The 230686-nt window shown below is 62.2% G+C and carries 188 protein-coding genes and 1 tRNA gene (1 of these 189 running past the window's edge); 95 read left to right on the top strand and 94 right to left on the bottom strand.

The features are described from left to right. Both KUV45_RS01455 and KUV45_RS01450 read left to right on the top strand, forming a co-directional pair. On the top strand, positions 1-1468 hold the 3' portion of the coding sequence (locus tag KUV45_RS01455) for a zinc metalloprotease (protein WP_222162296.1). It extends 146 nt beyond the left edge of the window; only the last 1468 of its 1614 coding nucleotides appear in the window; its start codon lies beyond the left edge, outside the window; it ends in the stop codon at positions 1466-1468. 78 nt (positions 1469-1546) lie between these two features. After that, positions 1547-2488, top strand: coding sequence for a RimK family alpha-L-glutamate ligase (locus tag KUV45_RS01450; RefSeq protein ID WP_222162297.1), 942 nt, complete (start codon positions 1547-1549; stop codon positions 2486-2488). A 21-nt stretch (positions 2489-2509) separates the two neighbouring features. Here KUV45_RS01450 and hpaI read toward each other — a convergent pair whose 3' ends face one another. From hpaI to KUV45_RS01435, 3 genes are all read right to left on the bottom strand, one after another. Then, positions 2510-3334, bottom strand: a complete 825-nt coding sequence (hpaI, locus tag KUV45_RS01445; protein ID WP_222162298.1) for a 4-hydroxy-2-oxoheptanedioate aldolase — start codon at positions 3332-3334, stop codon at positions 2510-2512. 124 nt (positions 3335-3458) lie between these two features. Next, a complete protein-coding gene (locus tag KUV45_RS01440; protein WP_222162299.1) occupies positions 3459-4733 on the bottom strand; it encodes an alpha/beta fold hydrolase in 1275 nt (424 codons plus the stop codon). A 107-nt stretch (positions 4734-4840) separates the two neighbouring features. Further along, on the bottom strand, positions 4841-6307 hold the full coding sequence (locus KUV45_RS01435; protein WP_222162300.1) for a peptide MFS transporter: 1467 nt from the start codon (positions 6305-6307) through the stop codon (positions 4841-4843). 278 nt (positions 6308-6585) lie between these two features. Between KUV45_RS01435 and KUV45_RS01430 the strand changes: the two genes are divergently transcribed. Next, on the top strand, positions 6586-7101 hold the full coding sequence (locus KUV45_RS01430) for a TetR/AcrR family transcriptional regulator (RefSeq protein WP_222162301.1): 516 nt from the start codon (positions 6586-6588) through the stop codon (positions 7099-7101). Beyond that, positions 7101-8162, top strand: coding sequence for an alcohol dehydrogenase family protein (locus KUV45_RS01425; protein ID WP_222162302.1), 1062 nt, complete (start codon positions 7101-7103; stop codon positions 8160-8162). The genes KUV45_RS01430 and KUV45_RS01425 overlap by 1 nt, the downstream gene beginning before the upstream one ends. A 133-nt stretch (positions 8163-8295) precedes the next feature. On the opposite strand, the gene KUV45_RS01420 is transcribed toward KUV45_RS01425, so the two are convergent. The 5 genes from KUV45_RS01420 to KUV45_RS01400 form a co-directional block, all read right to left on the bottom strand. Beyond that, positions 8296-9501 carry a pyridoxal phosphate-dependent aminotransferase gene (locus tag KUV45_RS01420; protein WP_222162303.1) on the bottom strand — a complete coding sequence of 402 codons (1206 nt, stop codon included), beginning with the start codon at positions 9499-9501 and terminating at the stop codon, positions 8296-8298. Between the two features lie 118 nt (positions 9502-9619). Then, the gene (locus tag KUV45_RS01415) at positions 9620-10732 is read right to left on the bottom strand and encodes a succinylglutamate desuccinylase/aspartoacylase family protein (RefSeq protein ID WP_222162304.1); all 1113 of its coding nucleotides are present in this window, start codon (positions 10730-10732) and stop codon (positions 9620-9622) included. Further along, on the bottom strand, positions 10725-11828 hold the full coding sequence (locus KUV45_RS01410) for a GTP-binding protein (RefSeq protein ID WP_222162305.1): 1104 nt from the start codon (positions 11826-11828) through the stop codon (positions 10725-10727). Before KUV45_RS01410 ends, KUV45_RS01415 begins: the two co-directional genes overlap by 8 nt. Before the next feature lie 46 nt (positions 11829-11874). Further along, positions 11875-13608, bottom strand: coding sequence for an amidohydrolase (locus KUV45_RS01405; protein WP_222162306.1), 1734 nt, complete (start codon positions 13606-13608; stop codon positions 11875-11877). Between the two features lie 125 nt (positions 13609-13733). Continuing rightward, positions 13734-15125, bottom strand: coding sequence for a YjiH family protein (locus tag KUV45_RS01400; RefSeq protein WP_222162307.1), 1392 nt, complete (start codon positions 15123-15125; stop codon positions 13734-13736). Between the two features lie 107 nt (positions 15126-15232). Here KUV45_RS01400 and KUV45_RS01395 point away from each other — a divergent pair, with 107 nt between their 5' ends. After that, on the top strand, positions 15233-16141 hold the full coding sequence (locus tag KUV45_RS01395; RefSeq protein ID WP_222162308.1) for a LysR substrate-binding domain-containing protein: 909 nt from the start codon (positions 15233-15235) through the stop codon (positions 16139-16141). A gap of 17 nt (positions 16142-16158) precedes the next feature. On the opposite strand, the gene KUV45_RS01390 is transcribed toward KUV45_RS01395, so the two are convergent. Further along, positions 16159-17790: a 5-guanidino-2-oxopentanoate decarboxylase gene (locus KUV45_RS01390; RefSeq protein ID WP_222162309.1), complete on the bottom strand. Its 1632-nt coding sequence runs from the start codon at positions 17788-17790 to the stop codon at positions 16159-16161. A gap of 291 nt (positions 17791-18081) precedes the next feature. Between KUV45_RS01390 and KUV45_RS01385 the strand changes: the two genes are divergently transcribed. From KUV45_RS01385 to KUV45_RS01365, 5 genes are all read left to right on the top strand, one after another. Continuing rightward, entirely contained in the window at positions 18082-18984 is a 903-nt protein-coding gene (locus tag KUV45_RS01385; protein WP_222162310.1) for an allantoinase PuuE, read from the top strand. Positions 18985-19147: 163 nt separating this feature from the next. Beyond that, positions 19148-19954, top strand: a complete 807-nt coding sequence (locus KUV45_RS01380) for a transporter substrate-binding domain-containing protein (protein ID WP_206941983.1) — start codon at positions 19148-19150, stop codon at positions 19952-19954. Between the two features lie 62 nt (positions 19955-20016). After that, the gene (locus KUV45_RS01375; protein WP_222162311.1) at positions 20017-20688 is read left to right on the top strand and encodes an amino acid ABC transporter permease; all 672 of its coding nucleotides are present in this window, start codon (positions 20017-20019) and stop codon (positions 20686-20688) included. An 11-nt stretch (positions 20689-20699) separates the two neighbouring features. Then, positions 20700-21503, top strand: coding sequence for an amino acid ABC transporter ATP-binding protein (locus tag KUV45_RS01370; protein WP_222162312.1), 804 nt, complete (start codon positions 20700-20702; stop codon positions 21501-21503). A gap of 78 nt (positions 21504-21581) precedes the next feature. Then, positions 21582-22823 (top strand): cysteine desulfurase-like protein, encoded by a 1242-nt coding sequence (locus KUV45_RS01365; RefSeq protein WP_222162313.1) that lies wholly within the window; start codon positions 21582-21584, stop codon positions 22821-22823. 94 nt (positions 22824-22917) lie between these two features. Here KUV45_RS01365 and KUV45_RS01360 read toward each other — a convergent pair whose 3' ends face one another. Beyond that, a complete protein-coding gene (locus KUV45_RS01360; RefSeq protein ID WP_222162314.1) occupies positions 22918-23634 on the bottom strand; it encodes a GntR family transcriptional regulator in 717 nt (238 codons plus the stop codon). A 243-nt stretch (positions 23635-23877) separates the two neighbouring features. Then, positions 23878-24828: a D-2-hydroxyacid dehydrogenase family protein gene (locus KUV45_RS01355; protein ID WP_222162315.1), complete on the bottom strand. Its 951-nt coding sequence runs from the start codon at positions 24826-24828 to the stop codon at positions 23878-23880. A gap of 262 nt (positions 24829-25090) precedes the next feature. On the opposite strand from KUV45_RS01355, the gene KUV45_RS01350 reads away from it, so the two are divergent. Beyond that, entirely contained in the window at positions 25091-26392 is a 1302-nt protein-coding gene (locus KUV45_RS01350; protein WP_224851931.1) for an aminotransferase class V-fold PLP-dependent enzyme, read from the top strand. A gap of 315 nt (positions 26393-26707) precedes the next feature. On the opposite strand, the gene KUV45_RS01345 is transcribed toward KUV45_RS01350, so the two are convergent. Then, positions 26708-27571, bottom strand: a complete 864-nt coding sequence (locus KUV45_RS01345) for a YicC/YloC family endoribonuclease (RefSeq protein ID WP_222162317.1) — start codon at positions 27569-27571, stop codon at positions 26708-26710. Positions 27572-27811: 240 nt separating this feature from the next. Here KUV45_RS01345 and rph point away from each other — a divergent pair, with 240 nt between their 5' ends. After that, on the top strand, positions 27812-28549 hold the full coding sequence (gene rph, locus KUV45_RS01340) for a ribonuclease PH (protein ID WP_206941954.1): 738 nt from the start codon (positions 27812-27814) through the stop codon (positions 28547-28549). Positions 28550-28667: 118 nt separating this feature from the next. Here the strand turns inward: rph and KUV45_RS01335 are convergent, their stop codons facing one another. Further along, positions 28668-29435 (bottom strand): exodeoxyribonuclease III, encoded by a 768-nt coding sequence (locus tag KUV45_RS01335; protein ID WP_206941952.1) that lies wholly within the window; start codon positions 29433-29435, stop codon positions 28668-28670. A 109-nt stretch (positions 29436-29544) separates the two neighbouring features. Between KUV45_RS01335 and pyrE the strand changes: the two genes are divergently transcribed. From pyrE to rep, 3 genes are all read left to right on the top strand, one after another. Continuing rightward, the gene (pyrE, locus tag KUV45_RS01330; RefSeq protein WP_206941950.1) at positions 29545-30243 is read left to right on the top strand and encodes an orotate phosphoribosyltransferase; all 699 of its coding nucleotides are present in this window, start codon (positions 29545-29547) and stop codon (positions 30241-30243) included. Between the two features lie 95 nt (positions 30244-30338). Then, entirely contained in the window at positions 30339-30875 is a 537-nt protein-coding gene (gene trmL, locus KUV45_RS01325; RefSeq protein WP_222162318.1) for a tRNA (uridine(34)/cytosine(34)/5-carboxymethylaminomethyluridine(34)-2'-O)-methyltransferase TrmL, read from the top strand. After that, entirely contained in the window at positions 30872-32938 is a 2067-nt protein-coding gene (rep, locus tag KUV45_RS01320; RefSeq protein ID WP_206941947.1) for a DNA helicase Rep, read from the top strand. The genes trmL and rep overlap by 4 nt, the downstream gene beginning before the upstream one ends. Before the next feature lie 163 nt (positions 32939-33101). Here the strand turns inward: rep and KUV45_RS01315 are convergent, their stop codons facing one another. Next, positions 33102-33962: a cytochrome c5 family protein gene (locus tag KUV45_RS01315; RefSeq protein WP_224851932.1), complete on the bottom strand. Its 861-nt coding sequence runs from the start codon at positions 33960-33962 to the stop codon at positions 33102-33104. A 243-nt stretch (positions 33963-34205) separates the two neighbouring features. Here KUV45_RS01315 and KUV45_RS01310 point away from each other — a divergent pair. Further along, positions 34206-34282 (top strand) — tRNA-Arg (locus KUV45_RS01310). A 209-nt stretch (positions 34283-34491) separates the two neighbouring features. Here KUV45_RS01310 and KUV45_RS01305 read toward each other — a convergent pair. Then, positions 34492-36474, bottom strand: coding sequence for a nitrate- and nitrite sensing domain-containing protein (locus tag KUV45_RS01305; RefSeq protein WP_222162319.1), 1983 nt, complete (start codon positions 36472-36474; stop codon positions 34492-34494). A gap of 436 nt (positions 36475-36910) precedes the next feature. On the opposite strand from KUV45_RS01305, the gene KUV45_RS01300 reads away from it, so the two are divergent. The 5 genes from KUV45_RS01300 (at position 36911) to KUV45_RS01280 (ending at position 42170) form a co-directional block, all read left to right on the top strand. Further along, positions 36911-37888 (top strand): DctP family TRAP transporter solute-binding subunit, encoded by a 978-nt coding sequence (locus KUV45_RS01300; RefSeq protein WP_206941943.1) that lies wholly within the window; start codon positions 36911-36913, stop codon positions 37886-37888. Between the two features lie 5 nt (positions 37889-37893). Next, positions 37894-38382 (top strand): TRAP transporter small permease, encoded by a 489-nt coding sequence (locus tag KUV45_RS01295; protein ID WP_206941941.1) that lies wholly within the window; start codon positions 37894-37896, stop codon positions 38380-38382. Continuing rightward, positions 38379-39662, top strand: coding sequence for a TRAP transporter large permease (locus KUV45_RS01290; protein ID WP_206941939.1), 1284 nt, complete (start codon positions 38379-38381; stop codon positions 39660-39662). Before KUV45_RS01295 ends, KUV45_RS01290 begins: the two co-directional genes overlap by 4 nt. Before the next feature lie 5 nt (positions 39663-39667). After that, positions 39668-40411, top strand: coding sequence for a CoA ester lyase (locus tag KUV45_RS01285; protein WP_222162320.1), 744 nt, complete (start codon positions 39668-39670; stop codon positions 40409-40411). Between the two features lie 64 nt (positions 40412-40475). After that, positions 40476-42170 (top strand): thiamine pyrophosphate-binding protein, encoded by a 1695-nt coding sequence (locus tag KUV45_RS01280; RefSeq protein ID WP_224851934.1) that lies wholly within the window; start codon positions 40476-40478, stop codon positions 42168-42170. A gap of 60 nt (positions 42171-42230) precedes the next feature. Here KUV45_RS01280 and KUV45_RS01275 read toward each other — a convergent pair whose 3' ends face one another. Beyond that, the gene (locus KUV45_RS01275) at positions 42231-43238 is read right to left on the bottom strand and encodes a LysR family transcriptional regulator (protein ID WP_222162322.1); all 1008 of its coding nucleotides are present in this window, start codon (positions 43236-43238) and stop codon (positions 42231-42233) included. Between the two features lie 388 nt (positions 43239-43626). Between KUV45_RS01275 and dctP the strand changes: the two genes are divergently transcribed. The 4 genes from dctP (at position 43627) to KUV45_RS01255 (ending at position 47246) form a co-directional block, all read left to right on the top strand. Further along, positions 43627-44640 carry a TRAP transporter substrate-binding protein DctP gene (gene dctP, locus KUV45_RS01270; RefSeq protein ID WP_206941931.1) on the top strand — a complete coding sequence of 338 codons (1014 nt, stop codon included), beginning with the start codon at positions 43627-43629 and terminating at the stop codon, positions 44638-44640. Between the two features lie 13 nt (positions 44641-44653). Continuing rightward, entirely contained in the window at positions 44654-45181 is a 528-nt protein-coding gene (locus tag KUV45_RS01265) for a TRAP transporter small permease (protein ID WP_206941929.1), read from the top strand. A 3-nt stretch (positions 45182-45184) separates the two neighbouring features. Beyond that, positions 45185-46489 (top strand): TRAP transporter large permease subunit, encoded by a 1305-nt coding sequence (locus KUV45_RS01260; protein ID WP_206942559.1) that lies wholly within the window; start codon positions 45185-45187, stop codon positions 46487-46489. 94 nt (positions 46490-46583) lie between these two features. Next, positions 46584-47246 (top strand): RraA family protein, encoded by a 663-nt coding sequence (locus KUV45_RS01255; RefSeq protein ID WP_222162323.1) that lies wholly within the window; start codon positions 46584-46586, stop codon positions 47244-47246. A gap of 218 nt (positions 47247-47464) precedes the next feature. On the opposite strand, the gene KUV45_RS01250 is transcribed toward KUV45_RS01255, so the two are convergent. The 4 genes from KUV45_RS01250 to KUV45_RS01235 all read right to left on the bottom strand — a co-directional run bounded on the left by KUV45_RS01250 (position 47465) and on the right by KUV45_RS01235 (position 51779). After that, positions 47465-48529 carry a DctP family TRAP transporter solute-binding subunit gene (locus KUV45_RS01250; RefSeq protein WP_222162324.1) on the bottom strand — a complete coding sequence of 355 codons (1065 nt, stop codon included), beginning with the start codon at positions 48527-48529 and terminating at the stop codon, positions 47465-47467. 120 nt (positions 48530-48649) lie between these two features. Beyond that, positions 48650-49936 (bottom strand): TRAP transporter large permease, encoded by a 1287-nt coding sequence (locus KUV45_RS01245; RefSeq protein WP_222162325.1) that lies wholly within the window; start codon positions 49934-49936, stop codon positions 48650-48652. Positions 49937-49951: 15 nt separating this feature from the next. Further along, positions 49952-50464, bottom strand: coding sequence for a TRAP transporter small permease (locus KUV45_RS01240; protein ID WP_222162326.1), 513 nt, complete (start codon positions 50462-50464; stop codon positions 49952-49954). Positions 50465-50810: 346 nt separating this feature from the next. Then, positions 50811-51779, bottom strand: coding sequence for a MurR/RpiR family transcriptional regulator (locus KUV45_RS01235; protein WP_222162327.1), 969 nt, complete (start codon positions 51777-51779; stop codon positions 50811-50813). Positions 51780-52076: 297 nt separating this feature from the next. On the opposite strand from KUV45_RS01235, the gene KUV45_RS01230 reads away from it, so the two are divergent. The 3 genes from KUV45_RS01230 to KUV45_RS01220 are packed head-to-tail and all read left to right on the top strand — an operon-like array spanning position 52077 to position 55486. Further along, a complete protein-coding gene (locus KUV45_RS01230; RefSeq protein WP_222162328.1) occupies positions 52077-53318 on the top strand; it encodes a diaminopropionate ammonia-lyase in 1242 nt (413 codons plus the stop codon). Then, positions 53308-54543, top strand: a complete 1236-nt coding sequence (locus KUV45_RS01225) for a Zn-dependent hydrolase (RefSeq protein ID WP_222162329.1) — start codon at positions 53308-53310, stop codon at positions 54541-54543. Before KUV45_RS01230 ends, KUV45_RS01225 begins: the two co-directional genes overlap by 11 nt. A 28-nt stretch (positions 54544-54571) precedes the next feature. After that, positions 54572-55486 (top strand): N-carbamoyl-D-amino-acid hydrolase, encoded by a 915-nt coding sequence (locus KUV45_RS01220; protein WP_222162330.1) that lies wholly within the window; start codon positions 54572-54574, stop codon positions 55484-55486. Positions 55487-55694: 208 nt separating this feature from the next. Here the strand turns inward: KUV45_RS01220 and ahpF are convergent, their stop codons facing one another. The 27 genes from ahpF to KUV45_RS01085 form a co-directional block, all read right to left on the bottom strand. Then, entirely contained in the window at positions 55695-57251 is a 1557-nt protein-coding gene (ahpF, locus tag KUV45_RS01215) for an alkyl hydroperoxide reductase subunit F (RefSeq protein ID WP_206941925.1), read from the bottom strand. 266 nt (positions 57252-57517) lie between these two features. Beyond that, positions 57518-58081 carry an alkyl hydroperoxide reductase subunit C gene (gene ahpC / locus KUV45_RS01210; protein ID WP_206941923.1) on the bottom strand — a complete coding sequence of 188 codons (564 nt, stop codon included), beginning with the start codon at positions 58079-58081 and terminating at the stop codon, positions 57518-57520. A gap of 181 nt (positions 58082-58262) precedes the next feature. Continuing rightward, positions 58263-58964 (bottom strand): RNA polymerase sigma factor FliA, encoded by a 702-nt coding sequence (locus KUV45_RS01205; protein ID WP_222162331.1) that lies wholly within the window; start codon positions 58962-58964, stop codon positions 58263-58265. Positions 58965-58986: 22 nt separating this feature from the next. Continuing rightward, positions 58987-59397, bottom strand: a complete 411-nt coding sequence (locus tag KUV45_RS01200) for a flagellar protein FlhE (protein ID WP_206941920.1) — start codon at positions 59395-59397, stop codon at positions 58987-58989. Continuing rightward, positions 59394-61475 (bottom strand): flagellar biosynthesis protein FlhA, encoded by a 2082-nt coding sequence (gene flhA, locus KUV45_RS01195; protein WP_206941918.1) that lies wholly within the window; start codon positions 61473-61475, stop codon positions 59394-59396. The genes KUV45_RS01200 and flhA overlap by 4 nt, the downstream gene beginning before the upstream one ends. 43 nt (positions 61476-61518) lie before the next feature. After that, complete coding sequence (gene flhB, locus KUV45_RS01190; RefSeq protein WP_222162332.1) at positions 61519-62697, bottom strand: flagellar biosynthesis protein FlhB; 1179 nt, start codon at positions 62695-62697, stop codon at positions 61519-61521. A 229-nt stretch (positions 62698-62926) separates the two neighbouring features. Continuing rightward, the gene (gene cheZ / locus KUV45_RS01185) at positions 62927-63583 is read right to left on the bottom strand and encodes a protein phosphatase CheZ (protein ID WP_206941914.1); all 657 of its coding nucleotides are present in this window, start codon (positions 63581-63583) and stop codon (positions 62927-62929) included. 26 nt (positions 63584-63609) lie between these two features. Next, the gene (gene cheY / locus KUV45_RS01180) at positions 63610-63999 is read right to left on the bottom strand and encodes a chemotaxis response regulator CheY (RefSeq protein ID WP_206941913.1); all 390 of its coding nucleotides are present in this window, start codon (positions 63997-63999) and stop codon (positions 63610-63612) included. Positions 64000-64038: 39 nt separating this feature from the next. Further along, a complete protein-coding gene (locus tag KUV45_RS20365) occupies positions 64039-65730 on the bottom strand; it encodes a methyl-accepting chemotaxis protein (RefSeq protein ID WP_222162333.1) in 1692 nt (563 codons plus the stop codon). Between the two features lie 42 nt (positions 65731-65772). Then, positions 65773-66831, bottom strand: a complete 1059-nt coding sequence (locus KUV45_RS01170; protein WP_224851935.1) for a chemotaxis response regulator protein-glutamate methylesterase — start codon at positions 66829-66831, stop codon at positions 65773-65775. A gap of 55 nt (positions 66832-66886) precedes the next feature. After that, positions 66887-67723, bottom strand: a complete 837-nt coding sequence (locus tag KUV45_RS01165; protein WP_206942557.1) for a CheR family methyltransferase — start codon at positions 67721-67723, stop codon at positions 66887-66889. Positions 67724-67767: 44 nt separating this feature from the next. After that, entirely contained in the window at positions 67768-69918 is a 2151-nt protein-coding gene (locus tag KUV45_RS01160; RefSeq protein ID WP_222162335.1) for a methyl-accepting chemotaxis protein, read from the bottom strand. Between the two features lie 92 nt (positions 69919-70010). Then, the gene (locus KUV45_RS01155) at positions 70011-71750 is read right to left on the bottom strand and encodes a methyl-accepting chemotaxis protein (RefSeq protein WP_224851936.1); all 1740 of its coding nucleotides are present in this window, start codon (positions 71748-71750) and stop codon (positions 70011-70013) included. Between the two features lie 65 nt (positions 71751-71815). Then, a complete protein-coding gene (locus KUV45_RS01150; RefSeq protein WP_222162336.1) occupies positions 71816-72319 on the bottom strand; it encodes a chemotaxis protein CheW in 504 nt (167 codons plus the stop codon). Beyond that, complete coding sequence (cheA, locus tag KUV45_RS01145; protein ID WP_222162337.1) at positions 72316-74454, bottom strand: chemotaxis protein CheA; 2139 nt, start codon at positions 74452-74454, stop codon at positions 72316-72318. The genes KUV45_RS01150 and cheA overlap by 4 nt, the downstream gene beginning before the upstream one ends. A 17-nt stretch (positions 74455-74471) precedes the next feature. Then, positions 74472-75443: a flagellar motor protein MotB gene (gene motB / locus KUV45_RS01140; RefSeq protein WP_206941907.1), complete on the bottom strand. Its 972-nt coding sequence runs from the start codon at positions 75441-75443 to the stop codon at positions 74472-74474. Beyond that, complete coding sequence (motA, locus tag KUV45_RS01135; protein ID WP_206941906.1) at positions 75440-76312, bottom strand: flagellar motor stator protein MotA; 873 nt, start codon at positions 76310-76312, stop codon at positions 75440-75442. Before motA ends, motB begins: the two co-directional genes overlap by 4 nt. Before the next feature lie 285 nt (positions 76313-76597). Beyond that, positions 76598-77176 (bottom strand): flagellar transcriptional regulator FlhC, encoded by a 579-nt coding sequence (gene flhC / locus KUV45_RS01130; RefSeq protein ID WP_206941904.1) that lies wholly within the window; start codon positions 77174-77176, stop codon positions 76598-76600. A 2-nt stretch (positions 77177-77178) separates the two neighbouring features. Beyond that, a complete protein-coding gene (locus tag KUV45_RS01125; RefSeq protein WP_206941902.1) occupies positions 77179-77499 on the bottom strand; it encodes a flagellar transcriptional regulator FlhD in 321 nt (106 codons plus the stop codon). Between the two features lie 293 nt (positions 77500-77792). Next, positions 77793-78077, bottom strand: a complete 285-nt coding sequence (locus KUV45_RS01120) for an EscU/YscU/HrcU family type III secretion system export apparatus switch protein (protein ID WP_206941899.1) — start codon at positions 78075-78077, stop codon at positions 77793-77795. Next, positions 78067-79356 carry a flagellar hook-length control protein FliK gene (locus KUV45_RS20360; protein WP_222162338.1) on the bottom strand — a complete coding sequence of 430 codons (1290 nt, stop codon included), beginning with the start codon at positions 79354-79356 and terminating at the stop codon, positions 78067-78069. Before KUV45_RS20360 ends, KUV45_RS01120 begins: the two co-directional genes overlap by 11 nt. Then, positions 79353-79751, bottom strand: coding sequence for a flagellar protein FliT (gene fliT, locus KUV45_RS01110; RefSeq protein WP_224851937.1), 399 nt, complete (start codon positions 79749-79751; stop codon positions 79353-79355). Before fliT ends, KUV45_RS20360 begins: the two co-directional genes overlap by 4 nt. A gap of 16 nt (positions 79752-79767) precedes the next feature. Next, a complete protein-coding gene (fliS, locus tag KUV45_RS01105) occupies positions 79768-80178 on the bottom strand; it encodes a flagellar export chaperone FliS (RefSeq protein WP_222162339.1) in 411 nt (136 codons plus the stop codon). Positions 80179-80231: 53 nt separating this feature from the next. Next, positions 80232-81635, bottom strand: a complete 1404-nt coding sequence (fliD, locus tag KUV45_RS01100) for a flagellar filament capping protein FliD (protein WP_222162340.1) — start codon at positions 81633-81635, stop codon at positions 80232-80234. 126 nt (positions 81636-81761) lie between these two features. Next, entirely contained in the window at positions 81762-83513 is a 1752-nt protein-coding gene (locus KUV45_RS01095) for an HD domain-containing phosphohydrolase (protein ID WP_222162341.1), read from the bottom strand. Positions 83514-83617: 104 nt separating this feature from the next. Then, positions 83618-87604 carry a bifunctional diguanylate cyclase/phosphodiesterase gene (locus tag KUV45_RS01090; RefSeq protein ID WP_222162342.1) on the bottom strand — a complete coding sequence of 1329 codons (3987 nt, stop codon included), beginning with the start codon at positions 87602-87604 and terminating at the stop codon, positions 83618-83620. Between the two features lie 403 nt (positions 87605-88007). After that, a complete protein-coding gene (locus tag KUV45_RS01085; RefSeq protein ID WP_222162343.1) occupies positions 88008-91400 on the bottom strand; it encodes a tetratricopeptide repeat protein in 3393 nt (1130 codons plus the stop codon). 286 nt (positions 91401-91686) lie between these two features. Between KUV45_RS01085 and KUV45_RS01080 the strand changes: the two genes are divergently transcribed. After that, a complete protein-coding gene (locus tag KUV45_RS01080; protein ID WP_222162344.1) occupies positions 91687-92772 on the top strand; it encodes a FliC/FljB family flagellin in 1086 nt (361 codons plus the stop codon). 559 nt (positions 92773-93331) lie between these two features. Then, complete coding sequence (gene fucP, locus KUV45_RS01075; RefSeq protein ID WP_224851938.1) at positions 93332-94678, top strand: L-fucose:H+ symporter permease; 1347 nt, start codon at positions 93332-93334, stop codon at positions 94676-94678. A gap of 219 nt (positions 94679-94897) precedes the next feature. On the opposite strand, the gene KUV45_RS01070 is transcribed toward fucP, so the two are convergent. Continuing rightward, on the bottom strand, positions 94898-95626 hold the full coding sequence (locus KUV45_RS01070) for a FadR/GntR family transcriptional regulator (RefSeq protein WP_222162345.1): 729 nt from the start codon (positions 95624-95626) through the stop codon (positions 94898-94900). 201 nt (positions 95627-95827) lie between these two features. On the opposite strand from KUV45_RS01070, the gene KUV45_RS01065 reads away from it, so the two are divergent. The 4 genes from KUV45_RS01065 to KUV45_RS01050 all read left to right on the top strand — a co-directional run bounded on the left by KUV45_RS01065 (position 95828) and on the right by KUV45_RS01050 (position 99999). Beyond that, positions 95828-96262 carry an RbsD/FucU domain-containing protein gene (locus KUV45_RS01065; RefSeq protein WP_222162346.1) on the top strand — a complete coding sequence of 145 codons (435 nt, stop codon included), beginning with the start codon at positions 95828-95830 and terminating at the stop codon, positions 96260-96262. Next, the gene (locus KUV45_RS01060) at positions 96262-97053 is read left to right on the top strand and encodes an amidohydrolase (RefSeq protein ID WP_222162347.1); all 792 of its coding nucleotides are present in this window, start codon (positions 96262-96264) and stop codon (positions 97051-97053) included. Before KUV45_RS01065 ends, KUV45_RS01060 begins: the two co-directional genes overlap by 1 nt. Beyond that, positions 97050-98048 (top strand): aldo/keto reductase, encoded by a 999-nt coding sequence (locus tag KUV45_RS01055; protein WP_222162348.1) that lies wholly within the window; start codon positions 97050-97052, stop codon positions 98046-98048. The genes KUV45_RS01060 and KUV45_RS01055 overlap by 4 nt, the downstream gene beginning before the upstream one ends. A 175-nt stretch (positions 98049-98223) precedes the next feature. Beyond that, on the top strand, positions 98224-99999 hold the full coding sequence (locus KUV45_RS01050) for an EAL domain-containing protein (RefSeq protein WP_222162349.1): 1776 nt from the start codon (positions 98224-98226) through the stop codon (positions 99997-99999). A 129-nt stretch (positions 100000-100128) separates the two neighbouring features. Here the strand turns inward: KUV45_RS01050 and KUV45_RS01045 are convergent, their stop codons facing one another. From KUV45_RS01045 to flgA, 3 genes are all read right to left on the bottom strand, one after another. Beyond that, entirely contained in the window at positions 100129-100578 is a 450-nt protein-coding gene (locus tag KUV45_RS01045; protein ID WP_222162350.1) for a flagella synthesis protein FlgN, read from the bottom strand. Beyond that, positions 100575-100877 carry a flagellar biosynthesis anti-sigma factor FlgM gene (gene flgM / locus KUV45_RS01040; protein WP_206941881.1) on the bottom strand — a complete coding sequence of 101 codons (303 nt, stop codon included), beginning with the start codon at positions 100875-100877 and terminating at the stop codon, positions 100575-100577. The genes KUV45_RS01045 and flgM overlap by 4 nt, the downstream gene beginning before the upstream one ends. 152 nt (positions 100878-101029) lie before the next feature. Continuing rightward, positions 101030-101809: a flagellar basal body P-ring formation chaperone FlgA gene (gene flgA / locus KUV45_RS01035; protein ID WP_222162351.1), complete on the bottom strand. Its 780-nt coding sequence runs from the start codon at positions 101807-101809 to the stop codon at positions 101030-101032. 192 nt (positions 101810-102001) lie between these two features. On the opposite strand from flgA, the gene flgB reads away from it, so the two are divergent. The 11 genes from flgB (at position 102002) to flgL (ending at position 112786) form a co-directional block, all read left to right on the top strand. Further along, the gene (gene flgB, locus KUV45_RS01030) at positions 102002-102418 is read left to right on the top strand and encodes a flagellar basal body rod protein FlgB (protein WP_206941875.1); all 417 of its coding nucleotides are present in this window, start codon (positions 102002-102004) and stop codon (positions 102416-102418) included. A gap of 39 nt (positions 102419-102457) precedes the next feature. Continuing rightward, the gene (flgC, locus tag KUV45_RS01025) at positions 102458-102862 is read left to right on the top strand and encodes a flagellar basal body rod protein FlgC (protein WP_222162352.1); all 405 of its coding nucleotides are present in this window, start codon (positions 102458-102460) and stop codon (positions 102860-102862) included. Positions 102863-102866: 4 nt separating this feature from the next. Continuing rightward, positions 102867-103562: a flagellar hook assembly protein FlgD gene (gene flgD, locus KUV45_RS01020; RefSeq protein ID WP_206941871.1), complete on the top strand. Its 696-nt coding sequence runs from the start codon at positions 102867-102869 to the stop codon at positions 103560-103562. A gap of 120 nt (positions 103563-103682) precedes the next feature. Then, positions 103683-104936: a flagellar hook protein FlgE gene (gene flgE / locus KUV45_RS01015; protein ID WP_222162353.1), complete on the top strand. Its 1254-nt coding sequence runs from the start codon at positions 103683-103685 to the stop codon at positions 104934-104936. Between the two features lie 62 nt (positions 104937-104998). After that, positions 104999-105754, top strand: coding sequence for a flagellar basal-body rod protein FlgF (gene flgF / locus KUV45_RS01010; protein ID WP_206941867.1), 756 nt, complete (start codon positions 104999-105001; stop codon positions 105752-105754). 60 nt (positions 105755-105814) lie between these two features. Beyond that, on the top strand, positions 105815-106597 hold the full coding sequence (gene flgG, locus KUV45_RS01005; RefSeq protein ID WP_206941865.1) for a flagellar basal-body rod protein FlgG: 783 nt from the start codon (positions 105815-105817) through the stop codon (positions 106595-106597). Between the two features lie 175 nt (positions 106598-106772). Beyond that, entirely contained in the window at positions 106773-107426 is a 654-nt protein-coding gene (locus KUV45_RS01000) for a flagellar basal body L-ring protein FlgH (RefSeq protein WP_224851953.1), read from the top strand. A gap of 10 nt (positions 107427-107436) precedes the next feature. Further along, a complete protein-coding gene (locus KUV45_RS00995) occupies positions 107437-108576 on the top strand; it encodes a flagellar basal body P-ring protein FlgI (protein WP_261315742.1) in 1140 nt (379 codons plus the stop codon). Next, entirely contained in the window at positions 108576-109802 is a 1227-nt protein-coding gene (flgJ, locus tag KUV45_RS00990) for a flagellar assembly peptidoglycan hydrolase FlgJ (protein ID WP_222162355.1), read from the top strand. The genes KUV45_RS00995 and flgJ overlap by 1 nt, the downstream gene beginning before the upstream one ends. A 94-nt stretch (positions 109803-109896) precedes the next feature. After that, complete coding sequence (flgK, locus tag KUV45_RS00985) at positions 109897-111537, top strand: flagellar hook-associated protein FlgK (RefSeq protein WP_222162356.1); 1641 nt, start codon at positions 109897-109899, stop codon at positions 111535-111537. Positions 111538-111550: 13 nt separating this feature from the next. Then, positions 111551-112786: a flagellar hook-associated protein FlgL gene (gene flgL, locus KUV45_RS00980; RefSeq protein ID WP_222162357.1), complete on the top strand. Its 1236-nt coding sequence runs from the start codon at positions 111551-111553 to the stop codon at positions 112784-112786. A 179-nt stretch (positions 112787-112965) separates the two neighbouring features. On the opposite strand, the gene KUV45_RS00975 is transcribed toward flgL, so the two are convergent. Both KUV45_RS00975 and KUV45_RS00970 read right to left on the bottom strand, forming a co-directional pair. Then, complete coding sequence (locus KUV45_RS00975) at positions 112966-115254, bottom strand: TonB-dependent receptor domain-containing protein (RefSeq protein ID WP_222162358.1); 2289 nt, start codon at positions 115252-115254, stop codon at positions 112966-112968. A gap of 269 nt (positions 115255-115523) precedes the next feature. Then, complete coding sequence (locus KUV45_RS00970; protein WP_222162359.1) at positions 115524-115973, bottom strand: DUF2946 domain-containing protein; 450 nt, start codon at positions 115971-115973, stop codon at positions 115524-115526. Between the two features lie 166 nt (positions 115974-116139). Here KUV45_RS00970 and KUV45_RS00965 point away from each other — a divergent pair, with 166 nt between their 5' ends. The 5 genes from KUV45_RS00965 (at position 116140) to cysQ (ending at position 119997) form a co-directional block, all read left to right on the top strand. After that, positions 116140-116493: a helix-turn-helix transcriptional regulator gene (locus tag KUV45_RS00965; RefSeq protein WP_206941852.1), complete on the top strand. Its 354-nt coding sequence runs from the start codon at positions 116140-116142 to the stop codon at positions 116491-116493. A 16-nt stretch (positions 116494-116509) separates the two neighbouring features. After that, a complete protein-coding gene (gene arsC, locus KUV45_RS00960) occupies positions 116510-116932 on the top strand; it encodes an arsenate reductase (glutaredoxin) (protein ID WP_222162360.1) in 423 nt (140 codons plus the stop codon). After that, complete coding sequence (arsH, locus tag KUV45_RS00955) at positions 116929-117657, top strand: arsenical resistance protein ArsH (RefSeq protein WP_222162361.1); 729 nt, start codon at positions 116929-116931, stop codon at positions 117655-117657. The genes arsC and arsH overlap by 4 nt, the downstream gene beginning before the upstream one ends. Positions 117658-117670: 13 nt before the next feature. After that, the gene (locus KUV45_RS00950) at positions 117671-118969 is read left to right on the top strand and encodes an arsenic transporter (RefSeq protein WP_222162362.1); all 1299 of its coding nucleotides are present in this window, start codon (positions 117671-117673) and stop codon (positions 118967-118969) included. A gap of 182 nt (positions 118970-119151) precedes the next feature. Next, a complete protein-coding gene (gene cysQ, locus KUV45_RS00945; protein WP_224851939.1) occupies positions 119152-119997 on the top strand; it encodes a 3'(2'),5'-bisphosphate nucleotidase CysQ in 846 nt (281 codons plus the stop codon). Positions 119998-120017: 20 nt separating this feature from the next. On the opposite strand, the gene KUV45_RS00940 is transcribed toward cysQ, so the two are convergent. The 16 genes from KUV45_RS00940 to fliF form a co-directional block, all read right to left on the bottom strand. Next, positions 120018-121292 (bottom strand): autotransporter outer membrane beta-barrel domain-containing protein, encoded by a 1275-nt coding sequence (locus tag KUV45_RS00940; protein ID WP_222162363.1) that lies wholly within the window; start codon positions 121290-121292, stop codon positions 120018-120020. 515 nt (positions 121293-121807) lie between these two features. Then, a complete protein-coding gene (locus tag KUV45_RS00935; RefSeq protein WP_222162364.1) occupies positions 121808-122581 on the bottom strand; it encodes an SDR family oxidoreductase in 774 nt (257 codons plus the stop codon). A gap of 11 nt (positions 122582-122592) precedes the next feature. Beyond that, positions 122593-124620, bottom strand: coding sequence for a capsular polysaccharide biosynthesis protein (locus tag KUV45_RS00930; RefSeq protein ID WP_222162365.1), 2028 nt, complete (start codon positions 124618-124620; stop codon positions 122593-122595). Between the two features lie 137 nt (positions 124621-124757). Beyond that, positions 124758-125552, bottom strand: coding sequence for a flagellar biosynthetic protein FliR (gene fliR, locus KUV45_RS00925; protein ID WP_222162366.1), 795 nt, complete (start codon positions 125550-125552; stop codon positions 124758-124760). 86 nt (positions 125553-125638) lie between these two features. Further along, on the bottom strand, positions 125639-125908 hold the full coding sequence (gene fliQ, locus KUV45_RS00920; protein ID WP_206943660.1) for a flagellar biosynthesis protein FliQ: 270 nt from the start codon (positions 125906-125908) through the stop codon (positions 125639-125641). 34 nt (positions 125909-125942) lie between these two features. Next, the gene (fliP, locus tag KUV45_RS00915) at positions 125943-126791 is read right to left on the bottom strand and encodes a flagellar type III secretion system pore protein FliP (protein ID WP_308126688.1); all 849 of its coding nucleotides are present in this window, start codon (positions 126789-126791) and stop codon (positions 125943-125945) included. Next, positions 126791-127198: a flagellar biosynthetic protein FliO gene (fliO, locus tag KUV45_RS00910; protein ID WP_222162367.1), complete on the bottom strand. Its 408-nt coding sequence runs from the start codon at positions 127196-127198 to the stop codon at positions 126791-126793. Before fliO ends, fliP begins: the two co-directional genes overlap by 1 nt. Then, entirely contained in the window at positions 127195-127698 is a 504-nt protein-coding gene (gene fliN, locus KUV45_RS00905) for a flagellar motor switch protein FliN (protein WP_222162368.1), read from the bottom strand. Before fliN ends, fliO begins: the two co-directional genes overlap by 4 nt. Further along, a complete protein-coding gene (gene fliM, locus KUV45_RS00900; protein WP_222162369.1) occupies positions 127691-128737 on the bottom strand; it encodes a flagellar motor switch protein FliM in 1047 nt (348 codons plus the stop codon). The genes fliN and fliM overlap by 8 nt, the downstream gene beginning before the upstream one ends. 9 nt (positions 128738-128746) lie before the next feature. Beyond that, positions 128747-129247 carry a flagellar basal body-associated protein FliL gene (gene fliL / locus KUV45_RS00895; protein WP_222162370.1) on the bottom strand — a complete coding sequence of 167 codons (501 nt, stop codon included), beginning with the start codon at positions 129245-129247 and terminating at the stop codon, positions 128747-128749. A 215-nt stretch (positions 129248-129462) separates the two neighbouring features. Then, a complete protein-coding gene (locus KUV45_RS00890) occupies positions 129463-130890 on the bottom strand; it encodes a flagellar hook-length control protein FliK (protein ID WP_222162371.1) in 1428 nt (475 codons plus the stop codon). 16 nt (positions 130891-130906) lie between these two features. Continuing rightward, positions 130907-131359, bottom strand: coding sequence for a flagellar export protein FliJ (gene fliJ, locus KUV45_RS00885; RefSeq protein ID WP_206943671.1), 453 nt, complete (start codon positions 131357-131359; stop codon positions 130907-130909). Continuing rightward, on the bottom strand, positions 131356-132756 hold the full coding sequence (gene fliI / locus KUV45_RS00880; RefSeq protein ID WP_222162372.1) for a flagellar protein export ATPase FliI: 1401 nt from the start codon (positions 132754-132756) through the stop codon (positions 131356-131358). Before fliI ends, fliJ begins: the two co-directional genes overlap by 4 nt. Then, positions 132753-133478 (bottom strand): flagellar assembly protein FliH, encoded by a 726-nt coding sequence (fliH, locus tag KUV45_RS00875; protein ID WP_222162373.1) that lies wholly within the window; start codon positions 133476-133478, stop codon positions 132753-132755. The genes fliI and fliH overlap by 4 nt, the downstream gene beginning before the upstream one ends. Positions 133479-133514: 36 nt before the next feature. Further along, positions 133515-134519, bottom strand: coding sequence for a flagellar motor switch protein FliG (fliG, locus tag KUV45_RS00870; protein ID WP_222162374.1), 1005 nt, complete (start codon positions 134517-134519; stop codon positions 133515-133517). Continuing rightward, positions 134512-136245 (bottom strand): flagellar basal-body MS-ring/collar protein FliF, encoded by a 1734-nt coding sequence (gene fliF, locus KUV45_RS00865; RefSeq protein ID WP_222162375.1) that lies wholly within the window; start codon positions 136243-136245, stop codon positions 134512-134514. Before fliF ends, fliG begins: the two co-directional genes overlap by 8 nt. Positions 136246-136496: 251 nt before the next feature. On the opposite strand from fliF, the gene fliE reads away from it, so the two are divergent. The 21 genes from fliE (at position 136497) to KUV45_RS00760 (ending at position 165395) form a co-directional block, all read left to right on the top strand. Then, entirely contained in the window at positions 136497-136832 is a 336-nt protein-coding gene (gene fliE, locus KUV45_RS00860) for a flagellar hook-basal body complex protein FliE (protein WP_206943677.1), read from the top strand. A 185-nt stretch (positions 136833-137017) separates the two neighbouring features. Beyond that, complete coding sequence (locus tag KUV45_RS00855) at positions 137018-138706, top strand: methyl-accepting chemotaxis protein (protein ID WP_222162376.1); 1689 nt, start codon at positions 137018-137020, stop codon at positions 138704-138706. A gap of 223 nt (positions 138707-138929) precedes the next feature. Further along, complete coding sequence (locus tag KUV45_RS00850) at positions 138930-140825, top strand: methyl-accepting chemotaxis protein (protein WP_222162377.1); 1896 nt, start codon at positions 138930-138932, stop codon at positions 140823-140825. Positions 140826-142395: 1570 nt separating this feature from the next. Continuing rightward, complete coding sequence (cysD, locus tag KUV45_RS00845; protein WP_222162378.1) at positions 142396-143310, top strand: sulfate adenylyltransferase subunit CysD; 915 nt, start codon at positions 142396-142398, stop codon at positions 143308-143310. Between the two features lie 116 nt (positions 143311-143426). Then, the gene (gene cysN, locus KUV45_RS00840) at positions 143427-145433 is read left to right on the top strand and encodes a sulfate adenylyltransferase subunit CysN (RefSeq protein WP_374107007.1); all 2007 of its coding nucleotides are present in this window, start codon (positions 143427-143429) and stop codon (positions 145431-145433) included. Positions 145434-145623: 190 nt separating this feature from the next. Beyond that, entirely contained in the window at positions 145624-146088 is a 465-nt protein-coding gene (locus tag KUV45_RS00835; RefSeq protein ID WP_222162379.1) for a DVU3141 family protein, read from the top strand. Positions 146089-146096: 8 nt separating this feature from the next. Continuing rightward, a complete protein-coding gene (locus tag KUV45_RS00830) occupies positions 146097-147896 on the top strand; it encodes a polysaccharide biosynthesis/export family protein (protein WP_374107006.1) in 1800 nt (599 codons plus the stop codon). A gap of 31 nt (positions 147897-147927) precedes the next feature. Next, complete coding sequence (locus KUV45_RS00825) at positions 147928-148725, top strand: ABC transporter permease (RefSeq protein WP_222162380.1); 798 nt, start codon at positions 147928-147930, stop codon at positions 148723-148725. A 10-nt stretch (positions 148726-148735) separates the two neighbouring features. After that, entirely contained in the window at positions 148736-149836 is a 1101-nt protein-coding gene (locus KUV45_RS00820; RefSeq protein WP_222162381.1) for an ABC transporter ATP-binding protein, read from the top strand. A gap of 55 nt (positions 149837-149891) precedes the next feature. Next, complete coding sequence (locus tag KUV45_RS00815) at positions 149892-150974, top strand: chain-length determining protein (protein WP_222162382.1); 1083 nt, start codon at positions 149892-149894, stop codon at positions 150972-150974. 224 nt (positions 150975-151198) lie between these two features. Then, positions 151199-152266 (top strand): dTDP-glucose 4,6-dehydratase, encoded by a 1068-nt coding sequence (rfbB, locus tag KUV45_RS00810; protein ID WP_222162383.1) that lies wholly within the window; start codon positions 151199-151201, stop codon positions 152264-152266. Then, positions 152263-153144 carry a dTDP-4-dehydrorhamnose reductase gene (gene rfbD / locus KUV45_RS00805; protein WP_222162384.1) on the top strand — a complete coding sequence of 294 codons (882 nt, stop codon included), beginning with the start codon at positions 152263-152265 and terminating at the stop codon, positions 153142-153144. The genes rfbB and rfbD overlap by 4 nt, the downstream gene beginning before the upstream one ends. A gap of 450 nt (positions 153145-153594) precedes the next feature. Then, complete coding sequence (rfbA, locus tag KUV45_RS00800) at positions 153595-154482, top strand: glucose-1-phosphate thymidylyltransferase RfbA (protein ID WP_222162385.1); 888 nt, start codon at positions 153595-153597, stop codon at positions 154480-154482. Positions 154483-154513: 31 nt separating this feature from the next. After that, positions 154514-155056: a dTDP-4-dehydrorhamnose 3,5-epimerase gene (gene rfbC / locus KUV45_RS00795; protein WP_222162386.1), complete on the top strand. Its 543-nt coding sequence runs from the start codon at positions 154514-154516 to the stop codon at positions 155054-155056. A 23-nt stretch (positions 155057-155079) separates the two neighbouring features. After that, positions 155080-157986: a glycosyltransferase gene (locus tag KUV45_RS20355; protein ID WP_222162387.1), complete on the top strand. Its 2907-nt coding sequence runs from the start codon at positions 155080-155082 to the stop codon at positions 157984-157986. A 51-nt stretch (positions 157987-158037) separates the two neighbouring features. After that, positions 158038-158967 carry a hypothetical protein gene (locus KUV45_RS00785; protein WP_222162388.1) on the top strand — a complete coding sequence of 310 codons (930 nt, stop codon included), beginning with the start codon at positions 158038-158040 and terminating at the stop codon, positions 158965-158967. 2 nt (positions 158968-158969) lie between these two features. Continuing rightward, on the top strand, positions 158970-160160 hold the full coding sequence (locus KUV45_RS00780) for a glycosyltransferase family 2 protein (protein WP_222162389.1): 1191 nt from the start codon (positions 158970-158972) through the stop codon (positions 160158-160160). A gap of 191 nt (positions 160161-160351) precedes the next feature. Continuing rightward, positions 160352-161359, top strand: a complete 1008-nt coding sequence (locus KUV45_RS00775) for a hypothetical protein (RefSeq protein ID WP_222162390.1) — start codon at positions 160352-160354, stop codon at positions 161357-161359. Positions 161360-162604: 1245 nt separating this feature from the next. Continuing rightward, positions 162605-164200, top strand: coding sequence for a glycosyltransferase family 2 protein (locus tag KUV45_RS00770; RefSeq protein WP_222162391.1), 1596 nt, complete (start codon positions 162605-162607; stop codon positions 164198-164200). 101 nt (positions 164201-164301) lie between these two features. Next, positions 164302-165093, top strand: coding sequence for a hypothetical protein (locus tag KUV45_RS00765; protein ID WP_222162392.1), 792 nt, complete (start codon positions 164302-164304; stop codon positions 165091-165093). Continuing rightward, positions 165048-165395, top strand: coding sequence for a glycosyltransferase (locus KUV45_RS00760; RefSeq protein ID WP_224851941.1), 348 nt, complete (start codon positions 165048-165050; stop codon positions 165393-165395). Before KUV45_RS00765 ends, KUV45_RS00760 begins: the two co-directional genes overlap by 46 nt. A 228-nt stretch (positions 165396-165623) precedes the next feature. Here the strand turns inward: KUV45_RS00760 and KUV45_RS00755 are convergent, their stop codons facing one another. The 5 genes from KUV45_RS00755 to KUV45_RS00735 form a co-directional block, all read right to left on the bottom strand. Continuing rightward, complete coding sequence (locus KUV45_RS00755; protein WP_222162394.1) at positions 165624-166931, bottom strand: aminotransferase class I/II-fold pyridoxal phosphate-dependent enzyme; 1308 nt, start codon at positions 166929-166931, stop codon at positions 165624-165626. Continuing rightward, on the bottom strand, positions 166928-174622 hold the full coding sequence (locus KUV45_RS00750; protein WP_222162395.1) for a type I polyketide synthase: 7695 nt from the start codon (positions 174620-174622) through the stop codon (positions 166928-166930). Before KUV45_RS00750 ends, KUV45_RS00755 begins: the two co-directional genes overlap by 4 nt. Beyond that, the gene (locus KUV45_RS00745) at positions 174619-176322 is read right to left on the bottom strand and encodes an LTA synthase family protein (protein ID WP_222162396.1); all 1704 of its coding nucleotides are present in this window, start codon (positions 176320-176322) and stop codon (positions 174619-174621) included. The genes KUV45_RS00750 and KUV45_RS00745 overlap by 4 nt, the downstream gene beginning before the upstream one ends. 52 nt (positions 176323-176374) lie before the next feature. Then, complete coding sequence (locus tag KUV45_RS00740) at positions 176375-177637, bottom strand: capsule biosynthesis protein (RefSeq protein WP_222162397.1); 1263 nt, start codon at positions 177635-177637, stop codon at positions 176375-176377. A gap of 586 nt (positions 177638-178223) precedes the next feature. Continuing rightward, positions 178224-178847: a histidine phosphatase family protein gene (locus KUV45_RS00735; protein ID WP_224851942.1), complete on the bottom strand. Its 624-nt coding sequence runs from the start codon at positions 178845-178847 to the stop codon at positions 178224-178226. 226 nt (positions 178848-179073) lie between these two features. Here KUV45_RS00735 and KUV45_RS00730 point away from each other — a divergent pair, with 226 nt between their 5' ends. Continuing rightward, entirely contained in the window at positions 179074-181962 is a 2889-nt protein-coding gene (locus KUV45_RS00730) for an EAL domain-containing protein (protein ID WP_222162398.1), read from the top strand. An 18-nt stretch (positions 181963-181980) separates the two neighbouring features. Here the strand turns inward: KUV45_RS00730 and KUV45_RS00725 are convergent, their stop codons facing one another. The 9 genes from KUV45_RS00725 to KUV45_RS00685 form a co-directional block, all read right to left on the bottom strand. Beyond that, complete coding sequence (locus tag KUV45_RS00725) at positions 181981-182616, bottom strand: hypothetical protein (protein ID WP_222162399.1); 636 nt, start codon at positions 182614-182616, stop codon at positions 181981-181983. A gap of 82 nt (positions 182617-182698) precedes the next feature. Continuing rightward, complete coding sequence (locus KUV45_RS00720) at positions 182699-183160, bottom strand: Rrf2 family transcriptional regulator (protein WP_222162400.1); 462 nt, start codon at positions 183158-183160, stop codon at positions 182699-182701. Between the two features lie 358 nt (positions 183161-183518). Next, entirely contained in the window at positions 183519-183968 is a 450-nt protein-coding gene (locus KUV45_RS00715; protein ID WP_224851955.1) for a nitrous oxide reductase accessory protein NosL, read from the bottom strand. A 151-nt stretch (positions 183969-184119) separates the two neighbouring features. Continuing rightward, positions 184120-184944 (bottom strand): ABC transporter permease, encoded by an 825-nt coding sequence (locus KUV45_RS00710; protein WP_224851943.1) that lies wholly within the window; start codon positions 184942-184944, stop codon positions 184120-184122. Further along, positions 184941-185906: an ABC transporter ATP-binding protein gene (locus tag KUV45_RS00705; RefSeq protein ID WP_222162402.1), complete on the bottom strand. Its 966-nt coding sequence runs from the start codon at positions 185904-185906 to the stop codon at positions 184941-184943. Before KUV45_RS00705 ends, KUV45_RS00710 begins: the two co-directional genes overlap by 4 nt. Continuing rightward, entirely contained in the window at positions 185903-187252 is a 1350-nt protein-coding gene (locus KUV45_RS00700) for a nitrous oxide reductase family maturation protein NosD (RefSeq protein ID WP_222162403.1), read from the bottom strand. The genes KUV45_RS00705 and KUV45_RS00700 overlap by 4 nt, the downstream gene beginning before the upstream one ends. A 54-nt stretch (positions 187253-187306) precedes the next feature. Further along, positions 187307-189235 carry a TAT-dependent nitrous-oxide reductase gene (gene nosZ / locus KUV45_RS00695; RefSeq protein WP_222162404.1) on the bottom strand — a complete coding sequence of 643 codons (1929 nt, stop codon included), beginning with the start codon at positions 189233-189235 and terminating at the stop codon, positions 187307-187309. Then, positions 189195-191414 (bottom strand): NosR/NirI family protein, encoded by a 2220-nt coding sequence (locus tag KUV45_RS00690; RefSeq protein WP_224851945.1) that lies wholly within the window; start codon positions 191412-191414, stop codon positions 189195-189197. The genes nosZ and KUV45_RS00690 overlap by 41 nt, the downstream gene beginning before the upstream one ends. Before the next feature lie 71 nt (positions 191415-191485). Continuing rightward, on the bottom strand, positions 191486-191803 hold the full coding sequence (locus tag KUV45_RS00685; RefSeq protein ID WP_222162405.1) for a cytochrome c: 318 nt from the start codon (positions 191801-191803) through the stop codon (positions 191486-191488). A 417-nt stretch (positions 191804-192220) separates the two neighbouring features. Between KUV45_RS00685 and hemN the strand changes: the two genes are divergently transcribed. The 3 genes from hemN (at position 192221) to KUV45_RS00670 (ending at position 196819) form a co-directional block, all read left to right on the top strand. Continuing rightward, positions 192221-193606 (top strand): oxygen-independent coproporphyrinogen III oxidase, encoded by a 1386-nt coding sequence (gene hemN / locus KUV45_RS00680; protein WP_222162406.1) that lies wholly within the window; start codon positions 192221-192223, stop codon positions 193604-193606. Positions 193607-193840: 234 nt separating this feature from the next. Next, positions 193841-195952, top strand: a complete 2112-nt coding sequence (locus KUV45_RS00675) for an adenosylcobalamin-dependent ribonucleoside-diphosphate reductase (protein WP_222162407.1) — start codon at positions 193841-193843, stop codon at positions 195950-195952. Between the two features lie 81 nt (positions 195953-196033). Further along, positions 196034-196819: a ribonucleoside-diphosphate reductase gene (locus tag KUV45_RS00670; protein WP_222162408.1), complete on the top strand. Its 786-nt coding sequence runs from the start codon at positions 196034-196036 to the stop codon at positions 196817-196819. Positions 196820-197206: 387 nt separating this feature from the next. Here the strand turns inward: KUV45_RS00670 and KUV45_RS00665 are convergent, their stop codons facing one another. Further along, positions 197207-198703, bottom strand: a complete 1497-nt coding sequence (locus KUV45_RS00665) for a CoA-acylating methylmalonate-semialdehyde dehydrogenase (RefSeq protein WP_206943728.1) — start codon at positions 198701-198703, stop codon at positions 197207-197209. Positions 198704-198920: 217 nt separating this feature from the next. Then, on the bottom strand, positions 198921-200201 hold the full coding sequence (locus KUV45_RS00660; RefSeq protein WP_308126692.1) for an aminotransferase class III-fold pyridoxal phosphate-dependent enzyme: 1281 nt from the start codon (positions 200199-200201) through the stop codon (positions 198921-198923). Positions 200202-200629: 428 nt separating this feature from the next. On the opposite strand from KUV45_RS00660, the gene KUV45_RS00655 reads away from it, so the two are divergent. The 8 genes from KUV45_RS00655 (at position 200630) to KUV45_RS00620 (ending at position 208980) form a co-directional block, all read left to right on the top strand. Next, entirely contained in the window at positions 200630-201406 is a 777-nt protein-coding gene (locus KUV45_RS00655; protein ID WP_374107005.1) for a FadR/GntR family transcriptional regulator, read from the top strand. Between the two features lie 131 nt (positions 201407-201537). Then, a complete protein-coding gene (locus KUV45_RS00650; RefSeq protein WP_206943734.1) occupies positions 201538-202731 on the top strand; it encodes an ABC transporter substrate-binding protein in 1194 nt (397 codons plus the stop codon). A 57-nt stretch (positions 202732-202788) separates the two neighbouring features. Beyond that, positions 202789-203649 carry a branched-chain amino acid ABC transporter permease gene (locus KUV45_RS00645; RefSeq protein WP_206943736.1) on the top strand — a complete coding sequence of 287 codons (861 nt, stop codon included), beginning with the start codon at positions 202789-202791 and terminating at the stop codon, positions 203647-203649. A 1-nt stretch (position 203650) separates the two neighbouring features. Next, a complete protein-coding gene (locus tag KUV45_RS00640; RefSeq protein ID WP_224851947.1) occupies positions 203651-204676 on the top strand; it encodes a branched-chain amino acid ABC transporter permease in 1026 nt (341 codons plus the stop codon). Further along, entirely contained in the window at positions 204673-205449 is a 777-nt protein-coding gene (locus KUV45_RS00635; protein ID WP_206943738.1) for an ABC transporter ATP-binding protein, read from the top strand. Before KUV45_RS00640 ends, KUV45_RS00635 begins: the two co-directional genes overlap by 4 nt. Continuing rightward, the gene (locus KUV45_RS00630) at positions 205449-206144 is read left to right on the top strand and encodes an ABC transporter ATP-binding protein (protein WP_206943740.1); all 696 of its coding nucleotides are present in this window, start codon (positions 205449-205451) and stop codon (positions 206142-206144) included. The genes KUV45_RS00635 and KUV45_RS00630 overlap by 1 nt, the downstream gene beginning before the upstream one ends. Before the next feature lie 110 nt (positions 206145-206254). Further along, entirely contained in the window at positions 206255-207556 is a 1302-nt protein-coding gene (locus KUV45_RS00625) for a Zn-dependent hydrolase (RefSeq protein WP_222162411.1), read from the top strand. Continuing rightward, positions 207553-208980, top strand: a complete 1428-nt coding sequence (locus KUV45_RS00620) for an amidase (protein ID WP_222162412.1) — start codon at positions 207553-207555, stop codon at positions 208978-208980. Before KUV45_RS00625 ends, KUV45_RS00620 begins: the two co-directional genes overlap by 4 nt. A 198-nt stretch (positions 208981-209178) precedes the next feature. On the opposite strand, the gene KUV45_RS00615 is transcribed toward KUV45_RS00620, so the two are convergent. Together KUV45_RS00615 and KUV45_RS00610 are read right to left on the bottom strand one after the other, a co-directional pair. After that, a complete protein-coding gene (locus KUV45_RS00615; RefSeq protein WP_222162413.1) occupies positions 209179-210837 on the bottom strand; it encodes a thiamine pyrophosphate-binding protein in 1659 nt (552 codons plus the stop codon). 13 nt (positions 210838-210850) lie between these two features. Continuing rightward, on the bottom strand, positions 210851-211168 hold the full coding sequence (locus KUV45_RS00610) for an NIPSNAP family protein (protein WP_206943748.1): 318 nt from the start codon (positions 211166-211168) through the stop codon (positions 210851-210853). 384 nt (positions 211169-211552) lie between these two features. Between KUV45_RS00610 and yiaK the strand changes: the two genes are divergently transcribed. From yiaK to KUV45_RS00590, 4 genes are all read left to right on the top strand, one after another. Next, positions 211553-212566: a 3-dehydro-L-gulonate 2-dehydrogenase gene (yiaK, locus tag KUV45_RS00605; protein WP_222162414.1), complete on the top strand. Its 1014-nt coding sequence runs from the start codon at positions 211553-211555 to the stop codon at positions 212564-212566. A gap of 343 nt (positions 212567-212909) precedes the next feature. Then, positions 212910-213881: a tripartite tricarboxylate transporter substrate binding protein gene (locus KUV45_RS00600; protein WP_222162415.1), complete on the top strand. Its 972-nt coding sequence runs from the start codon at positions 212910-212912 to the stop codon at positions 213879-213881. Between the two features lie 49 nt (positions 213882-213930). After that, positions 213931-214491, top strand: a complete 561-nt coding sequence (locus KUV45_RS00595; RefSeq protein WP_222162416.1) for a tripartite tricarboxylate transporter TctB family protein — start codon at positions 213931-213933, stop codon at positions 214489-214491. A 4-nt stretch (positions 214492-214495) separates the two neighbouring features. Further along, a complete protein-coding gene (locus KUV45_RS00590) occupies positions 214496-216010 on the top strand; it encodes a tripartite tricarboxylate transporter permease (RefSeq protein WP_206943756.1) in 1515 nt (504 codons plus the stop codon). Between the two features lie 167 nt (positions 216011-216177). Here the strand turns inward: KUV45_RS00590 and hmpA are convergent, their stop codons facing one another. Then, positions 216178-217350: an NO-inducible flavohemoprotein gene (gene hmpA / locus KUV45_RS00585; RefSeq protein WP_222162417.1), complete on the bottom strand. Its 1173-nt coding sequence runs from the start codon at positions 217348-217350 to the stop codon at positions 216178-216180. A gap of 465 nt (positions 217351-217815) precedes the next feature. Here hmpA and norR point away from each other — a divergent pair, with 465 nt between their 5' ends. The 8 genes from norR (at position 217816) to KUV45_RS00545 (ending at position 226376) form a co-directional block, all read left to right on the top strand. Next, entirely contained in the window at positions 217816-219381 is a 1566-nt protein-coding gene (gene norR, locus KUV45_RS00580; RefSeq protein ID WP_222162418.1) for a nitric oxide reductase transcriptional regulator NorR, read from the top strand. Positions 219382-219537: 156 nt separating this feature from the next. Further along, a complete protein-coding gene (locus KUV45_RS00575) occupies positions 219538-220722 on the top strand; it encodes an NnrS family protein (protein ID WP_222162419.1) in 1185 nt (394 codons plus the stop codon). A gap of 4 nt (positions 220723-220726) precedes the next feature. Further along, the gene (locus tag KUV45_RS00570) at positions 220727-221128 is read left to right on the top strand and encodes a SirB2 family protein (RefSeq protein WP_222162420.1); all 402 of its coding nucleotides are present in this window, start codon (positions 220727-220729) and stop codon (positions 221126-221128) included. A 285-nt stretch (positions 221129-221413) separates the two neighbouring features. Next, a complete protein-coding gene (locus tag KUV45_RS00565) occupies positions 221414-221866 on the top strand; it encodes a cytochrome c (protein ID WP_206943768.1) in 453 nt (150 codons plus the stop codon). 80 nt (positions 221867-221946) lie between these two features. After that, entirely contained in the window at positions 221947-223287 is a 1341-nt protein-coding gene (locus KUV45_RS00560; RefSeq protein WP_206943770.1) for a cbb3-type cytochrome c oxidase subunit I, read from the top strand. 52 nt (positions 223288-223339) lie between these two features. Continuing rightward, positions 223340-224185, top strand: coding sequence for a CbbQ/NirQ/NorQ/GpvN family protein (locus tag KUV45_RS00555; RefSeq protein WP_222162421.1), 846 nt, complete (start codon positions 223340-223342; stop codon positions 224183-224185). Positions 224186-224193: 8 nt separating this feature from the next. Then, positions 224194-226143, top strand: a complete 1950-nt coding sequence (locus KUV45_RS00550) for a nitric oxide reductase activation protein NorD (protein ID WP_222162422.1) — start codon at positions 224194-224196, stop codon at positions 226141-226143. Beyond that, a complete protein-coding gene (locus KUV45_RS00545) occupies positions 226140-226376 on the top strand; it encodes a hypothetical protein (RefSeq protein WP_222162423.1) in 237 nt (78 codons plus the stop codon). The genes KUV45_RS00550 and KUV45_RS00545 overlap by 4 nt, the downstream gene beginning before the upstream one ends. On the opposite strand, the gene KUV45_RS00540 is transcribed toward KUV45_RS00545, so the two are convergent. The 6 genes from KUV45_RS00540 to KUV45_RS00515 form a co-directional block, all read right to left on the bottom strand. After that, positions 226373-226720: a hypothetical protein gene (locus KUV45_RS00540; RefSeq protein ID WP_222162424.1), complete on the bottom strand. Its 348-nt coding sequence runs from the start codon at positions 226718-226720 to the stop codon at positions 226373-226375. The genes KUV45_RS00545 and KUV45_RS00540 overlap by 4 nt on opposite strands. Before the next feature lie 111 nt (positions 226721-226831). After that, positions 226832-227119, bottom strand: coding sequence for a cytochrome C oxidase subunit IV family protein (locus KUV45_RS00535; RefSeq protein WP_222162425.1), 288 nt, complete (start codon positions 227117-227119; stop codon positions 226832-226834). Positions 227120-227153: 34 nt separating this feature from the next. Next, on the bottom strand, positions 227154-227780 hold the full coding sequence (locus KUV45_RS00530; protein ID WP_222162426.1) for a cytochrome c oxidase subunit 3: 627 nt from the start codon (positions 227778-227780) through the stop codon (positions 227154-227156). Positions 227781-227786: 6 nt separating this feature from the next. Next, the gene (locus tag KUV45_RS00525) at positions 227787-228266 is read right to left on the bottom strand and encodes a hypothetical protein (RefSeq protein ID WP_222162427.1); all 480 of its coding nucleotides are present in this window, start codon (positions 228264-228266) and stop codon (positions 227787-227789) included. Positions 228267-228282: 16 nt separating this feature from the next. Continuing rightward, positions 228283-229749 (bottom strand): cytochrome D1 domain-containing protein, encoded by a 1467-nt coding sequence (locus tag KUV45_RS00520; RefSeq protein ID WP_308126686.1) that lies wholly within the window; start codon positions 229747-229749, stop codon positions 228283-228285. Beyond that, a complete protein-coding gene (locus KUV45_RS00515; protein ID WP_224851948.1) occupies positions 229746-230102 on the bottom strand; it encodes a cytochrome c in 357 nt (118 codons plus the stop codon). Before KUV45_RS00515 ends, KUV45_RS00520 begins: the two co-directional genes overlap by 4 nt. Positions 230103-230686 lie beyond the last annotated feature (584 nt).

The raw sequence follows: 230686 nt of genomic DNA, 5'->3' as shown, positions 1-230686 counted from the left end.
GGCACAGCGTCCGGGATGCACGCGCATACCGGTGGTGGTGCACGTGGTCTACAAGACCGATGCCCAGAACATTTCCAGAGAGCAGATCGACAGCCAGATCGAGATCCTCAACCAGGATTTCCGCAAGACCAACGCTGATATCTCCAGCGTACCGGCGCCGTTCGCCCCGTTGGCGGCGGATGCCAGACTGCTGTTTGCCCTGGCCACCACCGATCCAGACGGTAATCCCACCGACGGCATCACTCGCACCCAGACCGAGGTCAGCGGGTTCTCGGGGGATGACAAGGTCAAGGCCGACGCCACCGGCGGCAAGGATGGCTGGCCCTCTGATGAGTACCTCAATATCTGGGTCTGCCCGCTGAGCGGAGGTCTGCTCGGCTATGCCCAGTTCCCGGGAGGCCCCGTCGCCACCGACGGCGTGGTAGTGACCTACACCGCCTTCGGCAACATGGGCACCGCCCAGGCGCCGTTCAATCTGGGGCGTACGGCCACCCATGAAATCGGCCACTGGCTCAATCTGTTCCATATCTGGGGGGATGACGGCACCGGCTGTTCCGGCTCCGACTTCGTCGACGATACGCCCAACCAAGGCGGCGCCAACGTGGGCAAGCCCAGCTTTCCCAAGGTGTCCTGCGACAACGGTCCCAACGGCGACATGTTCATGAACTACATGGACTACGTCGATGACGACACCATGGTGATGTTCACCGAAGGCCAGGTGGCACGGATGCAGGCCTGCCTGGACGGACCCCGCAGCGCCATCGGCGAGACGGTGTCCTGTACGCCGGTATTGCCCAAGTTCCCGCCCAAGGACAGCCCCAAGGAGCTGACCAAGGAGATCGTCAAGGAGCTGGCCAAGGACCCGATCAAGGACCCGGCCAAGGAAACCGGCAAGGAGCTGCCCAAGGATCGTCCGAAGGAAGTGATCAAGGATTTTCCCAAGGAGGGACCGAAGGATGGTGGCAAGGATCTGTTGAAGGACGGTATCAAGGAGCCGCCGAAGGAGCTCAGCAAGGAAAAACCCAAGGAGTTGCCAAAGGACCTGGCCAAGGACAAGCCCAAGGACCTGGCCAAGGATCCAGGCGTCGACCCTGGCAAGATCAAGCCGCTGGATCCCCCCAAGCAGGTCTACGAAGCCCCTGGCAAGGCCCTGCTCGAGGGCGGCAAGCAGGCCTTCGAGAACCCGCAGCCCGGAGGCTGGGGCAGTGTACCGGTGCAACCCGCCATGCCGGTGCAGCTTGGTACGCCGCTGCAGCCCTTCGTGCTGGCGACCGGCCAGCCTCCTGCCGGAGCGTCATTGAAGCCGCCCACCAGTGACGGCGCAGACAATGGTCAGGCGCTGCTCGCTGAGTACGCGCAAATGCTGGCGTACTACGCTCAGCTTCACCAGATGGGCATGCTCGATCAGCAGGGGATGATGGCCTGGCAGCAGGCCTGGGAAGCCTACCTCCAACTTGGCGGCCAGTAGCTCCCGTTCACATGGCGAGCGTCACCCTGGCGCCCGCCATGTTTCACGTAGCGGTCTCATTGCCCATGGGAGCTTTCCATGATTCTGATCCTGTCCTTTGCCGACAACACCCACGTCGAGCGTGTGCTGGAACATCTGCATTCACCGGTGGACGTCATCGACGTCGCCGACTTTCCCCAACGGCTTGGCATTCTCGCCTACGCCGGTGCCAGCGGCGACAGCCTGTGGTTGACGCTGCCCGATGGTCGGCGTCTGGCACTGGATGAGGTGCGCTCGGTGTGGAATCGACGTCTGCGCCCCTTTGACCTGGACCCGGCGTTGGGCGATGGCACCGAGCGCCTGTTCGCCTGGTCTGAAACTCAGGAAGCGGTTCAGGGCCTGTGGTACGCCATGGACGGCTTCTGGATGAATGATCCTCTGGCCGACGAGCGTGCCCAGCGCAAGCTTGCTCAACATCGACTGGCCCACCAGCTGGGGCTGGAGATACCCGATACCCTGATTACCAACCGTCCGGAGGCCGCCGCGGAATTTGTCGGCCGACACCTGGAGGGTGGCGTGGTGCGCAAGGCCTTTCGCAATATCGTCGAGGCCCCGCGAGAGACCTTGAAGGTCGGTGAGGCCGAGATCGCCCAGCTCGATGCTGTGCGCCTGGCCCCGGTGATCTTCCAGGAATATATCCCGCTGGCGCTGGATATTCGGGTCACCGCCGTGGCCGGCGAGATGTTCGCCACCGCCTTTGAAAGCGAACCTCAGTATGAGGTCGACTACCGCAGCGGGGTGGGCAGCGCCAGGGTGTTTGCCTATACCCTGCCGGCCGAGGTGGAGACAGGCCTCAGGGCACTGATGAAGGCCTTCGGCCTGGCCTACGGCGCCATCGACCTAAGGGTCACACCCGAGGGACGTCACGTCTTTCTCGAGGTCAACCCTGCCGGCGAGTACCTGTTCGCCAGCGAGCGCACCGGCCAGCCCATTCCCCAGGCCATCGCTGCCGCCCTGGAGCGTGGCGGCGGCGAGTGGTAGCCGTCAGGACTCCTGCGAACGTCAGTAGGGACCATCGGCGGAAGAGGGGGAAGCGGGGCCGAGCGAAAAATCAGCCGCCCGCTGTCGTACCGCTTGCATCAGCAGGCTGACGTCCAGCCCGACCGCTACAAACTGGGCACCAAGGGCCAGGTAGTGCCTGGCCTGATCCGGGTCACCGGTCAGCACACCGGCAGCTTTGCCGCTGTGCTTGACCCGCGTGATGGCGGTGTCGATGGCTGTTTGCACCTCGGGGTGGGACGCATTGCCGAGATGCCCCATGGAGGCAGCCAGATCAGCGGGACCGATGAATACGCCATCGACACCATCCACGGCACAGATGGCTTCGAGGTTATCCAGCGCTGTTACGCTTTCCGCCTGAACCAGCAGGCAAACCTCGTCATTGGCGTGCTGGAGATAGTCCGTACGGGCGCCCCAGCGGGATGCGCGAACGATGGGTGAGGCTTCTCCGCGGATGCCCTGTGGAGGGTAGCGGGTGGCCGCCACGATGGCGCGGGCTTGCTCCGCCGTGTCGACCATGGGCACCAGCAAGGTCTGTGCACCGATATCCAGTACTTGCTTGATCAATGCCGTTTCGCCCTGCACCACTCTTACCACTGGGTGGCCACCGGCGGCCGTCACCGCCTGCAGTTGGAAAAGCAGTGAACGCAGGTCATTGGGGCCGTGCTCGCCATCTATCAGCAGCCAGTCAAAGCCTGCACTGGCGCACATTTCAGCGCAATACGGGTCGCCCAGCGATAGCCACAGGCCGATGCGATGATGACCCTCGGCCATCGCGACCTTGAAGGGATTACCCGCCGAGGGGGCGTGCCGTGAAGTCGTTGTCATTGTCGGTGTCCTTTCGAGCGTGTGAGCAGCGCTGACGCGATGGCCATTTATCTGTCTCTGTGTGCCGATACTCTTACGCGAATTGCCACCTCATCGCCAGCACACGGTCTAGCGCAGTCATCCCTCATCCCTCAGCCATCGACATCAGGCGGCGCAGCACCGTCGGATCCTGGCGCAGGCCATCGTGTTCGTACTCGTTGGTGATCCAGTAGCGCAGGTGGGGAATGGCCTTGGCGGTGGCCAACGACAGTTCGGCGTCCACGTACATGTCGTCGAAGTAAATCAATGCCATCACCGGGACCTGATTGGCGGCCAGTTGGTGGCGATCGTAGAAGGGTTGGGACAGGCGGCGCTGTGCCAACCGGTGTACGGCGTCGCGAAACGGCCTGAGGGCCTGGATGTCGTCGAACATCCAGGGGTAGATCATCTCGCCGGTCAAGCTGAGCGGACGCCGCGTTTCGTCGAAGATATCGCCGCGCTGGCGTTCGGCGGACCAGTCGCAGGTGCCCTCGGGGCGGGCGTAGATATTCTCGTGAATGGCGGCAAACAGCGGGTTCTCGTCAAACCCGGTCAGCGTCATCACCTCCACCAGGAAGTGATGATTGAGGTGGCGACGGTCATCATCGCTGAAGGCTTCTTCCAGCAACCAGTGCAGGCGCTCGGCACCGTCACCCATGCCGAGCATCAGGCCCAGGCTCTGCAAGCGGCGGACGCTGAACGGATCACCATTGGGCAGGCGCACATCGTGGTCGAGCAGGTGATCGGCGATGGCATCGAGCTGGTCCTTGTCAGCCGGAAAGCGCGCCAGATAAGCGTCCAGCTTGGCCGCCACCCGCCGATGGGTACGTCGATAGACCTCGTCGGGGTCGGCTTCGATGGCAGGGAGCCCGCCGGTGATATAGCACCTCTCGAGTCCCTGAGGCGCATAGGACAGGTAGGTCAGTGTAAGGAAACCGCCGTAGCTCTGGCCCAGGGTCGCCCAGCGCGCCCCTTGATAGCGAGTCTTGCGCAGGTGTTCGAGATCCGCCACGACCGCGTGGGCATCGAAGCAGGCCAGATAGTCCGCAGCGGCTTCGGCATCGTGGAAGGCGGCCATGATGTCGCCGGTGATACGCGAGCTACGCCCCGTACCCCGCTGATCCGGCAGGATCACCCGGTAGTGCTTCAGCGCCTCGTGCAGCCAGCCAAGCCCATGGGCTGTGGGGCGGGGAGACTTGCCCCCCGGCCCCCCCTGGAGAAACACCAGCAGTGGCAGATCCTCATCCTGACGCTGTGCGGCAGAGACCTCGCGATAGAACAGGCTGAGGGTGTCGCCGTTGTCCGGATGGGACCAGTCCACGGGCACGGTCAGTCTATGGTCGGTGATATGCAGGCCCTGGATGGCGTGGTCGGTCGGCATGTTGGTTTCCTGCGTCCTGAATCGATGCAACAACCAGGCGGCGATGGCCGCCTGGCACGTCGTGTGCGGAGTGTGTCCCCTGTGGCAGGGGCGGGGCGAGGGCAGACTCAGTCGGCGCCGCGCATCGCCCGGCGGATGAAGGGCAGGCAAAGAGCCAGCAGCAGGGCGCTACCCCCGCCAATCGCCGCCATGGCGATAAAGTAGCCGACTGCGCTGTCCTCGGTATAGAAAGCGCCCAGCTTGCCGCCGGCAGCGAAGCCAAGTGACAGCGACAGGAAGAACAGCGCCATCATCTGAGTCTGGAAGGAGCGCGGCGCCAGTTTCGTGGTCACCGAGAGGCCAATGGGGGACAGGCACAGTTCAGAGGCGGTGAAGCCCAGCAGCAACAGCACCAGCATGATCAGGGGCATGCTCGAACCGTCCTCACCGAGAAACGGCAGGTACCCCAGGAAGGTCGCACCGATGATGGCCATGGCAATGACGAACTTGCCGGCAGACGAGGGTTGGCGTTTGCCCAGCGTCGTCCACAGCCAGGCAAAGACACCGGAGAACAGAATGATGGTCAGCGCCTGTACCGATACCAGCCAGCCAACGGGAATCTCCCAACCGAACACGACGCGATCCACGCGCTGGTCGAAGAAGGCAGTGATCACGGTATAGGACTGGCTGTAGAGCGCCCAGTAGGCGGCACTGGTCAGAAACAGCGGGATAAAGGCCAAGACTCGGCTGCGCTCTTCGCGGGTGACCTGTGAAGAGCGCAGGATGGTGGCGAAGTAGGCGACAGTGGCGACGGCAATGATGGCCAGCATCACTTCGGACAGGTTGTTGGCGCGTACCAGCCCGCCCAGGGTGGCTACGACCAGAACGGTGATCGCAATCACCGCCATGACCAGATAGCGTTTGAGGGTCGTGGGCGCGACAGGGTTCGGGGCGACCTTCTGGTCATCCGGCAGGCCCTTGCGACCCGCGGTGTACTGGGCCAGACCGATGGCCATACCGACCGCTGCGATACCGAAGCCGACATGAAAACCGGCCTTTTGCTGAAGCAGCCCGGTCAGCAGAGGGCCGACGAAGCCACCGATATTGATGCCCAGATAGAAGATCGAGAACCCTGCGTCTCGCTTGGGACTGCCCGCTTCGTAGAGCGCGCCCACCAGCGCCGAGCAGGTGGCCTTGACCCCACCGCTGCCCAAAGCGACTAGCATCAGGCCTGCTGTCACGCCGTAGACCCCTGGCAGGATCGCCAGGGCAATATGGCCGAGCATGACCACGATGCCGGAGTAGAACAGGGTGCGCTCAGCCCCAAAGACCCGGTCGGCTAACCAGCCACCAAGAATGGTCGCCAGATACACCGAGCTTCCGTAAGCGCCGACGATGCCGATGGCCACCGATTGATCCATCGCCAGGCCACCACGGCTGGCCTCGTAGTACAGGTAGATCAGCAGGATCGCCTGCATGCCATAGAAAGAGAAGCGCTCCCACACCTCCATGCCGAACAGGGTGGCCAGTGGCCAGGGATGGCCGAAAAAACGGCGCTCTTTGCCGGAATTCCCGGCAGGGTTGGAGGTTTCCATGGAGTAACTCCCGATGGTTAGCAATATCGAACGGATAATGCGCAATGACGTGGTGAAAACCCTAAGGTTTGTCACGCGTCAGCGCAAAGTTCGTGTCCCTAGACGGCAAAGCTTCGCCGCAAGGTCGCAAATGCTGCCGACGCCGCAACACCGCTGGACGTCAGGCGCTAACGCGATGGGTTGCCTTGGGTAGAAAGAATGTTCTACTCTTCGTGGTAGAACATTCTTTCTACCACGAAGAGTAGGTAGCGCCGCTACCACCTTCTCCAGGACAGTGCATGAATCGAGAACAGATTGCCGAAGGGCTGGAAACCGCCTTTAGTCAGCGTGGCTTCGCCGAGCCCAGCGTGCCGGAGCTCAAGATTGCCTCGGGCGTCAGCTTGAGGACCTTGTATCGGCACTTCCCTTCCAAGGAGGCCATGGTCATCGGCGCGCTGGATCACCGACACGCGCGGTATCTGGCGCTGCTGTCACAGTCGCTGCCCGCTCCGGGGGCGGAAGCAGTCTGTGTGCTGTTTGATCGGCTAGGGAGGTGGATGGCCGACAATGCTCCCCACGGCTGTATGTCGATGAGTGCCTTTGCGGCGTTTCCCGGCAACGTCCACATCACCGACTCGGTCATGCGCCACAAGCGAGAGGTGCGTGAACTGATGGGCAGTGCCAGCGGCAGGCCTGACCTGGCGGCAGAACTGTTTTTGCTCCACGAAGGTGCCTCCAGTGCCTGGCCCACTCAGGGTGATGCTGCCATCCACGCGGCCCAGCGAGCCGCTCGACGACTGTTGGGAGATGTCTGATGAACGATGTTCCATGCCACATGATGAAAGGCGTTCAGCTGCTGGGCCATGGCGGCCCTGAGATGCTGGTATACCGTGAAGACCTTCAGGTGCCTCAGCCTGGCCCTGGAGAGGTGCTGATCAAGGTAGCGGCTGCCGGGGTCAACAATACCGATATTAATACGCGCCTTGCCTGGTACTCCAAGGGTGACGGTGACAGCGAAGATGCCAGCTGGTCTGGTCAGCCTCTGCGGTTCCCGCGTATTCAGGGCGCTGATGTGTGTGGCCGGATCGTCGCGGTAGGTCGTGGTGTCGACGACTCGCGGGTGGGCGAGAGAGTGTTGATTGAACCTTGTGTCCGCGAGAGTGCTGGACAGGAACTGGCGGCTCCTTGGTACTTCGGTTCGGAATGTGATGGCGGTTTTGCAGAGTTCACCAAGGTGGCGTCTCGACATGCCTACCGTATCGAGAGTGCGCTCTCCGACGTTGAGCTGGCGTCCTTCCCTTGTTCCTACTCCACCGCGGAAAACATGTTGACCCGGGCCCAGGTGGTGGAAGGCGACAAGGTCCTGGTGACAGGGGCTTCCGGAGGTGTGGGGTCTGCAGTGGTCCAGCTGGCCAAGGCCCGAGGAGCTGATGTAATCGCCATGACCGGGAAGGGCAAGGCGCAGATCCTGCGTGAGCTGGGTGCCAACCAGATCGTGCTGAGGGATCAGCCGTTGTCTGAGCATGTCGCTGCGAATAGCGTCGACGTAGTGATCGATCTGGTAGCGGGCGAGCAATGGCCTGAGTATTTGAACGTGCTGCGCCCGGGGGGACGTTACGCTGTTGCGGGCGCCATCGCGGGCCCTCTAGTGGAGCTGGACGTTCGCACGCTCTACCTCAAGGACCTCAGCCTGTTGGGCTGTACCGTGTTGGCTGAGGAGGTCTTCGGCAACCTGGTCGAGCGTATAGAGCAGGGGCAGGTTGCCCCCCTGGTGGCAGCAACCTTTGCGCTTGATGATATCGCTTCGGCGCAGCAGCGCTTTCAGGAAAAGCATCACGTGGGGAAGCTGGTGCTGGACGTCGGCAGCCAGCGTTGATGGGGTGATTCCGCGTTAGCGAGGGAGTCCAGAGAAAACCATGAAGGTCTCTGGAGGCCGCCGTCGAGATCATGGTGATCCTGCAATGGCCTCCAGAGCTTGCCGTCATGCCGGAAAGGCAGGTAATGCGACGCTACAGCTGCATTGCGTTGGCTTGGTCTGCGCTCGTCGGCAGTCCATCCACAAAGCGTGCGATGCGCTGGCAGGCGTCTTCAAGCTGCGCCTCGGACACGGCGAAGGATAGCCGCACGAAGCCTTTGGCGCTGCTGCCGAAGGCTTCCGCATCCAGTACCGAGACTCCGGTGCTGCGGAACAGCTGCCAGGCGAAGTCGATGCTCGAAAGCCCCGTCTCGCGGATGTCCACCAGCATGAACATACCCGCCTCGGGCGCCTTGATGCCAAGCCGCGAGCACTGTCCCAGACCCTCCATCACTATCGCCCGGCGGCGCCGGTAGACCTCGCGCGCCTGGTCGACAACGTCGTCGTCCAGCTCCAGGGCACGCAGAGTGGCCTGCTGAACGAAACCTGGCAGGCCATACAGCATGCTCAGCAGCAGGTTATCCAGATGCCCGATCAGCGTCTTCGGTCCCACCACCCAGCCGGTACGCCAACCGGTCATGGCATGGGATTTCGACAGGCTGTTGATGACAATGGTCCGCTCCTGCATACCCGGCAGGCTGGCAATGCTTTGATGGTCGCAGTCATAGGTCAGCTGACCGTAGACCTCGTCGGAGATCACCCACAGGTCATGGCGCCGCGCGATCTCGGCGATTGCCTCGAGCTCTTCCGGGCGGTAGACGTTGCCCGTGGGATTGTTGGGCGTGGCAAAGGCGATGCCGCGGGTGTTGGGCGTCAGCGCCGCTTCTATCGCCTCTCGGGTCAGCCGGAAGTCGTCATCGGCATGCTGGGCGATGGGCACCATGCGTGCCCCGGACGCCTGCAGGCTGGCGGCATAGGTCAGGTACATGGGTTCGGGGACGAGCACGTCGTCGCCGTGTTCAAACAGACACAGGGCGGTGGCGAACAGCCCATTTTGTGCCCCCGCCACCAGCGTCACCTCATCGGCGGAGACCGGAGTGCCCTGGAGGCGGCGCTGTTTGGCGGCGATGGCATTGCGCACCTCTTCACGCCCGGTCACTGGGGTGTAGTGGGTATCGCCAGCCGCCAGCGCATCCACTGCAGCTTCGATGATGCGCGGGTCGGTGGTGAAGTCGGGGTCGCCGATACTCAGCACGATGACGTCTTCACCCCGTTCGGCGGCGTCACAGGCCGCGAAGTGGATGTCCCAGGCGGTAACGGTCTCGCCGGCGATACGGCCCACCAATGAGGAATATTTCATGCAAAGCTCCTGAGCTATTGAGCCAGGCTTTGGCGAGTGCCTGGCGTAGACGATCTGGTGTCAATGGTCTGGCGTAAATGCTGTGAGGTCATGGGACCCATAGGGTGTCCTGAGCGCGTCAGGCAGATACCTGCCCCCCCTGGTCCAGCGGGGTTTTTCCGGCGATCTTGCACAGTTCTGCTCCGGGGGGCAGATAGCGACAGGATGTGCGCATGTAGACGACGCCCTGGCTGGCGCTGACCACCGGCGTCACCTCCGCCGTGAGTGGGTCGACCAGATCCGCCAGCCGCTGGCCGACGTCAACGCGATCCCCGGGGGCCACATGAAAGGCCACCACTCCCGCCACCGGTGCCTTGACGGTCAGGGCGCCCTGGAACGGGGTGGGCTCGGCCTTCAAGGCGGGCGCCGGTGGAATCTCGTCAGCGATGAAGCCTTGCTGGACCAGGTAGCGATACAGGGCAATGGCATCGGCCCGTGCGATGTCGTGGTCTACGTCCTGCTCTCCGCGCAGTTCCACGGTGGCGGTAACGCAGGCCGTGGGAACAGGGAAGCGATCCCCAAAATGGTCGGCCAGCCGCCACCAGGGCTGGCCGCAGGCCTCGTCGAAGGAAAAGGATCCGGTGCCTGTCCCCAGCAGCATGGCCTCAGCGCCCAGGTAGCGGGCCAAGGGCTCGAGCTGTGGCCAGTAGGGGGCTTCCAGATACAGATGAACAATCGCCTGGGCATCGCAGTGCAGGTCCAGCACCAGGTCGGCGTCATGGGCCAGACGCAGTTGCGCCTTTTTGAGTGATCGGATATCGCTGTCACAGGGCAGCCTGTCGATGGCCCCCGCCAGGGCCTGGCGGATGATCCGGCGGTTGTCCTGGGGGGAAGGGCCGAGTTGCCCTTCCAGCGCCGCCATCAGGGGGGTGGCCAGATCCGGATAGTCACGATTGAAGTTGAGGCCCGTCGTGAAGTCGAAGCGGCCCATGGCATCGTGCATCAGGCGTTGGCCCAGGGCGATGGGGTTGGCCACCGGGACCAGGACGATCTCCCCGCGCAGCAGGTGGTGGTTTTCGGCCTCGGTGATCAGCTGGCGCAGGTGGTGGAGCACCAGCATGCCGGGAATTTCATCGCCATGCAGGCTGGCCTGCAGGTAGGCCTTGCGAGCTCCTTCACCGAAATGAAAGCTGGTCAGGGTTCGTTCCACTCCATGCACCGCTGGCAGCAGCGGGCAGCGCTGTTCACGCATACTCGGTATTCCCGTCCTGATAGGTCGTTGGTGGGGCCATGTCCTGTGTCACGGACGCTTGTGGACGCGCATTGTGGTGGGCATTTTCTATGTCGGATGGCCACACCACGCAAGCATCCAGCGTTTCCTGCAGCGTCAGCGGGTCGATGCCTCCTAGCGGGGCGATCATGATCAGGCGGCTGCAGGCGTCTGCCATGGAGGTATCTGCCAAGGTACTGTCACCAAGGGGCGCGATGTCGATACGGCTGCCGACCAGGTGCACCGCTACCGCGCGACCGTTCATCTCCTCGGGATAGCAGACCCCCTTGGCCCGGTAGATGGAAGCGGGAAGTGCGCGCAGCGCTTCTCGCAGCGCCTGCAGCCGGACGGGATAACGGCTGGTCCAGTGGGTGCTGGTGAAACGGGCGGCATGGTCCTCGCCGGCGCCCTGGCGCGGAGCGACCAGGCCACCGGGGGATGATGGTATCGCCCGTAGCGATATGGGGCGCTGACCCACATCGACGCCCAGCACCATCGAGAGCGGCACCTGTCCCCGCTGGGTCTTGTATAGACGAACTCCCGGGTAGAGCCAACGGCGCTCGAAGGCGTCGATTTGCGCATCGCTGGCCAGGTCGGTCTTGTTCAGTATCACCATATCGGCCACATCCAGCTGCTCCGTGGCCAGTCTCGCCATATCGCCGTCCAGGCGATCGAACTGTTCGGCGTCGACCACCGTGAGAATACTGTCGATGATGACCCTGTCTCGAAAGATCGGGTAGCGCAGCGTACTGGCGATCTTGGTCGGATTGGAGACACCGCTGGCCTCGATCACGATGTGCTCCGGGCGGCCTGCCTGCATGTTCAGCAGTCCCGTCAGCTGATCGATAAGATCGCCCTCCACCGTGCAGCAGATGCAGCCGTTGGCCAGGCTGACGGTGGTCTGGGTTTCGCTGATGATCAAGTCCTTGTCGATATTGATGGCGCCAAAGTCATTGACCATCACCGCGACGCGCCGACCGCTGGTGGCATGCAGCAGGTGGTTGAGCAGGGTCGTCTTTCCCGCCCCGAGAAACCCGGTGATCAAGGTGACGGGAACGACAGGGAGTGAAGATGCCATGGGCCGTCTCCTGGGCGTTAGGCTTTAGTCATCGCAACGTGGTGTCTCAGAACGCCGGCGGCGCCTGAGTCCACACGGCTTCGAGCTCGCTCTGCTGGAAGTCACCTGCGGCGTCCCAGGTCGGGCGGCCTTCCAGCAGTGTCCACTCCACCTGGGTGGCATGAATGCCGCCACGGGCGGGCACCTCGAACAGGTTGCGGTCCAGCACGATCAGGTCGGCGGACTTGCCAACCTCGATGGAGCCGGCCTGGTGCTCCATGCCCATGGCGTAGGCGCCATTGAGGGTCGCCACGCGGATGGCCTGCTTTAGGCTGATGGGGGTGCCGTGGAAGGTCTCGTCGTCCTGTGACCAGGGATTGGCGCGAGTGACCATGGCTTCCAGCCCGATCCACGGGTCCGGGTTCGAGACCGGCCAATCGGTGCCCATCACCGCGACACCGCCTGCCTGCAAGACGCCGGCAAAGTTGTAGGCGCGCTGCATGCGCTGCTCACCGAACACGGCACGTGCGTAGGCGAACGATGAGGGGAACCAGCCCACCGGCGAGAATTCGGCAATCGCATCCAGCTCGGCGAAGCGCGGCAGATTGGCGTCGAGCAGGGTGGTGCTGTGGGCGCACTGGTGGCGCATGCGCAGGCCGCCATTACGACGCTTGGCCTCGGCGATGGCATTGAGAAAAATGTCCGAGGCGCCATCGCCGGTGCAGTGGGCGATGACTCGAATGCCTCGGCGATCCATGTCGGCGATCATGTCGCAGACGTGCTCGGGGGTCAGGTTCAGATGCCCTTGCCAGTCCTTCTCGCCGGGCCAGGGGCTCGACAGATAGGACGAACGGGATTCATGGGTGCCGTCGAAGTGAAACTTGACCGCGTTGGCGTTGAGTCTGGCGCTGCGATAGAAGTGACGCTCACCGGCCAGCAGCTCCCAGCGACGCTTGACCGGGAAGATGTCATCCTGCCAGCTGATGGCGGCTTCGACCCGTGCGGTCAGGCGGCCTTCCTGATCCAGACGCTTGAGTGCATCCAGCCGATGCTCGCAGACGTGCACGTACTTGGTGCCGACCACCCCACGTGAGCTTTGGAAATGCACCCCATCGCGGTAGGCGCGGTAGAGCGCCTGGGCCGGTGTCGGCGGCATGGCGGCATGGATCATGGCGTAGGCGCCGTCGACCAGAATACCGGTGGGTTCTCCGCTGATGCTGTCGCGCTCGATGTAGCCATGGCGGGGGTCGCTGGTGTCCGCCGTGATGCCCGCCAGTTCCAGCGCCTTGGAGTTGGCCAGCATGCAACCCCATGAGCGATCGAGAATGGCCACCGGCCTGTCGGCAATGACGCTGTCGAGCCAGTGGCGGTCCGCCGTCAGCCCGGCCTGCTTGAAGGTGTAGCGGACGAAATAGGCGCCGTAGATCCAGCCTTCGGGCGTCTGCTCGGCATAGTCGAGGATCGCCTGCCGGACCTGGGCGGGCGTCGGGTCCTCGATGCCCACATCCAGATAGCCGGCATAGTCAGGGGCCAGCGCAAGATCCGGATGGGTATGCATGTCATACAGGCCAGGCATGGCAAAGCGACCCTTCAGGTCCACCACCCGGGTGTGGGGGCCAATCGTTGCGGCAACGTCGGTGTCATCACCCACCACGAGGAAGCGCCCATTGGCAATGGCGACTGCCTGGGCCCAGGGCTGGGCCTCATTGACGGTATAGATACGGCCGTTGGTAAGGACCAGGTCAGCCTGTGGAAGCTCGCTGCCCATGTGAGGGGCGGAAAGTGGTGTGGCATTCGCCATGACATCGATTTCCTGAAGGTAATCATCGACAAGGGGCCGTGAGGCCCCTGACGTTCACAAGTACCGACGCGTGCAGTGACAGCGTGGGGATGGGCACGGTGCTGGGGGCCACCGTGCCGTTTTCGTCAACCGAGCAGCAGGTGGCCGAGCAGTGACAGCACCGGCAAGGACACCAGCACCCGCAGCAGATAGATCCACACCAGGTCCAGAAGGCTCAGGCCGATGTTGGCTCTGACGAGCACGATGGCCACTTCGGTGAAGAACACGATCTGATTGACAGCGACACCGGCCAGGACAAAGCGGGTGACTTCACTTTCGATGCCAGCCCCTAGCAGTGACGGCATGATGCTGTCGATCAGGCCCGCCAGCAGCGCGGGCGCTGCCTGTTCAGCTTCCGGCAGCGCCAGCAGGTCGAGCAGCGGTACCAGCGGCAGCGAGAGGATGTGGACGATATCGGTGAACTGCACCAGCGCAAGCCCCGTACAGCCGATGACCATCATCGCCGGGTATATCGTGATGATGATGTCGCCGCCGACATGCAGGCCACGCTTGACCAGCTCCAGCGGGGAAGCAGCGTGCTCGGCGCGCTCCACTGCGCGACGCACGCCCAGGGCCAACAGGCTTTCTCCTGTCTGGCGGTCTTGCACCTGTTGCTGGCCTTCTGGTGGAAAGTAGGAGTGAGGCTTGCGTGACAGTGGTGGCAGGCGCGGGATGATCAGGGCGGAGACGAAGCCCGTGACGGCAACGCTGGCGTACCAGATCAGGAAATGCTGCTCGAGACCGATCAGCTTGATCAGCAGGTACGCGTAGGCCAGGGAGACGATCGAGAAGTTGGTCGAGATGATGCAGGCTTCACGCATGGAGTAGAAGCCGTTGCGGTACTGTTGCGTCGTCAGAATGATGCCGACACTCGATGATGACAGCCAGGACGCCAGGCTATCCACCGCGGAGCGGCCGGGAAGGCCGAACAGGCGCTCGAACGCACGGCTCAGCAGGCTGCCGACGAACTCCATCAGCCCGTAGTCGGTCAGCAGCGGCAACAGCACCGAAGACAGCAGGCAGATCGCCACCACCACGGGGCCCACGTCGTACAGCAGCACGCCTCCGGTGTCGCGGTGCCAGATCCACTCAGGGCCCCACTGGAAGTACACCATGACCATCAGAATGGCGCCGGTAACGCGTACCAGCGTCCACACCGGGCCAGGGTTGAACAGCTGGATGAACCTGTTCTGGTTGTGCTTCAGCGTCGTCAGGCTGACCACCACGGTGGCGATAGTGGGGATGACGGTGACCAGTACCGTACCTTCCACCATGATGGGTTTGATCACGGCGTTGATGATGTCGACGATGAAGGCAATCATCACCGTGATGCGGCCATCGACAAAGACGGGAGTCAGAAACAGCAGAATACCGAGGAGGGTCGGCAGGAGGAACTTTAGCAGTTGGGAGCGACGATACTGACGTAATATCTGAAAAAGTCCACCGGAATGCGCTTTTATTTCGGGGATATCGTGCATGTGGTTACCAGTTTATTCGTTGTTGTCGAGTATCAGTCTAGGAAGCTTGGCGGGAACCGAATAACGATTTATTCTTCACATGTCATGCGCAAATGGAATGAACTTTCGTGGCCCGTCAACTGCCCACCATGGTGTCTCTCGCCTGCTTCGAGGCAACCGCACGTCATCTCAGCATGACCCGGGCGGCGGAAGAGATGAACCTGACCCAAAGCGCGGTCAGTCGTCAGATCCGAAATCTCGAAGAGATGCTCGGTTGCGAGCTGTTTCGGCGGGTGCGTCAACGGCTAGAGCTGACCAGTGAAGGTGCCGATTACTTGCGTGAAATTTCACCTTCCATGGAGCAGATCGAAGCCGCTACAGCAAAGCTGCTGGCGCGCTGGTCGGGGCAGTGCCATGTGGGAGCAGAGCCCTCCTTCGCCATGCGCTGGCTGTTGCCACGGTTGCCGGCGTTTCAGCAGCGCCATCCGGACATTCAGATCGAAATCATGAATGACTTGAGGCGGCTCTATGAGCGCCGAGATGGCTTCGACGTGGCGATTCTCTATGGGGATGGGCAGTGGCCCGATCTGGAGTGCCGACTGCTGATGCCGTGCTCGCTGGTGGCGGTATGCACGCCCACGCTGCGCGACCGCTATGGCGTGATCGATCACACCGAAGAGTTGCTCCGCTACCCGCTGATTCACCACACCTGCGTCAGCTCGGCACGGCTATCGTCGACCTTTCTCTGGCTGGAGGCGGCTGGGCTCAGTGGGGAGCAGATCGAAGCGCTGCCGGGGCAGCGCTTCGAGCACTTTCGCTTTGTGCTGGATGCCGCGTTGCACGGGGTGGGAGCCACCGTGCTACCTGACTACTTTGTGGACCAGGAGCTGGCCGATGGGCGGCTGGTGGCGGCGTCCACGACACCCCTGATGATCGGCAACTACTACGTGGTGACGCCACGCGGACGGCATCCCGATCATCGCATCGAGGCCTTTAGCCACTGGCTGCTGTCTTCCATCCAGCAGGCTGATGGTTAGCCTGCAAGAGCGGATGATCAGGCAAAGTCGCCCTCTTCACGCACCTCGATCAACCACGGGCCGTCGGCCTCTTTGGCCTGTTGCAGCAGACGCTCAAGGTGGTCGAGGCCGGTCGCGGTATGGGCCTCGCAGCCGTAGCCCCGCGCGATGGCCACCAGGTCAGGCGTATAGATATCCACCCCTATTGTGGGAATTTCCCGCTCCTGCATATAGCGCTTGATCTCGCCGTAGCCCTGGTTGTTCCACAGCAGGATGACGATGGGCGTCTTGGTTTCCACCGCTGAGGCCAGCTCCGGCAGGGTGAACTGGATGCCCCCATCACCGATCAGCGATACGACGGGGCGGTGGGGAGCGGCCAGCTTGGCGCCGATGGCGGCGGGAAGGCCGTAGCCCAAGGTGCCGTAGCCGGTTGATGAATTGAACCAGCTGCGCGGCGACTCGGCCTCGTAGAGGAAGTTGCCCGAGTAGACCGGCTGGGTCGAATCCCCCACGACGATAGCGCCTGGCAGCGTGCGCTGGACCAGCTCGAGCACGCGTTGCTGGGTGCGCCAGGCAGGCGGCCACTCGGGGGCGAGCTGACGCTGGATGTCCGCCACCCGCTGCTGTCCTGGTGTCGGCGTTGCGGCGGCCGCTGGGGTGGCTGATGGGGTGGCCGATTGGATAGAAAGACGCTCGAGCAGCGCCTGCATGAAACGCCCGGCGTCGCTGACGATGGCAAGGTGCGCAAGGTGGTTACGTTGCAGCTGCTCGGCATCGATGTCGACGCGAATCAAACGACCGTCGATCCTGAAGTTACCGTCGAAGACGGCGTCATAGTCGGTCTCGCCAAGCTCTGTGCCGATGGCCAGTATCACGTCCGCCTCTCGTACCAGCTTGCGCACAGGGTCCAGGGACTGGGTCGAGCCCAGCGCCAGTGGATGTCCCTTCGGCAGTAGACCCTTGGCATTGACGGTGCAGGTGGTGGGGGCATCCAGCGCCTCGACCAGCGCACGGGCAGCCTCTGCATGGTCGGCAGCGCCGCCCCCAAGCAGGACGACCGGCTGCTGGGCCGCTGCCAGCAGCTCGGCGGCGGCGTCCACCAACGCCGCATCCGGTGCGGGAGGGGCTGGCAGTGCGGCAGCCTCCAGCACCAGATGCTCGGCGGGGGCGGTGATGACATCAATCGGAATTTCGATATGCACGGGTCTTGGGCGAGCCCCGCGGAACACTGCAAAGGCTCTGGCCAGTACCCGTGGCAGCTCGTCGGGCTGCTGCAGGGTATGGCTGAAAGCACTGACCCCAGCGACCATGTTGCGCTGGGAAGGCAGCTCGTGCAGACGGCCCTCGCCAAGGCTAAGCTGCTCGCGTCGGTTGACGCTTGAAATCACCAGCATGGGCACGGAATCCGCGTAAGCCTGGCCCATGGCGGTCAGTATATTCGTCATTCCTGGACCAGAAATGATGAAACAGGTGCCTGGTTTTCCTGTTACACGTGCATAGCCATCGGCCATAAAGCCAGCACCCTGCTCGTGACGTGGTGTCACATGAGTGATCAGGGTGGCAGGCAGTCCTCGGTAAAGTTCTACCGTGTGGACGCCGGGAATGCCGAAGACGGTATCAACACCATAAGCCTCAAGTAGCTGAACCAATGCTTCGCCACAGGTCAACATGTCGCCTTTCCTTCTTGTTGGAGTCGGGCACCGGAGATTAGCGCCTGGTGACAGGTTTGCGCTACAAAAAAACCCGTGTTTTGAAAAGAAAGGGGCGCGCTGAATGGCGAAGCACAGTAGAGATATCGTTCAGTGACCGGGAAAATGCATTGTTCATTTTTCAGCAATATGCTTTATTGACCCTATCGCACGCAAAATTGCGTGCAATCCTGATCCGGCCTATATTGGTCACATAACAACACTAACAATCACGGCCTCGGTGCAGCATGGCGAGGCCTCAGGAGAGACAGGATGTTGCCGCAGCGCGACCTCATCGGCTATGCCGATACTCCCCCCGGCGGGCGTTGGCCCAACGGCGCCCGTCTGGCGATCAACGTCGTCGTCAACTACGAGGAGGGCTCCGAGCGCTCCTTCGCCATGGGCGATGATGACCAGGAATCGATGACCGAGTGGGGCAGCTACGTGACCCCCGCCGGCACCCGTAACCTGGCCATGGAATCGATGTACGAGTACGGCTCCCGAGTCGGCATCTGGCGAATTCTCGATATCCTGCGCGAGGCAGGAGTGCGCTCGACCTTCTTTGCCTGTGCCGTGGCCCTTGAGCAAAACCCCCGCGTCGCTCGGGTGGCGAGTGCCGATGGCCATGAATTCTGCAGCCACGGCTATCGCTGGGAAGAGGTCTTTCGCTTGAGCGAAGACGAAGAGCGTGAGCATATTCGACTGGCCATCGACTCCATCACCGCCACCACCGGCAAGCGTCCGGTTGGCTGGTACTGCCGCTACGGACCCAGCGTGCATACTCGGCGCCTGCTGTTGGAAGAAGGCGGTTTCCTGTATGACGCCGACGCCTACAACGACGACGTGCCGTACTTCACCGAGGTGGAGGGCAAGCGTCAGTTGGTGGTGCCCTATACCACGGACATGAACGACTTCCGCTTCTGGCTCTCGCCAGGACTGACCTCCGGTCGCGAATTTCTCGACAACCTCAAGGAAGGCTTCGACGTGCTGTTCGAAGAGTCAGCGAGGGGGCCGCGAATGATGTCCGTGGGGCTGCATCCGCGGATGGTCGGGCGGCCCGGAAAGATCCGCGCGCTCAAGGATTTTATCGCCTACGCCCAGGCTCACGAGGGGGTCTGGTTCGCGACCCGGGAAGAGATCGCCAGAGCCTGGCTGGAGCGTGAATCAGGCGCGTGACGCTTGATCCAATCGCTGGCCTGAACAGCAGCATCGCTACGACAGTGCCTGGTCTCGGCACCCGGTCCCAGGACCGGCACAGAGACAACCGCGCTTCCGCCGCTTGGGGGCGCACAAGAAATAGCCACTTCCGCAACAATGACAACAAGCAGAGGAACGTCCCATGACCCTTTTTTCCAAGACGCCACGCGTAGTGACCCTGGCCGCCGCCCTGGGCCTGAGCCTTGCCGCTGGCAGCGCCATGGCCGAGACCCTCAAGGTCGGCGCCAACATCGGCAACCTGCCCTGGGAATTCCAGGACGATAGCGGTGACTACGTCGGCTTCGAGATCGACCTGGTCAACGAGGTCGGCAGCCGCCTGGGCTACGACGAGGTCGAGATCAGCAACATTCCCTTCAACGGCCTGTTCTCGGCGGTACAGTCCGGGCGTATCGACGTGGCGGTGTCCTCCATCACCATCACCGATGAGCGTCTCGAGTCGGTGTCCTTTGCCCAGCCCTACTACGACAGTGACCAGTCTCTGGCGACTCACACCAGCAAGGGCATCACTGGGCTCGAGGACCTGGACGGCAAGGTGGTTGGCGTAGACACCGGTTCCACCGGCGACATCTGGACCAGCGAGAATCAGGAGCAATACGGCATCAAGGAGATCCGCCGCTACGAGGGCCTGCAGCCGGCTATGCTTGACCTGTCTAGCGGCCGCCTCGACGCCTACATTTCCGACATTCCGGCGGTGCAGTACTACGTGCGCGACAAGCCCAACCTGGAAGTGGTCAGCCGCATTCCCAGCGGTGAGCAGTACTCGATGATGTTTGCCAAGGATGCCGAGCTTGCCGCCAAGGCCAGTGAGGTGATCACCGAGCTCAAGCAGGAAGGCTTTATCGCCGAACTGCACGAGACCTGGTTCGGCGCCGCGCCGGATGCCGGCACCAGCACCGTCGACGTGCGTGATATGCCAAGCGCCAAGTGATGTCGGGGCCGTGGCGCCCGCGCGCCACGGCCCACCCACCCTCGGCCGTGGAGGCTGGTTGAATGGACCTGGTCCAGACATTCTTTAACTGGGAGGTGCTGGTACGCACCTTCCCGATGCTCGTCCAAGGGCTCGGCATGACAATCGCGCTGGGCTTCTTGAGCATCCTGCTGGGGCTGATCGGCGGGCTGGGGCTGGCGCTGTTGCGCCTCTACGGCCCCAAGCCACTGCGCTTTCTGACCATTGCCTACATCGATGTGTTTCGCTCGCTGCCGGTGCTGGTGTGGCTGGTCATCGTCTACTACGCACTGCCGTTCGTCGGCATCACCCTGTCACCGTTTGCTGCAGCCTGTACCGCCCTGACCATGATCTCCAGCGCCTACGCCGCGGAGATCTATCGCGCCGGCATCGAGGCGGTGCCTCGGGGCCAGTTCGAGGCCGCCCAGTCGATCGGCCTGAGTCAGTATCGGGTGATGTGCGACGTGGTCCTGCCCCAGGCGATCCGCCTGATCATTCCGCCGCTGACCAGCAACTGCATCAACGTGATGAAGGACACCGCCCTGGCCTCGGTGGTGGCGATGCCCGACCTGCTCAAGCAGGCGACCCAGGCCCAGGCCCTGGCCGCCAATCCGACCCCGCTGATTGGCGCGGCGCTGCTGTATCTGGTGGTGCTGTTGCCGCTGGTGAGGCTGGTCGGCTTGCTCGAAAAACGCTTCGCCCAAGGCCGAGCCTGAAGGAGATTGTCATGATTGAACCGACCCAGCCGGTGTCGCAGGCCCCTTCCGCTGCGTTTGACCGCCAAGCCGCCGCCGCCCGCAGAACCCTCATCTCGCTCAAGGGCGTGAACAAGCACTACGGTGATTTCCATGCGTTGAAGAATATCGACCTGGAGGTAGCTGAAGGCGAGGTCGTGGCGATTCTCGGCCCGTCGGGCTCCGGCAAGTCGACCCTGATTCGCTGCATCAATCATCTGGAGGCCTACAGCGCCGGCGATATCTATGTCGATGGCACCCGGGTCCAGCCCGGCCCCGAGCTGATCGAGGTGCGCAAGGGCGTGGGCATGGTGTTCCAGAGCTTCAACCTGTTTCCCAACATGACGGTGCTGGAGAACGTCACCCTGGGGCCGATCCGGGTACGTGGCATGAGCCCAGGGGCTGCCCAGGCCAGAGCCAAGGAATTGCTGGAGAAGGTTGGCATCGCCGAGCAGATGTACAAGTACCCGAGCGCCCTGTCCGGCGGCCAGCAGCAGCGGGTCGGCATTGCCCGGGCGCTGGCCAATGAGCCGCGGGTGCTGCTGTTCGATGAGCCGACGTCGGCGCTGGACCCCGAGATGGTCGGCGAGGTGCTAGACGTCATCAAGACCCTGGCTGGTACCGGTGTGACCATGCTGCTGGTGACCCACGAGATGGGCTTCGCCCGCCATGTGGCGGACCGGGTGATCTTTATGGAGGCCGGACAGATCGTCGAGGAAGGCGCTCCCGAACAGATATTCTCTGCGCCGCAGGAAGATCGAACCCGCGCCTTTTTCCAATCGGTGCTGGCGCACTGAGGCGTGGCCTCGACCCTGTTTCTCTTAACCCAGCTTCTCTTAACCCAGTTTCTCTCGACCCAGCTTCAAGGATTCCCCATGGCTTTCGAATATTCCGCCCCCCCGCTTGATCTGGAAAGCATCAGAGCCCAGTTCCCCTCCCTTGCCAGTGACTGGGTGTTCATGGATAACGCCGGTGGTGCTCAGGTGCCGCGTGTCGTGGTGGATCGCATCAGCGACTATCTGCTGGGCGACAATGTTCAGCTAGGGGCCAGCTACGCCCCCAGCCAGCACTCCAAGGCCAAGGTCGACGCTGGTCGCCGGGCGGTGGCGACGCTGGTCAATGCGCAGCATGTGGAAGAGCTGGTGTTCGGGCCGAGCTCCACCATTCAGTTCCGGCTGCTGGCGGACGCCATGGCGAGCCAGTTCGCCCCGGGCGATGAAATCATCGTGACCAATACCGACCATGAAAGTCACATCGGTCCCTGGCGACGTTTGCAAGCGCGAGGCGTCAAGCTGCGCTTCTGGAACTGCCATCCCGAGACCCTGGAACTGGAGCTCGACAGCCTGGCCGAACTGCTCAACGAGCGAACCAAGCTGGTCTGCGTGACCCATGTCTCCAACCTGCTCGGCACCATCAATCCGATCAAAAAGATCGCCGCCATGGCTCACGACGCCGGTGCTCGCATCTGCGTCGATGGCGTGGCCTTCGCGCCCCACCGTGCCATCGATGTCCAGGACTGGGATGTCGACTACTACGGCTTCAGTCTCTACAAGGTATTTGGGCCGCATCACGCCGTGCTTTACGTCAAGAAAGAGTGCCTGCTGGAGCTGGACAGCATCTATCACCATTTCTTTACCAAGGACCAGATACCGGGAAAAGTGGAGCCGGGAAATCCCAACTATGAGCTGACCTACAGCGCTACGGGAATCCTCGAATATCTGACCTCGCTTTCGCCTAAAGACGACGGCGTATCCTTGCGCAATAGGCTGGAAGATGCCTTCGACAGGATCGCGACACATGAGGCAAAAATCGGCAAGAAACTGATCGACTATCTCAATCAGAAAGAGCGCGTCCGTATCATCGGAAGAGCGGATGCTGACATCGATAAACGTGTCGCGACGATCAGTTTTATTGTGGAAGGAAGCCAATCTGACGATATCGTCAGGCGCATCGATGATGCGAAGGTCGGTATTCGCTACGGAGACTTCTATGCACGTCAGCTGGCCGAGGATCTCGGACTGATGGAGATCCAGGGTGTCGTGCGGGTCTCGATGGTGCACTACAACACCGAAGACGAGGTGGACCGGTTGATTCAGGCCCTGGACGCGGTGCTGTAGTAGACGATCGCAATAGACAGAAGCGAGGCCTGGTGACAGGGGCCTATCGCCGACGAAAACGCCCACCATCGCTGACAAGGCTAGTCAGGCCTGGTCAGTGATGGCGGGTGTCGGTGGCGATATCGTAGATGTTGGCCTCGGCGCGTCGCTGCTCGGACAGTTCCAGGCTGTAAAAGATATGCCGGCAGTGTTCCATCATCGACTGGGCGGCGCCCTCGGCGTCGCCGGCCTCGATCATATCGACCAGGGACTGGTGCTCATGGGTCAGGCATAGCACCCCGCTGGGGCGTTCGTAGAGTGACTGGATAATACAGAAGCGACGGATGATGGGGCACACGATGGCGATCAGCTCTTCATTGCCGGTCAGCTCCGCCAACAGCAGGTGAAAGTCGCCGGAGATGCGGTTGACGCTGGGCTTGCGTTCCTCGAACACCTGATGCTCCAGGGCCAGATGCTGACGCAGGGTGGCAATGCCGCTGGCATCGATGCGCTCGCAGGCGATGCGTGCCACCGCCGCTTCGATGTGCAGCCTCGTCTCGAAGATATCGTAGGCTTCCTTGACGGACGGCAGTGAGACAAAGGCGCCCCGATGCATCTCGAAGCGTACCAGCCGCTCCGCCGTCAGTCGGTTCAGCGCACGCCGAACGCGGCTTCTTGGCGTGTTGAACGCCGTGGCAAGCTTCGCCTCATTGAGTCGCTCGCCGGGACGAAGGCGCTTGTCGATCAGCGCATCAACGATGCGGTCATAGACAAGCTCTTCAGCCAGCGCTTCGGGCTTTTCATGTGGGGATGAAGGTGCGTCTGTCGACATGGCTGCGTCTCGCCATCCCTTTCTCCTTGGTGCTGGCTCCCAGATGCGGGAAAGCCTGTCCAGGCAAGGTGAAAAGTGGAATAAGAAAAAGACAAACCAGCATATGACGCTGGTCTATTTCTTTCCAGAGACTACCATGACCATGGCCGCCACGTCATACCGCTTCTACCAAAGAATGTCTCCCTGTCATCACCTGTTGTGTGACAGCCTAGAGTCTTCAATAGCGAGGCAAATAACGATTGGCTATTGGGCGGCGAGATCGTCGATTTTCTGCCCCTCAATAAAGGCGATAAGGTTGCTGAAGGCATCGCCAAAGTACAGCTCATAGCCATCTTTTTCCACGTAGCCAAGGTGGGGCGTTGCCAGCACATTTGGCAGGTGCAGAAGAGGGTCTTCGACCACCGGTTCCTGCTCGAACACATCCACCGCCGCCATGCCGGGGCGTCCGGCGCGCAGCGCCGCCTCCAGGGCGCCAGAGGCGATCAGCTCAGCGCGACTGGTATTGACCAGCAGCGCACTGGATTTCATCGCCGCCAGGTCATCGTCACCGACGATGCCGCGGGTCGCCTCGTTCAGGCGCAGGTGCAGGCTAAGCACGTCGCTGCGCTCGAACAGCTCGCGTTGGCTGGCGACGACCTCGATGCCGGCCTGGCGGGCACGCTCACGGGAGCCTTCGCGCCCCCATGCCAGCACTTTCATGTCGAAGGCTTGGCCGTAGCGAGCGACACGGGCACCGATCTTGCCGTAGCCCAGGATACCGAGGGTTCTGCCTTCCAGGGCGGTGCCCAGCGTACGCTGCCAGCGACCCGCCTTGAGGTTGGCGACTTCCTCGGGAATATGCCGCATGGCGGCCAGCACCAGCGCCCAGGTCAGTTCCGCCGCGGCGGTGGGCGAGCCTCGGCCTGCCAGCACCGTTACACCATGCTCGCGACAGGCCTCGAGATCGATATGGGCCACGCCACCTCCGGTCTGGCTGATGACCCGGAGCTTCGGCAGGCGTTCGAGCAGTGCACGGGTGATCCGGGTTCGCTCGCGGATCAACACCAGTGCCTCGGCGCTGTGAAAGCGTTCAACCTGGGCATCCAGCGACGTCAACGTGTCGTTGAACAGCGTGACCTGGTGGCCGGACAGACGATCAAAGGCCGACAGATGGCGAACGACATCCTGGTAGTCATCGGGAATCACGATGTTCATGGCGGGCTCCGGGGTGAGGCGCAGCGAGACGAGGGAGTGACAAGCATGCCACAGGAGATGAGTCGCGCCCTACTGGGGGCTGCATTGCTGGCGGCTAGGCGGCAATGGGCATTGCTATCCACTAGGGCCAGTGGGATCTTGGGAAGCCTTGGTGGAGCGGGCCTCTCGCCTGTTCGCTCCAGCGGGTGTTGACCCTCGATGATGGTTGACCCTCGAAGATTGTTGACCTTCGAAGATGGCGCTCTGCATTCAGGACCAGCCCATGACCCATACTCAGGATTCCCGCACCATCCACACAACCGCCGTCAGTGGCTTCGACGACGCGCTGCTGGAGCAGGTTCGCGCTCGCTTTCATCACGTGGATCACTGTCCCTACACCGGCCCCCGGGTCTTTTTCGAGAATGCCGGTGGCTCGTTGACCCTCAAGGCGGTGGTCGCGCGCATGGCGGAAGTGGCCGCCTTGCCGGATAACGACCATCGCGACAATGAGGCGTCTCGAGCTATCTCGGCCATGATCGACGACGGGCGCCAGGCCATGGGCTGCCTGCTGGGCGTCGAGGATGGCGTCGTGTTCGGCGGTGAGACCGGCACCGAGTGCCTGTTTCGGGTGATTCGCGCGGCCGCCACTGCTGCACCACCAGGTGGCAGTATGGTCGCCTGCGAACTGGAACACCCCGCGACCTTTGACGCCACCGCTCTGTGGGCCAAGCGCACCGACAGACAGCGCCTGACGGTGCCCTTTGACCCGCATACAGGCAGAGTGACGGCCGAGGAGTATGCCCGCGTTGTTCAGCCTGACACCCGCGTCGCGACGATTCTTCACACCAGTCCGGTCACCGGCATGACCCAGGACGTCGCTGCCATTGCCGCAGCGATCCGGTCTATCGCGCCGGACTGCTACATCATCGTCGATGGTATCCAGCATGCACCGCACGGAGCCCTGTCGGTATCGGCCTATGGCGTCGACGCCTACGCGGTGTCGCTGTACAAGGTGTTCTGTCCCTTCAACGATGGCTACGCCTGGGTCTCGCCACGCCTGAGCGTCGTGGACCATGATCGTCTAGCGGGCAAGCCAGACGACGCCTGGGAACTGGGTAGCCGTGACCCTGCTGCCTGGGCGGGTGCCAGCGAGATGGTGGCGTATCTCGAGTGGCTGGGCGGGAAGTTCACCACGGCGAAGGGTCGTCGAGAGCGCTTGCTGGCGGCCGGCCAGGCCATGCATGACCAGGAGGCGGCGCTGATGCAGCGGCTGATCCATGGCTCCGGCGCCATCACCGGGCTCAAGGAGCTGCCTGGCGTGACCTTGATCGGCGAGGTCGATAGCCCCTGGCGTGAAGGGGCGGTGTCGTTCTGCGTGGAAGGGCGTGACGCCCTGGACATCGTCGCCGAGCTTGGCGAGCGCGGTATCCGCGTCCACGCCCGCAAGGACGACGCCTATTCGGGCAATATCCTTCGTCCCTTGGGCCTGCCCTCAGTTACCCGAGTCTCGCTGGCCCACTACAACACGCCTGAGGAGGTCGATGCTTGCCTGAGCGCGCTGGCAGAGGTGGTAATGGGCCGGTGACATTGGGTCGGCAAGGCTCACTTTTCCCACGCCCAGGAGTTGTCCCTTTTTCTGATCGGCGAGGACCCAAGCGATATCGCTCAATTGTGGCATGAGCTGGCGTGGAAGGGAGCGTCGTAGTCGGCTGGAAGGGATGTGCCTTTACTGAGGTTGTCTCGTTCCACGACGACGCCCAGCACGGGTCCGCCATCCTGTCAGAGCACAGTGTGCTGGCTCAGACGCCGTCCGCGTTGCAGGGTTTCGGCAACAGCATCGCGAGATCTGGGGGAACGGTGTGCCTACTTTGGAAGCGCCTTTCTCAGGCGCCTGAGCCCATCACTCAATATTCTGAATCTGCTCGCGCATCTGTTCGATCAGCACCTTCAGTTCCACCGCGCAGCGGGTGGTGTCGGCGACCACGGACTTGGATGACAGGGTGTTGGCTTCGCGGTTCAGTTCCTGCATCAGGAAGTCCAGGCGGCGGCCGATGGGGCCTTTCTGGCGGAGCTGGCGGCCTACTTCGGTGACGTGGGTGTCGAGCCGGTCGAGCTCTTCGGCGACGTCGGCCTTCTGTGCCATCAGCACCACTTCGGCTTCCAGTCGCTGGGGGTCCAGCTCGACCTGCAGGCTGGCGAGCTTGTCTTCCAGCTGGGTGCGCTGACGTTCGAGTATGTCGGGCATTTTTTCCCGGACTTCCGCCACCAGGTCGTGGATCGCACTCAGCCGATCCTCGATCAGGGTCTTGAGCTGCTCGCCTTCACGGGCGCGACCTTCCACCAAGTCATTCAGCGCCTGCTGGAACATCTGCTGGGCGGCGGACTTGACCGCCTCGATATCCAGGCCGCTGCTTTCCAGCACCCCCGGATGGCCGAGCATGGCCAGTGCATCAGGCATATGCACTTCAGGAATGACGGCACGCACTTCGCCCAGCGCGGATGACAGTGCTCCCAGGCGTTCGCGGTTGACGCTCAGGCTTGCCCCGGACTCGCTTGCCTCGAAGCGCAGCGTGCATTCGATCTTGCCCCGGGCCAGGCGCTTGCGCAGGGCGTCGCGAAAGCCGGGTTCGAGGTCTCGCAGGGCTTCCGGCAGGCGAAAGTGCGGTTCCAGGTAGCGCTGGTTCACGCTGCGCAACTCGAGCTGCAGGCTACCCCAGTCGGCTTCCAGGTCCTGGCGCGAGAAGGCGGTCATGCTGTGAACCATGGTGATCTCCTGATTGGGCGGCTGTGGCAGTGGTGGCAACGGGGACGGACACCAGGACAGGGCGCGGCTCATGCCTTTGGCTGATGGCGGTTGTCTGGTGGTTCTCGGCAGTGTACCCGATTCGTCGGCCAAGGCGTGTAGAATGGTCGGCCCTGTTTTCATTCCATGATCGGTGTCGTCGCCCCGGTCAGGTCGCGTTGTCTACCTGGCCCAGGCGTGATGTCGACCAAGAGAGGTGCCATGTCCTCCGACATTCGTCGTCCCAGCGGACGCGCTTTTGATCAGACCCGCGAGATTCGCCTGACCCGTGACTATACCCGCCATGCCGAGGGCTCGGTATTGGTGGAATTCGGCGATACCAAGGTGCTGTGCAACGCCAGCGTCGAGGCCGGTGTGCCCCGTTGGCTGCGAGGCAAGAAGCAGGGCTGGGTGACGGCCGAATACGGCATGCTGCCCCGGGCCACCCACTCACGCAGCGGACGCGAGGCGTCACGCGGCAAGCAGGGCGGTCGCACCCTGGAAATCCAGCGCCTGATCGGACGCTCGTTGCGCGCCTCGGTCAATCTCAAGAAGCTTGGCGAGTTCACCATTACCGTGGACTGCGACGTGATCCAGGCCGATGGCGGCACCCGCACCGCTTCCATCACCGGTGGCTGTGTGGCACTGATCGACGCGGTGCGCTACCTGCAGCGTGAAAAGCTGATCAAGACCGATCCCTTCGAGCAGCTGGTCAGCTCGGTGTCGGTGGGGCTCTACCGCGGTCAGCCGGTGGTGGATCTCGATTACCCGGAAGACTCCAGTGCCGATACCGACATGAACGTGGTACTGAGCGAAGCGGGTGAGCTGATCGAAGTACAGGGCACGGCCGAGTCAGGCACCTTCTCCCGCGCTCAGCTCAACGCCATGCTCGACCTGGCCGAGAAAGCCGGTCATGAGCTGTTCGAGCATCAGCGCGAGGCACTGGGCAACCGTAGCTGAGTGCCGACCATCCAGTGGTAGCGCCACCCAAACGATGACGCCGGCCCCCCATCTTCACAGGGGGCCGGCGTTTTCGTGCCAGGCCCCGGACCAGGGCCTGACGGCGACGTAGGGAGGCTTACAGCTGCAGGTCGTACTCGACGATCAACGGGGCGAATTCAGAGAAGGTCGCATCGTAGTCGATCCAGGCATCGGTGATATGCCGGCGGAAGTTCGGCCCGACGATCTGGTAGTCCAGGCGCCAGCCCTCCTGGCGGGAGCGCGGCTGATCCTGATCCAGCGCCGGCCACCAGGTGTATTCATCACCATCGCGGTTGATCTCGCGGAAGGTATCGATGAAGCCGGTGGGGCCGAACACCTGGTCCATCCAGGCGCGCTCTTCGGCCTTGAAGCCTGGCGTCGTCTGGTTGTCGGACCAGTTGGCCAGATCGATGGTCTTGTGGGCGATGTGCCAGGTGCCGCAGATGATGTACTCGCGACGTTTGCGAGCCATCTTGGACAGATACTCCTGGTACTGCGCCATGAATGCCTGCTTGGCGGCGGGGTCGCTGCCATCAGGCATCAGGAAACTGGCGATCGAGAAGCGATCGTAGTCGGCCTGCAAGAAGCGACCTTCGTGGTCGCACTGGGGAAAGCCCAGGCCGTACATGATGGCCTTGGGGATTTTGCGGCAGTAAAGGCCGACCCCTGCAAAACCGTCCTGCTCGGCGTCGAGGAAGTAGCCCTCGTAGCCCTCAGGGTAAAGAATGCTGTCGTCCAGCTCGAAGCTTTTGGCCTTGATGTTCTGGACGCAGACAACGTCGGCGTCCTGGTTGGCAAGCCAGTCGAGAAAGCCTCGACCGACGGCCTCGCGGATGCCGTTCACATTGATAGTGGCGATTTTCATACGTGGTCCCTTTTGCGTCGCGCGTGTATGATACCCGACGTTTCGACGTTTGGGTAAATGGCCGTTCGAGAAAAACGTGATAAGGCCAGGCAATTGGACAGGAGGCCTCGTGGCTGACAAGGCACCACAACAGCCAGGCGCGGCGCGCCTTCACCCCTACCAGCGGGAATTCATCGAATTCGCCATCGGCGAGGGCGTACTCAGCTTTGGCGAGTTCACCCTGAAGTCCGGGCGGGTGAGCCCGTACTTCTTCAATGCCGGCCTGTTCAAGACCGGGCGTGCTCTGGCCAGTCTCGGCCGCTTCTATGCCAAGGCCATCGAGCACAGCGGTATCGACGCCGACGTTCTGTTTGGCCCCGCTTACAAAGGCATCTCCCTGGCTGCCACCACGGCAGTGGCATTGGCCGATCATCATGACCGCGACATGCCATTTGCGTTCAATCGCAAGGAGGCCAAGGATCATGGTGAGGGCGGTAACATCGTGGGGGCCGCGCTGTCTGGCCGCATCATGATCATCGATGATGTGATCACCGCGGGTACCGCGATTCGCGAGGTAATGGGCCTGATCGACGGCGCCGGTGCTCAGGCGGCGGGCGTGGTGGTCGCGCTGGATCGTCAGGAGCGCGCCAGCGACGACACCGACAAGAGCGCTATCCAGCAGGTCAAGGCCGAGTTTGGCATCCCGGTGGTCAGCATCGTGGGGCTCGACCAGGTATTGGCTTACCTCGAAGAAACCGGGGGCGATACCCTCCAGGTTCACGCCGACGCCATTCGCGCCTATCGCGAACGCTATGGGGTCAGCGCCTGACGCTTGTTCGCATCCCTGCGCCGAGGCCTGTGTCCACCGAGGGCCTCGGTGATCTCCCTGCCTCACATCGTCCTCCGCCATCCTGGTGATGTCTCATGCTCGACGTGGTGCTGTATCAACCCGAAATTCCGCCGAATACCGGCAATCTGATTCGGCTGTGCGCCAATACCGGATTTCGTCTGCACCTTATTGAGCCGCTAGGTTTCACCCTAGACGATAAGCGGCTCAAGCGCGCGGGCCTGGACTACCATGAATGGGCCAGGGTCAGGGTGCACGCCGACTGGGATGCCTTCGTCGGTGAGGTGGCGCCAGAGCGCATCTTTGCCGTCTCCACCCGTGGACGTCGCGGCTACCACGAGCCCGACTATCGCGCTGGTGACGCCCTGGTATTCGGCCCCGAGACCCGTGGCCTGCCACAGGCCATGCTCGATGCGCTGCCCGCGTCTCAGCGCCTGCGCATCCCGATGCTCGAGGATAGTCGTAGTCTGAACCTGTCCAATGCCTGTGCGGTGCTGGTGTTTGAAGCTTGGCGACAGCTCGACTTTGCCGGTGCGCTGCAGCTGGACCCGGTATCCGAAGCGCCGCAGGCGGTCAATGCAGGTGCCCATGGCGGCGCCCAGGAAGACGCATGAACGCTCCCGTGAAGACCATCCGTGAACGTATTCGGGGCCTCAACCCGCGTCAGCGTGAGGCCGTTCACTACATCGATGGGCCTTGTCTGGTCTTGGCCGGCGCCGGTTCCGGTAAAACCAGCGTGATCACCACCAAGATCGCTTACCTGATCCAGGAATGCGGCATGAGCGCCCGCCGTATTGCCGCGGTGACCTTTACCAACAAGGCAGCCCGGGAAATGAAGGAGCGGGTCAGCTCGATGCTGCAGGGTCGCGAGGGCCACGGCCTTACCGTCTCCACCTTTCATACCCTTGGCCTCAATATCATTCGCGGTGAGCTCAAGGCGCTGGGCTACAAGCCGGGCTTTTCGCTGTTCGACCCGGAAGATGCCAAGGCGCTGCTGCGCGACCTGATGAACAAGGATGCCCAGGTCGACGCCGACCAGATCAATCAGGTCCAGGCAGTGATCTCCAACTGGAAGAATGACCTGGTGCTGCCGGGGCAGGCGCTGTCCCATGCCGCCACGGAAGACGAACAGTATGCGGCGCGGGTCTATGAGGCCTATGTGCGTCACCTCAAGGCGTACAACGCGGTGGACTTCGATGACCTTATCCTGCTACCGGTGGTGCTGCTGCGTGACGATCCTGAGGCGCTGGCGCGCTGGCGGCGCAAGATTCACTACATGCTGGTAGATGAATATCAGGACACCAACGTCAGCCAGTACATGCTGGTGCGCATGCTGATGTCCGAGCGCCAGACCTTTACCGTGGTTGGCGATGACGACCAGTCCATCTACGCCTGGCGCGGCGCCAGGCCGGAAAACCTGGTCACCCTGGGGGAGGATTTTCCGCGGCTTAACGTCATCAAGCTGGAGCAGAACTATCGCTCCACCGGCATCATCCTGCGCGCCGCCAACACGTTGATCGCCAACAACCCCCACGTCTACGACAAGACCCTGTGGTCGGACATGGGCCAGGGCGATCCGATCCGGGTGGTGGTCACCCGCCACGAGGAAGCCGAGACCGAGCGTGTGGCCAGCGAGATCCTGACCCGTCGGATCAAGGAGCGCGCCGAGTGGCGCGACTTCGCGGTGCTCTACCGGGGCAACTTCCAGGCGCGCCTGCTGGAGTTGAAGCTGCAGCACTACCAGATTCCGTACAAGCTGTCCGGCGGCACCTCGTTTTTCTCCCGGGGCGAGATCAAGGACGCCATGGCCTACCTGCGGCTGCTGATCAATCCAGCAGACGACAATGCGTTCCTGCGAATCGTCAACGTGCCGCGCCGCGAGATCGGCCCGACGACACTTGAGAAGCTCGCCAACTACGCCACCGAGCGGGGCGTATCGCTGTTTGCCGCCTGCCATGAGCTGGGGCTTGCCGAACAGTTGCCGGCCCGCGCGGTGGAGCGCCTGACACGCTTTACCCACTTCATCGACGGCGTACGTCGACGGATGGACCAGGGCGACGCCATCGCGGCCATTCGCGAGATGATGCGCGAGATGGACTACGAGGCCTGGCTCTATCAGAACGCCAGTGCTCCCACCATTGCCGAGCGGCGCATGGCCAACGTGTGGATCCTGATCGACCAGTTGGAAAAGTCGATGCAGTCGGACCCTGAGGAAAACACCGCCAGCACCGATACCGAGACGGACGACGTGGAGTCAGCCATTTCGCGCCTGGTGCTGCGTGACATCCTCGAACAGCAGGCCGAAGAGGATGACTCGGACAGGGTGCAGCTGTTGACCATGCACGCGTCAAAAGGCCTCGAGTTTCCTCACGTCTATCTGATGGGACTGGAGGAGGAGCTGCTGCCCCACCGAAACTCCATCGAAGCCGGCACGGTGGAAGAAGAGCGCCGCCTCGCGTATGTGGGCATTACCCGCGCCCGACGTACCCTGACCATGACCCTGGCCCGCCAGCGCAAGGCCTACGGTGAGCTGATGGACTGTGTGCCCAGTCGCTTCCTGGATGAACTGCCGCCGGATGACCTGGAGTGGGAAGGGCGCGCCGACCGGGAGGACCCGGATCGCAAGCAGGAGCGCGGCAAGAGCGCGATTGCGGGGCTTCGCTCGCTACTGGATTAACGTTATCCACACCCCTTTTTCGCGGTAGGTGGTGTGGATAAAGGGTTGCGGTGAAATGGTGGGGGTGAAGGGTAGCGCCAACGACGGCGGGGCGCCCTTGGGCGCCCCGCCGCATCTCGTGATGAGATAGCCAGTCATGAGCTGGCCAGTGATGAGTCGGCCCTTACTGGACCATGTAGTGAACCGCGGCCTTGATCTCATCGTCGGACAGGCTCGGATTGCCCCCCTTGGGCGGCATGGCATTGAAGCCGTTGATGGCGTGGTCGTACAGGGTCTCGAAGCCTTGGGCCAGACGCGGCTCCCAGGCGGCAGCATCACCGCGCACCGGGGCGCCAGCGATACCCGCCTCATGGCAGGCCATGCAGATACCACCGTAGACCGCAGCGCCGTCAATGGCGGCAACAGCGGGATCCATCTCCACTGCAGCGCCGTCAGCTGCCGCTTCGTCGTTTGCTGCCTGGTCTTCCGCTGCAGGATCGCTGGCGGCGGTGTCAGCGGCAGCCGTGTCCTCAGCCGCTGTCTCTTCTAACGCGGCAGCGTCTGTCGAGGCATCTTCGGTGGCAGCTGCGTCGGCTGACGGCACGTCCATCACCGGTTCCACCAGGTAGGCCACCGCTGCATGGACTTCCTCGTCGGACAGGTTGGGGTTGCCGCCGCGGGCAGGCATGGCATTGAAGCCATTCAGCGCATGATCCAACAGCGTGTCGAAGCCTTTGGTGGTGCGCTCGGCCCAGGCGGCTTCGTCGCCGCGCTTGGGCGCGCCGGCGACGCCGGTATCATGGCAGGCCATGCAGATGCTGCCATAGACGGCTTCGCCGTCGGCGCCACCCGATGCACCGCCGCCGTCGCCCCCTGCTGCCGCCATGGCCGCGCTGCCGCAGTCCTGGCCCTCGAGGCAGAGCGATCCCACCGGTGCCAGGCGCTCGGCCATGGCGTCCCGTGCGGCGTCGTCCTGCGCCATTGCCTGGCTTGTGGCCAGGCCCAGGGTGATCAGGCACCCCAAGATCAGCTTGCTGGATTTCACTCTCACCACCTCTAGTGACGGTCTACTGAATCACAGTTTTTGTATCGGTGGCGCCGAGCTCTTGATACCCCCTCGCCGGGCGTCACGCTGTGCCGGCAGTATAGCGACAACGCCGAAAGCGGGAAAATGCCCCACCCTGGCGCAAAGGCGCGCAATAGCCCGTAGCGTGCGCCATCGGGTGGACACTGAGTGGCGCCCGATGTAGGATATGGCTCGCCGTGTGGCAGCTGTCCACGGCATCGCGCGCCCTTAGCTCAGCTGGATAGAGCGTTGCCCTCCGGAGGCAAAGGTCAAAGGTTCGAATCCTTTAGGGCGCGCCATAGAATTCAAAGGCTTACGACACGTTCGTAAGCCTTTTTTCGTTTCGGGAGAAGGGGCGTTTCAGGCTTGCTGGCGGTCCTTCTGAGCTGTGCAGAGCAAGGCTTTCATACGCGTCCCATCTGTTTGAAACAGCGGGTTTTCTGATCGAAAGAGCACGTTTTGCTCGATGTTTGACCCGACCGAGAGTCAGCGCTTTCGATGATCCAGGTCATGTTTGTAGTGACGAAGACGACGCATCTGCCAGCGGGGAGGCGTTGTCCGTCCTCGGATGGCTGGCCGAGTCGTCTACCTTGAAGCGCCCCACCAGTGCGGCCATCTCACGGGCGCGTTGATCCAGCGCCTGGCCTGCCGCCGCCACCCTTACCACCAGGTTGGCGTTGTGCTGGGTCACGTCTTCCAGCTGTGCCAGTGCCTGGTTGACCTGCTCAATGCCCAGAGACTGCTCGCTAGCGGCGATAGAGATCTCGGAGACCAGCGTCGCCGTGCGTTGGGCATGCTCCGAAATGGTGTCCAGGGCCTCGCTGGTAGACACCACCAGCTGCTCCCCCCGATCGACTCGCTGCGTGTTCGTGTTGATCAACTGGCGGATGAGGGTGGCCTCTTCGGCACAACGACTGGCGAGCTTTCGGACCTCCGAGGCCACCACGGAAAATCCTCGTCCTTGATCACCGGCACGTGCCGCTTCGACAGAGGCGTTAAGGGCAAGGATGTTGGTCTGGAAGGCAATATCGTCTATCGCTTCGACGATCTTGGTGACCTCCTTGTTGGCGTCACGTATGTCTGCCATGGCCTCACGGGTCTGGGCGGCATTGTGGCTGACGTTACTGGCTCTACTGGCCACCTCTCGGGTCATTGCCTGGGCCTGCTGAGCGGAGTCCGAGGTCTGTTTCACGGTCGCCGTGATCTGTTCCATGCTGGAAGCGGTCTCGACCAGTGAGGCGGCCTGCTGTTCCGTTCTGCTGGCCAGGTCCTGATTGTCCCGGGCAATCTCGCCACTCACCGCCTCGACGGCACTGGAACCGCGCTTCAGGTTGATCACCAGGCTCGCCATGTTGCTCAAGGCGCCGTTGAAGGCCCGATACAGTGTCGACAGTTCATCGGCGCCAGCCACCTCCAGGCGCTTGGTCAGATCATCTTTCTGCTTGCTGATCTCCGCCACCGCAGCCGACAGTGGCCGCACCACGCTGCGTGCCGTGATGAGCGAGAAGCTCAGGGTGATGATCACCACCGCCAGCATGACAAGCCCCTGGTAGATCAGTTGCTCGAGGGCTTGTTGCTGAAGGTGTTCGGTCGTCTCGTAGAGCGTCTGCTCGGTATTCATGGCAACGTCTTTCAAGCCATCGATAAAGGCTGTCTGGGCGTCGAACCAGGTGTGGGGATCGATACCGAAGCCACCACTTGTCGACTTGTCGAAGACCACCTCGCGCATGGTGGCGAGCTCTGTGCCCAGAGGACTGTTGAGTAACTCCTGCAGCGCGAGCTGGCTGTTCTGGGGCGACAGCTCAAGGAAGTTCTTCCTGTGGACGTCGGATTTCACGATCAGCGCGAGGAGCTTTCTGAACATGCTGGTCGACATGGAGTCGGCGCTGAAGGCAGCGGCCAGCACCGCACGCTCGATCCCGGCAAGCTCCTTGATGTTCAGCAGATCGTAGTAGGCGGTCAATTGCCGCGAGACGTCTCCCTGATCAATGCCGAAGGTCTCCTTGGCGACGATGTCGATCAGCGCCTCGTTGATCGCGCTGTAAGCATCCGTGACGCCCTCGGCACTTGCCGCGAGGTTGTCGGCGCGCTGGCGCAGCTGGTCCGTCTCCTGGAGCAGGCCCAGTGCATGCTTGACCTGCGCCTCAACCCTGGCGTCGTGCTGAGAAAAGTCGATCGCAGCGACATGGTCGTTAAAGGCTTCCGCTTCGGCGCTGGTTGCCTGCCGCTGTCCAGGCAGCTCCGTGCGGTAGTTGACGCCATGGCTGCTGACAAACGCAGCGGTCATGCCCCGCTCACGCTGAAGCTGATGCACCAGGTTGCCCGCATATCTGCTGAGAGTGGCCATCTCCTGCAGATCCTCCATCTCGGCAACGACTGCCATGCGGTCGATGACCGTCGTGATGGTGATCCATGTGATGGCCAACAAGGGGATAGACAGCACGAGGAGGAATTTACCTCCCATGCTCAGGCGATTGAGAAGTGGTGTCATGGGTACGGGCTCGCGATGAAAGAGTGCTATCGCCTGCCGCAGGGAGGAAGGGGCGAGTGCTCACTTCCCCCATGACGGCTGCGAGTAGCGGTGATGCGAGGGTTATCGACCTGTGATGAAGCAAGGTTGAGGAGCTTGTGCCATTGCCGCTGGGGGGGATGATCTGAGTCACCGGAACGGGCTTTTTACACCGAAGAGGTAGTGCGTTTTCTTCACCGGTAGCGTTAGTCGTCGCCGTGTCGCAGCGCGTTGTCCTGGCCGTGGAGCAGCGGGTGGCCGACATGCAGTGACGGTCTTGAATAAGCCATGCTTATTCAAAGAATAAAATCTCGAAAATTGTCTTATACATCCCCCTGTCCGACTCTCTTGTGATGCCGGTAGGCCTGCGTCCTGCTGGTCCCGTTTCCCACAATCACAACATCACTCGGGCAGACTCATGAACTCAAGAACACTTGGTGTGCTGGCGCTTGGCGCCTTTGCCGGACTGTCTTCTTCCGCTCACGCTCTCGATATCAAGCTGGGCCACGTGCTGGCACCCACCCATAGCTGGCATATCGCCGCGGAAGGCTTCGCCGACGACGTGCGCGAGGCGACCGAAGGGCGCGTCAATTTCCAGGTCTTTCCCAGTGGCCAGCTCGGCAACGAGAAGACCATGGTGGAAGGCATGCAGATTGGCAGCGTTCCGGCGGGAGTCATCGGGTGCGGCTCCTTCCAGCCGCTTGATGCACGCTTTGGCATCGTCGAGCTGCCCTATTCCTGGGCGGACCGCGAAGACGCCTATGCCGCCTACGACGGTGACCTGGGTAGCGCGCTGGAAGAGATCGCCGCGGGTTACAACATGAAGATTCTGTCCTGGTGGGAAAACGGTTTCCGCCACGTCACCAACAACCGCGCTCCGGTGGAAACGCCCGAGGACCTGGCCGGCCTCAAGATTCGGGTGACTCCGGACAAGATGCGCCTGGACACCTTCACCGCCCTTGGCGCGAGCCCCGCTCCCCTGTCCTTTGGTGAGCTCTACTCGGCACTCCAGCAAGGCGTGTTCGACGCTCAGGAGAATCCGCTGTCCATCATCCACTCCTCGTCGTTCTTCGAGGTGCAGGACTATGTCTCGTTGACCGGACATGTCTGGGCGCCCGCCTGCCTGACCGTTGCCAATACGGTATGGCAGCGACTATCCGAGGAGGATCAGACGGTCGTCCAGACGCTGGCGAACCAGTGGCGGGATGAGCAGCGTCGCATGACCCAGGAAGATGACTCGCGCCTGGTGGCCGAGCTCGAAGCAGAAGGCATGAGCGTCAACCAGGTCGATACCGCGCCTTTCAATGCGGCGGTACAGGGTGTCTGGTCAGACTACGAAGACGTGTTCGGCAGCGAGCTGATGGGTCTGGTCAAGCGCTATCGTGAAGGTCAGTGAGCCCCATGGGACTCGCGACCCTCGCTCGTTTCGTCTCGCGCCTGAGCCTGGCGCTTGCCGGTATCGGTGCCGCCATGCTGGCGGCACTGGTGGCCTACTCGGTGTTCATGCGCTGGGTGGTAGGGGCACCGCCACACTGGGCAGAAGAGCTGCCCCAGCTGGTACTGGTCTGGACGGCTTTGCTGGCCGGAATCGCCTGTACCCACAAGCGCAGCCATCTGAATGCCGGTCTGCTGCCGCTGTTGGTCACTGCCCCTTCACTACGCCGCGTGATCACGCGCATGACCGACCTGTTGCTGTTGGTCATGCTGCTGATACTGGCCAAGGCCGGGTGGGACCTGGCCTGGTTGACCATGTCCCAGACCACCACCGCGCTGCAGCTGCCGGCCGGGCTGGTCTACCTGTCGGTCCCGGTCTGCTGTGGGGCGATGGCGTTGATGCAGTGTGGCCACGTACTGGCCCCAGCGCCGGTGACTGAGGAGCGTGCATCATGACCCTGGGAGCCCTGACCCTGGTGGGCGTTTTCGCCCTGGCCATCCTGATCGACATTCCGATTGCCTTCGGCCTGATCCTGGCGGTGCTGTCGTACCTGCTGATGTTCGGTGCCGCGCCAATGATGGTATCGGCCCAGCAGTTCGTGGCCGGCATGGAAAGCTTCACCCTGCTCGCCATTCCGCTGTTCGTGCTGGCCGCCCAGCTGATGAACCATGCCGGTCTGACCCAGCGCCTGGTGCGCCTGTGCATGGCCCTGGTGGGCGACATCAAGGGCGGGCTGGCGGTAGTGGCGGTGCTGGCGTGCATGATGTTCGGTGCGCTGTCTGGCTCCGGCGTGGCTGACGTCATTGCCATCGGCAGCATGCTGCTGCCGGCGATGCAGCGCAGCGGCTATCACCGTGGCTTCAGCAGTGCCCTGGTCGGTACTGCCAGCTCCATCGGTACGGTCATACCGCCCAGCATCGTCATGATTGTCTACGGTACGACCTCCAACACCTCCGTCGGCAAACTGTTCATGGGCGGCGTGATCCCCGGACTACTGCTGACCCTGGCCCTGGTAGGCGTGGCCATCTACGTCTCTCGGCGCAACGGCTGGAGCGGCGGCACCCGGCCCGAGCCAGGCGAGCGTCGCCGGGCATTCATTGCCGCCTTGCCGGCCCTGCTGGTACCTGTGCTGATTATCGGAGGCATTCGGTTTGGCGTCTTCACGCCTACCGAGGCGGCTGCCTCGGCCATTGTCTACGCGCTGATCGTCGGCACCCTGATCTACCGCAGCCTGAGTCTCAAGGACATCGTCGACAGTGTCATCGCCACCGCCGAGACCTCCGGGGCGATCCTGATCATCATCGGGGCGGCCGGCATGTTTGCCTGGGGTTTGACCTACGAGCAGGTGCCCCAGGCCATCGCCGCGCTGATTGGTGACATCACCGACAGCCGCTACGGCGTATTGCTGCTGCTGACCGCCGTGTTGCTGGTGCTCGGCTCCTTCATGGAGAGCATCGCGATCATCATCATTGTCACCCCTATCGTGATGCCGCTGCTCGGTCAGTATGGCATTGACCCGGTCCACTTCGGGGTGCTGCTGACGGTGAATTTGGCGATTGGTGCGAATACTCCGCCACTGGGTGTCGATCTGATGGCAGCCTGCCGTATTGCCGGTATCAGCGTCATGGAGTCGCTGCGCTATCTGGGACTGATGCTGGGGGCCATGGTGGCGGTGTTGCTGCTGATCACCTTTGTGCCGGACATCGTCCTGTTCCTGCCCAACTTGATGGAGTGACCGTCATGAGTGCCACGACGTCGATCAGCGCTCCTCTCAGCGCCTGCCGTAGCTGGCTGTTCGTGCCAGGACATGACCCGCAGCGTCTGGAAGAGGCGCTGGCAAGTGGCGCCGAGGCGATCATTGTCGACCTGGAGGAGTTCACCCCCGCGCCGCAGCGTTCCCGTGCCTGCATCGACTTTGCGTCCTTTGCCGAGCGTTGCCGTCAGCGGGGGCGCCTGCCCATGGCGCGCATCAACCCGCTGGCGCAAGGCGGTGATGGCGAACTGGCGGTGCTGATGCGTGGGCTGCCGGCCGCCATCTTCCTGCCCCAGGTCGAGTCGTCCATGGACGTCGTGCTGCTGGCGATGGCCATGGCACGGGAAGAGCGCCGCGGCCGCCTGGAGCAGGGGTCGACGGCGCTGATTCCGACATTGGAGAGCCGCGTTGGCGTGCAAACCGCCCAGCACATCCTCAAGGCCAGCCCAAGAGTCACGGCGGCGCTGCTGGGTACCGGCGACCTGTCTCGGGATCTGGGGGTGGCCGCCGACGCCGACGTGAGTCACCGCGTCCAGGTGCTGGCCCCCTGGCGCGAGCGCTTCTTCGCCGCCTGTGCCGAGGCCCAGTGCCTGGCCATCGATGGCCCTTGGCCCTATCCGCAGGGCATCGACGACGACCTGGCCTGGGCCAGGTCCCGTGGCATTCGCGCGCGCTGTGTGGTGCTGCCAGACCAGGTGGCCACCGTTCATCGCGTCCTCGGTGACGCCTGAATTGCCTTTTCATACCAACAACGATATCGAGAACTCTGACATGAGCCAGCCAGCGACAACTGCCGTGACTTCTGCCTCTCAACCACGCCGCAACGGTGGTCAGATCCTGATGGATCAACTGCGGTTACACGGCGCGCGCCGAGTCTTTCTGGTGCCTGGTGAAAGCTATCTACCGTGCATTGATGCCTTGAACGAGCACCGTGGTGCCATCGACCCCATCGTCTGCCGACAGGAAAGCGGCGCGGCCTATATGGCCGAGGCCTACGGCAAGCTGACCAACGAGCCCGGCATCTGCTTCGTCACACGAGGACCCGGAGCCACCAATGCGTCCATCGGCGTGCATACCGCTTACCAGGACTCCACGCCGATGATTCTGTTCGTCGGCCAGGTGGGGAACGATTTCGTGGAGCGCGAGGCCTTCCAGGAGATCGACTACCGTCGCATGTTTGGCCCCATGGCCAAGTGGGTGGCGCAGATTGATGCCACTGATCGCATCCCCGAGTACATTGCCCGTGCCTACCGCGTGGCCACCAGCGGTCGACCGGGGCCGGTGGTGCTGGCGCTGCCCGAAGACACCCTGTGGGGCGAAGCGGAGGTTGCTGACGCCCGGCCCATGGCAGCCTTGCATAGCTATCCCTCACGCGATCAGTTGGCTGAACTGAAGGCACGCCTGGCCGAGGCCGAGCGTCCTTTCCTGTTGATTGGCGGCAGCGGCTGGACGAGCGAGGCCCAGGCGCAAATGGTCGCCTTTGCCGAGCGCTTCGACTTGCCGGTGGGTGTCGCCTGGCGCCGGCTGGAATGCTATGACCAGCACGATGAACGGTTCGCCGGACATGTCGGCTTTGCCATGGACGACGCCCTGCGCGAGCGCCTGAAACACAGCGACCTGCTGATCGCTGTCGGCACTCGCATGGGGGAGGCGACCAGCGAAGGCTACTCCTGGATTCAGTCGCCGAGTCCTCGCCAGACGCTGGTACATGTCTATCCGGACCCGGAGGAGTTGGGCCGGGTCTATCATGCTGACCTCGCGATCAACGCTGACGTGGTCGGATTTGCCAGCGGCCTGGACGTGCTGGCCCCTGATGCGCCGCCACGTTGGGCCGAGCAGACCCGTGCCGCCCGTGCCGATTATCTGGCAACCCTTGAGCCGCAGCCCGCGCCGGGACCGCTGAGCCTCGACCGTGTCGCTTGCAGCGTGGACCGTCGGCTGCAGGGACAGGGCTGCGTCACGGTGGGGGCAGGCAACTACGCGCTTTATGCCCACCGCTACGTGCGCTTTTCCGGCCTCGGCAGTTCGCTGGCGCCGACCGTAGGGTCAATGGGCTATGGGCTGCCGGCCGCGATCTCATACAAGCTTGAATACCCTGATCGTCCTGCCGTGTGCTTCGCCGGGGACGGCTGCTTCCAGATGAACCTGCAGGAGCTGGGGGTCGCACTGCAGTATGGCGTGGGTATCGTGGTGTTGGTGTTCAACAACGGCATGTGGGGCACCATTCGCGCCCATCAGGAAAATGACTTTCCGGGACGTGAGATTGCGCTGACCTTTACCAACCCGGCGTTTACCACCCTGGTGGAGTCCTACGGTGGCCTGGGCGAAGTCGTTGACCGTGACGAGGACTTCGACGGCGCCTTTGAGCGTGCTTTGGCCTACGCCGAGCGTGAGCGGCGCCCAGCCCTGATCGAGCTGCGCTACGAAACCGACGGCATCGCCCCCGGTAAACGTCTAAGCGCGATTCGCGAGGCGGCCCTGAGCCGGTGATAGCCCTGCTTATAGCCCTGCTTATCGCCCCGCTTATCGCCCCGCTTATCGCGCAGGTGGCTAGCCTGGGTCGTCGGGGCTGAGCGAGGCGGCGAGCGGAGTCAAAGCGGCATCGGCCATGTCGATACCGGTCGTCAGCCGAGCTTCCATCGGCACCTTGGCCATGCAGGTCTGAAAGAACTCGATGAAGGTCGTCTCGGCAACACTGGCGCGACCTTCACGATGCCACATCACGTGCAGGTCGATGTCGGCCACGCCGGCGTAGGGCGGCAATGGCCACAGGTCGCCGTCCGCGACCTCTCGGGCGACCAGGTGTTCCGGCAGACAGCCGATGCCCCATCCCGCCATGACCATGCGTTCGATCTCCTGCAGGCGACTGGACTGGCCTACCACCGGGCCCTTGAGACCGTGCTGGGCGCGAAACACGGCCAGCGGCGACAGCACTCCGTCGAGCTGTTCGCTACCGAAGGACACGTAGGCCTCACGCTGAAGTTCGTCCATCGGCAGGTTGTCCCTGCCGAACAGCCGATGGCTGCGGCCACAGAACAGGCGATAGCGCTGACGGGCCAGAATCTGGCTGTCGAGATTATCCGGGCAGCCCTGGGCCAGACAGATGCCCAGGGCGCTCTGGCGCTGGGACAGCACATGCTGCACCTCCTGACTGGACATGTCCTCGATCTCGAAGGTGATCTGCGGATAGCGACGATGGAAGGCGGCCAGCACGCTGTCGAGAAAGCGACATTGAATGCCGGTGATAAACGCCAGTGAGACGTGGCCGGCGACCTCGGGATCCGCCTCTCCCACCGAGGCCGCCAGGCGCGCTACGTTGGCGTAGATATCCACCGCCTCGCGATAGACCAGCTGGCCCGCCTGGGTCACCCGAAAGCGATGGCTGTCGCGCTCGATCAGCTTTTGCCCGAGCCGCTCCTCCAGGCGTTTCAGCGACAGGCTGACCGCCGGCTGCGACAGATACAGGCGCACGGCGGCCTTGCTGACGCTTTCTTCCTGCACGATGACGATGAAGGTACGTAGCAGATTCCAGTCCAGAGTATCGTGAATCGGCCGCATCGCTGGCTCCTTTCGCTATGGTGGGCGTTGTTGTTGATATTGGGCTTGTCATCGCTGCTGGCATCGCTGTTGTTGCTGTTGTGAGCGATGCCGAGGGCACGGACACCAGGCGTGGCATGACGCCCTGGCGCATCGGTTGCACCTTTTTGGTGATTTTTCCGCTGTGGCTCAGCTTAAAATGCGCCGTTACTTCTAGCGAGTTTATGTGTGTATTTTTTTGCATAAATCACATAAATTCTAAGTATTAAAAATCGAAAAACTCCGTGGCCTGATAGTCGTTGACCCTGGCGTCGTGCCCTGACTAGATTGAAAAGGTATCCAGGAACCTTTTGCCAGGCACCTCCCGCCTCGGCCACGGATGATAACAACCATAATCGCGAGGAAACCCATGAATCGCTCCCTGTCCCGACTCTCCCGCTCTCTGCTGACCGTGTCAGCGCTGTCGCTTTCAAGCCTGACCCTGTCCGCCGTTTCGACGCCTGCCGAGGCGACCGACCTGCGTATGCTGTCGAGCTATGATCTGACGTCGGCCTACACCCGTGAAGTCGCCCAGCGCTACATCGACAAGGTCCAGAGCGCCAGCGATGGCGACGTCAACATTGCCCTCAATGGACCCGATGTGGTGCCGCCCTTCGAGCAGCTGCAGCCGGTCTCGGCAGGGGTGTTCGACCTGCTCTACACCCATGGCGCCTACCACACGAACACCACTGGCGTCGGTGCCGCCATGGACGGTGTCTTCGTCGACCCTGCCAAGACTCGTGAATCCGGCCTGTGGGACTTTATCGACAGCGAATACAACGCGCTGGGCCTGAAGCTGCTGGCCATTCCCCCGCTGGGCTCCAGTGGCTTCCAGTACATCCTCAAGGATCCCATCGATGGCACGCCGGGCCTGGAAGGGCGACGCCTGCGCGGCAGCCCCACCTACACCAACGTGACCCAGGGCCTGGGGGGCACCCCGGTACTGATGTCCAGTGGTGACGTCTATTCCTCCCTGGACCGTAACGTCATCGACGGTGCTGCCTGGGGTCTCAACGGCGTCGAGGACCTGGGCTGGCATGAAGTGGCGGGGTATTTCTCCAAGCCGACCTTCGGCCAGACCTACACCTACCTGCTGATGAACCTCGATACCTTCAACGGACTCGACGACGCTGAGCAAAGCGTGCTGCTGGCCCAGGGCGAAGCGCTCGAGGCTGAGATCGCCGGAATCCTCGACCAGCTGGCCGTGGAAGAGTGGGAGCGCCTGAAGGAGCTGGGCATGCAGGAAACCGAGTTTGCGCCGGAAGACGCCGAGCGGCTCGACGCCCTGGTGACCGAAGGCATCTGGCAGCTCGGACTCGACAAGTCCCCCGAAGCGGTCGCCAAGATGCGTGAGATCGCTGAAAGCAACGACATGACCCCCTAAGCGGATGGCACCCATGCTGGCTACCCTTGCCCGTTGGCACGATGGCCTCACGCGATTCGGCTTTTACCTCGGCGGTGCCACCTTGTGTGGCATCGTCGTGTGCTTCTGGATCGAAGTGGTGGCCCGCTACTTTTTCAATGCTCCGACCCTGTGGTCGAGTTCCATCGTCGCCTACTGCCTGTGTCTTTCCGCCAGCCTGGCCATGCCTGAGCTAGCTCGCACTCGCGGTCATATCGCGATCAGCGTCGTTCAGGACAGCTTGCCGGCGGCGCGCCAGCAGGGCTTCGAGCGCGTGACGGCGCTGCTGACCGCTGCGGTCTGTGGACTGGCGGCGTGGATGCTGATCAGCGAAAGCGCCCGCCAGCTGGCGAGTGGCACCACCACGGCCATGGGGCTCGACATCCCCAAGGTCTGGGTATCGAGCTTTATCGGCTACGGCTTCACCAACACGGCGCTGCATTTTCTGCGACGCGCGGTGTTTCCCGCCACCGTCGAGTGGCCCAGCGACACCCACGGCGACAGCCCACAGCAGGAGAGCTAGGTGATGGAGTGGTATGTGACCCTGGGCGTGGCCATCGCCCTGCTGATGGGATTGTTTGCCTTGGGCGTGCCGGTCTTCGTGGCGTTTCTGGCGATCAATGTGGCCGGCACGTTCTGGCTGATGGGCAGCGCCGGCTTCGGCATGTTCGCCAACAGTGTCTACGACACCGTCACCTCGGAGACGCTGACGACCATCGCACTGTTTGTGCTGATGGGGGAGCTGCTGTTTCGTTCAGGCTCCATAGACGTCATCTTTGACTCGCTGGACACCCTGATGGGGCGCATCAAGGGACGTCTCTATTTCTTTGTCGTGGCACTGTCCACCTTGTTTGGTGCCCTGTCGGGGTCGGCCCTGGCGGTGACGGCCATGCTCAGCCGTTCAGCGCTGCCGACGATGCAGCAGCGCGGCTATGACGACCGCCTGTCGATCGGCCTGATACTAGGAGGGGCCGGCCTTGCACCGATCATTCCGCCGAGCCTGCTGGTCATCATCATTGGCTCCATGGTCGATGTGTCCATCGCGCGTCTGCTGATCGCCGGCATCATCCCGGGGATGCTGCTGGCCGGGCTGTTCGTCACCTATGTGGTCGTGCGCATGCTGCTGGACCCGTCGCGGGCCCCCGCGGTGGATGACTCCGGTGGCGGTAACTGGCGACAGCGAGGGCGTGCCCTGGCCAACATGGCGCCGTTCTCGATCATCATCTTCTCGGTGCTGGGGCTGATGATGCTGGGGGTGGCGACACCTTCTGAGTCCGCTGCCACGGGGGTGCTCGGTGCCATTGTGGTGGCCATCTACTACCGCAAGTTCAGCCTCAAGATGGCAGGCCAGGCGTTGCTGTCGTCGTTGTCCATCAGCGCCATGATCATCACGATCCTGGCCTGCTCCAAGCTGTTCAGTCAGCTTTTGTCCTTTACCGGGGCAACCTCGGGACTCGTCGCCGCGGCGACCGCCATGGACCTGAATGCCGGACTGATGCTGCTGCTGTTGATGCTGATCCCGTTGATCGCCTGCATGTTCATCGACCAGATCGCCTTCATGATGGTGGTGATTCCCATCTATGCACCGCTGGTCAAGGCCTATGGCTTCGATCCGGTATGGTTCTGGACGCTGTTCTTGATCAATCTGGCGGTGGGCAGCCTGACACCTCCCTTTGGCTACAACCTGTTTGCGGTCAAGGGCGGGGCGCCGTCGGTGTCGATGCCGACCATCTATGCTGCTGCCTGGCCCATCGTGCTGTGCTTCCTGCTGGGCATGTTGCTGCTCTATTGGGTGCCGGCGTTGATCACCTGGCTGCCTAGCTTGATCTGATCCTGGCGTTACCTACTCAACCGGCCTCAGCGGTCCTCAATCATCATTGCAAGCCGTTATCGTGCTAGTTACGTAATGGCATTACGGGAGTTACATGTACACCATTGCTGATCTTCCTGCCCCACTGGAGGCAGCCCGTCACGCGCGCCTGCTGATGTGCGAGACCGCCACCATCGGCCATTTCCGCGAGAGCGGCTTTATCGATCCCGAGATACGCTGTCAGCTTGATGAGGTGCGTGTTGCCGGCGTGGCCGTCACCCTGTCACTGCCACCAGGGGATGGCACCCTGCTCAACCATGCGATGCGTCTGCTGCGCCCGGGAGACGTCCTGGTGATTGACCGTCAGGGCGACCGACATCACGCCTGCTGGGGTGGCGTACTGACCGAGGTTGGCTCTCGTCTGGGACTGGCCGGGGTGATCATCGATGGCACCGCCACGGACCTTGCGACCATAAGGGCCAAGCGCTTTCCGGTGTGGAGTCGCGGTGTCTCGTCGTTGACCACCAAGCTTGCCAACCAGGGCGGCGCGATGAATCTGCCGGTCAGCGTCGGCGGTGTAGTGGTGTCAGCGGGAGATGTGGTACTGGCCGACGAGAATGGCGTGGTGGTCATCCCCCCCTCGGAGGTCGATGCAGTGATCGATCACACCCTGGAGTTACAGCGGCAGGAAGAGATCATCCTGGAACGTCTGGCCGCTGGCGAGTGCCTGCCAGATATCAGCGGTGCTTCTGCCCTGGTGAATGCCGCCACGGTGTGATGCGCTACAACGCCAGCTAGCGCTGTAGCGTGGTCGATGAAATCGGCACCAACACAGCCAGGAACACGGGTAGGAATATAGACAGGAACATAGCCAGGAAAATAGCCAGGAACATAAGCAGGAAGAGAAAGCACGGCGTCTAGACCCTTCAGGCCGCTTCCGTCAGGAGGCGGCCTGAAGGCTTTTTGCGGCGAGAGGCTGACTCGCCGCTGTCGTGGTCAGGGCGTGCTGGCGCTGTCGATGGCATCGAGCATGCTTGCCAGCAGCGCTTCGCCCTCGCTGCCGTAGCGTTCGGCGATGACCTGACGCACCGCTGGCTGAGCCATCTCGACAAAGGCCTGGCGGGCTTCTGGGGTGATGGCGTTCACTTCCATTCCCTCGGCCAGCTTGGGCAGTCCGTTGTCCGAGGCCTCGATAATGCGTGACATCGAACGGCCAGCATCGACCGCGACATCGGCGGCCCAGTCAACGACCGTTTGCTGTTCGGCGCTGAGCCCATTGTAGAAGTCTTCGTTGATCAGCCAGACATAGGGAGTGATCAGGTGGTTACTGACCGTCAGGTAGGACTGGACTTCGTCAAAGTTGGCAAACGACGTCTGCTGGATAGGGTTCATCTGACCATCGGCTACTCCAGTCTGCAGTGCGGTATACACCTCAGACCAGGCCAGGGGCGTCGCTTCCGCGCCCAGTGCATTGATCATGGCCTCATGGGTGGGCAGCGTCATGGTGCGGATGCGCAGACCTTCCATGTCTGCGGTGGTCTCGATGGGACGCTGCGAATTGGTGAATTGGAAGAATCCGCCGCTGTCCAGCAGACCTAGCACCTTGAGTCCGTCGGTCTCGGCCTCGAGGTCATCTGCCAGGGCCTGACCGAAATCACTCTCGAGATCGATGACTTCGGTCGCCACCGCGATATTGGGGAAGGCGAAGGGGATATCGAAGATGCCGATGCGGGGATAGTGCTCTGCCACTCCGCCGGCGGAGGAAATGGTGGACTGGACGATGCCCTGACCCACCTGGTTGATGACGTTGGCGTCTTCGCCAAGTTGGCCGGCGGGGAAGACCTCGACCTTGATCTCGCCATTGGTAGCCGTTTCTACCAGCTGCTTGAAGACGGCGGTCATCGCACCGGAGTTACTGGCGGTAGGGTCCGGCGGATTGAGGTGGGCAATACGCATGGTGGTGGCCGCCAGCGTTGTGCTACTGGCCATCAGGGTGGCCGTCATCACGGCGCCAACGAGAAGGTGGCGCTTGAGCGTCAAGGTGGGAGTCGATAGGGACATGTGTCACTCCTTGCTGTTGTTATTCACTATGGCTTTTTACGTTCGCTTTTTACGTTGGTTGCTGCGGTGGTTTTGGTTGTTGTTGTGCTGTTGTCGTGATGGTTGAGGTGGCTGGCCTGGTCAGTCGGCAAGCCCCAGCATGCGAGGAATCGCCAGGCTGATAGGTGCCCAGTAGGCGGTTGCCAGTAGAACCAGTAGCTCGACCAGGATGAAGGGCCATAGCGAGCGAGTGATCGACTCGATGCGCTCTCCAGTGACGGATGCCAGGACAAACAGGCAGGCACCGACCGGAGGCGTCATCAACGAGATGGTGAGCGATAAAATGATGATCATGCCGGCATGCACCGGCTCCAGGCCGATGGTGGCGGCCAGTGGCGCGAGTACCGGAGCCAGAATGATAAGTGCTGCGTTGATGTCCATGAACAGGCCGATGAACAGCAGCAGTGCGACGATCATGGTCACCACGACCACCGGTGACTGCGACACTGACAGGAAGGCGTCGGCGATCAGCTGGGGAATTTGATTGAAGGTCATCCACCAGCCCAGGATCGACGCCGAAGCGATGATCAGAAAGATGACGCCGGTAATCAGTGCCGTCCTGGCCAGCATGTCATAGAGGTCCCGCCAGCCGATGTTGCGATAGCACACACAGCCAACGAACAGGGCGTAGAACACCGCCAGGGCAGCCGCTTCGGTGGGGGTGGTGATGCCTGTCAGGATGGCACCCAGAATGAACACTGGCAGGATGAGCGCCAGCAAGCTCAGGCGAAATTCCTTGAGAATGCGCGCCAGGCTAGGGCCCTGCTGGTCCTTGGGCAGGTTGAGGCGACGCGCCGTGGCAGCGATCAGGCACATGCAGACAAGACACAGCAGCAGTCCTGGGATGATACCGGCAGCAAACAGGCCTGCGATGGAGACCCCCATCAGCGACCCGTAGATGATGGCCAGGGTGGAAGGCGGAATGATGGGGCCGATGATCGATCCTGCGGCGGTCACGGCGCAGGCGTAGGGACCGCTGTAGCCCGCCTTTTTCATGGCCGGCACCAGGGTGTTGCCGAAAGCGGCAGCATCGGCAGTGGCAGAGCCGGTCAGCCCCGCGAACAGGACCGAGGCCAGCATGTTGGAATGTGCCATGCCTCCACGCAGCCAACCGACCAGGGACTGGGCGAAGTTGACCAGGTTCAGGGTCAGTCCCGAGCGATTCATGATTTCGCCGGCCAGGATGAAGAATGGCATCGCCAGGAAGGGAAAGAGATTGAGGCCTGAGAAGAACTTGTCCGGCACCATGGCCAGAAAGGTGCCGCCGCCCATGTCGATCAGACCGATCAGCCCAGCGACGCCTAGAACGATACCCACCGGCATGCCAATCACCAGCAGCAGCAGAAACGCAGATGCAACAATAACCATGTTCGTGACTCCTGCTCAGCTACGGTCCAGGGCGGGTTGCGGGGCGCTGCGCTGGAGGTCGCGAATGGCGGCCAGGGCGAGCTGCAGGCAGGCCACTCCGGATGCGATCGGAATGATCAGGTAGGGGTAGCCCTTGGCCACCCCGAAAATCATGGTGGATTGACTGAACCCTCTTTCCACGTAGGTCAGGCTGTAGACGAACATCACCGCAAAGAAGGCAATACCGACCAGGTCAAAGGCGAGGGCGAGAAAGCGCTTGGCGGATAAGGGGAGACGGTCGAAGAGCACCAGCATGCCGACATGTTGTCGCCGACAGATGCCGATGGAAATTGCCAGTAAAGCGACCCAGATCATCAGGTAACGCGCCAGTTCCTCGGTGAAGGTCAGGTTCCAGGGCAGTACGTAGCGTGCCAGGATGCCGACCCAGACGGTGATGACCAGCGCCGCCAGTAGAATGACGCAGCAGCGTTCTACCCAACGGTCCAGGGTATGGCTCCATCTCGACGCCAGGCTGTCGTGTGGTGACATGATGCGCGGCTCCCATCGTGGTGTGTCATTGTTGTTTACATCTTTGGTGCCATTTCTCGATGTCTTCTTCTAAATCATGCAGTTGTGTTGATCCTGGGGAAAAAGAAAGGCCACCTTCAAATCCCCCGAGCTCTCTCTTGGTGCACCACCTTTTTCAGGTTGGTGCATGGCGCCATCTGATGACGCGTTGTCTTTTGCCAATGGCGGCGTTAGCGGGTTGGGTCATCTCATCCAAATAGGTCGATCGCCCGCCTGGTGTTGCAGTGAAATATCACCATGCAAGGAAAAGGATCCATCCTTTTTGCCAGAAAATCTGTGCAGTTTATTAACGTATTTGTATGTAGAATCAATAGCCTGTGAGTTCTGAAAGATCTTCATGCAGATCTTCTACTCGGCGAAGTCGCTCCTGGCAGACGCTCATGTTTTCACGGTAGTAGGTCGTGCATATTGCTTGAATAAGGCTCAAGCATGAGGTGTAGCTGTCAAAGGGGGAGGATGACGCGACGCGTGCCTCAATGCGCCAGGTGCTGGTCAGTGACATGGGGCAGGATGGGTCCGTGACCAAAAGGCTTTTTGCCCCCTTTTGGTGACAGGCTGTCAGTACCGCCTGTTCCATGCCTGTGCGCCGTCTGAGTGCCACCAGAATCAGCATGTCCCCCTCGCCGATATCGACCAGGTCTTCCCCCAACGTCTGGCCTGCCTTGGGCAACAGCTGGACGTCGGCTCGCAACAGCTGCAGCTGGCGCTGGAACAGGCTGGCCAGCATCTGACTATTGCGAAACCCCACCACGTGGATGCGGTGGGCGGCGCTCAGCCCGGTAACGGCCGCCGACAATGCGCCACTGTCGAGCTCTGTCAGGCTGCGAGCCAGATTGTCCTGCTCCTGGGCCAGATGTGCGGCCAGCTCGACATTGTCGGGTTGGGCAAGGTCGGGCTGGGCAAGGCCAGCTTGGGTTAGGTCAGCTTGGGTCAGCGCAGCGGTGGCATGCTCCTGGCCAACGTCCCCGGTTTGGCCTGCCGTCTCTCGCAGGACGGCGCCGCTGCTGGAGAGATACAGCGGTGACCCCCAGCGCTGGGCATCGCGAACCTGTTGCCTGGCCTCGTTGAAGTCACGATAGCCGAGCCGTCGAAACAGACGGGATGCCGCTGCACGTGAGGTGCCCGCAGCATCGGCCAACTCCCCTGCGCCGTAGCGAGAAATATCCCCTGGAAAGTTGAGCAGCAGCTCGGCCAGCCGCCGTTCAGCGGGAGGCAGCTGTTGCTGATGTGCCCTCAGCCGGGCTTCGAGGCTTGGTGACTTGGTCGTATCGCTCATGGAAAGAGTATGGCACCTCATTCAACATTTTAAAAAACAATTTTCACCAATTGACAAAATGAAAATGTAATTTCAGATTAAGAAGACCATCGCACCGGGTCTTCGGCGTGTCGGCTGGGTCAGACGCTGACAATGCCTTCAACAAGGTCATTAACGAGGCCTCTGGTCAGGCTCCTGATCTTGCCCCTGATTTAGCCTCCTGGTGCGGCACGCGACACCGTGACGGCGTGGGCAGGACGAATCTTTGGTAGCGGCCTGCTGTTGCTCGTCATCCATTCTCGATGCCCAGGAGGCTTCATGTCTTCGCTGATCCACCAGACGCGTTGGCGTCACGTTGCCAACCCTCGCAGGACGACCGACACGCTGATCGGTGAGCGCCAGCGGGCCGTGCTCAACCCGCAAGCCCTTCATATCGCGCAAACGGAAATTCGCCGTTGGCCAGGTTATGCGCCGACTCCATTGGTCGGGCTTGATGGCCTGGCCAAGGCCTGCGGCGTGGCCGTGATCGACTACAAGGATGAAGCCGAACGGTTTTCGCTCAAGAGCTTCAAGGCCCTCGGCGGAGCCTACGCGGTGTTGCGGCTGATCAAGCGCCGCCTGGGAGAGGCGGTCACCAGCGACGCCCTGATGCGCGGAGAGTATCGCACAGCGCTGGAAGGGCTGACGGTCTGCTGTGCCACCGATGGAAATCACGGACGGTCGGTCGCCTGGGGGGCTAGTCAGTTCGGCGTGCGCTGCGTGATCTATCTTCACGCCACCGTGTCCGAGGGCCGGGAGCAGGCGATTGCAGACTTTGGCGCGGAAATACGGCGGGTGCCAGGCAACTATGATGATTCGGTGCGTCAGGCCGCCGAGGATGCTGCTGAATATGGCTGGTGTGTGGTCTCGGATACGTCCTACCCCGGATACATGGATGTGCCGCGTGACGTGATGCAGGGGTACAGCGTGATGGTCGACGAGGCGGTGGCCCAGATGCGTCAGCCGCCGACGCACTGCTTTGTGCAGGGTGGCGTCGGTGGACTGGCGGCAGCGACCCTGGCGCAACTATGGGAGGCTTATGGCGCCGAGCGGCCGCGACTGGTCGTGGTCGAGCCGGAGCGAGCGGCCTGCCTGCTGGCAAGCGCCGAGGCCGGACGGCCGGTCGCGGTCGAGGGCGAACTCGACACCCTGATGGCAGGACTTGCCTGCGGTGAGGTCTCTCTGCTGGCGTGGGAAGTGCTCGATGAAGGGGTGGATGATTACGTCGCGGTATCCGACGAGGCCGCGGTGGAGGTCATGCAACTGCTGGCAGCAGGTGTGGCGGGCGACTCGCCGCTGGTAGCGGGAGAAAGCGCCGTAGCGGGACTGGCGGGCCTGCTGATCGCCCAGCAGGATCCCGAGCTGGGAGCACGCCTTGGGCTGACGGCGGAGAGCCGTGTGCTGTTGATTGGCAGCGAAGGTGCCACTGACGACGATGTCTATCGAGAGCTGGTCGGAAGCAGTGCCGACGAGGTCCGCAGTGGGCAGTTCAGGGCCCGGGAGGTCGGTCATGTCAGCTGAACTGAGGGTCGATGGCGAGCGGCTGTGGCAGCGCCTCCAGACCCTGGGGGAGGTCGGCGGCCTGCCCGGAGGAGGTGTCTGTCGACTGGCGCTGACGGAAGAGGATCGGCTAGGGCGCGATAAGGTGATGAGCTGGATGCATGAGCTTGGCCTCGAGGTGCACCAGGATGCCATCGGCAATGTGTTCGGCCTGCGTGCCGGGCGTGAAGCGGGGGCGCCGGTGATGACCGGCTCGCATATCGACACGGTTCGCACCGGCGGCGTATATGACGGCAATCTTGGTGTGCTGGCCGGGCTCGAAGTCGTGGAGACGCTCAACCGTGCCGGTCTCCAGACGCGCAGACCGCTGTGTGTGGCCTTTTTCACCAATGAGGAAGGCGCGCGATTTGCGCCGGACATGATGGGTAGCCTGGTCTACGTGGGTGGCATGACGCTTGAGCAGGCCCTGACGACGCGAGGCATCGACGGCGAGAGCGTGGCCGACTGTCTCGACCGCATCGGTGCAGCGGGTCAGCACCCCGTAGGCCAGCCCGATGTGCACGCCTTTGTGGAACTGCATGTCGAGCAAGGGCCGGTGCTCGAGCGCCAGGGCATTACCATCGGCGCGGTGGAGCAGGTCCAGGGCATCTCCTGGGCCGAGTATCGCTTTACCGGCAGGTCCAATCACGCCGGTACCACGCCCATGGACATGCGTCAGGACGCGGGTTTTGCTGCCATGGACACTGCCAGCTATGTCAGGCGTCGTGTCAGTGAGGCAGGCGGGCATCAGGTCGGTACCGTAGGGCGCATGTCGCTGACCCCGGACCTGGTCAACGTGGTACCGCAAACGGCCTGCATGACCGTCGACCTGCGCAATACCGATGATCGGGTGCTTACACAGGTCGAGGCGGACGTCGAGCGCCATGCGCGCGAGCTGGCGAAGCAGGAGGGGCTGCTCTTCGAGCGACACACCCTGGCGCGGTTTGCCCCTGTCGACTTCGATCCTGGCGTGGTGGAGCTGGTCGAAAACACGGCCAGGCGACTGGGACACAGTGTCCGTCGCATGCCCAGTGGTGCCGGCCATGATGCCCAGATGCTGGCGCGGGTATGCCCGACGGCGATGATCTTTGTCCCGAGCGTAGGCGGGATCAGCCACAACATCGAAGAGTACACCGCGATGGAAGACATCACCGCTGGCGCCAATGTGCTGCTGCAGGTGTTGCTCGAACTCGCCCAGACCCCCTGACGCCAGACGCGACAAGCAGAGAGAGCTCATGAGCCGACATATTGTAGTAGGTGCCGCCCAGCTGGGTCCGATTGCACGCGACGAGTCCCGGGAGCAGGTGGTCGAACGCATGCTCGCCCTGATGGAGCGAGCCCATCAACGGGGTGTGACCCTGCTGGTGTTTCCGGAACTGGCGCTGACGACGTTCTTTCCTCGCTGGTTTATCGAAGACGAACAAGAGCTCGACCGCTTTTACGAGGGGGGTATGCCAGGCCCGGCGACGGATCCGTTGTTCGCCGCCGCGAAACGACTGGGCATCGGCTTCTATCTGGGCTACGCCGAACGCGTCCGTGAGGGCAGCCAGGTGCGCCGCTACAACACGGCCATTCTGGTAAACGAGCACGGCTCGCTGGTCGGCAAGTATCGCAAGGTGCACCTGCCTGGGCATGCCGAGCATGAGCCCTGGCGGCCCTTTCAGCACCTGGAAAAGCGCTACTTCGCCCCAGGAGAGGAAGGGTTCGGCTGCTGGGAGGCGTTTGGAGGCAAGATGGGGATGGCGCTGTGCAATGATCGCCGTTGGCCCGAGACCTATCGTGTCAGCGCCCTGCAAGGGGTTGAGCTATTGATGCTGGGCTACAACACGCCGGTGCACTATCCGCCGGTGCCGCAGCATGATCATTTGCAGGGGTTTCACAACCACCTGTGCATGCAGGCGGGGGCTTACCAGAATGGCATGTGGGTGGTCGCGGTCGCCAAGGCGGGACGTGAGGAGGGCTGCGACCTGTTGGGGCAGAGCTGCATCATCGCTCCTACCGGCGAGATCGTTGCCATGGCCAGCACCCTGGAAGACGAGCTGATCGTGCATGACTGTGACCTCGAGCGTACCCGGGAGATTCGCGAACACATCTTCAATTTTCGTTTGCATCGCCGCCCCGAGTGCTACGGCGTACTGGTAGAGTCATAAAAAAGCCGCCCCGAAGGGCGGCAGGCTAGTCACGACCTTCCAGGTCGTGGACATCGCAGGGGCAAGGGGGCCTTGCGATGTCGTCAGGGAACGTCGTTACGTCTCGATGCCGGCGATTTCCTTACTCGAACACTGCACAAATGCCTGCGTGGTCGAGTCGCTGCACGGCGGGTGCCAGGCATCGCTGGGCTCATGTATTCAGTGCTTGCTACTGCCGGATCAGGTAGTCAAAGGCACCGAGAGCAGCGGTGGCGCCTTCACCGACGGCAATGACGATCTGCTTGTACGGCACGGTAGTGACGTCGCCAGCAGCAAAGATGCCCGGCACTGAGGTCATGGCGTGGGCGTCGGTCACGATCTCGCCGCGCTCAGACAGTTCGATCGGAGAATCCTTCAGCCACTCGGTGTTGGGTACCAGGCCGATCTGCACGAAGACACCTTCCAACTCGACCGTCTTGAGCTCGCCGCTGGAGCGCTCTTCGTAGCTGAGGCCGGTGACGCGATTGCCGTCGCCGTTGATCTCAGTGGTGCGAGCCCCGGAGATGATCTCGACATTGGGCAGGCTGCGCAGTTTCTTCTGCAGCACGGCATCGGCACGCAGCTCGTCCATGAACTCGAACAAGGTCACGTGGGAGACGATGCCCGCGAGGTCGATGGCAGCCTCGACGCCGGAGTTGCCACCGCCGATGACCGCAACCCGCTTGCCCTTGTACAGGGGGCCATCGCAATGGGGGCAATAGGCGACGCCGCGATTGCGGTACTCGGACTCGCCGGGCACGTTCATTTCGCGCCAGCGGGCACCGGTGGCCAGGATCAGGGTCTTGGAGCGCAGGCTGGCACCGGAGGCAAAGCGGACCTCATGCTCGCCGCCCGGGGTGCTGGCCGGTACCAGTTCCACAGCCCGCTGCAGATTCATGATATCCACATCGTACTGCTTGACGTGTTCTTCCAGCGCCGTGGCGAGCTTGGGACCTTCGGTCTCCTGCACCGAGATGAAGTTCTCGATGGCCATGGTATCGAGTACCTGACCACCAAAGCGGTCTGCCGCCACACCAGTGCGAATGCCCTTGCGCGCCGCGTAGATCGAGGCGGCGGCACCGGCGGGGCCACCACCGATGGTCAGCACATCGAAGGCCTGCTTGGCGGACAGCTTCTCGGCTTCGCGTTGTTCCGCGCCGGTGTCGACCTTGGCCAGAATCTGTTCGAGCGTCATGCGGCCCTGGTCGAAGGGCGCCCCGTTCAGATAGACACTGGGCACCGACATGATTTCGCGGGATGCCACTTCGTCCTGGAACAGCGCGCCGTCGATGGCATCGTGGGAGATGCGCGGATTCAGGATAGCCATCAGGTTCAGCGCCTGGACCACGTCCGGGCAGTTCTGGCACGACAGCGAGAAGTAGGTCTCGAAGTGCATGTCCGCATCGAGGGACGTGATCTGTTCGATCACGTCTTCGCTGGCCTTGGGCGGATGGCCACCCACCTGCAGCAGTGCCAGCACCAGCGAAGTGAATTCGTGGCCCATCGGGATACCGGCAAACACCACCCCGGTAGGGGCACCGTCGCGATGCAGGGCAAAGGAGGGCGCGCGCTGGTCCTGGCCGTCGGTGGACAGGCTGATATGGTCACTGAGTGCGGCAATATCGCTCAGCAGACCGTGGAGTTCCTTGGACTTGTCGCCGTCATCCAGAGTGGCGACAAGCTCGAAGGGGCGAGTGACGCGTTCGAGATAGGCTTTCAGCTGTTGCTTGAGAGAGTCGTCCAACATGACAGCGGCAATCCTGGTATCTATGGGAAAGTAAAACTCTGCGGCGGACGTGGCTTCACCCGGTTCACGCGCTCGAGCGCAAGCTGCGTGGGCGTTGAGCAGGCCGCAGAATCCCCACCGAACCCCTCCAAAACCCGCAGGGACCCGATCTCGCTTGCGCGACTGGTAGGATGACCGGGACGAGGAGCCCGGTGGGGAAAAGGGAGATCATCCCAGCGGGATGACAGGCGCCTCGCAGGAGGCGCCGTACTGCATATCGGCGAGGTTTAGATCTTGCCGACCAGGTCCAGAGACGGAGCGAGAGTCTCTTCGCCTTCCTTCCACTTCGCCGGGCACACTTCGTTCGGGTGAGCGGCGACGTACTGAGCAGCCTTGACCTTGCGCAGCAGTTCTTCGGCATTACGGCCGATGTTGCCAGCGTTGATCTCGACGATCTGGATCTTGCCTTCCGGATCGATGACGAAGGTGCCACGCTCAGCCAGACCGTCTTCTTCGATCAGCACTTCAAAGTTGCGCGAAATGGTCAGAGTCGGGTCAGCAATCATCGGGAACTGCAGCTTGCCGATAGTCTCGGAGCTGTCGTGCCACGCCTTGTGGGTGAAGTGGGTGTCGGTGGAAACGCTGTAGATTTCCACGCCCAGCTTCTTGAACTCTTCGTAGTTGTCCGCCAGATCACCAAGCTCGGTCGGGCAGACGAAGGTGAAGTCGGCCGGATAGAAGAAGACGACGCTCCACTGGCCCTTCAGGTTGTCGCTGGTGACGTCGACAAACTCGCCATTGTGGTAAGCGGTGGCCTTGAACGGCTTGACTTCGGTGTTGATCAGGGACATTCCCGTCTCCTTTGAGCGATGGGTGTGTTGTCTGAAGACAGGGCATACCTTACGCAGATTCGGACGATAGGATAAATTGAATGGCCTGATGATCCTGATAAGAGCTGGCTATGTTTGAGCGCGAGCGAAAGCGGGACACTCTTGCCCACAGGGTGGCCTCAGAGGGCCTTGCACCAGCGCCTCAGTAGTCGGCGAGATAGCCCCGCAGACGGCTGACGGCCTGGCTGTGAAGCTGACACACCCGCGATTCGCTGACCCCCAGCACGGCGCCGATCTCCTTCAGGTTGAGCTCTTCCTGATAGTAGAGCCCCATCAACAGCTGCTCGCGCTCTGGCAGGGCAGCAATCGCTTCGATCAGGGCCTCGCGGCGCTCTCCGTCCAACAGGTCTGCCAGTGGCGCCGCAGCAATCTGGTCGCTGAAACGGTGCTCGTTGCCTTCGGCCAGCAGTTCCTCGAAGGGCATCAGCTGACCGTTGTTGACGTCGCCGAGCAAGCGCCGATAGCTGACCAGGTCCATATCAAGGGCGGCCGCTATCTCATGCTCTTCGGGGGCGCGGCCCAGGCGTTGCTGCAGCTCCCGGGTGGCTTGATCCAGAGCCCTCGCCTGGCGCCGCACACTGCGCGGCAGCCAGTCGCGACTGCGCAGTTCGTCCAGCATGGCCCCGCGTACGCGCTGGCTGGCAAAGGTCGAGAACTGGGCGCCCTGGCTGGCGTCAAAGCGCCCCAGGGCTTCCAGCAGACCGACGATGCCAGCCTGAATCAGGTCGTCCAGGTCCACCCCGGCGGGGAGTTTGACCTGCAGCGCCAGAGCCTGTCGGCGCACCATGGGAAGGTAGGCCTCAAGCTGGGATTGGTGCTCCATTCTGCCTTGAGCGGTGTACATGGCATTGTCCTCGGCGACAGCGTCAACGGTGATTGACGATCACGGTCATGCCCTCGACCGTCTGCGGTGGCGCACCCTCCGCCAGACGAAAACGAAAGACGAAGGGGCCGGCGGCGGCGAGCCCGGCAAAGGCCTCGGTGCTGCCACGCGCGGCGTTCAGGCGTACGCAGCGATGGCCGTGGCACAGGCGTGCCAACAGGCCTGCGCCAGGGGCCTGACGATAGCGCCAGACCACTCGCTCGACGACACCATCGGCGTGTCCGGCGGGCGGTGCCAGCGCCGCTGAATCACGCTCCAGTTGGCTGGAGGCGACGGACAGGCGCGGAGCACTGGCGGTCCAGGCGCCCGGAAAGGCCACGGCGGTGGCACTTGCCAGCACGACCGCGATGGCCACAGCGGCAGCGCTAACGGTGCGACGCAGGAAGCGGTTCACATGCCCCCCACTTGATGAGTGACGCGCAGTAGCCTGTCGTCTGGAATTTCGGCCTGGGACATCACCACCAGGTGACGCAGGCGCCGACGCAGGAAGCGCGCCAGCACTGGACGCATGTTCGGCGATACCACCAGGACCGGCGGCTCGCCGGTCGCTTCGTGACGAGCCAGGGCGGCCTCGGTCTGGTCCATCAGGGTCTGGGCCAGCCCCGGTTCGAGCGCACCGTTGCCGTTCATCGCCTGATTCAGTACCTGCTCCAGCTGAGGTTCGAGGCCGATGACGTTGAGGGACGCCTGGCCGGCAAACCACTGCTCGGTGATGGCCCGGCCCAGGGCAATCCTCACCAGCGCCGTCAGCTCGGTGGGGTCCTGTTGATGAGTAGCGTGTTCTGCCAGGGTATCGAGAATCGTGCGCAGGTCGCGGATCGACACATCCTCGTCCAGCAGCTGCTGCAATACCCGGGTGAACGCGGTCAGTGATAGCGCCTTGGGAACCACCTCTTCCACCAGTGACTTCTGTTCACTGCCCAGCTTGTCGAGCAGTTTCTGTACTTCCTGGCGACCCAGCATCTCGGACGCATGACGATGCAGCAGGTGATTGAGGTGGGTGGCCACTACGGTGCTGGCGTCGACCACGGTGTAGCCATAGACCTGAGCGCGCTCACGCTGGCTGGCATCGATCCAGATGGCAGGCAGGCCAAAGGCGGGGTCCTGGGTCGGTGTGCCTTCCAGCTCGCCGGACACCTGACCGGGGTCGATGGCCAGCCAGCGGCCTGGCCAGGCTTCGGCGCGGCCGATCTCTGCCCCCTTGAGGGTGACGCGATAGGTCGAGGCGTCGAGCTCCAGGTTGTCGCGAATATGTACCACCGGCGGCAGAAAGCCGACTTCCTGGGCAAACTTCTTGCGCACACTCTTGATCCGCCCCAGCAGCTCACCCTGCTGGCGGGCATCGACCAGGGGAATCAAGCGATGTCCCACCTCAAGACCCAGGGTGTCGACCAGCTGCACATCATCCCAGCTGGCCTCCGGGGCTTCGGTGGGAGGTGCCGGCGTTGCGCTTTCCTGCTCTTCCACCAGGCGCTTCTCGGACTGCCGCGATAGCCACCAGGCAAGTCCTGCCAGCAGACCCGTGAACAGCAGGAAGACCAGGTTGGGCATGCCCGGCACGAGACCGAGCAGGCCCATCACCCCGGCGGCCAGCAGCAGCACCTTGGGATTGACGAACAGCTGGCTGATCATCTGCTGGCCCACATCCTGGTCGGTGTTGACCCGAGAGACCGTGACGCCGGCGGCGGTGGAGATGACCAAGGCCGGGATCTGAGCCACCAGACCGTCGCCAATGGTCAGCAGGATGTAAGTGCGAGCGGCGTCGGAAAAGGCCATGTCGTACTGCATCAGGCCGATCATCAGGCCGCCAAGGACGTTGACCACCATGATCACCAGGCCCGCCATGGCGTCGCCGCGCACGAACTTGCTGGCACCATCCATGGAGCCGTAGAAGTCGGCTTCCTGGGCCACTTCGGCACGCCGACGCTTGGCGTCTTCCTCGCCGATCAAGCCGGCGTTGAGGTCGGCGTCGATGGCCATCTGCTTGCCGGGCATGGCATCCAGCATGAAGCGAGCGCCCACTTCGGCGATACGCCCCGCGCCCTTGGTGATGACCATGAAATTGATGATCACCAGGATCAGGAAGACCACCAGCCCCACGGCGAAATTGCCGCCGACCAGGAACTGGCCGAAGGCCTCGATCACCTTGCCCGCAGCGTCGCCACCTTCGTGGCCGTTCATCAGCACGACCCGGGTCGAGGCGACGTTGAGTGACAGCCTGAGCAGGGTGGTGAACAGCAGCACCGCCGGGAAGGCAGCGAAGTCCAGCGGCTTCTCGGTGAACATGCTGACCAGCAGCACCATCACCGCCAGGGCGATGTTGAAGGTGAAGAACAGATCCAGCGCGAAGGGCGGCAGCGGCAGAATCATCATCGACAGGATCATGATGATCAGCAGCGGCCCGGCCAGCACCTTCATTGGCACCTCGGCCATCCAGTCGCGGCGCGTCAGATACTGGGAAAACGACTTCATCCGCGTGCTCCGTCAAGCCTGGATCGGGTGCTGGTGTCAGCGGTCATGGCTGTCTCTCATCGGTAGTCACGTCCTGTTCGGGCGCATCGGCGGCCACGGCCAGCTCGTCGGGAACGGCGATGGCCGTGGGGGCAGGGGGCGGGGCCTCGCCCTCGCTGGCGGCTCGCTTGAGGCCGAAGGCCCAGGCCAGCACCTCGGCCACGGCGGTATACAGCGCCATGGGGATCTCGCGATCGAGATCCACGTGGCGGTAGAGCGTTCTTGCCAGTGGCGGCGCCTCCAGCAGCGGCACCCCAGCCTCCTGGGCCAGGTCGCGGATGCGTGCGGCCACCGCGTCGGCTCCCTTGGCCACCACCCGCGGCGCCCCCATGTTGCCCTCGCGGTAACTCAGGGCCACGGCGAAGTGGGTGGGGTTGGTCACGACCACATCGGCCTCGGGCACCTTGCTCATCATGCGCCCGCGGGCCATGGCCTGCTGCTGCTGACGAATGCGGCCCTTGACCTGGGGGTCGCCCTCGGATTCCTTGTGTTCCTGTTTGATCTCTTCCTTGCTCATGCGCAGCTTCTTGGCGTGGCTCCAGAGCTGATACGGCACGTCGATCAGGATCACCACCACCAGGGTCAGCACCATCAAGGCGCTGGCTTCGGCCGCCATGCGCATCGCTGCGGCCAGGGCGGCGGCGATCGGCATCTCCATCAGGCCCAGCGCATCGCCCTTATGCAGATAGACGTAGCCCAGGCCGACGCCGCCGACCAGTACCGACTTGGCAATGGCCTTGGCCAGCTCTGCCAGGGCGTGGGTCGAGAACATCCGCTTGAGCCCCTTGGCGGGGTTGAGCTTGGACAGCTGCGGCTTGAGCGACTTGGCCGACACCAGCCAGCCTCCCAGCAGCGCCGGCGCCACCAGCGCGATCAGTGTCAGCAGCAGGAACAGGGGAATCAGGCTGATCAGGGTGCGGCTACCCAGGTCGAGGGCCTGGGACAGCATCGGCATGGTTTCCATGGCCTCGCGCCGCTCGAACAGGAAGGCCTGCTCCATGACCGAACCTAGCTGACCGTAGAGCATGCCACCCATCGACCACAGCCCGACCACGCCACCCAGCAGCAGCATAAAGGTGGCCAGCTCGCGGGAACGGGCTACCTGGCCCTCCTCCCTGGCCTTCTCCAGGCGTCGGGGGGTGGCCTCTTCGGTCTTTTCCTGATCGCTCGCGCTATCGGCCATGGGCAGTCAATGGGCACAGATTCTGATATGACCCATTGTCGCCGCTGTTAGCCAGATCAAAGGCTCGAAAAGATGACGAGAACGCAGGCTTACCCCCGGATGGAGGTAAGCCCAGAGACATTCCCGGGGAGAGCAGTCAGACGCCGCTTCAGCGCAGCAGCCGAACGATGTCGTCGGCGATCACGCGCACGGCAGGCCTGTCACCAGGCGTATGAACAACGGCGTGAGCTTAGAAGCCAAGCTCGTCCAGCAGATCGTCGACCTGGTCCTGACTGGCCACCACGTCGCTGCTTTCCGGCTTGATCTGCGGGCCGTTGAGCAGCGAGTCCTCGTTGCGCCGCCGCAGGCTGTCGCGGGCATCCGTATCAGGCACATTGTCGATGAGCACCTGCACCAGCTGGTCCTCGATCTCACGGATGACGTCCATCATGCGCTTGATCACCTGGCCAGTGAGGTCCTGAAAATCCTGTGCCATCAAGATTTCCAGCAGCTCCTTCTGGGTGGCCTGGGTGTTTTCCGGCACCATCGCCAGATAGGCGCGAGTGTCGCTGACCAGGTCGCGGGCGTCGTCCAGCTCCTTGGGAGCGTCGAACCAGGCCTGCCAGCGCTCGTCCAGGGCCTGGGCATGCTCGCTCAGGCTATCCTGCAGAGGCTGGGCGCGATCGATGGCGTTGAGTGAACGTTCTGCGGCCTGTTCCGTCATGCTGGCCACGTAGCTGAGACGATCACGAGCGTCGGGGATGGCCTCTGCGGCCTTTTCGATCTCCTTGTCCAGGCCCAGCTCACGCATGCTTTCGCGCAGCATGCGGGTCAGCTGGCCAATGCGCTGGACCAGGTCGTCGCCTTGTGCACCGGAGTTGGCGCTGGCGATCTGCGGGTGTGTCATCGTTGTCTCCTGGTGACGCCTTGGCGTCACATGCCGAGCTTTTCGAAGATCTTGTTCAGCTTTTCTTCCAGGGTGGCGGCGGTGAAGGGCTTGACCACATAGCCGTTGGCGCCAGCCTGGGCCGCGGCAATGATGTTTTCCTTCTTGGCCTCGGCGGTCACCATCAACACCGGCAGTGCCTTCAGACTGTCGTCGCCGCGGATGGTCTTGAGCATCTCGAGGCCGTCCAGGTTCGGCATGTTCCAGTCGGAGACGACAAAGTCGTAGCCGCCTTCACGCAGCTTGTTGAGCCCGTCCTGTCCGTCCTCGGCTTCCTCTACATTGGTGAAGCCCAGTTCCTTGAGCAGGCTGCGCACGATACGTCGCATGGTGGGAAAATCGTCCACCACCAGAATGCGCATGTTCTTGTCGGCCATGAATCAGGTTCCTCATCGTTCGCTTGGGGAGGAGGGGGCCTAGAAGGCCTCCCATTCGGTTTCTTCGTGTCGTTGTGCGGTGCGTGTCGCGGGAGGCGCCGACTCGTCGTTGCGCGGTCTTGCGTCAGCAAGCGTTGGCGCGTCCGCGACCGGTTCCGGGGCACGCTGGGAAAGCGCGGCGTTGCTATCGTCGGGCAGCTGGAAGATGGCTACCGTCGTGGCCAGCTGGCGGGCCTGGATGGCCAGGTCTTCGGCGGCGCGGGATACCTGCTGTACCAGCGCTGCATTTTGCTGGGTGGTCTGGTCGAGCTGGGTGACGGCCTGTCCGATCTGGCCGATACCCTCGCTCTGCTCGCGGGAGGCCACGGCGATCTCGTCGACAATGTCGTGGACCCGGCGCACGGCGTTGACCACCTCGGCCATGGTGTCACCGGCCTGGCGTGCCAGCTGGGTGCCCCCGTCGATACGCTGGGTGGATGTCTCGATCAGCGTCTTGATACGTCCTGCCGCCTCGGCGCTGCGGCTGGCCAGGCTGCGCACCTCGCCGGCGACGACCGCGAAGCCACGGCCCTGCTCGCCGGCCCTGGCGGCTTCCACCGAGGCATTCAGCGCCAGGATGTTGGTCTGGAAGGCAATGGCGTCGATCATCCCGGTGATATCGCTGATCTGACGGGAATCCTGGCTGATGGTCTCCATCGTCTCGACCACTCGCCCGACCACGTCTCCGCCCTGCTCGGCGGTGGTCGAGGCCTGGCTCGCCAGATGTCGCGCCTGGCCTGCGTTATCGGCATTCTGGGCGACGGTGGTGGTCAGTTCGTCCATGCTGGCGGCGGTCTGTTCGATCGATGCCGCCTGCTGTTCGGTGCGTGCCGACAGGTCGACATTGCCAGCGGCGATCTCGCGACTGGCGTCGGCCATGCGAGTGCCGCCGTGGCGTACCTCGCTGACGGTCTGGCCCAGTTTGGCCTGCATCTGGTGCATGGCGGTGAACAGCTGGCTGATCTCGTTGTTGCCGCGCACCTCGATGGGCTGGGAGAGGTCGGCGTGGGCGATCGCGTCCAGGGTATTCACCGCGCGCTTGAGCGGTTTGATCACCAGGCTTCGCAGCAGCAGGTAGGCGCCCAGCACCGCCAGCAGGATCATCACCAGGGCAGCGATCTCGAGCAGGCGGTCCGTGGCCACCTGGCGTTCGAAGTCGGCCTTGATGACATCGCCACGGCGGTCGGCGTAGTGACTGAAGTCATTGAGCACGTCGTTGAGGGCGTCAAGCTGCGGTGCCAGTTGACGGCTGCCCGCGGTGAAGCGCGTCATGTCGCCGGCTTCCAGCGCGTCGATCAGTGTCATCGCGCCCTCGATGACCTGGGGATAGCGGTCTTCGATCAACTGCCCCGTGGCGTCTCCCTGGGCGGTGCGTGGCACGGCGGCAAAGCGTTCGAAGTGGGTCCTGGCGCGTTCGACCAGTTCCCTGGCATGGCCAAGTCCGGACACCAGTTCCTGATTGACGCCGCCTGATGCCACTTCCACTTCCAGCAGGGCCTCATTGAGCAGCGCGTCACCGCGGCTGACGGCGTTGAGCTGCTCGACGTTGATACGATTGAGCAGAGACAGGGTCTGGGCGGCCTTGTGACTGCTCAGCATGCCGATCCCGAGGCCGACAATGGCCGCCACGAGCAGGCTGGCGAGCATCGCCACCATCAGGGTGTGCAGGCGAATATGATGAAGTCTTGCCACGGTAGAGTCCTCTAGCTGACGGCGCCCTGCCCAGGGCGATGATCAAACACGTTGGGCGCGCCCTGCTGCGGCCACCAGCGCCAGGATGCGCGGCGCGACCTCGGGCAATGCAATCACTTCCGTGGCGCCGCCCAGGGCGATGGCTTCCCGTGGCATGCCGAACACCACACAGCTGGTTTCGTCCTGGGCGAGGGTCTTGGCGCCGGCCTCGCGCATGCGCAACAGGCCCGCCGCACCGTCCTTGCCCATGCCGGTCAGCAGCACGCCGACGGCATTGGCACCCGCCAGGCGTGCCACGGAGTCGAACATCACGTCCACCGAGGGGCGGTGACGGTTGACCGGTGGGCCTGCGTGAAGTCGCGCGATGTAGTTGGCACCGCTGCGGGCGAGTTCCAGGTGATGATCGCCGGGGGCGATATAGGCATGGCCCGGCAACAGGCGCTCGCCGTCGCTGGCTTCCTTGACGGCGATTTGGCACAGCCGGTCGAGGCGTTCTGCGAAGGAACGGGTAAAGCCCCCAGGCATGTGCTGGGTGATGATGATCGCCGGGCTGGCGGCAGGCAGTGGCTCTAGCACCTGCCGAATGGCTTCGGTGCCGCCGGTGGAGGCCCCGATGGCGACCAGCTTTTCACTGCCGATGATGGGTGCCGAAAGGCGCTGTGGTGGGGCTTCCCGAGGCTTGGTCTGACGCGGCCGAGAGCGCGCAGCAGCGCGTATCTTGTCGGCAATGTCATTGGCGTAGTCGAGCATGCCGTCGCGGATGCCAAGGGTCGGCTTGGCCACAAAATCCAGCGCGCCAAGCTCAAGCGCCCGCAGGGTGATGTCCGAGCCGGCCTGGGTCAGTGACGACACCATCAGCACGGGCATCGGTCGCAGCCGCATCAGTCGCTCAAGGAAGTCGAGCCCGTCCATGCGCGGCATTTCCACGTCCAGCGTCAGCACGTCCGGGTCGTGGCGCTTGATCAAATCGCGCGCCACCAGGGGATCCGGCGCCACTGCCACCACTTCCATATCCGGCTGGGATTGGATGATTTCCTTGAGCAGGTTGCGAATCAGTGCCGAATCATCGACGCACAACACCTTGATCTTGGGGGCACTCAAGCCGCTCTCCTCTGGGTGGTCCATGCCAGGATTATCGGCAGGCGCGCGCCGATCTTTAGACGTCTGTCAGGGCGCCTGGCAACTGGTAGACCGTCTGCCCGCGCAGGCGGAAGGCGGCGGTGATCTGGGAAAAGTTCTCGGAATGTCCGGCGAACAGCAGACCGTCGGGCTTGAGCAGGGGGGCAAATCGCTCGAGGATGCGCTTTTGGGTTGGCTTGTCGAAATAAATCATGACGTTACGACAGAAGATGGCGTCAAAACGCCCCTCCAGCCCCCAGCTGGGCGAGAGCAGGTTGAGGGCGTTGAAGCTGACCCGACGGCTGAGCTCGGGATGGACTCGAGCCATACCCTCCTGACGTCCCTTTCCCCGCAGGAAGTGGCGCCTCAGCAGGGCCGGGTCAAGCCGCGACAGCTGCTCGATGCTGTAGACCCCGGCCCGGGCGCGGGCCAGGGCCTCGGTATCGATATCGGTGGCGATGACCTCCAGATTGGCGGTGTTGCCGCCAAGGGCATCGCTCAAGGTCATGGCGATGGAGTAGGGCTCCTCGCCGGTAGAGGCGGCGGCGCTCCAGACGCGGTAGCCGCCGGAGCGCTGACGAGCGTGCTCTGCCAGCAAGGGAAAATGGTGGGCCTCACGGAAGAAGGCCGTGAGGTTGGTGGTCAGGGCGTTGGTGAAGGCTTCCCATTCCCTGGCGTCCGGGCGCTGTTCGAGCCGCTCCAGGTAGTCACTGAAGCGTACCAGGCCGTGATGGCGCAGGCGCTTGGCCAGACGGCTGTAGACCATCTCGCGCTTGTGCTCGGCCAGCACGATACCGGCCCGCTCGTAGATCAGCTGACGAATGCGAGAAAAGTCTCGTTCGGTCAACAGCAGGTCGCGCTCGAGCGAGGCCATGGCCTCGCTCGGATGACCGCTGATAGAGGCTGCCAGGGGGTCGTTCAAAAGGCTTCCCACTCCTCGTGGTGTGATGATGGGGCCGCAGGAGCTGCGCGGGAGGGCGCTGGCTCGTTGGCAGCCGGGCGGCGCGTGGTGTCGGGCTGTTCACTGACCTCTTCGCGCACGGCGCCCTTGAGACGGAAGGCGCGGATAGCGAACGACAGCGCCTCACTGTGATCCCGCAAGCGCATGGCGGCAGCGGCAGACGTCTGCACCCGAGCGGCGTTCTGCTGGGTGACCTGGTCCATTTCGGCGACGGCCTGATTGATTTGCACGATGCCGTTGCTCTGCTCGTTGGACGCTGCGGTTATCTCCGCCATGATGTCATTAACCCGGGTGGTGGCTTCCATGACCTCGGTCATGGATGCCTCGGCTTGACGTACCAGAGCGGCACCGCCATCCACGCGCTGGTTGGCATCGTCGATCAGTGCCCGAATTTCGCTGGCGGCATCGGCGGAGCGCCCGGCCAGGGTGCGCACCTCTCCGGCCACCACCGCAAAGCCACGGCCTTGCTCACCGGCACGGGCGGCTTCGACCGAGGCGTTCAGTGCCAGGATGTTGGTCTGGAAGGCGATGGCATCGATGGTCGAGATGATCTCGGCCATCTTGCGTGACCCTTCGGTGATCTCCCCCATGTTGCCGACCAGGCGCTGCATCAGCTCGCCGGTGGCCTGGGTCCGTTCAGCGTTGTCAGAGGCCAGGCCGCTGGCCTGACGGGCGTTGTCGCTGTTATGGGCCACCGTGGTGGTCATCTCTTCCATGCTGGCGGCGGTCTGCTGCAACGACGACGCCTGCTGTTCGGTACGTGCCGACAGGTCTTCGTTGCCACGCGCGATCTCACCCACCGCAGGCGTGACCTGGGCGATGGCGCGGTTGACGTCGCCGACGATGCTGCCGAGGCTCTTGCGCATGACGTCGAGGCCAGAGACGACCTGACCAAACTCATCGCGGCGGGCACGCGGGACCTGGGCACCGAGATTGCCGGAGGCGATCTGCAGGCTGAAGCGCTGCACATCGCGCAGTGGCTTGAGCATGGCGCGCAGGGTCAGGGTGCCAATCAGCACCAACAGCAACAGGCCTGCGCCGAGAACGCCGGCGAGCACCATCAGCATATTTTGCTGCATCTGGTTGGCCTGCATGGCCAGGGCATTGGCGGACGCCTGCTTGTCCTGGATCAGACTGGTAACGCGATTCGACAGCGCCTTGCCCTGGGCCTCCACACCGCCGATATGATTGGGCAGGGCCACAAACACTTCGTAGCTGTCATCACCGGACAGGATATCAATGGAGGCGCCGAGGCCTTCTTCCAGATAGTCGTTCAACTGGGTGTCGAAGGCGTCCGCCAGCGCGGTCTGGTTGACCTCACGGGCGTGATAGCCGTCCCATAGCTTCGTCAGGCTTTCCTGAATGCCCGCCAGGTTGGCGGCATGCTCTTCGCGCTTGTCCATCAGCGCCATGCGTTCCTTGCCGACCAGCGACTGGTAGCCCTGGGTGATCAGCTGATCCATGCGCTGCAGCCGGGCCACGTCCTGCAGACCATCCTGGTGAATGGCGGCCAGGTGGCTTTCCGCCTGACGCTCGGCGTACAGACCCACCGCGCCGCTGGTGGCCAGCAGCAGGACGGCGACGCCGATCAGGCCAATCAGGCGGGCCTTCATGCTGGTCAGGTTCAGGCGGCCCAGGGCGCCCAGCAGGCCACGTCGCTTCAGCTCACCCTGGCGCAGGACGAAGCGAGGGCGACGCTTGCCCGCGTGGTAGTCCGCGTAGGCGCGCTCGGCAAGCGCCACCTCATCGGCAGAGGCCTTGGTACGGACAGAGGCGTACCCCACGACCTCACCGCCTTCTTCCAGCGGAGATACGCTGGCCTTGACCCAGTAGAAGTCGCCATTCTTGCGCCGGTTCTTGACCAGGCCTTGCCAGTTGCGCCCAGCCTTCAGGGTCTTCCACAGATCGGCAAAGGCCGCTGGCGGCATGTCCGGATGGCGCACCAGGTTGTGATGGGCGCCGATCAGCTCGTCACGGCTGAAGCCGCTGACCTCGACGAACGCCGGGTTGGCGTAGGTGATACGGCCCTGAAGGTCGGTACGGGAGATCAGGAAGTGCTCGTCGTCGAGGACGAACTCTCGTTGTGTCGTGGGTTGATTGTTGCGCATCATGCCCCCTGCGTGGCGGTGTTCTTATGTGTTTCTTTTTGGGCTCCGCGCTGGGTGTTTAGGGGCACGCCAGCGCGGTTCTGGTCAGGGCGTCAGAATGACTCCCACTCCTCTTCACTCGCATTGCCGTCTGCGCGGCTGGTGGTACTGCTGGCGTGTTCGTTGCGCTGTTGCGCGTGACGGCTGGCGTCGGCATCGCGCTGACTCGAGCGCAGCGCCGGCATCCAGCGGGTGAGGTCGTCCTGGCGCTGGCGCTCACCGCTTTCGACAAGCTGGAAGCGGCTCATGGTGGCGGTCAGGCGGCTGGCCTCGGCCTCAAGCTGATTGGAGGCCGATGCTGCCTGCTGCACCAGCTGGGCGTTCTGCTGGGTGACCTGTTCCATCTGGGTGATGGCGTCGTTGACCTGGCCGATGCCGTGGCTCTGTTCGGTGGTGGCAGAGGCGATTTCGTCCATGATGTCGCTGACCCGCGTCACCGCCTTCACCAGCTCGCGCATGACCCCGCCGGCTTCATCGACAAGCTCGGAGCCGGAGCCGACCTGGCTCAAGGAGGCGTCGATCAGCTCGCGAATTTCGCGGGCCGCCTCGGAGGAGCGGCTGGCCAGCTTGCGCACTTCCTCGGCGACCACGGCGAAGCCGCGGCCATGTTCACCGGCACGGGCGGCTTCCACCGACGCATTCAGCGCCAGGATGTTGGTCTGGAAGGCGATGGCATCGATGGTGCCGACGATGTCCGCTACCCGGTGGGAGCCAGAGCGGATGTCATGCATGGTGGTGACGACCGATTCCATCACGTCGCCGCCACGGCCAGCGGCACTGCTGGCCTCATTGGCCAGCTGGCTGGCCTGGCGTGCGTTGTCGGCGTTCTGGCTGACCGTGGAGGACAGCTCTTCCATGCTCGAGGCGGTTTCCTCCAGGGCTGCCGCCTGCTGCTCGGTGCGCGCGGACAGGTCGTTGTTGCCGCTGGCGATATGCTGGGCGCCACGGTAGATCAGGTCGCCGCTGTCACGCACGGCACCGACGGTGCTGGCGAGTCCGGCCTGCATCTTGGCCAGGGAGGCGTAAAGACGACCGATCTCGTTGTTGCCGCGCTGAGGAACCTGCTGGTCGAGGCGTCCTCCCTCCACGGCTTCGAAGTAGCCAACCAGCCTGCCGAGCGGGCGAATGACGTTGATGGTCACTCCCCACAGCACGCCAGCGATGGTCAGGGCAGCGATCACCAGTACCGCAATGATGGCCCATTGCAGCAGGCTCATGCGCTCGAGAAAGGTGTCGTACAGGGCATGGCCGTTGTGCTCGGCCGTGACGAAGAAGTCGACCGCCGCGGTATAGAAGGCTGTGCTCAGGCCGATCAGGTTCTCGCGACCCTGGGTGAAGGCATCGGTATTGCCCGCTGCCAGCGCGGCCTGCTGCGGGGCCAGACCGTCATCGACCAGAGCATGAAAGCTGGCTTCGACAGCAGCGATTCGCTCCGCTTGTTCGGGCCGTGCCGGCAAGGCCATGAACTCGTCAAAGACCTGCTTGAGCTGGACCAGCTGGGCGTCCAGCGCGGCGGCGGCGGCGGTCAGGGGTTCCCGCTCCTCAGGCCAGGCGGCGTCGAGCAGTCCGGCTTGGATGTCGCGCAGCTCCACCTGTACGAAAAGCTGCTGGGAATTGACCCGATTGAGCGTCGACTGCTGATCGACATTAACTTCATTGAGTCGCTGGATCGAATTCTCACTAAGCGAGGTGATGTACAGGCCAAGGCCGCTGAGCACCAGTACCAGCAGCGCGAAGGTGCCGAGTACCAGGGTCCAGCTCAGTCTTACCGTCATGTCGTTGAGTCGCTTCACGTGCCATTCCTATTGGGGCGTCTTTTCTTGTCAGCCGTGGGGCGTTGGAGTCGTCAGGGGCGTGTTCAGGCGCTGGCGCCGGCGTGCTCGACCAGGGTCATTTCATCGCTGGTCAGCAGCTTGTCGATGTCCACCAGCACCAGCATGCGGTCATCGAGGCTGCCCAGACCGCTCAGGTAGTCCGACGACAGGGTCACGCCGAATTCCGGCGCTGGCTTGATCTGGTCCGGCGCCAGGGTCATGACGTCGGAGACCGCATCGACCACGATGCCGACCACCCGTGTGCCCACGTTGACCACGATGACCACGGTCTGGCCGCCGTACTCCACGCGTTCCAGGTGGAACTTGATGCGCAGGTCGACAATCGGAACGATCACGCCACGCAGGTTGGTGACACCCTTGATGAAGGCCGGTGCGTTGGCGATGCGGGTGACGTTCTCGTAGCCACGAATCTCCTGAACCTTGAGGATGTCGATGGCGTATTCCTCGTCACCGAGGGAAAACACCAGAAATTCACGATGGCTCAGGTCGGTGGCGGCCTGTGCCGCCAGATCGGTGTGCTGGTTCATGCTGAAAGGTCCTCCGTCAGGGAGTGAGAGGCGGTCTGGCTAGCGAGGTCGCGGGGCTTGCGCTGGCGCTTCTCCCGATGCAGCCGGTGCAGATCGGCGATATCGAGGATCAGCGCCACGCTGCCATCACCGAGGATGGTGGCGGCAGAGACACCGGGGACTCGCCGGTAGTTGGTCTCGAGATTCTTCACCACGACCTGCTGCTGGCCGATCAGGTCGTCCACCAGCAGGGCATAGCGGCGGCCCTCGCCCTGGACGATGACCGCGATGGTCTCGGTGATCTCGGTTCGGGCATTGGCGACATCCAGCGCTTCGTGTACCGCCACCACCGGCAGGTATTCGTCGCGAACCTGCAGCACCTGGTCATCGCCGGCCATGGAATAGAGGTGCTCCCTGGACGGCTGCAGCGACTCCAGCACCGCCGACAGGGGCAGGATGAAGGTTTCGTCGCCGACCCTGATCGACATGCCGTCGAGGATGGCCAGGGTCAGCGGCAGCACGATGCGGGTGGTGGTGCCCTGGCCCTGGCGCGACAGAATTTCCACGTGACCGCCCATGGCCTGGATGTTGCGTTTGACCACGTCCATGCCGACCCCGCGGCCAGACACGTCGCTGACCTGGGCGGCGGTCGAGAAGCCCGGTGCGAAGATCAGCTGCCAGACCTCATCGTCGCTCATGCTGTCGGACACGCTGAGGCCGCTGTCTCTGGCCTTGGCCAGGATGCGTTCACGGTCGAGTCCGGCACCGTCGTCGATCACCTCGATCAGAATGTTGCCGCCCTGGTGCTGAGCCGACAGGGTCAGGCGCCCGGTGGCGGGCTTGCCGGCGGCCAGGCGGGTCTGGGGAGACTCGATACCGTGATCCAGGCTGTTGCGAACCAGGTGCGTCAGCGGGTCGATGATGCGTTCGGTCAGGCTCTTGTCGAGCTCGGTGGACTCGCCTTCGGTGGTCAGCTCCACTTCCTTATCGAGCTTGCCGGCCAGGTCCCGAACCAGTCTGGGGTAGCGGCTGAAGACATAGTCCATGGGCACCATGCGCACCGACATCACGGCTTCCTGCAGGTCCCGGGCATTGCGCTGCAGCAGGTTCATCCCGTTGAGCAGGCGCGGATCGGCGGCGCCGTCCAGCTCGCTGACCGTCTGATCGAGCATGGACTGGGTGATGATCAGCTCACCGACCAGGTTGATGATCTGGTCGACCTTGTCCACCGACACCCTGATGGAGCTGTTTTCCTTGGCCGGTTTCGCGCTGGTCTTGCGCTCGGCACCAGCCGCCGCCTTGGCAGGGGGCGTCGAAGCAGGGTGCGTCGAGTCAGGCTGCGATGTGGACGGAGAGTCGGTGGAAGCAGAGCCCTGTGAAGAAGCGCCCGGTGAAGAAGCCTCCGGCTCGCTGCCTGTTGCCTGCGCGTGCACGTCATCGGCCGCGTTGGATGAGGCTGCAGTGCTGATCGCTACCTGCTCTGGCTCGGCGATAAAGCACATCACCGCCTCGATATCTTCGGCGCTTACGCTGGTGGACAGCACCACTTCGTAGCGCTCGGCATCGCCGCGCTGTTCCACGACCTCGCCTAGCTGGGCCAGCTCTTCCACCAGCAGTTCCCGGTCCTTGTCGCCGACGCCGATCAGCGCGACTAGCAGTCGGTCTCCTGCGCTCGGGAGGGTGGGCGATTCCTCGGCCGGGGCTGTCTCAAGCTGTGGTGGCGTGGCGGGCGTTGGCGCTGCCTCATGGCCGCCATCCAGAGACTGGCCGATCTCTTCCAGGGCCAGCGTCCTCAGGGTCTGGCAGATGCGCTCGTAGGCCTCCTGATCCGGCGCCTGTTCGTTGCGATAGGCGTCCAGCTGGTCGTTGAGCATGTCCTTGGTTTCCAGAAAGATATCGACGATGTCGGGGCGCAGGCGCAGCTCCCCCCGGCGGGTATGGTCGAGCAGGTTCTCGAACAGGTGTGTGGTGCGTTGCAACACGTCGAAGCCGAACGTGCCGGCGCCGCCCTTGATGGAGTGGGCGGCACGAAAGATGGCGTTGAGCTGCTCGGTGTCCGGCGCCGCCGGGTCAAGCTCCAGCAGATGGCGCTCCATGTCTGCCAACAGTTCTTCGGCTTCCTCGAAGAAGGTGTCGTAGAAATCGGTGATATCCATGCGTGTGTCACCCGGGGTCAGTGGGGCTCGTCGGACGGCGCTGTCGTGGCATTGGCCAGGGCGCCCTGGAAGCGCGCTTCGATGTTCTCGAGGGGGCCTGCCATCAGTGCCCTGTTGTCATTGCTGGTGGGGGGCGTGGAGCGCGGATCCAGCGTGCCGGGGTGACGTATCAGCTCGGCCACACTGGGAAACAGCACCACCAGCTCGATGCGGCGGTTTATCGGGTCGTCGGCCTGGGTGTCGGGCATGACGACCTGGTCGGCCAGTCCGGCCACGCGCAGCAGCTTGCCACTGTCGAGGCCGCCGCCGATCAGCTCGCGGCGCGACGCATTGGCGCGGTCCGAGGACAGCTCCCAGTTGCTGTAGCTACCGTTGCTGTTGAGGTAGGCCAGGCTATCGGTGTGGCCGCTGATGCTGAGGTCGTTGGGCAGGTCATTGAGCAGGGGGGCCATGGTACGCAGCAGGTCCCGCAGGTAGGGCGCCACCCGATCGCTTCCCAGCGCGAACATCGGACGCTGCTCATCGTCCAGGAGCTGAATACGCAGGCCTTCCTGGGTCATGTCAAAACGCAGTTGATCGCGCAGGCCACGCAGCTTGGGGTCCTGCTGGATGGCCAGCTCGATACGCTGCTGCAGGTTGCGAAAGGCCCGGCGCTGTTGCTCGCTGGGCCGGGTCTGGCGCTTCAGGTCGATGCGCATGCGCTCGCCCTGCTGGCTGGTCACGTCGGGGCCGCCTCCAGGAATGACCTGGGGGCTCATGGCGACGCTGTCACCGTTGGTCATCGACGCCAGCAGCGGCATGCTGAAATAGTCGGCGACCCCCTCGCGGGTCTCGCGGCTGGAGGATGACAGGATCCACATCACCAGAAACAGCGCCATCAGTGCGGTCATGAAGTCGGCCAGGGCGATCTTCCAACTGCCACCATGGTGACGATGCACCACTTTCTTGCGGCGGATGATGATGGGGCGACGCTGGTCGGCGCTGCTCATGCCGCCCCCGCGCCAGCCTTGGCGTCACGCACGTGATCTTCCAGCTCCTTGAAGCTGGGGCGCTCGCTGGTGTGCAACGCCTTGCGGCCGAATTCCACCGCCAGCTGCGGCGGGTAGCCATGCAGGCTGGCCAGCATGGTGACACGCAGGCATTGCAGCATCTTCACCGACTCGCCTGTCTGGCGCTCGATGCGGCTGGCCAGTGGGCTGATAAAGCCATATCCCAGCAGAATCCCGAGGAAGGTGCCGACCAGAGCGTGGGCAATCATCACGCCCATCTCGGAAGGGTCGGCGGCGGAAGCGCTGAGCGCCTTCACCACGCCCATGACCGCGGCCACGATCCCGAAGGCCGGCATGGCGTCGCCGACCTTGGCGATGGCATCGGCGGGGATATGCGCTTCCTGTTCGAACATCTCGATCTCATGGAGCATCAGTTCGTCGATCTCCATGGGATCCATGCTGCCGGCGACCATCAGGCGCAGGTAGTCGGTCAGAAAGTTCATGATCATGGGGTCGGCGAGCACCTTGGGATACTCGCTGAACAGTGCGCTCTCGGCGGGGTTGTCGATATCCCGCTCGATTCCGAGCATGCCGTCGCGCCGGACCTTGGCCAGAATCCGGTAGAGCAGCGCCATCAGCTCCATGTACATGGCCTTGTCATAACGCTTGGAGCGTTTCAGGCGCGGGAAGATGCGGAAGGTCGCCTTGAGCGCCTTGCCGTGGTTGGAGGCGATGAAGGCACCGAGACCGGCACCACCGATCATCAGCAGTTCGGTCGGCTGGAACAGCGGGCCCAGGCTGCCGCCGGAAAGCACGAAGCCTCCGAACACCGACAGCAGCACGACCGCGAATCCGATGGGTATCAGCACGACGACTATCCTTTGCTGGGACGTGGAAGACGTTCTGCTGGTGTTATCGGCCTGATCACGCAGGACTTGAGCGTGAAATCAGCGTTCATGGAAAAAAAGTGCCTTTTCGCGGCGGGTCGGGGTTTGCACCGGCTCCATCGTGGTCGCGAAGAGCGCCAAGCTATCCCAACGGCGGTGCTGGGCTGGGCGGCGAGGATCGGGCCGCTGAGGTGAGCTGAATCGGAGCGAGAGAGGCAGGAACCACCACGCCGGGGCTTGCTGCGAAGCCCTCGGCGCGGGGCTGGATCAGGCTTGGTGCTTGACCGGTCGGGCGATCGGCTCGGCGCTGACGCCGTCCTGTGTCAGCGCCTGGCGACGGCGGGTCTTGCCGGCACGGGAAGGGGGTTGGCAGATGCCGCACACATAGTCATGGCTGGGGGAGTGGGCATGGGCCACGAAATGTCCCTGGCACCGGGTGCAGGTGTTCAGCTGCAGCAGGTCGCTTTCGAAGAAGCGGATCAGGGTCCATGCGCGGGTCAGGCCCAGCACCGGCTCGGCGGCGTCGATATCGACCTGCTCGGTATACAGCCGGTAAGCCTTGACGAAAGCCTCCATGCGCTCGCAGTCCTGCTCCAGCAGACGCTGATAGTAGGCATAGAACAGCGAGGAATGGATGTTGGGCAGCCAGGTGATGAACCAGTCCGTGGAGAACGGCAGCATGCCCTTGGGGGGAGACATGCCGCGAACTTCCTTGAACAGGCGAATCAGGCGCGCCCGGCTCAGGTCGGTTTCCGTCTCGAGTACCTGAAGACGAGCGCCCAGCTCGATCAAATCGATCGCGAGCTGAACCTGGTGCATCTCCTCGACCAGACTCTTGGTGCTCATGGTCATGCCCCTCCGGCGCGAGCCGAGTTGCAGGCCATCAGCAGGGAAGAATGAAGATGGGCAAGTCCCTGCTCCCGCGGGTTGTCCACGACTTGGCGCAGCTGGTCGGTGGAACCGATGCCAAGCTGGCACAGCAGCTGGTTGGTGCGGGACAGGCGGGTCAATTGGCGTGCGTTGAAGCTCTCGAGAAGATCCGCCTGTTCCTCACTGATGTTCAGGCGTAGCCTGGCAGTGGTGCGGTCTTCGGCCAGCAAGCGCTGCGCCAGCAAGAGATAGGCAAGATTCAATTCCTGAATCTCGTCGATCAGTGAGTGACTGCTCATAGGTTCCCTGCCTTGATCGTTTTCTTTTTTGCTGATCATCGCCAGCTTTAGATAAAACTGTTACACCCCTGGGGATGCGGACGAAGAGTATCGCCACTGTGTGACGTTTACGTGTTCGTCTTCACTCCTTCGTCGGGGGTATTGTCGATCAGTAACAGTGTGGCGCAAGGCAAGAGTGCCGCCAACGCATCAACGCTGGTTGGCTGATATGTATCAAGAAAAATGAATGTTCATAGAAAACCGACGCTTACGACGCCATAAAAAGCCAAGTAAACTTAGCGTCGTACATTTATTTACCTTTTTGTTTCATTGCTTACATCATTCAGCTCGCCAATCCATACCAGCAGCTCGGCAATGACCTGGTAAAGCGCAGGCGGGATCTTTTCATCCAGATTCAACTGCATCAGCAGACCCACCAGGGCGGGTTCGTCGTGGACGTGGATGCCCTGCTGGCGCGCCTGGTCGATGATCCGGGCAGCAATGTCCCCATAGCCCTTGGCGATCACCCTGGGCGCACTGTCTCCCTCGCCGTAAGCCAGGGCAACGGCCTGGCGCCGTGAAGGCGTGTCATCCGTCATTGTCGGCGCCTCGCTGGATGGTCATGCTCACCTCGCCAACGCCATGGCCGCTCAGGCGTTGGATCAGAGTCGCGCGGCCCTGTTCCAGCTGCTGCCTGAGGGGTTCGCTGGCGGTGGCAAGAATCAGTTTGAGGTGCTGTTGTCCGACCACGGCAGTGACGCTGAGCGTGCCGTGGTCGGGCAATGTGAGCTGGATGTCCGTGCGCCAGGCACCCTCGTCGCCAGGCTCCTCTCCGCGTTGCTGGCCCCCTTCGCGCCGATCGGGTTCGCGTTGAGGCGGATGGATGGCCAGGGCCATGAACAGCCCGCTCCAGACATCGCCTTCCCAGCGCAGGACGGGGGCGGCGAGCAGCTCTAGCTGATGGCGAACCAGCGGCGCCAGGCTCTCGTGAACGCCGGTCGGCTGCGCGGGTTCCTGGCGTCCCGAGGACCGCTCGCCCGCTTCGACCAGGACATCGCCCCGAGGATGGGCCACCGGTGCCAGGCTGGGCAGGAAGCCGGCGGGTTGGGTGGTTCGCCAGGGCGCCTGTAGTGCCGATGGGCTCGAAGGCGCCACGCTGGGATCGCTGAGGGGGCGGAAGACCAGGGGGCGCCACATCTGTGGCTCCCGAGCGAGTTGGGCGCGATCCAGCTCGCCACCCAGCCAGCGTCCCAGGTGGGATTCGTAGAACAGGCCACTGTCACGCACGCTGGAGCCAAGGCGCTCGGCCAACTGGGCCACTGCTGGGGTCGAAGGGCCAGCCAGAGGGGCGCCTGCAACGGGTGAGCCAGCCACAGGCGCACTAGCAACAGGCGCACTCGCAGGCGGTCGGCTAGCAAGGGAGGCTGCGGCGGCAGAGCTGGCCGCGGTTGCTGCCGGCGGAGGTGGCGAGCTTGCGGCTGGCGACAGCGTTGCGGGGGATGGCTGGGCAGCCGCTGCAGGCCCTGGTGGTGTTGCCAGCAGCGGACGTGACGGCGACAACGCCGAAGGCGGTGCTGGAAATCGCGCCAGCAGCTCAGCGATACGTGCTCCCGGAGCGCTGAGCTGGGTGATGGTCGAGGCGGGGCGGTCAGCGCTTGGTGCAGTGTCCCCACCGGCTGAAGCAGGCGCGGAGGTGGTGACACTGCTGTGAGCGGTACGTCTAGCGTCCAGCCGCGAGTCGCTGTGCACGGCGCCCGGCCCGCGACCTGGGTCGATCGGCTTGACCGGGGCGTTGGGGTCCTTGGCGGGGGGCACATCGACACGCTTGCCCAGCACCTGGTGGAGCAGGGTGTCGATCAGCGGAGTGATGCCGCTCACGGCGTCTCACGACGGAAGCGAGCGCCGGCGTTCACCACGCGACCGCCGGTGTAGGCACGGTGCAGATCCTGCTGGTTACGAGAGACGTTGAGCAGTTCGCCCAGCTCGTCCCGCCGTTCGACCAGACGTTCACGCAATACCAGGTCATTGTGCAGGATGGCCTCGAGCAGCTCACCCAGACGCTGGCGCTGGGTATCGCTCATGCCGTCTGCGGGCAAGGGGCCCTGAAGCGCCGTGACCTGGGTCACGTAGTCCGTTTCCAGACGCACCAGACCGTCCCAGTCATGCTCGCTGGCCATGGTCAGCATCTGCTCGGTCAGCGCCAGCAGCGCTTCGTAGCGAGTCAGCAGCAGGGTCGCGGTGTCGGTACTGTGGTACTCGGCAAGCGGGGGCATGGAGAACCTCGGGCGCTCAGGGGTGATTAGGGGTGCCGATCTCGCGCCAGGCCGAGGCGACTTCCTCGATCAGGCGTTCGGCTTCGTCGAGGCCAGCGACATCGTTGCGCAGGTTGGCATCGAGCAGGCGGCGGGCGATGTAGTCATAGAGGCTATCCAGCTGGATCGCCACCTCCCCACCCTTGTCGCCATCCAGAACAGCACGCAGGCCGCTGTTGATGATGTCGAGAGCCTTGGAAATGGCGGCGCCCTTGGCCGCGATGTTGCCGTCTTCCAGGTGTAGCCTGGCGGCGCGAATCGAGGCCTGGGCGCCGTCGAACAGCATCACGATCAATTGATGCGGACTGGCCGACATCACGCCGCTTTCTACTCCCATGCGCGCATAGGCGCCGGCGCCGCGGCCGTAAGTGGCCTGTGCCTGGTTCATCTCACTCTTCCTCTTGTCGTGGGGCTGACGACATCATCGTTGTGGACGCAACGTCATTGATTCAACTGAGCATTGAGGGCATCGAACTGCTGGGTCAGATAGCTGCTGGTCTGGTTCATGCTGGCGATCATGCTGTCCAGCTGGCCGAACTGAGTGCGGTAGCGACTGACGGTGGCATCGATGCTTTTCTCGGTGCGTTCGTACTGGCGCTCGAGGCTCTCCATGCGGGTCTCGAGGCCACTGGTGGCATTGTCGAGCAGGCCACCGTCATCCAGGATGGCGGCCAGGGTGTCATCGAGACTGTCGGCCAGGCCGACACCGTCCTCACCACCGGTGAAGAAGCTGGCAAGATCGTTGCGCTGGGTGGTGATGACCTCGTTCAGGCGGTCTTCATCCAGCTCCAGGGTGCCGTCCAGCTGCAGGGTGATGCCGATATCGGTCAGGCTGCGGAATTCGCCCTGGGCGACGCCGCCCGTCAGGGTGCCGCGCAGCCGCGACTCGATGCTGCGCAGGGTGGCATCGCCCAGCAGCTCGCCGGAGGCGCCAGTCTCGGCATCGAAGCTGGTCAGGGTGCCCATGGTGCCCTTGAGCTCGTTGTAGCTCTTGACGAATCCGCTGACCGCCTCGCGCAGGGCCAGGTTGTTGTATTCGACCTTGACGGTGGTGTCGCCGGTCTCGGTCAACGACAGCTCGACCCCTTCGATGGCGTCCTTGACCGTGTTGGAGGCACTGGTGATGGCGATCCCGTTGACGCTGAGCTCGGCGTTGGCGCCGGCCACGGACTGGTGCATGCCAGCGCCGGTGTCGTCGGGGTCGGGGGTGGCGATATCGAAGGCCAGCTTGGTATCAAGATCGCTGGTGACCCCGGCATCAGGGGTGAAACTCATGGCGCTGATGGAGGCGTCCACGCCGGTCTTGCTGGTGGATAGTACCAGGCGATAAGGATTGTTGGCGTCGCCGGTATCGATGATCGAGGCGCTGACGCCGGCCTCAGCGTCATTGATGGCATCGCGCAGGCCTTCCAGGGTGCTGTCTTCCTGGCTGAGGGTAATGCTGATGTCTTCGCCACCCACGGTCAGTGACAGGGTGCCGGCGCCAAGCTCGCTATCCTTGGTCGCGAAACCGTCACTGGCCAGGCTCTGGGCCCGGGCCAGCTGGGTCACCGATACGTCGTAGCGTCCGGGGCTTGCGGCCTGGCTGGCGCTGGCAGTGATGCCTTCACCGGAGACACTGCTCGACAGGCTCTGGTAGAGCGCCGGGTCTCCCAGCTTGTCGACCGCTTCCTTGAAGCTCTCGAGCGATCCTTCCAGGGTGCCGTAGGCGGAAATCTTGGCCTCATAGCTCTGCTGCTGGGCCACGATGGGTTCCAGCTGCTTGCGTTCCGCCGCCTCGAGCTGGTCGAGCAGCCCATTGAGGTCGAGGCCGGAGCCTATGCCGAGCGATGAAATCGAGGCCATGTCGTGATTCCTGTGTAGTGTGACCAGTGTGACAGAACGCCAGAGGGCCCGTGGCTCGAACAGGCGTCCTTGTGCTTGGTATATCGTCTTATCGGCGGTGTGATTGGCAACTTGAGCCAGCCTGCATCAGGCGCCGATGATCACTTCTCCCTGAATGGCGCCGAGCGCCGCCAGGGCCTCGCCCTCGACCCGGGTCCCGTCGAGCGGGGCGCGCGGCACCTGGCTGGGGGGCTTGCCCGTCGTACGTTGCACGCAGGCCGGTCGGCTCTGGTCGTCCAGGGCCAGAATCCAGCCCAGGGAGTTATCGCTGAAGCGCACCAGGGCGCCGATCGGGTACAGGCCGAAGCGCTGGATGAAGCGCTTGACCCAGACGCTGTCGAACTTTTCAGGATGATCGAGCAGGTAGCGGTAGATCGCGGCGATACGCCAGGGCGGTCGATCCGGACGCTGGGCGCGCATGGCATCGATGGCGTCGACCACTGCGCTGGCCCGGGCCAGTTCCCGCAGATCGGCATCCTGAATGCCCAGGGGGTATCCGCTGCCGTCGAGGCGTTCATTGATCTGACAGGCCACGGCTTCGAACACCGAGGCGTTGATCCAGGCGCAGTGACTGAGTCGCTCTTTCAACCAGCCCACGTGCTGGATCAGTCGGCTGCGCTCGGCGTCACCAAAGGTCGGCGTCAGTCGCAGGGGGGCGGGCAGTAGTACCTTGCCCAGGTCATGGATCATGGCGCTGGCGGTGATGGACTTGCGCAGCTCCGCTGGCAGGCTGTCGGCCAGCAGGTCAACCAGCAGGATGGCCACCGACAGTCCATGGCGCACCGGCCAGGATTCCCGGGTCAGGAAGCGCAGCGCAAATATCAGGCCGTTGCGGTCTTCATCGTAGAGCGCCAGTAGCTGATCGGTCTGGCGAGACAGGCGCGGGCCATGGATGCAGCCTCCTTGGGCAAGCTCCAAGGCCTGGGCATGCAGGTAGCCGGCGATGCGCGACAGGCGTCGGGTCATGTCGGTGGGATAGGTTTCTGCCTCGCGTCGGCCAAGGCGAGGCCCGCGCCGCCCCTGGCTGGGCTGGAACAGGGCTGAAGGCGGTCGCCGCGAATCGACCCCCTCGGCGATACGCGCAGACTCTCGCTCGATCTCTCTCACCAGCTGCCACAGGGTGCGCTCCTGGTGGGCGCGTACAGCGGTGAAGTGAAAGCCCGCCTCGACCAGCCGACGCTCCGGATCGAAGCGGTGATGCTGGACGCAGGCCTTTAGCGTCAGCCGCGAGCCGTCAGGAAAGCCCAGCTCCAGGGGGATGGCAGCGCCGCCGTTGCCCAGCAGTGCCGCGGCGGTGTGGGGCAGATCGAGGCGACAGCCATCGATGGACAGGTCGATCAGATCACCGGAAAAGCGCTGTCCGTCGCTGTCGTGCAGGATCGCTTCGGCGGCCATGCCCAGGCGCAGCCTGGCCCGGAAACTGCGCCGGCGCTGCAGTCGTTCCAGCGTTTCCGGATAGGGACAGCGCCACAGCTGGCGCGGTGGCACTCCGCTGCCCCGTGGGCGAGCGGCCTCCGCGGCCTGGGCCGTTTCACTGAGCACTGTGACGACCTCGCCCTGACTGGCTTCAAGAACTGAGGTGCGGGTGATCATGCCTTCGCAGTAGCCCATCAGCCGGAAGGGCTGCCCTTGCTTGAGGCGCCTGCCCAGATCGCCGGCGGCGGTAATATCCAGGGTGATCGACTCGCCGGGCAGCAGCTCCACCAGAACCACTGGCGCCGGAGTTCCCGCACTGTTCTCCCACACCAGACCGGCGCCTTGCGGCCCACTCAGGCAGTCCAGCAGTTGGGCCACTTCTTGGGGGTGACGGATGGTTTCGAATTCTTGTTGGTCTGCCACCTGCGGGGCTCCTCGACGACGCCTGTTCACTCGTGCACAGGTTATCGGCGGGGAGCGGTGGATCTTTAGCCGGCATATGACGTTCGCGAGGGGGCGAGAGCGTATCAGCCGGGCAGTGACTGGCGCTTGCGTGAGCGGGCCATGACCTCTCCCTGGGTGGCCAGCGAGTGCTCGCCCAGGAACTGTTCAAGCTGGTCAAAGGGCATGGGGCGTGCCAGGTGAAAGCCCTGGAAGGCATCGCAGTGATGCTGGTTAAGAAACTGCCACTGTGCCTCGTGTTCGATGCCCTCTGCCACCACCATCAAGCCCAGGTGATGGGCCATGGCGATGATGCCTTGAAGGATGGCGCCATCCTCGTGGTTGTCAGGCAGGCCTTTGACGAAGGTGCGGTCGATCTTCACGGTGCTGACCGGCAGATGCTTGAGATAGCCAAGGCTCGAGAAGCCGGTGCCAAAGTCGTCGATGGCGACTTCCACCCCCATGTCCCGCAGTGACTGGAGGGTTTCGATGGCACTGTTGGTGTCATGCATCAGGATACCCTCGGTCAGTTCCAGGACCAGCTGCTGGGCGTCGATGCCGGTGCGATTGAGCGTGTCGCGCACGGTCTCGAGGAAGTTGGCCCGTCGGAACTGCAGGGGCGACAGGTTGATCGCCACCGCCAGGCCGCGTAGCCCTGACTCATTGAGCAGTTGCAGGTCGCTGCAGGCCCGGGTCAGGACCCAGTGGTTGATGGCGATGACCTGTCCGGTCTCCTCGGCCAGCGCAATGAAGTCCTGGGGCGGCACCTGACCGCGCACCGGATGCTCCCAGCGCAGCAGCGCCTCGACGCCGATGATCGCCCTGTGGCTGTCGAATACCGGCTGGTAGTGCAGGCGCAGCTGGTCGTTGTCGATGGCGGCCTGCAGGTCGTGCCGCATGGCCACTCGCTCCGACATGCCCCAGTGAATGTCCTGGCTGAAATGCTGCAAGGCATTGCGGCCCTGGTGCTTGGCCCGATACATGGCCATGTCGGATTGTTGTAGCAGTTGCATGGGCTCCAGGGTCGAGTCGTCGGAGACCGCGATGCCGATGCTGGCGGTGATGTGCAGTTCGTGCTCGCCGACCCGGTAGGCCCGTGCCACCGTGGGCAGCAGGCGTTCGGCCAGGCTGACCGCTTGTTCCGGCTGTTCCAGGTCCGGCAGCAGCACCACGAACTCGTCACCGCCAAAGCGTGCCACCGTGTCACCGGGACGCAGCGCGTCGGTCAGGCGCTGGGCCACCTGCACCAGCACCTTGTCACCGACGTCGTGGCCAAGGCTGTCGTTGATCGGCTTGAATTCGTCGAGGTCGATGAACAGTACGCCAAGGTGATGGTGCTGACGCTTGGCCAGGGCAAAGTCGTGACGCAGGCGATCCTCGAACAGCGCGCGATTGGCAAGCCCGGTGAGCGCGTCATGGCTGGCGTGGTAGGCCAGGCTTTCCTCGTAGGCCTTGTGCTCGGAAATATCGTGCTGCACTCCGACAAAGTGCGTGATGTCGCCGTCGGCATCCGTCACCGGAGAAATGTACAAGTCGTTCCAGAAGGCTTCACCATTCTTGCGGTAGTTGCGCAGGGTGGCGCGCACCTCACTGCGATTGGCCAGCTGCCGACGGATGCGCTCCACCACCTGGGGGTCGCTTTCCCCCCCTTGTAGAAAACGGCAGTTGCGGCCCAGCACTTCATCTTCGGGATAGCCGGTCATGCGCATGAATGCCGGATTGGCATAGATGATGGGGAAGTCCGGCAGGCGCGCATCGGCAATCACGATGCCGTTGATGCTGGCCTCGACGCTGCGCTGCAGGATACGCAGCTGGGTTTCCTGGGTGTGGCGCTCGGTGACGTCCTTGGCAATGCCGAAGGTGCCGCGAATGTCCCCTTCGATCATGATCGGCAGGTTGGTGATATCCATCACCCGCTTGCCCAGCGGGGTGGTGATGTTCAGGGTGTAGTGAGTGACTTCTCCCTTGAGGGTCTTGCGCACCGCCTCTCTGACCCAGCCGCGGTCCCGGTCCTTGACGAACATGTCGTAGTGACGGCCGAGGATATCGTCCAGCGGCACGCCGGTGAGGGTCGAGCAGGTGGTGTTGGCGGCGATGAAGATGCCTTCATGATCCAGCGAGTAGATGGCATCCGGGTTGTAGGTGAACAGCGAGCGGTAGCGCTGCTCACTCTGGATCAGAGCCTGGCGGTCCTGGTCGCGCTCCACCGCCAGAGCGATCAGCTCCAGGCAGCGCTCGATCCGGCGACTGTGTGTCTCTTCCAGGGTGGCCGGCGAGTGAAAGAACAGGCTGACTACCCCCAGCAGGCGGTCGTCGCTGGCGGTCACCGCGAAGGCCCAGCAGGCTTTCAGTTCGCTGTCCAGGAGGCGTGGATGAATGCCGGCGCAGGTCGGGTCGTGGCTGATGTCTTCGCTGACGCGAGTAGCCTTGTCCTTGGCGGCGATGGCCCAGGTACCGAAGGTGTCGCCGATGGGCGTGCGCTCCAGCAGGGGGGACAGGTCGGCGGGTAGACCACGGCCGGCGATCAGGCTCAAGGTCTCGTCACCTTCGTCGACCGTTAGTACGGTGGCGATGGCATCCGGCAGCTGGCCTTCGACCAGTCGGCAGCAGGCTTCCAGGGTTTCCGCCAGCGGCGCCTCGCGGGCGATCATCGACTGAATGCCCTGATAGCTTTCCAGCTGGTCCTGGGTGGCGACCAGGCTGTGGGTCTGCCATAGCAGGGTGCGCATCAACGACAGCGTCAGGGCCAGGCTGTAGGACATCACGAGCCCGATCAGGGTGATCAGCGCCGGCAGGCTACCGGCCAGCCACCAAGGGCTGGCCGGGCCGGGCAGGGCGCGCATGCTCAGGGTACGCCCATCCAGTGACAGGGAGAGTTCAGCCAGCCGCGGAATGGTGGGGTCCTTGACCTCGATGCTGTCCTGACCGAAGCCGCACCACCAGTCGCCATCGACATCCTGCATGGCCAGGATGGTGGTGTCGTCAGCCACAGCAGGTGCCAGGGTCCCGGGAAGGTCGATGCAGGCAATCAGCCTGAGCTGCCCATCGGCCAGAGTTCTGACCATGCGTGCCGGTGCCGACAAGGGATTGTCGGGAAGCTCCAGTTCAAGGCTTCCGCCAGCAGGCAGGTTCAGCGGAGTGCTGGCATGGCAGATGGCGGGCTGGGCGCGCCGGGAGCGTTGCCACAGGCGCTCTTCGCCGCGATACAGGGACAGGCTTTCCAGGCTTTGCACATCGCGCAGGTAGAAGGTGATCATCCCGGCCAGGGTTTCCACGTCGCTGCTCTGGTCGCCGATTCGATTGGCCAGACGGTCGAGCCAGCGACGATGCAGCGCCATCTGGTCGTGGCCGCGCTGTTCGATGCTGGTCAGGGTGTGTTCGGCTTCCAGCTTGACGTGGCTCTGGCGCACATGATTCAGCGAGAGCCAGGCCAGGCTGCTGAGCAGCACGCCAGCGCAGGCCACCGCGACGCTGGCCCGTTGCAGGTGCAGTGGTCGTGTGGGCGGACGAGAGGCCAGCACCAGCGATGCCGGGCCGGCCAGCAGGTAGAGCAGACAGACCGCCATCGGTGAGGTGCTGCGAGTCACCTGCCAGATCTGCGGAGCTTGCCCGGGAATCAAAAGCCAGACCGTAAACAGCAGGCCGACAAGCAGCAGCAGGGTGCCGGAAAGGCGCCACCAGAAGCGCCCGTGGCGGTGTTCCACGCCAACGATCAAGGCGACGCAGCCCGGCAGCATCGAGATGCCGGCCCAGCTGGTCATGCGCGGTCCTCCCGTTAGCAGCGAGAAGACGTCCGTGGGGCCGCTGGCGACCAGGTCGTGGACAATAGCGTATAGCGCCAGCAGCAGCGTCAAGGCACCACAGAGCATGCGCCCCTTGGCGTAACCCAGCACTTGCAGCAGCACACCGCCACCGCCTGCCAGGCTGGCCAACGCGACATCGGGTACCAGCAATGGCTGGCCCCCCGGCTGAATCAGCCAGGCAGCGAGGCCTGCCGCTCCCACCATCAACATCCCGCAGGAGGCCATCAGCAGCCAGGTGTCTTCTGCTACATCACGAAGTCTGAACGGCATCCTACCTTCGACCTCCCTCGCGCCGGTGATGCGTGGCGCTCGCGTTTCCTTGGTACTGTGCTGCTTTGATACCACGCTTCCAGCATGGCAGGTGCCAGCGTTGATAGATGCCTGTGGCAGCGTCTTGCCGCCGCCATCGAAGGCAACTTCGGATCGCGGCACACGACACGCGATGTCACCACGTGCCGCGTGGTGGCATATCACCCCTCAACATACCTGAATGCCCCTGATTCGCTAACCTGTATCGACGATATAAGGCAACGGTTGCGGCCGATCTGATCAGGAAAGGTGGACAAGAGTCCAGTATTGATCGCGCAAGAACAACCGCATCGCGGATGCCTCAGCGATTGGGCATAGGGAGGAGCGATACTGGCGGCCAGTACCGCCCCTCGGACATCATGCGTCAGGCGGGGTCATGCTTGAAGACGTGCCATTGCTGTTCGAGCCTTTCCAGCGACAGGCCTTCTTTAATGCGGAAGATGCCGGCAGTGTCCACCCGTTTTTCTTCCTCTAGAAACTCCAACACGCTGTGGTAGTGGGGACGATCCCAGAAGTCATGCAAAAAGAGGCGAGTGTCCCGTGGGCGGTCGGCGTTCCGCATGGTGTGGATAATGCTTTGCAGTGTACAGGCGACGCGGAAGCGACCGTCGATGAGAATGAGGTCAAACGCGTCGGCCATGTCGTGAATGGCTAGACTATAGGCCTCAAAGCGTTCGTCTGGCCTGGTGTCGACGGGGAATCCCCATTCGCGGGTGCTGCCGATATCGACGCTGCGAACCTTGCAAGTCTCGCCGCAGGCTTCGCGTAGCGCCTGAACCCAGTTGGCATCGCTTTCGACGCCATGGACGCTGATGCCTTCGCGAGTTGCCCATATCGTCGAGCCACCCGAGCCGAACTCGAAATAGCGCTGCGTCTTGCGTAGTGCGTCCAGGAACAGCTGTTGCTCGGACACCGTCATGTGGGGGGCATCTGGTAGGCGAACGGCGCTGTCCTCTGGCTCTTCGGTGGCAGGTGAGTCCGTGATATCACCGGTGGTGATAGAGGCCGATTCGGCTTCCAGGTAGCCTGCCTCTCTGCCAGCCCTGTGCAATAGCTGCCAGGCCAGATCCTTGGCATGAAAGATGGTGTGTGCCACGAAGGCAAGCTTGGTTATCCGGTTGGGTGCAAGGCTTGCCATGCGCGGCTCGTCGGGAATGAAGAGCGCATCCGCTGATAGCCACTCACTGGCGCCAAGCGAGGCCGAGAGCTGGGCTGCTGGGGCCTGCTGAACCGTATTGAAACGATAGAACCGAAAGCCATGGCGGTGGGCCCAGTGGCTAACCTGGGCGAAGTCGGGCTGACCTTCATAGAGTGGCTGAAAGGGCACCTGAACCTGCAGCAAGAGTGCGTCCTGCAGCGCTTTTTCCCCATGTTCCAGAATGGCCATGGTATCTCCCGAGAGATCCAGGGATAGCCAGTCGATGGTGGGTAGGCCCTCGATGCTGTCCAGGGCAATGGTGCTGATCGGCAGCCGAGTCAGACACTGCATGGGTTGAGCGCATGTTTCCTGGAGTCGCGTCGCGGGCTCCGGCGGCAAAAGCGAGCTGTGCTTTGCATCCAGGGTGGCGTGCAGCTCACCGGGCGTGCCATCGCCAAGGCAAGCGTGGGCAAACAGATCGACGTCGTCTCGGGTCTTGAGAAACTCGGGCTGTTTCACCTGGCTTGCCGGGTCGAAGGCCACCACACCGAAGGCGTCGAGATCGAGAAATGCGCGTGGATTCGGCGTTTTCAGCAGTCGCGCCCCGTTGTCCACGACGATGATGCGGCCCTCGAAGTTCCAGCGGAAGCCGTCGTCGGTAGTGGCCTTGTCGAGGGGCTCGACAGGAACGATCTCGACGGGGGCGCTGTCGCCTTCGAAGGTGGCCTTGCCTTCCTTGTCGAAGGTCAACGCGGCGGGGGCCTTGTTCTCGCAATGGCGTTGCCAGATTGCCCGGACAGCGTGGGTGAAGTGACGGGCAAAGCGCTTGGCGTCACACACGGGAGAACCCAGCAGCACTTCACGCAGGTGACGGCGAATGGTGGCCAGACTATCGAGATCCGATGCCAATTCGATGACCCGCTCACGATATTCGTCCCAGCTCGAGACCACCAGCTCCGGCATGCCGGCATTGATCAGGTGGGTGGCGCTGTGGCGACCAGCGAAGGTAGGGCCAGGCAAGCTGACTACCGGCACCCCCATGGTGAAGGCCTCACAGGTCGTCAGCCCCCCGGAGTAGGGCCAGGGGTCCAGCGCGATATCGACTCGGTGATAGGTCTTGAGCAGCTCGCCATGGGGAGAGGGACCCTCGATCATTATCCGCTCTTCGGAAATTCCCTGTTCGGCCATAAAAGCAGTGATGCTGGCGCCCCGCTCGGCTCCCTTGAACTGCTGGCTCTTCAGCAGCAGGCGTGATTCTGGCAGCTGCTTCATCAAGGTGGCCCACTCCGTCAGCAGAACGTCGTTGAGCTTGGTGCCATTGTTGAAGCAGCCGAGGGTGATATAGCCGTTGGCCTTCGCCGGCAAGGCATTGACCTCCGGCGTATAGGGGGGCGCTTCGTAGCAGATATAATCGTCTGGCAGTCGGATCAGCTTCTCGACGTAGTCATCGTCGCAGCCCGGCGGCGTCTCGATGGCATCGCTCAAGAGGTAGTCGATGGCCTCGACGCCGGTGGTGTTGATCAGCCCCCCTACCCACTTCACGATCAGCGGGGCGGGTTTCATGGTCATGGCCTGCATCCTGGTCCCGGCGTTGTGACCGGCCAGGTCAAACAGGATATCGATGCGATCGTCGCGCACGCGCTGTGCAAAGGCCTCGTTGCCAAGGTGCTTGACCTCGACCCAGTCGGTCGCAAGGGCCTTCAGGCGACGGGTGTAGGCATCTTCCCAGAGGCTAGTGCTGTAGAGAGTGAACGCGAGGTTGGACGTGTCCACCTTCTCCAATGCGGCGGTGATCATGCGTGCTACCGGGTGCCCACGGAAGCCGTCGGACAGCATGCCGATACGCAGCGCTCTGTCGGGGGTTCGCGGTGTGTCGGCCGTGAGTGGCGTAGACGCGGAAAAACGCTCACTCCACTGTCGAGCAAGCGCCAGGATCTGCGACTGCTGGTAGGCAGGATGATAGTGCAGCGTGGTAATCAGGTTGGAAAATGGCAGCGGCGCCTCTGGTTCGATCTTGTGGGCTTTGCGATAAGCGGTGATCGCCGCATCCAGATGGCCCAATTGGCTTTCCACGCCCCCTAAGTTGTTGTAGGGAAGGTAACTTGAAGGATCTTGCCTGGCCGCCCGGTGATACAGCTCGCGCGCGCGCTCTAGCTCGAACCCTGAGGCCAGACTGGCGGCGAGTGTGGAGAGACAAGCGGCATCGTCAGGAGACATGGCCAAGGCTTGCTCCGCCTCTGCGCGTGCGCGGGCTTTATGGCCCTGGGTGTCATAAACGTGGCTCAGAAGGCGGTGGCCCTCGGCACTCGCCTGACAACCGAGTGAACGTACCAGCGCCTGCTCTGCCGCGGCAAAATTGCCGATACGAATTTCCAGCTTGCCCAGTTCCAGGTGGTAGTGAGCGTCATTCGGTGCGAGTGCAATGGCTCGCTGATAGGCGTCGTGAGCCTCTTGCAGGCGTCCCAGGCGACGCTGAACGGCCCCCAGTTGCTGCCACGCTTCAGGGTCATTGGGGCGCTCGCTTACCTGCCGTAGGGCCTTCTCTACATCGATCTTAATGAGCTTGGCCCCCCTTTGAGGTGTGGCGTGGCGTTTTGGTGGACGCTGGAGTTGGCTCATGACGGTTTCCTCAGGGAGTGGGGAGCGCTGTCATGGTAGGTCGGCCGTTGACAGGTCAAAGCGTCGAACAGCCCTCATATTCGGGTGTTATCGGTTCGTTGATGCCAACCAGGGACCCTGCGTAGCCCATTGCGAGCCATTCAGGAAGGTGCAGGAAAGTTTTTTCGTCTTCGTCCTAAAGCTTTTGGAAATTCATCCGATAGAGAGAGTAACGGCCAACGGCGCCGTTGCGGCAGGCCCAGACGGTCCGCCAATGGAGCCCAACCCTTTAAGGAAGGATGACACCATGTCCGTGATCAACACCAATATCACTTCCATGATCGGTCAGCAGAACCTGAACCGTTCCCAGAACGCCCTGGCCACTTCCATGGAGCGTCTGTCTTCCGGTCTGCGTATCAACAGCGCCAAGGACGACGCCGCGGGTCAGGCCATCGCCAACCGCATGTCAGCCCAGATCACTGGTCTGTCCCAGGCCCAGCGTAATGCCAACGACGGCATCTCTGTTGCCCAGACCGCAGAAGGCGCCCTGAACCAGGTCAACGACAACCTGCAGCGTATTCGTGAGCTGTCGGTGCAGGCTCAGAATGACACCAATTCTGCCGACGACCTGAACTCCATTCAGAAGGAAATCGATCAGCGTCTGACAGAAATTGATCGCATCTCCGACGAGACCAGCTTCAATGGCGTCAAGGTCCTGGCCAAGGATCAGGATCTGACCATCCAGGTGGGCGCCAACGACAACGAGACCATCACCATTGATCTCGACGAAATCAATTCCGAGACGCTGAGTCTGGATAGCTTCAACGTCAATGGCACTGCTGGTACTCCTGCTGCTGGTGCGGCCACTACTCTGGCCACCGACTTTGACCTGGATACCTCTGGTACTACGACTGCTGCCTCCTTCACCGGCCTGGCCACTGGCCAGAGCGTGGTCAAGGACAGCGATGGCGACTACTACCTGCAGGTAGCGGCTACTGGCGGCAACCCGACGACCTTCTACGCACTGGACGAGAACGATGTGTCCATCAATGCGGCTGACAACAAGATCAGCATCACTCTGGACACCTCAAAGGCGACAGGTGTTACCCAGGCGGCGACTACCGATCCGCTGGAGCAGCTCGACTCTGCTCTGAGCCAGGTCGACACGCTGCGCTCTGACCTGGGTGCCATCCAGAACCGCTTCGAGTCTGCGATTACCAACCTGTCCACGACCGAGACCAACCTGTCTGCCGCTCGTTCGCGTATCGAAGACGCTGACTATGCGGTGGAAGTGGCCAACATGACCCGCGCCCAGATCCTGCAGCAGGCCGGTACCTCCGTGCTGGCCCAGGCCAACCAGGTGCCTCAGGGCGTGCTGTCCCTGCTGGGCTAAGGCCTGGTGTCAGCCGTTGGCTGACGTGTTCCTCCCAGGGCCATGTTCTTGGCCCTCCCCCAACAGGCGCCTTCTGGCGCCTGTTGGCGTTTCTGGCCTGATGTACTGAGCTCGGGCGTGCTGGGCGCACAGCCTGCCCCTGGTCGGCTTATCGCCCTGTGGCTGCATTGCCATGTCTCGCTGGCTGCTCTGGCCACTTCCTGCGATTCGTTGTTCGTTGGCTTGCGGAGTCTGACGGCAACATCGCATCGGTGCAGGATGCCTGGTGGTGGAACTACAGCTGCTCAGGTCATCCTATCTATCCTCGTCGTGCCGCTAGGCGTTTGGCTCTCATGATGGAGCGATTTTCTCCGCTCTTAATGCGAAGCGTCTTGATGTTGTTATCGCTGTTTTATTAACAAGCTGTTTTATAACAAATTTTTTTTCCTTCTTGCTGTCAGGCTAAGACGATTGTCTTAGCGTCGGCGTCTTGTCTTTCCTTGTCCCCTCAACTAGTTTCACTCTGATAAATGCAATTCATCTGATCAATTGTCTCAATAATCATTATAAGGAGTCACTTGTGGATGCATCCTCAGTTGCCACGGCGGGGCCATCGCCCTCGACCGAGCCGTCCTCGTTTCTGCATCAAGGCATGCTCCTGCCCTTTATCCTGATCGTCACCTGCTTTGCCGCCTGGGGGCTTGCCGGCAATCTGACAGACCCCTTGGTCTCTGTGTTTGGCTCTGTGTTCTCGATGAGTGCGCTGCAGGCATCGTTGGTGCAATTTGCCTACTACGGTGCCTACTTCGCGCTGGCGATTCCCGCTGCCTGGATCAACTCGCGCCTGGGATACAAGGGCGGCGTGCTGATCGGGCTGTTGCTGGCGGCCACCGGAGGGCTTCTGTTTCTGCCCGCCTCCCAGATGATGACCTATTCGATGTTCCTCGTGGCGCTGTTCACGCTGGCGGCGGGGCTGTCGATTCTCGAGACCTCGGCCAACCCTTATGTCATGGCCATGGGGCCGCGGCACAACGCGACAAGGCGATTGAACTTTGCGCAATCCTTCAACCCGGTGGGGTCCAATCTGGGGGTGCTGCTGGCGGCGCTGTTTATTCTTCCCAACGTCAACCCGGCTACGGCTGAACAGCGTGCCTCACTGACCCGGGATGCCCTGGCGGAGATGCAGTCGGCTGAGCTGCAGGCGGTCATGGGTCCCTACATCACACTGGCCCTGGTGTATGTGGTGATCGCCATTGCCATCGCCATGGTGCGCGTCCCCCCTCACAAGGCCCTGATGGCGGACCAGCCCGGGGAGAAGACGAGACTACCAGGCAGCCGTTTCGGGCGGCTGATTCGTAACCGCCGGTATGCCTTCGGGGTCGTCGCACAGTTCTTCAATGTAGCGGCCCAGACGTGTACCTGGACCTTCACGATTCATTACGTGACCCAGACGCTGGGAGTTAGCGATGGCGTGGCTGGTTATTGGCTGCAGGCGTCGTTGCTGGTGTTTCTGGTGTCGCGCTTTGTCATGGTCGGTGTCATGGGGCGCGTTGATCCACGTCGACTGATGACCTGGATGTGCTCGCTGGGGGTTGTCCTGTGCTTGGTGGCGGTGATCAGCGGCAACCTGCTCGGCGCCGTGGCGATTGTCCTGCTCAGCGCCTGCATTTCTCTGCTGTTCCCGACCATCTACGGGATTTCTCTGGAAGGGCTGGGGCAGGACACCAAGTACGGCGCGGCGGGACTGGTGATGGCCATCGTAGGGGGAGCCTTGATGCCTTTGCTGCAGGGCTGGTTGATCGACATCACCTCCGCCCAGACCAGCTATGTGGTCGTGGCGGCGTGCTTTGCAGTTATCGTCGCATTCGGCATCTACGTGCAGCGTCACCCCCGCGATAAGGAGGCCAGTGAAGGCGACCTGGCTTAGGACCTGACTCAGGAGTTGGCATGGTACTTGGCTTAGCTCTTGGCTTAGTACTTGACTTAGTACTTGGCACAGCGCGCCGCGCTGACTTCACCAGTGGCGCGCAGGTCTGTTCCAAGGCTCTACATTGCTAGAGCGCTACAGTGTCAATGCAGTACGTCGCCAGTGAAGCAGATCGTCAGTGAAGCACATCATCAGTGCAGGGAGTTAAGGCGTGTTTGCTCAGGCGCTGTGGGTGGTGTCGTGTAAGACAACAGCCACCTGTGCGAGATGGGTCTGCATGGCGGCATGGGCGCTTCTCGGATCGCCGGCGACCACGGCATTAAGAATGGCGAGGTGTTCCTGATGGGTAATCGCCAGCCGTCCGCTCAGGTGGATCGATTGCCACAGGCGCATCCTCAGCGTGGGTCGAGAGAGTGCCTCGAGCAAGGCGATCAACACGGGGTTGCGGGAAATCCTTGCCAGGGTCAGGTGGAACTCCAGATCAGCGGCCATCGCCGCCTCGTGGTCGAGCTCGCGGATGGCGGGTTCCGCCTTGGCCAGCACCGCATGCAAGGAGGCAATGTCCGCGTCTGTTCGGCGTTCAGCCGCGACCGCTGCGGCTTCGACTTCAAGGGCCTGGCGCACGCCGTGAAGGTCGCGGGAGGAGGTGCCGGCCTGGATGCCTGCCCAAAACTCCAGGGGCTTCAGCAGTAGTCCGGGATCGAGCGATGTGACGGTGGTGCCGGATCCCTGGCGGGTTTCGAGGATGCCCATCGCGACCAATGCCCTGACGCCTTCGCGCAGCGAGCTGCGCGATACACCAAAGCGGGACGCCAGGCTTGACTCGACAGGCAGGCGATCGCCGGAGGTGATCTCGCCACACACGATCATCTCCTGAATGCCCTGAACCACCACTTCATATTGGGAGGGGCGGCGCTGGTCGCTGCCGGGCGATGGAGGTGACGTCATGGTGCAGGTCTCCGGCTCGGTAGAGGGGGGAACCCGACCAGTCTAGCGGAAAGTCCAGAGCGCTTAATACATCTGATGAATCAGGAGCTCATATATGCCGATCCTCACCCACGCCAGAGCCGCAGAGCTGCGCGCCCCTGTCTTCGCCGGCTGGTGGCCTGGCGCAGGCATTGACGGTACGTCCGCCTGGGTGGCCGCAACATGATCAAGGGGCCGCTACTGCATCCGCCGCTATTACATGCTCTTGCGTCAGCGGGCCACGGCGCCAGGGTGCTGGTGGCCGATGCGCTCTATCCGCACTCGACTGGGGCCCCGCCATCAGCGAGCCGGGTCTACCTCAACCTGTGCGAGGGCATGGTGCCAGCGTTGTCCGTCATGGAGGCGCTGGCCCAGGCGGTGTTTATAGAACGCGTCACCTACATGGCCAACGCCGAGGGCGCCGCCGCAGAGTGCGTGCTCGAGTGCCAGCAGCGGCTGGCCGGACACCGTCATGGCGGAGGTCAGCAGCTTGACTGGTCGGGCCTGGATCGCTGGGCCTTCTATGACGCCTGCCAACGCCCCGATGTGTGCCTGGTGGTCGCCACCGGCGAGTGCCGCCCCTATTCCAACTTTCTACTGACGATAGGTGTCCCGTGATGATCGATACCCACCTTCACGTCTGGGACACCGAGGTGGTGCGGATTCCCTGGCTCGCCGCTGCGGGCCTGCCCCCCATGGCGGCGATTCCTGATGGCCAGGACCGTCGCTACGTGCTGGTCGAGGCCGACGCCCACGATCCCGCCGAGGAAGCCAACTGGCTGATCGCGCTGGCCGAGCGTGACCCTCGGGTACACGGTGTGGTCGCCAGCGTCGCGTTGGAGCTGCCTCGGGCCGAGCGGGCGTTGGCGAATCTGGCCGAGGTGCCTCAGGTGGTCGGCGTCAGGCGTCTGCTGCAGGACCAGGAGCTGTTTGACTCGACCTCCCTGGTCGACGGCCTGAAGCGTTTGGCCGGCTGGGGCCTGCCCTTCGATGCCTGTGTCAGGGACCACGAGCTGCCGCGACTTCTGGCGTTGCTCGAGCGGGTGCCAGAGTTGACGGTGGTGCTCGACCATATGGGCAAGCCGAACCCGCGTGACGGCGTCGCCCGTGACGCCTGGCAGCGCAATCTGGCGCGCCTGGCCGAACTCGACCGGGTTCACTGCAAGCTATCCGGGCTGCCGGCAGAGTGTCACGGCATCGATGAGTTGGAGCGTCATGCACCGGACATGATCGACCTGGCGCTTGAGACCTTCGGCGCCGAGCGCTGCCTGGTCGGTAGCGACAGCCCCGTGAGCCAGGATCCTGAGGACTGGTGCGAGCGGGTGCTGGCGCAGGTGCCCGCGGAAAAGCGTCAGGCCGTTGCCGAGGACAACGCCTTGAACATCTACCACAGGAGGGATACCGGATGACGACATCGCCGATCGCCAGCCGTCTGCCGCCCAAGCTGCGCCGTGCCTTCGAAGGCCTAGGTGTTGGTGCGGCGCAGTTCGGCAACATGGGCAAGGTGACATCCGCAGAGGACTGCCTTGCCGCAGTGGACTGCGCCTGGGAGCTGGGGCTCAGGTTCTACGATACGGCCCCTCACTACGGACTTGGGCTATCCGAGCGACGACTGGGACAGGCCCTCAAGGGACGCTCGCCGGATGACGTCGTCATTTCCACCAAGGTGGGGCGGCTGCTGGAGCCTAACCCTGCTCCGCGGGGCAGCGATGAGGCTAACGGCTTCCTGGTGGCCGATGAGCTGATCCGTCGGTGCGACTATACCGCCGAGGGCGTCCGCCAGAGCCTGGAGGCCTCGCTTGCGCGCCTCGATATGGCGTCGGTGGACGTCCTCTGGATCCATGATCCGGAAGAGCCCACGGATCGCTTCGAGGAGGCCTTGGAGGGAGCGGTCCCTGAGCTTGAACGTCTGCGTGAGCAGGGCAAGATCGCTGCCTGGGGAGTAGGCTCCAAGGATGCCGGCATGCTCAAGCGCTTCGTTGATCAGGCCAGGCCCGACCTGATCATGCTGGCCGGGCGCTATACCTTGCTGGAGCAGGAGCAGGCAGGACTGATGGACGCCTGCCTGGAGCGCCAGGTGGGCGTCGTGGCGGTTGGTGTGTTCAATTCGGGCCTGCTGGCACGTGATGAGCCTCCCGCCGATGCCTGGTACGAGTACGGGCCGGCGCCGGAGGCCATGCTCCAGCGTGCCCGCGATCTTGCCGCGGTGGCTCGCGCCCATGGTGTCAGCCTGCCAGCGGCGGCGCTGGCCTTCCCGTGGCGTCACCCTGCCGTGGTCAATGTCATGGCGGGGATGCGCTCGCCGGAGCAGGTAAAGCGAAATCATGGGCTATCCGTGCGGTCGATTCCCGAGGCCTTCTGGAGCGAGTTACGTGAGCGGGACCTGCTGATGGCAGAGAGATAGGACGGATGCATTGAGTTGTCGTCTGTCTCGAGCAGCAAATGCCCCTGTCTGTGCAAAAACTGCCCGTCCGAAGGCTAAAGAGTGCACTTTGCCAGCCGATAATGACTATATTAGGTAATGCGCACCGCTTACCTTTTTCTGGGCAGGGCACATGGCTAAGGATCGACGAGGAGACATGGGCCCAAGGTCGCTGTCGCAGGCAGGTGGCGGCGGCACTGTGACGCGCCACCCGTCGGTGGTGGCGGGGCTGGTATTGGACCGGGCGCCGGTCGGTATGGCACTGATTGACGCCAACGACAGGCTGGTGTGGGTCAACACGGCCCTGACGGTGCTGGCATGCCCCACCGGCGGCGAGCTGATCGGGCGTAATCTCAACGAGTTGTTTCGCCCCTTCGTCAACCTGCTGGGAGAGCGTGGCAGTTATCACACCCTGTCACCCGGTGAGGAATGGCAGCAGGCCTGGCTGCTGGTAGATGACAGCGCCAATGCTCGCCTGGGCCTGATGTCCTGTGTTTCCTTCGATCGCGACGCGGGCGAGGCGGACTCGTTGGCAGAGCCGCTAATGTGGCTGGTCACCTTTATCGACCTCAACGCTGACGCCGAGTCGGTGCTCGAGCGCCGCCATGCGGATATCGGCAGCGTGGCCAGCGCCTGGATCTTCGAAGATCGTTTGTCCCACGCCTTCGAACGTGCCGACCGGCTGGGCCAGCGCCTTGGGGTCATGCTGGTCGAGCTGCATGGTATTTCACGTTTGATGGTGGAGCATGGCGCCGAGGTGGCGTCACGTGTGTCACGCCGCGCAGGGCGCCGCCTGGTCAACACCCTGCGACGCGAAGACAGTGTGGTGCAGCTCGACCGGGAGCGCTGGGGCATCCTGCTGGAGCATCCGATGTCCCCCGAGACCCTCCAGGTGATCGCCGATCGCTGCCTGGAGGCGCTGGAACCCCCGTTTACCCTGTCCGGCTACTCGCCTGCGCTGATCGAGCCGCGCATCGGTATTGCGCTATGCCCTGAGGATGGGGAAGAGGCGGGCGAGCTGCTGGCCCATGCGGAAAAGGCGCTGGAAGAGGCGCCGCTGGGCAGCTTTGCCTTCTATGACGGCAGCCTTCAGCAGTTGATGGAAATCCAGCAGTGCTTCCGTCAGGAGCTGCAGGAAGCGCTGATGTTTCCCGACCAGCAGCTGTACCTGGTGTTTCAACCCCAGTTCGATCTGTCCTCGCGACATTGCTGCGGGCTCGAGGCGCTAGTGCGCTGGCGCCATCCCCGCCGCGGGGATATCGCCCCGGAGGAGTTTCTGGGGCTGGCGGCGGAGATGCAGCTGATCGATCGGCTGGACCGTTGGGTGTTGAAGGAAGTCGTGGCCCAGCGCCGGCGTTGGCGCGAAGCGGGGCTGGCGCTGGGGGACTGGGATGTGGCGGTCAACATTCATCCCTGCCTGCTCGATCAGGTCAGCTTTGATGGCCGGGCGCTGGATCTGTATCTCCGTCAGCTGTGCAGTGCAGACAGTGGTGGCGACGAGCGTCTTGACTGGCTGAGCCTGGAGGTCGATGGCACCGGTCTGTTCGAGGTGGGCTACCGCCAGTCACACCTGCTGCGGCGGCTGGTGGCGCTGGGCATACGACTGGGGGTGGACCGGCTGGGCCAGTCCCCGGTGGACCTGTTCGGCATGGCCTCGCTGCCGGTCTCCCTCGGTAAATTGGGGCCCGATACCCTGCGCGCGCTGGCCGAACCCTCATCGAGTGCACGCCAGAGCGTCGCGGCGCTGATTCGCTGCTTCGAGACCCTGGAGTTCACCGCGGTGGCCGTCGGGGTCGAGACCGCCAGCCAGCTCGAGACGGTGCGAGCGCTGGGGCTGATGCGGGCTCAGGGGCATTTGCTGGGGGCGCCGTTGGACGCTCACGCCTTGCTGGCATGGGTGGCGGCGGGAGCGAGGCCGGCGGCACCGCTGTAGTCATACGGCCACTGCCCGGCTGTCGGTGCTGGCTGGGCAGCCGCAGTGTGGGTAACTGCAGTATGGGTAACCGCGGTGTGAGTCACTGACGTGTGGAAAACAGCAGAACTGGCGGAGAGTTGCCGCGGCTCAGGCCGAGACGTTCAGGCGCGAGGGTTGCAGGCGGGTACGCCCGTCTGGCCGATAAACGCTGGCGTTGGCGATGCGGTGAATCTCGTCAAGCATCTGTTGGTTGTGCTGCATACGCAGGCCGAGCAATTCCCCGCAGCGCAGGTTGGCGCGGGAGACGTCCCTGGCCATCGCCATGGTGGAGTCCCACTGCGCGATACAACCTGCATCCATGGCGGCCTGGCGCGCGCCCTCGCGGTCGTCGGCGTAGCCCAGGCGGCACTGCACCTGGCGACGTCGCGCCTCGGTCTCGGCAAGTTGCTGCTGAATCTCCGACTTGCGCGTGGCCAATCCTACCAGGGCCTCGGTGTCGACCTGGCCTTGCACCAGGCACTCCTGCTCCTGCTGCAGCAGTCCCAGCAGATCGCTCAGGCGGGTGTGTTGCTGATCCAGCAGGCGGGTGAGGCTCATGACGGATCGCGTCCGTTGCCGGCCGCCGGCTCGTCCAGCATGCTGCGAATACTGTCGATCAGCCCGTCGGCGATCCGCTCCGGATTGATCTCCAGGCGACCTTCACGAATGGCGTCGCGAATCTCTTCTACCCGTGCCATGTCGATGTCCTGGCTGGCATCGGCCGCCGGACGGCTGAGGTGGGTCTGGGCGCCGGCTTCCGCCGATGACGAGGTGCCAGCGGGCGTCGGTTTTTCGCTCTGCTGAGGCCCTTCGCTCTGGGCGGGGCGGGTCAGCGGCTGTTGCGAATCGATTTTCACGGGCATGGCCTCACAAGATTGGCGCTAGAAGCAGGCGCGGCTGACGTGCCTGACTCGGTAACTAGAAAGGGTATCGGCAGCGCTGCGCCAAACTTTAGGCCAGCAGGGTCTGGATGACCAGTGGTGGGCGCTGCAAGCATGAAGGCAAGCGGCTAAAAGGCCACGGCCAAGCGTCCGCGATCGACCACCCTGGCCTCGAGCACCTGGCGCCGATCCACCCTGACGCGCACCCTGTCCCCCATTCCCCCTGCCTCCAGGGCTTCGCCCTGGCGGCTAATGCGAAAGCCGCGTCCGCTGGCTTCCACCGCGACCTGTTCGCCTCGTCTGACGAGTTTCGGAGCGCTGAGCTGGTGGCTGGCCAGGGCCTGCCCCTGTCGGATGCCGCGCCGGGCGACCTGGCCGATGGCGCTGGCAGGGTCGCTCAATGCCTGGGAGGACAGCCGGGCCAGGTCGACCCGCTCACGGCTCAGCATGTCGTCGCTCAGGCGCTCTCCGGGGGCAATGTCGCGAGCCGCCACCAGCTGCCAACCCATGCGGGTGATGTCAGCCTGCAGATAGCGCGTGCGGTGCGACTCCCCGGCGCAGCGCAGCCCTACCGATACCCGTCCGGCCAGGCGCGTACCAGCGCGAGGCAGAAAGGGCTCTGCTGCCTGGCAGTCCGTCAGGTTTGCCGCCGGTGTAAAGACCTCGATCTGCAGGTCTTGTGGCGAGGCGCCGTCGGCCAGCGCCTGTTCGAACAGAAACCCCTCGACCCGATCAAGCAACGCGGTGTGCTGCGGTTCATCCGCGGCCTGTGCTGTGCAGGCAATGGTCAGCAGGGACGTGGCCAGCAGGAAAATGACCAGCAGCAGTCGCGCCAGCGGCGCAAGGCTTGAGCGTCGCTGCGGGTCCAGCAAGGAAAGGGTCTCTAGGCGCTGCGAACGCTGTGGCATGGCGGGTACCTGTCGCCTAAATCATGGCCTGGGATGGCGTATGGCACACCAGTCTAGCCTTGGCGCGGCGCCGGTATGGATCGAAATGGGCACGCTTATGACGGCTGTTCACGGCTTTGTGCTGACACCGGGCTGGGTATTCTTCATCGTCGAAACCTTTGTCTTTGTTCCCTGCCTACGGAGCGCACTGGGATGATCGATCAGCTCGAAGCCTCTCTGGCCTTTCATCAGCAGGCCTTGTCGCTGCGACAGGAGCGCCAGAAGGTGCTGGCCAGCAATATCGCCAATGCGGATACCCCTGGCTACAAGGCCCGCGACATGGATTTCGCCCAGGCGCTGGAATCCGCTACCCGCGGCATGTCCCAGCCGGGGCTGGCGCTGTCGCGGACCTCTGGCCATCACCTGTCGGGGCACGGCAGCGCGCTGTCCCTGGGCGGCAGTGAACTCAAGTATCGCGTGCCGGAACAGGCAAGCCTCGATGGCAACACCGTGGACATGGATCGTGAGCGGGCGGCGTTTACCGACAACTCGGTGCGCTATCAGGCTGCGCTGACCATCCTCAACAGCCGCATCCAGGGCCTCAAGCAGGCCATGCAGCCAGAGCAATAAGCCCAGGCCACCATTTATTCCACGCAGGGAGAGCGCTCCATGTCGATGTTCGCGATCTTTGATATTTCTGCCTCGGCGATGACCGCCCAGGCTCAGCGCATGAACGTCACCGCCAGCAATATGGCCAACGCCGACAGCGTGGCCGGCCCCGATGGCGAGGCCTACCGAGCGCGTCAGGCGGTGTTTGAATCGCGCGCCGCCAGCGACGGCATCGGCGGTGTGGCGGTGCGCGAGGTGGTCGAGGATCCCTCTCCGCTGCGTCAGGAGTACCGCCCCGAGCACCCGCTGGCGGACGATGCCGGCTACGTGTCGATGCCCAACGTCGACCCGGTGGGCGAGATGGTCAACATGATCTCCGCCTCCCGCTCCTATCAAGCCAACGTCGAGGTCATGAACACCAGCAAGCAGCTGATGCTCAAGACGCTGACCCTGGGCGAGGGCTGAGCCGATGGCCACTACTATTGATCCCAGCGTCTATAACGCCGTCAATGCCGCGACCGCTCAGGCCAGCTCCAAGCAGGCCTCCGATGAGCTCGGCGACAACTTCATGACGATGCTGGTGACGCAGCTGCAGAACCAGGATCCACTCAACCCCATGGACAACAGCGAGATGACCTCGCAGCTGGCTCAGATCAATACCGTATCCGGCATCGAGGATCTCAACGAGACCATGTCGTCGATCACTGGCCAGATCAATGCCGGCCAGGCGCTGCAGGCGACGTCGCTGATCGGCAAGGGCGTGCTGGTGCCCGGAGATCGCATCGTCATGGCCCACAACGACGATGGCACTCCGGTCTCCACGCCCTTTGGTGTCGAGCTGGATAGCCCCGCGGCCGAGGTCAAGGTGACCATCACCAACGAGTCCGGCGAAGTCATCAACAGCTACAACCTGGGCCCGGCGTCGGCGGGGAGCGAGTCGTTCCAGTGGGATGGCATGACCGCGGAGGGTGTGGCCGCCCCTGAAGGTGCCTATCGCGTCAGCATCGATGCCACCGGTGTCGAGGGTGAGGCGCTGTCGGTCACCGCCTTGAACTATGCCCAGGTGGGGGGTGTGTCCCCGGCCACGGACAGCGGCCAGGTCATGCTCGACCTTGGCGCGGTCTACGGCCAGGTGGCGCTCAATGATATTCGCCAGATTCTGTAGGGCGAGACGAGAGGTCGCTGGCGACGTCCAGGCTGTGCCGACGAGGCTGCCGTGCGCCGCTGAAGGTCGAGAACATGATCGTCGAGTCATCGACGCAGGGAACTATCTAAGGAGTGTGACATGGGCTTTTCACAAGCGCTTAGCGGCCTGAATGCCGCCGCCGACAGCCTGGATGTGCTGGGCAACAACATCGCCAACTCGCAGACCGTGGGCTACAAGAGCGGCAGCGCCCAGTTCGCCGACGTCTTCGCCAATTCCCAGATCGGCCTGGGCACCAAGGTCTCCACGGTGCTGCAGGACTTCAGCGGCGGCAACCTGGAATCCACCAATCGTCCCCTGGACCTGGGCATCAGCGGCGATGGCTTCTTCCGCATGGAGCAGAACGGCCAGGTGGTGTACAGCCGCAATGGCCAGCTGACGATGACCCCGGATGGCTACCTGCAGAACGCCCAGGGCGCCCGCATCATGGGCTACGGCGTCAACGCTGCCGGTCAGGTGCAGGTCGGCGGTCAGCCCGAAGTGCTGCAGGTTGAGGCCGACGAGATGCCGGCCAGCGCCACCACCGAGGTGGCCACCACCTTCAATCTGGACTCGCGCAAGGAAGTGGGCGTCGACACCAACAGCGTGACTCTGGCCGGGTCTGGTGGCGCCACCAACGTGCAGGTGGATTATCACTACTCCAACAACTTCACCGCCTACGACTCCCTCGGCAACCCGCGCAACGTGACGGTCTACTACGAGAAGACCGGGCCGAATACCTGGACGGGCACCATGGCGATGGACGGCAAGGTGCTGATGGATGGGGCGACGCCCAGTGCCCCCCAGACCATGGCCATGGAATTTGATGAAAATGGTCAGCTGACCGCGCCGGCCAACGGCCAGTTTGCGATGTCCTTTGCCTCCGCCGACTACTTCGACGGCGCCGCCACGGACATGGACCTGACCTTCGATATCTCCGGCTCCACCCAGTTCGGTAACAGCGCCAGCACCACGGCACTGAACCAGAACGGCTATACCTCCGGCGCCCTGGTCGGTATCAGCATCCAGGACGACGGCACCGTGGTGCGCAGCTATTCCAACGAGCAGACCCGTCCGGCCGGTCAGATCGCTCTGGCCAACTTCCGTAATCCGGAAGGCCTGTCCCCTGCCGGTGACAACACCTGGGCGGCGACGGACGCCTCTGGCCAGGAGCTGGTAGGCGCACCGGGCACCGGCCTGCTGGGTGGCATCCAGTCCGGCGCCATCGAAACGTCCAACGTCGACATGGCCAAGGAGCTGGTCAGCATGATCGTCACCCAGCGGGCGTATCAGGCCAACTCCCAGACCATCAAGACCCAGGACGAAGTGCTGCAGACCGCCATCAACCTGCGCTGATGATGACCGCCCCGGCCGCTGCCGCAGGCAGTGGCCGCCCAGACGCCCCAGAGGGATAGCCGATGGATCGCATGCTCTACACCGCCATGAGTGGCGCCCGCCAGACCATGGAACAGCAGTCGGTGGTCAGCCACAACCTGGCCAACGCCTCCACCTCCGGGTTTCGGGCCCAGCTGCATGCCATGCGCGCGGTGCCGGTGGAAGGCGAAGCGCGTCTGGACACTCGGGTCTCTACCGCCGCCACCACGCCAGGCACCGACTTCACGCCAGGCGCGATTACCCGCACAGGGCGCACCCTGGACCTGGCCATCGACGGTGACGGCTTTCTGGCCGTGCAGGGCGACGATGGCGGCGAGGCCTACACCCGTCGGGGAGACCTGCAGGTCGATGCCAATGGCCTGCTGACGTCGATGGGGCGTCCGGTGATCGGCGAGGGCGGCCCGATTCAGATCCCGCTGGAGGCCGAGCTGTTTGTCGGCGCCGACGGCACCCTGAGCGCCATCGGCATGGGCCAGGACCCGGACGCCCTGGCGGAAGTGGGTCGACTCAAGCTGGTCGCTCCCGAGCCTGGCGAGCTGGAGCGTGGCGCAGACGGACTGTTCCGTGCGACGGGCGCCAACGGCCAGCCGGCTGAGCTGCCGGCGGCGGAGCAGGTCACGGTGGTCAGCGGAGCCCTGGAAGGCAGCAACGTCAATCCGGTGGAGGCCATGGTCTCGATGATCGATGTGGCGCGCCGCTATGAGCTGCAGACCAAGATGATCTCGAGCGCTGACGAAAACGCCCAGAAGGCCAACGGCCTGCTGTCGCTGAACGGCTGATACCACGGCCCCTGAATACAGGCCGGCGCTGGCAAGGCCCGGCACGAGGAGAGAAGCACCATGATCAAGTCGCTGTGGACGGCCAAGACCGGACTCGAATCGCAGCAGGTCCAGCTGGACGTGATTTCCAACAACCTGGCCAACGTCTCGACCAACGGGTTCAAGCAGTCCCGCGCCGTGTTCGAGGACTTGCTGTACCAGAACATGCGTCAGCCGGGGGCCCAGAACAACGTCCAGGATCGCCTGCCGTCCGGCATGCAGATCGGTTCCGGTGTGCGTCCGGTAGCCACCGAACGGCTGCATACCCAGGGTGGCCTGGAGTCGACCGAGAACTCCCGGGACCTGGCGATCAACGGCAAGGGGTTCTTCCAGGTACTGATGCCTGATGGCACCACCGCCTTTACCCGCGACGGCAGCTTCCAGCTCGACGAGAACGGCCAGATGGTGACCGCCAATGGCTATCCGCTGGAGCCGGCCATCATCATTCCTGACAACGCCCTGTCCGTGGACATCGGCGAGGACGGCATCGTCTCGGTGACCCAGCCCGGCACCAGTGAGTCCGACGAGGTCGGCCAGATCACCATCTCGACCTTCGTCAACGCCACTGGGCTTCAGTCCATCGGCGGCAACCTGTACGTGGAGACCAGCTCCTCGGGGCCGCGCAATGAGCTGATGCCTGGCATGAACGGTGCCGGTCGCTTGCTGCAGGGCTACGTCGAGACGTCCAACGTCAACGTGGTGGAAGAGATGGTCAGCATGATCGAGACCCAGCGCGCCTACGAGATCAATTCCAAGGCGGTGCAGACCAGCGACGAGATGCTGGCGCGCCTGGCGCAGCTATGATCTCGGCCTGTCACTGACACGCCCCTGACCATCAACGTGCTGACACCCTGAATCACGTCCCCTGATAGCGCTGGAGCCGGCCATGTACGCTGACACTCACTCTTCCCTGCGGCAGCCACGTACTGGCGTTGATGGGGGCTCTCATGCGGTGCTGGGGCCAGCGCTGCGCCTGGTGATGCTGGCCCTGGCGCTGGCCGTGCTGGCGCTGTCGGGCTGTGCCCAGATTCCTCATGCCTCGGTGGTCGGCGAGCAGGAGCAGATCGAGATCCCCGATCGCCCGTTGCCGGTGGCCAACGGCTCGATCTTCCAGAAGGCACGGGGCTACCAGCCGCTGTTCGAGGATCGTCGTCCGCGCAGCGTTGGCGACATCCTGACCATCGTGCTGGATGAAGAGGTCAGCGCCAGCAAGAACTCTCGCTCCAACGCTGATCGTGATGGCAGCTCCAGCCTGACCTTCTCCCAGGTGCCGGATGGTCTGGAAGACCTGCTGGACTATGGCTTCGAGATCGACGGTGACTCGGACTTTGCCGGCGGCGGCGGCTCCCAGGCCAACAACTCCTTTACCGGCACCATCACCGTATCGGTGATCGAAGTGATGAACAACGGCAACCTGAGAGTGCGCGGCGAGAAGCAGATCGCCATCAACCAGGGTACCGAGTTCATTCGCTTCGGTGGCGTCGTCAATCCGCGCTTCATCACCACCCAGAACACCGTGCCCTCCACGGCGGTGGCCGATGCCCGTATCGAGTACGTCGGCAATGGCTATATCAACGAGGCCCAGCACATGGGCTGGATGCAGCGCTTCTTCCTGAACGTTTCTCCCTTCTAGGCCTGGCATCATGAGACATCCCGTTTCCCGTCGCCCCATCCTGACCCTCGGCAGTCTGATGCTGGTGCTGCTGATCGGCCTGAGCGCCTGGTCGTCCCTGGCCCGCGCCGAGCAGGTCCGCGACCTGGCCACCTTTGCCGGTGTGCGCGACAACCAGCTGGTGGGGTATGGCCTGGTGGTGGGGCTGGATGGCACCGGCGACCAGACCATGCAGGCGCCGTTCACCGGCCAGAGTCTCAACAACATGCTGTCCCAGCTGGGTATCACGGTGCCGCCGGGGACCAACATGCAGTTGCGCAACGTGGCGGCGGTGATGGTGACCGCCGACCTGCCACCCTTTGCTCAGCCGGGACATCGCCTGGATGTGGTGGTCTCGTCGATCGGTAATGCGCGGAGCCTGCGCGGCGGCAGCCTGCTGATGACCCCGCTGAAGGGGGCCGATGGAGACGTCTACGCGCTGGCCCAGGGCAATCTGCTGATCAACGGCGCCGGCGCGCAGTCCGCCGGTTCCAGTGTGCAGATCAGCCATCAGGCCGCGGGTCGCATCGCCGGTGGTGCGATGGTCGAGCAGACCGTGCCGCTGTCGCTGGGCAGCCGCGACGGGGTGCTCGAACTGCAGCTCAACCAGGCCGACTTCGGCACCGCCGAGCGCATGGTGCAAGCCATCAATGACGAGTTCGACTACCCGGTGGCGTCAGCGCGCAACGGCGGAGTGATAGCGCTGAATGGGCCGACCAACGCCAACTCCCGGGTCAACTTCATGGCCAGGGTCGAGAGTGTGGAGCTGACGCCAATGCCGGCCCGAGCCAGGGTGGTGCTCAATTCACGGACCGGCTCCATCGTGCTCAATGGCAGCGTGACCCTGAAGCGGGCAGCGGTGGCCCATGGCAACCTGTCGATCGTCATCGATACCGCCTTTGGCGTCAGCCAGCCTACGCCCTTCAGCGAGACCGGCAATACCGCGGTCGTGCCGGATTCCGACATCACCATCAACGAGGAGCAGGGCACCCTGCAGATCGTTGAGGGGGCGAGTCTGCTGGACGTGGTGGACGCGCTGAATGCGCTGGGTGCGACCCCCAATGACCTGATGTCGATCCTGGAAGCGCTCAAGGCGGCAGGATCACTCAGAGCGGAGCTGGAGATCATCTGATGGCCATATCCGATCTGTCGTCGAGCCTTCCGCTGGGTTTGTCCGGGTCTGCGCTGGCAGGCTCCAGCCGCGCCACCGGCAGTGTGGGGCAAGCGGGCTTCGCGCTGGACATGCAGGGACTGTCGCGACTGAAAACCAGTGCGCGCCAGCAGGATCCGGCTGCCGCCGCTGAAGCGGCGCGCCAGTTCGAGGCGATGTTCATCAACATGATGATGAAGAGCATGCGCGATGCGGTGCCCAGCAGCGGCCTGACCGAGTCCCGCCAGACCCAGTATTACCAGTCCTTGCTCGACCAGCAGTGGTCGCAGACCATGGCCAGCCGTGGCATCGGCCTGGCGGATCAGCTGCTGCAGCAGCTGCGCGGGCCCCAGCCAAGCAGCGAAGAACAGCGCTCGGAGGTGGAGGCGTTGATCGCCGGGATACCGCGCGGTACCCCGCGTCCGCTGTCCAATGCATTGAGAAGCGACGCTCCGGCCGCTGATGAGGTCGAGATGCCCGCCAGCTTCCTGGATGAACTGGGCGCCGTTACCGCGGGGCTGGATCGGCAGGCAGCGGATGCCCAGATCAGTGGCCGCGAGGCACGCGACACACCGGCCCATGTCCAGGCCTTCCTCGACAAGCTGGCCGCGCCTGCCCAGGCGGCCAGTCAGGCCTCAGGCGTGCCCGCAGAGTTGATTCTGGCGCAGGCGGCCTTGGAAACCGGGTGGGGGCGTCATGAGATCGCCACCGCCGACGGCGGCAACAGCCACAACCTGTTCGGCATCAAGGCCGGTAGTCGCTGGGAGGGCCCCACGACCCGGATCACCACCCACGAGGTGGAGCAGGGGCAGCGCCTGCGCATTCGCGATGATTTCCGTGTCTACGGCTCCTTCGAGGAAGCCTTTACCGACTACGCCCGCTTGATCAGCGACAACCCGCGCTACGCCGCTGTGACCACGGCCCCCGATGCGGAAGCGGCCGCCCACGCGCTGCAGCAGGGGGGCTACGCCACCGACCCGGCCTATGCCGCCAAGCTGATTGCGGTCATGCATACCTTCGGTCCGCTGAGTGATGCTCCCGCGGCGACCCAGGTGGCCGCCGTCGAGCGGGCCAGCGCTGACGCGAGCACCCGCCAGGCCAGCAGCAGCCAGGCCAGCGATAGCAAGGCAAGCGTCAGCCAGGCCAGTGACAGCGGAGACTGGCTGGCACGGGCGGATATTGCGACGAACCCTACCCGCGTCTTCTAGACCCGCAGCACAGCAACGGACGAAATGGTGCTGTCGGCCTCAAGCCTGAAGCGGTTTGGCCGATAACGCTTCTATCGGCGAAAGGAATTCCACCATGAGCATGTTCTCCATCGGCTTGAGCGGTCTGAATGCTGCCCAGAATGCCCTGTCCACCACCAGCAACAATATCAGTAACGTCTACACCCCCGGCTACAACCGCGAGATCACGGTGTTGGGCGAGGGAAGTGGCGGTACCCAGGGGGTGCAGGTCAACGACATCGAGCGCCAGTTCAACCAGTACGTGGCGGACCAGCTCAATGGCTCGATCAGCGCCTACTCGGCGTTGAATGCCTACCAGACCCAGGTCAACCAGATCGATAGTCTGCTGGCCGACCAGGACGCCGGTCTGGCGCCGTTGATGCAGAACTTCTTCTCCTCGATGGAAGACCTGGCCTCGGCACCGTCTGATCCTGCTGCCCGTCAGGGCGTGCTGGGAGCGGCGGATACGCTGAGTGCCCAGTTCCGGGCCTTTGACAGCTACCTGCAGGACATGCAGGACGGCATCAATGGCCAGATTCGCGACGAGATCACCCAGATCAACAATCAGAGCGAGGCGCTGGCCTCCCTCAACCGCGAGATTGCCCTGGCGCGGGCCAAGACCGGCGAAGCGCCCAATGCCTTGCTCAACCAGCGCGACCAGCTGGTCACGGAAATGAGTGAGCGTATCGGGGTCGAACTGACGGTCCAGGACGGTACCTCCTACCGCGTCAATCTCCCTGGCGGTCAGCCGCTGGTGGCCGGCACTCAGTCCTATCAGTTGAAGGCGGTATCGTCTCCCAGCGACCCCCAGCGCATCGTCGTTGGCTACCAGGATCCCGGGGGTGGCCTGCAGGTGCTGGATGAAGACGGTCTGCAGGGCGGCTCCCTGGGAGGCTTGATCCAGTTCCGCTCCGAGACGCTGGATCGCACTCAGAACCAGATCGGCCAGCTGGCGGTGTCCATGGCGGTGGCCTTCAACGAACAGCACGCCCTCGGCAAGGACCTGGAGGGAATGGACGGTGGCGCGATGTTTGATATCGGCGCTCCCAGGGTCTTCACCCACGATGCCAATACGGGCAATGCGACCCTGACGGCGAGCTTCGACACCGCCAATATCAGCGAGCTCGAGGCGGCGGACTACCAGGTGCGAGTCATCGATGCCGCGGCCACACCACCGACCTTCGAGGTCTCCCGCAGCGATACCGGCGAGACGATCACCACGACCTTCGATACGGTCGAGAACACCCTCAGTTTTGGCGGCGTGACGCTCACCATCGACGATCCCACGGCACTGGCCGATGGTGACCGTTTCGAGATTCAGCCGGTGCGTCGCGCTGCCGGTGAATTCGAGACCGCCATCAGCGATCCCGACAAGATTGCGGCTGGCCTGTCCGGAGCCAGCGGCGACAACGAAAATGCGCTGGCCATGCAGGGGCTGCAGGATGCGCTCACTGTCGGTGGCAGTGCGACGCTCAGCCAGGCTTACGCGTCACTGGTCAGCGACGTTGGCAACCGGACCAATGTGGTGCAGGTCAATCTGGCGGCGCAGCAGGGGCTGACCGAGCAGCTCAGCGCGGTCAAGCTGTCCGAGTCCGGGGTCAACCTGGATGAAGAGGCGGCCAATCTGATCCGCTATCAGCAGTATTACCAGGCGAATGCCAAGGTCATCGACACCGCTACCTCGGTGGTCGACACCATTCTTGGACTGAGAGGCTAAGGAGCATCAGGTCATGCGTATCAGCACCGTTACCATGTTTGACCAGAGCGTCAGCTCACTGAACCGTCAGCAGTCCGACTTCATGCACCTGAGCCAGCAATTGGCGACCGGGCGCCGAGTGGTCAACCCGTCGGATGATCCCCAGGCGGCCTCCCGCGCGGTGTCGGTCAGCCAGGCCCAGGCGGTGACCCAGCAGTACACCGATGCCAGGGTCAGCGCACGCAATGCGCTGTCCCAGGAAGAAAGCGTACTCAATAGCGTCAGCGACGCCCTGGCCAGTGCCAAGACCCTGGTGATTCAGGCGGCCAACGGCACCCTCAGCGATGCCGACCGTCAGTCCATCGCCAGCGACTTGCGCGGTATCTACGAGACGATGATCGGTCAGGCCAATGCGACCGATGGCAATGGACGCTACCTGTTCGGTGGCTATGCCGATGGCAGCGAACCGTTCAAGGACTCTGGCAGTGGCATCGAGTACGCTGGCTCCGATCAGGTGCGCAAGCAACAGGTCGACGCCTCGCGCAAGATGCCGGTGGGGGATACCGGTGCCGACATCTTCACCAGCGTGCCCAGCGGTGCGGGCTACGTGGCTGAGCAGGGCAGCACCAATGCCGGTAGCGTGACCTTTGCCGGGCCTGATGTCGTCGATACCGCTGATGCGGGGTATGGCGAGCGCTACCGGGTCGCGTTCGGCGGCACGGCGGATTCGCCCACCTACAGCGTGGAGGTCGATGATGGCAGCGGCAACTGGGTCAGCGCCGGCGCTGCGTTCGAGGATCAGCCCTTTGCAGCCGATGGCACCACGATAGAGGTGGGAGGCCTGCGCCTCGAGCTCGAAGGCGAGCCTGTGGCAGGCGATACCGTCGTGTTCGGCCCCGCCGACGAGATGAACACCAACGTCTTTACCACCTTCGAGAAGGTGTTGGCGGTGCTCGAAGCGCCGGCGGACACACCCGCCCAGCAAGCGACGCTGGAGAACACCCTCAACGGCGCCATGCGCGAGCTGGATGCCAGCCTCGACAACGTGCTGACCAAGCGCGCCTCGGTCGGCGCACGGCTCAATGAGCTGGACGTGATCGACTCGGTCAGCGGCAACCGTGAACTCAACTACGCCCAGACCATGTCGGACCTGGTCGACCTGGACTACAACCAGGCGATCTCTGAGTACAGTCTGCGTCAGGTGGGCATGCAGGCCGCCCAGCAGGCCTTCATTGGCATTCGTGACCTGTCGTTGTTCAACTATCTGTAAAAGGGGGTGGTGTGGGGCTTGCCCCATGTCTCTCCCCATCCCCATGCAAAAACGGCGCGTCCTCTCCAGGGCGCGCCGTTTTTCTTGCCTTGGGTCTTGCGACTTCTTCTCTATTGCCTATGGGGTTTCTACGGCGACTGCCTGGCTGTGGTGACAAGAGTGGTGATCAAGAGCGGTGATCAGAAGTGCAGATCGACCCGGGTCCAGAACATGCGCCCAGGCTCGTTGATGCGTTCGTTCGCGTCGAAGCCAAAGCCCGCATCTCCGGCCACATTCAAGTGCTCGGCGTAGGTCTTGTCGAAGACGTTATCAACACCGGCGCTCAGGGTCACTGACTCGCTGACGTCGTAGGCGCCATTGAAGGAAAGGGTGCCGAAGCCGGCGGAGTCACCAAAGTCCTTGCCTGACACGTTGCCCTTGCCCTCGTCGGTACGGTGCTGGGCGGCGACCAAGCGCCACAGTGCGCCCACCGACATGTCACCGCGGTGCCAGTTCAGGCTGAAACGGCCCTCCAGCGGTGGCATCTGTGGCAGTGCCTCGTGATCATCGGCATTGCGTCCCCAGGCATAGGCCAGGCTGGCGTCGCCGCTCAGTGCGTCGGTAAAGGCGTAGCTTGCTCCCATTTCCGCACCGGCGATCTGGGCATCGACGTTGGTCACCTGGGTATCATCTCCGCCAGGGCCGCCGTTGTAGTCGAACAGGATGAAGTCCTGCACGTAGCCGGCGTAGCCAGAGATCCAGGCGCCCAGGTGCTCACCCTGGTATTGCAGGCCGATGTCGAGCTGGGTGGTCTTTTCCGGTTCGACGCCCTCGAAGGCCGTTTCTTGACCGTTTGGCCCCAGGTTGTCGGGCTTTAGCTCCCAGAAATCGGGGAAGCGCTGGACGTGGCCGAGGCCTGCGTAGAAGGTCGCCGGTGTATCGGCCAGGTCGCGCTCATAGCGAAAGAAGCCGCTTGGCAGGCGGTCATGGCGCACCTCGCCGGCGCTGTCGCTGTGGCCTTCGTCGTTCTCGTCCTGGACCCGGTAGTAGTCATAGCGGGCGCCGCCGATCCAGCGCTCCATATCGCTTGCATACCAGGTCAGTTCACTGAAGAGTCCGGCCTGGCCTCGGGTGTAGTCCTTGTCCCAGGCGAAGTGCCCGGCGCCGAGGAAGTCGCCGTCATCGTCGATGGCGCTTCTGCGCTTGCGATGGTCCTCGGTGCTGCCGTCGATGCCGGCGATCCAGGTAAGGTCCTCGAATTCCCAGGTGGAGGCGATGCGGCCACCGCGGGTACGGCGGTCGAGCTCGCTCTCCATGCGCGGGTCATCCATGGACATGTCGCCCATGCCACCCATCTGCATGCGATCAGCCATGGCACCGGCCATCATCGGCATGCCGCCCATGCCGCCCATGCCGCCCATGCCGCCCATGCCGCCCATGCCGCCCATGCCGCCCATGCCGCCCATGCCGCCCATACCGCCGCTGCCGTGGCCACCACCATGACCTCCGCCCATGTTCATCGGCTTGGGTTCGCGCAGACGGAAGTTGTCCATCACGTGGTCGGCGTAGGCGTAATTTAGGCTCGCTTCCAGCTTGGTCCAGTGCTCGCTCATATTGCGCTTTTCAAAGCGCAGGTCGATGGTCTCGCGCAGGAACTTGCTGCCGTCCATCATGCGCCCAGGGTAGGCGGCTTCGGCGTCACCCCGTCCGACGGCCAGCTCGAGCCAGGTGTCATCGTTGGGGGTCCAGCCCAGCGCCACGTCAGCGTTCCAACGGTCGTCCCATTCGGAATGGATAGTGTCGCCGTCGCCGTCCTGGTAGTCGTTGGCCTCGGACTCGTTGGCGACGACGCGCAGGTAGCCGGTGTCGCCGCCGATGGCGGTGTCGATGCGGCGATCGAAGCGACCGTAGGTGCCCAGGGTGGCGCTGGCATCGAAGCGCATGCCGTCCTCATCGAGTTGCTCTGGACCACGCACGAAGTTGACGGTGGCCGCCGAGGCGCCCGGCCCGTGCAGCACCGACTGTGGCCCCTTGACCACCGTCAGCTCGTCATAGCTTTCCGGGTTGATGTAGGAGGTCGGGGTATCCATGCGATTGGGACAGGCCCCCAGCATCTCGCTGCCATTGGTCAAGATGCGCAGGCGCGAGCCGAACATGCCACGGAATACCGGGTCGCCGTTGGTGCCGCCGGTGCGGCGCGTGGCAAACCCCGGAATCGTCTTGAGGTAGTCGGCTCCGTCGCTGGCCGGCACCGGCTGGCGGGGCACACGGGGGTCGGTCACGATGGTGACCGGCGAGCTTAGGGGCACCGCGGTAATCACCATGGTCGGCGTCGACAGCAAGGGTTCGGCGCCGGAAGCGACGGTGTTGTCGATAGCGGCGTCATCGGCATACAGCGCCGGGGATCCGGCCAGCGCCAGCGACGCCACGGTGATGGCCGTGGCCAGAGGGGCGCGCCGAGCGCGCAGGGGTTCACAGAAAGCGGTCATGGGCTTCCCTGACAGGTGCGAAAAAGCACGATGTGATCCAGGGGCCGTCAGCACTTCCGCAAGAGTGGAAGCGAGGGGCCCGTATAAAAGCCTTGGTGGTCAGGCTGGCTAGGGAAACACTGCATAAATGCCTGCGCCGCCGATTCGCTGCGTTACGCGCTGCTCGAACTCCTCACCTATACCGCATAGGCTCCGGGTTCTGCGCTGCGGGCGCCTGGCGCCTCATGCCGCTCGGCTGATTTATTCAGCGCTTCCCTAGGTCTGGATGGTCAGGGAGAGCAGGGGGGCGCCCGCGTCAACGCCTGGGGAAAGATGGCGGGGCGGGAATGGCCGCGTGCGGGCCTGTGACGGGCACCTTGGCGCCGGACCGGTCCGGCCAAGGCGGCAAGCACCGGCAGCAGGGTCAGCACCGGTACGTGCTGGTACAGCGAGCAGTAGCCGCAGGCATCGGCGAGGCCGATACCCTGGTCGGTGGCGTGGCCCTTGTGGCTATTCGCCTGGCGGCTTATGTGACGGCTAGTGTGGCTGCTGGTGTGGTGGGCCGTGAGAACCCCCGCATCAGCGCTGGTAGGGTGAGCCGCATGATGACCGTGCATCTGTCCACCGGTGTGGCCGCTGACTTGCCCGATCAGCGGTCCCAGCACCACCAGGCACATCGCCACCAGAGCCCACCAGAGGGCATGGCGCGAACGAAAGGCGTGGGGAGGTGATGAGGGCATCGAGGGCTTACCGGTCACAAGACTGTGCCAGTCTAGCGATGTTCCGATCAGTGAGTGAGGCCTCACGCGCGGTGCGATGTCGCAGCCAGGGTGATGACGGGGCTTGGGATGTCGTGGATCAAGAGACCCTTGACGTGCCATTTAATATGTCCATAATTCCGGACATATGGACACTAAAGACTTTCAACCGACTCTCGATACCTTCGCGGCGCTGTCCCAGCCTACTCGGCTGGCGGCCTTTCGCCTGCTGGTGCGGCATGAGCCCAATGGCCTACCGGCGGGGGAATTGGCGCGCTTGCTGGAGGTGCCCCACAACACCCTATCGGCCCACCTTGGCGTGCTCAGCCGCGCTGGGCTGGTCAGCCAGCGCCGAGAAAGCCGCTCGATCGTCTATCGGGCAGATCTGGCGCACATGGCCAGGACACTCGACTTCCTGGTGCGCGATTGCTGCGCCGGACGTCCTGAGGTGTGCCATCCGCTGGCCGACCTGATGACGCCTGGCTGTAGCGACCCCACCTGACGGAGCGACCCCGACCATGACCCTGATCTATCACAACCCAGCCTGCGGTACGTCACGTAATACCCTGGCGATGCTCAAGGCCTCCGGCGAGACCCCAGAGGTCATCGAGTACCTGGTGACGCCGCCCAGCCGTGAACGTCTGGTCGCGCTGATCGATGCCATGGGCATCACGCCGAGGGCATTGCTGCGCCAGAAAGGGACGCCCTACGCAGAGCTGGGCCTCGAACAGCTGCACCTGTCGGACGAAGTGTTGATCGACGCCATGATGGCGCATCCCATCCTGATCAATCGGCCCATCGTGGTCACCGACCTGGGCACCGCTTTGTGTCGGCCCTCCGAGCGCGTGCTTGACCTGCTGGCGGCTCCACTGTCGCGGGTGGGTGGCACCTTCACCAAGGAAGATGGCGATATCGTGACCCTCAAGGAGGGCAACTCATGACCGCAGCATCCTTGTTGCATGATCTGCCGAACATTGATCCCGAGCACTTCCAGGCCATCGATGTAGATGCCCTGGTTCCCGCCGATGCTCCGCGCCATGCCCCGCGCATTCTGGTGCTGTACGGCTCGCTGCGCGAGCGCTCCTACTCGCGCCTGGTCGCCGAGGAGGCGGCGCGGCTGCTGACGGCTTTCGGCGCAGAGGTGCGCACGTTTTGCCCGGCAGGACTGCCGTTGCCTGACGGCGCCGAGGCCGATCATCCCAAGGTGGCCGAGCTGCGTGAGCTGGCGACCTGGGCCGAAGGCATGGTGTGGGTCAGTCCGGAACGCCATGGCGCCATGACCTCGGTGATGAAGGCACAGATCGACTGGCTGCCGCTGTCACTGGGCGGGGTACGTCCCACCCAGGGCAAGACCCTGGCGTTGATGCAGGTATGTGGCGGTAGTCAGAGCTTCAATAGCGTCAACCAGATGCGCATTCTGGGGCGCTGGATGCGCATGCTGACCATCCCTAATCAGTCCTCGGTGCCTAAGGCATTCAATGAATTCAACGAGGCGGGCCGGATGCGTCTGTCACCGTTGTATCTGCGTATCGTTGATGTCTGCGAAGAGCTGGTGAAGTTCACCTGGCTCAATCGCGACCGTGCGCGCTACCTGACCCAGCGCTACTCCGAGCGAGTGGAAAGCGCCGAGGCGCTGTCGGCGCGGGTCAATCAGGACAGTCTTTGACAGGGAGTCGAGCATGTTGGCCTTTGCTATTTTTGTGGTGACCCTGGTGCTGGTGATCTGGCAGCCGAAGGGGCTCGGCATCGGTACCAGCGCCCTTGGCGGCGCGCTGGTCGCCCTGGTGGCTGGCGTCGTCGACCTGCCCGATGTGCTGGTGGTATGGGATATCGTGTGGGACGCGACCTTCACCTTTGTCGCCCTGATCCTGATCTCGCTGATCCTGGATGAGGCCGGGTTCTTTGCCTGGGCGGCTTTGCACGTGGCCCGTTGGGGCGGTGGCAACGGCCGTCGCCTGTTTCCGCTGATTATCTTGCTGGGGGCGGTCATCGCGGCCTTCTTTGCCAACGATGGTGCGGCGCTTCTGCTGACGCCCATCGTCATGGCCATTCTGGTCCGCCTCAAGTTTTCTCCCCAGGCGTCATTGGCCTTCATCATCGCCACGGGCTTTGTTGCCGACTCCACCAGCCTGCCGTTGATCATCTCCAACCTGGTCAACATTGTCAGCGCCAACTACTTCGACATTTCCTTCAATCGTTACGCCATGGTGATGGTGCCGGTGGACCTGGTGTCGCTGGCGGCCACCCTGGTGGTACTGGGCTGGATGTTTCGTCGCGACATTCCTGGGCAGTACGACGTGGCCTTGCTGGAAGAGCCGCGTCAGGCGATTCGCGACCCGCTGGTGTTTCGCGCCGCTTTTCCGGTGCTGACGGCGCTGCTGGTGGCCTTCTTTGTCACCGCACCGCTGGGCGTGCCGGTGGCGGTGGTGACCGGTTCCGCCGCGCTGATCCTGGTGGCGCTGGCGGGGCGCTGGGTCCAGGGTGGGCGTAGCGTGATCTCCCTGCCCAAGGTGTTCAAGGGAGCGCCCTGGCAGATCGTGCTGTTCTCCGTGGGCATGTACTTGGTGGTCTACGGGCTCGGCAATGCCTGGCTGACGGCAGATGCCAGCGCCCTGCTGACCTGGCTGGGTGAACAGGGCACCCTGGTAGCCACCCTGGGGACCGGCCTGGCGTCGGCGCTGCTGGCGTCGGTCATGAACAACATGCCGTCCACCCTGGTTGGAGCGCTGGCCATCGACCAGGCCCAGGTCAGCGATCTGACCCGGGAGCTGATGGTCTACGCCAATGTGATCGGCAACGATCTCGGACCCAAGTTCACCCCCATCGGTAGCCTGGCGACGCTGCTGTGGCTGCACGTACTGGCCGACAAGGGCACCCATATCAGCTGGGGGCAGTACATGAAGGTCGGCATCGTCATGACCCCGCCCGTGCTGCTGGCGGCACTGCTGGCGCTATGGCTGTGGTTGCCGGTGGTGTGACCTGGTCACACTAACCTCTGAGCCGTGCCCATCCGCTCACCTATCGGCGGCTGAGTGGCTCTGGGCCTGCAACGCGGCATGGGCCAGGGTAAGCTGTGTTGCCTGAACCTTCGGGGAAGATGATCTTCCCCGCTGAATTGCTGGCCTGCCGCCTGGTCGCGGTGGCCCATGAGGAGCCTTCCGTGCCCGTAAGTCTGAGCAGTGAACACAAGGATGCCCTTGTCGCGGGTGTCGAGGACGCCGGTCGCCTGGTGCTCGAGATCTATCAGCGTGACTTCGACGTCGAGCACAAGGATGACAACAGTCCCCTGACCGAGGCCGACCTGGCGGCCCATCACGCGCTGGTGGCGCTGCTGGAACAGCTGACGCCCGGCACGCCGGTGCTGTCCGAGGAGTCCGGCGAGATTGCCACCGAGACGCGGCTGGGCTGGGACTGTTACTGGCTGGTGGACCCGTTGGATGGGACCAAGGAGTTCGTCAATCGCAACGGCGAGTTCACCCTCAATGTGGCGCTGGTCGAGCACGGTGTACCGGTGCTCGGGGTGGTGCACGCGCCGGTACTGGGGGTGACCTGGTTCGGTGATCGCCAGCAAGGCGCCTGGCGTACCGAGCAGGCCACCAGCGGCAAGGCGCCCGTGCGCCAGCCTATTCGAGTGCGTGACTTGCCGGACCCCGCGGTAGCGCCGTGGGTGGTGGTCGGCAGCCGGCGCCATGGGGCTGAAGCCTTCGAGGCCTTCTGTGCGGGCCTGCCCGCCAGCGAGTGCACGTCCATGGGCAGCTCGCTGAAACTGTGTCTGGTGGCTGAGGGCAAGGCGGACCTCTATCCCCGCCTGGCCCCTACCTGCGAGTGGGACACCGCCGCGGCCCAGGCCGTGGTCACGGCCGCAGGAGGCGAGGTGCTGGATGCCGAGACGTTGATGCCACTGCGCTGCAATCGCGGCGAGTCACTGCTCAATCCGTTTTTCGTCGTCTGCGGCCAGCGTGACCGGCGTTGGGAACAGGCACTGGCCGCAGCACTGGCGGACTGAGTCACGCTGTTCGGCCGGCTTCAGAAGGTGTAGGCCAGTGAGGCGCTGATGACGTCATATTCAGTGTCGCTGGCGCCCAGCGTGGTCTGTCCCGACAACGACATGACCACGCCTTTGCCGAGGCGGTGTTCAGCCCCCAGGGTCAGGACGAAACGGTCGTCATCGCTGCCGTCCAGGTGGTCGGCGTCGTCGTCCACGTCACTGGACAGGTCGTAGTGATAGAACAGGTGGCCATAGACCCGTCCCGCGCTGAAGCGGGTGCTCAACTTGGCGCCAGCAAAGACCTCACCGGTCTCCTCACCATAGTCAGTGCGCTGCCCCAGGTAATCGCCGTCCAGGTCGTCCTCAAGATAGGCGCCGCCCAGGGTAAGGCCTGTGTCGACCCGGTGATAGCGCGGTAGATAGTAGGTGCCGGAGGCTCGTCCTCCCCAGCGGTGGCCATCCACGTCGATGGGGGCGGCCAGATAGTCCCGATGTGCCTCTCCATCCAGGTCCTGGTACAGCAGGGTGGCATCCAGCACCAGACGGTCATCGAGCAGGGCCACCGCCGCATAGGGCATGACCAGCTCTCCTCCCAGGTCGGTGCGGCCGCCATGGTCGCCATATAGTTCGATATCGCTGTGGCCAGCGGCGAGGCCGACGAGCCAGTTCCGTTGGCGGTAGTCCACCCCTGCCAGCACCGCCTTGGTATCTCCCGAATATCCTGTGTGGTCTGTTTCCCCGTCCAGATCGCCGACCTCGCTGGTCGTCCAGACGCTGATGCCCGGACCTGTCAGAGCTTGCTGAGCGCGCGGTTGCATATGCGCGTCGATGCGCTGGGTGACGGGCTGGAAGTGGCGTGCCAAGGCTTGTTTGAGGGCACCGTACAGGCTCTGATCGATGTCGAGAATGCCCAGGCGGGACGCTAGTGCCAGGGTCTCGTCGCGATCTAGCTCGCTCATCGTTCCGCTGAACAGCAGCGTGCCATCGTCAGCACGCAGGGATATCGGCGTGGTGGTGTTCACGGCGGCAAGCGGTGTGCCGGGGGGTAGCAGGAGGTCAATGGGACGACCATTGAGCACCGCCGTCACACGGTTGTCCGGGCTGCCAGGAGCCGTTTGCTGGAGGTGCTGCAAGGTGAGGGGCCGGCCCTCGAAGCTCGTGTAGAGCGTGCCTGCTGCCGCGGTTGTCGGAAGCGTCTGGGCCAGCCCTGTAGCAGGCATCAGGGCGAGTGCCAGGCTGGGGACCAACAGGCAGCGAGCCAATAGTGAGGGTGCCGGGGCGACGGAGGGGTGGTGGGGTTGGGTCGGTTTCATGGAAATGCCTTTTCGGGATAGAAACACCTTTTGGGCGGCTGATTAAGGGAAATACATCAGCCTTTTCATCCGATTCTTAGCTGAAAATGCGCATGTTGGATGAGATGTTATCCAGTATCAGGCATTAGAAAGTAACTAAATGTATATACTGTGCCTAAATGGAATTAGGATTGCATTTTTTTGCTATTTCATCTTTTGAATGGCGAAAAAGTGCTCAAAAAAGCAGAGAAGGGTAATTAAGAGCACAGTGTTGGTCGGTGTTTGCTGAAAAAAAACCCATCGCTGTCTGGGCGAGTCAGCAGGGGCTTTGTGAGGGGACCGGAGCAGGGAAGGACGTGGGTGCAGGGAAGGAAGTGGGTGTAGGGAAGGACGTGGGTGCAGGGAAGGAAGTGGGTGTAGGGAAGGACGTGGGCGTAGAAAGGGAAATGGGTGTTGTGAAAAAAACGTGGCGCTGTGAGCGAGGGTAGAGCCGTTGCTCGTCAGGATGAGGCGCCGTGCAGGTCATGACCAGAGGATTACTTGCGCGATATCCCATAGCCAAAAAGCTGCAGCAGGCGCTGGGCCCACGCTGGTGGTAGCAGCGTCAGACCTTGGGTCGCCAGGCACAGCGGCAGTGGAAAGCTGACTCGGGGGCGATTGGCATCCACTGCCTTGGCGATGCGTTTTGCAGCGCGCTCCGCGCTCCACATAAAGGGTTTGGGGCCGGGCATGGCACGCGCCATGTCGGACGCCACGTACCCGGGCATGACCAGGGTGACCCCGACGCCGTCACTGCCCAGGGGGGCCCTTAGCGCCTCGGCGTAGGCCTTGATGGCCGCCTTGCTGGCGCTGTAGCTGGGAACGGCCGGCAGGCCATGCCAGGCGGCCAGGGAGCTGACAAAGACCAGCTGGCCGTGACCGCGGCGGCGCATGGCGGTCGCGAGCTGGCGGCTCATTTCCATGGGCACGCGCAGGTTGATGTCCATCAGCTGACGAGCGGCCTCGGCGCATTCATCGAGCCGAGCGTCGCGGATGCCGGTGTTCATGCCGGCTGCCATTATCACGAGATCTGGCGTCGCGCTGAGGCTGTCCAGCCAGGCGCGACGGGCCTGATCATCTTCCAGGGTTACGCTGGACAGGCTTACCTTGGCCCCCTTGGCGCGGCAGCGTGTGGCCAGTGTGTTCAGGACGTCCTGCCGCCGGCCGTGTAGCAGCAGGTGCTGGCCTGGCGCCGCGTAGTGCTCGGCCAGGGCGCCACCGATGGCCCCGGTGGCGCCGGTGATGAGAATCAGCCGAAGGGGCTCGGTCATCTCGCAAGTCCTCAGTAGGGTCCATGCAGGTAGCGTCGGGTCAGGCGGTAGAGGCGCTGAAACAGGGTGAGTTCCTGCTGGTTCTGGCGCGCCGATGCCAACAGCTGGACGGCGGTTTCGACGTTGATGAGTTGACGACTGCATGGGTCGACGTAGCGGGGGTAGCGAATCAACGCGGCCACCACCAGCTGCTCGAGGCTGATCTTGCGGCCACGACGATCGGGTGCCGGTGCGTGGTCCTGGGTCAGCCCCCAACCCGCATAGAACGGCATGCCATAGGTGACCACCCGGCGCGCACGAATCAGCGCTTCAAAGCCGGTCAGGGAGGTCATGGTATGGACCTCATCGACCCTGTCGATCAGGGACGTGATATCGACGTCGGCGACCAACCTGTCCCAGTCGTCCGAGGGCACCTGCGCTCCTTGCCGCACACCCGCCATCACATCCGGGTGGGGACGATAGACAATGAAGGCGTCAGGCCTCGACCGTCGGACTTCCCTGAGAAGCTGCGCATTGGTTCGGATTCGCCCGGCGCCCAGGCGCACCGAGGCATCGCTTTCCACCTGGCCCACCACCAGTAGCAGCGGTCGATCACCTGGCAGTTCAGGCAGGCGGGAAGGCTCGTGGTGAGGGTTGTACTTGCTCAGCTTGAGCTGTCGCAGCTGCTGGATCAGCCGGGCCGCCCGCGCGAGTTCGCGGCGGCTGAACTGGCCGTGGGCGATCAGCCGTTCCAGCTCGCTGGGGCGGCCAGGATCGTAGTGAATGCCACAGCGATCGATGACCAGCGACAGCGGCCTGACCAGGTCGATGCCCAGCCCCACGGAGCGTAGAAAGCCATCTTCCATGCGTGATACCCCTGTCGCTGCTGGTACCTGGCTTCCCCATAGCAGCTGCCGCTCCGTGAAGGTGGCCATCGGTGATGGCTCGAAGCGTCCTTGTGAGTGATGACTTACACACGCCTTGGGCCCCAGAAAATCCGCGACGAACCGCTGCTTCCAGCGTGACAGGCCGTGGCACCGCCAATGCCCCCTGCCGACGTCGATCTGACGTTGCTGGTCTTCCAGCAGATCCAGGGTGTCCTCCAGGGTGGAAGGGGCGCCGGTATAGGGGTTGGCGTAGCGGCTGTAATGCAGGTAAGCGGCGGCAAACAGACGCGGCAGCGAGGCTCGACGGTGACGCCGAGGACAGCGGAGGTGGTCAGTGGTCAGGCCCCATCCCGCGTAGAACGGGAGGCCGTGGCAGGTGACGGGGAGCCCCGCCAGCAGGGCCTCGAAGCCAAGCTGGCTGGTCACGACGTGAACGGCCTGCACCGCATCGAACAGCGCCCAGGGGTTGATGTCATCTGCCAGCAGTTGGCAGCGAGGGTGGCGGCCCGCGTGTTCCAGATGGCCCTGGCGTCGCCCGGCGATGACCTCGGGATGCACCTTGACCAGGATGTCGGCATCGGGATGACGGGTCAGTGCATGGTCGAGCATCTGTTGAAAACATTGACGGTCGGCCAGGCCACCGACGATCGAGGCGTCGTCCCGGGTCTGGTCGACCACCAGTACACGTGGCCGAGGGCTCGCCGGTAACGGTATGTCCGGGGCGTGGTTGACCTTGGACAGGCGGGAGTGGCGCAGGCGCGCGATCAAACCGCTGGCGCGAAGCTCGTCCTCGGGTGAAATACGGCCATGCTCGATCAGGGATTCCAGGTCGGAGGGGGCCGAGGCGTCGTAGTAGATGCCGCTGTGATCGACCACCAGTGAGTGACTGGCATATCCCTCTGCCGCAGGCCCCCAGGAACGCAGGAAGCCTTCCTCGAGCGCAATGAACGGCAACTGGTGGCGTAGCGCCCACTGCCTGGCCCTGGCGGTGGTGGGGCGCTGCCCCCAACCCACCACGGCGTCCGCGCGACAGCCGCGGCGGCGTGGCCAGGGGACGATATCAGAAAACTCCGGCAGGCAGGGAGCCAGCGCCGGCAGCCGGGCCAGGGCGGTGGTGGCAGTCAGCGCACAGCCTGTTGGCGACGTGGCGTCACGAAGCTGTGGCGAACGCATGAGTGACCTCTACCCCTTGGACGAGTGTTCAGGATGCTGCCGTCGAGCAGCAGTCGCTAATGCTATCAGGGTGATAAGGGCATAAGGGCGGCGCTTTATGCCGCAGCCAGCAGAGAGGGTGAAGGCATCGTGAGGGCTCAGCTCGACAGCGGGGCCAGCGTCTCGAGCAGCGACTGCAGAACGTTCAGACCCTGATGGAAGTGGTGCTGCAGGAAGCGGCCCAGGTCGGTCATCAGCACCATCAACAGCGCCAGTCCAACGGTGAGGGAGGTGGGAAAGCCGATGTTGAACACCGTCAATTGGGGAGCCGCCCGGTTGAGGATGCCCAACGCCAGGTTGATGGTCAGAAGGGGGGCGACCAACGGCAGAGCCAGCAGCAGGCCGGTGGCGAAGATGGTGCCACCGTAGCGCGCCAGCATGATGAAAGCATCTGGATTGAAGCGTTGGATGCCGATCGGCAGCGTTTCGAAGCTGGTGATCAGCAGCTCCAGCACGATCAAGTGGCCGTTGATGGCCAGAAACATCAGCAGGGTGATCATGTAGAGATAGCGCGAGACCACCACCATGTTGGTGCCACTGGACGGATCGAAGAAGGTGGCGAAGGCCAGGCCCATCTGCAGGCCGATGAATTCACCGGTGGCCTGCACCACGACCAGCAGCACCCTGATGCACAGCCCCATGGCGACCCCGATGACCAGCTGCTCCACCACCAGCCCAAGGCCGGCCCAGGAGGCAATCGGAATATCGGGCAATGGGGGTAGCATGGGGCTGATCAGGATGGCGATGGCGCCCGCCAGGCCAATCTTGGCCTGGGTCGGCACTGCGCTGTGGCCCCACAGGGGAGCGCTCAGCATCAACGCAGTGATGCGCATCATGGGCCATAGGAAGAGGCTGAGCCAGGCGTGTAGCTGGTCGAAGGTGACCTCTACCATGGGAGTCGAGTGTTTCCGGTGGTCATGATCTTCACAGCGCTCCCTGCTATTCGGCCACTTGCCATGTTCCGCTGACTGACGCTATGTCAGGACACGAGGGCCGGGATATTGCTGAACAGCTCCCGGGTGAAGGTGATGATCAGTTCCAGCAGCCAGGGGCCCGCCAGTACCAGCACGGCAAACACCGCCAGGATCTTGGGGATAAACGACAGCGTCATCTCGTTGATCTGGGTCGCCGCCTGGAACAGGCTGACCAGCAGACCGGTGAGCAGGGCGGTCAGCAGCAGCGGCGCACCCAGCAGCAGGGTCACGCGCATTCCTTGATAGGCCAGGCTCATGACGGTCTCGGGGTGCATGGGGATCTCCTTAGAGCGATGTGGCTGGCGCGTGCTAGAGGTAGAAGCTTTCGGCCATGGAGCCGATGATCAACTGCCAGCCGTCCACCAGCACAAACAGCATCAGCTTGAACGGCAGTGAGATCGTCACCGGCGGCACCATCATCATCCCCAGTGACATCAGTACGCTGGCCACGACCAGGTCGATGATCAAGAACGGGATGAAGATGGTGAAGCCGATCTGAAAGGCGGTCTTCAGCTCGCTGGTGACGAAGGCCGGCACCAGGACCTGCAGGGGCACGTCCTCGGGGCCTGCCATGGGGCCGACGTCAGACAGTCGTGCAAACATCGCCAGGTCCGGCTCCCGGGTCTGGCCGAGCATGAACTCGCGGAAGGGCTGCTGGGCAATGTCGATGAACTGGCCGAAGTCGATGGCATCAGTGGTCAGTGGCAGCCAGGCATCCTGATAGACGTCACTGAGCACCGGCGACATGATGAAGGCGGTCAGAAACAGCGCCAGCCCCAGCAAGACCTGATTGGGAGGCGTGGACGCGGTGCCCATGGCGGTGCGCAGCAGGCTCAACACGATGATGATGCGGGTGAAGCTGGTCATCATCAGCAGCGCGGTCGGCAGAAACGCCATCGCGCTGAGCAACAGCAGCGTTTGCACCGACAGCGACCATTTCTGGCCGCCGTCGGCCAAGGGCTCGCTGATCACGCCAGGGATCTGCTGCGCCACCGCCGGCGTGGCGGCTAGACCGCTAAAGGCCAGCACCAGCACCACGGCCAGCAGCGGTGTCAGTCGTCGCGCCAGTGACCGTCGAGTCAGAGGCTGCCAGAAATAACCCGCGGCAGGGCGGCCGGAGGGGTGGGGCAGCAGGCTGTCGATCATCGCCATACCCATCAACGCGGTCGCTGTCCGAGGTTGGTCTTGAGGGCCTGTGCGAAGCGCTCGCCGAAGCTGTCCGCTGCAGCGGACGATGCCGGCAGTTCTGGCTCCTCGGGCGCTGGCAGGCTGTCGAGGCGATTGACCCGGCCTGCGCCGACGCCGAGCACCAGCCAGCGATCCTGGACCTGCACGACCACGACACGCTCACGCTGGCCCACGGCGGTGCTGCCGATGATCTTGAGTCTGCCTGGCTGGCCATGCAGGCCTCCGCTGCGCCGTTTGATCAAGGCCGAGAGTCCGAACAGGATGGCGATGATCAGGGCCAGGGCAGCTGCCGTCTTGCCCAGCATCGCCAGGCCCAGCAGGCCGTCACCGCCCTGGGCCAGACCGTCGATCGCTGCGCTGGTGGTCGTCTCGTTCATCGGTTGAGCTTCTGTACCCGCTCGGAGGGGGTGATGATCTCGGTGATGCGAATGCCGTAGCGATCCTCGACCACGACGACCTCACCCTGGGCGATCAGATAGCCGTTGATCAGGATGTCCATCGGCTCACCGGCCAGGCCTTCGAGTTCCACCACCGACCCCTGGGCCAGTTCCAGCAGCTGCTTGATGGTCAGGCGCGTGCGGCCGAGCTCCACGGTCAGCTTGACCGGGATATCCATGATCATGTCGAGATCACGGGTGCCGCTGGCGCTGCTGCTGTCACCCAGTGGCCGGAACACGCTGTCTCCGGCGGCCTTGGGGGTGGGGCTGTCGGCGGCCGTAGCCGTGTCATCGTTGGGGTCGGCGGCCTGCTGTTCCGCCATGGCCTCTGCCCAGGGATCGTCCTCGGGCGTGGTGGCGTCGTTGTCCTGTTGTTCGGACATGGCGGCAGCCCAGTCATCGTCGCCGACCTGGTCTTCGGGCTTATTGGGGTCAGTCATGCTCTGATTCCTTGGAAGGAGGCCGTGTGCCTTTGACGAAAGCATTGCCGGAGGGATGCCCGGCGGCGTGATCGAACATTCGCAGGACGCGCAGTGCGCGCTGCTCGCGCTGGCTACCGTACTCGCACTCCATCACCGGCACGCCGTCAACCTGAGCGGTCACCGTGTCGGGCAGGTCCAGCGGCAGAATGTCGCCGACGGAAAGCGCCATCACGTCGGCGATTCGTGAGTCGACCGTGGCAAAGTTGGCGACCAGCTCGACCTCAGGGTGGCGCAGCTCACCGGCCATGCGGCGATGAAAGGCGCCGTCTTTGTCACGACTGCTTTCGCTGAGGGGGTTGGTCAGCAGGTCCTTCAGCGGTTCGATCATGCTGTAAGGCATGCACACCTGGAAGGTGGACGACAGGCTGCCGACTTCAAGGTGGAAACTGGTGCTGACCACGATCTCGTTGGGCGAGTTGGTGATGTTGGCGAACTTGGACTGCATTTCCGAGCGCAGGTAGCTGATATCCAGCGGATAGACCGACTTCCAGGCTTCGCTGTAGCCCTCGATGGCGAGGTTGAGGACCCGCTGGATAATGCGCTGCTCGGTATTGGTGAACTCACGCCCTTCGGACTTGGTGACGAAACGTCCGTCTCCACCAAACAGGTTGTCCACCACCATGAACACCAGACTGGGGGGGAACACGATCAGCGCCGAGCCTTTGAGTGGCTTCATGGCGATGATGTTGATGTTGGTGGGCACCGGAACGTTGCGTGAGAATTCGCTGTAGCTCAGATAGCGAACGGCATCCACGGTGATATCCGCGCTACGCCTGAGCAGGTTGAACATGCCGGTACGAAAGTGACGAGCGAAGCGCTCATTGATGATGTCCAGCGCCTGCAGCCGCTCACGGATGATGCGCTGCTGGTTGGCTGGATCAAAGGGGCGCAGGCGGCCCCGGGGCGCGCTTTCCTCGCCATCGGTGTCATCGTCACCGCTGACACCCTTGAGCAGGGCGTCGATTTCTTCCTGAGACAGGAGATCGTCTTGAGACATGATCGCGACCTATTGGACGATGAACTCGGTGAACAGCACGTCGTCGATACCAATGCGGGCGCGATCGGGGCCGAGCACGTCCTTCAGGGTCGTGACGATGTCGCTGGCCAGGGCGCGCTTGCCTGACGCCGTCACCAGACTCTCGGCTTCCCGGTCCGACAGCAACAGCAGCAGCTTGTTACGCACCTGGGGGCGGTGCTGCTCCAGGGTTTCCAGGCTCTGCTCATCGGTCAGTTGAAGCGTCATGCCGGCATACAGAAGACGCGGAATATCGTCCTCATCTGCCAGGTTGACGGTGAAGGGCTCCAGCTTGAGATAGATGGGCGCCACCGCAGGGTGTGCCGGGGTGCTGGCATCCACCAGAGTGTCGCCGATGGCATCTTCGAGACTGGCGTGAGCGGACGTCTTGGCCTTCTCCTGGTAGAGCAGGTAGAAGCCGGCTGCAGCCCCGAAGGATGCCAGGATGACCAGGATCACCAGCAACCAGATGAGCCGTCGAGATTTCGCCATGTCCTGAAGTCCTGAGCCTGTTGTCCCTGTACGGGAAATATGGGTACACGCGGATGTGCCGCACCCTCAGTATGCCGTTTGAGGGTGCGTGTCGATGGCAAGAACAGGCACCAAGTTCGTGCTTATCTTGGGATATTGTTTCATCGAGGCGCGATTCCACCAGCGCTCTAGTTCACCAGAGCACTCTTTTGCCGATGCTCTAGGCCTCGACAGCGTTACGCATAGAGATCGACACGCCCCTCGCCGAGGGGCAGTGACGGCGCCTGCTGGGAAGTGGCCTCCTGGAGGCCTGTGTCTGTGGAGGGAGCGCCGGCCAGTGCGGCCTGGCCCCCGCCAGCGGCGTTGTCCTGGGCGTTGCCCTGGGAGCCCGGATGCGTGCCCTGGTCGCTGACCGAGGCGTCACCGAGCTGGATACCCTGCTCCGCCAGCGCTTCGCGCAGCTGTGGGATGGCCTGCTCCAGGGTCTGCCTGACCTGAGCATGGGCCGAGAAGAACTGCGCCTGGGCGCCATGTTCGCCGAGCTTGAGAGTGACGCCCAGGGACCCCAGCTCAGCAGGATGCAAGCGCAGTTCGATCTTCTGTTCAGCATCGCCGGCCTGGCTGGAAAGACGCGCCAGGGTGTGGCCGAGCTGCTGAGGCCAGGCGTTGTGGTTGAGGGACAGTGCTGCGGCGCTGGCGGGAAGCGCTGATGCCGCCAGGGGGGCCGCGCCGCGGCTGTTCAAGGATGCCGGAGCTGCCAGGCCATCGGTGGCTGCACGAGCCTCAAGCGAGCTTTCGCTACGAGGCTGATCGGCAGCCTCGCTGGCACCCTGCAACATGCCGCTGGCCAGGGTCGTTGGCGCTGGCGGCTGAGCGGCGTCGGAGACCGGCGCTGACGGCGCTGACGCGAGCGGCGATGACGGCTGGGCCGCGCTGGTAGTCGCCTGGGTCGGATGCTCGCCGCGAGGCGTCAGATGCAGGGCGAGAGGATCGACGGAGGTGGCCATCGCGCGGTTCGTTGCGCGGTCCGACGCGCCGCTCACCACCCCGCCCATCGCGCCTTCACTTGACGCCTGAGGCACCGTGACAGCGTCCAGTTGTGTTGACGCAGTGCCCCCTGCCAGTGATGGCATCGCCCCCGCGCCCTGGGCCGCGCTGGCCAGAGAAGGGCCCGCCAGAGTGGGGATGAGCGGACCGGCGGCATGAGAACCTAGGCTGGCCTGACCTGCGGTGAGCTGGGCCGCGCTGGTGACATCGGCACGGGCGAGACCAGCGCCCTGGCCAGTACTGGCTGTCACCGTGTGCGCCTGGATCGCCGATGCGCGGGCGATGGCCATGGCAAGCTCACCGCTTGCCGGCATCCCTTCGCCGTGGATAGCGATGGGGGCCATGCTGAGACCAGGCAGCGCGGCATCAGGATGATGGGCCGTGACGAGTTCACCAGCCATGTTCTGATCGCCGTCCTGCGAGGCTGCGCTGCCCCCGCGGTCGCCATTGTGGGACCCCTGCACGCCAGGCTGCGTCGTCGAGGAAGCCAGCCCGGCCACCGCGGCCAGGTGCTCGGCGAAGTCGCCGCCGGAGGAGGCTTGGCCATCCGTTGCTGACGAGGCCTGTGCGACGTTGGTCGTGGACGGGCCGGCGAGGCCCAGCAGAGTCAGGTCCATGGGATATCCTTATCGCTCAGTAACCGCCGGGAATGGCGTTGCCACGCTGCAGGCGGCTGTTGATCAGGTCATCGCTGACGCGCTGTTCCTGGCGGGCCTGATGACGCAAGCCTTGCTGTGCACGGCGTTGTGCCAGGGTGTCGTAGGCGCTCAGGCGCTGTTGTTCTTGCTGCCATTCCTGCTGGCTGCTGGTGACCTTGTCACGCTCCCGCTGGAGCGCGCCGCGTGCCCTGGCCAGGGCGTCATCCAGTGACATCAGGAAGCGCTGGGTGTTATGCAGCGTGGCCGGATCGATGCCACGACGCATGTCCTGGTGCAGGCGCTCGGCATATTCCTGCCGGTAGTGCTCCAGCGAAGTCAGCTGGTCGGCCACCTGGCGCTCGTCGCGGCGGGCGCTGGCCAGATGCTGCAGGGCCTGGTCTCGGGCATCCCGGGCCAGCTCGATCAGGGTATCCAGTGGGGTGCTCATGCTGCTCCTCCCAGAGTGGACGAGAGCGCCTGACGCGAGGCCTCCAAGCTGGCGCATTCGTCGATTCGCTGTTGCAGAAAGGCTTCCAGATCAGGGTAGCGGCGCACGGCATCGTCAAGACGCGGGTCGTGACCCGGCTGGTAGGCGCCGACGCTGATCAGGTCGCGGTTGCGCTGATAGCGTGAAAACATGGCCTTGAAGCCCTGTGCCTGGCGGCGCTGGCCGTCGTCGACGATGGCGTTCATGGCACGGCTGATCGAGGCTTCGATATCGATGGCGGGATAGTGGCCGGCCTCGGCCAGGCCTCGCGACAGCACCACGTGGCCGTCGAGTATGGCCCGCGCCGAGTCGGCGATCGGGTCCTGCTGGTCGTCGCCTTCAGTGAGTACGGTATAGAAAGCGGTGATGGAGCCTCCGCCGGGCGCTGCGTTGCCCGCGCGCTCGACCAGGCTCGGCAGCTTGGCGAAGACCGAGGGCGGATAGCCCTTGGTGGCCGGGGGCTCGCCGATGGCCAGGGCGATTTCGCGCTGGGCCATGGCGTAGCGGGTGAGCGAATCCATGATCAGCAGCACGTTCTTGCCGTCGTCACGAAAACCTTCGGCCAGGCGGGTGGCGTAGGCGGCCCCCTTGAGTCGCTGAAGGGGTGAAGTATCTGCCGGGGCCGCGACTACCACCGCACGACGGCGTCCTTCGGGGCCGAGGATGTTGTCGATGAAGTCCTGTACTTCGCGGCCACGCTCCCCGATCAGACCCACCACGATGACATCGGCCTGGGTATAGCGAGCCATCATCCCGAGCAGTACCGACTTGCCCACGCCCGAGCCAGCGAACAGCCCCATGCGTTGACCGCGGCCTACGCTGAGCAGCGCGTTGATGGCGCGGATGCCGACGTCGATCTGTTCGTCGATCGGGGCCCGCGACAAGGGGTTGAGCGGAGGGGTGGCCAGCGGTGCGCGGGGAGCGTCGTCGAGCTCGCCGAGCCCGTCGAGGGGGGCGCCGGTGCCGTCGACAACGCGACCCAGCAGACTGTCGCCCAATGGAAAGCGGCGCGAGGCATTGGCGCCACCCTCACCCAGAGGCAAGACGCGGGCGCCAGGCATCAGGCCACTGATCTCTCCCAGCGGCATCAGAAACAGACGCTCGCCGGCAAAGCCTACCACCTCCGCCTCGGCGTACTGGCTGGCCTGGCTACCGTCTGGTTGGCGTGGGCCTTCACCGGGGAGTTCAATGCGACAGCTGTCACCCAGCGCTACCTGCAGACCCACCACTTCGATCACCATGCCGGTGGCGCGAATGACACGTCCGGTGGCTCGCGTAGCGGGCAGGCCGTCAACCCGTTGGGTGACGGCCTGAAGCACGCGCTGCCAGTGCTGATGATGGGCCTGAGGTGAGTTCATGGGGCGCTGTCCTCGCCGCTAGTGCTGTCGTCGTCCGTCTCGCGGGGGGCGCGGCGGCGGACCTGGGCGGTGACGGCCTGCCAGCGGCGCTCCCAGGTGGCGTCGATATCGCCCTGGTCGCCGCTGACGCGACAGCCGCCCCGATGCAGACGTTCGTCGACGCGGAGCGTCCAGCCGGCGGTCTCCAGCTGCTCTCCCAGGTGGCGCTCAACCAGTCGCAGGTCCAACGGATGCAGCCATAGGCGTTGGCGGCCTACCAGCGGCGGGTCGGTATGCAGCAGCTGTTGCACCAGCTCGACGACCTGGCGAGGGCGTGCCTTCAATGCCTCGCCTGCCAGCTGTCGACCGGTGGCCAGGGCCAGGTCGGTCAGCTGTTCCGCCACGGCATCATCGAGCTGCATCAGCGCCGCCTGGAAGTCTTCGACCAGCTGTGCCAAGGGAGCCAGCGCTTCCTCGCTACGGCTGTCGATCGCGGCGGCGATTTCCTGCTCGGCCTGGGCACGCCCGGCGGCAAGACCTTGCTCCAGGCCCTGCTGATAGCCCTTGGCATGGCCTGCGTCGAAGCCTTGCTGGTGACCCTGGGCATGGCCTTCACGGTGACCTGCGTCGCGCGCACGCTGGCGCTCGGCAGCCAGCTCATTGCGCGTCGGTGCGTCAGGCGCGGGCGCCTCGTCTGCATCTTCGGGCAGGGCTCCCATGTTCCAGCGACGCCAATGGCTCATGCCCGCGCCCCCTTGTCATGCGTCTTGTGCACGCCCCTAGACATAGGCTTCGTCCCCTCCACTGAGCACAATTTCGCCGTTGTCGGCGAGGCGGCGCACCACCTGCAGGATGACCTTCTGTTCGGCTTCCACCTGGGAGACCCGAATCGGGCCGCGGGCATCCATGTCTTCCTGCAGCAGGTCGGCGGCACGTTGGGACATGTTGACCAGGAACTTGGCCTTGAGGGTTTCCGGAGCGCCCTTGAGGGCGATGACCAGACTGTTGGTCTCGATTTCCTTGAGCAGCAGCTGGATGCTGCGATCGTCGAGGTCGCCGATGTTCTCGAACAGGAACATCTCGTCGATGATCTTCTGGGCCAGGTCCTCGCTGTGGGAGCGCACCGTGTCGATGGCGGCCTCTTCCTGGGTGGTATTCATCAGATTGAGGATCTCTGCCGCGGTCCGTACGCCACCCATCTTGCTGCGTTTGAGGTTCTGCCCGTCGAGCATGCTGGTCAGCACTTCGGTGAGTTCCTGCAGCGCTGCTGGCTGAACGCCGCTGAAGGTGGCGATCCGCAGCACCACATCGTTGCGCTGCTTTTCGTCGAACAGTTCGAGCACATCGGCGGCCTGATGGCGCTCCAGGTGCACCAGCACGGTGGCGATGATCTGCGGATGCTCGTCGCGGATCAGCTCGGCCACGGTGGCTGGTTCCATCAGGTTGAGGGCATCGATGCCGCTGCTGGTGCCGGCGGTTTCCAGCACGTCTTCGATCAGGCTCGAGGCGCGCTCGCTGCCTAGTGCCTTGGTCAGCACCGAGCGGATGTGTTCGCTGGAATTCATGTTGAGACCGATGAACTCCTCGGTCTCGGTGTGGAAGTCATGCAGGACCCGTCGCATCTCTTCGTGGGAGATCTGGCCGAGCTGGGCCATCTCCCGCGATATCTGCTGGATCTCTTTGGCATTCAGGTACTTGAATACCTCTGCAGCGCTATCTTCATCCAGGGCAAGCAACAGCACGGCGCTGCGTCGAATGCCGCTCGAGGTTTCGATGCTAGTCATTGGCGTTCATCCAGCTGCGCACGATCATGGCGACCAGACGTGGGTCTTCCTGAGCCATTTCCCGCAGGTCATTGAGATTCTGTTCGTAGGCATTGGCCTTGCGCTTGCGTCGGTTGTCCCGGCTGTACGTGGCCGCCTCGTCTTCGCCTGACTCGCTGTCGCCATCAGCCTTGTGCTCGCCTTCGGTCTCTTCGTCGCCGACCCGGGCCGAGAAGGCACTGGGCATCGCAGGCGCTGGCGGGGTTTCCGTATAGCGGCGAATCAGCGGGCGCAGGACCAGCAGGTACAGCAGCAGTGCAGCCAGCAAGATCAGCAGGTAACGACCTATCTCCTTGGCCAGCTGGTGGACCATGGGGTCCTTCCACCAGGTCGGCTCGACCAGCGCATCCGGCTGGGTAAACGGACGGTTGACCACGGACAAGGCGTCGCCGCGCTCCTCGGAGTAGCCCATGGCCTGGCGCACCAGGGTCTCGACCTCGGCCAGCTGGGTGTCGGAGAGGGGCGTGCGGGTGGCTTCGCCGGCGTCGTCGACGCCATCCTGATAGTTGATGACCACCGCGGCGGAGAGGCGCTCGATGCCTCCACGCTGGTGCTGTACGTGGGAGACCTGGCGGTCGACCTCGTAGTTGGTGACGTCATCGCGGCGAACTCGCTGGGCGCTGGCCTGTTCGTCGCCGGCGGTGTCCTGGGCGTTCCCCGGCTGCTCGGCGGCCGCCGGGTCGGTCTCTCCGTTGTCAATCGGCGACGCGGCGGTGGTCGGGGCGCTGTTGCTCAGGGCACCCGGGATGCCGCTGGCCAGATCGCCCTGGCCATTGATGTCCAGGCTTGACTGGTGACTGCGCACGGCGGCCTGGTTAGGGGGCTGATTGGGGCCGTAGCGCTCTTGGGTCTCTTCACGCTTGGAGAAGTCGACCTGAGCGGTGATCTGCGCGTGCACATTGGCAGGGCCCACCAGTGGCGCCAGGATGTCCTCGATCCGTCGCTGGTAGGAACGCTCGACCTCGGCGATGTAGTCGAGCTGGGTGCCGTCGAGCCCTAGCCCGCTGTGGCTGGCCGCCGACAACAGACGACCGTTCTGGTCGATCACCGTCACGTCTTCACCGGCCAGGTCGGGCACGCTGGATGACACCAGGTGGACCATGGCGGCCACCTGGCCTTCTCCGACTCGCCTGCCGGGCTCGAGGGTCAGCACCACCGAGGCCTTGGCCGGCTGGCGTTCGCGCACGAACACCGAATCCTTGGGCAGCGCCAGATGTACCCTGGCATCGGCGACCGGGCCCAGCGAGGCAATGGAGCGAGCGAGCTCACCCTCGAGGCCTCGCTGGTAGTTGATCTGCTCAGCGAATTGACTGATACCGAAGGCCTGGTCCTGCATCAGCTCAAGGCCTACGTTGCCGCCGTGGGGCAGGCCTTGTTCGGCCAGCTGCAGGCGCAGGGTGTGCAGTTGATCGTCCGGCACCAGCAGGGCGTGGCCGCCGGCGGAGAAACGATAGGGTACGCCGCGACTGTCGAGCTCGGTGATGATGGCACCACCGTCGGCTTCGCTGAGGTTGCTGAACAGCACGCGATACTGCGGGCGTGAGGCCCACAGCACCAGGGCGACGATGAGCGCGATCGAAGCTGCCCCTGCCAGCAGCAGCGGAATCAAGGGCTTGCCACCCAGTCTTGACGTCAGTCCGGACAGGGGGCCCGCGCTGGTGGCTTTGGCGTCTGCCGTGGCGCTCATGGACGATTCCTGTGCGGAAGAGACGTGTAAAGTCGAGTCATTGGCATGACCGGTGGTCCGTTGGTCGAGTGGCCGCGGGCGATGCCCGGTTCTGTGTTGATGCCTATTATCGCGAGGCCTGGTCGAGCCAATGATTGAAATAGCCCATGTTTTGTCGGCCATTTACGGCGATGAGCAGGACGCAAGACTTGGTAGGCTTGCCTGCGACGATCGGGGAACTCCCTGCAGACTAACGAGCACCAGGACTTCACATGTCGACACCCGCGATGCAATCGGCTCTGGCCCAGATGGCCACCATGGCCCGTGATGCCGGTCAGGTTTCTGCGTCACAGCCTCCAGGCGTGCGCGATGGGGCCGAAGCCGACGGCGGCTTCGCCGATGCACTCAAGTCCTCGATACAGCGCATCAATGAGTTGAAGGAGACGGCCGACACCCAGGCCAAGGCCTTTCAGGCTGGCGTTCCGGGCGTCGAGCTCAACGATGTGATGGTCGACATGCAGAAGGCCAGCGTGGCTTTCCAGATGGGCCAGCAGGTGCGCAACCGCCTGGTATCGGCCTATCGGGACGTCATGAACATGCAAGTCTAGGCTGGCCTCTTACCAGCCCTATCCCCAGCCCGAGAGGCGCCTGGGCGCGAGGCAGGCTGTGCGTGAGCCGTATGCCATTACCTTGGGCGCCGAGTCCCGTTTCGACACAGTCTTGTCATCAATAGCTGGTATTCCTGCCGCACCCCTTCGCTCAAGAAACGGGACAACCAGGGAACCTTGCTCCGATGACGCCTCTTCGCTTTCTTTCCATCCGCACCGGCGGTCTGCTGGTGCTGGCGCTGTTCTTTTTCCTTATGGTGGGCCTTGGTGGGCTTGGCCTGTATGCCAACCAACAAGGCCGTGAAGCCTTCGACACGATGCGAGAGGATCATGTCGAGCAATTTCGGCTGCTCAACCTGGCTCAGACCCAGGTCTTTCGCTCACGCGTAGAGATGGACCGGGCGGCGCGGCTGACGCGGGTCCCTTCCTTCGATCGTCCGGGGCCGGTCATCGAAGCGGCCGAGGCGCTGCTGACGGATGCCAAGCTGGCCTTTGACGATTTTATGGCGTCGGACGCCAGTGAGGCCCTGTCGAGCAACAGGTCAACGCTGGAACAGCACTTTCGCTCGCTGGTCGGTACCGGCCTTGAGCTGCAATTGATGCTGCTCAAGGAGGGCGACCTGGGGGGCTACGATGCGGGGCAGTCCCGCCTGACGGCCATGAGCCACGATTTCGTGGAGGGTGTGGAGGCCTTTTCGGCCGAGGCGCTGGCCCAGGAGGCCCGGCTCGCAGCGGGCTTTCGCCACCTGGCGGACAGCATGAACATGGCGCTGGCCGCGACGCTGGGGCTGTCACTGCTGGTGTCTGTGTTGCTGGCCTTTGGCGTGAGACGTCACGTTCTTCAGCCGCTCAAGGCGTTGCTGCGCCACTTTGAGGCTTTGGCTCAGGGGCAGCTCGAGCGGCCACTGCCAGACCGGGGCAACAACGAGGTAGGGCAGTTGTACCAAGGCGTTGAGTCACTGCGTCTGGCCTTGGTGAAGAGCGTGCGTGACATGCGCGAGACCAGCGACAGCCTCCGCCACAACGCTGAACGCATGCAGGATGATGGCCGTGAGCTGTCCCGTCGCACCCAGCAGCAGGCTGCGGCCCTGGAGCAGACGGTCGCCAGCCTGGAGCAGTTGACGACGACCGTGGCGCAGACGGTGGCCCATCTCGGTGAGGCCAATCGCCTGGCCGATGACGTGGGGCAGCGTGCTGCCAGCGGCAGTGAAGGAGTTGCCGCGGTGGCAACGGCCATGGCCGAGATTCAGCGTCACGCGGACCAGGTTCAGGCGATGGTCAAGCTGATCGATGATATTGCCTTCCAGACCAACCTGCTGGCCCTCAATGCGTCGGTCGAGGCCGCTCGAGCCGGGGAGCACGGTCGTGGATTTGCCGTGGTGGCGGCAGAGGTGCGCAGTCTGGCGGCGCGCAGTGCGGAGGCTGCGGGCGAAATTCGTGATCTGACCGGGGCGTCCAGTGCCAGTGTGGCAGTCGGCGCCCGGCAGTCCCGTGACGCCGATGCGTCCATTCAAGGCATTGCGGGTGCCATCGTCGAGCTGGGGGCACGCATGGTGGAACTCGAACAGGCGGCTGGCGAGCAGCATCAGGGCCTGGATCAGCTCAACCAGGCCATGGCCGACATCGACAGCGTGACCCAACGCAATGCCGAAATGGTACGGCGCTCCAGGCAAGAGGCCGAGCGCCTGACGCAGACGGCTGTCGCGTTGACCGAGGCCAATGCGCACATGCGCCTTCCGGAAACCTGCACGCATCTCGACGATGATCCTTCCTCCCTGGCCCCGCCGACGTCAGCGGCAAGAACACAACGCCGGTGGCTGCCGCTGTTCAAGCGCCGGCAAGCTCTCAAGCCTCAGGGCATTGGAAGTGCATGATCTGGGTGCTGGCACAGGAACGGCCTCAAGGGGGCATGCTCCGGGGGGGCGTGCTCCAAGGGGCCGTCTTCTAAGGGAGAATACTCAAGGGGGTCGTGATGAACCGGCCTGCTAGGCCGTCAATAGACCTTACCTGCGTTGATTAAAGGTGAGTGTGAAATCGCCGATAGAGCTTTTTGTCGACCTCGCTCACGCGAGGCCCACCCCCCTGACAGAGAGCGACATGATTCATTCATTGAGATTTCGGCTCCTGTTGACCACCGTGGCCGTCATCCTGGCGGCCCTGGTGATCAACGGCGTAGTGAACTTCAGCATTCTTCAGCATCATCAGGAGCGCCAGGTCGGTGAACAGCTGGCGTCCGTTGCCGAGGGCAACAAAGCCGCCATCGACGAATGGGTCATCGGTCATGGCCGGCAGCTCGAGGCTTTGGCGCCAGCGGTGGCCGTAGCGGATCCGATGAGCGCGCTACTGCAGCTTCAGGCAGGGGGTGGCTTTCTGACCACCTATCTTGCTGATAGTGCTTCTGGCGATGCCGTGTTTTCCGATGGCTGGGAAGCGCCTGCGGACTATGATCCGCGGCAACGCCCCTGGTACCTCCAGGCGGTGGCCGCGGAGTCCACGGTGGTGACGCCTCCTTATCAAGATGCCAATACCGGTGGCCTGGTGGTGACCTTTGCCACACCTTTCTATCGTCAGGGGAGCCTGGAAGCGGTAGTCGGTGGGGATATCATGATCGAGAGTGTGATCGATGTCGTGAAGGGGATCGCCCCCACGCCTAACAGCTTTGCCTTTCTGGTGGATGGAGACGGCAAGCTGGTCGCACATCCCGACGCGTCGCTCAGCCTGGTCCCGGCCAGCGAGCTTGCCGAGCGTCTCACGCCAGACTTCCTGGTCCGCCTGAGTGAACAGCAGTCGCCGATCGAGGTCGAGATCGATGAGCGTCTGCGCAAGCTGTACGCCACGTCCATTGATGGCACGGATTGGCAGTTGGTGATCGCCCTGGATAGCCAGGAAGCCGGTGCCAGCCTCGCCCAGGTGACACAGGCGTCGATCTGGACACTGCTGATCGTTGGCCTGGTGGCACTGCTAGTGCTGGGTGTGCTGCTTCGCTTCGCGCTCAAGCGGCTGTCCACCGCCAGGGATGCCATGGTGAATGTGGCCAGCGGCCATGGTGACCTGACCCGACGCCTGCCTGAAAGTGGCAAGGACGAAGTGGCGCAGATTGCGGCCGCCTTCAATCGATTTGTGTCGCGCATGGAGGCGGTGATGGTCACCATTCGCGAAAGCAGCGAGTCCGTGCGCGTGGCCGCAGGCGAGATTGCGCTAGGCGGTCAGGACCTGTCACGACGCAGCGAGTCGACGGCCTCGAGCTTGCAGCAGACGTCGGCATCCATCGAAGAAATCACCAGTACCGTGGCGCATACTGCAGCATCATCCAGGGAGGCTCGGCGCCAATCGGGTGAAGCGTCCGGAGTGGCCGAGAAGGGTGGCGAGGTAGTCGCTGAGGTGGTGACAACCATGGAGTCCATCACCGAGTCGTCAAGCCAGATCGGCGCCATCGTCAAGGTCATGGATGGGATCGCCTTTCAGACCAACTTGCTGGCGCTGAATGCATCGGTAGAGGCCGCGCGAGCGGGTGAGCATGGGCGCGGCTTCGCCGTTGTGGCAAGCGAGGTACGCCAGCTCGCCACTCGCTCAGCCGATGCGTCACGAGAAATTCGTGGGTTGATAGAGACGTCCGGCGAGCGAGTCGCCAGTGGCACGGAACTGGTGCGTCGGGCCGGCCAGACCATGGACGAAATCGTGCACCAGGTGGGGCGCGTCGCCTTGAGTCTTGACGAAATCAGCGTGGCTGCCGATGAGCAGAGCGAGGGCATCGCCCAGGTCAACATCGCCGTCGCTGAGCTGGATCGTATGTCTCAGCAGAATGCCAGCCTGGTCGAAGAGTCCACTGCCGCCACCGAACGTCTGCTGGAGCAGGCAGACCGGCTGGGTCAGCTCGTCTCGGGATTCACCCTGGGGACACCCGCGACCTTGACCCAGACCAGAGGGCCATCGCCGGCGCATATGCCTGATCTGTCGTCGTCCACTAGTGGCTCCGCTGCTACGGCCGTCTAACCCTTGAGGACAGCCCCCTGACCATCCTACGGAGGAGCGATGCTTATAAGAAGCGCCTATTCCGAGGGGGGCTGTTCTAACGGCGCAATGCTCTGAGAATGATTGGCCAGCGTGCCCGTTGCCTCCCTGGTCATCTGGGTTCGTCGCCAGGCCAGGGGAGCGATGGGCATCGTGCTTGTGACTGAGGCATAGGGCTGAGTGTCGATGGCGCACCGCCGCCGGCGTAGGGGATGGTCATTCAGGACTCGGGTTTACGGCTAAGTGCACAGGGGGAATGAGAAATGTAGGTATTAAAGGTCTGTTGTGTCGATATCGTGCCGATGTCATTTCGCGCTTGCCGATCGAGGCTGCGGCCCTTCCATGCTTCCCCTGCTCATTGGCGCCTGACTTTCGTCGACTTCCTACGTTTAATGCCGTAAAGCCAATGTGTGTCCGATAATTGTCCTTAAGGACGAGGGGGTGAACGGTTTTTTTAAAGTTATAGAAATTAATATATTAATCCAATCTCGTTAAAATATTAGTATCGTGACGTGGTTTTTTTAATTGATCGCCAGCTTTGCATAATAATCTTCGCATAAACCGTCCTTACTTTTCCCGCGCCATTACGCCGTACTCTTAGCCGCCGCCATGGCTGAGTTTTATTCAGCAAAGCGCTGAGGTTGTTGTTTGTACAACAGTCGTAGGAAATAAGACGCTTACTTTGCTTTTGCGAGGTTTTATCTTTCGAGATTTTTGATATCTCATTGTTTTTTCGTCAATTTTTTGTCGTTTTTCATGCGCTTGTCGGTGCCGGGTAGCCTGCGTTGTCGGGACGTGAAGTCTGGGTTTATTTGTATCGGCATAATTGTATGTCGTTGGATTACTCATTATGCCGAAGTCGTTTTATTTTCGTAGTGAGTGGCAGGGTTGGCTGGATGATGACAGACAAGATCATTAACATCCTCGGTTGTAACGTAAGACGGTTCTTTTGTTTCAAAGTGTATGAAGAGCCGCGTAACAGAAAAAATGTGCAGAAAGTGCTGTTGGGCACTGAAGTGGGCGAGGGGAAACGTCCGTGACATCCCCGGGGCGGTAGCGTGCTTTTAGCATTGTTCACGTATATATCGTCCCATCGGCACGTCAGAGTCTGGCAACGACGCGTTAACACATAAGCCCTAACACTCAAGGCGCCATCACACAGGCACCAAGATAAGGGCTGCAGTTGTTGCAGTTGTTGCAGTTGGGCAAGGGTCAGAAGACAGGGTCAGAAAACAGGGTCAGAAAAAGACGGCTTGGCAGGGTACCTTGGCATGGCGTTCACGAACCTGCTGTTTCCATGCCGCCTCAGGCTCCTGGCGGTGTCTCCGCCGGTCCTGCTCTTTCGACCTGGAGGCTTCTGACACTTCTCCTCTTGCTATGGCAGCCGGTCTCCCACCTTCACCCCAGCTGTCTCGCCGACGCGCCATGGCCGAACCGTTCCGCCTGTGCCTCCGATGTCATCTCTCATCTCTCATCGCCTTGCTGATGCCCCTTTACGACCGTATTTCTGGCGGGCATAGGCCGGCCCTTATTTTCTTGAGGATTAGCTTCCATGGATCTAGCACCCGACAGGCAGACTCACCTGAGGCAACTCGAGGCTGAGTCGATCCATATCATCCGAGAGGTGGCGGCCGAGTTTCGTCGGCCCGTCATGCTGTACTCGATTGGCAAGGACTCGTCGGTGATGCTGCATCTGGCTCGCAAGGCGTTCTTTCCCGGGACGCCTCCGTTTCCCCTCATGCACGTCAACACGACCTGGAAGTTTCGGGAGATGATCGCCTTCCGGGACCTCATGGCCAAGCAGTCAGGCATGCAGCTTATCGAACACATCAATGAGGAAGGCGTCGCTGCCAACATCAACCCGTTTGACCATGGCAGTGCCAAGTACACCGATGTGATGAAGACCGCTGCACTCAAGCAAGCGTTGGACCAGCATGGTTTCGATGCTGCTTTCGGTGGTGCTAGGCGTGATGAAGAAGCCAGCCGTGCCAAGGAACGCATCTTTTCCTTTCGTGACCGCCACCATCGCTGGGAGCCCAAGAGCCAACGTCCCGAGCTATGGAGTCTGTACAACGCCAAGATCAACAAGGGTGAGTCGATTCGCGTATTTCCTCTCTCCAACTGGACCGAGCTGGATATCTGGCAATACATCCACCTCGAATCGATTCCCATCGTTCCGCTGTACTTCGCTGCGCCACGCCCGGTGGTCGATAGAGACGGAATGCAGATCATGGTGGACGATGAGCGCCTCCCCCTGGCTCAAGATGAAGTTCCTCAACAGCGCTGGGTACGTTTTCGCACCCTGGGGTGCTACCCGCTGACCGGTGCGGTCGAGTCACGGGCCTCGACGTTACCCGAGATCATTCAGGAAATGCTGCTGACTCGCACCAGCGAGCGAAGTGGTCGCGCCATCGACCATGACCAGGCTGGATCGATGGAGAAGAAGAAGCGCGAAGGCTACTTCTGACATCACGTCATAGCAACGAGCCTACTTAGCAGCAGAAATAGGGCGCTTTAACGGCGGCCTCCAGGTTGCATGCGTAGAGATAGTGACACCTCGCACCAGGGCGCGGTGCTCAACCCGTGGATGTTGGCTCTGCCTGGACAGCGTTGCTGCTGAGTTTACCCGCCGGCCGTTTTCCATGGCGGCATCCTCTCTTTCAACAGGAATTCTGCATGTCTCACCAGTCCGAGCTGATTGCCAGCGATATCGAGCGCTATCTTCACGAGCATGAGAACAAGGACCTGCTGCGGTTTATCACCTGCGGTAGCGTGGACGATGGCAAGTCGACCCTGATCGGCCGCCTGCTGCATGACTCGAAGATGATCTATGAGGATCAGTTGGCGGCCATCACTCAGGCCTCTCGGACGAGTGGGACGACGGGGGATGAGGTCGACCTTGCGCTGCTTGTCGATGGACTGCAGTCCGAGCGAGAGCAAGGGATTACCATTGATGTGGCATACCGGTTTTTCTCCACCGACCGGCGCAAGTTCATCATTGCTGATACGCCTGGGCACGAGCAGTACACCCGCAACATGGCGACTGGGGCGTCGACGGCAAGTCTTGCCATTATCCTGATAGATGCGCGACATGGTGTGCAGACCCAGACGCGGCGCCATAGCTTCATCTGTGACCTGCTAGGTATTCAACATCTGGTGGTAGCGATCAACAAGATGGATCTGGTGGGCTACGACCAGCGGCACTATCAAGAGATCGTTGAACAATATCAGTCAGTTGTCGATCGCGTCAGCGCTCGGGATATCCGCTTTATGCCGATTTCAGCGCTCAAGGGTGACAATGTGGTGGAGCCAAGTAGCGAGATGCCCTGGTACGACGGGCCGAGCCTACTGGAGCTGCTGGAAACGGTGGAATTGCAGCATGACCAGAATCTACGTGACCTGCGCTTGCCCGTGCAGTTCGTCAGTCGTCCTAACCTGGACTTTCGCGGTTATGCCGGCACGCTGACGTCCGGGATCTTGACGGCGGGAGCCACGATCAGGGTCCTGCCCCGAGGCACCACGAGCCAGGTGAAGCGAATCGTTACCATGGATGGGGATCTCGAGGCTGCGTTTCCGGGGCAGGCCATCATGGTCACTCTGGCTGGCGACATTGATGTCTCGCGAGGAGACTGGATCGTAGCTGCCGATGACCCTGTGACGCTATGCGATGGTTTCGAAGCCGATATCGTCTGGATGCATGAAACGCCGTTGGAGCCCGGCAAGCTCTACGACATCAAGCTTTCCACACGGGACCTGGCCGGGAAGGTAGTGGCCATTGGTTACCTGGTCGATGTCAACACCTTGGAGCAAAGACATGGTGTACAGCTCGATCTCAATGCCATTGCGCGCTGCCGCCTGGAGCTGACAGCCGAGGTACCAGTAGATGACTACCGCCGCTACCCGGGCACCGGGTGTTTCATACTGATTGATCGGCTCACCAACCTGACCGTTGGTGCAGGCATGATTCATAGCCCTGTGGATAGCGAACTGCCGTATGAGTTTCGCAATCATGACAGCAAAGCCAGCGTGGTCTGGAATCGCACCACGGTCACCAAGGCCATGCGTGAGCGAACCAATGGGCATGCTGGCCGATGTGTCTGGTTCACCGGTCTATCTGGCTCCGGCAAGTCCACATTGGCGAATGCTCTGGAAGTCGAACTGAATCGACGTGGCTATCACACCATGATTCTCGATGGAGACAATATCCGTCACGGGCTGTGCAAAGATCTCGGGATGAATGAGAGAGATAGAGCAGAAAATATTCGGAGAGTCGGTGAAGTAGCACGTCTCTTCGCAGAATCCGGCGTCATTGTGATAACGGCGTTTATTTCACCTTTTCGCGCAGACAGAGAAGCCGCTAGAGCTCTGTTCGATCAGGATGGTTTTGTAGAAGTGTTCGTGGACACGCCCCTGGATGTGTGTGAGAAAAGAGACCCTAAGGGACTGTATCAAAAGGCAAGAGAGGGAAAAATTTCTGATTTCACTGGCATCAACAGCCCCTACGAAGCACCCGTCGATGCCGAAATCGTTGTGGATACTGAGAAGATGAGCGAGAAGGACATTATTGCGAAGTTACTGAAGTATATGTAAGCGTCTACCTAAAGCCTTTTGGCGAGACAATCTCAGTGTTTTTGTCACGGTGATGTCGGGGTTATACATTTCTGTTAAACACGCTTTCCTGTTTGTGCAGATATACCACAGAAAGCGAGATTATCGCGAGCTCAGAAGCATGGCCGGACAATGCAGGGGACGAAAGGTAGATGCGATGGATGCTAAAGGGATGAAAGTAGGGGTGGGGGCAGGAAGAGCAATAAGCGCTGCCAGCAGGGCAGTGTTCGCCAGCAGGGCAGTGTTCCAGTGCAGTCAGATACGACTGTCTGCACTAGCACTGCTGTTGCTGTGGACCCTGGGGGGATGTACTCATTCGCCCATGGCGCCGACCCGTGATGACGCCAGCATTATGGCTACGCCGACTGGGCGGTCGTTAGATGCATCGCTGGCACGGTTTCTGACAGACGCTAGTGCGGGTAGCGTCACGGTATTGCCGAGCAGCCCCTGGGGAGCCAATGCCGAGGTACAGGCAGATGCCCCCTACTTTGCTGCGAGTCGGCGAATCTGCCGTCATCTCACGATACGACGCGCCAACGCAGAGCGAATGGTGGCGGTGGCCTGCCGGGGTGAGCAAGGTAACTGGACCAGTGATCGATTGGTGACAGCGCTGTTTAACGGAGCGGAGACCTGGTGATGGCGTACATGGACGGTACGAGCGAGGGACGCAAGCTGGGTAATAGATCTGAAGTAGCAGAAGCGGACGGCGACAGCGAGAGCTGTCGAGCCGGACTCTGCTCGCTGAAATACACCATGGCTCTCGTGATGATGGTGTGGCTCATTATGTTGCCGATCGCTGCCATGGCACAGAGCCTGGTGCTGCCGGATGACATTCTGCCAGGCGCTCAACGGCAGGAAGGAGTTGAGGCGATCGACGACCGGCCCCGCACAAACTGGCACAACGATCGCTATGGGCCTGTGGCTTCTTCGTCTATCCCCAGTACAACACCCGGCGTTGACCTGTTGCCGCCCTTTGGCGACAACCTTTTCGCGGGAGGATTCCGCGGCACTATGGCGGACGGCTTGAATCGCGACTACCGGATCAAGCCCGGTGACCAGGTGACATTGAGGGCATGGGGGGCGGTAGAGTTTGATCGCGTGATACCTGTGGACGCGCAGGGCAATATCTTTCTGCCCTCGATAGGGCCGCTTGCGGTGCAAGGCTTGAGTCATGGTGAGCTGGATGCCAGGGTGCGGGCTGCCATTCAGAACATCTATCCCGACAATGTGCAGGTCTACACCAATCTTCAGGGTGTCCAGCCCGTGGGCGTCTATGTGACCGGCTACGTTCATAGCCCGGGTCGCTACGCAGGCACTCCATCAGACTCGATCCTGTACTTTCTTGATCAGGCCGGCGGCATCGACAACGCTCTTGGCAGCTATCGTCGGGTCAAGCTGATGCGCCAAGGCCAGCACTTAGCCAGCTTCGACCTTTATCGGTTTCTCCTGGACGGCAGTATTGCTCGGCCCCAGCTCCGTGATGGCGACACCATCGTGGTGGAGGAGCGCGGGCCGTCGATTGCGGTAACGGGAGACGTGGAGCGTGCCTATCGCTACGAGCTGTTGACGAACCAGTTGAGTGGCAGTGAGCTGGTCACTTTGGCGCGCCTGAAGAGTGGGGTATCACACGCTCTACTCAGGGGACAGAGAGCGACCGGCCCGATGGCGACGTATCTGACCCTGGCGGAGTTTGCGGGCCGCCAGATCAGGCCCGGCGATGAGGTCATCTTCAGCGCTGACCATCAGGAAGACACCATTGTGGTGACGTTGGAAGGGAGCTTTATGGGGCCGTCTCGATTTGCTCTCCCTATCGACGCTCGCTTGGGTGAGTTGCTGGATGCGGTCGCCGTCCAGCGAAACCTGTCTGCCAGCGGCAATGTCTCGATTCGCCGAGAAAGTGTCGCTCTCCAGCAGAAGCAGGCATTGGAAGATAGCCTGCGTCGTCTGGAAACAACCTATCTCGGGGCATCATCCGCTACTGACGAGGAAGCGCAGATCCGTGTTCGTGAGGCTGAGTTGATTCAGACCTTCGTAGCTCGTGCCCGTCAGTTGGAGCCTAGTGGGCGGCTCGTGGTGGCTAGTGATCAAGGGGTTGCGGACATCAGGTTGCAGGATGGTGATGTGGTAACCCTGCCCGAGGCGTCTGACTCGGTGCTGATCAGCGGTGAAGTCGTCGTTCCCCAGGCGATGGTCTTTCAGACGGGAGCTGGGCTTGATCACTATCTTGAGGCTGCAGGCGGGCTGACGCAGAGGGGGGATGACGACCATATTCTGGTGGTCAGGCAGAACGGCGCCGTGCGGAATGCCGATGATGTCGCGCTCCAGCCTGGAGATGAAATTCTCGTGATGCCCAAGGTACCGACCAAGAATCTCCAGCTGGCGACAAGCCTGACGCAGATTCTCTACCAGATTGCCGTGGCTACCAAGGTAGCGGTCGATCTGTAGAGTGGCAGCGGATTTGGAGGAGAGTACCGGCATGAGTCGTGCGGCAACGCGTCATCCCTGGGTGGTGACCCGCAGTGTGTGGTATGCGCTTTTCCTGCGGGAGGCGACAGCCCGCACCATGACCGACCGTATGGGCTGGTTCTGGATGGTGGCGGAACCCATTCTTTTCACGCTTATCATGGTTGCCATCCGTAGCTTTATTCATGCGGACAGTCTTGTGATTGGTGCACCTTTCCTACCCTGGATGGTGGTCGGTTTGATGGGGTTCTTCCTCGTGCGAGAGGGCATGATCAGAGGCATGGGAGCTATCGGAGCAAATCAGGCACTATTTGCCTATCGGCAGGTTGTACCCATCGACCCGGTGATAGTACGGGTGGGCTTAGAAGGGCTGCTACGGTCTTTTATCTTTCTGCTCTTCATCGCTGGTGGCCTGTTGCTTAAGGTCGATGCTATGGCACCTGACGATGCGCTGATCGCACTGTCGTGGTGGCTGGCGCTGTGGGTGCTGGGGCTAGCACTGGGGCTGATCGTATCAGTGCTAGCCACCTTGGTGGCTGAAGTCGCCATTGTTCTAAGAATGGCAATGATGCCGCTGCTGATCCTGTCTGGCGTCATTTTTCCGATTCAGGTGGCTCCCCATTGGGCGCAACAGTATCTGCTACTGAATCCTGTGGTACATGGGATAGAGCACTTAAGAGAAGGTTTCTTCGTGTCCTACTGGCCGGTGGTGGGTGTTAGCGCAGTGTATTTCTGGCTGGTGACCCTGGCATTGATGTCACTTGGGTTGATACTCCAGCTTCGCTACAAGCACCGCCTGATGGCACATTGATCACAACGACATGATAGAGATAGAGCATCTGTATAAGCGATATCACCATCACTTGGTCAGAAACTGGGTGCTGCAGGACATCCATTTGACGATTCCGACTGGGGTTAGCGTCGGGGTATTGGGGGCTAACGGCGCGGGTAAGTCGACGTTGCTTCGACTAATCGCTGGAATGGATACCGCAGAACGTGGATGCATACGTCGTCACGTCAGGGTGTCATGGCCGATGGGACTGGCGGGCGGCTTTCAGGGAAGTCTTACCGGACGTCAGAACGTCAAGTTTGTAGCCCGGATTCATGGGGCGGGTAGGGATGTCAGTGACGTGATCCGACGTGTGGCCGAATTTGCCGAGTTAGGCGAAGCCTTTGATGAGCCAATCCGGACCTATTCAAGTGGTATGCGTTCCCGGCTCAACTTTGGTCTTTCGCTCGCATTCGACTTTGATGTCTATTTGTCGGATGAGGCCACATCTGTCGGTGATCGTGCCTTCAGGGCCAAAGCCACTCAAGCCTTCAAGGAACGTGTAGGCCGCTCAAGCCTGGTCATGGTCTCTCACAGCGAGGGCATATTGCGAGAACTCTGCCAGGCTGGGATCTATTTGAAGGAAGGCCAGGCCTTCTGGTTCGATGACATTAATGATGCTATCGCCGTGTACCATCGTGACAGCGATCAGGTACTTGGGGCGCGTGCGACCACTAGCCTCACTGAAACGGCCGTATTTCCTCAAATGGCTCCAGACCAATCAGAATCTTCAACTTTCATTGCGGGTCCTGAGACATCTCTACCGGACGCCGAACAGCAGCCCCCCGCATGTCAGCCCGCCGATGATAAGGGGGTATCACTCCGTTCCCCTAAGCCGACGGCAGGGCTTGACCAAATTCCGCTTGATACTTTGAGAAGGATGCTGAGGAAGCGGCGTCACACTATGGTGCGCTGCCAGGCACGCCTGGATGCGCTGTTGGACTCAGCCACGACTGGCGATGTTCAGCCTGACGGAAAATTACATGAAAGCTTAGTCCTACGTCGCAATATCGCGCGAGACCGTCTGCACGAAATTCGCCGAGCGATTCAGGCAAGGGACCCGGCACATCAAGGTCATGGAACATCACCATGATGATAGGCCCCAAGGATAGCATCCGCCGGGGCATCGCTACCAAGGAAGAAATACAATGCTGCGATGGTTGATGGGACGTCCCCACTGGTTTGTAGCTCTTCTATCGACTCTGGTCATGTCATTTTACTGGCTTGTGTGGGCTGAAGATCGTTACGTTTCAGAAGCCGTTGTGGTGTTGGAAAGTCCCCAGATTGCGCCTCAAACGTTTAGTTTCTCGAGCCTTCTTTCAGGTGGAAATGTCGACAGTGATATGCTGCTCCTAAGAGAATATCTACTCTCTGTCGATATGCTAAAATTGGCAGATAGACAGTTAGACCTGAGAACACACTACAGTGAAAACGGAGACATTCCGGCAAGATTATGGAATAAGAATGCACCGATAGAGGACCTGCATGAATATTATCTAAAGCGTGTCCGCGTAGCGCTGGATGATTATGCGGGCGTTCTGAAGATTGATGTTCAGGCGTTTACCCCCGAGTTTGCTCAGCGGATGACATCACTCATGCTTGAAGCAGGTGAGGCCCACATGAATGAGATTGGGCAACGTCTCGCTGAAGAACAGGTAAGGTTTCTTGAAGTGCAGGTTGAGCGCCTTTCTCAGAGACTTGATCAGAGTCGGGAGGATCTACTCGATTATCAGAATACACATGGACTGGTATCCCCGACATCAACGGTTGACAGCCTGATTCAGGTTGTCGCAAGTCTTGAAGGTGAATTGGCCAGGATGCAGGCACGGCGGAGTGCCTTGGCCAGCTTTTCGAGCCAACGCTCGGCAGATATGGTCAGAGTAGAGAGTGAAATCACAGCGCTACGGCAACAGATCGATCGGGAGCAGGAACGGCTGGCCAAAGCAACAGGAGACTCTCTCAACCGGCTATCATCTGAATATCAACGGCTTGAGTTACGCGCCAGATTTGCTCAGGAAACCTACTCGAGTGCACTGACTGCCTTGGAAGGGACCCGTATAGAGGCCGCTCGCAAGTTGAAGCAAGTGAGCGTGCTACAGAGCCCGCTTCTACCAGAGTATGCGACTCGGCCAGAGCGACTCTATAACCTCTCGATTTTTACGATTGTGGTAGTATTTATGGCCTTTATCGCTAGCATGCTGTGGATGATTGTTCAGGATCATAGAGACTAATGTGAAGCCATGAGCTATCTCGCCCATTGCTCATACTTGATCTGGCCAGATACGAACACCTCTGACACCTATAAAGTGATAACAGAATAATAGCTTGACGGCCATCACGCCTCGTCAGCTTCAATCGCACTACTACCTTCTTCTCTCGGCTAGCAGTGGTCATCCTGAAAGGATGCTGTCCACGGCACTGGGCCGATCACTTGCACGATTACCAGAGGCGCTATATGACCAAGACCTTTCTTGTAACCGGAGGGGCTGGCTTTATCGGTTCGGCCGTAGTCAGAGAGCTGATTGCTAATACCTCTCACCGCGTCGTCAATGTCGACAAGTTGACGTATGCCGGGAACTTGGCCTCTGTCGCCTCCGTGGCGTATGACGCTCGCTACACTTTTGAGCGCGCCGACATTTGCGATGATGACGCCATGGCGAGAATTTTCGAACAATATCAGCCGGATGTTGTCATGCACCTGGCAGCCGAAAGTCATGTCGATAGGTCCATTGATGGTCCGCGGGAATTTATCCAGACCAATGTGGTGGGAACGCTGACATTGCTTGAGGTGGCACGTGCGTATTGGGAGCGCACCAAGCAAAGCGAAGAAGACAAGGCCAGGGGGTTTCGTTTTCATCACATCTCTACGGATGAGGTGTACGGAGACCTGGATGATGATGGTAGTCTTTTTACTGAGCAGACCCCCTACGCCCCCAGCTCACCTTACTCGGCTAGCAAAGCAGGATCAGACCATCTTGTTCGAGCATGGCTTCGTACCTATGGCTTACCCTGCATCATCACTAACTGCTCCAACAACTATGGGCCCTACCACTTTCCCGAGAAGTTGATTCCGTTGATGATTCTCAAAGCGCTACAAGGAAGCCCCTTGCCCGTTTACGGTGACGGAGGGCAGGTGAGGGACTGGTTGTATGTCGAAGATCACGCCCGTGCCTTGGTGCAGGTGGCAACGGAGGGAGTAGTGGGTGACACATACAATATTGGTGGTCATAACGAAAAAACCAATCTGGAAGTGGTGCACATGCTCTGCGACCTTTTGATGGAGATGGCGCCGTCAACACATCACTATCGGGACCTTATTACCTACGTCAATGATCGTCCAGGGCATGACCGGCGCTATGCCATCGATGCCTCCTATATACAGCGATCGCTTGGCTGGGCACCTCGCGAGACCTTCGAATCAGGCTTGCGCAAGACCGTCTCCTGGTATCTTGCCAATGAGCGATGGTGGAAGGCAGTCCAGGATGGAAGTTACCGCGCCGAGCGACTGGGTGTATTGTCATGAGCGTAGTGTTGCTGGGAGCGTCTGGTCAGGTAGGGCATGAGTTGCGCAAGGCTCTGGCGATTCATGCTGACGTGCAGTCACCCTCCCGATCCGAACTGGACCTCGCAGATATAGATCAGGTGCGCGCCTATCTATCCCATTATCATCCCCAGTGGGTGATAAACGCCGCGGCGTACACCGCAGTGGATAAGGCCGAGACCGAGACCGAGCTAGCCTTTCGACTCAACGCTGGGTTACCAGAGTGTCTGTCCAAATACTGTGCCGAGCGAGACATATTGCTGACGCATTACTCTAGCGACTATGTGTACCCAGGCGATGGAGAGCAGTCCTGGAAGGAAGATAGTCCGACAGGACCCTTGTCCTACTACGGTCAGTCAAAATTGGCGGGCGATGAGGCGGTGCAGGCCAGTGGCTGTGCGAGCCAGATATTCCGCACCAGCTGGGTATACAGCGCCAGGGGCAATAACTTCATGAAGACCATGCTGAGATTGGGTCGTGAGCGTGACTCATTATCTGTGGTCGATGACCAAGTAGGCTCACCGACGCCCGCCCGCTTGATTGCGGACATGACGGTATGGGCTTGGCAGCGCTATCTGGATGACCAGACTCTGACAGGGCTTTTTCACTTGGCCCCAAGAGGAGAGGTGTCATGGCACGATTTTGCCCTCGAGATCTTTCGTCTAGCGAGAGAGGCGAATATCCCGCTCGCGATAGACGAGGCGGCGCTGGCGCCTCTTGCGACAAGCGAATATCCCACTGCGGCGACGCGCCCCTCCAACTCCCGTCTTTGCCTTCGTCTCATTGAGAAAACGTTCGGTGTAAAAATGCCACACTGGAAGGATCAGCTGGCGCTAACGCTGACAGATTACTTGAAATAGGGAAGCATTCGAAGTTAATGCTGTTGGCATTCTGGAAGGGAGAGTATTTTCGCGGCTCCGAGTAAAGCCTATCCTAACGCTAATTCTCAGGTTGCCTATTTCCATCTAATCCTATCATTCCCACTTTCCGCTGGCTGAAAGGTGTGTGTTTTACACGACACACTCCCACACTGGCTTCTCTATATTGTCGATATCGCCCCATGAGCTTGAGGGCCAGTCAAACGATTGCAAAAGTAGTAAAGTAAATAACTGGTCGGTAAGTGCTTTAAAAAGACAGATTTCTGGTCTGTCCAACTATATTGTTCTGCTTTCCTTGATATTTAATCCCGTCCTTCCCTTCGTCGCGTTTCTACCTTGTCCTATATGTCGTCGACAAATCACTGAATATGTTAGCGAATCCGTTAATAAAAATAGCGTGTCCAGTGGTCAGCATCCCCAGAGGTCTTCACCATGAATCGTAAGGGTATTATCCTTGCCGGAGGTTCCGGCACACGTCTACATCCCATCACCCACGGCGTGTCGAAGCAGCTGCTTCCGGTCTACGATAAGCCAATGATCTACTATCCGCTATCCGTTCTGATGTTGGCGGGAATACGCGACATTCTTGTAATTTCCACGCCTGAGGATCTACCCGTATACCGTCAGCTATTGGGGAACGGTGAAAAATTCGGTGTTTCCCTTAACTATGCCATTCAGCCGAAACCCGAGGGGCTTGCCCAGGCGTTCATCATTGGCGAGGACTTTATCGGCAGTGATCCGGTCTGTTTAGTTTTGGGCGATAACATTTTTCACGGACAACATTTCTCAGAGCAGCTGTTGAGGGCGTCGGATCAATGCCGTGGAGCTACTGTCTTTGGATATTTCGTTAAGGATCCCGAGAGATTTGGTGTCGTCGAGTTCGATCAAAACGGCCGTGCCATATCGATCGAGGAAAAACCGACACGTCCGAAGTCATCCTATGCAGTGACCGGTCTCTATTTTTATGACAATAATGTTGTCGATATTGCTAAAAGTGTGAAGCCTTCCGCCAGGGGAGAGCTGGAGATCACCTGTATCAATAACGAATATCTGGACCGCGGTCTACTTCACGTCGAGCGTTTGGGAAGAGGCTTTGCATGGCTCGACACCGGGACACATGACAGCCTTCTCGAGGCGGCTCAATACGTACAGACAGTAGAGCATCGCCAGGGACTGAAGATTGCGTGCCTGGAGGAAATTGCCTGGACTCAGGGATGGATTAGTGACGAATTCCTTTTATATCAGGCCGCGGGACTAGCCAAGACGGGCTATGGAGTCTACCTAAAACAATTGGTGTCGTCCAAGGCAGTCGGGCTCTGACAGGCTAAGCATAGAGGAAAGGAATAGGTCGATGAATGCAGAGAAACTGGCAATACCCGATGTTGTGCTAATGACCCCTCAAGTGTTTGGAGATGAGAGGGGGTTCTTTATGGAAACATTTCGCCAAGAGCTCTTTAATGAGCACTGTGGCGAGCAGAAGTTTGTTCAGGATAATCATAGTCGATCAGAGCAGCATATTCTAAGAGGACTCCATTATCAGCTTAAACAGCCACAAGGCAAGCTAGTGCGAGTTATTCGGGGAGAGGTGTTTGATGTTGCAGTTGATATGCGACGTAATAGTAACACCTACGGAAAATGGGTAGGTGCCCTTCTTAACGAAGACAACAGGCAAATGCTGTGGGTTCCTCCAGGCTTCGCCCATGGTTTCTATGTCACCAGTGACCAAGCCGAATTTGTTTACAAGTGTACTGACTACTATGCCCCGGGTGATGAGGTGTCGATTCGTTGGGATGACGAGACACTGTCGATAGATTGGCCTCTAAGTGGCGGTACTCCGCGTGTGTCTGACAAGGACGCACGAGGGATGGCATTTATCGATGCCCCTGGCTACTAGATGATAGATAGGGAGTGAAAGTAGTGGATGATGAATCAGGGCAGGGGCAGGCCTCCTCGGAGTATCCGGACCTGACGAATTTGGCGTTATCAGCAAGGCTACGGCGTATGCAGACCTCATTCAGCTGGCGTGCGACCAAGCCTCTTCGCGACCTGGGTGGTTTGTATCACAAATATATCAAGAAGAGCAGCCGACTGGACCTGCTGCCCATCCACGAGCTGCAACTCATTACTAGAGATAACCGCGTCATATGGGTAGCGGTAGGGGATGATCCTCAGTTCTTGTTAACACCACTCAATCCGGCAGTCCTTAAACAAGGCGGCTGGTTTAGTTTGGAGTACGACTTCTCTGCGCGCTTTGCAGTCGAGCAGTGTCTGTATCTTGACTACGGCGACGGCTTCCAGCCTGATGTCGTGTGGACCCGCAACGTCGCCAAGCCAGGGCGGCAGCGCCTTGTTCTCTACATCCCGGTAGGGACGCAAGGTCTGCGGCTCGACCCCATGACACGACCTGGCGAGTTCCAACTTGAAGATCCTCTGCTAAGACGAATCGATCCACCTCAGCTTGAGCGCCCTTGGTCAGGAATTGATGGATTTCTAAAGTGTTGCGAGGGCTGCGCTGTCACTCTGACTGAGGCCCAACAACTCGAGCGATGCCTAGAAGGGGAATTCCATTGGCGATCCCATGGGACCGACCCCGCATTCACTGTCAGCCGACGGGCCCAGGACGGCTTGAGTGAGGGCTGGTGTCGAATCGAGTTCATCATCACAGGTGAGTATCAACATCAGGTCGCCAAGCTTTATGTCGACTATGGTGAAGGCTTTACGGAAGATGAGTCCTACCCAGTGCCCTTTCAGTCTGGCGTTGCCACCACAAGGGTGCTGCGCCTATCTGGAGATGTGGTCAATATTCGTTTCGACCCATGGGAACGGGAGGGGCTGTTCCGACTCGAGCGACTGTGCATCGATAATGTTTTGGAGGGTGACGCTCACAAGGACATTGCCACCAGACTAGCCAGTAGTCGCTCTGAGTATGCCGGCCTGTCGGCATCGGACATATGGTCGGGTGCGGTAAATGATGTCTCGATGGAAGAAGGCGAACATCATGGTGAGCCCGCGAAGGTCTCGCAGTCAGAAGGCAAAGTCAAAGACCTAGAAGGCCCTGAGGATATCCTCCATCGATTACTGGAGGATTACGCCGAGACCTTCATTGTTAATGATGCCGAGCTTTCTTACCAAAAATGGATTGATGAGGTAGAAACTCTCGACTTACCCAGCAGAGACACGATTAAGGACTTCATTTCGGCGATACCATCACCGGTCGTTATCTCGATTTTGGTTCCCGTATACAATACTGATGAGCACCTCTTGGCGCAATGTATTGAATCAGTTGTCGCTCAGTCCTACCCCCATTGGGAGCTGTGTCTTGTCGACGATGCCTCTCCGTCACCACATGTGTCAAAGGTGTTGAAGACGTATAGTGAAAGAGACAAACGCATCAAGTTCCATCTCCGTGAAGATAACGGCCACATTTCCCGAACCACCAATGATGCCCTCGCACTTGCAACAGGAGAGTATGTGGCGTTGCTGGATCACGACGATGAACTAGCAGTAGATGCTTTGTATTTCGTTGCCAGAGAAATCTATGCACACCCTAATGTCCAAATTATCTACAGCGATGAAGACAAGATTGATTTCTCGGGTATGCGGTGTGAGCCCCACTTCAAACCAGATTGGAATGTGGATCTTCTCTATTCACAGAACTATGTTTCTCATCTAGGTGTCTATCAGCGAACGCTTGTTGAAAAGATCGGTGGGTTTCGCGTAGGCGTCGAAGGCTCTCAGGACTATGATCTTGTGCTGAGGTGTCTACCCCATGTGCATCCGGACAATATTCGGCATATTCCTCGTGTATTGTATCACTGGCGAGCAATTGAAGGTTCCACTGCACTGGCCGAAGAGGGAAAGGATTATACAACACCTGCTGGAATCAAGGCACTACAAGATCACTTTATGTCCTCTGCGATAGAGGGAGCGATGGTTCAGCAGGGGATGGTAGGAAATACCTATCGAGTGCAGTGGCCGACTCCCCAACCTTCGCCACTTGTGAGCATGTTGATTCCTACCAGAGACAAGAAGGAAGTCACAGAGTTGGCAGTTCGTAGCATACTTGAGAAGACACTGTATTCACATTACGAAATTATTATTCTTGATAATGGTAGCGTCGAGCCGGAGACTCATGCGTTCTTTGAGGAGATTCAACGGGAAGACTCCCGTGTGACGGTGGTACGTTATGATCATCCATTTAATTACTCTGCGATCAATAACTTTGGCGCAACACTGGCCAAGGGAAGTATCATCGGGTTGATTAATAATGATGTGGAAGTTATCTCGCCAGAGTGGCTCGGAGAAATGGTATCTCACGTCTGCCGAGAGGATGTGGGATGCGTCGGAGCCAAGCTTTACTACGGTAACGACACTATTCAACATGCGGGTGTTATTGTGGGGCTAGGGGGCGTCGCTGGCCACTCTCATAAGCACTTTCCTAAGGAGTCCGGTGGTTACTTCAATCGTCTCAAGGTGGTGCAATCGGTTACAGCCGTGACGGCGGCCTGCCTGCTGGTCAGAAAGGATGTTTATGACGAAGTCGGCGGTCTAAACGAAAACGAATTGAAGGTTGCATTTAACGACGTCGATTTTTGTTTAAAGGTACACGCTGCCGGGTATCGTAACATCTGGACTCCGTATGCAGAGTTGTATCATCACGAGTCTATCAGTCGTGGTGCAGAGGATAACCCCGAAAAAGTCGCCCGATTTAATGCAGAAATTGAGTATATGAAGAGCTCATGGGGAAAAATCATTGATCATGACCCGAGCTATAACCCCTGCTTGACAAAGAGTCGCGAAGATTTTTCTATTGGCGGCCGATAATGAATGCTGTCCTAAATGCCACTAGCGGAGCTAGTGAGAGAGCCCGGAGGGATGATGGCGAAGAATAATGCACTAATTAACAAGGGTATCGTAGTTGTAGGAAATCCTAAGTCGGACAGGACCTCTCCTATCATTGTCATTGGTACGGCTCGCGGCGGGACGTCCATGGTCGCGGGTGTTCTAGCGAGGCTGGGTGTTTACATGGGCGATCGGGCCAGTCATCCAGTATACGAGGATGTCCGACTTTCGAGTGCCTTTGAGCGTAATGAGCGTGCCAAGGCAAGGCATATCATAAATGAGTATGATGCTAAGCATGGTCACTGGGGTTGGAAGAGGCCCTCCATTATTGATCGTCTAAGCGACGTCGATACTCTTATCCCAAATGCTCGATATATATTTATTTATAAAGATATACTTTCTATCGCCCAGCGAAATTCTATTTCTATGCTCGAGCAAGTGACAACTGGTATGGAGCGCGCATTAACTCAATATCAAAATACACTCGATTTCATTAATCGTGGAACTGCACATGCCATGTTGGTGTCGTACGACAAGGCTACGGCCTATCCTGATGTATTTCTCTCTATGCTAGAGGAGTTCTGTTCTATTCATCCATCGAGGGAGCAGCATGATAGTGCGCGTTCTTTTATTGATCCAGAACCCGAGGATTACATTGAAGCCACCCGCATAACAAAGTCTCAGGGCAGCCTGGTGTCGTTTGATGGGCAACGTGTTAGGGGATGGGCTCAGTACGTCCATCGGGGGCAGCATGCTGAGGTCGAGATCTTTATCGGTGAGCGCTCCATTGGCGTGGTGACTGCGAACGAAGCGGACCCGGGCTGTGGTGCGCCCGATAACTTGGCTTGCGGATTTTCCTTCACTTTACCGAAAGATGAAGGTGTACTGCCTGGTGAGTGCGTAAGGGCAAGGGTCGTCAACGATGTTGTTGATTTGGTGAACTCACCGATGAGGATGAGTTAGCAATGGAAAAGTTTTGCCTAGCCGGAATTGTAAAAAATGAAGTCGACTATATGTTGGAATGGGTAGCATGGCATCACCTTGCCGGTTTTGACCATGTCATCGTAGCTGACAACATGTCGACCGATGGCACGAGGTCATTGCTTGAGGCCATGGAGTTAGCTGGTCTAATTAAGTTGATATATCAGCCGACTCTTGCAAGAAATACTCAAGCGCATTGTTATAACCGAGTGTTGGAAAGTGCTCTCGGAAAGTTTGAGTTTGTGATGTTCCTTGATGCTGACGAATTTCTGGTTCATGAAAGTCAACGACATGGTGAAGAACGACGGTTGCTCGATGAGTTAACATCCTGTGGCGGTGTCGGCAGTATCAGCATCAATTGGCGCTGTTTCGGTTCGGGCGGTCTTATAAATAAGTCTGCAGAACCTGTGCTTCGTCGATTTACGCATTGTAGCGATAGTTCTGATTTTTCAGCAGACCGACATGTGAAAAGCATGATCCGTGTGGATCACGTTAAGCGAACTGGGATTCATGCATCATTACTTATTTGCGATATGAGGCATATCGATTGCCAGGGTGAAGACATTCGGGATTTTTCGTGCTGGCCGGATGATAAGGGTAAGCCTGATCCGCGAAGCGGTATGACAGATAGCATCAGGAAAGGCCCTCTTCGGGTGCATCACTACGCGGTGAAAACAGAAGAGGAGTATCAGCAGAAGCGTCTTCGCGGTAGTGCTGTAAAGGGGAATACATTTGATCGCGGTGATGACTATTTTCGTTATCATGACGTCCGTGGTGCAGAATTCGCCTTCCAGCCCGGGAAACTAAGCCGCCTTGAGCGAGAAATGGCTGGCTTGGATCAGCGCCTAGCTAGTGAGACCCCATTAGGGCGCCCTCTGAGGGGGATCGTTAGTGTATCTAATGCCACAACGGTGATGGGCTGGATCACTGACTTGCAAGGTGATGCTGGTGGTCTATTTGTGAACATATTTGTCAATGGCGTGCATGTAGGTCGTGTTTCGGCTGACATGTATCGTCCAGATCTTCTACATTCGGGTAGGTCAGTGAACGGCTACTGTGGTTTTCGTTGGACGCATCCTCTTCCGTTGAAGCTTGGTGATAGGGTAACAGTGACGCCCCATGCCAACGCATCTAATTTGGGCGGCCAAAGCAATATCGTTGTAGGCAAAGAGTGAGATGCCTTTGTTTTGTTTGGAAAACTATAGTAACTGCGCCCCTGAGGGACAGCAAGATTCGGGGTGGAGACTTTTGCCATGTCACATGATAGACGAATACATGGTTTGAATCTCAATGATTGTGTGATACTGAGATGTTCATTGCAGGTTTGTGGGACGTTGATTCTCCTTAGAGAAAAGGTGTGTGAGGTATGCAGCTGCATGAAGAAGAATGTCCTGTATTAAGTGAGGTGACCGTGGGACCTTTATTTTTTATTCACATACCTAAGACGGCTGGTACAAGCTTTCGTTTAGGGGTGCAGCAGGCGTTAGGTAACCAACATATTGTGTATGACTATGGGCTTGAGGCACAGGGAACTCATGCTTTAGTACGGCAGTATATGTACGAGGGTCGTGATAATGTATGGCAGTTTTACCGTAGCTGTGTCGACATGCAGGCAAAGATGGTGGCCGGTCACGTTAATGCTGTGAAGTATCTACCTGTTTGCGGGGCAACTCAAACCCTTACGTTTCTTCGTGATCCTCTTCAGCGCGCGGCATCCGAGTACTGGCATTACCAACGACATGACCGTTACAAAATGAGCTTTTCTGAGTTCATCAGGCTTGAGGGTTTTTTGAATCGACAGCTTGCAGTGCTTCGTGGTGTCGATCCTGAAGCTATCGGTGTCATCGGACTCACCGAACGCTACTCAGAGAGTTTGGAGATTATCAATACTCGCTATGACATTGATGTTCCTCAGCGGCAGGAAAATCTTGCAGCGCCGCGGCTCGGTGCTCGCTACGATATCGACCCAGACGATGAGCGAGACTTTCTCGAGCTGAATGCTAGAGAAGTGGAGCTTTATCAGCACTGCTGCAAGCTCTTTGACGTCCGCATGCAACTCTATCGGCAGAATCTGCCTTTTTCTCACTGCAAGATGACCCGTTGTGATATTCAAGGTGTTGCTGGATGGGCGTGGTGGGAGACGGAGTCCGATGATCAGGTGGTAGTGGAAGTATTGGTCAATGGCGAGCGAGTAGTAACGGTTCCGGCGACACAGTCCTGTAGTGATGTTCAAAGCTGGCGAGCACCGAGAAGTGGCTGTGTGGGATTCAAGGTAGCGATCAAGTTATCAGCGGGCGATGAAGTGCAGTGTCGAGTCGCAGATACCGGTCAGTGTTTCCCGATCGAACCTTACCGAATAGCGGCGCCACATTGACGTGGAGCATCAGACTATCTGCAGACTTGAGCACGCAGCATGAGTGAGGATAGTACGTCTTCGGGGGTGTTACGACTTCTTGAGCGAGCGCATTTTATCGTCCACCCTCAGCGGTATTGGCGGCCTTGGAGTGGTTTGGAAGAGCTCAGCGGTGGTCGTCACGACTGGCAATGGGAGGCTCTGGATGATGATCCCCAGTTTCTTCAGCGCAAGCACTTGCCCCTTCCCGGTTGGCACATGGTCGAACTCGACCTGGACCACGATCAGCTGCACGCGCTAGTACGCCTGTATTTTGATACCGGTAGCGGCTTCAGTGAAGAGGAGTCGCTCGTGGTGCCCTTGAGAAACGGGCGCATCAGTAAGCGTCTTGTGTATGTCAAAGGGTGGCTGAGACGCCTACGCTTTGATCCTCTCGATTCGCCTGGGCGCTTTGCTGTCAGACATTTTCGTATCGTCTGGCTGACTCCCTGGTTTGCTCATGATCGTCTGAGCCAGCGACTGGTGAACATGCACCACCGTTGGCGAAATGTCTCGCGTGCAAGTGTGGTACAGGGCTGTCGTCAGCGCGCCAGATTGGAGCAGCGCCACTGGCGTGAATTGGCGCTAGCAGACTACGAAGAGACGTTTGAGCGGATGTGCTCGGGTCAAAGCTATCCCCAATGGTTACGCGAGCGTGGCTGGGAGGAGGCGTGGGAGCGCCGAGACGAGCAGGATACTAGCGCATCTTCTTTTCCTGTTGGGCCGGTAGGGCCCTCTGATCATCGTGTGGTGGCCCGGTCCGCGACGATATTGGGTGAGGGCAGACTACATACCTTAGTTGAGGGGGCGGATGTACCGGCGGATGAAGTGACGGCCAGGTGGCCTGATGCTCATCTTCCACTGCCAGCGCGTGAGGCGGTAAAGGCTGGAGAGGTCATCTATCGCCAGAATTGGCGGACGACCAGTCGACAGGCCGATTTTGGGGAAATTCGCGCCGGGACCGATGGGCTTCGTGGCACCCGCGCACGTGATCGTTCAAGAACCCGTCGGTCAAGAAGGAAAGCGGGGGGAGCGCGATCTCGTGATGACAGTCGCAGTCGACAGCGGGTGAGGCTGGAGCACAAAATATCGTTCGGGCGTATGGATGTGCAGGGGGAGTCATGGTTGGTCCGTTCACGGGCCGGTCCCAGGTTCTCCGCTCGGGACGTAACTGGTGCGGCCCAGGCAGCCGACGCCCATAGAGTCTGTCATCCTACGACACCACAGGTGTCGATTCTGGTTCCCGTCCACGACCCCGTGCCGGCTCATCTGCGTCAATGCCTTGAATCGGTACTGGGGCAGGACAGTCCCCATTGGCAGCTGTGCCTGGTAGATGATGCTTCCCAGGACCCTCAGGTGATTGCCCTGCTTGAGGAGTTTGCTGCAAGGGACAACAGAATCGAGTTCGCACGCCTTGAGCAGCATGGGCACGTGTGCGCAGCCAGCAACAAGGCGCTGTCCATGGCCAGAGGGCAGTACATCGCCTTGTTGGATCATGATGACATGCTATCGCCGTGCGCCTTGAGCTATGTGCTAGAGGCTACCAGCCTGTTTCCCGCGCCACTGCTCATGTATAGCGATGAAGACAAGATCGACGCCCGTGGCTATCGCTGTGAACCACACTTCAAACCAGGGTATAACCCAGACCTGCTGTTGGCACAGAACTACATCGCTCACTTGTGTGTGTTTGATATCGAACTGGTACGTCAACTTGGGGGCTTCCGCCCTGGCTTCGAGGGTAGCCAGGACCATGACCTTGCGTTGAGGGTGTGTGCTGCGGCGGATCCTGATCGCGTCGTCCATATCCCACGCGTGCTTTATCACTGGCGTGCTTCTCCCGGCTCTACGGCCTTGTGCAGCGACGCCAAGCAGTACGCCTTCGATGCCGGACTGCGCGCCGTGGCAGACCATTTGCAACAGGCCGGCAGCGGGGCTGAGGTAGAACCAGGGCCGTTGCCCCATACCTACCGAGTTCGCTGGCCGTTGCCTGACCCTCTACCATTGGTCAGCCTGCTGGTTCCCACCAAGGATCGTATCGATCTGTTGGCGCCCTGTGTTGAAGCGATTCTCTCGCGCACCCGTTATCCGCACTTCGAACTGCTGATTCTCGATAACGACACTCGCTGTCCAGAAACGCTGGCATACCTCAAAACCGTCGCTGCGGCGGATAAGCGTGTCAGAGTAGTGGCGTGGAACCACCCGTTCAATTATTCGGGAATCAATAACTTTGGCGCCCGCCATGCTCGGGGCGAGTTGCTCGGTCTACTCAATAACGATATCGAGCCGATCAACGAAGATTGGCTAGATGAAATGGTACGTCACGCGGTGAGGCCAGACATCGGCTGTGTCGGTGCCAAGCTCTACTATCCCAACGACACGATCCAGCATGCGGGCGTTGTACTTGGCATAGGGGGAGTGGCTGGGCATGCCCACAAGTATTTCAGTCGTCACGCTAACGGTTACTTTTCGCGGTTGATGCTGGCTCAGAACTATTCTGCGGTGACGGGGGCCTGCCTGCTCGTTCGAAAGTCGCTGTTTGATCAGGTAGGCGGACTGGATGAGCGCCACTTGCCTGTCGCCTTCAATGATGTCGACTTTTGTTTGCGAGTCCGCGCTGCCGGTTATCGCAATATATGGACGCCGTATGCCGAGTTGTACCACCACGAGTCTGAGTCTCGTGGTGCGGATGACAATGCCAGCAAGCGGGCCAGAGCCAGTGGTGAGGTGCTGTATATGCGCAGCACCTGGAAAGAGCAGCTTGATCACGACCCCGCCTACAACCCCAACCTGACCCTGGTTCATGAAGATTTTTCTTTACGCTGATAGCGGCCGTATCGAGGCGCTGGGCGATGTCAGGCAAGACAGTAGGCACGTTGGCTCTTGTGGCATGCCCTGCTGGAGCTCTTCCGGCGGGAACTCAGCTTATGAAAGCTGATGATCTGAAAGGCAGAACCGGGCTGCGCCATGCAACGGGAAGCCTGAGCGCCGCCCGGGGAAGATGGCTATTGCTTAGCGATGGTGCGCTGCCCACTGAAGATATCTACTTTATGGCGACGGCGGCGCCCGGGTTGCGCAAGGCCGGCGCCAACGTGACTCGCTTGAATACTCGACGATGGGTGACTCCCGGACTATGTTGGCCTTGGCTCGGGCGCCTGTTGTCCGGGGCACAGGTCATTGTCTGCAGAAGTTTGCCCCGCGCCTGGCTTGAGCTGCTCGAGTCGCAGCGTGGCCTTTTGGCGAGTCTGCATTACCTGCTGGACGATGACATCGGGGCAGCCGCTGAGGAGGCCAGCCTACCGCTGCCCTATCGTGAGCGTATGGCCTTGTTGTCCCGCCACTGCGTACCTCGGCTATTAGCCCTGGCTGATGAAGTCGTGGTGGCAAGTGAGCGATTGGCCCGTTGTCTCAGTAGCCACCACGGGACGGTGACGGTGTTGGCGCCGGCTCTAGGCTCATTGCCTGGCGCGGCGACTCCGCTGCCAGGTGACGGGCAGTGGCGGCTGGGATATCACGGTACGCGAGCCCACCGAGAGGACCTTGCAAAGATCGGCCCAGCCCTCGTCAATGTCTTGTCGTCGTTTGACAGCGCCTCGCTGGAGGTGGCGATGGGCGCATTTACCCCTGAACCGCTGCGCGACCATAAGCAGGTCATGATCCTTGCACCCATGGGGTGGCATGCCTATCGGCGACGGCTCGGCCAGACGCGCTGCACGTAGGGCTTGCTCCGCTGTGGCCATCAGCCTTTAACAGTGCCAAGTCACACCTAAAGTTTCTCGAGATTGCTCGTATGGGAGGGGTCGGTGTCTACAGCCGCCGCTCGCCATATCAAGAGATCGTCGATGATGGCGAGGATGGCGTGCTGGTAGATGATGATGATCTCGCCTGGCAGGAAGCCCTGGAGCGGTTGCTGTCGTCCCCAGAACAGATGCAGGTCATGGCCAGGCGTGCCGTGGAAAAGGCCGCGGATATAGGTAACCCGGCGAGGCACGAAGCCTTTTGGCGCGAGCGACAATGCTAGGAAAGTTTTTTCGATACTCAGGGCTTGTCTGACTTGATGCTCCTTTCTCCTTTCTCCTTTCTCTCTTCTCTCTTCTCTCTTCTCTCTTCTCTCTTCTCTACTGCTTCTCCCTACGTTGATGGTTCCCCATTCACGCTGTTGCTGCTCACAGGCTTGGGTGTTTTCTTTGTTGGATCATTGGTTTTCCGTTGCTGGGGGAAAGGTCAGGGTCCTTCAATCACTACCATTTCATGACGATGTCGCCATCAATCCACCCAGCGTTTGCAGGGTGACGTCGATCTGCTCGTGTGTATGTTCGCTACTGACAAAGAAGCGCAGGCGGGCGCTTCGCTCTGGCACGGCGGGATAGAGAATTGGCTGGACATTGATGCCAGCCTCCAACAGTCGGTGAGAGAGCTGGGTAGCCTTGGCCGAATCGCCCAGAATAACTGGAATGATGGCATGGCCTTGGCAATGTCCTGTCTCTAGTCCTAGCGCTCTGCAACCTGCCAGTAGACGCTGAGCGTTGTGCTGCAGGGCGGTGACGCGCCACGGCTCCTGCTCAAGAAGCTCGAGCGCGCGAATCGCAGGGCCCCCGAGCTGCGGTGCCAGGCCAACACTGTAAAGGAATCCTGGCGCCAGATAGCGCAGGGTGTCGATCAGCGGTTGGCAGCCGGCAATGTAACCACCGCTCGATGCCAGTGCCTTGCTGAGCGTGCCCATCCAGATATCGACCTCGGCGGCAGATACGTCGCAATGCTGGTACAGCCCTTGTCCAGTCGCTCCCAACACCCCTAGTGAGTGCGCTTCATCCACCATGAGCCAGCACTGATGGTGACGCTTGACGGCAATGAATCGGGTTAGGTCCGGCGTATCACCATCCATACCGTAGAGCCCTTCGATCACCACCAGTACCCGCTCGAAACGTTGGCGGTGGCGTCGAAGCAGCTGGTCCAGGGCGTCGGGATCATTGTGAGGAAAGCTCATGCGCGTGGCCCCGGATAGCTTGGCGCCGACGAGCACGCTGTTATGGATCAGGCTATCGTGAACGATAAGGTCTCGTGGCCCGACCAACATGGCAATGGTGGACACATTGGTCGCGTGGCCACTGACGAAGGCCAGGGCATCGTCGCTCTGATAGTGCTGGGCCAGCGCGCCCTCCAGTTTTTGGTGGAACGGCCGTTCGCCGGCCACGATGCGACTGGCGGAAACGGAAGTCCCATAGCGTTCGATAGCGTGACGCGTCGCGGCGATGACCCTGGAGTCTCCTGCCAGTCCCAGGTAGTCATAGCTGGCAAAGTTGATGACATCGCGACCCTGTAGCTGACTAACGGCCCCCGCTCTGGTGTCATGACAGCGGAAGAAGGGGCTGGCGACGCCGGCGGCGCCGGCGAGTGAGCGCATCATGCTGATCTGGCGATAACCTTCCAGCGTGCTGAAGTCGGTGAGGTCTGGGTGGGCATCCTGGCGGCCAGGCAGCTCGCTGTGGCTGGCATCCTGCCGCCTGGCCTGATGGAGCCATCGTTCCTTCAATACTTTGCGTTCGTCAGGCGTCATGCCCCCTCCTTCTCGGCCGCTGTGCTTGCACCATGACGGTGGGCCAGGTGGGTCTGCTCGTCGTGTACCGTGTCGGATGGGCCCATCGCCTGTTCGCAGATCAGGTTAACGGTTCGCTTGAGCGTTGCTGCGTCTGCCAGGGCCATGGGAGACAGAGTGACACCCAGCTGGTGATCGATAGCCGTCACCAGCTCGACCCCCATCAGGGAGTCGAACCCCAGTTCCGAGAGACGCTTGTGGCCGTCGATCCGCTCCGGCTCGAGCATCAGGATGCTGGCGAGCTGCTGGCGTACCACGCTTTCCACGATCTCCGCCCTTTCGTTTTCGTCCAGGGTCGCCAGGTCGACTTGGGGGAGAGTCACTTCTGAGCTGTCCGTCCGTTGCCACTGCTGACGCAGGTCGTCAAAGCGGCGCTGGGCGGGCAAGCCATCGACGGGGCCAATTACAGCGCCGACCCCGATATCCTCGGTGATGGCCTGTTGAAGCTGGTCCAGCGCCTGGCCGGCACGCAGCTGACTGCCCCCCATGCGCTTGGCCAGTGACTGTTGAAGGGAGGGATGGCGCGCGAGAAAGCCGGTGTCCTCGATGATGCCCCAGCTCAGACAGGTAGCAGGCAGGCCCGCCCGACGTCGTCTCACGGCAAGGGCTTCCAGCGCTATATTGGCGGCAACGTAGGCGGACTGCCCAGGGCTGCCGAAAACGGTGGTGGCGGAGGCATACAGTACGAACAGCTGCAGTGGGCAGTCGCGGGTCAGGTGATCCAAATGCAGTGCCCCCAGCAGCTTGGCTCCCAGCGTTGTCTCCAGGTGGGAGCGCTCTAGATGGTGCACCAAGGCGTCATCGATGGCGGCCGCCGCATGGATGACCCCTCGCAGGGGAGGGCGCTGCTGTTGCGGGTCCTTGATCAGCGCAGCGAGCGCTGCGCCATCGGCAAGGTCCACGCAGGGGGTCTCCACGGTAATGCCCTGGCTATGCCAGCGATCGACTGCCGCCTTGGCTTCGGCGCTGCTGGCGCCAGATCGACTTAACAGCAGCAGGTGACGGGCACCGCGGTCCACCAGTCGCTGGGCAGTCGCCAGCCCCAGCCCCGATAGCCCTCCGGTGATCAGGTAGCAGCCGGCTGCATCGAGCCAATGTTCTTCAGGACTGAACTCACCCCCTGTCAGTGAACCCCGCTCATGGTCGCTGGGCTCAACGCCTGTCCTGATCACGTGAGAGGCGAGTCCGGTGGCGACAGCGCTGTCCGGTAGCTCGCTCTGGTGGGCAGTGTCAGGGACGGTCACGATGATCTTGCCAATATGTGCGGCCTTTTGCATGTGGCGAAAAGCATCGACCACGCGTTCCGCAGTGAAGACGGTACATGGCAAGGCGTGAAAAGCACCCGAATGGAAGCCTTCCATCAGTTGCCCCAACAGCTTCCCGGCGAGAGCGGGTCGATGGGACAACAGCTGGTCGGAGTCGATGCCGAAGTAGCTCAGGTTTTGGCGAAAGGGTCTCAGCCCCATCGGCGTATCCTGGTAGAAGTCGCGTTTGCCGAGTTCCAGGAAACGACCGAACGGCGCCAGTACCCGCAGGCTTTGGTGAATCGCCTCGCCAGACAGGGAGTTGAGCACAACATCAACGCCATCACCTTGGGTATCGTCGAGGATCTGTTCAGCGAAATGCAGGCTGCGGGAATCGTACAGGTGGGTGACGCCAAGCAGGCTTAGCATATCGTGCTTCGCCGGGCTGCCTACCGTCGCAAAGACCTCTGCTCCCTTCCACTGGGCGATCTGTATGGCAGCAAGGCCGACGCCTCCGGCGGCACCATGGATCAGTATTCGCTCGCCCGGAGAGAGCCGAGCCAGATGTTCCAGCGCGTAGAACGCGGTCAGAAAGGCGGTGGGTACTCCGGCGGCAGCGATGGGATCGACGCCAGGAGGAATCCGCGTCAACGCGCTAGCACCAGTGACCAGGCGGGAGGAGAAAGCGTTTGAGCCGAGCCCCATGACGAGGTCTCCCGGCGCCAGTTCCTCGACACCGCTGCCCGCGGCTTCAACGATGCCTGAGAACTCCAGCCCCAGGCCTGCGCCCGAGAACCCTTGTTCCAGAGCCTCGTCGCTCAGCATGCCGAGGGCATACATGACATCGCGGAAATTCAGTCCCGTGGCCAGCACCTTGACCCTGACCTGATCGGCGTCGAGGGCCTCAGGCGCATGGCCGCTGGTGAGCGCTGGCTGCCAGGTCAGACGTGATAGCTGTCCCGGATGGCTGATGGTCAGGCGCTGGTCGTTCGCGCTGGTCGTCACAGACGGTGATGTAACGGACACTGGCCTGTCACAAGCCGGGGGGAGCTCTGGCCATCGGCGCACGCGAACCGCGTAGCGATCTCCCTGGGCAGTAATCACGGTTTCCTCTTCGCCATCGTCCTGCTCAAGTGCCCGGCCAAGCGTCTCCAGCGCTTCATCAGTCAGGACAATATCGACGGCACGACAGCGAACCTTCGGCTGTTCATTTGCCAGGCTGCGCCACAGTCCCCAGGCGGCGGCCTGCTCAATCTCATCAGCCGCCGTGCACAACATCGCGTCCGCCGACCTTGGCGTGGCGCCGTTCAGCAGCGGTGCCAGCTGGCAGGTGACCAGCGTCATGGCTGCGACCTCAGGCAATCGAGCGAGCTGGCTAAGCTGTTCCAACCGATCGAGACAGCGACGGTGGGTCTCGAGGGGGAGACAGGGCGCTTGCTGCGCACTGATGGCTGGAGCAGGCGTAAGAGGCGCCGGGTGATCGCCTGTGGCCAGGCCGCGCAGGTCGACGAGATGAACGCGTGCGCGCTCGTCACTGGTCAGATGTTCAAGCTCAGCCGCCAGCTCACTATCCATTAGGCAACGTGGCATCAGGCAGTGTGCGTGGCTTGCTCCTTCCTCTTCCCCTTCCCCTTCTCCTTCCCCTTCCCCTTTCCCTTCTCCTTGCCCTAGCTGCAGCAGCAGGCGCTGCGCTGCTTGCTGGCTACGCTGATCGGTGATGAGCCAGAGTGCCGGTGAGGAGTTGGCAGCGGCCTCGGCCATGTTGGGCTCTGTCAGTACGGCGTGAATGATCGCCGGTTGATGAGCACCCGTACGTGATGGTGGGCTGAGAATGTCAAAGCCATGGTCGATGAGATACCGACATATGGCGTCGTGTCGGGCCGGACGAGCGGTTGGGTACAGTGCACCCAGGGCTTGCCACCAGCGGGTGGGAGGGGGCGCCAGGATGATCAGCTGTCCCTGTTCGGCCAGACGGGCCCTGGCCTGATCGATGGCCTTCAAGCTGGCATCGAGATCGAGGGGTGTGGTGACCACCCAAGCCAGTTGAGCCGGAGGCCCGGCCGTGGATGTCGCCAACGATATGGCGCTGTTGGCGTCGATCAGGCGTTGGGCGCGCTGGCGCGAAAGCTCGTCCGAGACGCAGATCTGCAGCGTGATGCGGCTAGGCTGAAGCACAGGCAGCAGCGCCTCCGCCAGGCGTGGGACCGCCATCCCCGCCTCCACCAGGCGTACAGGCTGAGACGAGGGAAGCTCCTGGTGCAGCGTGTCGACCAGCCCACGGACCTGCTGATGCAGTACCTCCCATAGAGCGTCATCCATCAGACTGGCCGCGGCAGGCTGGAGCTGTTCCAGAGTCAGGTCGTCGATGACCTCTCGCGTCCCGGCCAGCAGCGACGGCAGGTGCTGGCCAAGGCGTCCAAGCGGGCCTAGCAACGCCAGTTGCTGAGGATATTCCGCCAGCAGTAGTCGCCACAGCGCGACGGGCGCAGGTTGCTCATCTTCGCCGGACGCGGCGGCCGAAAGCTGCGCTTCGTGCTGGCACGGGGGCTCTGGCGAGTCATCCCCTGAGACGGGGCGCGTGGTCGGGAGCAAGGCCTCGAGCCGGTGTGCCACGCTGTCTTCTGTGATACCGACGCTTTGCTCTGTCCTCGGCTCGCTGGCTACAGCCTGGCCGGCGGCCAGTACAAGCCAGCGATCGCAGAGGTGATTCAGCAACACGCTGAGTTCCTCCAGCACAAGTCCGTAGCGGCCGTTGATCACCTCCTCGAGCTGAGCGGCTAGACGGCTGCCGTGCTGGCCGATCGGTTGCGGCGAGAGTGGCGCGGGGACCAGGGTCGACGTCAGGCGTTCCACACTGCCTGTGTCGTTAGAAGAGACTCCTCGTGGCAAGGGCGTGGCGGCAAAACGCACCGCCTCAAGGGCGGCAACACAGCCACCGGCGTTGTAGAGCCATAGGTCGGCGGTGAAGGAATGGGGGGAGCGCCGACGTATGACGGCTCTGGCCAGTGTCGGCTGGCCTGAGCCGCGACGAAACTGAAGGCGCGACAGTCGCACGGGTAGATAGCCACGTTTCTGAGGTTCTCCCAGTAAGGGAAGACACAGCTGCAGGGCGCCGTCGAGTAGACCGGGAGGCAACTCCCAGTTGGTGTCGTCCTCTACCATGGCCAGCGTGGCCACGGCCTCATCACCTTGACACCAGATATGCTCGAGGCAGCGATAGTCACCGTGGTAGTCCAGTCCCATGGTCTGGGTGAGCTCGGTATGCTGCTCGCCGCTAAGCTGGGAAGGTGTGTCGGGTAGCTCGGGAGTTGGCTCCTGCAGCGTGCGCCCCAGGCAGCTTGGTGCCAGGCGTGCCGACAGTTGTGGCGTCCACCGATCTGCCTCGTCGAGTCCTCGGGTCTGCAGGCTGACACGACGCTGGGCATCCACTTCCAGCCGGGTCAGACGTCCCAATGGGTCCTCCAGTACCAGCGGTGCGAGGATCTCCAGGTCGTTGATCTCGATACAGGCGGAATCCTCGAGTGCGGCAGCGGCGGCCAGCACCATCTCGACCTGAGCCGCGGCAGCGAGTACCGGCGTGCCACCGACACGGTGGTCTGCGAGCGACGGCACCGTGGCAGTGCTCAGGCGTTGATGCCACACGGCCAGCGTAGGATCTGGGCGGTAGCCCAGCAGCACATGCTCTTCTCGAGCGATCAGCGAGTGGTCGCCCCAGCCGCTTGGGCGGGGCCAGTGGTGGCGACGTTGCCAGGGGTAGGGCGGCAGCACCACGGGGGCATGGCGTCGATCAAACCAGGCGGCGAAGCTGCCCTGCACGCCACTGAGCCACAATCTCGCGGAGGCTTCTTCGAGCGTCGCCGAGGCATCTTTGGTGCGCGCCAGGGTAGTGACATGCAGGACCGGTTGACCATGCAACCGGTACTGGGCCTCGATATAGCGTTTCAACAGCGGATGCCCACCGACTTCCAGCAGCACCGAGTCGCCGCGCTCCACCAGAACATCGAGGACCTCGCGAAACCTTACCGGGGCGCGCAGATTACGCCACCAGTAGCCAGCATCCAGCGGAGCGTCGATCAGCGTTCCGCTGACACTCGAGATCATCGGCAACTGGGGTGGGGTAGGGGCCAGGTCCCCCAGTGCATCCCGCAGCGAGGGTTCCAGTTCGTCCAGCAGGGCACTGTGAAACGGATAGTCCAGCGGCAGGCGAAGATGACGAATACCGGCGGCGGCAAGCTCATGTTCCAGCTCCGTCAGCGCTGCCAGCGGTCCTGCCAGAGTGATATTGCCGTGGCTATTGTCCCCCGCCAGATCAAGGGCAGCGAAGCGAGGCTGTTCCAACCAGGGCGCTATATCGTCCAACTGACAGGCGATGGCCGTCATGCCGCCCCGGTAGCGAAGCAGACTCTGCAGGCGACTGCGCTGGAATACCACCTCTACCGCATCGCTGAGTGACAGGGCTCCACAGGCCCAGGCCGCGGCCACTTCGCCTACGCTGTGGCCGGTCACCGCCGTCGGTACTATGCCCGCCCCACGCAGCCATTCGGTCACGCCAACCTGTAGCGCAAAGAGAGCCGGCTGTGCCACCAGGGTGTCGTCCAGCAGCTCCGCATCGTCGCCTTCCGCCAGCAAGGTGAACAGCGAAAACCCACCGCGGGGTGCAAAGCAGTCACTGACCTTGGCGATGGCGTCCCGGAAGACGCCACTGCTGCTAAAAAGCTCTCGCCCCATGCCTAGCCATTGGCAGCCGTTGCCAGTGTAGACAAAGACGGGCCCGCGGGGGGCCGCGAGACGCGGCTGCCGCCACACCACTGGCGGCTGGCCGGCAGCGCTGTGCGCTGCATCGGAGGAGTCGTCGCCCCCTGATGCTGGCGTAGCCGCCAGCTGGCGCAGCGCCCTCATGGCCTGCTCGTGATCACTGGCCAACGCGATGGCCTGGTGGCTTAGCCGTTCACGATGCTGGGTGAGGGTCCAGGCTAGCGCCTCCAGCGCTGGTTGATGGTGCTCAAGGTGGTCGGCAAGCTGAGCGGCCCGCGCCGCCAGGGCCGGCTCGTCATGGGCGGACAGTACCAGCGGCCAGCGCTGTGCGTTGGGCACTGGATGGGTTGCCACGGTAACCTGGGTAGGCGCTGTCTGGCGCGGTGGTGAGGTCAGCACGACGTGGGCGTTGGCGCCGCCAAAGCCGAAGCTGTTGATGCCGATGGTCAGCGGGCCACTGGCAGCCAGCGTTCGGGTATGACGAACGACCTCCAGATTGTGGTCATCCAGGCGCAAGGCAGGATTCAAGCGTTCAATGCCGATCGTGGCCGGAACCCGACGGGCGCTCAGGCAGCCCAGGGCCTTGTAGAGCCCGGCCATGCCCGCGGCGGTCTCGGCATGACCGATGTTGCTCTTGATCGAGCCGATAGGCAGGGGCATTGAGCGATGCCTGCCGAGTGCTTCACCGATGGCGGACACCTCGATGGGGTCGCCCACCGGTGTTCCGGTGCCATGCGCTTCCAGGTAGTCGAGCTGGGCCGGCGCGATTCCGGCGCGTGCATAGACCTCGGTCAACAGACGCGACTGGGCGTCGGCGCTGGGCACTGTAAGTGCGCTCTTGTGACCGTCGGTATTGACGCCGGTCGCCGCCACCTCTGCCAGGATCGGGTCGCCGTCGACCAGCGCCTGGTCGAGTGCCTTGAGCACGACGACCCCGGCGCCTTCCGCGCGCACATAGCCGTCCGCCTCGTCACTGAAGACGCGGCAACGGCCGCGTGGGGACAGCATGCCCGCACGCGAGAAGGCGATGAAACCGAAGGGATGGAGATGTAGACAGACTCCGCCAGCCAAGGCGGTGTCGCACTCACCGCTGCGAATGGCCTGGCACGCCTGGTGAAACGCCACCAGTGATGACGAACAGGCGGTGTCGATGGCCATGCTGGGGCCCGTGACGTTCAGCAGGTAAGACAGCCGATTGGCGGCGATGCTGAAGGTATTGCCGGTAGCGGACAGGCTGTCCAGTGACGCCAGGTCACCGGTGTGCCGATAGGCGAAATCGGGGCTGGAAATCCCCACGTAAACCCCGCAGCGCGTTCCTCTCAGTGTCGATACCGGAATAGCGGCGTGCTCAAGGGCTTCCCAGGTCAATTCCAGCAGCACACGCTGCTGCGGGTCCATGGTGGCAGCCTCTCTGGGGGAAATGCCGAAGAAGTCGGCATCAAAGCCGCTGATATCCCCGAGCGACCCGGCGGCCATGCTGACGCTGGTCCCCAGTGAGCCTCGTTGCGGATGATAGAAACGACGAGCATCCCAGCGCGAGGGATGCACCTGCGTGACCAGGTCTCGCCCGGCCAGCAGGCTCTGCCATAGAGACTCGCCGGGCTGTTGGGGAAAGCGGACTGCGTTTCCGATAATGGCGACACGCCGGGTCATGGCGACTCCTTCTGCCGACGTACGCGGCCAGACACGTTGGGAGAAATGCCGTTCGAGGGGGCCGGCGATGCGGTCGAGCGTCGTTCGGCATCTTGATACGCCAGGGCCGAGGCGGCATCCAGCACGCCATCGGCCAGCTCGGTGAGCTCCGTCACCGGTGGTTGTGGGTCAATACTTGCGCCCTGGGGGCTCCATAGCAGAAAGGGGGTTCTGCCATCTGGATCACCGAGCCAGTCATAGCTGGCGCTCAAGATAGGCACGTGATCACCGTATGCACAGAGCAGTCCTGGTCGCGACTGGCCTGTCAGTGCCTCGGCGAGGTGGCCGATCATGGCGTCGATATTCGCCAGATGGTGCAGATAGATGTCCAGCTCGTGACTTACCTTGTCCGGACGCCGGGCGTCTGGAGTCAGCCAACGTAGCGGCGATGGCATAGGTTCGAGCAGAAAGGGCCCATGACTTTCCATGGTGATCACCAACACCATCAATGGCCGGGGATCGGGATCCTGGAGCGCCCGTTCGACACGCTCAGCCAGTACTGCATCGGCCACGTAGGGGCCGTCGCGACGCTCGTGCCGGAAGCTGTCGAGATCTTCAAAGACATCAAAGCCTAGCCTCGGCATCACTTTGTCCCGCTGATAGAAGCTGGCCGGATAGGGGTGAAGCACCAGGGTCCGGTAGCCGAGCTGAGAGCAGGCGCTGGCCAGGCTGGGGACCTGTTGGCGTGCCAGCTGGTGGTAAGGATTGAAGCGATGCATGCCAAGGGCGTCAGCGCTCAGCCCGCACAGAAAGGCGGTCTCGCTGCGCACGGTATTGGCGCCCCAGGCGGGCACGCTAAGGCGCCCATGGGCCAATGCGCTGGCGCAAAGGTGGTCCCAGTGGGAGAGCACCTCAGCAGGAAGCTGGGAATACCAGGGACGAGGGTCGAACAACGACTCCCCTTGGACGATGACCAGGTGAGGCAGGTTGTCCACCGAGGGTCTGAAGGGGGGCGTGTGCTGAGACAGCGGGATCGACGGCTGGTTGAAGTGCATCCGTCGAGGTTGGCGCAAGGAGATGGGGGCGCGGGAGACGTCGATCGGGGTGTCTGGGTAGCGTGCGAAGGCCCAGAAGCCTGCCCATAGCCCCAGTCTGCGGTGATGGGCAATAGGATCCAGGCTGGCCCCTGGCAAACGCGTCAGGCCCAGCGCCAGAGCTGCTGACGGAGCCAGGGCCAGGAAAAGCCACCACAGCACGCTCTGCTGAGGGCCAAGCGTGGACACCAGGCTGGGCTCCAGCCACCAGAATCCCGCGATGGCCAAGAGGCCTGCCAGGGTCGCTGATATGGCCAGCGGGATGCCGAAGAAGGGCAAATACAGTCGCGGATGACGCACCGCATCCAGGAAGTATTCGAAATCCTGGAGCAGGAAGGGCTCCTTCAGGCTCTGCCATTTGGCCTGGTGGCTGCGGTGCACGACCCACTGCAGGGTAAGGGTGATGACCATGGCCAGCATGCCGCGCTGTACCAAGGCCAGCCAGAGCAGATAGACCAGACCCCATGAGCCCATGTGGACCAGCCAGGCGGAAGCAGGCCGATGGCGCCATGGCGCGCGGTTATCGGAAGTTTCCAGGGCGAGGCTGAGCAGCGTGCCGAGGGGAAGGCCAAGCAGCCCCAGGTACAGTGCCGTTCTCGCTACCTGTGTATCTAGCCCGGAGGTCATCACGACAGGGCATCCTGGCCGAACCCTCGGTTCCCGGCGGCTGATCCAAGGCCTACGCAGCGCATGGCACGCATGACAGCAACTCCTCGAGTCGAGAGCGTTCGGTACACAGGCGACGGGCGCTGTGGTGGACCGCCAGTGCGATGCCTGGGCGGCAGTAGAAACTGCCGTTGAGCTGAACGGTGTGGAGCAATGTCGTTTTCAGTGCCTGGAATAGCCTGCCGTCTGGGCGGGGCGGTGCATGCCAGAAGTCCGCTGGTACCTGACGTCGAGATAGCGTCAGGCCCGGCAGGTTGTAGATGGCATTACCGAGGGAAAGTAGAGGGCAATGGTTTTCCAGCGCCACAAAGCCTGAGGTGCTGTTGACGGTAATGGCTCCCTGGGCGGCAGGCAGCAGGTGATTGAGGTCGCCGCCCTCGATGAACAGCAGGCGATGATCGATCTGCCACTCCCTTGCCATGCTCTGGGTATGCCGACGAAGGCCACTCAACCCCGGATCGAGAGGATGATTCTTGACCAGTAAGCGCGCGTCGGGAGAAGCAAACTGAGCAAAGGAAAGCAGTACCTCGCGCAGTACCCTGACCATGTCGGGATAGTCTGAGTGACAGCGAATCTGCGCATCGCTGTCCAGCTGCAGCAGCAGCACAAAGTAAGGCCCAGGATGGCCAAGAAACTCCCTCAGGCGACGAGCTTCGCTGGCGCGGTCAATACGCTTGCGCGTCAATTGCCGTAGATAGCCGGCGTATTCGCGCGGTGCACTGACAGGAGCGTGGCCGCGGTAGCCGGGAAACAGCAGTGGATTGGAGAGCCCGGCCAGGTGGTAGAGGACGTCATGGGTAGCACGCACCCTGAAGGGACTGAGGCTGTGTTGTGCAGGGGGCGGTGGGCCGAGCCTGGCAGCGGCTTCCACAAACCAGTCTGGGTCCTTGGGGAGCTGGGAGCAGCCGTTGACGCCATCCGGCTCCAAGGTGATCCAGTGGGGTCTAAGGTAGCCTTCTTCAAACACCTGGACGTGCAGTGCAAGCTGCCGGGCAGCCTGGATCGCTGCTCGATGGTGAGGGCGCTGATCACCAAACACCACAAGGTCGGTGATCCGCCATTGGCTCATCCAGGTGGCAATCTGTGACGTAAAGTCCGTTATCCCGCCGCGAAACCGACGACTGCCTAGCCGCCAGCGGTAGACCAGGTCACCGCCGCACAGGTCTATCAGATGCACGCCGTGCCCACGTTCCAGCAGTTCACGACTGAGCTGTGTGAAGAACGGTGAGCAGGGGCCCTGTAGCAGCAGGAACTGGCGAGTCCTGAGCAGCGTCATTGGTTGGGCACCCCTAACCTGCCGGGCCGCTCTACTCTGTGGCGCAGCCCCAGGGCAAGATGATCGCTCGTGTCCTGGCAGTGACTCGTCGACATCAGCAAGGCGCGCGATGATTGGCCATCCACCGCTAAGCCGCGGTGCTGAGACGTGGGTTCCATCATGCGAGCCGATAAAGTCCTGTGTCAGTGAAATGCTCGGCAGCGACCACAACGCCTTGGCTGGCCGCGTCGAGGCTGAGGCATCTGAGAGCGATGCCTCTGGGAGCGATGCCTCTGAGAGAGATAGAGGTGTGGTTCGCAACATATCATGCGAGCGAGTGATGATTTGGTACGAACTTCGCAGAATCGGGCGCTAAAAGTACGAGATTCATGACAGTCGCTGCTTCTATCCGATGGCTGCACAAATTTTGTCGGCCTGGATAGGCGTTGATCGTGCTTCCGCGACTTTTCCACAGGACATCTCTGTATCATCCACAGTGTTGTGCACAGCCATGAGCTTGGCAGGGCTGCCGGTCGGGAAGGTGCTGGTCACGTGGGAGACATACCGGCGAGGGCCGACCGCCCGTCAGAGACCCGTAGAAAGGGCGTCAGGAGGAGGTGGTGCCAGCGGCATCGGCGCCCACTATCAGAGGACGGATATCTGCCGGGGCCAGTGGCGGCTGGTCACGATGTGCCGACAGTGGCTGCCCGCTGGCGGCTGTCAGCAGGATGTGCAGTGGATCGCCGTGGCTGACGAGCAGGATGGTCTGGTGGTGCAAGCGGGCCTCCAGGTCGATGATCAGCGCGATCATACGCTGGACAACGTCTGCGACACTCTCGCAGCCTTGAAGGTGGTGATGGGCGTTCTCGGCATCGTGGCCCCAGATAGAGGCGTAGGCGCTATCCGGGCCCTGGTCGAAATCACCGAAAAAACGCTCTCTAAGCCGTTGGTCGGGCGTGGGCGTGAGCGAGAAATACGCGCCGACGTGCTCGGCGGTCTGGGTGGTACGCAGAAAGTCGGAGTGCACGATATGTGTCGGTGTCGCTAGATGCCAGCTGTCGAGTCGGTGCTGCAGCTGCTCCTCGCCCTTGGCAGACAGGCCATAGCCCTCGCAGCCGTGGGTAGGGGAAGACACGATCAGTCCTCTGGCATTGGCCTGGCTATGTCCATGGCGCATCACCAGATAGTGGTTGTGGCAGTGAGGAAGAGCCACTGTAGTGGCGTCTGCCATGAGCGTAGCTCCCGCTGCAAGAGGCGTTGCCTGGAAACGGCGTGCGGTAGGCGAGCGTCTGTGACATCGCCGTGTCACCCAACAGCATAGGCGCTGGTAGAACAGGCTGCATCGTCAGCTTTCATCACCATGGCCTGTAGCGTGGAAACCCCCACTGCGATGTCTGCCCCAATTCAGCTATTCTCGATACATCGAATGCCTGATTCAGGGATGGGTCGCTCAGCCGATGAAGATGGACGCCCGCCGAGCCTTTCAGCGCCTTGCCGACAGCCTCTCTCGCGAAGTGGGGGGAGACTTCTTTGTTCACCTGGTAGAACGCCTGGCGGGGATTCTTAACGCAGATGCACTGGTGGTGGCGGTGCCCGTCGGGGACGGCACGAGGCTGCGCACGCTGGTGTTGTATGTGGATGGTGAATGCCTGCCGAATATCGAATACGTGTCGGCGGGGACACCCTGCCATGGCGCCATGGTCAGTGGCGCCTGCAGCTATACCGAAGACGTCTGTCATGCCTTTCCCGACGACCAATGGTTGCGTGAGTTCAATGCCCAGGCCTACTCCGGAGTTCCCATGCATGGGCCGGATGGAGAGTTGCACGGGGTGCTGGTGGCGCTGTACCGCCACCCTCTGCGCCAGCAACATCTGGTGGAGGAGGTGCTGAGAATTGCCGGTGCCCGCTGCGGCGCTGAACTCTCCCATCAACGCACCGAGCGCAAGCTGGCATCTACCGCGATTCAACTGGAAGCCACCAATCGTCAGCTGCAGCGAACCCATCGCGCCCTGACACTGCTGCGTCTGGTTAACCGTGCCGTGATCCGGTTGACGGACGAAATGGCCGTACTTGAAGAGGTCTGTCGACTGGCTGTTGATCAGGGGAGCTATCGCTATGCCTGGGCAGGGTTGGCCCAGGACGCACCCGACCATCGCATTCTGCCGCTGGCCAGTGCCGGCGGTGCCGATGAGCTGCTGCGCCATGCCAGCTTCAGCTGGGATGCTGACGGACGCCACGGACAGGGACCGAGCGGGAGAGCCCTTCGCGAGGACGTAGAGCACCTGGTGGCCGATTACGCCGACATGGAAGACCGCCCCAACTGGGTCCAGCGCTTCGGGGTGAGGGCTGAAATCGCCTTGCCGCTGCATCTGGGGAGTGGGCGCCGGGGGGTGATGGTGCTGTTGATGGACACGCCCTATCGCGCCAGCGACGGTGAGCTGGCGCTATTGAGGGAGCTGGCGGGCAATCTGTCGTTTGGGCTGCAGGCCATGCGTGCGCACCAGCATCAACGCCATACACAGCAGGCGGTGCTGGATATGGCGGAAGTGGTCACGGCCCGCAGTGATGACGCCTTTTTTTCTCAGTTTGTGCGTCGGCTGGCCAAGGCTCTGGGAGCAGACGGTGTCTTTGTGTCCCGGGTGGAAGAAAGTGTCCCGCTACAGGCTACCTTGTTGGCTGGATTGGTGGATGGTCAGCCGGTGGCACCGTTTCACTACTGCTTTGAAGGCTTGCCTTGCGACGATGCCTTTCGCGACCTGGAACACGTTATTGCGCGAGGGGTAAGCGACCGCTACCCACGTGCCCAGGAGATGATCGGGTTCCGTGTGGAGGCCTACGTAGGGCGCCGCCTGGAAGACGCTAGCGGGGATGCCATTGGGACATTGTTCGTGCTGTTTCGTGAGCCTTTGCACGACCCAGAGCCCGTGTCGCACCTGTTGCGCATCTTTGCCGCAGGCGCGTCGGCGGAGCTGGAGCGGCGACGCAGCGACGCCCATATCCGCCGACTGGCGTTCTTTGACCCCGGTACCGGATTGCCCAATCGCGCTAACTTCATGGAGTGTCTGCAGAGTGCTATCGCCCTGGCGCGCACCGAGCAACACCGGGTCGCGCTGATGTTTCTGGACCTCAATCGGTTCAAGGAAATCAACGACAGTCAGGGCCACGATGTAGGTGACCAGGTGCTCAAGGAAGTGGCTGCACGGTTCAGCGCCTGCCTGGGCAAGCAGGGTACCCTGGCCCGCCTGGGCGGCGATGAGTTTGTGGTCATGGTCGAGCGAGCTGACGAAATCGGAACGGCTCAGGTCGTGGGGCGACTGCTCAGTGCACTGAATGCTCCGGTGGTGCATGACCGTCATCGCTTCAACGTGGAGGTAAGTATCGGCGTTGCCTTCTTCCCAGAGGATGGGGATGGGCCTAGAGAACTGCTGAAACACACCGATATCGCCATGTATCACGCCAAGGAAAGCCGCAGCGGTTATCGTTTCTATGCGCCGGAAATGGGTCGTGACCTGCGTCGTCGCCTGGTGCTGGCTGCGCGCCTCGATGATGCGCTGGCCGGAGAGCGGCTGGAACTGTGTTTTCAGCCCTGCGTGGCGTTGGGCAGTGGGGCTCTCGTTGGGGCCGAGGTGTTGTGCCGCTGGTTCGATGCCGAGCTGGGTTGGGTGAGCCCGTCAGAGTTCGTCACGATCGCCGAAGAGCGTGGCATGATCGAGGCCTTGGGCAGCTGGGTGATGGAGCGCGCCTGTCGCCAGCTGAAAGAGTGGCAGGACGCTTCGCTGACGCGCTTGCCGCATCGCCTGCACGTCAATTTGGCTGCCGCACAGTTTGAGGACCCAGACCTGGCCAAGCAGTTGACCGACATTGCCAGTCGCTATGGGATCTCGCCGCAACAGCTTGGGCTTGAGATCACGGAGAGCGGCTTCATGAAGGACCCTGAGCAAGCCGTGCGAATCACCGACGATCTCCGCCAGCGAGGCTTCTCGCTGTCTATCGATGACTTCGGCACCGGCTATTCGTCCCTTGCCTACCTGAAGCGTTTTGCGGTGGAGGCGGTCAAGATCGACATGTCCTTTGTCAGCGATATGCTGACGGACAGCAACGATCACGCCATCGTGGCGACCATCATCGCTATGGCACGGCAGTTGGGATTGACCGTGGTCGCCGAAGGCATCGAGACCGCTGCTCAGCTAAAGGCCCTGCGCGAGCTGGGGTGCGACCATGGCCAGGGTTACCTGCTATCGCGTCCACTGAGCAGCGAAGAGTTCGCCCAGCAGTGGTTGATGGGTGAGACCAGCAGAGGACCCCTGACAGAGACCGAGTCCGCCGAAGGGTATCGTCCTGGCTAGATCGTACAGGCTAGATCGTCATGGCGAGATAGAGGGCGAGTCGGAGGAGTCGCCTGCCTCTTGAGTGCACAACCGGTTCAAGCGCGACAGCGCCTTATCGGCGCCTGCCAGTGAGAAGCGTAAAAACCAATAGTCGCTTTCCTGCTCGGTCATACGCAGCCGGAGATGCAGCGTACTGCCGGTACTCAGGCGTGACTCCAGCAGCGGCATGTCCAGATCTTCGACGTAGACATACAGACCATCATCGCCCCGCTGTGTAGAGAGCACTGCCGTCCCGGTCTGGGCGGTCTGCTCATCCACCAGAATATCGACGGGCACGCGGTTCACCACTTCACTGCGCGACTGACGTTCCCCCAGGCTGCTTCTCAGCTCAAGCCAATGAATGGCACAGCGCCCTGCCGTGGCATTGATGCTGAGCAGCGTATCGCTGTAGCTGGTGTCTTCGAGGGCGCGTACATGTCGCTCCCCGCCTAGAGAGGCCGTCAGCGACTGCCAGCGTTGGTGACGTTGTCCGTCGGCGGTATTGAAGCTGGTGGCGAATACGGTTTGGGAGCTGGTCAGCGCGCCTACCAGGATCGCCATGCCAAGCAGGCTGCTGGTACTACGGCGGATACCTCGGTGAACGGAAAAGGCATGGGACAGCAAAAACGGCATGACAGCTCCTGGCAGTGCTTGAGACAGAGCTCAGGAGGCTAGCACTCACGGGCGTCGCTGTCCCGGCCTTAGCCGGTCTCGATCAGGCGCTTTCGGCTTCCGCTGTCAGCGAGATCAGTTTCAGAGTGTGCAGGCGCTGGCGGCAGTCGGTGGTCATCAGATCATCCAGCGTGTAGCGGTCGAGCACTTCCAGGAACGCTGCCAAGGCCTCGTTGGCGATGTGCTTGAAGCGACAGATCGGTGCCATATAGCAGGCGCTGTCGTCCCCATCGCACTCCACCAAGGCCAGGCTGTGCTCCGTGTCCTTTACCAAGGTGCCCAGGTGGATGCTGGCGGGGGGATGCTTGAGCGATAGCCCACCGTGCTTGCCCCTCACTGCGGACACATAGCCTAGACGGCTGAGCTCCTGGACGACCTTCATCAGATGGTTGCGTGATACCTCAAAGCGCGAGGCGATTTCGGCGATGGTAGTACGCTCATTACCTGATTCCGCCAGATACATGAGAACGCGAAGAGAGTAGTCAGTAAAACGTGTGAGGTGCATGGGTCGTGTCCCGGCGCCCGAGGGCGGCAGTGAAAGAGTGATAGAGCCAGTTCTTCATCGGGTTCGACTCTATCAGGGGAGGGCAATACTAACGCAGCTGTAGAGCATTAAAGCGCATAAACGTATGAAAAATCCTACAGCACGTGACCTATATCAATTACCTTATGTTAAGGATAAATCTCACCCTTATGGAGACTAATGTTCACTCATCATAATTTGAATGTAGCATGGAACTTTTCTATAAAAGCGTAAAAAATGCACTAATGAATTTGAATGATCGCATTGGGCTAGTTTCAATACCTCCGTAGAGGTATTTGTCATGTTTTTTGCTGATTTGGATGTCATGTAAGCACTCAAATCAGAGCTCTGAAAAGCGCACTAGCGCTCCCCCATAGCGCTGCTGAAAACGTACCGCGTCATCCCTTTCTGCAAAGCTGGCAAGGGCATGTCCCATGCCTCCCCGCCTTGAGTGACCACTGATATACCAAGCGGACTGGGCATCGATGAAGGTGTGGCTTTCCGGCCGCAGCCAATCGCCTGAGCCCATATCATGCACCCAGGCTGTAGCGCGTCGATCAGCGTTCTCTGGCTGTTGGAGAAAGACCATCATTTCCGATACCGAGCAGAACTTGAGCGGTGACGATTCCCCTTGGAAGGACAGTTCGCCCTTGGGGCCGGGGACGTCCGTCATGACCATCCCGCAGACGTGACAGATATCGTCTTGCCCGATGGGAACCGGGCCGGCAGTGGAGCTGTTTTGGCTATCGCTACAGGCACTTAGTGCGATGAGCACAATGCAGGCGATCATATGTCGGATAGGCGGTGAAATAGGCATAGCGAAACTGCTCCGTAAAAGGTAAGGGGGCGGGGCTGTTCACCCCCGGATGTACTGATGCCAAGAAGCACAGGAGCCCGCAAAGCCCCGGCCTGAGCGTGGCCGGTACGGCAGGTCACTGGAACTAGAGAGAGCGCTTCGCGAAGCGACGCGCCGCAAGGCTCAGCGGGAGAACGATCCAGGCGATCAATACGCTGACCAGCACCGCGGGGGAGCGCGTGGCAACGCCCGCCAGTGCTGGCAGGTCAGCGGTATGGGCAGCATCCAATGTGGCGAGTATCAGTAGGCGGAAGCATTCGGCGGGATTGGCCAGCATCAGCCAGGGCAGCCAACTACCTCCCTGACGCACCAACACCAGCAGTGCGAGCAGGGCAAGATCCAGCACCAGCACAAACAGAAACCAGGCGACAAGCACCTGAGCCGCGGCGGTCTGCTTGCTGCTTGCTCCCGCGCTGATCCAGTAGGCCATGGCCAAGAATGACCAGCCCATCAGCAGGCTTGAGGCAATCAGGGTGGCCAGACCCAGGAGGGTGTCCATCAAGGCTGCCTGGGGCGTGCCAATGGCAATCACGATTCCCGCCACAGCAAAGCCGATGGTGGTAGCCAGGCCCAACACCCAGGCATGGCCCAGGTACTTGCCCAGTAGCCAGGTGTGCCTGGAGATGGGATAGGTGGCCAGCAGCAGCAGGGTGCCGCCTTCGTCCTCGCCGACGATGGCGTCATAGGCCAGCAGTAGGGCGATCAGGGGGATCAGTAGCATCGCCAGCGTCGACAGACTGATCAGCGTGGTGGGCAGCTCGGTGAAACCGCGTCCGCCGCTGGCGGCGGCGCCGAAGGCCGCGATACCCATGGCCAGCACTCCCAGCAGTATCGCGATGCCCAGTACCCAGCGATGGCGCAGGCCATCCCGAAACTCTTTGTATGCAATGGTCATCAGGGGCTGCATCATCTTGGCTCCTTCAACAGAGTGGACCGATGGGGACTGCAGGGCATCGCCTCGGACGCGGCCCCTGACTGGACGTGGCGGTAGAGCGCTTCAAGGCTTGGGGGACGGATATCCAGATCCTCGAGTGCTGGATGGGCGATACACAGTCGCAGCGCCTCAAGGCGCTGCTCTGGAGAGACCTCAAGCCTGAGTCGTCCACCCGGCAAAAGGTTGGTGCGGGCCGAGATACCCTCTCTTGTCAGATCAAGGCCGAGCTCTTCAGATGGACCAGATACCTCGATGACATAGGGCAGAGCGAACTGCTGTCGCAGTCTATCGAGATGGTCACAGGCGAGGCTTCGCCCCTCGCCGAGAATCAGCGCACGATCGATGACCGGCTCCACCCCGGGCAGCAGGTGGGAGGACAAGACGATGGTTGCACCGCGCGACTTTAGCGTGGCGATGGTTTCGTAGACGGCCTCGGTGGCGGCAGGGTCAAGGCCACTGGTGGGCTCATCGAGCAGCAGTAGCTGGGGTTCTCCCAGCAATGCCTGGGCCAGCCCCAGGCGCTGGCGCATGCCCTTGGACCAGGTAGCAAGGCGCCGGTCGGCAGCATGACCGAGGCCCACCTGGTCCAGGAGATCCTGTACTCCGTGGGTAGCTTGGCCCTTGAGCCTGGCCAGGTAGGCGAGCGTTTCGCGTCCGCTTAAATGGGGGTAGAAGCGAACGTTTTCGGGCAGATAGCCAAGGCGCCGACGGAAATCGGGGTCATCCAGACGGTCGGCACGATATCCCAGCACCTGGAGGGTACCGGACGTCGGTGCCAGGAGTCCCAGCATCAGCTTCATGCTGGTGGTCTTGCCGGCGCCATTGTGGCCGAGAAGCCCCAGCACTTCGCCGTGGGCCACCTCGAAACTGAGGTGGGACAGTCGCTTGGTGCCGTTGTGTTCGAGGCTGACATCGTCAAAGTGGATGGCGAAGGTCATGATGATGAGGGCCTTCTGTCGGCGAGTGGAGGTCTGGGAGGTGACATCAGCGGGGCGCTATCCGTGATGCCAGGAGGGCGGAACACCGGGAGGGCGCGCTGCACCCAGCGCAGAGCGAGCACGGTGGGACTCATCATCAGCACCCGGGCCTGAGGGTGGCGCCACAACAGCAGGTCCATGGCATCGTTGGGCTGGTACGCCGCGTCACCCACCCCGTTTTCGTCCAGGTCCCAACCCAGGTAGTCGCTCCAGTAGTTGCCGCCACCGTGCTCGGACCATTCCTGCTGGCGTGTGGCAACATATTTCACCTGGCGTCGATTATGGATAAAGGCGTTGCCACTGATGAGGTTGTCTTCGGAGCCTGCGGTGAGGTGCAGGCCAATATCGCTGTCCTGGAGCCGGTTGCCACGGATCTCGTTGAACTGGGCGTTGTAGACAAAGATGGCCTTGCCATCGCCACCACTGACCTGCTCCTGGTCGTTGGCATCACGGGGTTGGCGCACCTGGAAGATGTCGTTGTCGATGACCCGGCTTTCGGTGATGTTGTTCATCAGGATGCCGTAGTTGCGATCCTCAACGGAGCGATTGCCGGTCACCGTCAGCCCCCGGGACTGCATCAGGGCATAGCCGGTGCGGGTGTGGCGGGTCAGGTTGTTGGTCACGGTATTGTCGTGGGCATACATGTAGTGGACGCCGTAGCGCAGGTCCTCGAGCCGGTTGTCGGCGATGACGCTGTCGCTGCTGGTATCGATGTAGACGCCATCACGCACCTGGCGGATATCGTTGCCCGCGACCCGGGCCCGGCGCACGTTGAACAGGTGGACCCCGTTGCCGCGATCCTGGGAACGTAGCCGGATATCGCCGCGAATTCGATTGTCGAGTACCTGGGCATCCTCGACGCCGTCGAGCCAGATACCAAAGCCGGGACCCTCGAGCCGACAGCGCGCGATGATGGCTCCCTGGGCGTTCTTTTCCACGTGAACGCCGGCGTCCATCGCGGTGAGGTCATCGCCCCAGCGGGTGATGGTCAAGCCCGTTATCCGGATGTGTGGTGCGCTCAATGTCAGCGCGGTGCCGCTGCCGTTGCCATCGAGGGTCGCGGCCTCATCGGTGGCGTTCAGGGTGAGCGGCTTGTCGATGACCACCGGGCCTCGGTAGTGGCCTGGTGTCAGCATCAGGGTGTCGCCGGGAGCCGCCTGATCTATCCAGCGTTGCAGGGCCACCTCCGGGGTGACCTGAAGGGTGGCGGCCAGTGACGACGATGTGGTCAAGCCGCAGAGAAGCGCCAGCACCAGGCCGGCCACCGTACTGCGACAAAAAGAGAAAGAGCAGGATGGGAGAATCATTGAGTGGCGCCTGCGCCCATGCCGGGCGCAGTCAGCGCCCGGCATGGCACGTCGTCAGGCTTTCTCCACCAGCATGCGACCGAACATTTCCATGTGCATCGCGTGGCAGAACCAGTTGCAGTAGTACCAGTGAACGCCGGCACGGTCTGCGGTGAAGGTAACGCTAGCGGTCTGCTGCGGCCCGATCTCCATGGACACCCCGTGATTGACCATACAGAAGCCGTGGGTCAGGTCTTCCACCGTGTCCAGGTTGGTGATCACCACCGTGACCTCATCACCCTGCTTCACCTTGAATTCGGTGATGCCGTATTGAGGAGCCACCGAAGTCATGTAGACGCGTACCTGGTTGCCGTCGCGTATCACCTTGTTGTCGGTTTCCAGGGTGATGCCATCCGCCTCAGCCATGGCCCGGGTTGGTGCCCAGAATGGGTCCTGTCGGTCCCAGACCTGGATGGGGTTGAGCTGGTCGGCGCGCAGCATGATGGCGTCATGGGGCTCGCAGTAGGTCGGGCCGTCATGCACCAGCTTCATGGTGTCGCCAGAGATATCGATCAGCTGGTCGTTTTCCGGGTGCAGCGGGCCCACCGGCAGGAAGCGGTCCTTGGAGAACTTGCACAGCACTACCAGCCACTTGCCATCCGCTTCCCGAGTTTCACACAGGCTCGCATGGTTATGCCCCGGCTGGTAGTGAACGTCGAGCTTCTGGTGGATGTAGTTGATGTCCTCGCCGTTGTAGGCGCGGATCGCCTCCTCGATGTTCCACTTGGCGACTTGGCTGTCGATGAACAGCGTAGTGTAGGCAAAGCCACGGCCATCGAAGGTGGTGTGTAGCGGCCCCAGGCCCAGCTCGGGCTCAGCCACGACGGTGTCTCTTGGCTCTATCTCGTCATCGAACAGGGCCGGCAGTTTGTCGATCGCGATAATCGATACCGTCGGCGACAGCTTGCCGTTGGCGATGAAGTACTTGCCATCGGGTGAGGTGTTGAGGCCGTGGGGGTTCTTGGGCACCGGGATATAGCGCGTCAGTGGCGAGCCATGGCGGCCGTCCAGCACTGGCACGGGGGAGTCGCCCAGGGTCTCGAACTGGCCTTTTTCGACGGCTGCCTCGATGGCCTCGACGTCGTACACCACTACCCAGTCCCGCTCGGCGCGCATACTGTCGGCCAGGGTGATGCCCTTCTCGGAGTTGTAGCAGGTGGAGGCGACGAAGCGTCCGGTATAGTCGGCGTCGGTATTGTCCAGGTTGCCGTCGACGATCACCTGCCAGGCCACTTCCATGGTCTCGGCGTCAATCGCATTGAACATGGTGTAGTAGTTCTCTGGATTCTCCAGGTCGCGACCATCGTTGATCTGGGGAATCGGAAACTCGGCGTTGGCGAAGACGTACTTGGTATAGGGGACCTTCTGCAGGCGCAGGCCATGGATCGCCTGGACATTGGGAATGGTCGTGATCTTGTCCGTCTTCATCACATCAAGGCGGATCCGTGCCACCCGAGTATTGGCCTTGTCGTTGATGAACAGATACTTGCCATCGTAGCGACCGTCGGTAAGGGAGGCATGGGGGTGGTGGGCGTCACCGTTGTGGAAGCGTGCAGAGTCACCGAGGATGTGACGTGACTCGTTGGTGATGCCCCATCCGGTGGCACTTTCGGTGTTGAAGACGGGAATGCGCATCAGCTCGCGCATGGAGGGAATGCCCAGCACCCGGACCTCGCCGGAATGGCCACCACTCCAGAAGCCGTAGTACTCGTCGAGCTGTCCCGGGGCGACCTCACCATTGCCTTCACTGGCGCGAGCCTTGGGGCTGGCCAGCAGGGCGCCGGTGCCGACACCTCCGACCATACCACTGGCAAGGCCAGCGCCGGCGACGCCAGTGACCGCGCTGTTGCGCAGGAAATGACGGCGGGCCAGATTCTGGATACTGCGGGAATCGTCACTCACTTCAGTTCTCCTCAAGGCAAGGTATACGCCGCGGGTCGCCATCCTGGCTTGATCCGCGGGTCTCTGCGTCACTTCCGCTGGCGCGCGCGGTTGCTCCATCCCGTTCCAGGCGCTTGCGGCGCTTGACTTGAGGCGGGCAGCGACGGTCGTCGTCGAAGGTGATCTGGCAGTCCAGGCAGTAGTGGCACTCCGAGGGCTCGATACGGCCGTCGGGATAGATCGCCACCAGTTCGCAGTCGTTGGCACAGATCTGGCAGGGGGTGCCGCACTGGCCTCGGTGGCGTCTCAACCAGTCGAACAGGCGGATGCGCCCGGCGATGGCGAGGCTTGCTCCTAGAGGGCAGACGTAGCGACAGTAGGCCTTGTGCATGAATAGCGAGGCGGTCATCAGGGCCACGGCGTAGAGCACATAGCCCCAGTCACGCAGAAAGTGCAGCGTAATGGCGGTCTTGAACGGTTCCACCTCGGCCAGTCGTTCTGCTTGTGCCAGGTCGTAGAAGGACACCCCGACCAGGCCAAACAGGATCAGGTACTTGATGACCCACAGGCGCTGATGAACGGAGAACGGCAGGGTGACCTGGGGAACCTTGAAGTGACGCGCCAGCTGATTGACCAGATCCTGCAGGGCGCCGAAGGGACATAGCCAGCCGCAGAACACGCTGCGCCCCCACAGCACCAGGGTGGCTGCCACGAACACCCACAGCACGAACATCAACGGGTCGATCAAGAATGCCGACCAGTGGAAACCGTGCATCAGTGCGTGGGTCAGCGTCAGCACGTTGACCACCGACAGCTGGGCCAGACAGACCCAGCCGATGTAGACCAGGGTGTAGAGCAGAAAGGCCTTGCGCAGTGGGCGTAGCAGCTGTGGTCGGCGAGCCAGGGCGTTCTGGAAGGTCAGAATCAATGACAGTATCAGCAGTCCCACGCCCAGGCCGGTCAGTTCAAGGCGCTTCTGCTGCCACATCTCTAGCCACAGGGGAGTGGGGTCCACCGGCTCGGGCCGCTCGATAAAGGCTTCCGGAAGGCGGTGCTCCAGGTGAAAGCGGGTGAACTCCTGGGTCAGTGGGCCCGAGGCGCGACGCACCAGCAGATTGAGCTGCCAGGGTTCGCCTGGATCGAAGTGAGCCCCCTCGCGCACGATGAAGATGTCGCGTTCGCTGAAGGTCGGCGCAGCGTCGATGGCCAGCTGCGCCAGTCGCCGCTGGTCGTGGTCGTGGAAGCTGATGGAGGCGTTGCCCTGGACCAGCTCTATGCGGTCGAAGATACCGCCGCGCACATAGCCCGATCCCTTGTAGGAAAAGCTGCCATCGGCGAGCAGGGCAATGGCGTGCTCGCCCGGGGCGAGGCTCTCCATCAAGCTGTCGTAGCCGCGCTCGCCTAGTAAATTGCGGCCGATGGTGGGGGCATTGAGGTAGGCCAGGTAGAGATCGATAAAGGTAGCGCCCCGAGGGGGCCGCTGGCCGCTCAGGTAGTGTTCGGCGGGGGTGCCGATAAAGGCGTCGTCGACCTCGCCCTGGGTCAGCATCAGGTGGCCCAGGGCCCCTTGGGCGAGCAGTGCCGACCAGTCAGCGGGGGCGAAGATATCGTTACGAACGCTGGCAATCGGCCGCGCGGCGGGGTCTTCGATCAGTCCCAGGGCGGCAGCGACCTGGCGAGCCGAACGCATGATGGTGTCATTGACCACGATGACGGTCACGGTGGCGCCGGAGATGGCGTCGACATCCTCGCCCACCTCCAGCCGGGTCTCCACCGAGGCGCCTTGGTGCTGGCTGGCGAAGGTATCGAGCTTCTCGCCAGGAATACCCACCAGCATGATCGGTTCGGAGTGGTCGAGCACCTTGGCCAGACGCAGGCTGGCGCTGGGATCGATGGCGATCAGCAGATTGACCGGCTTGCCCGAGTAGGCCGGGATGGGGGCGACCTCGGCGCTCTCGAAGGCATAGCCGAGCAGTTCATCGCCGCGGTAGAGGGCATTGACCGGCCATGAAAGGCCCGGCACGGGCTCGCTGCGGTCGATACCGGGAAAGGTGTCCTGCATCAGGGAGAGATCCGCCTTGGCGCTGCCGAGCTCCCCTGGGTATTGGTCGAACTCGACCGCTTGGGCGGGCAGGCACAGACAGAGCGCCAGTAGCACCAGCGCGAGCGCGGCCAGCGCTAGGGTCGTCGAACTCCCTGGGCGAGAGCGGCCGACCGGCAGTGGGCGAGGGGCATGGGCCATAGGATGACCTCCTGTCGCGAAGCGCCCACGGGGCGCTTCGCTGGGTGGCCTAGCAGCGTCGTGATCTGTTGTCAGGGCGTCAGTGAGGAGTAGTAGGCGGCAATATCGGCGATGTCTTGATCGGACAGTGCAGCCGCCTGGGGGGCCATAATGGCGGACATGCCGCCGCTGCGCTGGCCGTCGCGGTAGGCCTTCAGCGCGCCTTCCAGGTAGGGCGCATTCTGTCCTGCCAGGTTGGGATAGATGGGGCCAGTGGCCTTGCCATCGGTGCCGTGGCAGGCGGCGCAGGCCCCGACCTTGGTTTCACCGGCGGCGGCGTCGCCCGCGGCGTGGGCAGCGAGGCTGAACAGACAGGCGGCGCCAAGCGCGGCCAGGGGGAACCATTTCATGATGAGCGCTCCTCGGGATTGGGTCTGCGGACGGGCAGCGTGGGCAAGGCATGCCACGCCGCCAGCCGAGTCTGTCCGGGGTCGTTGTGTCGGCAAGCCAGAGCTGCCGGAAACCCTTGGGACTCTCGAGTATTGGAGCGCTCAGCGACAATACCCTATGACGCTGGTCAACTTTAGCTAGGGAGAGGTAGTCGCTACGCACTATGCTTGATGGGGATCAAGGGAATCAGACAGGCATCATTGCGGTGGCGACCGTCATGCGCTAGCACCAGAGACTGACCTGCCAGAGGGTGACGTCCTGATACTGATTTGATGCAGATCATGTCTGGCTTCGTCTATCGGAGCCAAGCCGAGATGACGTGAGACAATGCCGACAGATGCCGCCGTCGGGCGGTCGTGTCATGAGAGGCCTTGTCGATGTCATCCGATGTATTGCCGTTTCAGCGCAGCCTGGTCGAAAAGTATGATCGCCCCGGCCCGCGCTACACTTCCTACCCCACCGCGCCAAATTTCCATGCGGGCTTCGGTGTCGATGACTACCGACAGGCGGTACAACGCAGCCAGCAAGGAACGCCAAAGCCGCTCTCGGTGTACGTGCACGTGCCCTTCTGCGAAAGCCTCTGCTACTACTGCGCCTGCTCCAAGATCATTACCCACAATCGCGAGCGTGCCGCCGAATATCTGGGCCTGCTCAAGCGCGAGATCGCCCTGCAGGCCGAACTGTTCGATGGCCAGCGTGAACTGGCTCAGCTGCACCTGGGCGGTGGGACCCCCACCTTTCTGACTAACGCTCAGTTGGCTGGGCTGATCGACAGCCTGGCGCAACACTTTTCCTTCGCCCCAATGTCCCGTCGTGAATTTTCGCTGGAAGTGGACCCGCGCACGGTAACGCCCCAGCAGATACATGAATTGCGGGCCATGGGCTTCAATCGGTTGAGCTTCGGCATTCAGGACTTCGACCCCCTGGTGCAGAAAGCGGTGAACCGGTTGCAGAGTGAGGCCCAGGTAGCGGCGCTGATGGATGCCGCCAGAGAGGCGGGCTTCGCCTCGGTGTCGGTGGATCTGATCTACGGGCTGCCGCTGCAGACCCGCGACAGCTTCGATACCACGCTGGCCAAGGTGGTAGCGCTCAGGCCCGATCGTATCGCCGCCTACAGCTACGCCCACCTGCCGTCGCTGTTCAAGGCGCAGCGGCTGATCCGTGACGAGGACATGCCACCGCCTGGGCGCAAGCTCGAGCTGCTCGAGCTGACCATCGAGCGGCTGACCCAGGCGGGCTACGTCTATATCGGCATGGATCATTTTGCCTTGCCCGAGGATGAGCTCAGTCTGGCCCGTGAGAATGGCACCCTGCAGCGCAATTTCCAGGGCTACTCGACCCATGCCCAGTGCGACATGATCGGCCTGGGGGTGACGTCCATCGGCAAGGTGGGCGATGCCTACAGCCAGAACGTCAAGACCACCGCCGAATACGCCGAGCACCTTGAGGCCGGGCGGCTGCCGGTGCTGCGTGGTTACCGCTTGACCGAAGAGGACCAGCTGCGCGCAGAGCTGATCACTGCCCTGATGTGCCACGGCGAGGTACGCTTTGCCGAGTTCGAAGATCGTCATGGTATCCACTTTCAGCAGCACTTCGCGGCGGCGTTGAACCAGCTGGAAGAGATGCGCGAGGACGACTTGATCGAGATCAAGCAGGACGCACTCAGGGTGCGCCCGGCAGGCCGGCTGATGATGCGCAATCTGGCCATGGCCTTCGACGCCTACCTGGTGGCGGAAAGTGGGCGCTTCTCCCGCACCGTCTAGGATGCGCCGGACGGTTGGCGTCCCCGCCAGGTCCTCGCCGGTCCAGGCGTGACCGTTTATGCGCCAAAGGCAATTTAAAAACCGGGCCTTCCGTGTCCGGTTTTTTCGTTTATATTGTGCCGCCGGCCAAAAATTTAACTATATCTAGTAGAGCGATCGACCTTGGCCGTAACGCGCGTCGACGCCCTTGTTACCTCGTTTCTTTGCCGGCAATTTCATCGGAGACATGTGTTCATGACCACATCCGCCAAGGCCGCCGCCCTGTCGCAGGAGGTTCCCATGCAGGGTCCCTCGTATGATATCTGGGATGCCAAGTACCGCTTGAAGGACCGTCACGGCCAGCCCGTGGATAGCGACCTCCAGGCCACCTGGGAGCGCGTGGCCAAGGCGCTGGCTGCTGTAGAGGGCGAGGCCGCTGACACCTGGTTGCCAAAGTTTCGCTGGGCCTTGGAGAACGGTGCCGTACCGGCGGGCCGGATCACCTCCAACGCCGGCGCCGAGGGCTACAAGCCCGCCGTCAGCCTGATCAACTGCACCGTGTCCCGCACCATCCGCGACTCCATGCACGACATCCTCGACAGCGTGGTGGACGCCGGCATGACCCTCAAGGCCGGCTGCGGCATCGGCTACGAGTTTTCCACCCTGCGCCACAAGGGAGCCTTCGTGTTCGGTGCTGGTGCCGGCACCAATGGCCCCCTGGCGTTCATGGATATCTACGACAAGATGTGTTTCACCGTGGCCTCCGCCGGGGGGCGCCGCGGCGCTCAGATGGGCACCTTCGACGTTGGCCATCCCGATGTTCGCGAGTTTATCGAGGCCAAGCGTGAAGCCGGTCGACTGCGCCAGTTCAACCTCAGCCTGCTGATCACCGACGAGTTCATGGAGGCGGTGAAAGAGGACGCCGACTGGCCGCTGGCCTTCCCCCTGCACTCGGGCGAAAAGGGCGATATCGAGGACAAGGACCTGATCTACCGTGACTGGCCGCTGATCGAGGACGGCTACACGGTGGACGCCGAAGGGCGCGTGGCCTGCCGCGTGGTCGAGGTGATCAAGGCGCGCGAGCTGTGGGACACCATCATGCGTTCCACCTACGACTACGCCGAGCCTGGCTTCATCCTGATCGACCAGGTCAATCGCATGAACAACAACTGGTTCTGCGAAGAGATCCGCGCCACCAACCCCTGTGGGGAGCAGCCGTTGCCACCGGAAGGGGCCTGCCTGCTGGGCTCGATCAACCTGACTCGCTTCGTGATCGACCCGTTTGGTGAGGCGCCGCGGTTTGACTGGGACAAGTACCGACAGGTGGTCGCCGTTTTCACCCGCATGCTCGACAACGTGGTCGAGATCAGCGGCCTGCCGCTGTCCGGCCAGCGTCGCGAGATCGAGGCCAAGCGCCGCCATGGTATGGGCTTTCTGGGACTGGGATCGACCATGACCATGCTCAAGATGCCCTATGGCAGCGCCGAATCGCTGGTCTTTACCGAGGAAGTCAGTCGGGTGTTGGCCGTGGAGGGCTGGAAGCAGGCGCTGGAGCTGTCCCGCGAGAAGGGCATGGCGCCGATTCTCGAACAGGAGTTCGAGCTGACCCCCAGGATGCTGCGTGAACGTCCAGAATTGAGCCGCGATGGTTACGAGGCCGGCGACAAGGTGCCAGGCCGCATCCTGCATGCCCGCTACAGCCGCTATATGCAGAAGATCGCCGAGGTCGAGCCTGAACTGGTGGCGCAGCTGGCCGAGCATGGGGCGCGCTTCACCCATCACTCCTCGATTGCCCCCACTGGCACCATCAGCCTGTCGCTGGGCAATAATGCTTCCAACGGTATCGAGCCGTCGTTCTCTCATCGCTACTTCCGTAACGTCATCCAGGCGGGCAAGAAGACCAAGGAGCAGGTCGAGGTGGTGTCCTTCGAGCTGGCCGCCTATCGTCACTTCATGCACGCCGAGGCGGTAGAGAGCGACCTGCCGGATTACTTCATCACCGCCGATGCGGTGACACCCAAGCAGCACGTGGCGGTGCAGGCCGCCGCCCAGGCTTGGGTCGACTCGGCGATCTCCAAGACGGTCAACGTGCCCACCGACTTTGCCTTCGAGGCGTTCAAGGACCTGTATCTGGACGCCTACCAGAGCCGCCTCAAGGGCTGTACCACCTTCCGCTTCAATCCGGAGGCCTTCCAGGGCGTGCTGGTGCGCGAGGATGACCTCAAGAACACCACCTACGTGTTCGAGCTGGAGAACGGCGAGACCCTCGAACTCAAGGGCGACGAGACGGTGATCTACGACGGCGAGGAGCACAATGCCGCCAACCTCTACGACGCCTTGAAGGAGGGGACCTATGGCAAGTGGTAACGCCTGGGGCGAAAGGTCGTTGCGTGGTGGCCGGCGCCTGTGGGCATCGCGTCTGAATAATCTTTGTGGAGGAGCCTGCTGATGGCTGTCGAAATCACATCCAAGATCGTGGGCTACCGGGTCAAGAGCGAAGAGGCCCCTGCGGCCCCGGTGCCGCCCCCTCTGCCCGAAGAAAACCCGCTGACCATGCGCATTCCCTCGCGCCCCGAGGGGACGCTTGAGGCGGTGTCCGAGAAGATTTCCTACGTCGGCGCCGAAGGCCGCAAGAAGGTCTACCTGCTGGTGTCCTTTATGCCGGTGGAAGGGGTGCTGAACGGACAGCGCGTGATCATCGAGCGCCCGGTGGAGTTCTTCTTTCCCTCCGGTCAGCTGTCCAGCGAACACCAGTGGATCACCGCCACCATGCGCAGCCTGTCGCTGGCCGCCCGCGGCGGCTACGTCACCCAGGCGGTGGCCGATCTGCGCAAGGTGGCCTGGGACAAGGGCCTGGTGCGTTGCGGCATGAACCGCTGGAACAAGCCGATGTTCCACGACTCCGAGGTTGCCGCGATTGCCTGGTCGATCCAGCAGATCCTCTATCGCCGCGGCTTTCTCGACATCGACGGCAACCAGGTGCCGGTGGAGGAGCTGGTCAGCCGCTATGCCAGGCGTCAGGCCTCCGGTCACGGCTGGTTCCCCGCCGAGGTCGAGGACGAGACCCCGAACGGCGCGGTCGAGCCATTGGATGGCAAGCCCGTCGCGGATGGCGCAGGTGAAGGCGCCGGCCCCGCGGTGGTTGGCCACTGCCCCGAGTGTCGCGGCGAGCTGATCATGATGGACGGTTGCCCCACCTGCTACGCCGGCTGTGGCTGGTCAAAGTGTGGCTAGTCGAAGCGCGGCTAAACAAAGCGTGGCTAAACAAAGCGCGGCTAAAGCAAGGTATGGCCAAACGATGACCCAACTGTCGCCAAACTATGGCTCAACTATGGCCAAACCAGGCATGACTCATTTGGCGTCATGGCCGTCGCCGCCGTTGCGACGCTGACAGGTAGCAGGTGAACGTGGCTTTCCGCGAGCGAACAGCAAGCCTGACGAGAGGGTAGTGCGCCGACAAGGGTGTGGATAAGTGTGCGGGCTGGCTGTGAATAAGCGTGTGGTAATCGGTGGAAGGGCTGTGCAAGGGATTTGTTCGCCGCTCGGCGTGGAGTGACAATAGCGTGTGACGGCAAAAGAAAACGGGCCCCTGAGGGCCCGTTGTTGTATCGAATGCAGGGGTTACTGTCCGCCGGAAGGGAAGTTGAACTCAGCCTTGGCGGTCTCGAAGGAGGATGGCCAGCGCTGGGACACGGCCTTGCGGCGAGTATAGAAGCGCACCGCGTCAGGGCCGTAGGCATGCAGGTCACCAAACAGCGAGCGCTTCCAGCCACCGAAGCTGTGGCTTGCCACCGGTACCGGCAGCGGCACGTTGATGCCGACCATGCCAACCTCGATAGCATCGGTGAAGCGGCGTGCCGCTTCACCGTCACGGGTGAACAGGCAGGTGCCGTTGCCGTACTCGTGGGCGTTGGTCAGGTCGATGGCTTCATCCAGGCTCGATACCCGCACCACGCACAGCACCGGGCCGAAGATTTCTTCTGCATAGATGGTCATCTGCGGGGTAACCCGGTCGAACAGACAGCCGCCGACGAAGAAACCGTCTTCATGGCCTGGCACCACCAGGTCGCGCCCATCGGCGACCAGGTCGGCGCCTTCCTGAATGCCCTTCTCGATATAGCCGAGCACCTTGTCACGATGCTGGGCGGTGACCAGGGCACCCATGTCCAGGCCCTTGTCGGTGCCGGGGCCGATCTTCAGCGCGGCGATCTTCGGCGTCATCGCCTCGATCAAGCGATCAGCGGTGTCATCGCCGACACACACCGCCACGGAAATGGCCATGCAGCGTTCGCCAGCGCTGCCGAAGGCAGCCCCCATCAGGGTATTGGCGGCATTGTCGATGTCAGCGTCGGGCAGCACGATGGCGTGGTTCTTGGCGCCACCGAGGGCCTGCACGCGCTTGCCGCTTTCGGCGCCACGGCGGTAGATGGTTTCGGCGATGGGAGTGGAGCCAACAAAGGAAATGGCCTTGACGTCGGGGGCATCCAGCAGCGCCTCCACGGTCTCACGACCACCTTGTACGACGCTCATGATGCCCTGGGGCAGGCCTGCCTCTTCCAGCAGCTTGGCGACCGCGACCGCTGCGGAGGGGTCCTTTTCGGAAGGCTTGAGGATAAAGGCGTTGCCGCAGGCAATCGCCATCGGGTACATCCACAGCGGCACCATGGCCGGGAAGTTGAACGGAGTGATGCCCGCGACGACCCCCAGCGGCTGAAAGTTGGAGAACGCATCAATGGAGGGGCCCACGTTGTGGGAGTATTCGCCCTTGAGCAGTTCCGGTACGCCGCAGGCGTATTCCACGTTCTCGATACCGCGCTTGAGCTCGCCCATGGCGTCTTCGACGGTCTTGCCGTGTTCCTCGCTGATCAGCTGGACCAGACGCTCGGCGTCACGCTCCAGCAGCGCCTTGAACCGGTACATCACCTGAGCGCGCTTGGCTGGCGGGGTGTCGCGCCAGGCCGGGAAGGCGGCCTTGGCTGCCTCGATGGCGGCCTGCACGGTGGTGGCATCGCCCTCGGCCACCTGGCGGATGGTAGCGCCGGTGGCGGGATTGGTGACCGGCAAGGTGCGGCTGGACTCCAGGTCCTGGCCATTGATCCAGTGACTGACGTATTCCATTGAAGACCTCTTGTCTTGAAGGGTGATGTCTGGACGCTGGGTCCAGCGACGATATCGGTGTGAACAGTGGCCACAGGCAGGCATGACACCTGCCTGTGGATAATGCTGTGAATGATGGGTGTAAAGGTTGTCCACAGGCTGTCGATGTGGCGTGGATAACCGTTCTTGCTACTCACCCGTCAGCGCTGATATTTGCCCCCTGGGGCGCTCAATGTGCTTACGCCAGGCGGTCGAGGGTGGTGGCCACGGCGTCGAACAGTCGCTCGAGCTCTGCCTCTGTGGTGCCGAAAGGAGGACCAAACTGCAGGGTATCGCCGCCAAAGCGCACGTAGAAACCCGCTTCCCACAGGGCCAGATGTGCGTCCCTTGGGCGAATGCTCGGGTCGCCGTCCCGTGGTGCCAGCTGGATCGCTCCGGCCAGGCCATAGTTGCGGATATCGACCACATGGGGGCGACCCTTCAAGGCATGCAGACGGTCCTCGAAGGCGGGGGCGATGGCTCTGACCTGGCCGGGAAAGTCTTCCCGCTCCAACAGTTCCAGCGAGGCCAGGGCCGCGGCACAGGCCACTGGATGTCCGCTGTAGGTGTAGCCATGGGTGAATTCGATGGCGTGCTCGGCACCGCCTGCGTGCATGAAGGTGTCGAAGATCTCGTTGGACGCAATCACCGCGCCCATGGGCACCGCACCGTTGGTGATCTGCTTGGCCACCGTCATCAGGTCTGGCGTCACCCCGAAGGCCTCGGCTCCGGTACGGGCACCGCTACGCCCGAAGGCGGTGATGACCTCGTCGAAGATCAGCAGGATATCGTGGGCCGAGCAGATCTCGCGCAGACGATCCAGATAGCCCTTCGGCGGAACGATGACGCCGGCGGAGCCTGACATCGGTTCGACGATCACCGCCGCGATGTTGGAGGCGTCGTGCAGGGCGATCTGCTCGAGCAGGGCGTCGGCCAGCTCTGCCCCGGTGTCGGCCTGGCCGCGGGTGAAGGCCAGTGACGGTTGCAGGGTATGGGGCAGGTGGCTGGCGTCCATCAGCTGGCCGTAGTGCTTGCGGTTGCCGCCGATCCCGCCAAGGCTGGTGCCGCCGACATTGACCCCGTGGTAGCCCTTGGCGCGGCCAATCATGCGGGTCTTTTCCGGGCGTCCCTTGAGGCGCCAGTAGGCCTTGGCCATCTTCAACGCGGTATCGGCGGACTCGGAGCCAGAGTCAGTGAAGAACACATGGTCGAGCCCCTTGGGGGTCAGACTGGCGACCTTTTCCGCCAGCTTGAAGGCCAGCGGGTGGGACACCTGGAAGCTCGGCGCATAGTCGAGGCTGCCTAGCTGCTGGGCCACCGCCTGTTGAATCTCGACCCGGTTGTGACCGGCGCCGCAGGTCCAGAGGCCTGACAGGGAATCAAACAGCCGACGCCCGCGATCGTCGATGAAGTAGCGACCCTCGGCCCCGTGGATCAGCCGTGGGTGAGCGTGGAAGTCCCGGTTGGCGGTGAACGGCATCCAGTAGTGATGGTTCAGGTCGCTGTTATCCGCTTTCTCTGCGGTGGCGTCGGGGCGAGTCTCCAGAGTGTCGAAGGTCAGCATGGTGGGTCTCCTGTCAGCCGCCTGGGGCCGGGGCCTGGTGGTCATGGCCTGTCGTTGTCGTGGTCTAGCTGTTTTATCTGGTCTGTCTTGTCCGGGCTGTCTTGTCCGGGCTGTCTTGTCCGGGCTGTCCTGGTCAGGCTAAGCGCCGAGCGGTGATAGCCGAATGGTCGTGACATAACGGCAGCATGGCGTCTGTAGAAAGTTGATAAAACACCACTCTGTTTTCGCTCAGGTAAGTAAATCTAAACGTAATTGGGTCTGCTGGCGTTGGCATAAATTGACTTGACCAATTCGCGCATTGGGACTAATCCTTATATTTATTCGAATAAATGACCGAGATGCCCGTGCCGACTTCTTTTCCCCAGCGCCGTCAGAAGCTCGCCGACCTGATCTGCGAGGACATCAAGCAGAAGATCGTGATGGAGAACCTGTCGCCAGGGGACCGGCTGCCCAACGAAAAAGCCCTGATGGAGCGCTATGAATGCGCCAAGGGCACGATTCGTGAGGCCCTCAGGGTGCTTGAGGTAGAGGGGCTGGTGGTGCTGAAGACGGGGCCAGGCGGTGGCGCGATCATCCGAGAAGTGACCATCGACCCGGCCTGCCGCGCGCTGCGCAACTTTCTGCACTTTCAGCACGTGGATGGCAGCCAGGTCTATCAGCTGCGTCGGATGGTAGAAGTGGAGGTCGCGGTAGCGGCCATGGATCATCTTGATGAGGCCGGACGTGAGCGGCTGCGTGACAACATCGTCCACTGCCAGCGGCCCCATGAAGATGAACTGAGCCAGCGCCAGCACCGCATGCTGGAGCTCGAGTTCCACAACATTCTGGCGGAGTACTGTCCCAATCCGCTGCTGCGTTTCATGAGCACCTTTCTCAACGATCTACTGCGCGACCTGGTGGTGATCAAGAAGGCCTATCGGCCGGAACGTCATGCCTTTGATGAGTCCAACATTCGCTACCACATCGCCCTGATGGAAGCCTTTGACAACGGTGACCGTGAAGCGGTGCGCCGTCTTATGTTCGAGCACATGTGTGATGCCGAGCACCACATGTCGGCCCTGGAAGGCGAGATGGCCAACCAGTTTCTGGTGTCGCCCGAGGTGCTGGGCGAAAGCGGCTGATCCCGTTTAGCCCGATCCGGCGACAGCCCACAGCGACCTATAACAACAACAGCGTCCCTTATAACAACAACCAAGCCACCCACGTCAGCGACCCCTCATCCACTCCGATGACGTCGACAAGAGGAATAACAATGACAGTGCGCAAGACACCCCTTCTGCTTTCCGCCCTGGCCCTTGGACTCGTGGCCCAGCCGTTGCTGGCCCAGGATCAGGAACCCCTGACCTTCTACGGCGTGAAGTCGCTGTCTGGCGCCTTCGCCAGTTATGGCAAGTACGCCGAAATGGGGTCTCGCCTGGCGGTGGAAGAAGCCAGAACGTCCCTGGGACGTGATATCGACTACGTCAGCCTGGACACCGAAGGCAATGCCGGCCGGGCCATCCGCAAGGTGCAGGAAGCCATCAACCAGGATGGGGCCCGCTTGTTCAACGGCGCCACTCTTTCCTCCACCGCATTGGCGGTAGGCAAGGAAGTGGCTGGCGTCGAGGGGGTGTTCATGACGCCTGCCGGCGCCGACGAACTGACCGGCACCGAGTGCAACGCCTCCACCTTCCGCTGGTCGGTGCCGACCTACGGCGCCATTCGCGAAACTCTGGTGCCGTTGATGGAAGCGCTGCCCGAGGCCAAGCGGTTCTATACCATCACCCCGGAATATGTGTTCGGCGAGGCGCTGCTCGACAACGCCAAGGCCGTCTTCGAGGAAGCCGGTGTCGAGCACGTGGGCAACAGCTATCACTCGCTGCAGGAGCAGGAATTCTCCGGCTACCTGACCAACGCCATGGCGGCCTCTCCTGATGTACTGGTGCTGCTCAACTTTGGCGCCCAGTCCTCCAACGCCCTGCGCCAGGCACGCAACTTCGGCCTCAATGATCAGATGGATATTCTGATGGTGTGGTCGGCGGGCCTGGACCAGTTCGAAGAGCTGGGTGCCGCCAATGTCGAAGGCATCTACTTCGGCGCCCAGTACTGGCACGAGGTGGATACACCCTTCAACAACGAGCTGGTGGCAGCGGTGCGCGACGCCTATGACATCACGCCCACCTATCCGCTGGCAGCGGACTACACCATGACGCGGGTGATGCTGGAGGTCGCCGATCAGAGCGGGGCCAGCACAGGTCCGGCGCTGATCGAAGCCCTGGAGGGGTACACCTATCAAGGGCCGACCGGCGAAGAAACCATCCGAGCGTCTGACCATCAGGTCATCAAGGATTACTACCTGCTCCAGGGCAAGGCTCAGGACGAGATGGACGATGACGATGACTATGCCGACGTGATCAGCGCTGGCCAGTCCTTTGTCGCCCCCGAAGATTCGCCCTGCCAGCTGTAAGGCAGCCCTCGTCCGTCTGCCGGGGGCGCCGCCCTCGGCATTCCAGGAGCCGCGACCATGCTTAATGTCTATCTGTTCCAGGTCCTTAACGGCCTGGGGCTCGGGATGATCTATTTTCTGATTTCGGTGGGGTTGACGCTGATCTTCGGCCTGTTGAACTTCGTCAACTTCGCCCATGGAGCCTTCTTCCTGGTCGGCTCCTACCTCTGCTACACCCTGGTCAGCCTGACCGGCAACTTCTGGCTGGCCCTGGTGGCGGGACCGCTGTTGGTCGCGCTGCTGGCCTGGGCGCTGGAGCGTAGCCTGATCCAGCGTATCTACCACTTGCCGCATACCTTTCAGATCCTGGTGACGCTAGGCATCGCCCTGATCATTCAGGAACTGTCGATCATGATCTGGGGGCCGGTGGGCAAGAGCATTCCCACCCCGGAAGCCCTGCAGGGCGTGGTGCGCATCGGCAACTTTGCCTACCCCTACTACCGACTGTTCCTGATCGGCTTCAGTGCCCTGGTGGCCGTCGTGCTGTGGCTGCTGCTGGAGCGGACCCGTTTCGGCGCCCTGGTCCGGGCCGGCAGCGAGTCCACCGAGATGGTGTCGCTGCTGGGCTCCAACATCTTTCGTCTGTTCTCGGTCACCTTTGCCCTGGGAGTGGGCCTGGCGGGATTGGCCGGGGTGCTGTCGGCTCCCCTGCGCGGGGCCCATCCGTTCATCGGCCCAGAGGTTCTGGGGCTGGCGTTCGTGGTGGTGGTGATTGGCGGCATGGGCTCCTTCAGTGGTGCCCTGGTGGCGGGATTGATCGTGGGCGTGGTGCAGAGCCTGATGACCTCGCTGTGGCCACAAGGCGCAAGCCTGATGATCTACGCCGCCATGGCGGTGGTGATTCTGCTGCGTCCCCACGGACTGTTCGGGAGAGCATGAGATGATGACCAAGACTCTGGAACCTACCAGCACCGCCGCGCGCCCAAGCCGGTTCAAGGGCCGCCTGGGGGCGGGGACGACGTTGGCCATGCTGGCGGTGATGGTGCTGCTGCCGGTGGTGCTGCCGTCGGCGACCCTGGCCACCGAGATTCTGATCTTTGCCATGGCCGCACTGGCCTGCAATCTGCTGCTCGGCTTCACCGGTCTGCTGTCCTTTGGCCAGGCCATCTTCTTCGGTGCGGGGGCCTATATCAGTGCCCTGGCGATGATCCACCTCAATGCCGGGCTGGTCGGTGCCCTGTTGATTGCGGTGGTGGTGGGCGCCGTGCTGGCGCTGGGTGTCGGCATGCTGTGCATCCGCCGTAAAGGCATCTACTTTGTGATGCTCACCCTGGCCCTGACCCAGATGGCCTACTTCCTGGCCTACACCTTGAGTGACTGGACCGGTGGCGACAACGGCCTGCTCGACGTGCCACGTCCGCCCCTGGCAGTGGGCGACACCACCCTGATCAGCTTCGACTCACCGCTGGCCTTCTATGCGCTGGTCGCGGTGCTGTTTGCGGTCATCTACGTGGTGGCACGACGCATCACCGACTCACCCTTCGGCAGCACCCTGCTGGCGATCCGCGAGAACGAACAGCGCGCCTCGGCGCTGGGGTATGACACCCGACTGTTCAAGGTCATGGTGTTCGTGCTGTCCGGGGGAATCACCGCCCTCGCCGGTGCCCTTTACGGCATGCTGCTCAACTTCGTGCCGCTGTCGAACATCGAGCTGTTGATGTCCGAACAGATCCTGATCATGACCATCATCGGCGGCACCGGCTCGCTGTTCGGCTCACTGCTGGGCGCCGGCGCGATCGTCTTGCTGGGTGATCTGCTGTCATCGATCTGGCCGCGCTGGATGCTGCTGCTCGGGGTGGCCCTGATCGCGGTGGTGATCTTTATGCGAGGCGGTCTGTGGGGCGGCCTGTCCAGCCTGCTGGAACGTCGTAGCAAGCGCACCGATGGCAAGGAGGGCGACCAATGACCACGCAAACCTCGCGTCCCGGCGCCGACACTCTGCTGGAAACCCGTGACCTGGTGCTCGCCTACGGGGCCTTCCACGCCGTGGATGGTGTCAACCTGCGTATCGGCAAGGGCAAGATCCATACCGTGATCGGGCCCAACGGGGCAGGCAAGACCAGCCTGTTCCACTGCCTGACCGGCGAGCGCCGTCCCAGCGCTGGCAAGATCCTGCTGGAGGGGAGAGACATCACCCGCGAGCCAGCCCATGGCCGAGTGGGGCTTGGCATGTCGCGCTCGTTTCAGGTGACCAGCCTGTTTCAGGAGCTGAGCGTGCACGAGAACCTGCGGCTGGCGGCCCAGGGGGTCGACGGTTGGCGCGCCCTCAATTTCTGGCAACGCCTGAACAAGCGTCGCGAGCACCTGGCTCGAGCGGACGAGATTCTCGAACGCATTGGTCTGTCAGGCCGTGCCGGGGTGGCCGCGGGCGAGCTGTCCCATGGCCAGCAGCGCATTCTCGAGGTCGGCATGGCGATCTGCCCGCGACCACGCCTGCTGTTGCTCGATGAGCCGACCTCAGGGATGGGCATCGACGATATCCCCAGCATGACCACGCTGATCGGCGAGCTGGGCCGAGACCACAGCATTCTGTTGATCGAACACAACATGAGCATCGTGATGTCGATCAGCGACACCATCACCGTCATGAACCGGGGGCAGGTGCTGGTGGAGGGCGACCCCCACAGCGTGCGCAATGATGCCCGTGTCAGAGACGCCTATCTGGGAGAAGCCGCCTGATGCTCGAGTTGACGGATATTCACAGCTATTACGGCAAGAGCCACGTCCTGGAAGGGGTATCGCTTACGGTCGGTGAAGGCGAGCTGGTGACGCTGCTGGGACGTAACGGTGCAGGCAAGACCACGACCTTGAAAAGCATCATGGGCCTGGTCGATACGCCGACCGGCAGCATCAGCCTGCGAGGCACGCCGCTGCTTGGCCAGGCACCGTTCCAGATTGCTCGCCAGGGCGTGGCGCTGGTGCCGGAGCATCGTGGCATCTTCAGCATTCTCAGCGTCGAAGAGAACCTGCAGATCGCCGTCCGCCGCGGCAGTCGCTGGCAGATGGAAGATATCTTTCGCTGGTTTCCCCGCCTCGAGGAGCGGCGACGCAATCGCGGCAACGCTCTGTCCGGCGGCGAGCAGCAGATGCTGGCGATTGCCCGGGCGCTGCTCAACGATCCCCAGATCCTGCTGCTGGACGAGCCCACCGAGGGCCTGGCGCCAGTCATCGTCGACGAGATCGTCAAGATCCTCAAGGCCATTCGCGGCGAGGGACTGTCGGTACTGCTGGTCGAACAGAACCTGCGGGTCTGCGAAGAGGTGGCCGATCGCCACTACATCCTCGAACAGGGCCAGATCGTCTACACCGGCAGCGCCGATGATTTTCGTGACGATCCCGCGGTACGTGACCGTTATCTGGCCCTCAGCGCCTGACCTGGCGACGCCCCGGCCGCTGCGTTCGGCTGGGGCCACGCTACGCCCTCAGGACCCAGCGTCACCGCTCCCCTGGGGCGCTGAAACAGCACAATGACAAGGATACTCTGATGACAGCAACCGTCACTTCCCCGGCAGCCGCAGCGACTGCCACCCTGGCCTGCGATGGCGAGCGCCTGTGGGCCTCACTGATGTCCCTGGCAGAGCTGGGCGCCACTCCCAAGGGCGGCGTCAATCGCCAGGCCCTGACCGAGCTCGACCGCCAGGCCCGTGACCTGTTTATCGGCTGGTGCCAAGCGGAAGGCATGAGCGTGCGTATCGACGCCATCGGCAACATCGTGGCGCGTCGCGAGGGCAGTGAACCCGACCTGCCGGCGGTCATGACCGGCAGCCATATTGATACCCAGCCCACCGGTGGCAAGTTCGATGGCTGCTTCGGCGTGCTGGCGGGGCTTGAGGTGGTCCGTACCCTCAATCAGCATGCCATCACTACCCGTGCGCCCATCGACGTGGTCGCCTGGACCAACGAAGAAGGCTGCCGCTTTCCGCCCTGCATGATGGGTTCGGGAGTCTATGCCGGCCAGCTGGGTCTGGACGACATGCTGTCTCGCCAGGACGACGCTGGCGTCAGCGTGGGCGAGGCCCTGGATGCCATCGGCTATCGTGGTAGCGATCGGCTGGACCCCTCTGCGGTCAAGGCCTACTTCGAAGCGCATATCGAGCAAGGGCCCCTGCTCGAGGATACCGACACCACCCTGGGAGTGGTCATCGGTGCACTTGGCCAGAAATGGTTTGACCTGACCCTGACCGGCGTTGAAGCCCACGCCGGACCGACGCCCATGCATCTGCGCAAGGATGCGCTGGTGGGTGCCGCCGAGATTACCGTCGCGATCAACCGCATGGCGCGCGACGCGGCCCCCCACGGGCGCGGTACGGTCGGTGTGATGCAGCCCCATCCCGGGTCGCGCAACGTCATTCCTGGGCAGGTCAAGATGACCGTCGACCTGCGTCACCTGGACCCGCTGACCCTTGAGACGATGGCGACCCAGCTGGCTGAGGTGGTGCAGGAGGTCAGCCAGCGTCATGGTCTGGCGGCAGAACTGACGCCCACCGCCGACTTTCCGCCGGAGGCCTTCGACGATAGCTGCATCGAGGCCGTGCGTGCCGGTGCCAAGGCCCACGGGCTCAGCCATATGGACATCGTCAGTGGCGCGGGCCACGACGCCATCTTCGTGGGACGGGTGGCGCCGGCGGCGATGATTTTTGTGCCCTGCAAGGATGGTATCAGTCACAACGAAAGCGAGTATGCCAAGCCGGAGGAGCTCAAGGCCGGCTGCGATGTGCTGTTGCACGCCATGCTCGAGAGTGCCGGTGATGGCAGTGCTGCCGCTGACCAGGGAGGCCAGGCATGAGCCATGAGGCTGCAGTGACGACCGGCCAGGCGGCGGAGCTTGCTGATCTGGGAGCGACCCAGGCGCTTGAGGCCTATCGCCGCGGCGAGTGCACGCCCAGCCAGGTCATCGCAGATTGCCTGTCGCGCATCGCCCGCGACAACCCACGGGTCAACGCTTTCTCCCATGTGGCGGGGGACGATGCCCTGGCGGCCGCCGAGGCGTCGACCCTGCGCTGGCAACAGGGCAGACCGTGCGGCCCATTGGACGGCGTGCCGGTGACCATCAAGGACCTGACGTTGACCCAGGGCATGCCGACGCGGCTGGGCTCACGTACCAGCGATGCCCATGCTCCTGCCGCTGTCGATGCCCCGGTATCGCGCTTTCTGCGCGAGGCCGGCGCCATCATCGTCGGCAAGACCTTGTCGCCGGAATTCGGCTGGAAGGGGGTGACCGATAACCCGCTGCATGGCATCTGTCGCAATCCCTGGGATACCCGTCTGACCCCAGGGGGCTCGTCGGGAGGAGCCGGGGCGGCGGCGGCACTCAACCTTGGCATGCTGCATCAGGGGAGCGATGCCGGTGGCTCGATCCGTATTCCCTGCAGCTTTACCGGCACCTTTGGCATCAAACCCACCTTTGGCTGGGTGCCCCAGTGGCCCTCCAGCGCCATGAGCACCCTGTCCCACCTGGGGCCCATGACTCGCTCTGTGGAAGACAGTGCCCTGATGATGCGCTTGCTGGCACAGCCGGACAGCCGCGATGGCTATGCGGGGCCGCGTTGCCCCATCGACTGGCAGGCGCCGCGGCCTGATCACCTGCGCGGCGTTCGGGTCGCGATCAGTCTCGACCTTGGCTATGTCGAGGTAGCGCCGGACATTCGCCAGGGAGTCATCCGCGCCGCAGCGCTGCTGCAGGACCTGGGCGCCAGTGTCGAGTGGGTTGATCCGGGGTTCGCCGATCCCATCGAGACCTTCAATACCCTGTGGTTTGCCGGGGCTTCCCAGGTGCTGGAGAGACTCGATGAGTCGCAGCAGGCCATGCTGGACCCCGGTTTCCTCGAGATCGCCCGACGCGGCACCGGAATTTCCCTGTCGCAGTATCTGGCCGCCCGTCGTCATCGCAGCGAGCTGACCGCCGCCATGGGCGAGTTCCATCAACGCTATGACCTGCTGGTAACCCCGACCATGCCGATCTCGCCGTTTGCCGCCGGCCACAACGTACCCCCGGGCGGGCCTTATCGGGAGTGGATGGACTGGACCCCCTTCACCTACCCCTTCAACCTCACCCAACAGCCCGCCGCCTCCTTGCCCTGCGGGCTGGACGAGCAGGGACTGCCGATGGGGCTGCACCTGGTCGGGCCGAAGTTCGCTGATGACCGAGTGATGCAGGTGGCGGCGCTGCTGGAGTCACGTCTGCCACGCCTGACACCGCCGCGTCCCTGACCCAGGCCTTTATCCAGGTATTGAGCTTGACCTGCCTCAGCCACCGCCTTTTCCTCCAGGGCGTTGGCGGCGCTGGATGGGTCCCTTGCACGCCAAAGGCCCGGCCGTCTGATCGACGGCCGGGCCTTTGGTCTTAGCTGTCCAGCCGTTGGCGCGCAGCGGGTCAGCGCGTCGGTCGGCTTTGCCAGCACGCTCGCCTCAGGGATTGAGCTGTTCCAGGGTCAGCCGGGGAGACAGGGCCTGGCGATCCTGGCGCAGCTCCAGCAGAGCCGGGGAGGCACTGCGCCGGGTATGTTCCAGGGCACGTGACAGGGCGTCCGCGAAGGCGTCATCGTGGTCCACGGTTTCGCCGAAGGCGCCATAGGCGCGGGCCAGGGCAGCAAAGTCTGGATTGACCAGATCGGTGGCGGACGGCCGCCGTGGGTAGCGCTTCTGCTGATGCATGCGAATGGTGCCGTACATGCCGTTGTTGATCACCAGAATCACCACCGCAGCGCCATACTGGCAGGCGGTGCCCAGCTCCTGGGAGACCATCTGGAAACAGCCGTCGCCGGCCAGGCAGATGGCATCCCGCTCTGGATGGCGCAACTTGGCGGCAATGGCGGCGGGCAAGCCATAGCCCATGGAGCCCGAGGTAGGGGCAAGCTGGGTGCGAAAGCCGCGATAGCGGTAGTAGCGGTGCAGCCAGGCGGAGTAGTTGCCGGCGCCATTGGTCAGGATGGCGTCATCACCCAGCACCTCATTGAGCCGTGCAATGACGTTCTCCATACGTAGCGCGCCTGGCGTGGGCTCCGGCTGTTGCCAGCTGGCGTAGTCGTCGCGGGCGGCGCGGACCCAGGCGCCGCGCTCGACGCTGGGCGCCTCGGCCGCTGCCGCCAGCTGCTCGATCATCGCCCCCGCACACGCGACCACCGCCAGCTCAGGACGGTAGACCCGTCCAAGTTCGCTGGGATCGGCATGCACGTGGATCAGCCGCTGACGTGGCAGCGGTGGCGTCAGCAGGGTGTAGCCGCTGGTGGTCATCTCGCCCAGGCGCGCCCCAAGGGCCAGGATCAGGTCGGCATCACGGACCCGCTGGGCCAGCGCCGGGTTGATGCCGATGCCCACGTCGCCGACGTAGTTCGGATGGCGATTGTCCAGGTAGTCCTGGCAGCGAAAGGAGGCGCCGACGGGGAGTTCGCACAGGCGTGCAAAATGGCCGAGCGCTTCGGCGGCGCGAGCCGACCAGCCGCCGCCTCCGACGATGACCAGTGGGCGTTCGGCACTGCCAATGGCGCGCATCACTGCCTGCACGTCGTGCTGCGCGGCGAGTCCGCTAGGCAGGGTGGCAGCAGGCACTGGCGCCGCATCACAGTCTGACGACAGCATGTCTTCCGGCAGGCCCAGCACCACCGGGCCAGGCCTCCCGCTCTGGGCCACGTGGAAGGCGTGACTGATGTATTCCGGCAGGCGGTCGACCCGATCGATATTGGCGACCCACTTGGCCAGGGGCGAGAACATGGCGACCAGGTCGACCTCCTGAAAGGCCTCGCGATCGCGCTGGTCGCTTGCCACCTGGCCAACGAACAGCACCATGGGCGTGGAATCCTGATAGGCCACGTGCACGCCGCTGGCGGCGTTGGTGGCGCCCGGGCCGCGGGTCACAAAGGCGACGCCAGGGCGCCCGCTCAACTTGCCATCGGCCTCTGCCATCATCGCAGCCCCACCTTCCTGGCGGGCGACAATGGTCTCGATCTCGGCCTCGTGGAGGGCATCCAGCGCTGCCAGATAGCTTTCGCCGGGCACACAGAATACCCGCTCGACCCGCTGCTGCTGCAGCGCCTTGACCAGGGCGAGTCCACCGTGGGGATGGGTCATGAAACCTCCTGGCTCAGAGCGGTGAGAAGCGGGTGGAGCGCAACAGCTTGTTGGTCTGATGCTGGACGTTACCGGCCTCGGCGCTTTTCTTGCGATAGGCGATCCATTCGGGGTCCTGTTCCATGGCCGTGCGACGGCGCTCCCGGTCCGCCGCGGAGGCATACCCCCACAGGTGCACCACCTGGTTCTGTGGTCCGGTCTCGGTGACGAAGTAGCCGATCAGATTGCCCAAATGGCGCTGCTGGATGGGCAAACCCTCGCGTTCGTAGAGCTCGAGAAAGGCGTTCAAGCGGCCGGGGACCATGGTGTAGGTGCGGTGGTCGACGATCATGGGATCTCCTGGTGGGACACGATGGGTGAGGCATTCATTTGTCAATATTTGTAGTACATATGATTAATTCGCGCGAGTACGACCATGGTGGAAGGTGGAGGCAGCGAAGGTAGGCACCGTTGTTTCGTAGCAGCGATAAGCTAGCGATAAAGCAGAGTTAAGGTGGCGATCTGGTAGCGATAGGGGGGTAATAGCGCCGCCCGGTCGGGACGCGGGGTTGCCGAAGGGACGTCGTTGCTGGTCGCTGCTTCACTAAAGTCGCATTTCGTTGTGCGGTGGCCCCGTCTATGTTGCTCATACAGCAACTTTGTATGATGTAGTACTTAATCTTCGCCGGCGGTGCTGGTCCTGAGCGGCGAGGCACCACCCTCAAGGAGAGGTTCGATGACTCAGGTCACCTTTGACGAGCTGCGCTCGCGTTTGGCCGCAGTGCTGAATGCGGCGGGCCTGGCGCCGGAAGATGCCGAGCTGTGCGCGCGCATTCATGCTGAAAGTACTCGTGACGGGGTGGTCTCCCACGGTGTTGGCCGCATTCCGCGTTTTGTCGATTACCTGAACAAGGGGTGGGTCGATCCGGCTGCTCGGCTGAGCCTGGTGCAACGATTGGGCGCCCTGGAAGTCTTCGACGGCCACTTTGGGATTGGCGTTCGCCACGCACTCGGCGCCACCGAGCGGGCCATGGAGTTGGCCTCCGAGCATGGCATGGGGCTGGTCGCCGTGCGCAATACCACCCACTGGATGCGCGGCGGCAGCTATGGCTGGCATGCGGTCGAGCGGGGATTTGCCGCGATCATGTGGACCAACACCGAATCCTGCATGCCCGCCTGGGGGGCCGCCAGCCAGAGTATCGGCAACAACCCGTTGGTCATGGCGGTGCCTGCAGAGCAGGGCCCCATGGTGCTGGACATGGCCATGTCGCAGTTCTCCTACGGCAAGCTGAACAGCCTGGCCCTGGCCGGCGAGTCCTTGCCGGTGGACGGTGGCTTCGACCAGGCGGGACAGCTCAGTCGCGATCCTGGCGCCATCGCTGAGTCGCGACGCCTGCTGCCTGCGGGCTACTGGAAGGGATCTGGCCTGGCGATGCTGCTGGACGTGATGGCGGCGCTATTGTCCCAGGGCAACCCCACCCATCATATCGATACCCTGGGACGCGGCAGCGGTGGCGGCGCCTCCCAGGTATTTCTGGTCTTCGACCCGCGCAAGCTGGCCGGACTCGAGGCCTGCAATGCGCTGGTCGAAGGGCTTGCCGGCCACCTGGCCGACGCCGTGCCGGTGGACGCGGGCCGGCCGCCCCGCTGGCCGGGACAATCCACCGGAAATAGGCGCCACGCAGACAACGACAGCCTGCTCGACGTGCCCGATGACCTGTGGCAGGCCGTTCTCGCCTTACCTGCATAAAGCGTTTAGGGACGCGCTGAATAAATGTTACGAGCGATGATAGGTCGGCAGCCGCCGGAGCGGAAAGACCAGAGTTTACAAGCGGTTAAATGAGGATCTTGAGCACCGCCGGCAGCCGAGATGTCGAGCGCAGTAATTTATGCAGTGTTTCCCTAGGTAAAGCGCCTGGAAAAGAGGTTCCTGAACCGGCCGTCGCCAAGCGGCAATGTTTCAGGGCAGGCCAGTATCCGCTTCCACCGGCCCCCGGTGCAGGGCCATCAGTGTAACGCCAGCAGTCGCACCGCCAGCAATCACAATGCCAACAGACCCAAATCGCCAACAACAATGGCAAGGAGTGAACAAGATGCGCAAGTTGATGAGCGTGGCCCTGGGAGGCCTGATCGTTGTCGCCAGTGCCAGCGCGCAGGCCGACTACCCCCAGCGTGATATCCGCATGATCGTGCCATGGGGCGCCGGCGGCGGCACCGATGGCATCGTCCGCAAGATCTCCAATCTTGCCGAGGCGTCCCTCGATGGCACCATCTATGTCGAGAACATCGAGGGTGGGATGAGTGCCAATGGTCTGGTCCAGACGCTGGGAGCCCGGCCCGACGGCTACACCCTGGTGGCACTGACCTACGACAGCGTGGTGACGATTCCCTGGCAGGGGATGCTGGCCGGCTTTGATATCGACAAGCTCGACCTGATTGCGCGTATTACCAGTGAACCCGATGCCATCGTGGTGCCCGCAGACTCGGACTATACAAGCCTGGAGGCGTTGATCGACGCTGCCAAGGCGGCCCCCGGAGAGGTGCGCGCGGGTATTCAGAACATGGGCTCCCGTACCCACCTGACCCTGCTGCAACTGCAGGACCAGGCCGACGTGTCGTTCAAGATCGTGTCCTATCCCGGCGGTGCCGCGCCCCAGAAGGAAGCCCTGCTCAACGGCGAGGTGGACTTTGCACTGACCAGCCTAGGGGATTTTGAGTCGTTGATTTCCGCCGGCAACGCCAAGGGCCTGGTGGAATTCACCGACGTCCAGAGCGAGAGCTTCCCTGATGTGCCCCCTGCCAGTGAGCTGGGCTACGACATCCAGATGGGCAGCTTTGTCATTCTGGCCGCGCCGGCCAACACGCCGGAAGACGCCCTGACGGCCCTGGAAGCGGCCTATCAGCAGGCCTATGACAGTGAAGAGTTTCAGACCTGGCTGGTCGACGTAGGGGTCACCCCCAACTGGCTGGGTGCCGACGAGGTCGAGGCCTGGGCAGAAGATACCCAGGCAGAGCTGTTCGCGCGGATGGATGAGCTCAAGGAAGCCGGCCTGATTGGCCAGTGAGTCTCGGTTGCCGTCGGGCGCCGGCGGCAACCCTTGTGAGGATGTTGCCATGAAACTGCTGCTACGGGCGGGAGGTTGGCTGGGTGGGCGGCGAGGCGTTGTCGCCTGCCTGCTGGCGCTGACCCTGGTCTATCTGGTCGAGGCCTTCAAGATTGCGCCACCACTGCATAATGGTGCCCTGACCGCGTCGTTCTTTCCGGTGCTTCTGGGCATTGTCATGCTGCTGGCGCTGGCATTCGTCGTGCGTGCCGACCGCCACGCTGACGGTGACAGCGCAGAGGACGAGGCCCCGATGAGCGAGTCTGACCAGGAGGCGACCCAAGAGGCGACTCAAGCGGCGACTTCGGGCGAGCCGGCACCGGCATCAATCTGGCAGGGCGCCCTGGCGGTGACCCTGGCGACCGGTCTCTATATCAGTCTGTTTGCCAGCGTCGGCTACTTTCTTTCTACCTTTGCCTACGCCTTCGCCATGATGCTGATCTTTGGCGCGGGCCGTCCTGCGCTTCGCAGCCTGGGCTTCAAGGCGCTGGTGGCGGTGGTCATCGCGCTGCTGGGATACGCCCTGTTCGAGCTGGTGTTCCAGGTGCGTCTGCCGACGCTGTGGAGGTGACGGCATGGATTACCTGATCGAACTGTCCAAGGGCTTCGCGGTGCTGATGCAGCCGGATATCCTGCCCTATCTGATCGGTGGCTACCTGATCGGTACCTTCTTTGGTGCGGTGCCGGGGCTGACCTCGATGCTGGCCATTGCGCTGCTGCTGCCGTTGACCTACAGCCTTGATATCACCGCCGCGCTGGTGGCCTGTGCGGGCATCTTCATGGCCGGGATGTGCAGCGGCAGCATCACCGCGACGACCATCAATATTCCCGGCGCCCCGGCCTCGATGATGACGGCGATCGAGGGCTATCCGTTGCAGCAGCGCGGCCAGGGCGCCAAGGCGCTGGGGCACGCGGCGCTGGCGTCGATGATCGGTGGCGCCATCGGGGCTCTGCTGCTGATGGTCATGGCACCCCTGGCAACGGATGCCGCGCTGCTGATTCGTACCCCCGGCAAGTTCTCGCTGATTGCCTTTGCGCTGATCGTGATCGTGATCTCTCAGCGCGGGGCCATCTCCAAGGGGCTGGTCGCGACCACCCTGGGGGTGATGGTGGCCACTGTCGGCATCGACGTGATGCAGCCGATTACCCGCTTCACCTTTGGTACTGGGGTACTGATGCAGGGCATCGACATCATGCCGCTGGTCATCGGCGCCTTTGCCGTCAGCGAGCTGTTGGTGCAGTCGCAGAATCGTGCCAAGCGTACCGTCGAGCGGGATGCGATCAAGGCCAGCGCCATTCGCCGCCGCGACTTTATTCCACCGTGGAAAGAGGTGCGCGAGATCGGTCTCTATCGCTATCTCAAGTCGGCCATGATCGGCTACAGCGTCGGTGTATTGCCCGGTGCGGGAGGCTCCATGGCGGCCTTCGTGGCTTACGCAGAGTCCATGCGCAGCTCACGCCACCCGGAGAAGTATGGCAAGGGCTCGGTAGAAGGTATCGCCGCCGCGGAAGGGGCCAATAATGCGATGTGCAGCGGGGCCTTCGTGCCGATGCTGTCGTTCGGCATTCCCGGTGACCCGACCACCGCCATTGTGCTGGGGGTTTTGGTGGTCAACGGCCTGCAGCCGGGGCCACAGTTCCTCGACAGCCAGCTAGCGCTGGTGGCACCGATGTTCATGGCCCTGCTGGTATCTGCGCTGGTGCTGGTGCCCCTGACCCTGTACGTGCTGGGGCCGTATTTCGTGCGCATCGTCTCCATCCGGCGCGACGTGCTGTACGCCAGTATTGCCGTAGTGGCCTTGGTGGGCTGCTATGTGGCGACCTATTCGGTGTTCCAGATGGGCCTTGCCCTGGTATTCGGCGTGCTGGCCTTCCTGCTGCGGCGCCAGGGCTACCCGGTGGCCTGCCTGTTGCTGGGCTTTGTGCTGGGGCCGAGCCTGGAGGAGTACTGTCGGCGCTCACTGTCGCTGTCTGACGGCAATCCGCTGATCTTCCTTACCAGTCCAGACAGTCTGTTCTTCCTGGCACTGACCGGCGTGTTCTATTACTTCATGGTGATAAGAAAGCCGGAAGCCCGTCAGCACGCTTGAGGCGCTGGTCCAGGCACCGTCGCCGTCTTGTATCTGCCAGCAGGCCGCGCTCTGATCCCAGAGCGCGGCTTTTTTATGGATGACGGCGTCGCAGAGGAAGCTTTGTTGATAGCGCTTTGGCGCTAACGCAACGGTGCTAAAGCGACGGTGACGAAGATCGACAGGGGTCAGGCCGCGTGCAGCGGGCGCGAGGGACCAAAGTGCTCGTAGTGGCGCTGCTCAGGGGCAATACCCAGGGCGGCCAGGTGGCTGTCGATGGCACTCATGAAGGGCCCAGGGCCGACAAAATAGCACTGGGTATCGGCACCCGGCAGCAGTCGGGCGAGCAGAGCCTGTTCAAGGCGTCCCGTGATATCACCGTCGTCTCCATGATCATAGGCACAGATCCGCGTCATCAGCGTCGGGTACTCCCTCACCAGGGCGTCCACTTCGCTGCGAAAGGCGTGGTGGTGGATGTCCCGTGCCGCATGGACATAGCACAGCCGGCGGCCCTGGCTGAGCGCCTGGCGTGCCAGCGGCAGCATCGGCGTCTGGCCCACGCCACCGCTGATCAGCATCACCGGCCTATCACTATTGTCCAGCGTCAACTCTCCGGCGGGAGGCAGCAGCGCCAGGGTGTCGCCAACCTGCATCTGCTGGTGCAGGTAGTTGCTGACCCGTCCGCCTGGCTCCTGCTTGACCGAGATGCGGTAATCGCAGCCGTTGGGGCTGCCGGACAGGCTGTAATGGCGGTGGACGGTCTCGCCGTCGATGCGCAGTTGCAGTCCGATGTACTGACCCGGCAGCGCATCGGCGACCGGCTGACCATCGCAAGGTGCCAGGATGAAGGAGCGAATGACCTCACACTCGCGCTGGATATGGGCAATGCGAAACTCGCGCAGGCCCTGCCAGCCACCGGGGCGGCCAGCGAAGGCCTGATAGCGCTCGGCCTCTGCCGCGATCAGCAGCTCGGCCAGGTCGCCATACAGGGCTCCCCAGGCTTCAGCGATCTCGGCGGTGACGGCATCGCCCAGGACGTCGCCGATGGCGGCCATCAGGCACTCGCCGACGATGGGGTACTGCTCGGGCTGGATGCCCAGCGAGACATGCTTGCTGATGACGGATTGCATCTGCTGGAGAACCGCCTCGGGCTGCTGGCGCAGCCCCACGTAGGCGAGCACTCCCCGTGCCAGGGCCTTGGGCTGGCCGCCGTCGGCCTGATGGGCCTGGTTGAACACCGCCTTGACCTCTGGGTAGCGCTCGAACATCAGCGGGTAGAAGCGGGCAGTAATGGCGTCCAGATGCTCGGCGACCAGCGGGGCGGTAGCATTGATGATGGCGTCTTGGGCAGCTGTGGTCATGGTAGGTCCTGTCAGGGAAATGGGGTGACGAAGGTGCCGTGCATCCTTCATCTTGGCGTCTTGGCGCTGTCGTATCGGAGGCTTGGCTCGCTGCGGACTAGTCGCAGTCCTGGCGAGGTGGTCAGCCAGGCTGTCGCAGCGGGTCGGAGGGTGGCCGTTCGCGCCCTTGCTGAAGCGCTGCGCGTTTTAAGATCAAGAGCGCTGCGCGTTTTAAGATCAACAACCTGGTGACGCGTCAGGCTCCCTCTGCCTGATGTCTCAGGAGCAAGGGGCGTGCCCAGGCGTCATGGGTGCGCCAACTTGCCGCGGCCCTGGCAGGATCGCCAGCGAGAATGCGGGCTGGGGCGGGCTAGGGCAGGCTGGGGCGGGCAGGACGAGCGCGATCGAGGGGCAAGCGAATGTTGCCTAGTGTCATATCGACAAGGTTGTTGCTATCTTTTTGACACTGGTCATGTCAAAAGGACAATGCGGGTGGTCGATTTTCTTCAACAGCTGCGCGGACTGTTGCAGCGGCTGGGTGACCAACAGGGGCCTGAGCTCGCCGAGGCCTGGCAGGGCGTGCTGCGCTCGCTGGTGGCGAGAACGTCGGCGGACGCCAGTGCCTTGCTGGTCGTACACGGGCCCGGGCTTCGACCCGTGGCGATTCAGGGCCTGCCTGAAGGGGTCGCGGGCAGAACCTTTGTTCTCCAGGACCATCCTCGCCTGGAAGCTATCGCCAAGGCGCCCGGGGTCTGTCGCTTCGCTGCCGACTGTGGGTTACCCGATCCCTATGATGGCCTGCTGGATGACGGCCTGACCCCGGTGCATGATTGCCTGGGCGTTCCGCTGCGCGATGGTGGCGAGCTGATCGGCATGCTGACCCTGGACGCGCTGACACCGGGCGCCCTCGCCGACTTGGATGACGAGGGACTGCTGGCCGCTGCCGAGCTACTGGGCACCTGCCTGCGCCTGTCGCAGCGTCTGGACAGTGCGCGTTTGCAGCTGGCCCTGAACCATGCTCCTGAGAGCCATCGCAACCAGCGCCTGGTGGGCTGGCGCAGCGCCACCATGCGCAAGCTGATGGCGTCGGTCGAACTGGTGGCAGCTACCGACATGAGCGTGCTGGTGCACGGGGAAACCGGTGTCGGTAAGGAGCGCATCGCCCACGCCCTGCATCATGGTTCGCGCCGCGCCGGGGGCCCCTTGGTGGTGGTGAACTGTGCGGCGTTACCTGCGTCACTGATCGAAAGTACCCTGTTCGGCCACCGGCGCGGCGCCTTCTCCGGGGCGGTGAGCGATCACAAAGGCCACTTTCAGATGGCCGACGGTGGCACCCTCGTGCTGGATGAAGTGGGAGAACTGCCTCTGGAGCTGCAGCCGAAGCTGCTGCGGGTGCTGCAGGAAGGGGAGATTCAGCCCCTGGGCAGCGATCAGCTGCGCCATGTCGACGTCAGGGTGGTAGCGGTGACCAACCGGGATCTGGCCCAGGAGGTGATCCAGGGGCGCTTTCGTGAAGACCTCTATCATCGGCTCAGCGCCTTTCCCCTTGAGGTCCCGCCGCTGCGCCAGCGCCTGGATGACGTGATGTTGCTGGCCGGACATTTTCTCGAGCAAAACCGGGTGCGACTTGGCGTCGGCAATCTGCGCCTGAGCGACCAGGCGCGGGCAGCACTGCTTGCATGGCACTGGCCGGGCAACGTGCGTGAGCTGGAGTCCCTGCTGGCCAGGGCGTCGCTGCTGGCGATGGCCGAGGTGGACCGGCTGGCGTCACCGGATGCACGACGCAGAAGCCTGCGTATCGATACCGTCCACCTTGGACTGAAGACACCTCCACTGACGCGCTCAGCCGCCCACCTCGATGAGCAGGTGAGTGCTCAACGTGGGACAGCACATGACCTATTGCCGCTCAGGCAGGCGACGGACGAGTTCCAGCGCGATTGCATCAGCCAGGCCCTGGCCATGGAGCAGAGCTGGGCCGGAACGGCGCGTCGGCTGGGCATGGACCCGGGCAACCTGCACCGGCTGGCCAAGCGGCTGGGGCTGAAGGCCTGAGGGGCGCCCGGAGGCACTAGCGAGGCTGCTATCTGGAGGCGGCCAGCAGGGGGAAGGTTGGCGTGGCATCAGCAGTGCCTTTGATGTGCATCATGGTGGCGATAGCCAAAGCGGGCCAGACTGGACAAGACCAACGGCTTTACTCGGGTACTTGTCATGTCCTCCATTGCCGATCGCCTGCCGCTGGCACGCCTTGCCTTTCGTCCCTTCTTCTTGCTGGCGGCGGCATTCAGCCTGCTGTCGCTGCTGCTGTGGCTGGGCTACTGGCACGGCGTGTTCCTGCTGTCGCCCCGGGCGGGCATGCTGTGGTGGCACCAGCACGAAATGCTGTTTGGCGTGGTGGCCGCGGTGGTCTCGGGTTTTCTGTTGACCGCGGTGCAGACCTGGACGGGACTGCGTGGTCTGCACGGTGGTCCACTGCTCGGGCTTGTAGCGCTGTGGCTGGTGGCGAGGCTAGGGCTAGCGTTTCCCGGCTTGCCCGAGCCCCTGGTAGTGGCGCTGGACGTCGGTTTTCTTGTGCTGGTCTGTGCGGTGATGGCGGTGATGGTCATCAGAGCCAGGCGCTGGCGTAATCTGGTCTTTATCCCGGTGCTGGCGATTCTGGCCGGGGCCAATCTGGGCAGTCACCTGGGCGTTGCTCGGGGAGACCCGGAGCTGGTCCGTCAGTCCTCTTACCTGGCGGTCATGCTGGTCACGTTGATCATGGCCGTGCTGGGGGGGAGGGTCATCCCGATGTTCACCGCCAACCGCATGGGACTCAAGCGACGACCGGCGCTGGGATGGCTGGAAGGTGCGGCACTGGGCAGTCTGGCCGTGGCGGTGCTGCTGCAGCTGGCCCGGACGTTTGGCATTGAGCTGCCTGATGCCCTGCTGGCCAGTATTCTGCTGTTGGCGGCAGTGCTTCACCCGCTGCGTCTGATCCGCTGGCAAGGGGTGGCCACCGCACGGGAGCCGCTGTTGTGGAGTCTGCACCTGAGCTATGCCTTTGTCCCATTGGGACTGCTGCTGTGGGCGTTCGGGCTGTTCGGTGTCGGCCGCGTGGAGCTGGGCATTCACGCCATCACGGTGGGCGCCATGGGGACCATGATGCTGTCGATGATGTGCCGCGTGTCGCTGGGACATACAGGCCGTCCCATGCGCTGCCTGCCAGGGGTTGGCGTGGCCCTGGGTCTTCTGGTCATCGCCGGACTGTCACGCTCGCTGCTGTTGGCGCTATGGCCTTCGGTAACCCACTGGGTCTACAGCGCCAGTATTGTCTGCTGGTGCGCCGGCTATGGACTGTTCCTGCTGCACTACCTGCCGATACTGAGCGCGCCTCGCCTCGACGGTCAGATGGGCTAGCAGCATGTCGGCAAGCCTCTATCTGTTCATGAAATCGCTGCATGTGACGCTGGCCGTGACCAGCGTGCTGTTCTTCGCCTGGCGCTGGTGTCGCGCCATGCAGGACGGTCCAGCGGTTGGCTCCCCCACGATGAGAAAGCTTCCTCATGTTCTGGACAGCCTGTTGCTGGCGGCAGGGGTAGCGCTGATGGTGTCGACTTCCCAGTGGCCTCACCAGACACCCTGGCTTGCCGCCAAGCTGACGGCCTTGCTGGCCTATATCGGACTTGGAATGCTGGCCATGCGGCCAACCTTGCCTTTCTGGATACGCAGCGTCGCTGCCTCACTGGCTCTTGTGGTGTTTCTCTACATGCTGGGGGCGGCTCATCGCCACAGCATGCTCTCCTGGTTTTCGTCATTTTCATGACCCGATGGCGGCTCGTCTTTGAGCTGTATCAATGCTTTTCTTTCAGTGTTCATGGTAACGGCATTGTCTCCATGAAGTAGGCGTATCTCTCTGCCAAAAAAGGGTGAATAACGTCACTTAATTAAGTGGTTGATAGGGCGAATCAATCGATAAAATGGGTGATGCACGTCATATTCCGAGTGTTTTTGTCAGGTATAAAGTCTCTCCTCTTCATACAATGAATATCGGCGCCATGGAGGTCTGTCTTTTCGGCGCCATGGGCCAAAACAATGAGGAGGCGTCGTCATGGCCGAGGGTCTGACAAAATCTGCAGCACGCAACATCTTCTATGGTGGCTCACTGTTTTTCTTCCTGATCTTTGTAGCTCTGACGGCGCATAGTCACTGGTACATCGTGAAGGAGTCTACCAGTGCCCTCCCTCTCACCGATTCGGTGAGGGCAGGCAAGCATGTCTGGGAGAAGAACATGTGTATCAACTGCCACAGCATCATGGGTGAGGGGGCCTATTTCGCACCAGAGCTTTCCAATGTATGGACACGCTACAAGGGACGTGACAACCCAGAGGCTGCTAGAGCGGGGCTGGCTGCCTGGATGCGCGCACAGCCGCTAGCGATCCCCGGTCGTCGAAAGATGCCGCACTTTGACCTTAGCGACGAAGAAATGACGTCGTTGATCGACTTCCTTCAATGGACCGATGCCATCGATGACCAGAACTGGCCACCCCATGAGTCCGGGTAGCAGCCTCTGGCTATGCCAGCCAGTGGTCGGCAGTCACGAGATGGGGTCGAGAGAGGGATAATCCTGGAGGGATATGCAACATGAAATATGAAACGCAGAAGGTGGCCTACGCCTTCTTTCTGGTCGCCATGGGGCTGTTTGCCCTGCAGGTCGTGTTTGGCATCATGGCCGCAGTGGTCTATGTGTTTCCTGATTTTCTGGCCCAGGTCATGCCGTTTAACGTGATCCGGGTTAGCCATACCAACCTGCTGATTGTGTGGCTGTTGATCGGCTTTATGGGCTGTACCTACTACCTGATGCCGGAAGAGGCTGAACGGGAGATCCATAGTCCGATGCTGGCCTATCTTCAGCTGGGCATCTTCGTGGTCGCGGGCGTCGCCGCCCTGGCGTGCTACCAGCTGGGGATCCATGAGGGGCGTGAATTTCTCGAGCAGCCGTTCTTCGTCAAGGTGCTGATCACGGTGTCCTTCCTGATCTTTCTCTATAACACCAGCATGACCTTGCTCAAGGGCCGCAAGACCACCATCAACCTGGTGTTGATGCTCGGCCTGTGGCTGGCCGCGGTGTTCTGGCTGTTCGCATTCTACAACCCGGGCAACCTGTCGGTGGACAAGGTCTACTGGTGGTGGGTGGTGCATCTCTGGGTGGAAGGCGTGTGGGAGCTGATCATGGCGTCGCTGCTGGGATATCTGCTGATCAAGATGTCCGGGGTGGACCGCGAGGTGATCGAGAAGTGGTTGTACGTCATCGTCGGTCTGTCGCTGTTCTCGGGGCTGCTCGGCACCGGACACCACTACTACTGGATCGGCACCCCCAGCTACTGGCAGCCCATCGGCAGCATCTTCTCGACCCTTGAGGTGATTCCGTTCTTCGCCATGGTGGTGTTCTCCTTTGTGATGTTCTGGAAGGGCTCGCGCAATCACCCCAACAAGGCGGCCATGCTGTGGACCATGGGATGCCCGACGGTGGCCTTCTTCGGCGCCGGGGTGTGGGGCTTCATGCATACCCTGTCGTTCATCAACTACTACTCCCACGGCACTCAGGTGACGGCAGCCCATGGCCATCTGGCCTTCTATGGCGCCTACGTGATGCTGATCCTCGGGGTGATCAGCTATGCCATGCCGCAGCTGCGCCGGACTCAGCCCTTCCACCAGGTGCTCAATATGTGGGGCTTCTGGATTCTGACGTCGGCCATGTGCTTCATGACCTTCACCCTGACCTTTGCCGGTGCGGTGCAGACCCATCTGCAGCGGGTGCTGGGAATGAACTACATGGAGGTGCAGGACCAGCTCGGCCTGTTCTACGCCATGCGCCTGGGCACCGGTATCGCTGTGGTGGTGGGCGCGGCGCTACTGCTCTATGCCTTGTTCGGGCCGATTCGCCGTGGCACGGCGGCGGGCTCGACACTGTCTGCTGCCTGACCCGCATTGAGGCCGTCTTAGGGCGGCCTCGAATGTCTGGAGGACCCCCTTGATGACTCACGCTTCACTCTCACCACTACTCTCACCACTACTCGCACCACAGCCGCGCAGCCTGGCCGCTGACAGCGTACCGTTCTACCAACCCCAGGGTAACGAAGTCGCGCTGTTCGAGCATGCCTATCGCCAGCGGCTGCCGCTGATGCTCAAGGGGCCCACGGGCTGCGGCAAGACGCGTTTCGTGCGTCACATGGCAGCGCGGCTTGGCCTGCCGCTGCATACGGTGGCCTGTCATGATGACCTGACGGCGTCAGATCTGACCGGGCGCTATCTGCTCAAGGGTGGGGAAACCGAGTGGTCCGATGGCCCCCTGACCCGGGCGGTTCGCGGCGGTGGGATCTGTTATCTGGATGAGGTGGTGGAAGCACGCAAGGACGTGACCGTGGTGCTGCATCCGCTGACCGATGACCGGCGCCTGCTGCCGCTGGAGCGCACCGGCGAGCAGCTTTTGGCCCCGGATGATTTCATGCTGGTGGTGTCCTACAACCCGGGCTACCAGCATATTCTCAAGACCCTCAAGCCCAGCACGCGCCAGCGCTTCGTGGCCATCTCGCTGGACTTTCCCGCGGCATCGATCGAAGTCGACATCGTAGCCCGGGAGAGCGGCCTGCCCCGTCAGCGCTGCGAGGCGCTGGTCAGCCTGGCCGCCCGGCTCAGGACGATGAAGGGCCAGGACCTGGAGGAGGGCGTCTCGACACGCCTGTTGATCTACTGCGCCAGCTTGATCCAGGCCGGTATGCCGGTGCTGGACGCCGCCCGGGCGACGCTGCTGGAACCTCTCAGTGACGATCCTGATGTGCTGAAGGGCATCGAGGATGTCGTCACCGCCACGTTCGGGTAGCCGCTGTCATGCTGGAGTTTCTTGAGGTCGAGGAGTTCGTGGGCCGTCGCTGGCACCGCTGGGCGTCCCGCGCGGCGAGCTACCCGGAGTATGCCGAGGCGGCGGTTCACCTCGATGAGCTGTCTCGCCCGCTGGGGGTGCTGTTTCGCGCCAGCGGGGGAGACCCGGGCCTGACCATCGAGGCCATCGGCAAGCGTGCCTCTCGCCACCGGCTGTCGTGGCGACAGCGGCTGGGTTTCGATGAAGAGGCGCTGGAGGTGGCGCGACGAGATAGCGAACATCTGCTGCTGCCGCCGCGCCTGGCGCTGCTGCCTGAAAGCGCCCTGAACCTGGACCTGTATCGCTGGTTGGTGATGTTTCTGGCTGAGGCCCGTCCCATCGCTGCCGCGAGGGACCCTCTGGTGCGTGACCTGGCGTCGCTGGCTGAGGCCCGGCGCTGCACCGAGGCCACCCTGGCGCGCTATCCGGGGTTCGTCGCCCGTCACGCGCGACTCTGTCGGGCGCTACTCAAGGCGCGTCCTCAGCGCCGTGGATTGCCACCGGCAGAGGCCGCCGTGGAGGCGCTGGTTCGCCGCCTGCTGGGGGATGACGCTGGTGAGGCGCCGCCCTGGGGGGACTGGCTCCAGCACGGCGCTGCAGGGACCTGCCCTGAGGTGCGGGCACCCAAGGGCTATCGTCACTACCTGCCACTGCCGTTATGGGGCGAGGCACTGAGCCCCATGACCCTAGCGGGAGCGAGTGACGACGACGAGGACCGCGACGATGCGTCAGCCTTGCCCAAGGCGGTCGAGGTGGAAGGTGCCAAGCGCAAGGCCGAGCGACGTTATCAGGACCAGGCGGAAAGGGACGATCCGCTGATGTTGAATGCCTCGGAGAAGATGCTGTCCTGGGCGGAGATGGTCAACGTCAACCGTCAGCTGGAGGATGAGGACGAAGAGGCCGCGCGGGAAGCCGCTGACCAGCTCGACGAGATCACCTTGAGTCGCCACCAGCGGCGCGCGGCGTCACGTTTGAACATGTCGCTTGAGCTGGCGCCCCACGCCGTTGCCGACAAGTCGCTGGTAACGAGCCAGCCTGATGAGGTGCTGTACCCCGAGTGGAACTACCGCAAGGGGTGCCTGCTAGCGGACCACTGCCGGGTGATCGTCGAGCCCGCCACCGACGAGGCCGAGCCCTGGCAAGGGGATCAGCAGGCGTCTCGACGGGTGCGCAAGGTGCGCCGACAGTTCGAGGCGCTCAGGCCGCGGCGTGAGTGGCTGAGAGGCCAGGCGGAGGGCGACGAGCTGGACCTTGACGCACTGGTGCGCTGTCGCTGTGACCTGGCGGCAGGGAGCCAGGCCAGCGATCGGCTGTTCGTCGATGCCAAGCCCCAGGGGCGGGATCTGGCGGTGTCGATCCTGATCGACGTATCGCTCTCCACCGATGCCTGGCTCGATAGCCGTCGGGTCATCGACGTGGCCCAGGAAGCACTGATGGTGCTGGGACATGGCATCGCCGACTGTGGCGACGATGTCAGTATTCATAGCTTTACTTCCCAGCGCCGCCACAGGGTCTGGGTGCGCCAGCTCAAGGGCTTTGATGAGCCCATGGGAGAGCCTGTCGAACGCCGCATTTCGGCGCTGACGCCGGGGCACTATACCCGCATGGGACCGGCAATCCGCCATCTGACGAAGGGGCTGGTGGACCATCCTCGTCGACACCGCCTGGTGCTGGTGCTGACCGACGGCAAGCCGAACGATACCGACTATTACGAGGGACGATACGCCATCGAGGACACCCGCCATGCCGTGCGCGAGGCCATGCGCGACGGGGTGCGGGTGTTCGCGGTGACCATCGATCGCGAGGCGAGCCGCTACCTGAGCCGTATCTTCGGCCGTTCGGGCTACGCTATCGTGCCGCGGCCGGAACATCTGGCGCTTGCGCTGCCGGGCATCTATCGCCAGCTGGTGGCGCAATGAGTGACGTTCGCAGCGATGCCAGCCACCACGACAGGAACCACCGCAGAGGGAGTGCACTACGCCATCGGCTGGCGTTGGCAGCCGGCCTGGCACTGGCAGTGACGTTGCTGACGCCGCTGGCCTGGCTGATCCACCACCGAGACTGGGGAGTACTGCTGATGCCGCTGGTCCCCGTGGTGATCTGGTTGACCCTTAACGCGTGGCGCTATCTGGAGCAGCGATTCACTGGCTAGCGGACGAGGTCCCGGATACCCACTATTTCATAGGCAAACTGGGCGCTGTCGTGGCGATAGATGTCGGTTCTCAGCACGCGCTGTCCCAGCAGCACTGCCGGGGACGAAAAGTTCAGGGCACTCTGGGTGCAGTCACCGTAACCCCACTGGATCTGGTAGTGGTCATCGCTCTGGCGATCCAGCACGAAGGGGTAGGTGACCAGCGCTTCTTCTGCGTGGTCGCGAGCGTAGCCGTAGACCTGCTCGGAGGTCAGGTCGCCGTGTTCGTCGATCACCGCGATCAGGCGGATGGTCTCGCTCGGGTCATCCTCGAAGGTCATGTCAACTTCCACGGCCTTGTTCATCATGGCTCCTTGGGTGTTGGTCGTGTTTTGTCTGTTTCGGGCAGGTCTGTTTCGGGCGGGTCTGTTTCAGTCGGGGCTGTTTTTGGCGGGGGGCTTGGCAGCGAGGCCGCATCATCCCATTGCCAGCCAGCGCGGCAGCAAGCCCGCCGCCGCGAGGCAAAGGCCCATCACGCCGACCATGATCAAGAGTCCGCCGCGCCAGGCGGAAGGGGCAATACGCAGGTCGAGGTAGTTCGCCAGGATCTGTTGCGCCTTGATCAGGCTGGCGCCGATCACCAGCGTCAGGCCCCACCAGGGCAACTCGCCCCGATGCAGGGCGCTACTGGCCATGGCCAGCAGCGTCATCAGCATCAGTAGCGCCCAGGTTCGCCAGCGGCGTCGTTGCAGGTCGTGGTGCATGGTCGTGGTCCCTTCGGTACGGGTGTCGATGGCGTCATCTCACCAGGTACAGCAGCGGATAAAGCAGCACCCAGATCAGGTCCACCATGTGCCAGAAGGCAGCGACGGTCTCCACCGTATGGGGGTGTGGGCGCCAGGCGGCGATGGCCAGCAGGCATAGACCAAACATGACGTGTGCCGCATGAAAACCGGTCAGACCGATATAGAAAGTGAAGAAGGTGACGCTATTGGGTATTGGGCTGGTAAAGAACTCGAGGTGATATTCGAAAGCCTTGATTACGCAGAACAGGATACCCAGCGCCATGGCGATCCAGAGCCGCTGACGGGTGCGGCGTCGCTGTCGCGCAGAAGGTGGTTGTCGGGAGGCATCGACGGCCAGCGCTGCGGCCAGGCCGCTGGTGAGCAATACCAGGGTATTGAGACCGCCGATCAGCGGCGCGAGATGCTGTTGGCCGAGCAAGAAGGACTGCGGTGCGTTCGCACGGTGCCAGGCAAACACACCGAAGAAGGCCGCGAAGACCAGCAGCTCGCTGAGGATCAACACCCACATCAGCGGGTTGCCAGGCAGGCCCGATAGCGGGCCCCAACCCGGATTGGGCATAGCGCTGGGACGCTTATCGCTGGGGCCTTCGATATCACGCCGTCGCTTGAGGTTCGCCATGACGTATCAGTGTGGCGGCGCGTCGGTGAAGCGAATGCGACAGCCCCCAAGCCATGGCGACCATGGGCACGGAATCGCTTGCTGCGCCAACAGTCGGCGAATGCCGAGGGCGCAGCGTCCCACCATCCAGATCAGCGCCAGGGTAATACCTGTATAGCCATAGGCCCAGCCGACACGTCCGTTCAGCGCCAGGGCTTCACTGGCAGTACCGATCAGCTGCCACAGGCCAAGCCCCACCAGGCCAGCCGCGACGCCATACCAGAAGGTCGCCAGCTGAAAGCGCAGATGACTGACCAGCAGGGCAGTGGCGGGACGTCGCAGCAGCAGCCACAGATGCGCCACGAGGGCACAGACAGGGGCCGTCACCACCGCCATGGCGCTGCCCAGCATCAGGGCATACAGCAGCAGAACCCGACGCTGTTGCGAGTGAGAGGCGGACGGCGGGTGGTTATCGTTGCTGTCCAGTGACAGGGGGCGACTCGGCATGCCTTGTCTCCTGTGCCTACAGGCCGATGCGATGGGCGCGGTCGGTGAAGAAGATGCCGCTCGGTGAGGCGATATCGAGAGTCGCCAGAAGCTCGAAGGTGGCGGTGTCATAGACCACCACCTGGTCGGAGTCACGGGCCGAGATCCACACCTCGTCGCCGCGGGGACTGAACTCCATATGCAGCACGGCCTGGCCTGGCGTCAGTGACCTGATGACATCTCCGCTCTCGCTGTCGAGGACCTGGACCATGTCGTTATCCGGATAGGCGAAGTTGACCCACAGCTGTCGCTGGTCCGGGCGACTCATGACAAACACTGGCTGGCCGTGTACCGCGATACGGCGTTCGAGCTGCCAGTCATCGAGACTGGCCATCAGCACCTCATGGCGGCCTACCGCCGGCCACCAGGCGTGATCGTTGGCGATGGTCCAGCCTTCCAGGTGTGGCATCTTGTAGACCGGCAGTGACTCGTCGCCCTGACGGTAGCCGGAAAGCACCGGCTCGACCCCGCGCTCCGGATGCCACAGGTCGAGTCGGGCCAGGTGGTCCTCGCCGAACAGTCCCGCCACATAGTAGCGGCCGATAGGGTCGATCAAGGCGTCGTAGGGTCGGTCACCGATCTGCGTAAAGCGGGTGACGGTGGGCGCGTCTCCGCTGGCCAGGGGCGTTGTGTCGAGTATCTGAATCTCGCCTGCCTCCCACAGGCTGTAGACGAAGCGGTGTCCTGGCGCATCCACCAGACCGACCACCTTCGACAGGGCTTCATGACCGCTGTTGTGCTGACCGCTGTTGTGCTGATCATTGTGCTGACCGCCTGATGGATAGCGTGCCGGGACCTCGGCCAGCAGCGTCAGACTATCCGAGTCGAACAGCTTGACCCCGCCGGGCTCATAGTTCGCCACCGCCACGATGCGCCCGTCCTGGGATATCGCGCCGCCAATGCTGTTGCCTGACTGAATGACCCGGGCGGCGATACGTGCGCACAGCAGGTCCACCTTGGTCAGCCCGCCATCACGCCCGAACACATAGGCGTAGCGCTCGTCACTGGAGAACTTCACCGAGGCATGGGACAGATCCCCAAGCCCCTCGATGCGATCAATCACCTTGTGTGCGCGGCGGTCCACCAGCGCCAGTCGGCCATCTGCCCGCTCCACCACTACGCCGAGTCCTCCGGTGGCACGCAGCTGGCAGGAGCCGGTGTCTTCTGGCAGTGCAGCGGGGGAAGGTGACGTGCCAAGCGAGTCGGTCGTGTGGGTCGACATGGTGTCCTCGGGAAGATCCTGTCCCATGGCAAATCCCGAGCCCAACAGCAGGCCAGGCACCAGACCAAGCATCAGACCAAGCGACAGCATGGCGCGACAACTCCGCCATGCGATGGATAAGGCGGGCGACAGGGCGGTGGGTGACGTGGGCGCCGGTGACGCAGTCACGGTGCTCGCGTCACGTTGGGAGCCGTGCCCGAAGCGGGAAAGCGTGGTGGTCATGGAGACTCCTGGGGAGCAGCAGGCTGATGCTTCAGGGCTTCAGCGATCCAGTGGGCCTGCTGCGGGGACAGCACGCCACGCCATGGCGGCATGGCGGTGCCGGGCAGGCCATCGAGGATAAGCGTGGTCAGCGTGTCGGTGTCATAGGCAGACAGTCGCTCGCTGGTGAGGGGGGGGCCAAGCCCTCCCTTCAAGGTCATGCCGTGGCAGGACCCGCAGTCCTGGTGCAGCAGGTTATCGAGGGCTGCGGGGTCGACACCGTCGGCCGCAGGCGTCGCCGCCGCGACCATGGAGGTTGGGCTCAGCAGCAGGCCTGCTGCCATCAGACCGGCTGTCGCCAAGCGGGCTGACATCCGACTTGCCGCCCAGTGCTTCACCAACCGTTGATGTGGATAGGGTCGCACTACCCTCCCCCCGCACCGAGCTGGCGCTAACCGGGTGAAGTGGCGAAAAACATATCGCAATGCCATGGAAACACTGCCTCCAGCGATGGACCTGTTGCGTTCGACAGTGTCCTTGATTCATCAAGAATATGTATTGATATGGATCGTTGTTTTTCCATTGAAAGCGTCAGTGATGGAAAGAAGTTGTATTGAGTAGTCCAGTTTTAAAGATCTGTCGATGCCCAGGGAAACGGTTAGATGATACGCGTCAATATCTTGCTTAAAATGGCATGAAACTATCTTTTTGCGACAATAAATAGAGAGGTATTTTTTCGATAAGCTTTTGAAAATAAATATAAATATGGCTGACTGCCATAAGGGGTGGAAATAGTTGATGAGGATCAAGAGTCAGCGAGAGACCAAGTGAAATTGTCGGGAATGCGCGTTTCCATAATGGCAAGGAGAAACATCGCCGATGGCGGATGCCCTTAGGGCTATCGTCCGGCGTTTTGATAGCACCAAATGATGACAAGAGTTTTGCGAGAAAAGAGCAA

It is taken from the genome of Halomonas sp. DP3Y7-2, from assembly GCF_019800795.1.
In the GTDB taxonomy this organism is placed as follows: domain Bacteria; phylum Pseudomonadota; class Gammaproteobacteria; order Pseudomonadales; family Halomonadaceae; genus Halomonas; species Halomonas litopenaei_A.
The sequence above is the reverse complement of the archived record's forward strand: the minus strand, read 5'-3'. Positions and strand labels throughout refer to the sequence as shown.

Excerpts from the sequence above, each read along its gene's own strand:
- KUV45_RS01450 (WP_222162297.1), top strand. The coding sequence starts at position 1,547 with ATGATTCTGATCCTGTCCTTTGCCGACAACACCCACGTCGAGCGTGTG.
- hpaI (WP_222162298.1), bottom strand. The coding sequence starts at position 3,334 with ATGACAACGACTTCACGGCACGCCCCCTCGGCGGGTAATCCCTTCAAG.
- KUV45_RS01440 (WP_222162299.1), bottom strand. The coding sequence starts at position 4,733 with ATGCCGACCGACCACGCCATCCAGGGCCTGCATATCACCGACCATAGA.
- KUV45_RS01435 (WP_222162300.1), bottom strand. The coding sequence starts at position 6,307 with ATGGAAACCTCCAACCCTGCCGGGAATTCCGGCAAAGAGCGCCGTTTT.
- KUV45_RS01430 (WP_222162301.1), top strand. The coding sequence starts at position 6,586 with ATGAATCGAGAACAGATTGCCGAAGGGCTGGAAACCGCCTTTAGTCAG.
- KUV45_RS01425 (WP_222162302.1), top strand. The coding sequence starts at position 7,101 with ATGAACGATGTTCCATGCCACATGATGAAAGGCGTTCAGCTGCTGGGC.
- KUV45_RS01420 (WP_222162303.1), bottom strand. The coding sequence starts at position 9,501 with ATGAAATATTCCTCATTGGTGGGCCGTATCGCCGGCGAGACCGTTACC.
- KUV45_RS01415 (WP_222162304.1), bottom strand. The coding sequence starts at position 10,732 with ATGCGTGAACAGCGCTGCCCGCTGCTGCCAGCGGTGCATGGAGTGGAA.
- KUV45_RS01410 (WP_222162305.1), bottom strand. The coding sequence starts at position 11,828 with ATGGCATCTTCACTCCCTGTCGTTCCCGTCACCTTGATCACCGGGTTT.
- KUV45_RS01405 (WP_222162306.1), bottom strand. The coding sequence starts at position 13,608 with ATGGCGAATGCCACACCACTTTCCGCCCCTCACATGGGCAGCGAGCTT.
- KUV45_RS01400 (WP_222162307.1), bottom strand. The coding sequence starts at position 15,125 with ATGCACGATATCCCCGAAATAAAAGCGCATTCCGGTGGACTTTTTCAG.
- KUV45_RS01390 (WP_222162309.1), bottom strand. The coding sequence starts at position 17,790 with ATGTTGACCTGTGGCGAAGCATTGGTTCAGCTACTTGAGGCTTATGGT.
- KUV45_RS01385 (WP_222162310.1), top strand. The coding sequence starts at position 18,082 with ATGTTGCCGCAGCGCGACCTCATCGGCTATGCCGATACTCCCCCCGGC.
- KUV45_RS01380 (WP_206941983.1), top strand. The coding sequence starts at position 19,148 with ATGACCCTTTTTTCCAAGACGCCACGCGTAGTGACCCTGGCCGCCGCC.
- KUV45_RS01375 (WP_222162311.1), top strand. The coding sequence starts at position 20,017 with ATGGACCTGGTCCAGACATTCTTTAACTGGGAGGTGCTGGTACGCACC.
- KUV45_RS01370 (WP_222162312.1), top strand. The coding sequence starts at position 20,700 with ATGATTGAACCGACCCAGCCGGTGTCGCAGGCCCCTTCCGCTGCGTTT.
- KUV45_RS01365 (WP_222162313.1), top strand. The coding sequence starts at position 21,582 with ATGGCTTTCGAATATTCCGCCCCCCCGCTTGATCTGGAAAGCATCAGA.
- KUV45_RS01360 (WP_222162314.1), bottom strand. The coding sequence starts at position 23,634 with ATGTCGACAGACGCACCTTCATCCCCACATGAAAAGCCCGAAGCGCTG.
- KUV45_RS01355 (WP_222162315.1), bottom strand. The coding sequence starts at position 24,828 with ATGAACATCGTGATTCCCGATGACTACCAGGATGTCGTTCGCCATCTG.
- KUV45_RS01350 (WP_224851931.1), top strand. The coding sequence starts at position 25,091 with ATGACCCATACTCAGGATTCCCGCACCATCCACACAACCGCCGTCAGT.
- KUV45_RS01345 (WP_222162317.1), bottom strand. The coding sequence starts at position 27,571 with ATGGTTCACAGCATGACCGCCTTCTCGCGCCAGGACCTGGAAGCCGAC.
- rph (WP_206941954.1), top strand. The coding sequence starts at position 27,812 with ATGTCCTCCGACATTCGTCGTCCCAGCGGACGCGCTTTTGATCAGACC.
- KUV45_RS01335 (WP_206941952.1), bottom strand. The coding sequence starts at position 29,435 with ATGAAAATCGCCACTATCAATGTGAACGGCATCCGCGAGGCCGTCGGT.
- trmL (WP_222162318.1), top strand. The coding sequence starts at position 30,339 with ATGCTCGACGTGGTGCTGTATCAACCCGAAATTCCGCCGAATACCGGC.
- rep (WP_206941947.1), top strand. The coding sequence starts at position 30,872 with ATGAACGCTCCCGTGAAGACCATCCGTGAACGTATTCGGGGCCTCAAC.
- KUV45_RS01305 (WP_222162319.1), bottom strand. The coding sequence starts at position 36,474 with ATGACACCACTTCTCAATCGCCTGAGCATGGGAGGTAAATTCCTCCTC.
- KUV45_RS01300 (WP_206941943.1), top strand. The coding sequence starts at position 36,911 with ATGAACTCAAGAACACTTGGTGTGCTGGCGCTTGGCGCCTTTGCCGGA.
- KUV45_RS01295 (WP_206941941.1), top strand. The coding sequence starts at position 37,894 with ATGGGACTCGCGACCCTCGCTCGTTTCGTCTCGCGCCTGAGCCTGGCG.
- KUV45_RS01290 (WP_206941939.1), top strand. The coding sequence starts at position 38,379 with ATGACCCTGGGAGCCCTGACCCTGGTGGGCGTTTTCGCCCTGGCCATC.
- KUV45_RS01285 (WP_222162320.1), top strand. The coding sequence starts at position 39,668 with ATGAGTGCCACGACGTCGATCAGCGCTCCTCTCAGCGCCTGCCGTAGC.
- KUV45_RS01275 (WP_222162322.1), bottom strand. The coding sequence starts at position 43,238 with ATGCGGCCGATTCACGATACTCTGGACTGGAATCTGCTACGTACCTTC.
- dctP (WP_206941931.1), top strand. The coding sequence starts at position 43,627 with ATGAATCGCTCCCTGTCCCGACTCTCCCGCTCTCTGCTGACCGTGTCA.
- KUV45_RS01265 (WP_206941929.1), top strand. The coding sequence starts at position 44,654 with ATGCTGGCTACCCTTGCCCGTTGGCACGATGGCCTCACGCGATTCGGC.
- KUV45_RS01260 (WP_206942559.1), top strand. The coding sequence starts at position 45,185 with ATGGAGTGGTATGTGACCCTGGGCGTGGCCATCGCCCTGCTGATGGGA.
- KUV45_RS01255 (WP_222162323.1), top strand. The coding sequence starts at position 46,584 with ATGTACACCATTGCTGATCTTCCTGCCCCACTGGAGGCAGCCCGTCAC.
- KUV45_RS01250 (WP_222162324.1), bottom strand. The coding sequence starts at position 48,529 with ATGTCCCTATCGACTCCCACCTTGACGCTCAAGCGCCACCTTCTCGTT.
- KUV45_RS01245 (WP_222162325.1), bottom strand. The coding sequence starts at position 49,936 with ATGGTTATTGTTGCATCTGCGTTTCTGCTGCTGCTGGTGATTGGCATG.
- KUV45_RS01240 (WP_222162326.1), bottom strand. The coding sequence starts at position 50,464 with ATGTCACCACACGACAGCCTGGCGTCGAGATGGAGCCATACCCTGGAC.
- KUV45_RS01235 (WP_222162327.1), bottom strand. The coding sequence starts at position 51,779 with ATGAGCGATACGACCAAGTCACCAAGCCTCGAAGCCCGGCTGAGGGCA.
- KUV45_RS01230 (WP_222162328.1), top strand. The coding sequence starts at position 52,077 with ATGTCTTCGCTGATCCACCAGACGCGTTGGCGTCACGTTGCCAACCCT.
- KUV45_RS01225 (WP_222162329.1), top strand. The coding sequence starts at position 53,308 with ATGTCAGCTGAACTGAGGGTCGATGGCGAGCGGCTGTGGCAGCGCCTC.
- KUV45_RS01220 (WP_222162330.1), top strand. The coding sequence starts at position 54,572 with ATGAGCCGACATATTGTAGTAGGTGCCGCCCAGCTGGGTCCGATTGCA.
- ahpF (WP_206941925.1), bottom strand. The coding sequence starts at position 57,251 with ATGTTGGACGACTCTCTCAAGCAACAGCTGAAAGCCTATCTCGAACGC.
- ahpC (WP_206941923.1), bottom strand. The coding sequence starts at position 58,081 with ATGTCCCTGATCAACACCGAAGTCAAGCCGTTCAAGGCCACCGCTTAC.
- KUV45_RS01205 (WP_222162331.1), bottom strand. The coding sequence starts at position 58,964 with ATGTACACCGCTCAAGGCAGAATGGAGCACCAATCCCAGCTTGAGGCC.
- flhA (WP_206941918.1), bottom strand. The coding sequence starts at position 61,475 with ATGAAGTCGTTTTCCCAGTATCTGACGCGCCGCGACTGGATGGCCGAG.
- flhB (WP_222162332.1), bottom strand. The coding sequence starts at position 62,697 with ATGGCCGATAGCGCGAGCGATCAGGAAAAGACCGAAGAGGCCACCCCC.
- cheZ (WP_206941914.1), bottom strand. The coding sequence starts at position 63,583 with ATGACACACCCGCAGATCGCCAGCGCCAACTCCGGTGCACAAGGCGAC.
- cheY (WP_206941913.1), bottom strand. The coding sequence starts at position 63,999 with ATGGCCGACAAGAACATGCGCATTCTGGTGGTGGACGATTTTCCCACC.
- KUV45_RS01165 (WP_206942557.1), bottom strand. The coding sequence starts at position 67,723 with ATGGCCTCGCTCGAGCGCGACCTGCTGTTGACCGAACGAGACTTTTCT.
- KUV45_RS01160 (WP_222162335.1), bottom strand. The coding sequence starts at position 69,918 with ATGCGCAACAATCAACCCACGACACAACGAGAGTTCGTCCTCGACGAC.
- KUV45_RS01150 (WP_222162336.1), bottom strand. The coding sequence starts at position 72,319 with ATGAACCAGCACACCGATCTGGCGGCACAGGCCGCCACCGACCTGAGC.
- cheA (WP_222162337.1), bottom strand. The coding sequence starts at position 74,454 with ATGGATATCACCGATTTCTACGACACCTTCTTCGAGGAAGCCGAAGAA.
- motB (WP_206941907.1), bottom strand. The coding sequence starts at position 75,443 with ATGAGCAGCGCCGACCAGCGTCGCCCCATCATCATCCGCCGCAAGAAA.
- flhC (WP_206941904.1), bottom strand. The coding sequence starts at position 77,176 with ATGAGCACCAAGAGTCTGGTCGAGGAGATGCACCAGGTTCAGCTCGCG.
- KUV45_RS01125 (WP_206941902.1), bottom strand. The coding sequence starts at position 77,499 with ATGAGCAGTCACTCACTGATCGACGAGATTCAGGAATTGAATCTTGCC.
- KUV45_RS01120 (WP_206941899.1), bottom strand. The coding sequence starts at position 78,077 with ATGACGGATGACACGCCTTCACGGCGCCAGGCCGTTGCCCTGGCTTAC.
- fliT (WP_224851937.1), bottom strand. The coding sequence starts at position 79,751 with ATGCCCCCGCTTGCCGAGTACCACAGTACCGACACCGCGACCCTGCTG.
- fliS (WP_222162339.1), bottom strand. The coding sequence starts at position 80,178 with ATGAACCAGGCACAGGCCACTTACGGCCGCGGCGCCGGCGCCTATGCG.
- fliD (WP_222162340.1), bottom strand. The coding sequence starts at position 81,635 with ATGGCCTCGATTTCATCGCTCGGCATAGGCTCCGGCCTCGACCTCAAT.
- KUV45_RS01090 (WP_222162342.1), bottom strand. The coding sequence starts at position 87,604 with ATGCCGTTCAGACTTCGTGATGTAGCAGAAGACACCTGGCTGCTGATG.
- KUV45_RS01085 (WP_222162343.1), bottom strand. The coding sequence starts at position 91,400 with ATGAGCCAACTCCAGCGTCCACCAAAACGCCACGCCACACCTCAAAGG.
- KUV45_RS01080 (WP_222162344.1), top strand. The coding sequence starts at position 91,687 with ATGTCCGTGATCAACACCAATATCACTTCCATGATCGGTCAGCAGAAC.
- KUV45_RS01070 (WP_222162345.1), bottom strand. The coding sequence starts at position 95,626 with ATGACGTCACCTCCATCGCCCGGCAGCGACCAGCGCCGCCCCTCCCAA.
- KUV45_RS01065 (WP_222162346.1), top strand. The coding sequence starts at position 95,828 with ATGATCAAGGGGCCGCTACTGCATCCGCCGCTATTACATGCTCTTGCG.
- KUV45_RS01060 (WP_222162347.1), top strand. The coding sequence starts at position 96,262 with ATGATCGATACCCACCTTCACGTCTGGGACACCGAGGTGGTGCGGATT.
- KUV45_RS01055 (WP_222162348.1), top strand. The coding sequence starts at position 97,050 with ATGACGACATCGCCGATCGCCAGCCGTCTGCCGCCCAAGCTGCGCCGT.
- KUV45_RS01050 (WP_222162349.1), top strand. The coding sequence starts at position 98,224 with ATGGGCCCAAGGTCGCTGTCGCAGGCAGGTGGCGGCGGCACTGTGACG.
- KUV45_RS01045 (WP_222162350.1), bottom strand. The coding sequence starts at position 100,578 with ATGAGCCTCACCCGCCTGCTGGATCAGCAACACACCCGCCTGAGCGAT.
- flgA (WP_222162351.1), bottom strand. The coding sequence starts at position 101,809 with ATGCCACAGCGTTCGCAGCGCCTAGAGACCCTTTCCTTGCTGGACCCG.
- flgB (WP_206941875.1), top strand. The coding sequence starts at position 102,002 with ATGATCGATCAGCTCGAAGCCTCTCTGGCCTTTCATCAGCAGGCCTTG.
- flgC (WP_222162352.1), top strand. The coding sequence starts at position 102,458 with ATGTCGATGTTCGCGATCTTTGATATTTCTGCCTCGGCGATGACCGCC.
- flgD (WP_206941871.1), top strand. The coding sequence starts at position 102,867 with ATGGCCACTACTATTGATCCCAGCGTCTATAACGCCGTCAATGCCGCG.
- flgE (WP_222162353.1), top strand. The coding sequence starts at position 103,683 with ATGGGCTTTTCACAAGCGCTTAGCGGCCTGAATGCCGCCGCCGACAGC.
- flgF (WP_206941867.1), top strand. The coding sequence starts at position 104,999 with ATGGATCGCATGCTCTACACCGCCATGAGTGGCGCCCGCCAGACCATG.
- flgG (WP_206941865.1), top strand. The coding sequence starts at position 105,815 with ATGATCAAGTCGCTGTGGACGGCCAAGACCGGACTCGAATCGCAGCAG.
- KUV45_RS01000 (WP_224851953.1), top strand. The coding sequence starts at position 106,773 with ATGCTGGCCCTGGCGCTGGCCGTGCTGGCGCTGTCGGGCTGTGCCCAG.
- KUV45_RS00995 (WP_261315742.1), top strand. The coding sequence starts at position 107,437 with ATGAGACATCCCGTTTCCCGTCGCCCCATCCTGACCCTCGGCAGTCTG.
- flgJ (WP_222162355.1), top strand. The coding sequence starts at position 108,576 with ATGGCCATATCCGATCTGTCGTCGAGCCTTCCGCTGGGTTTGTCCGGG.
- flgK (WP_222162356.1), top strand. The coding sequence starts at position 109,897 with ATGAGCATGTTCTCCATCGGCTTGAGCGGTCTGAATGCTGCCCAGAAT.
- flgL (WP_222162357.1), top strand. The coding sequence starts at position 111,551 with ATGCGTATCAGCACCGTTACCATGTTTGACCAGAGCGTCAGCTCACTG.
- KUV45_RS00975 (WP_222162358.1), bottom strand. The coding sequence starts at position 115,254 with ATGACCGCTTTCTGTGAACCCCTGCGCGCTCGGCGCGCCCCTCTGGCC.
- KUV45_RS00970 (WP_222162359.1), bottom strand. The coding sequence starts at position 115,973 with ATGCCCTCATCACCTCCCCACGCCTTTCGTTCGCGCCATGCCCTCTGG.
- KUV45_RS00965 (WP_206941852.1), top strand. The coding sequence starts at position 116,140 with ATGGACACTAAAGACTTTCAACCGACTCTCGATACCTTCGCGGCGCTG.
- arsC (WP_222162360.1), top strand. The coding sequence starts at position 116,510 with ATGACCCTGATCTATCACAACCCAGCCTGCGGTACGTCACGTAATACC.
- arsH (WP_222162361.1), top strand. The coding sequence starts at position 116,929 with ATGACCGCAGCATCCTTGTTGCATGATCTGCCGAACATTGATCCCGAG.
- KUV45_RS00950 (WP_222162362.1), top strand. The coding sequence starts at position 117,671 with ATGTTGGCCTTTGCTATTTTTGTGGTGACCCTGGTGCTGGTGATCTGG.
- KUV45_RS00940 (WP_222162363.1), bottom strand. The coding sequence starts at position 121,292 with ATGAAACCGACCCAACCCCACCACCCCTCCGTCGCCCCGGCACCCTCA.
- KUV45_RS00935 (WP_222162364.1), bottom strand. The coding sequence starts at position 122,581 with ATGACCGAGCCCCTTCGGCTGATTCTCATCACCGGCGCCACCGGGGCC.
- KUV45_RS00930 (WP_222162365.1), bottom strand. The coding sequence starts at position 124,620 with ATGCGTTCGCCACAGCTTCGTGACGCCACGTCGCCAACAGGCTGTGCG.
- fliR (WP_222162366.1), bottom strand. The coding sequence starts at position 125,552 with ATGGTAGAGGTCACCTTCGACCAGCTACACGCCTGGCTCAGCCTCTTC.
- fliQ (WP_206943660.1), bottom strand. The coding sequence starts at position 125,908 with ATGCACCCCGAGACCGTCATGAGCCTGGCCTATCAAGGAATGCGCGTG.
- fliP (WP_308126688.1), bottom strand. The coding sequence starts at position 126,791 with ATGGGTATGGCGATGATCGACAGCCTGCTGCCCCACCCCTCCGGCCGC.
- fliO (WP_222162367.1), bottom strand. The coding sequence starts at position 127,198 with ATGAACGAGACGACCACCAGCGCAGCGATCGACGGTCTGGCCCAGGGC.
- fliN (WP_222162368.1), bottom strand. The coding sequence starts at position 127,698 with ATGACTGACCCCAATAAGCCCGAAGACCAGGTCGGCGACGATGACTGG.
- fliM (WP_222162369.1), bottom strand. The coding sequence starts at position 128,737 with ATGTCTCAAGACGATCTCCTGTCTCAGGAAGAAATCGACGCCCTGCTC.
- fliL (WP_222162370.1), bottom strand. The coding sequence starts at position 129,247 with ATGGCGAAATCTCGACGGCTCATCTGGTTGCTGGTGATCCTGGTCATC.
- KUV45_RS00890 (WP_222162371.1), bottom strand. The coding sequence starts at position 130,890 with ATGGACCTGACTCTGCTGGGCCTCGCCGGCCCGTCCACGACCAACGTC.
- fliJ (WP_206943671.1), bottom strand. The coding sequence starts at position 131,359 with ATGAGCACCCCACTGGATACCCTGATCGAGCTGGCCCGGGATGCCCGA.
- fliI (WP_222162372.1), bottom strand. The coding sequence starts at position 132,756 with ATGAACTCACCTCAGGCCCATCATCAGCACTGGCAGCGCGTGCTTCAG.
- fliH (WP_222162373.1), bottom strand. The coding sequence starts at position 133,478 with ATGAGCCATTGGCGTCGCTGGAACATGGGAGCCCTGCCCGAAGATGCA.
- fliG (WP_222162374.1), bottom strand. The coding sequence starts at position 134,519 with ATGACTAGCATCGAAACCTCGAGCGGCATTCGACGCAGCGCCGTGCTG.
- fliF (WP_222162375.1), bottom strand. The coding sequence starts at position 136,245 with ATGAGCGCCACGGCAGACGCCAAAGCCACCAGCGCGGGCCCCCTGTCC.
- fliE (WP_206943677.1), top strand. The coding sequence starts at position 136,497 with ATGTCGACACCCGCGATGCAATCGGCTCTGGCCCAGATGGCCACCATG.
- KUV45_RS00855 (WP_222162376.1), top strand. The coding sequence starts at position 137,018 with ATGACGCCTCTTCGCTTTCTTTCCATCCGCACCGGCGGTCTGCTGGTG.
- KUV45_RS00850 (WP_222162377.1), top strand. The coding sequence starts at position 138,930 with ATGATTCATTCATTGAGATTTCGGCTCCTGTTGACCACCGTGGCCGTC.
- cysD (WP_222162378.1), top strand. The coding sequence starts at position 142,396 with ATGGATCTAGCACCCGACAGGCAGACTCACCTGAGGCAACTCGAGGCT.
- KUV45_RS00835 (WP_222162379.1), top strand. The coding sequence starts at position 145,624 with ATGAAAGTAGGGGTGGGGGCAGGAAGAGCAATAAGCGCTGCCAGCAGG.
- KUV45_RS00830 (WP_374107006.1), top strand. The coding sequence starts at position 146,097 with ATGGACGGTACGAGCGAGGGACGCAAGCTGGGTAATAGATCTGAAGTA.
- KUV45_RS00825 (WP_222162380.1), top strand. The coding sequence starts at position 147,928 with ATGAGTCGTGCGGCAACGCGTCATCCCTGGGTGGTGACCCGCAGTGTG.
- KUV45_RS00820 (WP_222162381.1), top strand. The coding sequence starts at position 148,736 with ATGATAGAGATAGAGCATCTGTATAAGCGATATCACCATCACTTGGTC.
- KUV45_RS00815 (WP_222162382.1), top strand. The coding sequence starts at position 149,892 with ATGCTGCGATGGTTGATGGGACGTCCCCACTGGTTTGTAGCTCTTCTA.
- rfbB (WP_222162383.1), top strand. The coding sequence starts at position 151,199 with ATGACCAAGACCTTTCTTGTAACCGGAGGGGCTGGCTTTATCGGTTCG.
- rfbD (WP_222162384.1), top strand. The coding sequence starts at position 152,263 with ATGAGCGTAGTGTTGCTGGGAGCGTCTGGTCAGGTAGGGCATGAGTTG.
- rfbA (WP_222162385.1), top strand. The coding sequence starts at position 153,595 with ATGAATCGTAAGGGTATTATCCTTGCCGGAGGTTCCGGCACACGTCTA.
- rfbC (WP_222162386.1), top strand. The coding sequence starts at position 154,514 with ATGAATGCAGAGAAACTGGCAATACCCGATGTTGTGCTAATGACCCCT.
- KUV45_RS00785 (WP_222162388.1), top strand. The coding sequence starts at position 158,038 with ATGATGGCGAAGAATAATGCACTAATTAACAAGGGTATCGTAGTTGTA.
- KUV45_RS00780 (WP_222162389.1), top strand. The coding sequence starts at position 158,970 with ATGGAAAAGTTTTGCCTAGCCGGAATTGTAAAAAATGAAGTCGACTAT.
- KUV45_RS00775 (WP_222162390.1), top strand. The coding sequence starts at position 160,352 with ATGCAGCTGCATGAAGAAGAATGTCCTGTATTAAGTGAGGTGACCGTG.
- KUV45_RS00765 (WP_222162392.1), top strand. The coding sequence starts at position 164,302 with ATGAAAGCTGATGATCTGAAAGGCAGAACCGGGCTGCGCCATGCAACG.
- KUV45_RS00755 (WP_222162394.1), bottom strand. The coding sequence starts at position 166,931 with ATGACGCCTGACGAACGCAAAGTATTGAAGGAACGATGGCTCCATCAG.
- KUV45_RS00750 (WP_222162395.1), bottom strand. The coding sequence starts at position 174,622 with ATGACCCGGCGTGTCGCCATTATCGGAAACGCAGTCCGCTTTCCCCAA.
- KUV45_RS00745 (WP_222162396.1), bottom strand. The coding sequence starts at position 176,322 with ATGACCTCCGGGCTAGATACACAGGTAGCGAGAACGGCACTGTACCTG.
- KUV45_RS00740 (WP_222162397.1), bottom strand. The coding sequence starts at position 177,637 with ATGACGCTGCTCAGGACTCGCCAGTTCCTGCTGCTACAGGGCCCCTGC.
- KUV45_RS00735 (WP_224851942.1), bottom strand. The coding sequence starts at position 178,847 with ATGGCAGACGCCACTACAGTGGCTCTTCCTCACTGCCACAACCACTAT.
- KUV45_RS00730 (WP_222162398.1), top strand. The coding sequence starts at position 179,074 with ATGAAGATGGACGCCCGCCGAGCCTTTCAGCGCCTTGCCGACAGCCTC.
- KUV45_RS00725 (WP_222162399.1), bottom strand. The coding sequence starts at position 182,616 with ATGCCGTTTTTGCTGTCCCATGCCTTTTCCGTTCACCGAGGTATCCGC.
- KUV45_RS00720 (WP_222162400.1), bottom strand. The coding sequence starts at position 183,160 with ATGCACCTCACACGTTTTACTGACTACTCTCTTCGCGTTCTCATGTAT.
- KUV45_RS00715 (WP_224851955.1), bottom strand. The coding sequence starts at position 183,968 with ATGATCGCCTGCATTGTGCTCATCGCACTAAGTGCCTGTAGCGATAGC.
- KUV45_RS00710 (WP_224851943.1), bottom strand. The coding sequence starts at position 184,944 with ATGATGCAGCCCCTGATGACCATTGCATACAAAGAGTTTCGGGATGGC.
- KUV45_RS00705 (WP_222162402.1), bottom strand. The coding sequence starts at position 185,906 with ATGACCTTCGCCATCCACTTTGACGATGTCAGCCTCGAACACAACGGC.
- KUV45_RS00700 (WP_222162403.1), bottom strand. The coding sequence starts at position 187,252 with ATGATTCTCCCATCCTGCTCTTTCTCTTTTTGTCGCAGTACGGTGGCC.
- nosZ (WP_222162404.1), bottom strand. The coding sequence starts at position 189,235 with ATGGCGACCCGCGGCGTATACCTTGCCTTGAGGAGAACTGAAGTGAGT.
- KUV45_RS00690 (WP_224851945.1), bottom strand. The coding sequence starts at position 191,414 with ATGGCCCATGCCCCTCGCCCACTGCCGGTCGGCCGCTCTCGCCCAGGG.
- KUV45_RS00685 (WP_222162405.1), bottom strand. The coding sequence starts at position 191,803 with ATGAAATGGTTCCCCCTGGCCGCGCTTGGCGCCGCCTGTCTGTTCAGC.
- hemN (WP_222162406.1), top strand. The coding sequence starts at position 192,221 with ATGTCATCCGATGTATTGCCGTTTCAGCGCAGCCTGGTCGAAAAGTAT.
- KUV45_RS00675 (WP_222162407.1), top strand. The coding sequence starts at position 193,841 with ATGACCACATCCGCCAAGGCCGCCGCCCTGTCGCAGGAGGTTCCCATG.
- KUV45_RS00670 (WP_222162408.1), top strand. The coding sequence starts at position 196,034 with ATGGCTGTCGAAATCACATCCAAGATCGTGGGCTACCGGGTCAAGAGC.
- KUV45_RS00665 (WP_206943728.1), bottom strand. The coding sequence starts at position 198,703 with ATGGAATACGTCAGTCACTGGATCAATGGCCAGGACCTGGAGTCCAGC.
- KUV45_RS00660 (WP_308126692.1), bottom strand. The coding sequence starts at position 200,201 with ATGCCGTTCACCGCCAACCGGGACTTCCACGCTCACCCACGGCTGATC.
- KUV45_RS00650 (WP_206943734.1), top strand. The coding sequence starts at position 201,538 with ATGACAGTGCGCAAGACACCCCTTCTGCTTTCCGCCCTGGCCCTTGGA.
- KUV45_RS00645 (WP_206943736.1), top strand. The coding sequence starts at position 202,789 with ATGCTTAATGTCTATCTGTTCCAGGTCCTTAACGGCCTGGGGCTCGGG.
- KUV45_RS00640 (WP_224851947.1), top strand. The coding sequence starts at position 203,651 with ATGATGACCAAGACTCTGGAACCTACCAGCACCGCCGCGCGCCCAAGC.
- KUV45_RS00635 (WP_206943738.1), top strand. The coding sequence starts at position 204,673 with ATGACCACGCAAACCTCGCGTCCCGGCGCCGACACTCTGCTGGAAACC.
- KUV45_RS00630 (WP_206943740.1), top strand. The coding sequence starts at position 205,449 with ATGCTCGAGTTGACGGATATTCACAGCTATTACGGCAAGAGCCACGTC.
- KUV45_RS00625 (WP_222162411.1), top strand. The coding sequence starts at position 206,255 with ATGACAGCAACCGTCACTTCCCCGGCAGCCGCAGCGACTGCCACCCTG.
- KUV45_RS00620 (WP_222162412.1), top strand. The coding sequence starts at position 207,553 with ATGAGCCATGAGGCTGCAGTGACGACCGGCCAGGCGGCGGAGCTTGCT.
- KUV45_RS00615 (WP_222162413.1), bottom strand. The coding sequence starts at position 210,837 with ATGACCCATCCCCACGGTGGACTCGCCCTGGTCAAGGCGCTGCAGCAG.
- KUV45_RS00610 (WP_206943748.1), bottom strand. The coding sequence starts at position 211,168 with ATGATCGTCGACCACCGCACCTACACCATGGTCCCCGGCCGCTTGAAC.
- yiaK (WP_222162414.1), top strand. The coding sequence starts at position 211,553 with ATGACTCAGGTCACCTTTGACGAGCTGCGCTCGCGTTTGGCCGCAGTG.
- KUV45_RS00600 (WP_222162415.1), top strand. The coding sequence starts at position 212,910 with ATGCGCAAGTTGATGAGCGTGGCCCTGGGAGGCCTGATCGTTGTCGCC.
- KUV45_RS00595 (WP_222162416.1), top strand. The coding sequence starts at position 213,931 with ATGAAACTGCTGCTACGGGCGGGAGGTTGGCTGGGTGGGCGGCGAGGC.
- KUV45_RS00590 (WP_206943756.1), top strand. The coding sequence starts at position 214,496 with ATGGATTACCTGATCGAACTGTCCAAGGGCTTCGCGGTGCTGATGCAG.
- hmpA (WP_222162417.1), bottom strand. The coding sequence starts at position 217,350 with ATGACCACAGCTGCCCAAGACGCCATCATCAATGCTACCGCCCCGCTG.
- norR (WP_222162418.1), top strand. The coding sequence starts at position 217,816 with ATGCGGGTGGTCGATTTTCTTCAACAGCTGCGCGGACTGTTGCAGCGG.
- KUV45_RS00575 (WP_222162419.1), top strand. The coding sequence starts at position 219,538 with ATGTCCTCCATTGCCGATCGCCTGCCGCTGGCACGCCTTGCCTTTCGT.
- KUV45_RS00570 (WP_222162420.1), top strand. The coding sequence starts at position 220,727 with ATGTCGGCAAGCCTCTATCTGTTCATGAAATCGCTGCATGTGACGCTG.
- KUV45_RS00565 (WP_206943768.1), top strand. The coding sequence starts at position 221,414 with ATGGCCGAGGGTCTGACAAAATCTGCAGCACGCAACATCTTCTATGGT.
- KUV45_RS00560 (WP_206943770.1), top strand. The coding sequence starts at position 221,947 with ATGAAATATGAAACGCAGAAGGTGGCCTACGCCTTCTTTCTGGTCGCC.
- KUV45_RS00555 (WP_222162421.1), top strand. The coding sequence starts at position 223,340 with ATGACTCACGCTTCACTCTCACCACTACTCTCACCACTACTCGCACCA.
- KUV45_RS00550 (WP_222162422.1), top strand. The coding sequence starts at position 224,194 with ATGCTGGAGTTTCTTGAGGTCGAGGAGTTCGTGGGCCGTCGCTGGCAC.
- KUV45_RS00545 (WP_222162423.1), top strand. The coding sequence starts at position 226,140 with ATGAGTGACGTTCGCAGCGATGCCAGCCACCACGACAGGAACCACCGC.
- KUV45_RS00540 (WP_222162424.1), bottom strand. The coding sequence starts at position 226,720 with ATGAACAAGGCCGTGGAAGTTGACATGACCTTCGAGGATGACCCGAGC.
- KUV45_RS00535 (WP_222162425.1), bottom strand. The coding sequence starts at position 227,119 with ATGCACCACGACCTGCAACGACGCCGCTGGCGAACCTGGGCGCTACTG.
- KUV45_RS00530 (WP_222162426.1), bottom strand. The coding sequence starts at position 227,780 with ATGGCGAACCTCAAGCGACGGCGTGATATCGAAGGCCCCAGCGATAAG.
- KUV45_RS00525 (WP_222162427.1), bottom strand. The coding sequence starts at position 228,266 with ATGCCGAGTCGCCCCCTGTCACTGGACAGCAACGATAACCACCCGCCG.
- KUV45_RS00520 (WP_308126686.1), bottom strand. The coding sequence starts at position 229,749 with ATGACCACCACGCTTTCCCGCTTCGGGCACGGCTCCCAACGTGACGCG.
- KUV45_RS00515 (WP_224851948.1), bottom strand. The coding sequence starts at position 230,102 with ATGTCAGCCCGCTTGGCGACAGCCGGTCTGATGGCAGCAGGCCTGCTG.